This window comes from Haloterrigena salina JCM 13891 (assembly GCF_000337495.1).
In the GTDB taxonomy this organism is placed as follows: domain Archaea; phylum Halobacteriota; class Halobacteria; order Halobacteriales; family Natrialbaceae; genus Haloterrigena; species Haloterrigena salina.
Window position 1 is genome coordinate 1 of sequence record NZ_AOIS01000067.1, and the last position, 228,645, is coordinate 228,645.

Consider the following 228,645-nt stretch of genomic DNA (forward strand, 5'->3'; position numbering starts at 1 on the left):
GATTGACCACCTCGTGGGTCGCGTCGTCGGTGATGTCCGTGCCGTCGAACCGAATCCGCCCGTCGGTGACGTCGTAGAGGCCCATGATGCAGTTGAACACCGTGGACTTCCCCGACCCGTTCGGGCCGATCAGGCCGACGATCTCGCCGCGCTCGACGGACAGCGAGAAGTCGTCGACGGCGATCAGGCCGCCGAACGTCTTCGTGAGGCCGTCGACCTCGAGGAGGCTCACTCGCGATCACCTCCGACCGCGCCAACGGCGTGCCAGATCCAGCGGAAGAGCCCGTTGCGGGCGAACACGAGGACGAGCAGGACCAGCAGCCAGAGCATGACCCAGCGCGTCGAGTGACCGAACCACAGCCGCAGGATCTCGTCGCGCAACAGCACGAAGAGGAACGCGCCGCCGATCGGGCCGAGGACGGAGCTCATGCCGCCGATGACCGCCATCGCGATCATCTCGATGCTCCGGTCGACGACGACGAAGGTCGCGGGGTCGACGTTCCCGCCGAAGTGGGCCAGCAGGACGCCGCCGATCCCCATCGTGATCGAACTGAGCGCGAACGACCAGAGCTTGAATTTCGTCGGGTCGAGTCCGGCCGCCGACACGGCGCGTTCGTTCTCGCGGATCGCGACGAGCACGGTCCCGACGTTCGACCTGGCCACGACGGTGAGTGCGGCCGCGACGAGTAACATCGGGACGAGCATGAGGTAGTATCGCTCGGTGAAGTCCCAGGTGAACACCTCGACGGCCTGGAACCCGTTTTCGCCGCCGAGGGTCTCGCTGAACCCGATCGTCAGCCGGTAGAACAGGAGCACGGCGACGAACGTGACCAGCGAGAAGTACGGCCCCGACAGGCGCAGCGAGGGCAGGCCGATGAGCAGGCCGAGCACCAGCGCCGCGAGGATCGAGACCGGGATGGTGACCCAGAAGCTCGGCACCGGACTGAGGTTGACGGCCAGCAGCGCCGTCGTGTAGCCGGCCGTGGCCGACAGCGCCGAGTGGCCGAAGCTGATGTAGCCGGTGTAGCCGCTCTGGATGTCCCAGCCCATCGCGAAGACCGCCCAGATGCAGGCGACCGCGAGCGTCCGCATGTAGTTGCCGACGAACAGCGGTGCCCACATCGGAACGGTCGCGAGCGCGACGAGCGCCGCGACGAGCAGCCCAAGCTGGAGCCCCGTCACCTCGCCGACGTATGAGCCGAGGAACCGGTTGAAGAGGTTCGCGCCGGGTCGCAGCGCGCGGTCGATCGGCGAGAGGACGCGGGCAGCGGCCCGCCCGCTCGGGAGCAGGATCGTTTGCCGAACCGTACTGCGCAGCCGTCCGATCCGTCTGACGCGTTCACTCATGGACGTATTCCCTCCCGTACAGCCCCTGCGGAAGCAGGAACAGTACGACCAGTAGGATGACCAGCGAGAGGATCCCGCGGAAGCTCTGTCCCAGCATCGAGACGGTCAACGTCTCGGTGTAGCCGATCAGGTAGGCGGCGACGATCGACCCCTTGATCGAGCCGATACCCCCGATCACCACGATGATGAAGGCCAGCGCGAGCGGGTTCAGCCACATCAGCGGCGTGGCGGCCTGGTCGCCGCCGAGAAAGATTCCCGCGAGGCCCGCGAGCCCGCCGGCGATCAACCACGTGCGGGTCCGGACGGAGTGGAGATCGACGCCGGTGAGCTGTGCCCCCCGCTCGCTCATCGACGCGGCGAGGATGGAGCGGCCGCCGTCGGTCTGGGTGATGTAGTACCACAGCAGCCCGATAGCGATCCAGGAGAGCGCGAACCCGGCTAGATCGTTGTACGAGACGGACGTGCCCGCGATGCTGGCCTGGCCGCGGACGACCGTGTAGGCGTACGGCTGGTCGCCGAAGATGCCGAGCGCGATCTCGGTCGTCATGGTGGCGACGACGACCGTCGCGAGGAATGTGATCACGGGATCGTCCTCGATGTAGCGGACCAGTCCGGCGTACAGCCCGTACGACGCCAGCCCGATAGCGCCGACCGCGAGCGGGAAGACGAGGAGTCGCGGTAACGCGACCGACTCCCAGATCACGTCGCGGTTGAGGATCACGAACACGTACGCGCCGGCCATGATCAGGGCGCCGTGGGCGAGGTTCAACACGCCGCCGACGCCGAAGATCATGGTGAACCCGATGGCGATGAGCGCGTAGAGCGCGCTGATCATCGCGCCGGTGATCAGTATCGAGAGGAGCGAGTCGAGCATGCCTAGCCCATCCACTCGGGTTGTACGTGGTCTGCCGTCCGGTACTGTTCGGGGTAGACGCACTCGAGGTCGCCCCCGGGTCGCCACTGGGTGATCGGGAAGTTCGTGATCTCGTCGTTCTCGCCGCGCTCCTCCTGGACGTCGTGGGGGTAGTCGTCGCCCTCGCCGTAGAACGAGATCTCGCCGGCGGTCCCCGTGTACTCCAGCCCGAGCATCGCGTCGACGATGCCGTCGAGGTCGCTCTCGTAGTCGGCCGTGCCGGCCTCCTCGACGGCCTCCCGGTACAGGTAGACCGCGTCGTAGGTGTTGAACCCCATGTACATCGGGAGGTCGGGCGCGTCGTCGTCGCCCTCGGTGAACGACTGGTACGCGTCGACGAAGTCGAGGGTCTTGTCCGTGATGTCGGTCGTGCCGGCGGCGCCCGACTGCGAGGTCGTCTCGAAGGTCGCGGTCTCCTGAGAGAGTTCGTAGAAGTCGGGCGTCATGGACGCGACGTGGATCCCCTCGATGCCGAACTCGGCCTGACGCTGGTGCCAGCTCGCGAGCATGTCCGTCGCGATGATGTGGGCGAAAAAGCGAAAGACGGCGTCCGGATCTTCGGACTCGAGATCGTTCATCACCGTGCTGAAATCGTCGATACCGGTCGACAGCTCCGACTCGTAGACGACGTCGTAGCCGCGCGATTCCAGCTCACCGGGCAGGTTGTTCGTGAACGGGTCCGTCCACGCGGCGTCGTCCGCGAGATAGGCGAACGTGTTCCAGCCGTGGCGGTCCGAGAGGTAGTCGGCGTAGCCGCCCATCGCCTCGGCCTGGAAGTACGAGTTGATCGGACCGGAGCGGAAGATGTTCTTGTTCGCCTCGTAGTCCGAGCCGGTGGAGTTCTCGATGATCGCCGGCGAAGCCGACCCGGTGACGATATACGGGACGTTATTCTCGGCGATCATGTCCATGATGTTGAGCGAGACCTCACTGGAGAAGGTGCCGACGAGTAAATCGACGTTCTCCTGGTTGATCAGCCGCGACGCCTCGTCCTGGGCGGTCGACGGATCGGAGCGCGTGTTCGCGCTGACGATCTCGACGTCTTCGTCCCGGATCCCACCCTCCTCGTTAATCTCTTCGGCCGCCAGTTCGGCGCTCCGCTCGGAACCGATCCCCTGCGTGTTCTCCAGTGGCGCGAGGTGACCGACCGTAAACCCCTCGTCGCCGCCGCCCCCGATACAGCCGGCGACCGTCGTCGCTACGGCGCCGACACCCGCGGCGCCGATGAACCGCCGACGTCCGACGGAAATCTTACCAGTTCTATCTGATCTGAGCGTATTGTTATCGTCGTTATCCATTGGCTGTCACTCTGTTACCGATTCTCATCCACCACTTCAGATTCTCCAACAATAAAGATGAGGGTCGTTAGCAAGGAGCGAGTGAGTAGTGTAACCGTGTGAAAGACTATCTACTACAGAAATGGATACCTACCGACCCGGACGAACGCCGGCGCTTCAGACGATCTCTCGCGGAGAAACGCGCTCGGTAATCAACCGATACGCTCCGTCTTCGAGGGTGACCGCTCCTTCGTGACGGAGGTGATCGAGGTGGGCGAAGGCCTTGCCGGGTCCGTGGAGGATGTGGATCCCCTCGAGGTCGCCGAACAGGTGTTCGCTCACCGTCCAGGCGTCGGCCGGGCCGTGTTCGTCCAGCACGTCGACGACGTTCCCGGCCCGCTCGCGGTGGTGGTCGACGATCTCGCGGGCGCGGGCGGTCGGATCCTCGATCGGGTCCCGGTGGCCGGGCCAGACGCGGTCGTAGTCGCGCTCGGCCAATCGCTCGAGCGTCTGCAGGTACCGCTTCAGCGGCCGATCGACGCGGACGTCGGCGCCGCCGACGTTGGGCGTGTACACCGGCAGGAGGGCGTCACCGACGACGGCCTCGCGGCCGCCGTCCAGTTCGAAACAGCAGAGTCCCGCCGCGTGACCCGGCGCGTGAACAGCCTCGAGTCGACGGCCGCCGACCTCGAGGACGTCTCCGTCCGCGATCGGCGTGACGTCGGCGGGTTCGCCCTCGATGTGCGACGACGCCTCGAAAAAGTCCAGCAACTCCGCCCGCTCGTCCTCGGGGACGCCCCACTCCTCGAGCAGTTCCCGACGTCGTCGCTCGACGGCGGCCACCGCGTCGCTATCGCCCTCGACCAGCGGTGCGTCGGCCTCGTGGACGTAAACTGTCGCGTCGCTTTCGGCCTGAATCTCGCCGGCCAGTCCCGCGTGATCGACGTGGAAGTGAGTGAGCACGATCGCGTCGACGTCCGCGAACGCGTCGCCGCGTTCGGCCAGTCCGTCCCGCAAGTCTTCGCGGACGCCCGGCGTCGCGATCCCGGTATCGACGAGCGCGAGGTCGTCGCCGTCGGCGGCTCCGCCGCCTTCACGAGACACCTCCGGAGTCTCGCCGCCTGCGAGCACGTAGGCGTTATTTCGGCCCTCGAACTCCTCGTTACCCAGCCGTATTCGATCCATACCGGGACACAACTCCCTGATCGTTCATAATTTTCCGGGTCGTGACCGCCGGCACATCGTGCTCGTTCGTCGGTCGGAACCCCGTCCGCTCCGGTCGGTCGCTCCTGGCGAAACGCCGCGGGCCGGAACGGACGACCCGCTTGCCACCAGCGTAACATATACCCTGGTATTCCCACACAGGAACAGTATGCCGGACATTCTGACCGACGTGACGAGCGAGTATCTCGCATCGATGGAACCGCCCGCCGACGACCTCGTCGCGGAAATGGAGACCCACGCGGCCGAGGACGGTATCCCGATCGCCAGCCGCTCGGTCGCGACGCTGCAGGCGATCCTCGCCCGCGGGACCGATGCCGACCGCGCGCTCGAGTTCGGAACCGCCATCGGCTACTCGACGCTGCACGTCGCCCGAACCGGTACCGACGTCGTCACGACCGAGGTCGACGGCGAGCGGATCGACGCCGCCGTCGATTACCTCGAGCGCGACGGCATCGACGTCACCGTGACCGACGATCCAACGACAATCGACGCCGAACCCACCGGAGACGGGACCGTGTTCATCGTCGAGGGCCCCGCTCTGGAGACGGTGCCGCGACTCGACGGCCCGTTCGATCTCGTCTTCCTTGACGCTATCAAGTCGGAGTACGAGGAGTATCTGGCCGAATCGCTGTCGCTGTTGACGGCGGGCGGGATGGTCGTCGCGGACAACCTCCTCCGCGGCGGTCGGGTCGCTGCAGCTGCGGCGGACACCGAGACCGAGGATATCGAAGCGGAATACGGCTCGTCGGTAGCCGCGCTTCGCGAGTTCAACGAGGTGTTCGTCGACCACGACGCCCTCGAGGCGGTCATCACGCCCCAGGGCGACGGGACCGGCGTCGCCGTCAAAACGTCGGACGCGCCGTGAGCGCGGTTACTCGAGTTCGGCTCGCAGCAACTGGTTGACGTCGCCGGGGTCCGCACTCCCTCCCGTTTTCTGCATGACCTGGCCGACGAGGAAGTTGATCGCGCCGTCGTCGCCGCTCTCGTAGTCGTCGACGGCGTCGGGGTTCTCGTCGATGGCCTCGACGACGGCCTGCTGGACCTCGTCTTCGCCCGTTTTGCCCAGGCCCTCCTGTTCGACGATCTCGTCCGGCGCCGCGCCGTCGTCGAGCATCGACCGGAGGACGGTCTCGCGGGCGTTCTTCGCCGTGATCTCGTCCTCGGCGACGAGTTCGACGAGCCGGGAGACCTCCTCGAGGCGGCCCGCGATGTCCGTGATCTCCATGTCGCGGTAGTTGAGTTCGCCCAGCAGGTTGTCCGCGACCCACGTCGCCGCGAGGTCGGGGTCGAACTCGCCGGCGACGTCCTCGTAGAAGTCCGCGACCTGCTTGGTCGACGTGAGCTTCGAGGCGGCCTCCTCGCTCAAGCCGTACTCCGCCTGGAACCGCTCGCGGCGGGCCGAGGGGAGTTCCGGGATCGAAATCTCGTCCTTCCAGCCCGAGACGCGCAGCGGCGGCAGGTCGGCCTCCTCGAAGTAGCGGTAGTCCTTCTCCTCTTCCTTCGAGCGCATCGAGACCGTGATCCCGCGGGACTCGTCCCAGTGGCGGGTCTCCTGCTCGACCGCGCGGCCGCGCTGGATGGCGTTCTTCTGGCGGGTCTCCTCGTAGGCCAGGGCCTTCTCCGCACCCTTGTGGCTCGAGATGTTCTTGACCTCCGTCCGGTTGGCGGCCTCGAGCGCGTCCATCCCGATCTCGTCGGTGTCGTCGCCGTCGATCTCCTCCTCGGGGATGATCGAGAGGTTGGCGTCGATGCGCAGGCTGCCGTCGCGTTCCGCGTCGAAGACGCCCAGGTACTCGAGGACTTCCTCGAGTTCGGCCAGGAAGGCGCGCACCTCCGCGGGGCTGCGGAAGTCCGGCGCCGTGACGATCTCCATCAGCGGCGTCCCCGCGCGGTTGTAGTCGACGAGGGTGTACTCCGCGGAGTCGATGCCGCCACCGCCGCCGACGTGCTGGAGGCTGCCCGGGTCCTCCTCCAGGTGGGCCCGTTCGATCGCTACCGTCCGACGCTCGCCCTCGACGGCGACCTCGAGTTCGCCGTCGGCGCAGATCGGCTCGTCGTACTGGGTGATCTGGAAGTTCTTGGGCAGGTCGGGGTAGTAGTAGTTCTTCCGGTGGAATCGGGTCTCCTCGGGGATGTCGGCGTCGATCGCTTTCCCGATCTTGACGGCGGCCTCGACGGCGGCCTCGTTCAGGACGGGCAGTGCGCCTGGCAGGCCGAGACAGACCGGGCAGACGTTCTCGTTGGGCTCGTCGGTCTGTTCGGTCGCACAGCCACAGAAGATCTTCGTGTCGGTCTCCAGCTGGACGTGGACCTCGAGGCCGATGACGGTCACGAGGTCGCCCTGCTGGACGGTCTGGGCAGTCATTGACGGCGATTCGGGCCCGCGGGGGTAAAACGTAACGGGACGGACCGGCGCGGGTTCGCGGCCCGACTCGAAGTTCGCGAGCGATTACCGGTCGCGATCGAACTTCCGCTGGGTCTCCGTCAGCTCCGCCGATTCCTCGAGCATCCGTTCCGCGTCGGCTGCGCGCCGGTGCTGTGGCGACGTGATCGGGTCACCGGAGCCCTCGATCCGTTCGTCGGGGTCCTCGACGGCGATCCGTTCGCGCAGACGGGCAATTAGACGAGCGATCATACTCGAAACATGTAGCTCCACAAATAAAATAGTACGCGACCGTCTCGTCGCACCGTTGCGGGTCGCAGCGCGCGGACGTTCGGGCCGGTCCTCGGGAGTATCGCTGACCGAGACGGTCGCGAAACGTCAGTACTGCCGTTCGAACACCGTCCCCGACTCGCCGACGACCAGTTGCGGCGACCGGGCAGTGCCGAGCGCGACCGACCGCAGTTCGTTCCCCGGCCGGAGGTCGGTGAGTTCGGTCCAGCCGTCGAAGCTGCGCTCGTAGATCACTCCCGCCGACGAGACCGCCAGCGCGGTGTCGCGGTCTCGAGCCAGCGCCGCGATCGGCTGCTCGCCCAGCGTCGTTCGCGACCAGTCGACGCCGTTGTAGGTGTAGACGACGCCGTTGCCGCCGGCGACCGAGACGTGACCGCTGTCCGTCGCCGCGACCGCCGCGAAGTCGACTCCCGCGCCCTCGAGCCCGATGCGGCTCCACGAGACCCCGCCGTCTCGCGACTCGAAGACGCCGCCGTCGGTGTCGACGACGTAGCCGTACGCCAGCGGCGTGAGGTCGATGTCGGTGACGCTCGAGCCGCTGCCGGGCTTCGTCACCTCGCCCCACGCGACGTCTGCGCCGTCGCGTCGACCGCGGAGGAGTTCGCCGGAGCTGTTGATGGCCGTGAGTCGCTCGTCGCCGGCCAGCCCGGCCGCCGCGATGGCCGTCCACGACGTCGTCTTCTCCTTCGGGGCCGAGAAGTCGACGGCTTGGTCGGCGACGACGTCGTAGAGCCCGAGCGCGCCGCTGTCGCCGGCGACCCACAGCGCCCGGCCGTTACTCGTGACCGCCGCGGAGCGCAGCCCGTCGCCCGCCTCGGAGAGTCCGTTTTCGAGCCGAACGGTCCAGTCGCCGCCGTCCCGGGCGAGGACGACCCCGTCCTCGCCGACGGCGTAGGCCCCCGTCGCGGTCTGGGCCACGTCGTACAGCGCCGCGTCGGTGGGGACGTCGGCGGCGATCCACTCGCTGTCGGTGTCGGCACAGCCGGCGAGCGAGAGCGTTCCGGCCGCCGTTCCGACCGCGGCGAGGACGGCGCGCCGGGTGCGTGGGCGTCCGGTCACCGGTCGTCCTCGCTCTCGCTCGAGGGCTCGTCGTCGGTCGGCGTTCCGGCGCCGCTCGATCCCGTCGCGCTCCCGGCGTGGCTCGAGTCCGTTCTACCCTCCGGTTCGGCCGGGCGGATCGCGCCGCGGACGTCGTACGAGCGGTGGAACTCGCCCGGCGGCGTGAACGCGCCGGGCGCGGAGGTCCGCTTGAGGACCGCCGAGATCCGAACGACGTAGGCGAACAGCACCGCAAGCGGGCTGAACGCGACTCCGAGCACGGCGCTCACGAGCACGAGCAGCCACCCCTCGAAGGCGACGGGCGGGTAGCCGCTCGCGTAGATCATGATGACCAGCGTCGAGAGCAGGATCGCGGCGGTCCCGCTGTAGGTGATCAGCCGCGACAGCCGCGCGAGTTCGCGCTGGAGGTAGATCGTCGTGAAGTACTGCCTGGTCGCGTCCGCGGTGACGAACAGCTCCCGCAGTTCCTCGAGGAGCGCGGCGGACCGACTCGACAGGTCCTCGTCGAACCGGCGACCCAGCCGACGCGCCTCGTTGGCGGCGCCAGCGTAGTCGTGGTCGATCGTCGGCAGGACGACGGCGAACACCGACGTCGTTTCGCCGGTGAGCCGGGCGGAGAGGTCGCTGGTGTGTTCGCGCGTGCGTTCCGCGAAGCGACAGACCGACTCGAGCGCGGAGATCGGGGTGTCGTCGACGGCGTCGTCCACCCGACTGCGCTTGCTGCCGTCGCCCGCACTCGAGGCGTCCCCGCACTGGGTGGCGAGTTCGTCGGCCCGGCTCCCGAGCGTGCCGGCCAACCGAGCGAGGAACGGGGCGGGATCGGTCGGGCTGACGCCGTCGCCCTCGGTCTGTCCCTCGACGCGGCTGCGGAACGCCTGGACGCCGTCGATGCGATCGGTGAGCCGATCGGGGGTCCCGAACAGCCGAGAGATGATCAACTGGTTGACCGCGACGACGATCGGAATGAACGAGAACAGCCCCGCGATCATCGTGCTAAACATCGTCGTGACGAACCGGCTCTCGCGGACGCCGATGACGTCGGTGACGCCGAGCACCAGGGCGATGGCGAAGACGCCCGCGACGAAGCCACTGACGATCACTCGCCGGTCGCCCTCGAGCAGGAGCCAGCGTCGCCACTCGCGGCGCGACGCCGTATCGGTCAGGTAACGGGCGCCGATCTGCCCACCAGTCCAGAGGATTCGGACGCCGACCGCCAGCGCGGCGACCGTCAGTCGGAGGACGTAGCCGATCAGCGACAGCCCGAGCGACGGCGCATCGCCGTCGCGCTCGGCCTCGCCTCGGTCGTCGGGTTCGGACTCGCCGCCGCGGTCGACGCCGCCTCCGTCGCGGTCGATTCGTTCGTCCGTTCCGTCACTCGAGCGGTCGCCGCCGTCGCTCGGCGCTGTACCTGATTTCGCGGTCGTCGCCTCGTCGTCGCGCGTGGAATCGTCAGTCATCGGTGTGGGATCGATCTCGAACGTTCAGAGGCCGCTGGAGACGGCCTCGAGCAATCGGAGCGCGCCCAGCAACAGCGCGAGCAACAGGACGATCCGTCGAATGATGGCGCCCCGCGTCGTCCTGATTCGGGAGCGGTCGGAGGGGTGGAAGCCGACGGTCCAGAGGGTCGCGATGGCGCCGACGTTGATCGCGATGAGGTTGACGGCGACGACGACCAGCGACCCGAGCACCGCCGCGGGTTCGCCCCACGCGACGCCGACGCCGACCACGCCGATCGGCGGCATGATCGCGGCCGCGATCATCACGCCGATGAGGTCCGTGATACCGGTCGTCGCCATCCCGAGCCCGCCGGCGATGCCCGAACAGACCGCGACGGTCACCAGCAGCGACGGCGGGAGGCCGTGACTGCCCAGTCCGAGGCTCGCCTCGAGGTCGACCGCGGCGGTGACCACCGACGACGTCCGCGCGAACGCCGCGAACGCGAGCGCGCTGGCCATCGCCACGCCGATACCGGCGAGCTGGAGTTCGACGCCGCGGACGAACAGCCGGCGCTCGTCGAGGACGGTCGCGACGCTCGAGGCCATCGCGGGGCCGAGCAGGGGGGCGATCACCATCGCGCCGACCAGCACCGCCAGCGAGTCCAGCAGGACGCCGGTGGTGGCGACGACGCCGCTGATCGCCGTCATCGCGGCGAAGATGACCAGCGAGGGCAGCTGCGATCGGGCCTTCGAGCGCAGTTCGCTCCGGGAGATTCGCTCGAAGGAGAGCCACTCGCCGCGTCCTTCGGTCGCGCCGTCCCACTCGCTGCCGACGATCGCCATCGGCTCCTCGACGACGACGGTGACGTTCCCGGCGACCGACTGAAGCTCGTCCACCAACGGTTCTACCGCGTGAGCGGGTGCGGGAACGGTGATTGTCCAGTCGTTGTCGTCGTCGTGACCGGCGAGGCTGTACTCGAGGTCGTGGCGATCGATGACCGCTCTGACCTCGCCGGTCGTCGACTGCGAGTCGGTGAGCACCGTCAAGAGGCGCATGTTCGACGTTCGCGCGCCGGGAGCGGTCCACCGATTCCCGTCGCGTTCGATCACAGTATCGCGAGTGCATCGGTTTCGGGGGTGGAATCCTCGGGGTACGTTTGTGCGAGCAGCGACCGGACGGTGTCCCTGATCGTCGCCAACCGATCGGCGCGGCGCTCACAGCACGACCCGCCACACCGAGCGATCGGTCCGTCGGGCCCTTCGGCGTAGGTCAGGCGGCCGCTACACTCCGGACACCGCGGTTCGACGTGGGCGCCCATCCAGTCGACGTCGAACCCGTCGCGAGCGAGTCGGTCTCCGAGGGCACACCAGACGATAACGTCGCGCTCTTGGCGGCCCGTCGCGCTCCGCTTGAGGCGGTCGAGGGCCAGCGCAGCGCGCCGATACAGTTCGTCGCTCTCGTCGGCGTGTCGGCGGTGACACCGACGGAAGTAGGTCAGGAGCGCGCGCCTCGAGGAGCGGCGTTTCCCCGTCGTCAGTGGGGCCTCGAGGGTCGCGTTCGGCGAGAGGTCGTCGGACTGTGGGACGCGTTCGGGGCGTCCCCGGTCGTCGTAGTGAACCTCTCGCGAGAGAGATGCGCCGCTGGTCGGACAGAATGCGTGTTTACCGATCATCGTTAGGGGGGTCGATCGAACCGCAGTGGGATTCGACCGGGGACGGGCCTAGCAGTGCCAGTGGTATAAGATGACACAATACTGAAGCCCGCTAAAATAAATTTATGTACTCATTTGTTTCGTGAACTTGCGAGCAGTGTTTTGTATGAAAATCTTGGATATTTGTACAACTTATGAGTAGGTGAACCGTACGACGGATGCACCATGCCAAGTGGTGATCTCATCTCCGTCGATTCGACCGACCGCGCGCCGTGGTACTGGTACGTCTTGATCGGCTATCCCGCGTTGAGTCTGCTCGGGATCGTCTCGCTGGCCCGACTGACCGGCGGCGGTTCGGTTCTGGCCACGAGTCTCGGCAGCGTCGCGCTGCTGATCGTCGTCGCCGCCGCCGGCGCCGTCACGCTGCCCGCGATCTGGCGCGACGTCGAGTTCATCGAGGCCGAAACCGACGCATGGACGCCCGACCGGCAGATCTACGTCGGCGCGGCCGTCGCCGCGCCGCTGTTCCTCGGCCTGCTGTCCGGACTGGCGGCCGGGTTCGGCGTCGCGCTCGCGATCGCCCTCGTCGCCTTCCTCCTCTCGACGGTCGCCGTCTGCGTGGCCTATCTCTACAATCGCCATCGAACGGTCGGACTGATGGCTCGCTGAGGACGACGCGTCGACGCCTCGGCTGCCACGCGACCGAGTCCGCTGAGAACCTCCCGCACTGGCCGCTTCCGGACCGTCCGTCCGCGCCGCGAGACGACCGATCGATCACACGTCCGCTCGCGCCCGACGCTCCGGTTCGTCGGTGCACATTCTCTAGGTTTCGTCCATATTTTTACGCCATAATCTATTAGGCTTCGATGTCGGAAGGCCCGGACGACGCGCCCTCGGCGCGGATGACCTCCCGGCCCACCAGCCCAGTCGCCACTATCCGCTGGCGGCCCGTCCCGACGTGCTGACCGATCGGCGACTCCGTTCTCGTTACTCCACTATGCACGCAGTCATCCACCCGGTTACCGACGCCCACAGCCTCGTGGCCGCGCAGACGCGACTGCTCGCCTCGCTGGCGGTAACGACGGTCGACTACGGACCGCTCCATTTCGCCACGGGCGCTCGCGGGCCGCCACTCGGTATCGGACCCGTCTCCCCGGCCCCGAACGAAGGGAGCCTCGAGTTCGCGGCCCGGCTCGCCGGCCTGCTCGGTGTGGTCCTGTTACGGCTCATCGAGGCCGCGATCATCGCCTTCGAGATGGCCTGGGAGACGTGGTGGGCGCTCGTCCTCGGGTTCACGATCACCGGCGCGGTCCAGGAGTTCGTCTCCGAAGACCGGCTCACCGACTACCTCGGCGACGACGGCTGGCGCGAGGTCGGCTACGGGACCCTCTTCGGCGCGTCGTCCTCGAGTTGCTCGTTCTCCGCGGTGGCGACGACCCGGTCGCTGTTCACCAAGGGCGCGTCGGCCGCGGCCAGTCTGGGCGCGTTCCAGTTCGCGAGCACCGACCTCGTGCTCGAACTCGCGCTGGTCGTCACGCTCCTGCTGGGCTGGCAGTTCGCCGCGGCGGAGATCGTCGGCGGCCTCGTCGCCGTCGCCGTCCTCGCGGTGGTGTACCGGCGGTTCGTCCCTCAATCGTGGATCGAGCGCGCTCGAGCACACGCGCGGTCGCTACAGGAGATCGAGTGTGCGACCTGCGGGATGGCCGCGGACCCGACCGACGAGGAGACCATCGCGGCTGAGTTCGACGGCGAGCGGCGACACTTCTGCTGTGGCGGCTGTCGCAACGCGTACGATCCGTCGACCGATCGCGACCCCGTTACGGCGGGCCCCGAACTGCTGTCGGGCGATCGCTGGCGGTCGGCGACCGCGAACGCGATCCGCGAGTGGGACATGCTCTGGCGGGACGTCGTCCTCGGTTTCGCCATCGCCGGCCTGCTGGCCGCGTTCGTGCCGACCGCGTGGTGGACCGCCGTCTTCGGCGTCGGTGCCGAGGGCAGCGTCCTGCGGCTCGTCTCGAACGTCGTCCTCGGCGCCGTCGTCGGCGTGGTGACGTTCCTCTGTTCGATCGGCAACGTCCCCTTCGCGGTCGTGCTCTGGCAGAACGGCGTCTCCTTCGGCGGCGTGCTCGCGTTCATCTTCGCGGATCTGGTGATCCTGCCGCTGGTCCGTACCTACCGGCGGTACTACGGCACCCGGATGGCCGCCGTGATCGCTGGCGCGTTCTTCCTCGCGGCGGTCGTCGCCGGCCTCGTCGTCGAACTCATCTTCGGCGCGCTCGGCCTCGTTCCGCCCGCGGGCGCGGCCGGCGGCACGGTGTCGGGGACGTACACGGCGCTGTTCAACGTCGTCGCCGTCCCGATTTTCGCCGTACAGGTGTACGTCGCCCTCGAGCCCGAGCAGCGCGTTCGCATCGGAAACCGCCTCGCACCCCACATCGCCGGGATCATCATCCGCACCCAGCAGTTCCTCGAGCGGATCGCCTACGCGCTCGAGGACCGCGGGCTGAAGTGAGGTCTCAACCGCCGACCGTTTGCCGACGTTCGACTACCGCGAGCCGATCGCGATAGCCGTCTCCCGTTCCAGTATCCATGACCCAACACCCGACAGACGCCGCCGACCGCACCGATCCGATCCGGATCGTCTGTCTCGTCGCGCTCGCGACGAGCCACGGGCTGATCCGCCTCGCCGAACGATACCTCCCCGAGTTCGTCGTCGCGATCGGCTCCGGGCCGATCGTCGCCGGCGCGCTGGTGTCGCTCGGATTGGGCGTCGCCGTCGCGGCGTCCCGGCACTCGAGCGACGCCGACGCCGGTCCGACGAGCGACCTCGCGCCCGCCGCGGCCGCGGTGGCGTCGGTGCTCGTCGCCGCGGTCGGCCTCCTCGCGTGGGCGGGTGCGCCGACGCTCGACGCCCTGCTGGGAACGCCGCTGTCGGCGCTGGGGTGGCTCGCGGTCGGGATCGTCCTCCTGCAGGCGTGGCACGTCCGCGGCCCCGTGCGGGACCTGTGGCCGACCGATACGCGCGCGGCGGCACCGCCCTCGAGCGCGGTGCCCGCTCGCGACGAGGCGTCGATTCGGCGCGGAGCCGTCGACGGACGACGAACGCGGACCGTCGTCGGCGCGCTCGGCCTCGCCGCGGCGGCCGTGTTCGCTGCGGCCGCCGTCGCGAGCGCCGGCGGGGTCCGCACGGGCTTCGTCCTCGTCGCCGCGACCGGCGCTGCGGTCGCCCTCGTCGGCGCGATCGCACTGGGTTCCGCGGGGGAGCGAACGTCGATCCTCACCGCGCGAGTGCTCGGCGAGGGCCTCGAGGGGAGCAACCGAGACGGCGAGAGTGAGGCGCGCAGAAACGAGACGACCACCGCTGCGCCAGCCGACGCGGAGTCTCCGCTCGGCGCGGTCAGCAGCGCCGCCTCGAGACTCCCCGACCGCCGTCGCTGGGCGGTCATCGGCGACGCCCTCGTTCGGGTCGCCCTCGCTGGGAGCTGGCCGTTCCTGATCCTGCTGGTCGTCGAGTACCGATCGATCGGGCTCTCGATCGGCGGCCTCTCGCTGGCGCCGGCCGCCGTCTTCGGCCTGTTCGTCCTCGCGGAGGCCGCGGGCGCGGTCGTCGGCGCGGTCGCCGCCCCCGCCCTCGCCTCGCGGCTCGACCGGCGCGCGGTGCTGGCCGTCGGTCTCGCCGTCGTCTCGCTGCTCCCGATGGGCCTCGTGGCGGCCCCGTCCAACGCCGGTATCGTCGCCGTCCTGTTCGCACTGCTGGGCTGTCGGACGGCGATCGAACCGCTCCGGCCGACCGTCGGCGAGAGTGCTCGCGTCGCCCCGGTTCCCGGCCCGCGGCTCCCCGACGCGGTCGGGACGGCGGTGCAGGTCGCCGTCGTCCCCGCACCGCTGATCGGCGGCCTGCTGTACGCGGTCGACCCGATCTTCGCGTTCACCATCGCGACGACGGTCGGCCTGCTGGGCGTTCGCGAACTGGGTCGGGCGTTCGCGTTCGGACGGCCGTGACTCGATCGATCGGCCGGTCGAACGTCGACCACCGACGGCTCGCCCGCTGGCACCTCGCGCTGGCGCTGGTGATGGGGCTGTGGGGCGGGCTCGACGCGCTGTTCCTGCGAACGGCGCTGGTCACGCCGACTCTCGGTCGGTTGACGGCTGAGACCTACAACGCCTTCTTCACGACCCACGGGCTGACGATGCTGTTCCTGTTCGCGCTGCCGGCGATCTGGGGCGTGTCCTACGTCGCCGTCCCCCCGCTGATCGAGGCCGACGACGTCGCCGCGCCGACCCTCGGCGCGGTCGCGTTCTGGCTGCAGGTCCCCGCGGCGCTGTCGATTCGGGCGGGCACGATCGGCGGCATCCTCGGCGTGGCGGGCCTCGAGCCGGTCGCCAGCGGGTGGACGCTGTATCCGCCACTGAGCGTGCTGTCGGCGAACCCGGCCGTCGACGCCCTCCTCGCCGGACTCGCGCTGGTCGCCGTCGGGACGACGCTGACGGCGTGGACGCTCCTCCGCACGATTCTGCGCGAGCGCGAGGTCCGGTGGCTCGAGGTCGACACGTTCACGTGGACGGTGCTGACCGCCGCGGCGATGTCCCTGCTGGCGTTTCCGGTGCTGGCGGCGACGGTCGCGCTCGTTCTCGCGGACCGGACGCTCGCCACCGGGTTCCTCCTCGGCGGCGGCGGGCCCCAGGTCTGGCAACACCTGTTCTGGTTCTTCGCCCATCCGCTGGTGTACATCGTGGTGTTGCCCCCGATGGGAATCGTCAGCCACGTGCTGCCGCGGTTCGCCGGCCGGAAGCTGTTCGGCCACCGCTCGTCCGTCTACTCGACGCTCGCGATCGGCGTCGTCTCGTTCACCGTCTGGGCCCACCACATGTTCGTGACCGGAATGAGCCTCCCCGTGCGGACGGTCTTCATGCTCACGACGCTGGCGGTGGCGCTCCCGAGCTCCGCGAAACTCTGTACGTGGCTCGTGACGCTATGGGGCGGTTCGATCCGGTACACCGCGCCGATGGTCGCGTCCCTCGCCGCCGTCGGCTTCTTCGTCGTCGGCGGCGTCACCGGCGTCTTCCTCGCCGTCGTGCCGATCAACGTCCGCTACACCGGGACCTACTATGTCGTCGCGCACTTCCACCTGCTGCTCGCCGGCTTCGTCGCGCTCGCGCTGGTCGCCGGCGTCTACTACTGGTTCCCCCTGCTCACCGACCGGCGCCTCGAGCCGGGGCTGGCCCGCCTGCACGTCTGGCTCACGGTCGTCGGCGTCGCGGTGACCTTCGGGGCGCTCCTGCTCGTCGGCCTCGCACAACTCCCGCGGCGCGTCGCGACCTATCCGGCGGCGTACGCGCCGCTGCACCAACTGGCGACCGTCGGCGCCTACGTGATCGCCGCCGCCCAGGCCGTCTTCCTCGCGAACCTCGCCCGATCGCTGTGGCTCGGCGATCCCGCTCCCAACGATCCGTGGGCCCTCGAATCGGGGCCGTCGCACACACGCGAATGGAAATAATTGCGCCGTCCCGTTCCGTCGTCGAGCTGACCAACTCCGACTCGAGTCCGCGCTCCCTGACGACCGAGTACGCCGATTGTCGCCCGCGATCGAACCGCGCCGCTGCTCGAGCGAGTCGCATCGCCCGCCAGCCACCGCAACTGCGTGCGGTCCGCAGACCTACGCAGCGCACCACGTTCACCCATGTCAACCACTGCAAGCACCGACGTCGCACTGATGCTCCTGCAACTGATCGCGGTGACGATCCCCGCGACCGTCGTCCTGATCGAACAGTTACGTCGGTCGGGGAACCTCGAGTGGCAGTTCCGGAAGCTGAGCTTCGGGCTCGTGCTCTCGAGTATCGGGCTGCTGCTCGCGGCCGCGACTGCCGTGATGGCCTACTTCGTCGCGAGCCTTCAGCTATCGGCCGCCATTTACGCCGGACTGATTCTCGTGATCCTCGGGTTGCCGCCCCTCGGGGCGTTCGTCGCCGTTCTCTACCGCGAACACCGGATGGAGTTCGGTCCCTGAAGGCCCTCGCTACGTCCGGACTCGGCCGGCTGCGGGTTCGACTCCCGCGCGTAGCTTCGGCGGCTTCGCCGCCGGTGACGAACCGATGCCCAGCCACCCACCGAGTGACACCGACGACAGTACCGAACCGATCTCCGACGAGCACGCGGAGCCGCGGCCGCTGGCGAACCTGACCGGGTTCAAACGTGATCAACTGTTCGTTATCCGAATGCTCGCGGAGCGAAACCCCCACGGACTCGTCATCAAGGACAAGCTCGACTGTTACTACGACGAGGAGATCAACCAGGGCCGACTCTACCAGAACCTGAGCGAACTCGTCGAAGAGGGTTACGTCGAGAAACACCCTCTCGACGGGCGAACCAACGCCTATCGTCCGAGCACGCGCGCCAACAGGCGTCTCGAGGAACACCACGAGTGGGAGCGCCGGTGCCTCTGCTGTGAGTCCCCATGACGGTCGCGCTCCCGCGGCGATCGCACCGACGGCGTTCGCCGCCGGGCGCGGTCGCGCGTTCCCGGACCATCGCCGGATCGTCCGTTCTGAGTCTGCACAGTGATCGTATCGATCGAACTCTCCGAGTAGACCGACGTCTGCCGAGCGGGTCGGTCGACCATAGTCCGTTGACCCTGACACGATGACAGCCTTTCACGACACCGACGACGAGACGACCCGAACCGATCCCGACCTCGCCGCCCCGTGGGCGTACGCGACGGCCGCGACGCGCCGTCTCGGCGTCCCCGACGGGATCGAACAGCGACTGCTCCACCCCCGCCAGCGCGAGCGGATTTCCGTGCCGTTCGAACGCGACGACGGCGCGCTCGACGTCTGCGAGGGGTACCGCGTCCGCCACGACGGCGTCCGCGGTTCCTTCCTCGGACCGCACCGGTACTACCCCGCGCTGAACGGGGACGACTGCGCCGGCCTCGCGGCCGCGACGACCGTCAGCGCGGCGATCGCCGACCTCCCGTTCGGCGGCGCCGCGGGCGGAGTCGCGGTCGATCCGACGGCGCTGTCCCAGGACGAACGCAGTCGACTCACCCGATCCTACGCGCACCGAATCGCGGGCGTCGACCGCGGCGACGACGTCCTCGTTCCGGAGGTCGGTACCGACCGGCGGACGATGGCCCGGTTCGCCGACGCCGTCGCCGACGACGTCGACGCCCCCCGAACCGCGGCCGTCGCCGGCAAACCGCCGGCCATCGGCGGCCTCCGGGAGATCGATCGGGCGGGCGGTCACGGCCTCGCGCACGTGACGCGGGAGGTCCTCGAGACCGACCGCGACCGACCGCTGGCCGACGCGACGATCGCGGTCTACGGCACTGCGGCCTGCGGCGTGGCGGCCGCTCGTCTGCTCGAGTTCCGGGGCGGCTCCGTCGTCGCCATGTCAAGCGACCGAGTCGGCCTCGTCGCTCCGGACGACGGCTCCGGGCTCGATACCAACCTCGTGCCCAGTTATCTCGAGCGTCCGGGCGCGCTCGCCGAGTACGACGACGGCACCGTGACCGGCACCGAGAACGTCCTCGAGTGCGACGCCGACGCGTTGGTTCTCGCGGCGCCGGCGACGACGATCACCGCCGACAACGCCGACGGCATCCGCGCCGACCTCGTCGTCGAAGGGACCGTCGGCGCCGTGACGCCGGACGGACAGCGCGCCCTCGAAGAGCGCGGTATCGACGTCGTCCCCGCCGTGCTCGCGACCGCGGGGCGGCCGATCGCGGCCCACCTCGAGTGGATCCGGACCGTCGGCCGCGATCGCATGAGCGACGCGCGCGTGACCAACGAGTTCGCCTACGCGCTGACCGACGCGGTCGAGGACGTTCGCGACCGCCGCGAGCGCTGCGATCTGAGTTGGCGGGCCGCGGCCTATAGCGTCGGCTGCTCCCGCGTCGCGGCGGCCCACGAGGTGATTCGGTGATCGACCGCCTCGACGACTCGCTGTCCGACGCCCTCGAGTGGCTCCAGCGGGTCGGCTCGCCCGGAACGGCCGACGACGCGAGCGAAGCGGGCAGCGACCGGACCGAAGCCGACGGCGACCGCCGATCCGCCGGCGACGACGGAGGGGAGGGAGACGCCGACGCCGCAAACCGAGCGAGCGACACGGACGCCGGCGACGGGACCGACGACCGCGGCGACTGGGAAGCCGTCGAGTCGCCGACGTCTCGGACCCTCCACGGCGTCGTCCACGGACAGGACGGCCCCTACGCCTGCGGCGAAGGTGGACTGCTGCTTCACCGAACCGGCGACGGCTGGCGGGTCGTCCTCGAGCGCGGCCCGGGCGTCTCGGAGAACACCCTGCGCTCGATCGCGGCGACCGACGACGGCTGTCGGCTCTGGTTCGCCGGCGACAGCGGCGCTCTCGGGTTCTACGACGTGGCCGACGGCCACCTCAGCGACTACTCCGCGCCGATGGAGAAGACGAGCACCTGGGAGGCCATCGCCGTCGCGGGCCGAACGGGCGAGGAACGCGTTCGCATCGCCAACGGCTCCGGCGAGGTCCTCGACTGCACCGTCGAGGACGGCTGTCCCGTCTGGGGCGAGGTCGTCGAACCCGGCGGCGGATCGACGATCCCCGGCATCACGGCGGGGCCGGACGGGTTCTACGCGATCGACACCAGCGGCGGCGCGTACCGCGAGGCCGCCGCCGGCGACGCGACCGCCGGCGGGACCGACGGTTCGACGGAGCGCGATCCGAGAGACGGCGAACCGGCAGATACGGAGCCCACCGACACCGAACCGACCGACGAGTGGGACCGGATCGGCGTCCGCAACGCACAGGTTGACTTCCAGGACGTCTGGGCCGGCGACGAGTCGGTGTTCATCGCCGGCGCCGACGGCATCGCCTACCGGTACGATCCCGACTGCGAGAACTGGACGCCGCTGCACGTCGGACAGGGCGCGCTGCAGGCGATCCGGTCGCGGGGCACCGACACGGTGGCGGTCGCCAACGGCGGCCGGATCTACGAGCGGGCGGCGAGCGTCCGCTGGACCGAACTGGACGCCCCGACCGAACAGTCGCTGCTGGGACTCGCGCTGGCTCGCTCGAGCGCTGACAGCGACGGCCTGGGAACCGTCCCCGTCGACGTCGCGGTCGGCGCCGGCGGCGCCATCCTCGAGTGCGGCCGCCGCGAGCGGCCGACCGACGGTGATCGCCGTGACTGAACGCCGGCCGTCCGCGATCGTATCGCACGTCGACCCCCACTTCGCCGCGTAACCGATGGCACCAGACATCTCACTCCCGTCGACCGATCGTCTCGACCTCGAGGTCCCGGCCCCCGAACTCCTCGTCCTCTCGCTGTCGGCCCTGCTGTGGCTCGTCCTCCTGCAGGGGTGGCTTCCCGGACTTGGCTCCCCGCCGGCGGGCCTCGAGGCGCCGATGAGCGCACCGGGCGTCCCCGAAGCGATCGCCGCGGCCAACGGCCTCGGCGGCGTCGCGGCGTACCTGCTGCTGTGGGGGACGATGATGCTGGCGATGATGCTCCCGTCGCTGCTCCCGGTCGTTCGGAAGATCCGCGAGGAGGTCTGTGCCAGTCGATCCGTGTTCGGATCCGCGATCGCCGCCTTTCTCGGCGCCTACGGCCTCGCGTGGACGCTCGTCGGCGCCGTCCCGCTGGCGGTTGCCGTTCTGGTCCCGATCCGTGCGCTGCTGACCGCCTCCGCGTTCGGCATCTCCGTCGCCGCGCTCGTCGTCGGCGGTCTGCTGGCGTTCGCCGGTGTCTACCAGCAGACGGCGCTGAAACGCGATCTGCTCGCTCGTTGTGGTCGCTGTCATTCGGTCCCTCATCGTCCCGAGTCCGCTCGAATGGCCCGCGACGGTCTCTCGTACGCCGCCAACTGTATCGGCTGTACGTGGCCGCTGTTCGCGCTGATGGTCGCGCTCGGGTCGATGAACGTCCTCGTCATGGTCGGGCTGACCCTCGTCGTCTCGATAGAGCGGCTCGCACCGGACGAGACCGCCGCCGCTCGCGCCCTCGGCGTCGTGCTACTCGGCGCCGCTGTCTTCACGCTCCTGTTCGGCGTGCCGGCCGTCTGAACGGTACCGGATCGCCGGCGCTCGTCGGTAGCTCGTCGGCGGTTCGGTTTCGACCGACTACCTGGCGTCGGCGAGTTCCTCGAGCGCCTCGGGATTCTCGATGCTGCTCATGTCGCCGAGATCCTCGCCGGTGTAGGTGGCCTCGATGGCCCGGCGGATGATCTTGCCCGACTGGGTCTTCGGGAGGTCGTCGACGAACAGGATCTCGCGCGGGCGGAACGGCTTGCCCAGTTCCTCGCCGACCTGCGCCCGTAGTTCCGCCTTGAGGTCGTCCGATTCCTCCCGGCCGTCCTCGAGGATGACGTAGGTGACGACCGCCGTCCCGGTCGTCTCGTCGGGGGCGCCGATGGCGGCGGCCTGGTTGACGGCCTCGTGGTCGATGAGCGCGCCCTCCACTTCCGCGGGGCCGACCTTGCGGCCCGCCACGTTCAGCGCGTCGTCGGCCCGGCCGTGGAGGAACCAGAAGCCGTCCGCGTCCTTCTGGGCCCAGTCGCCGTGGTTCCACATCGGCGGGTCCTCGAACGTCGACCAGTACTCGTTCAGGTAGCGCTCGTCGCCCGACCACAGCGACTTCGTCATCGAGGGACAGGAGTCACGCGCGACGAGGAACCCCCGCTGGTTGTCCTCCCGGACGGAACTCCCGTCCCGATCGACGATATCGATGTCCATGCCTAGCCCGGGTCCGCCAAGCGTGCAGGGCTTCAGCGGCTGGGTCGGCATCGGCATCAGGAAGCAGCCGCAGATTTCGGTGCCGCCGGAGATGTTGATGATCGGCGCCTCGCCGTTGCCGACGTTCTCGTAGAACCACCGCCACGATTCGGGGTCCCAGGGCTCGCCCGTCGATCCGAGGAGTCGGAGCGAGGAGAGGTCGTAACCCTCGAGCCACTCGTCCCCGTGCTTCCGTAGCGCCCGGATCGCGGTCGGCGAGATGCCGAACTGCGTCAGCTCGTGGCGGTCGATCATCTCCCAGAAGCGATCCGGTTCGGGGTGGTCGGGCGCGCCCTCGTACATGAAGACGGTGCCGCCGAAGGTGTGGGTGCCGATGAGCGTCCACGGCCCCATCATCCAGCCGATGTCCGAGACCCAGAAGAACCGGTCCGCGGGTTTGAGGTCCATCCCGAAGTAGACCTCCTTGGCGCACTGGACCTGCACGCCCGCGTGGGTGTGGACGATCCCCTTCGGCTTGCCCGTGGTGCCCGACGAGTAGAGGAGCATCGACTCCTGGCTCGAGTCGAGCGCCTTCGTCTCGTACTCGTCGTCGGCCGCTTCGACGGCGTCGTCCCACCACTCGTCCCGGTCGTCACTCCAGGGGATCTCGTGTTCGCTGTGGCGGTCGCTGGATCCCAGCCGGTCGAAGACGATCGTGTGCTCGACGTGCCCGGCCTCCTGGATGGCCTCGTCGGCGGCGGACTTGAGGAAGACGGGATCGCCGCGCCGATAGAAGCCGTCGCCCGTAAAGAGCACCGAGCACTCCGAGTCCGCGATCCGAGTCGCGGCCGCGTCGACGCCGAAGCCCGAGAAGATCGGGACCGCGATCGCACCGACCTTGAAACAGCCGTACAGAATGGAGACGACCTCGGGCACCATCGGCATGTAGAGGCCGACGGTGTCGCCGGTCTCGATGCCCCGTTCCTCGAGGGCGTTAGCCACCTTGTTCGACTGCCGCCGGAGTTCGTGGTAGGTCACCTCCCGGATGTCGCCGTCCTCGCCCTCCCAGATGGTCGCGACCCTGTTGCGTCGCTCCTCGTCGACCGCGGCGTGGCGGTCGAGGACGTTGTGGGCGATATTGAGTTCGCCGCCGGGATACCAGTCGGTGAACTGCGGACCACCGCGGCTCGCGGTTTCACCGCTCGCTTCCGAGGCGCTTCGCGCCTCGCCGTCGTCTCTCACCTCGTCGTACTCCTCGTAGAACTCGATCCCGAGGTAGTCGACGAGTTCGTCCCAGAACCAGTCGACGCCGCTCTCGGGTTCGCCGTCGACCTCGCTCGTCGTCCGCTCGATGAGCTCGTCGTAGTCGTCGATATCGTACGTCTCCATGAAGTCGTAGACGTTCGTCGACTCGACGAACTCCCGGCCGGGGTCGTGGACGATCTCGTCGACGTCCTCGAGCGCCGGATCTGTTGCGTCGGACATTGTTACTCGTAGGTAAGGGTCATGCCACCATCAAACAACAGGTCGCCGCCGTCCAAGTGCCGGCCGAGATCCGAGAAGCCCAACAGGAAGAGGTTGGCGACGTCGATCGGTTCCATCATCTCTGTGACCCGGGACTGGCCGAGCATGACGTCCTCGATCACCTCGTCGACCGAGATCCCGCGCTGCTCGGCGGTGTCCTCGAGCTGGTCGGTCACCAGCGGCGTCTTCACGTAGCCGGTGCTGATCGAGTAGGCGCGGATCTCCCCCTCGCCCTCGGCGGCGATCGACTGGGTGAGCCCGCGCAGACCGAACTTCGAGACGTTGTAGCCGACCTTGTCGCTGGTGACGTAGTGGCCGTGGACCGAGCCCATGTTGCCGACGCAGCCCCGCCCGTCCTCGGTCTCCCGGAAGTGCGGGATGCAGAGCTTCGAGAGGTACAGCGGCGCCCGGAGCATGATCCGGTGCATCATGTCGTAGGTCTCCATCGGGAAGTTCTCGATCGAGTCGATGTGTTGCATCCCGGCGACGTTAGCGAGGTACTTCACGTCGCCCAGCTCGGCCGCCTCGTCGACGATCCGCTCGAGGGCGTCGTCCTCGGTCAGATCGCCGACGATCGTCTCGATCTCGCCCTCGAGACCGAGTTCCTCGCCCCGGTCGACGGTCCCGACGAGGCCGTCCTCATCGATGTCCGTCGCCGCGACGGTGAGGCCGTTCCCGGCGGCAGCGAGCGCGGTCGCGCGACCGATCCCGGACCCGGCGCCGGTCACGAGACAGACGTTGCGGTCGGTAAAGGCGTCGTCGTCGATCCGGTGAATCTCCTCGGCGGTCACGGTCGGTGGCGTCACCTGGTCCTGTGACATTTCGTACGGCTACCCTCGGAACGCGCTAAAAGACGCGCGTTAACATATCAACGGGCGTCCGGACGGCGCGCCGACCGACGCGACGGTACCGGTTTCGATCGGTAATCTCCGATTTCGAGCGAGTTGCGCTCGCGAACGAGTGGTAGATATTAATACTCCGTGTGTGGATCACTCGCTAGCAATGATCGATCTCGATATCGATATGCGCCAGTACGACTGCCCGTTCATCGACACGACCGACGATGTCGAGATCGCCTTCTCGGCCGTCCAGTGGCAACTGGACACCGACGACGAGCAACTCGAGACCCGACTCATCGCGCGGGGGGAGTCGACGGGCGCCCTCGAGGACGGCCTCCACGCGCTGCGGGACCACCCGAACATGCGCGAGTGTTACATCCTCTCGAAGCGCGAGAACGTCGCCGAGATCGGCACGACGATCGAGGAGACCAACGCGATGCGGACGATCCAGCGCAACGGCGGCTACATCACCGGCCCCTTCCACATCGAGGACGGCCACGAACGGTGGCACGTCGGTTTCGACGACGACGCCGACGAGGATCACGCGTTAGCCGAACTCGAGTGCCACAACGACTACACCGTCGCGGACCGCGACCAGTTCGGCCCGACGGAACTGTTCGACCTCCTCGAGAATTCCGACAGCGCGCTCCGCCTGCTCGAGGGCTGTCGGTCGCTGACCGACACCGAACGCGAGACCTTCGAGACGGCTGCCCGGGAAGGCTACTACGAGACGCCACGGGCGACGACCCTCGAGGAACTCTCGAACCACTTCGACGTCTCGAAGACGGCCGTCTCGATGAACCTCCGCCGGAGCGAACGCAAGGTCCTGCAGGCGGCGCTGTCGGCGCTCGAGAACATGGACGAGATGGTGACGCAGACGCGCTGACTCCGGTCCGCCGAACGTCGGTCGCGGGAGTGCAACGCGGGTGCGGCGATGACCGTCGGTCGCGAGAGATTCGACGATCGACTTCCGCTCCGTTCAGGCCTCGAGGATGTCGTCGTCTTCGTCCTCGGGAACGACCAGCGAGCCGTCGAGGACCGTCACGCCGCGACCGCCGACGCGGACGTCCTCGCCGATCCGAACGCGGACCTGCCCGGGCCGGTCGACGTAGTGGCCCTGCTCGAGGCGCAGTTCCTCCGGGAAGTCGTCGTCGAACGCGCCGAAGCGGTCGAGGTAGGCGCCGACGGCGCCGCTGGCGGTGCCGGTGACGGGGTCCTCGGGCACGCCGGCCCCGGGCGCGAACATTCGGCCGTGCAGGGTCGATTCCCGACCGAGCGCGTCGAAAGTAAAGCAGTAGACGCCGGTCGCGTCCACGTCTTCCGTCAGCTCCTCGATCGCCCGCATATCGGGCTCGGCGCTCCCGAGGTCCGAGAGGTACGTGATCGGCGCGATCAGGAAGGGGAGGCCGGTCGAGGAGACCGCCAGCGGGATGTCGTCGCTCGCCCCCTCGAGGGCGGCCGCGTCGACGCCCAGCGCGTCGGCGACCCGGTCGTAGCCGACGTCGACCTCGCGGATACGGGGCTCGTCCTGGGTCATCCAGACCGTCCCGTCCGCGTCGACCTCGATCTCGAGTTCCCCGACGTTCGTCTCGAGCGCGTAGGTACCGGCCTCGAGGCCCTCGTCGCGGAGGTGGGCGAACGAGCCGATCGTCGCGTGGCCACAGAGGTCGACCTCCTGGGTCGGCGTGAAGTAGCGAATCCGGTGGTCGGCCGCGTCGCTCGAGCGGAGAAACGCCGTCTCGCTGACGGCCAGTTCGGCGGCGATCGACTGCATCTGGTCGTCCGAGAGCCCGTCCGCGTCGGGGACGACGCCGGCCGGGTTCCCGGCCAGCGGCTCGTCCGTGAAGGCGTCGACCTGCAGGGTCCGAATCGTGTCCATACGATGGCGGTCGGACGAGGGACGTATCAATCCTCGGTCGTCGGAGTCCCGACTCGACGCGGGGTCGCTCGAGCGTTCGCCGCCGTCCCGGAGCCGATCTCGGTCTCGATCCCGTCGATCCAGGCGACGAGGTCGTCGATCACCGCCTCCTCGACGTTGTTGCGCACCATCGTCTCGTAGGGAACGGACGGCCCCTCGCCCGACATGAACAGGTGGTCGAGTCCGTCGTAGCTCTCGAAGGTCGTCGCCGGCCGGTCCTCGAGTTCGGCGCGCCACAGCTCGAAGTCGTCCTCGGGCGAGACCTGGAAGTCGCGACGGCCCTGCAGGAAGCGGAGGGGGACGTCGACGTCACGAGCCGTGTCGACGTGATCGTAGTCCTCGAGGCTCCGCCAGAGCGCGCCGGGATACTCGGCGACGACTTCGTCGGCCTGATACTCGCCGTTGCGGATGCGTTCGGCGTCTTCTCGCATCCGCTCGTACTGCTTGCTCAATTGCGCCCACTCGTGCTCGCCGACGGAGAGCCGGTGTTCGTACTGCTCGAGGAAGACGTCGTACAGCGGTCGCGCGGGCGCAGCCAGCCCGACGGCCCCGGCGAGGGACCCGTCCCGCGCGGCGATCCGGGGCGCGGCCATCCCGCCCAGGCTGTGGCCCGCGACGACGATTCGATCGGCGTCGACGCCGTCGATCGCGCGAAGCTCCTCGACGGCGACTAGCGCGTCGTCGACGATGGTTCGGTCGAGCGACCGATCCGCGAGGTCCGGAACGCAGCTGTAGGTCCGCTTGTCGTACCGGAGCACCGCGACGCCCCGGCTCGCGAGACCATCGGCCAGATCCCGGAACAGCTGGGTGCTGCCGTTCCGGTAGTTCTTGTCGGTCGGGGTCGAGCCGTGGACGAGGACGACGCCGGGAACGTCGTCGCCGCCGGCTGCCTCCGTCGGGACGGTCGCGATGCCGTCGAGGTGACAGCCCTCGGCCGGAACGGTCACGGACTCCGCCGCGAACGAGTCGGGGTCGACGTACGTCGGCCGTTCGTACTCGACGGGGAAGTCGATCCCGACGACCTCGTCGGCGTCGTTGATCGCGACTAGCAGGCCGTCCTCGCCGCGCTCGAACGCCAGCCGCACGTCGATGACCGCGGCGTCGCCGAACGCCCGCGCCTGTCTCGCGACGAGGTCGTCGGCCTCGTCGGCCGCCGCGATCGCGTCGAGTTCGCCGTGAACGGCCGTGTACCCCATCCAGACCCGCTCGAGATTCCCGGCGGATATCGGACCGGCGGCGGGAGTCAGGTCGCTCGCCTCCTCGAACCGGTCCGCCGCCAGTTCCTCGACGAACTGCCGTGCGAACGCTGCTGGCGTTTCCGGGGACGAATCGTCCGTTTCCTCGGCCTCGGGTTCGTCGGGCGATTCGTTCTCGTCGGTCGATTCCTCGCTGTCCGGTTCCCTCTCCTCGTCCAGTAAATCCGAACAGCCGGCCAGCGCGGTGACCGTTGTCGCCGAGACCGCCGACAGTAGCTGCCGTCGCCCCAATCCTGTCATATATAATGTTATCACAGAAAATGAATTAATAAATGTAATTACTTCCTGGTTAGGATTCGGCATCCGGTCCCCGCCCTCGCCGTCCGATGTCGACTCAGTCGTCGCCCGGCTGCTCGACCCGCTCGCCGTCGTCGACCGTCGGTAACTCGCCGGACTCGTGGGTCCCCACGGGCGGTCGGTTGACCTCGGCGGCCGGCGAGGCCTCGAGGTCGGTGCCGCCGTCCTCGTCGCTCGTCAGCGACTCCATCTCCCCGCCCTCACGGGCGTCCTGATCGATCCGCATCGAGCAGAACTCGACGCCGCACATCGAGCAGAAGCGGGCCTCCTTGTAGTTGTCGCCGGGCAGCGTCTGATCGTGGTAGTCGCGGGCGCGGTCGGGATCGAGCGCGAGGCCGAACTGCTCGCGCCAGTCGAACTCGTAGCGGGCTTCAGAGAGGGCGTCGTCCCAGTCGCGCGCGCCGGGTCGCTCGTTGCCGACGTCGCCCGCGTGGGCCGCGATTCGGTAGGCCGCGAGGCCGTCGCGGACGTCCTCCTCGTCGGGCAGACCGAGGTGCTCTTTGGGCGTGACGTAACAGAGCATCGCAGCGCCGGCCTGGGCCGCCATCGCGGCGCCGATGGCGCTCGTGATGTGGTCGTAGCCCGGCGCGACGTCGGTCACCAGCGGGCCGAGGACGTAGAAGGGAGCGCCGTCGCAGACATCCTGTTGGCGCTCGACGTTCTCGGCGACCTTGTGCATCGGGACATGACCCGGCCCCTCGACCATTACCTGGACGTCGTACTTCCAGGCGCGGCGGGTGAGTTCGCCCAGCGTGTCGAGTTCGGCGTACTGGGCCTCGTCGCAGGCGTCGGCCAGACAGCCCGGCCGGAGGCTGTCGCCGAGGCTGAAGGTGACGTCGTGTTCGGCGAAGATCTCGCAGATCTCGTCGTACACCTGAAAGAGCGGGTTCTGCTCGCCGTGGGCCTCCATCCACGAGGCCATGATCGACCCGCCCCGCGAGACGATCCCCGTCTTGCGGCCGTCGGTCAGCGGCAGGTGTTCGGCGAGGATGCCGGCGTGGATCGTCATGTAGTCGACGCCCTGCTCGGCCTGTTTCTCGATGACCTCGAGCAGCAGGTCTGTCGTCAGTTCCTCGGGACCGCCGGCTCGCTTGACGGCTTCGTACAGCGGCACCGTTCCGAGGGGCACCGGCGAGTGTTCGACGTGGGTCTCGCGAATCTCGTCTAAGTCGCTCCCGGTGCCGAGGTCCATCACCGTATCCGCGCCGTAGTGGACCGCGGTATGGAGCTTCTCGAGTTCCGTCTCGAGGTCGCTGGTCTCCTCGCTGTTGCCGATGTTCGCGTTGACCTTCGTCGCGAACTCGCGGCCGATGATCATCGGGTCGAGCGACTCGTGGTTGATGTTCGCCGGGATCACTGCCTGTCCGTCGGCGACCTGCTTCCGGACGAACTCCGGGTCCCGGTTCTCGCGCTCGGCGACTCGCTCCATCGCGTCGGTGACCGTCCCCTCGCGGGCGGCTTCGATCTGGGTTCGCGCCATCGATAACTAGGTTGTATCATCGAGTTATATAGCGCTTGCGCTGGGAACGTTCGTTCGAACGCAACCCGTGAGGCGACGGGAGTCGCCGTCCGGCACGATACGAGGGACTCCCTGCCGCTACGTCGGCCATTCGTCCGACCGATCGCAGCAGTCCGAAAAGCTAACTGTCAGATAGCGACGCTGAGATGGCGATGAACGATAGTTACGGTTAGTTCGGATTCACGTGGTTTTTTATAGTATGATGTTGGCTTCTCGCCAAGGCAATTCATGGCGACGGAACACCATCGGAACGATATCGGGGGGAACAGTTCGACGAACGAGCAGACGTACGTCTTCTCGCCAGAGAAGGCGCCGTCGCTCGCCGTGGTCGATGCCGTCGCATCCGCGTCGGAAACCGACCCCACGGCGCTCCCGCCGCTGTACGACGCGATCGAACCCGACGCGCTCGACGCGGCGTTCGAGTCGGCACAACCGGGGTCGACGCGGCGCGTTTCGTTTTCCTACAACGGGTTCGACGTTACCGTCGACGGCGGGCGGGCCGTCACGGTCTCCCTCGAGTAATCGGCCGACTAGCGGTCCGTCCGGGGGGAAACGGTTCTCGAGGCGCATGCTAACGACCGGCGCGAATCGTCCGAATACGCATCGTTTAAGCGGCGTTGATCCGTGGTACGTCCTGAAACACGATGTCCGACTTACCGGACGACTTCGACTGTACGATCACTACCTGGGAGTACATCTACGGCCTCTGTCGTGACGTCAGCGACGAGGTCCGCGACGACGAGTTCGACCCGGATGTCGTCGTCGCGCTGGCCCGGGGCGGCTGGTTCGCGGGTCGGTGTCTCTGTGATTTCCTCGGACTGGACGATCTGACGAGCCTGAAGATGGAACACTACGTCGGGGCCGCCGAGAAGAGCGACGAGCCGTCCGTTCGATACCCAATGCCCGAGGGCAGCGTCGAGGGGAAGGACGTGCTGATCATCGACGACATCGCCGACACCGGCGGGTCCATCGAACGCGCCTACGAGTACGTCACCGACCGCGACGCCGGCGAGGTCCGCACGGCGACGCTGCAGTTGCTCGGCACCAGCGAGTACCAGCCCGACTACGTCGGCGAACACGTAGAGGAGTGGACCTGGATCGTCTACCCCTGGAACTTCATCGAGGACATGGTCGACCTCGTCTCCAGCGTCATGGAGCAGGCCGACCAGGAGTCGTTCACCCAGGAGGAGATCCGACACTATCTCGCCGAGTTCCACGGGATCGACCGCATCGAGATGGAGATCGCCCAACCCGACCGCATCCCCGAGGTGCTGACCGAGATGGAGCGACGCGACGTCCTCGAGTCTGCCGGCCCGGGCGAGTGGACGCTGGCCGCCGACTGAGCGAGCCGCCGACTCCGCCTACTTCTCGAGTCGCCCCGCGACGTACACCCAGCGTTCGTCCTCGCGGAGCGTCCCGGAGACCCCTCGCTCGTCGACGATTTCGAACCCCGTTTCGCGCAACTGCGTTCGCGTCGCCGCCGCGCCGGCCACGTGCCACTGCATTTCGACCCCGGTCTCGAGCCAGTCCGGGTTCTCGCCGCGCCACTCCTCTACCCCCTCGGAGACCAGCACCCGGCCGCCGGGTTGGAGGACCCGCGCGAACTCCTCGAGGACCGTTCGGTGCTCGTCGAGCGGCACGTGAATCAGGGAATGGAGGGCGGTCACGGCGTCGAAGACGCCGTCACGAACGGGCAAGTCCGTCAGGTCCCCCCGAACGAGCGACGCCGTCGGTGCGTTCGCCGCTGCTAGTTCGAGTTGCTCCCGAGAGAAATCGACGCCGACCGCCGCCGCGGCGCCGTCCTCGCTTCTCCGCCGCAGAACCGGCGTCCCACGTCCGCAGCCGGCGTCGAGAACCGTCGGCGACGCCGGCAGCGATTCGAAAAACGCCTCGAGGGCCGCCCGCTCGCGATCCGTCTCTGACCGTTCGGCGGCGTACGTTTCCGCCAGTTCGTCGTATCCTCGGCGGACGACGTCCTTGTCGACCATCGATGAGAGATTCCGAGTCCTCCCTCTTCAATCGTCGTGCCGGACGCCGACGGACGCGTCACTCGTGGCTCCCGTGCCGCCGTTCGCTGCGGTCCCGAAACCGCGGCCGAGCGTCGATCGGCCGGTCGCGGATTCGACGCGGCTTACGCCCGTCGAAGCGCCGGCGGCACCTCGAGGGCGACGACCTCGTGTCGCGTCTCCCGCTGGTGGTCGGTGCCGATCGCCATCGCTTCGTCGCGGTCGTCGGCCGCGTGTTCGAACGAACAGCCCTCACACTGCACCAGGAACTGTTTCAGGCCGTCGGTCTCGGTCGGCTCCCTGTTCGTGAGCATATTCACCTGTTCACCGCGTGATCGCTTGAGCCGTTTTCCAAAAGGGTTTGGCATACAGTCACACTGGCTTGTCATCAGTAGTGGGAGGTTCGGTTCCCGTCCGCGAGCCTTCTTTCGGTTACCTAGTTACCGGTCGACGACAGATCACGACGGACGACGGTCGTCCCGACGCGACCGATGCGGCGTCGCCCGGCGCGAGCGCGGTCGCCGCCGCGAGACGCGTCGCGATGCGAAGGTAGATATCAATCGACTGTGACGTAGTCGCCGTATGAAACGTGTCCTATCGAGTCTCGGTATCGGGGCCGCAACGGTCGATACGATCCTTCCGACGACGCTCACGGCGGGCGAAACCGTCGACGCGCGCGTCGACGTCACCGGCGGAAACGACACGCAGGAAGTCGACGGCATCTACTTCGCGCTCGAGACGCGCTACGAGACCGACGAGAGCGCGCGGACGGGGACGATCGATTCGTTCCGCATCGCGGATCCGTTCACGATCGAACCCGACGAGGACAGGTCGTTCCCCGTGTCGATCGACGTCCCCTACCACACGCCCGTGACGATGGGAAAGACGGAGGTCTGGCTCGACACCGGCCTCGACATCGACTGGGCCATCGATCCGGACGACACCGATTCCGTCGAGATCGAGCCGGATCCGCTACGCCGGACGCTGTTCGACGCCGTCGAGTCGCTCGGATTCACGCTCCGGACTGCAAAGTGCGAGGCCAGCGAGTCGCTGTTCTCGAACCACCGGTTCGTCCAGGAGTTCGAGTTCGTCCCCCGATCGGGTCCGTTCGCCGGCGAACTCGACGAACTCGAGATCGTTCCGCTGCCGGAGGGCGAGGGCTTCGACCTGTTGATCGAAGTCGACCGCCGCGGCGGCCTGCTGGCCGAACGCTTCGATGCCGACGAGAGCCACGAGCGCCTCTCGCTCGACGCGACGACGACCGGCCTCGGACGTCAACTGCGCTCGACGATCGAGCGCAACCTCTGAGGCGTCCGGAGGGCCCAGCGCGAACCGCTCAGCCGCTCACTCGGCGTCGGTCGCTCGGCCCGTCCCGCCCGCCGCCTCACCCGGTTCGTCCTCGTCGATCAGCGATCCCTTCCACGTGCCCCGCGAGAACCACGCGACGGCGGCGATAGCGCCGACGATGTCGCCGGCGACGACGCCGGTCCAGATCCCCCGCGGCCCCCACTCGGCGACGAACAGCAGGGCGTAGGTCACGGGGACGCGGACGAGCCACAGGCCCAGCACGGAGAAGGCCAGCGCCGTCTTCGTGTTGCCGGCGCCGCGGAAAGCGCCCAGCACGACCTGCATGACGCCCATGAAGACGAAGCCGACCGCGGCGAACCGGAGGTAGGTGGAGCCGTAGGCGATCGTCTCCGCGCGCCCCGCCTCCTCGGCCGTCACGAACACCGAGACGAACGGTTCCGGGAAGAGCGCGGCCAGCAGCGCCGCGACGGCCATGATCCCCGCGATGGTGCCGCCGGCGATCCGCGTCGCCCGCTCGGCGCGGTCGCCCTTCCCCGCGCCCAGGTTCTGGCCGACGATCGAGTCCGTCGCCTGCCCCATCCCCATCGCCGGCAGGAAGGCCAGCGAGATCAGCCGGTTGCCCAGCCCGTAGGCCGCGACGACCGCCGGCTGGAAGGTGACGACCATCGCCGTCATCGCGACCAGCGCCAGCGCCGACATCGACTGCTCTAAGGCCGTCGGGACGCCCAGACGGACGATTTCGGTGACGTACTCGAGTCGGGGCCGGAGGTGTTCCGGGCGGATCTCCGGGCCGACGTCGCCGAAGTACAGCAGGTAGAAGCCGATGGCCGTCGCCAGCCCCCGCGAGATGACGGTCGCGACGGCCGCGCCGGCGATCCCGAGGCTGGGCAGCGGCCCGACGCCGAAGATCAACAGCGGATCGATGACGAGGTTGAGCAGGACGCTGACGACCATCACCCGCATGGGCGCGCGGGTGTTGCCGTACCCCCGCATGAGCGCGGCGAAGACGAAGAAGCCGAACACGAAGGGAATTCCGAGGAAGAAGATCCGCAGGTAGTCGGCGGCCAGCGGGATGATCGCGGCCTGGGTTTCCGGGTCGGCGGGCAACGCGGCGAGCATCGAGTCCGTCGCGAGGAAGCCGATGAGGCCGAGCGCGACCGCGACGAGCGAGATAAACGAGATCGTCTGGCCGGCGATCAGACCGCCCTCGCCGCTCTCGGCGCCGGTGTGTTGGGCGAGCAGGATCGACCCCGCGGTCGTGAAGCCGCCGCCGACGGAGATCACCAGAAAGAGGAGCGGAAAGGCGAGGCTCACCGCGCCGACGGCGTCGGGCGAGAGCGCGCCGAGCCAGAAGGTGTCGCCGACGTTGTAGGTGACCTGCAGCAACTGGATGACCACGAGCGGCCACGCCAGTTCGAACATCGGCCGGACGAGCGACCCGTCGGTGAGGTTGCTCGCGTCCGGCTCCGGGCCGGAGGACATACCTCACAACAACCTTCCGAGTTACTTTACCATTCGCGAGGTGTGATACCTTCGGGCACGATCCGCGTCGCCCCGTCGATCGCTATCCTGTACCCGCTCTGACTCACGACCGGCCGTCCTCGAAGGCGCGTTCGACCTCGAGCGCGGCCGTCCGGTCGTTCAGATCGACGCGCCGGGCGATTTCGGTTCCGGGACCGGCGTCGTCGCGCCGCCAGTCGTTCGGGTCGGTCCCGTCGGCCGCCGCGGCGCCGTCGGTCGACGTCGAGTCCGCCCGCGACGCGGTGGCTTCGACCGTCACCGGGTCGTCCCCCGACGCCGGTCCGTGTCCGGATCCTCGTCCGGCGTCGCCGACCGTGCGACGGGCGCGGCCGGCGTCCGGTTGCTGGGTCCACCCGGGAGCGCGCCCCGCGCCTGCCCCGATACCGAGACAGTCCCGACAGATGTCGTTGCTGCCCCACGCGAGCGTGTAGATCGGCACCCCCAGAACGACGACCTGCCGGGCGTAGCGGCGGTGCACGCCGTCGTCGATGACGCGCTCGCAGTGGACGCAGCGCTGGGTCCCGGACTCGAGCGGACGATCCTCGAAGCGGTACTCGAGCCCGAACGTGTGGGCCGGATACAGCGGGAGCCCCTCGAGCGTCCAGAGGACGAACAGACTCACGCAGAACAGGACCGCCGAGATCCAGACCGCAACGTGCGGTTCGGCGACGACCATCGGTCCGGCGAACGATCCGACGAGGATCGCGACGGGGAGCAGCCGCCGTATCAGCGCGAATATCTCGACGTGGATGCGGATCGCTGCGTCGTCGGGCCGTTCCATCGACTCGACGTTCGGACAGCGACTGGTAAACGTTTGTGGCAATCCGTCACCGCGGTGTCACGACCAGCGCGGCGGCCTCAGTCGGCGATCGCTTCGTTCGCGTCCGCCTCCGCGGCGGCGTTCTGGATCCAGAGGTCGCCGAACAGTTCGTCCTGCTCGAGGCGGATCCGGCCGCGGTGGGCGAGAAAGAGCAGCGCCAGGTAGGTCATCACGCGGGTCCCGCCGACGGCCTCGATTTCGGCGTACAACACCTCCTCGCGGCCCGCCTCGTACTGGGCCTCGAGTTCGGCCTCGACGTCGTCGATGACGGCCTCGATGTCCTCCTCGTGAGTCGTGTGGGTGACGTCGTCGCTGGTCGGTTCGTCGTCGACCCGGAAGTCGTCGTTGGCGTGGTAGTCGAGTTCCTGGACGCCACGGTCGTACCCCTGGGGCGACTCGCTCGTGTCGTAACTGCGCGATTCCTTCCACCAGGAGTCGCGCTCGGCCGACCGCAGTTCCCGGACGAGTTCGTCCAGCGTCTCCGGCTTGCCGCGGGCCTGTTTGCGCTCGAGACGCCGTTCCATCTCCGCCTCGAGGCTCTCGACGGGGTCGAATCCGGGCGGGTGCGCGCCGCCGTCGTCGCCCTCGGGCTCCATCGCTCCCTCGTCGGCGAAGGGGGCCTCCCACGGCGGCAGTTCCTCCTCCTCGGGCTCGTCGGTGGCGAACAGCTCGTCGCTTTTCATCCGCAGGAGGACGCTCGCGTAGAACAGCGCTCGCCCCGAGGTTCGCAGGTCGGCGTCGTCCAGCGCCTCGAGGAACTTGTCCGTCACCCGCACGACGTCGATGTCCCACGGGTCGATCTCGCCCTCCTTGGCGAGTTGCACCAGCAACTCGACGGGCTCGACTTCGTCGTCCTCGTCGCCCGCTTCGTCCGCGCCGGCGTCGGCATCCGCGTCCGCCGTCTCGTCCTCCGAAAACTCGAGGACCGACGACTCAGCGTCGGCGTCTCGAGGGGCGGCATCCGCACTCGAGTCGCCGGGCCGCTCGCGGTCCTCGTGTCCGGAGATATTCAAGGGGATGTCGTCCTGTCCCCCGTCCGTATAGAACTCGTCTCGATCGGCGGCCTGCGAGTCACTCCGTTCTTCGGAGTCGCTTCGCGACTCCCTAGTCACTAACGGGCACCTCCTCACCACTCGCCTCGGCGCCGTCGCTCAGGTCGATCCCGGTGACGGCGCTGACGTTGTCCTGTTGCATCGTGACGCCGATCGCCCGCTCGGAGCGGTCGAGCATCGCCGAGCGGTGGGAGACGACGACGAACTGGGCCTCGTCGGCGAGTTCGTCGACCATCTCGCCGATGCGCTCGGCGTTGACCGCGTCGAGGAAGGCGTCGACCTCGTCTAAGGCGTAGAACGGCGCCGGGTTGTGCCGCTGGATCGCGAAGATGAAGGCCAGCGCGGTCAACGACTTCTCGCCGCCGGACATCGCGTCCAGTCGCTGAATAGGCTTGTCGCCCGGCTGGGCCTTCATCGTCAGCCCGCCGTCGAAGGGGTCCTCCTCGTTCTCCAGGTGCAGCGTACCAGTCCCCTCCGAGAGCTTCTCGAAGATCTCCGTAAACTGCGCGGCGATCTCGTCGTAGGAGTCCATGAACGTCGCCTTCTTCTGGGCCTCGTACTGCTCGATCCGGTCGCGGATCCCCTCCGCTTCCTCGACCAGCGTCGCCTTCGCGTCCTCGAGTTCCTCGAGGTCGCTTTTGACCTCGTCGTACTCGTCGATCGCGAGCATGTTCACCGGCTCCATCGCCTCCATGTCCGCTCCCAGGAGGTCGATCATCTCGAGGACGGTCTCGTGGTCGGGGACGTCCTCGGGGTCGTAGTCGCCGACCTCCGACTCGAGGCTCTCGATCTCCCACTCGAGGTCGCCGACGCGGTTGCGACAGTCCTCGAGTTTGCTCTCGACGGCGTTGACCCGATCCTGTTGCTGGTCGCGTTCGGCCCGCGCGTCGGCGAGTTCGTCCTTGAGCTCGCTGCGCTCTTCCTTGAGTTCGGTGAGCTCTTCCTCTAACTCCGCGACGGCCTCGCGTTTGTCCTCGAGTTTCGCTTCCTTCGCCTCGATTTCGTCCTCGAACTCCTCGATCTGCTCCTCGTGTTCGGCCTTGCGGTTCTGGGCCGCCTCGATCTCGTCGTGGCGGTCCTCGATGGCGTCCTCGGCGTACTCCTTCTCCAAGCTCAGCTCGTTGAGCGTGCTGTCGAGGTCGGCGATCTGGTCCTCGCGGTCGTCGATCTCGGCCTCGAGGTCCTCGATCTGAGCGGTGAGTTCGGGGATCTTCGAGTCCTCGAGTTCGGTCTCGAGGTCTGCGATGTCGGCCTCGATCTCCTCGACCGCGGCGGTCTTCTCCTCGATCTCTCCGGAGATTTCGGTCATCCGCTCGTCGACGGACTCGCGTTCGTCCTCCAGTTCGTCGAGATCGTCCTCGAGGGCCTCGATCTCGGCCTCGATGGTTTCGCGCTTCTCCGCGAGGTTCTCGCGTTCGTTCTCGATCGACCGCACCTCGTCGGTCGCGTCGGTCTTGCGGTCGCGGGCGTCGTCCAGCCGCTCCTCGACGTCCCGAAGCTCCTCGCGGAGGGACTCGCGCTCCTCCTGGAGGTCGGTGATCTGCTTGGCGACGCGCTCGAGTTGGCCCTCGCCGCCGCCGGTAAAGGAGTAGCGCGAGCCGCTGCCGGAGCCGCCGGTCATCGCGCCGCTCTTCTCGACCAAGTCGCCGTCGAGGGTGACCATGCGGTAGTCGCCCATGTACGAGCGGGCGGTCTCCAAGTCCTCGACCACGAGGGTGTCGCCGAGCACGTACGAGAAGACGCCGGCGAACTGGTCGTCGAAGTCGACGAGGTTGTACGCGAAGTCGACGACGCCCGGATCGCTCGGCGCCGACGGCAGTCGGCGCTGGCTCATGTCCGTCAGCGGGAGGAAGGTCGCCCGCCCCGCGTTGCGGGACTTGAGGTGGTCGATACACTGCTGGCCGACGACGTCGTCGTCGACGACCACGTTCGCGAGGCGTCCGCCGGCCGCGGTCTCGCAGGCGACGGCGTACTCGCCCGGCACCGACCCCAGCTGGGCGACGGCGCCGTGGACGCCGTTGATCCCCGCGTTGAGGATCGTCGTTACCGCGCGGCCGAAGGAGGTGTCACCGCTCTCGCCCGCGTTCGCCTCGAGTTCGGCGTACTCCTGCTGTTTGGCCTGAATCTCGTCGTCCAGTTCGTCGACGTCGGACTGGATGCGGCGCTTCTCGCTTTTGAGGTCGTCGACGACACCCGCGATGTTCTCGCGGTTCTTCTCGGCCTTCTCGAGTTCCCGCTCGAGGTCGTTGCGCTTGCTCTCGATCTCGGGGATCTCCTCGCGTTTGTCCTCGATCGCCGCCTCCTTCTCTTCGATTTCGGTCGAGCGGCGGCGGGCCTCGTCGAGCAGGCGGTCCTGCTCGCGTTGGAGATCGTTCTTCTCGGTCTTCGCTTCCTCGAGTTCCTCCTTGCGCTCGGCGAGTTCGGCCTTCAGTTCGTCGAACTCGGTGTCGACGGCCTCGATCTCGGCCTCGAGTTCGTCGCGTTCGGTTTCCCGTTCCTGAATCTCGCTCTTGAGCGAGGCCTTCTCGAGTTTGTGCTCGCGCATCTCGGCCTCGAGGTCGTCGATCTGTTCTTGCTTGCGGTCGATCTCGACGAACGCCTCGCGGCGGTTCGATTCGGCCTCCTCGATGGCCGCCTCGCTGGCCTCGATCTTGTCCTCGAACCGGGAAATCTCGCCTTTGATCTCCTCGATTTCGCTCTTGATCCGGAGCTGTTCGTCCTCTCCCTTGCGCTCGATTTCCGCGTTGAGATCCTCCAGATCTTCCTGGAGGCGGACGACCGTTCCCTGGCGCTCGTCGAGTTCGCGCTGGAGCTCCTCGAGTTCGTCCTCGAGTTCGGCGGCCGTCTCCTCGGCGTCGGCGAGTTCGTCGCGTTTCTCCTCGAGTTCGCTGGCTTTCTTGTAGCCCTCGTACTCCTCCTTCTCGCGGCGCAGGCGGCGGTAGCGCATGGCCTGCCGGCGCTCGTCGGCGAGCTGGTCTAAGCGGTCGCGCTTCTCTTCGATCCGCAACTCGGCCTCGTCGATGCGTTCCTCGACGATCTCGAGCTCCTCGAAGGCGTCCTCCTTTTTCGCGTCGAACTCGGCGACGCCCGCGATCTCGTCGATGATCTCCCGGCGGGCGTGGGGCGTCATGTTGATGATCTCGGTGACGTCGCCCTGCATGACGACGTTGTACCCCTCCGGCGTGACGCCCGCCTGCGCGAGGAGGTCCTGAATGTCCGAGAGGTTGACCGAGCGGTCGTTCAGGTAGTAGTAGGAGTAGTAGTTGTCCTCGGTCTCCTTGACCCGGCGGCGGATGCGGATCTCGTCGACATCGCCGACGTCCTCGCTGCCGGCGGCGTTGACGACCTGCGACCGAGTGAGCGTCTCGTCGGAATTATCGAGGATGACCTCGACGGTCGCCTCCCGGGGGCCGCCGGAGTTATCGCCGTCGTCGTGCCCGGGATTGTAGATGAGATCGGTCAGCTTCTCCGCCCGGATCCCGCGGGTGCGGGCCAGTCCGAGCGCGAAGAGGACGGCGTCGATGATGTTCGACTTGCCCGAGCCGTTCGGGCCCGTGATAACCGTGAAATCCTCGTAGAACGGAATTTTCGTCTTTCGGCCGAAGCTCTTGAAATTGTCCAGAACGAGTGCCTTGATATACATTCTCTTAGCGCGCCCTCCATCCCTGCGGGGAATCGTGGTCGCTGCGGTCGCGATATCGGTGCGACCGAGCCGTGACCACGCGGTTATGCGACAATAATATCGTCGCTACCTGAGTCTTCCGCTTCGTCGGTCGTCGTCTCGTCGTCCGCTTCGGCGTCGGCTGCGGCCTCGGCGACCTCGTCCGGTTCGGCCTCCGCGGTCACGTCGGCGTCCGGTTCGCTGTCGCCCTCGGTGGCGCGCCGATTGGGTACGCGCGTCGGCGTCTCGGCGTCGAGTTCGGCCTCGAGAACGCGAATCCGCTCCTTGGCTTCGATCAGTTCGTCCGTCAGTCCCTCCACCGTCGACTCGAGTTCCGCAACCGTCGATTCGAGCTCTTCGACGCGGTTGTTCGGCATACCCTCTAGGGGTCTGTCTGGACACATAAACGTACGTCAGACAATACTATCCGTTCTGGTACTTTCCGAACGGTCGCGACCGTCGGGCCGCGTAACGAGCCGACGACGCCGGGGCGGCCGGCGGCGCTCAGTTATCGTCTTCGCGCCACTTGTGCTCGCATTCGGTACAGATGAAGAATCGCGTCTCGGACTCGTCGGCCGAGCGGATCTGTTGCATGTACCAGTGGGCGCGGTCGTTGCCGCACTCGGGACAGTGGGCGTCGGTCTCGGGCAGCGAGGTCTCACCGGAGGACTCGATGATCTCGCTGGCCTCCTGGCTGTCGGTCACGACGTACTCATCCGCGTCGCCCTTGGGTTCCGTGTAGCCGCAGCTTCCGCACTTCCAGAGGCCGTCGTCGGCTTTCATCATCGAACCGCATTCGTCACAAAATTCCATCGTTGTCCGGGATACGTCGGCCGAGCGACTTAAGCCACCCGTTCCGGTCCCCCGGCCGTCGCGTCGGCGTCACGGCCGTCGGTTTTCCTCGAGTCGCGGGATCGAGATACACATTCTCACACGCGGGCAGACGGGATTCCTGTTTTTATATAGCCGGTTGTGATACGCTCGGGTATGTTCGGAACGAGCGGTATCAGGGGCGCGGTGGGTGACGAGGTGACGGCCGAACTGGCGCTGTCCGTCGGCCGCGCGCTCGCTACAGAGGGGTACGAACGCGTCGTCGTCGGTCGCGACGTCCGCGAGAGCGGGACGGTTCTGGTCGACGCGCTGACCGCCGGCGTCCGCGAGTGCGGCGGCGACGTCGTCGACGTGGGCGTCGCGCCGACGCCGACGGTCGCCCGCGGCGTCGACTGGCTCGAGGCCGACGCGGGCGTCGTGATCACGGCCTCGCACAACCCGGCCACGGACAACGGCATCAAACTCTGGTCGCCCTCCGGCCAGGCCTTCGACGCCGAGCGCCGCGAGACCATCGCGAGCCGCGTCGAGACCGACCGGTACGACCTCGCGGCCTGGGACGGACTCGGGAGCCGAAGCCGGAACGACGGACTGCTCGAGCGCCACGTCGAGGCGATCGCGGACCGCGTCGACGGCCTCGAGGGGCTGGACGTCGTCGTCGACGTCGGTAACGGCGCCGGGAGCGTGACCGCCGACGCCCTCCTCGAGTTGGGCGCGTCGGTCCGCACCTTGAACGCCCAGCAGGACGGCCGGTTCCCCGGTCGCCCCAGCGAACCAAACGAGGAGACGCTCGGGGATCTCCAGAAACTCGTCGGCGCGACCGACGCCGATCTGGGCGTAGCACACGACGGCGACGGCGACCGGATGGTGGCCGTCGACGAGCGCGGCCGGTTCGTCCCGAAGGACCTCCTGCTCGCGCTGTTCGCCCGCGAGGCGGTCGGCACCGGCGACCGGGTCGCCGCGCCCGTGGACACGAGCCTCGCCGTCGACGACGCGCTCGCGGACGTCGGCGCCTCGGTGACCCGCACCGCCGTCGGCGACGTCTACGTCGCCGAGCGGGCGACCGAACCCGACGTCGTCTTCGGCGGCGAACCCAGCGGCGCGTGGATCTGGCCCGACGAGACGCTCTCTCCGGACGGCCCGCTGGCGGCCGCCAAACTCGCGGCGATGGCCGCCGACGAGGGCTCGCTCGCGAGTCTGGTCGACGACCTCGAGACCTACCCCATCCGCCGGACTTCGATCGAAGTCGACGACAAGGAACGGGTCATGGAAACCGTCGAGTCGACCGTCCGCGAGCGCTACGACGAGATCGACGCCTTAGACGGCGTCCGCATCGATCACGGCGACGGCTGGACGCTCGTCCGCCCCAGTGGCACCGAACCCGTCGTCCGTATCACCGCCGAAGCCCGCGACGACGAGCGCGCCGAGGCGCTGTTCGAGGACGCCCGCGAAATCGTCCTCGAGGCGAACGAGGAATCGGACGTGGCCGCCGCGGAGTGAACTAACGAATTCGGATTCCTCACTTCTCTTCCCACTGAACCATCCGCAGTGGTGCGTGCTGAGCACCAGTGAGCGATAGCGAGGCCGAACGGAGTGACGGCCTCAGAAAAGCGAACTGGTGCTCGAACACACGCGAGGGATGAGCGAGTGAACGCAGTGAACGAGTGAATCGGTTGGGGAGGGCGTGGCGATTTCTTGTTGCCACGCTAGCAGGACACTTCTCGATCGTCTCCGCGTTCGCTTCGAGAGTGTCGTAGCTCGAGTAGCGGACTGGCCGTATCGGATCGCAGTACGCCCGAAAATCCTCGAGAACTGATCGACTACCGTTCGCCGGACATCGCCGAGAACAGCCGTTCCTCGAACTCGGACCTCGAGATACCGTCCGAGGGGCTGATCCCGTCCATGTGATCGACCGAGACCTGGCCGCCGCCCATCCGGGCGTGGCCGCCCGCGTTCGCCATCGGAATGTCGCTGATTGCGTGGCGGAGCGTCTCGCCCATGTGAACCCGGTCGTCCCGGGAGCGCCCCGAGAGGTGGATCGTCCCGTCGTACTCGCCGTAGACGACGACCGCCGTCACGCCCTCTAACTGCATCAGTTCGTCCGCGGCCTGGGGGATCGCGTCGACGTTCGAGATCTCGCCGACGTCGCAGACGGCGAAGGGGCCCTCGACGCGTTTCTCAGTGATCGCCGTCGCCTTGACCTGCAGGACGTCGTCGCTGACCTGCGGGTTGGCGACCCGATCGAGCAGGTCCTCGTCGATGGCGTCGAACAGCGCGGCGCAGGCGTCGAACTCCGCCCGCGAGCAGCCGTTTGTCAGGTGCTTCGTATCCGACTGGATGCCGTAGAGCAGCCCGGTCGCCAGCTCCGGCGAGACCTCGAGGCCGTCCCCGCCGTTCATCGACGCGCCGAGTTCGTCGAGATACTCGACGATGATGGTCGAGGCGGCGCCGTACCCCGTCCGAACGTCGGTGAACTCCGTCCCCGCGCCGTTGCCGGGATGATGGTCGATCACCGCGATCGGTTCGACGGTCTGGGAGCCCGCGAACCCGCGGGGCGTGTTGTGATCGACGAGGACGACGGCGTCGGCGGCCAGTTCCGAACTCGCCTCGATGGCCTCGAGGTCCAGATCGAGGACGGTCCGGAACGCCCGGTTCTCCTGGTGGCGGATCTCGCCGGCGTACTGCAGCGTCGCCTCGGTGTCGACGGTCTCGGCGATCCGGGCGACGCCCATCGCACAGGACATGGCGTCAGGATCCGGGTTCGGGTGCATCACCACCGCGACGTGGTCGTACTCCCCCAGCAGCCGCTGGAAGCGAACGCCCGGCGGCCGCCGGAACCAGCTGACGACCCACCAGCCGCCGACGACGACCGCGACGGTCGCCACCACGAACAGCGAGAGCATCAGCGGCTCGAGGGACTCGAGGAACTCGCGGAGCGGCCCGACCAGCGTTGCGCTCGACCGGCGAAACGCGCCGCTGGTCGAGCCGTTCCGAACGATCATACGTCACTATTAAATTGAATCGGCAAGAAATTTCCCCCTCGACGACCCGAATCAATCGGTCTCGAGGCGAATTTTTAGTCGGAGCGGCGCCAGCGACTCGGTTCTCGGTTGGCGTGTCGCCGGCCGCTCAGCGCCCGGTCGGAGTACCGCTGGCCGTTCGGTTCTCGTCGGACGTCCTCGAGTCGCTCAGAGCCCCCGCTCGCCGTTCCGGTAGGCCTCGATGGCGTCCCGGTACCCCTCCCGGTAGGTCGGATATGCGAACTCGTAGCCCAACTCGCGCAGTTTCTCGTTGGCGCAGCGCTTGCTCGTCAGGATGCGCCGCCTGCCGGCCTCGGAGATGTCGTCGTCGGCCAGCCGCTCCGCCTTCGTCCGTTTGAGCGGCTGCTCGACCTCGCACCGCTCGGCCAGCCAGTCCGCGAACTCCCACTTGTGGGCGGGTTCGTCGTCGACCACCTGGACGACCTCGCCGCGCGCGAGGTCCTCCTCGAGCAGGTAGCGGACGGCCCCCGCGGCGTCGTCGCGGTGGACCATGTTCAGGTAGCCTTCCGTGACGGGTCCCTCGAGGTAGCGCTCGAGGCGGTAGCGGCCGGGGCCGTAGAGGCCGGCATAGCGCGCGACGGTGCCGTCGAAGCTGTACTCGGCGGGCAACTCGCGGGCGATCCGTTCGGCCTCGGCGAGCACCTCGGTCTTCTCGGTCGTGGGCTCGATCGGCGTCGCCTCGTCGACCCAGTCGCCATCGTGGTCGCCGTGGACGCCCGTCGACGAGGTGTAGACCAGCCGCTCGGGCGAGTTCTCGCGCTCACCGAACTGCTCGATAGCCGTTCGGAGTCCCTTGACGTAGACCTCGCGGGCCGCCTCGGCGCCGCGCCCGCCGCTGCTGGCCGCGAAGACGATGGCGTCGACGTCCGGGACAGCCGCGAGCCCCTCGCGGTCGGTGACGTCCGCTTGCACGGCCTCGAAGCCGGCGTCCTCGATCGCCTGAACCCCCTCGTCGGATCGGCGCACGCCGATTGCCTCGTGACCGCGGTCGGTCAGCTGACGACCCAACTCGAGACCGACGTGACCACAGCCCAGGATTGCAACGTTCATACGTCGACTCGCGGGTGAACGACCATAATATCACTGCTCGAGGAGACTTATCGGATTCTTCACGGCGGAGGAAACGGACTGTGGAGCGCACGCGACACTCCCGTCTCGTCGACGGTCGTCGATCGCCGCGTCCCGACTCAGGGCGCGCCGTCGGCAATCACGTACTGGACGTGGACGAACTCCTCGAAGGACATCGGCGCGCGACGTTCGATCTTCTGCTGGATCTCCTTCGCGTCCATGTCGATCTCGAGTTCGCTCTCGACGGCGTCGACGTCGAGGACGGCCGTCGTCATCCCCAACAGGAGGTGGTCGCAGGCGATCTCGACCATCTCGTCGGGCTCGGGCTCGCCGTCCGCGAGCGCCTGGATCTGGGCCGCCTCGGGAAGCGTGAGATCCAGTGAGTCCCCCTCGAGGAGCGCGTCGGCGGTCTCGCGGTCGACGTCGGTCTGACCGACGACGTCGTCGACGCCGTGCTGGGTGACGACCGCCCGGAGGTCGTCCTCGTACTCGGCGCGGAGGTCGGCGGGCGAATCCGGGGCGTTCATCCGTTGCTCGTAGAACATGCCCGGAAGAACGGGCATCGCGTTGAAAGGTATTATTATTGAACCCGCCGGCGGCCCGTCGATGGCTATCGGCTCGAATCACCGCGTTCGCTGCAATTGTCCACCGGAACGTTCAACTGGGCATACTTACATGAGCGTGATATGAAAGTTGCCCTGATCGGTGTTGGTCAGGCCGGTGGCAAGGTCACTGAACGGCTCACCCGATTCGACGCGGAGATGGGCTTCGGAGCCGTTCAGGGCGCACTGGCCGTCAACTCCGCCGAACCGGACCTCCAGTCCCTCGAGTACGTCGACACGCAGTTGATCGGCGCCGACCGCGTCAACGGCCACGGCGTCGGCGGCGACAACGAACTCGGGACCGAGATCATGCAGGCGGACATCCAGCAGGTGATGAACGCGCTCGACGGCCGCGTCACCTCCGAGGCGGAGGGGATCTTCGTCGTCGCCGGCCTCGGCGGCGGCACCGGCAGCGGCGGCGCGCCGGTCGTCGTCCACCACCTCCAGCAGATCTACGATATCCCCGTCTACGCGCTCGGCGTCCTCCCGGGGCGTAACGAGGGCGCGCTCTACCAGGCCAACGCCGGTCGGTCGCTGAAGACGATTGTCCGCGAGGCCGACGCGACGCTGCTGGTCGACAACGACGCCTGGCACGAACAGGGCGAGAGCGTCGAGGGCGCTTTCGAGACTATCAACGAGCGGATCGCCAAGCGAGTCGGCCTGCTCTTTGCCTCCGGCGAGGCCGTCGAAGGAGTGGGTGAGAGCGTGGTCGACTCGAGCGAGGTCATCAACACGCTTCGCGCTGGCGGAATCGCCGCGCTGGGGTACGCCACCGAGGTCGCCAGCGAGGACAGCGCCGAGAACGTCAACACGGCCATGAGCGTCTCGCGACAGGCCCTGCTGACGGGCACCAGCCTCCCGGACGCGACGACCGCCGACTCGGCCCTGCTGGTCGTCGCCGGCGAACCCGACCGCATCCCGCGCAAGGGCGTCGAACGGGCCCGCCGCTGGCTCGAGGACGAGACCGGCAGCATGCAGGTCCGGGGCGGGGACTTTCCGCTCGAGAGCGACCGACTGGGTGCGCTCGTCCTGCTGGGCGGGGCGGAGCGGTCCGATCGCATTCAGGAATTCATGGAGCGCGCACGCGAGGCCAAAAAGGCCCAGGAGCGCGAGGCGGAGAAGACCGATCCGGCCGAACAGTTCGCCGACGATCAACTCGAGGATCTCTTCTAGCCACGGTTTCCGACGGACGCTCGGACGAGTGTTTCGTTTCGGATCCGAAACTGGTCAGCGGACTCCGACTCTCCGAGGACGTCGCCGATTGACCAGCCGACCAATAAGCGAGACGAGGGATAGCGAGCAGTGTCATTTATAAGCACTCTCGGAACCCATGACACAGTCCATCATAGTAAGAGGGCGGTCCTGCCAACGGTTTTCAGGGGGTTGTGGACCGGTAGGTTTAAATTGAAGGCGCCAATAGATACGGCTACCAGAACGCCACCGGGGCGCGTATCGCTCGACGATCGATGACAGGAAATCTTATTCACCGAGGTTTCGCAGATCGTGAGCAGATGCTGTGTACAGCCGCTCGTTTCCGTTCGACGGTACCCGTCAGACCGACGGGTATCCCGTCCGTAAAACGGGCGAACATCCCCGGTGCGGGTATGGCACAGAGGTTTGAATAATACATGGTAGACGAATCAAAGAACATCGAACTGACGGAGGACGACCTCGAAAACAAATCGAAAGGGCAGCTCATCAAGATGGCCGGTCAACTGCGGGATCGGCGAAACGAGCTCAACCAGATGGCGTCCGAGCGGGCGTCCAAGCGCGACGACCTCAACGCGAAGACACGCGAGAAGGTCGACGAAGCCCAGGAACACCGCGAGAAACGCGACGAGCTCAACGAGCAGGTCCAAGAGCACAAGGAAAACCGCAACGAGCTCAACGCCGAGGCCAACGAGCTGTTCGACAAGGTCGAGAAGCTCAAGTCCGACATGGAGCTCGACGAGGGCAAGGACCTCGAGGAACTCGAGGAGGAGATCGAGGAACTCGAGTTTAAGCAGCAGACCGAAGTCCTCTCGAGCGAGGAGGAGAAGGAGCTCATCGAGAAGATCGAGTCCAAGCGCGAGGAGTACGAGTCCCGCAAGGAGAAACTCGAGCAGAACGAGGATCTCGAGGAGCTCGTCGAGGAAGCCGAGGAAGTGCGATCGGAAGCCTCCCAGCACCACCAGAAGGTGACTGAGCTCGCGGACAAGGCCCAGGAACACCACAACCAGATGATCGAGGCCTATCGGGAGGCCGACGACATCCGCGACGAGGCCGACGAGATGCACGAGAAGTTCGTCGAGGCCCAGGAGGCCGCCGACCAGCACCACGAGGACTTCGTCCGCGTCCAGAAGCGACTGCGCGAACTGGACAAGAAAGAAGAGGAGGAGCGCAAGTCCGAGCGCGACAAGAAGAAAGAGGAGGCCAAGGAAGAGGCCGAGGAGATCTATCAGAAGTTCAAGGAAGGCGAGACCCTCGACACCGAGGACCTGATGAAGCTCCAGAAGACCGGTCTGCTCTAGATCGGTCTCGTCTACCGGCGGTTCGGTTTTCTCTCTTTGCTGCGTTTTCGACGCCGGCGCCTCGAGACGGGAGTCCGTCCGGCGCGCTCGAGAGCGACACCGCGAGTCGCCGGTCGGTCGATCGGAGCGGTCACTCAGGCGCTCGCTCTCGAGATCAACCGCGGCCGGCCGTTCACGTCGGCCGGCAGAAAAATTCTCACGGCGTGTAAGCAGGGTGAGCTATTTTAGTGCCGGCCGGGGTCGGATGTAGACGAGCGCGTAATGGATACGGACACGAATCGAGTAGCCGAGCGACCGACCGGCCGCGGTACCGCCGCCGAGTTCGGTAGCGGACTCGATCCCCACGGAACGGAGGACGGGCGAGACGGCCCGGGAGCGACGGTCGTCGATGGCCGAACGGTCGTCGCGGACGGTGATCGTTCCGAGCGAAGCTATACGGGTTTCGACGCCGTCGTCGAAACAGTCGCTGCGTCCGCCCACAAGCTGGTACCGTCCCCGCAGTCGCGCCCGGAGCGATCCGTCGAGACCGACTGCGAACAGCGGGTATACGGTCCCTACTAGTGCATCCGTGGAACCGACCGACCGATAGCAGATCCCGATTCGAGTTAGTGAGCCTATACCGATGACAGTTGATAACAGTGCTTCGAGCATGGATCGACACGACGACGATGCGGGCGTCCTGATACCCGGCATCGATGCACCGAGTACCGTCGCCTGTCTCCGTTCGCTGCGACCGCGCGGCATCCGTACGATCGTCGGTTCCGAGTCGTCGACGACGCCGGCGTCCCGATCGACGTACTGCGACGAGTTCGTCGAGCTGCCGGACCCGGCCGACGATCTGTCCGCCTACGGCGACGCGTTGCTCGCGGTCGCCGAGCGATCGGACGTCCGGACGATCATTCCGGTCCGCGAGGAGGACGTCTACGTCCTCGCCGATCGCAAGGCGGCGTTCGCCGACGTGGTCGACACGAACTGGCCCGATTTCGAAACGCTCCGACTGGTTCAGGACCGCGTCGAACTCTTCGCCGCCGCCGACGCGGCCGACGTGGCGGTCCCGGAGACTGCGCTGCTCGATCAGTGGACCGACTGGGACCAGGAAACGATCGTAAAGCCCCGATATACGGTCGCCGCACCCGCCTATCTCGATCCCAGTGCCGACGAGATCGAGATCGGCTCGACGGAGTACCAGCAGCCGGGGACGCCGCCGGACCTCCAGACCGTCGTCGAGCGCCGCGGGCACGTCCCGCTGGTCCAGGAGCGGATCCCCGACTCCCGCGAATTCGGTTTCTTCGCCCTCTACGACCGCGGCGACCCGGTCGCCACCTTCCAGCACTGCCAGCGCCGCGGCTGGGAGTACTGCGGCGGCCCCAGCGCCTACCGCGAGTCGGTGTACGATCCGGACCTCGAGGCGGCCGGCCGAGCGCTGCTGGACGAACTCGAGTGGCACGGCCTCGCGATGGTCGAGTTCCTCCGGGACCCCGTCGACGAGGAGTACAAGCTCATGGAGATCAACCCGCGCTTCTGGTCGTCGCTGCCGTTTTCCGTCCGCGCAGGCGCGGACTTCCCCCACTACTACTGGAAGCAGGCCATCGGCGACCCGGTCGCGTCCGACGACACCTACGAGGTCGGGATCGGCGGCCACCTGCTCCGGGGGGAGCTCAGCTACCTCCACAGCGTGGCGACCAAGGAGTATCCGATGGTCGAACGCCCGTCGCTCGCGGGCGCGGTGCGCGACGTCGCGACGTCGCTCGTCAGTCAGCCGCGGTTCGACTACGCGGTGGCCGACGATCCGCTGCCGTTCGTCCGCGACGGTATCAATCTGGTCGAAGCGTACCGCGAGAGTCGATCATCGTCGGAGTCGACCACCGACTCGAGCGAGGCCGACGACCGCGACCCGACGGACGTCCCGCCACAATCGACGCGTTCGCACGGGGCGTCGCCGTCGCAGACGTCCCAGGGACTCGACGACTGAATCGGCGCGTCGCTCGCGGCCCTGCGGGACCGCGGGCCGACAGGTCGCCGGAACCGCCAATGCTTACCGGGTACCGTACGGAGATAGTCGTATGAGACGAGGTGTCCGCTATGGTCGATAGCGAACGGATCGAGCGACTGCTGATCGTCGTCGTCGGCGTCGTCGCCTTCGCCGCGGCCGGGTTCGCGCTGTTCGTCGTCTATCCGGACTCGCTGGCGGAACTACTCGGCGTGCTCGTCGCACTCGCGGTCGCGGCGCTCGGCGTTCGCTTCTCGAGCAATATCGCCGCGTCGCTGTATCCCGACTACGACGTCGCCGAGGTCGCCGTCGAAGGTCCCATCACGCGCGACGGCGGCGGCGGGTCGCTCCCCTCGAGTCCGCGGGGGACGCCGGCCGACGACATCGTCGACCAGATCGACCGGGCCGACGAGGACGACAGCGTCGACGCCCTCTTGGTGAAACTCAATACGCCGGGCGGCGAGGTCGTCCCGAGCGACGACATCCGGCTGGCGGCCGAGCGGTTCGACGGGCCGACGATCGCCTACGCGACCGACGTCTGCGCCAGCGGCGGCTACTGGATCGCCAGCGGCTGCGACGAACTCTGGGCCCGCGAGGGCTCGATCGTCGGCTCGATCGGCGTCATCGGCTCCCGGGTGAACGCCAGCGACCTCGCCGAGAGGGTCGGCCTCTCCTACGAGCGCTTCGCCGCCGGCGATTACAAGGACGCCGGCACCCCGCTGAAGGAGATGGACGAGGACGAACGCGCGTACCTGCAGGGGCTGATCGACGACTACTACGACACGTTCGTCGAGCGGGTCAGCGACGGCCGCGACCTCGACGCGGAGTTCGTCCGCGACACCGAGGCGCGGATCTATCTCGGCGAACAGGCCCACGACCTGGAGCTCGTCGATCGCCTCGGCACCCGCCGAGAGATCGAAGACGAACTGGCCGACCGCCTCGAGCGCGACGAGATCGGCGTCGAGGAGTTCGAGCCCGAACGGCCGCTGATGGCCCGCGTCGGCGCCGGCGCACAGCGAGTAGCCTACGCCTTCGGAGCCGGCATCTCGGGGCTCGCCGAGGACCGGGAGTTCCGCCTGCGGACCTGATCGAACGCTCGCGGGCCGTTCTCGTCGATCGCTCGGCGCCTCGATCGCGTCGAACGAGTAAGTGGTTTTATCGTCACACGGAATGCATCGCCTACCGTGACAACGCTGGTCGTCTGTCTCGACCGGACCGACGACGTCGGTCGCAAGACCGGGCTACGCTCTCCAGTCGTGGGCTGGGAGGCGGTTCGCGCGCTCGTGACCGACGTCGGACTGGCGGATCCGGAGGATTCGGGGGTCAACTCCCTGCTCGAGACGTTACGCGTCGCCCAGAACCTCCGCGACGAGAACGAGGAGGTCGTCGTCGCGGTCGTCTCGGGCGACCGGGAGTCGATGGTCTCGGCGGACAGAGCCGTCGCGACGCAACTGGACGAACTCGTCGCCGAGTACGATCCCGACTCCGCGGTCGTCGTCATCGACAGCGCGGAGGACGAGCGACTGGTGCCGATCGTCGAGAGCCGGGTCCGGGTCGATTCGGTCGACCGCGTCGTCGTCCGACAGGCCCGGGACATCGAGTCGACCTACTACCTGCTCAAGCAGTTCCTCGCCGACGAGGAACTGCGCCAGACCGTCCTCGTGCCGATCGGGCTGACGCTGCTGGTCTTCCCGATGCTCGCGAGTTTCGTCGGTCCCGCGGAGGGCGCCGCCGCGATCACGACGGTCATCGGCGTCTTCCTGCTCTACAAGGGGTTCAATATCGACGAGCGGGTGACGAGAGTCGCCCATCAGGTGCGCGAATCGCTGTACTCCGGCCAGGTCTCGGTCGTCACCTACGTCGTCGCCGCGGGACTGACCCTGGTGGGCGTCTTCGCCGGCGCGTTAGGCGTCTCGACGCTCGAGGACACCCCCGGCGTCGTGGTGCCGGCGATGCAGTTCGCCTTCAACAGCGTCCCCTGGCTCGCGATGGCCGCGCTGACGGCAAGCGCCGGCCGCCTGCTCGACGAGGCCATCGGCGACGGGCCGATCCGCAGTTCGTACCTCAACCTGCCCTTTATCGTCATCGCCGTCGGGCTGGTCGTTCGGGGTTTCTCGGCGTACTTCCTCGAGCAACAGCGCGTGATCGATCCGTTCGTGGTGCCGGCCTACGAGTTCGGCGTCATCTCGAACGAACAGTTCGTGGTGTCGACCGGCGAGCGACTCGCGCTGTTCGTCGTGAGCGGGATCGTGGTCAGTCTCGTCGGCGCGCACGTCGCGTCGTACTTCAGTGCCAGCCGGGAGGAGGGCGAACTCGCCGACGGCGGCCCCGAGGCCCCACGGACGGGCGAGACGGTGTCGGAGCCGTCCGCGGACGCCGACTCGACGTCGGAACTCACCGACGGTGGGCCGCCGACGACCCCGACGGACGCCGCCGACGCCGATCACGGTGCGGCGCCGCAGTCGGGCTCGGAGTCGGCCTCCGACGCTTCCTCGAGTACCGACGCCGATTCGGACGAGTGAGCCGTCGGCGACCGGACTCGTCACCCATATACTCCTCTGGAGCAACGGGTCTCCCATGAGCGACGCAGACGGGACGTGGGTGAGTCTCTTCTCGGGCGGCAAGGACTCCGCGTGGGCGCTGTACCGGGCCCTCGAGACGGGACGCGACGTCTCCCACCTCGTGACGGTCCACCCGACGGGCGACTCGTACATGTACCACGTGCCAGCGACGGAACTGGCGGCCCTGGCCGCCGAGAGCATCGGGGTTCCGCTGATCGACGTCGAACCCGACGACTTCGAAGCCGCCGTCGCCGCGGACTCCGGCGCGCAGGGCGACGACGAACTCGAGCCGCTCGAGGCCGCCCTGACCGACCTCGACGCGGACCTCGAGGGCGGCATCGCCGGCGTCACCGCGGGCGCGGTCGAGAGCGAGTACCAGACCAGCCGCATTCAGGGGATGTGCGACCGACTGGGCTGCGAGCTGTTCGCCCCCCTCTGGCAGGGAGACCCCCGCGAGCTCGCCGACGCGATGCTCGAGGCCGGCTTCGAGATCGCGATCATCCAGGTCGCCGCCCACGGACTCGACGAGTCGTGGCTCGGCCGGACGCTCGACCGCGAGGCACTCGAGGAACTCGAGGCGCTCAACGAGGAGTACGGCGTCCACATCCTCGGGGAGGGCGGCGAGTTCGAGACGCTGGTCGTCGACGGACCGCACATGGACCGGCGGATCGACCTCGAGTACGAGAAAGAGTGGGAGGGGACTCGCGGGCGGTTGCGGATTACGGACGCGCGGCTCGAGTAATCACACCGGGAGCGAACGAAGTGAGCGAACGGCTTTTTTGGTCCAGATTTTTGCGCGAGGGGTGAGTGAGCGTAGCGAACGAACCCGAGCGGAAAAAGGTGGTTCTGAGACGCTGGTCGTCGACGGACCGCACATGGACCGGCGGATCGACCTCGAGTACGAGAAAGAGTGGGAGGGAACGCGCGGACGGCTGCGGAGTACGGACGCGCGACTCGAGTAGCGACCCATCGTGAGTGGCGTTCGAGGGGAGGTTTCAATAGTTTCTGCCCGACTGGTTCCACCGATGAACGTCTTCCTCGGCATCGACGCGGGCACGCGGAACGTCAAGGTCGTCGCGTACGACCGCGAGGGGAGTGCGGTGGCAACGGCGTCGACGTCCCAGTCGGTCGTCATACCGGAATCCGGCCGGGCTGAACAGGAGATGGACGCGGTGTGGTCGGTGACCGCCGAGACGATCCGAACGGTGGTGGCGGAACTCGAGACCCGTGAGAGTGACTCGGGGGACGAAATTGACATCGAGGCCGTCGGTCTCACGGGGCAGGGCGACGGCTGCTGGCTGATCGACGCCGACGGCGAGCCCGTCCGGAACGCGATCCTCTGGTCGGACAGCCGCGCGGCGCCGATCGTCGAGGGCTGGGCGCGCGACGGCACCCTCGAGACGCTGGCCGAGACCTGCGGCTCGCGGCCGTATCCGGGAATGAGCCTGCCGCTGGTGCGGTGGCTGGCCGACGAGGAGCCCGCGACCCTCGAGCGGGCGACGACGGCGTTTTCCTGTACGGACTGGCTCGCGTACTCGCTGACCGGCGAGCGCGGCACCGACACCACCGAGGCGACGGTGCCGTTGCTCGACCGCGAGACGACCGCGTTCGAGCCGGCCGTCTTCGAAGCTGTCGGGCTCCCGGAACGGGCGTCGCTGATCCCGGAGCTCCGCGCGCCGACGGACGTCGTCGGAACGGTCACGGAGACGGCCGCCGACGAAACCGGACTGCCCGCCGGGACGCCGGTCGTCACAGGGGCTATCGACGTCGCCGCGTCGGCGGTCGGCAGCGGCGCCGTCCGGCCGGGCGACGGCTCCGCCTCGATCGGTACCTCGCTGTTCACGCAGGTGATCGGCGACGGGCCCGGCGCGGAGCCGACGGCCATCGGGATGGCGCTGGGAATCGACGACCGGTGGACCACCGCCATCGGCTCGAACGCCGGCACGCGGACCCTCGAGTGGGTCCGATCGGAGATCGCCGACGGCGCGTCGTTCGACGACCTCGAGGAGCTGGCTCGATCGTCCCCGGCGGGCAGCGATGGACTGCTCTATCTGCCGTATCTGAGCGAGACCGGCGAGCGCGGACCGTTCACCGATCCCGACGCCCGGGCGGGGTTCCTCGGTCTCTCGCCGGCCCACGGGACCGCCCACCTCGTTCGGAGCGCCTACGAGGGGCTGGCGTTGGCCCTGCGGGACTGCGTGGAACACCTCCCCGCCGACCCCGATCGGATCGCCCTAAGCGGGGGCGGCACCCGTTCGTCGCTGCTCTGCCAGCTCGCCGCCGACTGCACGGGGACCGAGATCGTCGTCCCGACGAACGACGAACCGGGGGCGACGGGCGCCGCGGCGTTCGCCGCCGTCGGCGTGGGCGCGTACCCGGACCTCGAGACCGCGACCGACGCGCTCGCGGGCGATCGAACCCGATACGCGCCGCGGCCGTCGACCGCCGGGACGTACGACGAACTGTACGCCGCCTACCGCGACGCACGCACGGACATGGCGCCAATCTGGGACTCGCAGGCCGCCTTTCGGGCTTCCGCGGACGCGGCGGGGACGGAACCGACGGCCGACCCGGACGCGGAGTGAGTCCCACTGGTGTCACCTGACAGGTAAGTTTCTTTGCGTCTCGTCGGTGCCGTCGCTGACGGCATGATCGAATCCCAGCGCGACCTGTTCGTCCGCGAACTGCGCGAACTGTACTAGATCGAGCAGGAACTCGAGGACCTCCAGTCGGAGCTGGCCGAGGCGGCGACCGACGAGGATCTCGAGGAGTACTACATGACCCACAGCGAGACCACGTCCGAGCGGATCGGGCGACTCGAGACGCTATTCGACGCCATGCAGGAAGATCCCGGCGCCCTCGAGAGCGCCTCGCTGGCGGGGCTGCGCGAGGACCGCGAGGAGATCGTCCAGGACCTCGAAGACCCGCACCTCGGCGACCTCGTCGAGACGGAACTCGGCCGCGGGATCGAGCGCCTCGAGATCACGAAACTCGAGACGCTGCTGACGCTGGCCGACCGGATGGACCTGCCCGCTGAAGTCGTCGACCCGCTCGAGCAGACGAAAGCCGAGGCCGAGAACGGGCTCGAGAACGTCCGGACGTTGACGGCCTGAGTCGCCGCCACGGACTCGCCTGGGGAATGGCCGCCGGTCAGAGAGGATGCATCGGTACGACAGATGCGTGTGTGGACGACACTGCCATCAGATACTCTAGCACTTTTCGCGTAGTTAAACCGCCTCTCCAGCCTCGAAGACGACGATGCGGGTGCCTGGTCCCGCGTTAGCTCGCTGCCAGAACAATTTTATAGTTTTACTGACTTTCACGAATAGAATGCAATCGAGACGAACGGTGCTTCGAGCGACGGCCGGGGGGACGAGCGTCGGGCTGCTGGCTGCGCTTGCCGGCTGTAGCGACGAAACCAGTACGGACGGGAACGGGAACGAAGACGACGAAGCGGAAAACGGCGGTGAGACCGAGACCGAGACTGACGTACTCGAGTACACCGATTGGACCTACGATCCCGACGAGTTATCCAGAGACTCGATCGTAGCCATAGAGATGGATCTCAACGCGCTCCTCGAGTCGGATCCGTCGTACGCGGAGGAGTTCCGTTCGGACCTGACGGAACGCTACCACGAGAGCCTCGAAGCCGGGAATATCGACGCCGTCGTCAACGCGGGTAACGCCGAGATTCTCACCGGATCGTTCGATCCCGGGGCAGTCATCGACGAAATGTCGGTGTCCGAGGCGGAGGGCTACGCGGGATTCGACCTCTACGACGAGGAGGAGTCGTCCGTCACCGTCGCGACCGACGGGGAGTATCTCATCAGATCGGAGCCGAGCACCTACCAGTCGTTCGACGCCCGCGAGGAGATCGAACTCTTGATCGATACCAACGCCGGGGACGCGGCTCGACTCGCCGACGAGAGCGATCTCTTCGCGCAGCTCTCCGACGGGGACGCCGACGGCGACATGGAGTTCGTCCACGTACAGAGCGAGTCGTTCGCCGAGAGCGCGTCCGACGACGCGGTCGTCGCGAGACGCGAGACGGCAACGGTCGAGAGCACGGAGACGACCATCGAGCAACGTGATCTGTACAAGAGCGACGCCGGAATCGACCTCGACGAAATCGAATCGCAGTATCAGTCGGCGGACGTCGAACTGGACGACATCTCTCGAGACGGTCGACTCGTGACGATCGTGTTTGAGATGTCGACCGACGAGTATCTGAACACCGGCAGCTAACGCGCTCGGTCCGATCCGGTCCAAACTCGAGGGGAGGAATTCTCGGTGTGAATCGACGCGATTCCGTTCTATTCCTAGTCGCCCGGTAGTATCCGTCCGGTCCGAGACGGTCAGTCGTCGCTCGAGTCCGTCTATTCGCAGTCGGTCACAGCGGTGGCCGGCGAGCCGTGGACCTCGAGGACGGCCTCCCGTTCGTCGTCCCCGGTGTACGTCCACCACGCGATGCGGTCGATCTCGAGCGCGGAGTACGACGACTCGAGGGCCAGCCACTCGCCGGACGCGATCGTCCGGAGATCGCTCGCGGTGTCCAGTGGCGCCGACTCGAGGTCGTCGGCGACGGCGTCGATCAGCCGGACGACGGTCGGATCCGCCCTGATCGTCTCGACGCCCGCGAGCTGGCGCAGGTACTGGAAGGTTGCGGGGCCGACGCCGGCGATCGAACCGATCGGGTCCTCGTCGTAGCGGTAGTGGTCCGCCGTTTCCGCCCAGCCGAGCAGCGCCGCCTGGTCGTCGGCTTCCGGTCTGGCCGCGAGCGCGGCGGCGGCCTCGAGCAGAACGCGTCGCTTGCGCTGGGCGCCGACGGCCGCGACGAGAGCGTCGTCCTCGGGATCGACGGCGGCGAGATCGGCCAGCGTCTCGATCCGGTCGGTCGCGACGAACGCCTCGCGAAACCGCTCGACGGTCGGTTTGACGCCGCCGAGAAAGCGCTGGCCGGTCGTCGACGCGGCCGCCTCCGCGAGCAACAGCCGCGGATCGTCGCCGGTCCAGCGGCGGCGCTCGCGGAAGGCGGCTGCGAGTCGCTCGTAGGGAACGCCCTCGGCGTACCGGTCGAGAACCGACTGAACCGTCCGTGACATGCGCTTCGTCGACACACATCTCACGGGGGACTGATAGCTGTATCGACCAGTTCACTCCGAAATCGAGGTGCAGTCGTCCGGGACCCACTATCCGGCGACCGTTTCGTCGTTCAGGCGGTCGACGCGTCGGTTACTCTCCGGGGCGGTTCGTAATCGTCGTGTGGGCGCCGATGAGCGCACCCGCGAGATCCAACTCCTCGAGGTGGGTGCCCTCGTCGATGATCGAGCGACGGATGTCGGCGTCCCGGACCGTCGCGTCGGGGAAGATCACGGCGTGGTCGAGATCGGTGTTCTCGAGGGTGACGTCGCCCATGACGTGGACGTTGTCGCCGACCGAAGCGTTCTCGAGGGTCGCCGAGTCGGCGACAAGCGAGTCGCCGTCGAGGTGCCAGCCGACGGCGTCGAGGTAGCTCTCGGGGGTGCCGATGTCGAACCAGGCGCCGTCGAAGGTGTAGGCGTAGGTCGCCTCCCGGTTCTGGAGCCACTGGATGAACCAGCCCGGCTCGTCGGGGTTGTTCCCCTCCTCGAGGTACGTGGGAAACAGGGACAGCGAGTCCTGCGGGAACGCGTAACAGGCGATCGAGACGAGCGTACTGTTGGGATCGTCGGGCTTCTCTTGGAAGTCGACGACGCGCTCGTCCTCGAGTTCGACCAGGCCGTAGGATGTGGCCTTCTCGCGGGAGCCGACGTCGTAGGCGGCCAGCGTCGGCGCGTCGTGGTCCTCGAAGTAGTCCACGAACTCCGCGACGTCGAAGCTGATCAGGTTGTCGCCGGCGATGACCAGCAGATCGTCGTCGACGTTCTCGCGGTCGATCAACTGCGCGAGCGCGCCGACGACGCCGAACTTGTCGTCTTCCTCGGTCGTATCCTCGACCGACAGCCGCGGCTTCTCGAACTCGCTATCGGCGAGGTGGGCTTCGAAATCGGGGGCAAACCGCTCGTTGGTGCTGACGAAGACCTCGTCGATCCGATCGTCAGCCTCGAGTTCGGCGAAGATGCGATCGATGACGGTGGAGTCACCGATCGGGAGGAACATCTTGGGTCGGTGTTTCGTGATCGGCCACATTCGAGTCGCGTACCCGCCGGCGAGGACCACGGCTTTCATGGCCCGTCATTCATCTGCCTGTGATAAGTGGTTTACCCTTTCAAGGATCGACTCGCCGTCGTCGGATTCCGGCGTCGAACGCAACCGTCGTTCGAGGTGGACGACCGACAGGCTAACGGTCGGACGGCCGCTTTTCAGACGTATGCGCGAAGCCGACGAAACGACGCGACAGCGACTCGCCGACGCTCTCCGAGACGATCTCGCGACGCCCAGCGAACTCGCGGTCCGGCTCGATCTGACGCCGGAATCGGTGGTTCGCCACGCCGAACACGTCTCCCGATCGATCGGCGGGAACGACGCGGACGAACAGTTACTTGTCGCACCGCCGACGTGTCGGGACTGCGGCTTCGACGACTTCGACGACCTCCTGAACCTCCCCTCGCGGTGTCCCAGCTGCAAGAGCGAGTCAGTCACCGAACCGACCCTGACGATCGAGTAATCGAGACGGTCCCGAGACGGCGAGAGTCACCCCAGGCGAGGCGTCTGGGACGGATTCGATACTAATATTTACTGTGCTCTCGAGAAATCGGTACAGACCCTCGAGCGAACGGACGGTCGATCCGCTGTCCCATCGGCGCCTGCGACCGTTCTCGTCTCTCCGATGCAGGCGTCCGTCCGTTTCGAGAGGCCATGGAGGTACGAATGACTGCCACACCCAACTCCGAGTCCGACTGTGTCGACTTCGTGCTGGCAGTCCTCGACGAACTCGAGGGCTGTGACGCGTCAGCCGAGACGGTCGACGACGCGTTCGGACTACTGGCCGCTCAGCGCCGCCGACTACTGTTGTCGGTGATGCGCACCTACGGCGAGTCGCTGACGCTGCCCGACGCCGCCGAGGAGGTCGCCGTCCGGGAAACCGGCTGCCAGGTTCCGAACATCTCCGCCGAGCGCGTCCACGAGATCTATCTCTCGCTGTATCACGACCACCTGCCGCGACTGGTCGACGCCGGTCTGCTCGAGTACGACCAGGAGCGCGACCTCGTCGTCCCGATCGGCCTCGAGTAGCCGGCCACGTACTCGAAACACCCGGAGAGAGCCGAACGGGCCTATATCTTGACGTTGGAACTCGAGGAGAGATCGTCGTCATCGTCGACCGGTCCCGCGCCGACGTACTCGTAGTCGTCGTCGGTCAGGTAGACGACGCCGTCGTCGACCGTCACCTCGAGATCGGTGAGGTAAGCGCCCTCGCAGGGGCCGTACGTACACTCCCCGGAGTCGGCGTCGAAGTAGGCGCCGTGGTTGGCACAGACGAGTTCCCCGTTTCGCATCGGGGCGCCCGACCCCTTGTCGATCTTGATGTGGGTGAGATGCTGACAGTAGTTCAGCCAGCAGGCGAGTCGGTCTTCCTCGGGCTCGCCGTCGGTTCCGTCGTCGCCGTTTTCGGTGGCCACGAGAATCGCCTCCCGCTCGCCGTCGGAGTCGTCGGTCACCCGGAAGAGCACCGTCGAATCCGTCGGCACGTCCTCGAGCGCAGTGATCCGTTGGGACGCGTCCATCGCCCGCTCGGTTACCGGTCCGCCGTCGTGAACGTTTCGATCGCGCGAACGTCTGACGCAGATTTAACATCCCGAGTGCCAAACGACGGCTATGGACTCCCTTCTCATCTACGGCTCCTACGGCTACACCGGTCGGCTGATCGCCCGCGAAGCCGTCTCTCGAGGAGGGTCCCCCGTCGTCGCCGGTCGCAACGGTCGCGCGGTCTCCCGGCAGGCGGACGAACTCGGCGTCGAAGGGCGAACCTTCGACCTGAGCGACGCCGCGGACGTCGCCGCCCACCTCCGGTCGTTCGACGCCGTGTTGAACTGCGCCGGGCCGTTCGTGAACACGGTCGATCCCCTCGTGGACGCCTGTCTCGAGACCGACACCCACTACCTCGACATCACCGGCGAGTTCCAGGCGTTCGAACGGCTCCGTCGCCGAGACGAGGCGGCGCGGGCGGCGGGAATCACGCTCTTACCCGGCGTCGGCTTCGACGTCGTCCCCACCGACTGCTTAGCGTCGTTTCTCCACTCGCAGCTGCCGGAGGCGACCGCCCTCTCGCTCGCGATCAAGGGCGGTGGCAGGCTCTCGCGGGGCACCGCCCGAACGCTCGTCGAACACATCGGCGACGACGGCGTCGTCCGGCGCAACGGCCGACTCATCAAGGTCCCGATGGCCTACCGGAGCCGCGAGATCGACTTCGGCGACGGCCCCGAACACGCCGTCACGATCCCGTGGGGCGATGTCGTCACCGCCGCCCACAGCACGGGCATCGACTCGATCGAAGTCTACGCGGCCGCGCCGTCGTGGGCGACCCGCGCGCTCTCGGCCGTCGATTCGCTGGGCTGGCTGCTCGAGCGCCGGCCGGTCGAAGCCGTCCTCGAGCGCCTCGTCGACGCTCGAATGGACGGTCCCGACGACGCGGCCCGCTCGACCGGTGCCGCGACCGTCTGGGGCGAGGCCGTCGACGAGACGACCGGGCGTCGCGCCCGCGCCCGGCTCCGGACCCCGAACCCCTACGCGCTGACGGCCGAGGCCGCGGTGAGCGCCGCCGAACGCGTCATCGACGGGAATAAGCGGAGCCGGAGCAGTCGCGGTCGCCTGCCGGCCGGCTTTCAGACGCCCTCCTCGGCGTTCGATGCCGATTTCGTTCTCGAACTTTCCGGAACCGAGCGCGAACTCCTCGAGGCGCCGGCCGAGTCGGCCGACCCCGAACGGTCCGCCCTCGAGTCCGACTGACGATCCGTCTCGAGTCCGACGACTGGGTCAGTCCTCGCTCGGCGCGCTGCCGCGCTCGTTCATCATCGTCTGCGTTCGTTCGACCCAGCCGCCCCGATAATAGCCGACGGCGACGTAGCCCATCGCCCAGACGTAGAAGACGACGATGGAGGCGTACACCGCCGGCATCCCGTAGTCGAGATAGATCCCGCCGACGGCCGAGACGCCGAGCATGCCGACGGCCATCCCCGAGACGCGGGCGATAAAGGGCGTCCGCGTGTCGCTGCCGCTGGTGAGCGCCCCCGAGAGCACGACGTAGAGGATGGTGGCCGGCGCCGCGAGGGCGTACGCGCGAGCGAAGCCGGCCGCGTAGCCGATCGTCGACGGATCGTCGGTGAAGAGGCCGACGATCCCCTCGGCGCCGACGAAAATCGCGCCGCCGAGCGAGCCGACGGTCAGGAGGCCGAGCGCGGCCGCGGCCCAGCCGTTGTACCGCGCCCCCGCGGGATCGCCGTCGCCGAGCGTCTGCCCGACGACGATGCTCGTGCCGGTCCGATACCCCCGCGAGAGCGGGCTGGTCAGTTGCTGGTAGACCCGCCGACCGATCTGGTAGGCCGCGTTGACGTCCGTCCCGAAGACCAGCAGGATCGAGTTGAACGGGAACTCGAGGACGGTCGTCACCAGCCCCTCCGCGATCCGCGGGGCGCTGATCGCGAGCAGTTGCTTCGTGACCGTCCACTGGCGGGGACGGACGAAGTTCGCCGGCGTCCACGGCCCGCGGATCGCGGCGACGAGCGCGAGCGCGGAGAAGACGTTGCCGAAGGCGGTCGCGACGCCGACGCCGAGGATGTGGAGCCGCGGTGCGGGCCCCAGCCCCAACCCGAGGACGAGCGTGCCGACGATGTTGAGGCCGTTCGAGACGACGTTGAGGTACATCGGCGTCCGCGTGTCGCCGGCACCCTGAATCGAGCGCGCGGCGACCAGCGCCACGTGGCGGGCGGGGCTGGTCGCGAAGATGATCGCGAGGTAGAGCCCGCCCATGCGGGCCACTTCGGGCTCGGCGCCCAGCACGCCGATCGCCCGCTCGCCGAAGAGGACACCGAACAGCACGAACGGGAGCCCGGCGACCGCGCCGAGCAGTATCGCCTGCGTGATGGCCTCGTCCCGGTTGCCCGTCGCGCCGCTGCCCGTGTCCTGACTCGAGAGGGCGATGACGCCGCTGCCGAGACCGAGCCCGATCCGCAGCGGCAGTCTGGCGTACAGATCGGCCAACCCGACGGCCGCGACCGCGGCGGGCGAGAACAGTCCGGTGACGACGACGTCCGTCGTCCGCATCATCGTCCGGAGGAACTGCTCGATCATCACCGGCCACGAGAGGTCGAACACGCGCCGCCAGACGGCGAACAGTCGCCGTCGTCCTCCGGAGAGCACGCTTCGAATTCGGGTCGTCCGGTGTTTGAACTTGTTGCAACCGGCACTCGAGGGAAGTCCGCTCGCTCGAGACAGCGCAACGACTGTGCGGTTCGCGACACGCTTATCAGCTTGCTATCCGAAACGATATTCGAAAAATGAGCGAGTGGATCGCCCGGAACGTCGCGCTCTCGTTCGCGTTCTGGGCGATCGTCGCCTTCGTTCTCCTCGGCGGTCTCGAGGTCCTCGTCTTCGGTCGGTTCGAACCCCTCGAGTACGTCGGCCAGATAATCGGGTCCGGAATCGGGTTGACGGTCGCTATTCCGCCGCTTCCGCTGCGGACCGCCGACGCGTAGGCAGCCGCAATCGCCTCGCGAAGCTACCTCGAGGAGTAACAGGCCCGTTCGACGCGCTCGTCGTACAGCCGCGAGAGCCGCTCCGTGACGGGACCGCCGCCGATCTCTCGGTCGTCCAGCGACGCGATCGGTCGGAGCTCCCAGGTGCGGTTCGTCAGGAACGCCTCGTCGGCCGCGAGGACGTCCTCGAGGTCGTACCGTCCTTCCTGCGTCGGAACTCCGTTCTCTGCGGCCGACTCGAGGACGATCTCGCGGGTGATCCCCGCCAGCACGTCCCCGTCGGTCGTCGGCGTGTGGAGGGTGCCGTCGCGGACGAAAAACAGGTTACTCGTCGCGCCTTCGGCGACGTGTCCCTCGAGGTCGCACATGAGCGCCTCGTCCGCTGTCGCCGTTCCGTCCTCGTTTCGCAGTTCCGCGCGCGCGAGGATCCCGTTCAGGTAGTTGTGCGTCTTTGCCCCGGCCGGAAGCGCCTCGTCCGGCGTCCGTCGCGTCTCGACGGTCCGCACGGTCGCGGGCTCGTCCCAGACCGAATCACCCTCGAGCCCCCCGCGAGGTAACGGTTTGGCGTAGACGACCACCGTCGGATCGACCTCGGGCTGGGGCGTCAGCTTCCCCGGCTGGACGCCGCGCGTGACCGAGAGCCGCACGTAGGCGTCCGCGAGGTCGTTCGCGGCGAGGGTTGCATCGATCCGCTCGCGGAGGTCGGCGTCGGTCACCCCGTGCGCGAGCGAGAGGGCGTCGCAGGTAGCCTCGAGGCGCTCGAGATGGCGCTCCCACGCGAAGACCGTCCCGCCGTAGGCCCGCATGGTCTCGAAGGCGGCGTCGCCGTACCGGAAGCCGCGGTCGTCGACGCTGACGGTCGCCTCGCTCGCGGGGACAATTTCGCCGTCGACGTGGTAGTAGCGGTCGTCTTCGTCAGTCATTCCGCGTCTCCTCCTCCCCCGCCGCCGTCGCTTCCGCGGCGAACCGACAGAAGTTCGCGACCATGCGCTTTCCAACTCGCAGCGAGATGCCGTCGCCGCCGGCCGCGTCGTCGTGGCCCCGCGTCAGGATGCTCTCGGGGTGGAACTGGACGCCGACGTGGGGTTTCTCGCGGTGACGGACCGCCATCAACACGCCGCGCTCGTCGGTCGTCCGCGCCGTCTCGCGGAGGGCGTCGGGCAGGTCCGCTCGGTCGACCGCCAGCGAGTGATACCGCCCGACCTGGAACGTCTCCGGCAACGCCGCGAAGATCCCGTCGCCGTCGTGTTCGACCGTCGAGGGCTTGCCGTGGACGACGTGGGGCGCGCGGACGACCGGCGCGCCGTTGGCCGCACAGAGGGCCTGGTGGCCGAGGCAGACGCCCAGAATCGGGTACTCCGTCTCGGCGAACAGCGGGATCGAGATGCCGGCCTCCTCCGGCGTTCCCGGTCCCGGCGAGACGACGATCCCTGTGGGATCGATCGACTCGAGATCGGCGAGATCGATCTCGTCGTTGCGCCGGACCACGACCTCGTCCGCCACCTCGCCGACGTACTGGACGAGGTTGTACGCGAACGAATCGTAGTTATCGACTACCAGCAACCGTTTGCTGCGGTCACTCGCCGACGCTCGCTCTCGGGAGTCACGTCCGTCACTCACGCTGCTCACCTCCGCATTCGGCCTCGAGCGCCATTCCGGCTCGCTCGCCCAGCGCCTCGTCGACGGCCGCGATCAGCGCGCGGGCCTTGTCGAGGGTCTCGTCGTACTCGCTGTAGGGATCGGAATCGTGGACGATCCCGGCGCCGACGCGGAGGTGGTACTCCTCGGCGTGGCGGACCAGCGTCCGAATGATTATGTTCAGCGTCGCTCGTCCGTCGAAGCCGAAGATGCCGATGCTGCCCGTGTAGGGGCCTCGTCGGGTCGCCTCGAGTTCGTCGATGATCTCCATCGTCCGCGGCTTCGGCGCGCCGGTGATCGTGCCGCCCGGGAAGACCGCCGCGATAGCGTCGGCGAGCGTTTCGTCGTCGCGCAACTGCCCGGTCACGTTCGAGACGAGGTGCATCACCTCCGAGTAGCGATCGATCCGCCGGTACTCGTCGACCGCCACGGAGCCGTACTCGCAGACCTTTCCGAGGTCGTTGCGCTCTAAATCGACCAGCATCGAGTGTTCGGCCCGCTCCTTCTCGTCGCTCAGGAGGTTGTCCTCGAGTGCCCGATCGTCCGTCTCCGTCTCGCCGCGGGGACGCGTGCCCGCGATGGGCTCTGTCCGAACGAAATCGCCGTTCCGCTCCAGGAGCAACTCGGGACTCGCGCTCACCAGATCGGCCGCGCGCAACTCGAGGAGCCCCGAGTACGGCGCGGGGTTGACCCGCCGGAGGGCGTCGTAGGCCGCGACGGGGTGGACCGCCGCGGGGGCGACCAGCCGCTGGGAGACGTTCGTCTGAAAGGTGTCGCCGTCCCGGACGTACTCCTTGACCCGGCGGACGCGCTCGGCGAACGCTTCGCGACCGCAGTCGCTCTCGAACGTCGCTTCGGATGTCGCGACTGGCGGCTCGCCGACCGCCGGATCGCCCTCGAGGGCGGCCGTCGCGAGTTCGAGCGCTCGGTCGCGGCCGCGTTCGTAGGCCGCCTCGAGCGCCTCATCGGAGCCGCCGTCGTCGACCGCGACTCGCGGACAGGCCGTCACCCGCAGCGTCACCTCCCCGTCGTCGGTCGGCGCTTCCCAGGCCGCCAGTCGGTCGTAGACGCCGACCTCGAGGCGCGGTAGTCCTCGATCGTCGACGGCCGACTCGGGAAGGGACTCGAGTTCGCGGGCGACGTCGTAGGAGAGCCAGCCGATCGCTCCGCAGGGGTAGGGTATCGAGCAGTCGCCGCGAACCAACCGGTCTCGCTCGAGGAGTCCCTCGAGGGCGGTCAGCGTCGGAGACTCCCCGTCGTCCGTTCGCGCGACCGCGTCCGGCCCGACCGTCAGCCGGTCAACGGGATCGACGCCGAAGTAGCCCCAGCCGGGCTGGCCGCCGGTCGTCTCGAGGAAGGCGCCGCCGGAATCGGAATCGCGTGCCCGTCGATAGGCGAGAAACGGATCGTCGACGGCGACGCGGACCTCGACGGGAATCCGAACGCCGGGTGCCCGTGCCGTCGTGTCGTCGGTCGGCGCGTCCTCGGTCGACGTAGCGTCGTCACCTTCGAGGCGCTCGCGGGCGGCGGCTCGAAACGACGCGAGCGAGGTGACGACGCGCGGATCGCTCATGCCTCTCGGAAGGGGGCGAGAGCCTAATCCTCTTGCGGTTTCGAGAGTGGCGAAAAACGAGAGTGCCGAGAGCGGCCGTCGGGAGAGCGGGGGTTTCGAACGACCGAGCGCGGGGAGAGGGTTCGTCGACTAGCGGACGTCCGCTCTGTCGATCCAGCCCTGAATGCGCTTTTCGGAGATGTCGGTCTGCTCGGACAGGTCGGCGGCGTCGGCGGCGGCGAGTTCGCTGACCGTTTCGACGCCGGCGGCGGCGAGGCGGTCCGCGTAGGCGGGGCCGATCCCTTTGATCGAGTTGACCGGCTCCTGGGTGGCTTCGTCGTCTGTCGCCTCCGTCGGTTCGGCCGCCGCCTCCGAGTCCGTTTCCGCGGATTCGTCGGCCGTCTCCGGTTCGGCTGGTTCCTCGTCGGGTTCCGCGGCGACTTCCGGTTCCGGCTCGGGTTCCGGTTCGACCGCCGCATCCGTGTCGGTCGATTCCTCGTTCGCCGCGTCGGTCGAGTCGTCCGGTTCCGCCTCCTTGATGGCGGCGTCCGCGGCGCTGTCGGGCAGGTCCTCGACGTCCGCCGTTTCGTCTTCCGCGTCGGAGGCGGTCGCCTCTTCCACTTCGGAGCCGTCGGCCGACTCGGTGGCTGTCGATTCCTCGACGTCGACGGCCGATTCCTCGGTGTCGACGGACGGTTCGTCGGACTCGACGGCCGGCTCCTCGGTTCCGGCGGCCGTTTCGTCCGCGCCGCTCGTCGAACTCGAGGGCGCCGGCGTTTCCGTTGTCGAGGCCGTCTCCGTTTCCGGTTCCGGTTCGGTCTCAGTCGGTTCGGCGTCGGCCTCGTCCTCCCGCGACCCTTCCCGTTCGACCGTTACCCCGACCTCTCGACCGCGTCCTCGCTCCGGGTCCGAATCACCGAACCCGAGCAGCGACTTCAGCTTTTGGAGGATTGCCATTGTGGCGATATAGTCGACTCCCTCACTTAAATTCGCCTGATACTCGGATCTCGACCGTCGATTCCGGCCGTAGAACCGGCTCAGAGCCGATCGCGAAGCGCCGCGTTCATCGCGTCGACCGGCGCCTCTCGCCCGGTCCAGCGCTCGAACGCTTCGACGCCCTGGTAGAGCAACATCCACGCGCCGTCGACGGTCGTCGCCCCGGCCGCGGTCGCGTCCCGAAGGAGTCGCGTCTCGAGCGGCTGGTACACCGCGTCCAGCACGGCCAGGTCGCCGTGGAGCGCGTCGGCCGGCACCGGCGTCTCGTCTTCCTCCATGCCGACGCTGGTGGCGTTGACGAGCACGTCGGCGTCGGAAAGCAGGTCGACGAGCGTCTCGTTCTCGAGACCGTGACCCGTCGCGCCCGGAACCTCGTCGGCGAGCTCGCGGGCCGTCGACGCGGTCCGGTTGGCGATTTCGACGGTCGCGCCCGCGTCCGCGAGACCGAAGGCGACGGCTCGGCCGGCGCCGCCGGCGCCGACGACGACGGCGCGTGCGCCGTCGACCGTCACGCCGTGATCGCGCAGGGCGCGCAGGGCACCGACCGCGTCGGTGTTGTGGCCCGTCGGGGCGCCCTCGCCCGTGAAATCGATCGTGTTGACGGCACCGATCCGGGTCGCCAGTTCGTCCGCCTCGACGCACTCGAGGACGTCCCGCTTGAACGGAATCGTCACGTTCAGTCCCGCGATACCCAGCGCTTCGGCGCCGTCGATCGCGTCCTCGATCGCCGAGGGCTCGGGCTCGAAGGTGACGTAGCGGGCCTCGAGACCGAGTTCGTCGTAGGCGGCTTCGTGCATCGGCGGCGACAGCGAGTGTCCGACCGGGTTGCCGAGCAACCCGAAGACGTCCATAGCCATACCACACAGTCGCGTCGAGGGGACTATAATCGGTGCGACTTCAGCGACGGGGCCTCCGCGCGCGATCTACAACCGACTCGCCGACGCCAGATGCTTTCGGGTTTCTTTTACCCCCCTCTCGAGTAGCCGCCGCTATGCTCACCGGCATTCCGCTGTATCTCGTCCTGCTCGCGGCCGGTATCGTCGCGCTCTACGGCGGCGCGGAACTGCTCGTCGCGGGCGCCGGCCGGCTCGCGCTGGGGATCGGCCTCCGGGCGGCGACCGTCGGCGTGACGGTGGTCGCCTTCGCGACGACCGCGCCGGAACTGTTCGTCTCGACGATCGGCGCGCTGAACGTCTCGACCGACATCGGCCTCGGCGCGGTCATCGGCTCGAACATCGCCAACATCGGGCTGGTGCTCGGTATCTCCGCGCTCATCAAACCCCTGCAGGTCAGTTCGATCGTCATGCGCCGCCACGTCCCGTTCATGGTGTTCGCGGCGATACTGCTGGTCGCCCTCGGCGCCAACGGAACGATCGGTCGCCTCGAGGGCGCGGTCTTCCTGCTGGTTCTGGCCGGCTTCACCGGCTACCTGCTCTACTACGTCAACGCCGACCCGGCGCCGATGATGGACGATCCGGACGCCGGAGACGGGATCTCGCCCCGGGACGTCGCACTCGTCGTCGGCGGACTGATCGCGCTCGTCATCGGCTCGCGGTGGCTGGTCTCCGGTGGCACCGGGCTGTTGTCGGCGCTCGGCTTTTCGGACCTCTTTATCGGCCTGACGGTGCTCGCACTCGGCACCTCGCTGCCGGAACTGGCGGCGTCGGTCGTCAGCGCCGTCCGCGGCGAGACCGCGTTCTCCATCGGCAACGTCGTCGGCTCGAACATCTACAACATCCTCGCGGTGCTGGGGATCGTCGCCCTGATCACGCCGATCGATATCGCCTCGAGCACGCTCCGACTCGAACTCCCGTTCCTGATCGTCTTCACGGTGCTCTTAGTCGCGATGATGGGGTACGGGCGGCGGCTCACGCGACGCGACGGCGCCGCGCTCGTCGTCGGGTACGGCGCGTTCATCTACTTGCTCCTTCCCTGATCGATGCGCGGTCGACCGGCCGGTTCGCGAGTGGCCTCGACGCCAGTCTCCGATTCAGCCGTTAGCTGCGGAAAAGCGTGGCCGAAAGTGCCGCGACGATGGCGATGGCGACGACGGTATCCAAGACGAGCGCACCGGACTCCGAAAGGAATCGCCACGACGCTACCGCGATTCCGATACCGACGATAACCGCGAGTATGTTGGACGTTTCGAAGCGATTGTATCTCACTGTACTCATTATGGAGTTAATTTGACATATGGTTTTTACGATACTCAATCGAATCTACTCACAGGCGATACAGTAGTTGGACCGTCGTCTCGAGTCTTCATCACCAGCGTGGCAGCGACAGCTAAAGCGGGAGCGGCGCCGATTCCGCGTCCGGGAGCTCGTCGGCACACCGAGACTGCAGCCGGTCCAGCCGCGGCCCGACGTGTTCGCGGACGAGCCGTACCAGCGCGTTCTCCGAACCGTCGCCGGTAATGGCGGCCGTCCCCGTCGGCGCCGACGGCTCGTCGGCGCGCGTGACGAGCAGCACGCGTTCGCGGTCGGCGAAGACGACGTGTCCGTGGTTGACCCGTCCGGCGGGGAAGTTCAGCCAGTCACACTGGGGCTCGCAGATGGTCGCCCCGGGAACGGCCGACCTGACGGTGTCCCGAACGCGGGGCGACCGCGAGCCGACGTAGACGTCCACCCCGCGGTCGGCAGCGGCCCGCCAGCGCTCGAGACAGCGCCGCTCGAGCAGCCCCGCGTCGGGCACCGTCACGACCAGTTCCTCCTCGGCGCTGTCCGCGATCTCGCAGTTCTTGGCGACGACGGTTTCGGTCCCTTCGAGCGTCCGGCAGGCGCCCTCGCTCGGCGAATCGTCGGCAGGTTCGCTCTCCCCGTCGATATCGTCTCTCTCCGACCGGTCCCCGCACAGGAGGGAGCACACGTCCGCGAGCGGCCCTTGGGCCAGCCACTCGGCTCGCCACTGAGCCGCGTCGGTCTCGATCGAGGCGGTTCCGTCCGCCCGATCGTACGCGACGAGACCGGCGTTCTCGAGCGCGGGCAGATCGTCGTGGACGAGTTGCGTCTCGACCGGTGCCCGTACGGATTCGTCGACGTCGACGAGTCGCGTCTCCTCGCTGCGCGCCGCGAGGATCGCGGCGAGGTCCGCGACGGCGAACCCGTCGGGGTGTCTCGCGAGGACGCGACAGATCTCCCGGCGGCGGGCGGGACCCAACGTCTCGAGCGTTCGGTTCACCCGCTGTTCCTCCCAGTCCCGTCCTCCGGTCGGGTTCTCGAGCAGGAACGTCACCCAGTCGGCGTCGAACAGCGACCGCTCGGCGAGGGCGATCCGCCGCGTTCCGTCGGTAGTCGGTTCCTCGACCAGCAACTCGTCCTCGAGCAGTCGGGGGACGTGGTTGTGAACGAGTTCGACGTGCGCGGTCCGAACTTGCTCGTCGGTGACGATCGGCGAAGCGTGTTCGCGGACGGCCACTTCCGTCGCGAGCGTTTCTAGCGACGTGGGCTCCTGTCGGTCGTAGAGGACCGAAAGGAGATACCGCCGTCGGGGGGCGGAGAGACCATCGAACGCGACGGTTGTTCCGTCGAGAGCAGCGCGGGAATTCATTGATTGATAAAGACAGTCGACGCTGGAAAGGACTGTACCAGCGTGCTCTGGTATGACCGAGAGATACCGCGACGGAATTTGCTCATTCTCCCCGTAGAGGGCCGTTCCCGCCCTCGAAGTATGCCGTGAGTAACTTCGCCTGAGCGACCCGGAGGTGCTGGTGGAACGTCTGGCGGGCGATCCCGAGCCGATCGGCGATCTCGCCGGCGTCGCTGCTTCGCGTCGGCCACTCGAAGTAGCCGCCGTAGAAGGCCACCTCGAGGGCCGTCTGCTGTTTCTCGGTCAACTCCTCGGCGACCCGCCGGCGGAAGTCGCCGCCGGTCTCGACGGGCCGCTCGACGGACCGTTTCGACACGAACTCCGTCTCGGGGTAGGCCGCGGTGACGGCGTCGACGAGGTCGCGGATCTCGACGTCGGGACTGGTCTGGACGACGGTCGTCGAGACGCCGCGGTCGGCGACTCTCGAGCGCACCCGAGCCCCGTAATCCGCGAGCAAGCCGGTGATCGTCGGCCCGGCGACGACGACCTCCCAATGGCTTTCGTCCCCGTCGGTGTCGACCGCCCGGAGCTCCTCGACCACGTCGTAGTCGGCCACGACCGACCGGACCCTGTCGGGATCGGCGCCGGCGACGGTCACGTAGTGGACGAACTGCTCGTCGGTCAGCGGCAACACGTGATCGATCGTGAGCCGGCAGTCGAGGCGGGCCGAGCAGTCGACGTAGATGTCCCGCCGGTCGGTGGACTCGAACTCGAGTTCGACGACGGTGTCCTGATAGAGGAGTCGCCGGACCGCCATCGCGTTGATCGCGTGGCCGATCGTGCCGCCGAACTCCTGGAGGACTTCCCGTTCGCGGTCGGTAAACGCCGCGGACTCGGCGGCGCCGACGACGAGCAGCCCGTAGGTGCGACCGCTCGCGGTGATCGGGACAACCGCGACCGCGCCGTAGTCGCGCTCGCGAGCGTCGCGGCGCCAGTCGTCGACGTCGCTCTCGCGGAGGCCGTGATAACACCGTATAGACTCCGTCTCGAGCGCCGATTCGAGCGACTCGTCAGCGGGCTCGACGAACGACGGAAGGACGGTCTCGACCGCGCTCGCGTCGATCCCGTCCCACACCTGGGGCTCCCAGAGCTGCCGGTCGCTCGTCACGGCCCGATCGACGCGACCGATGGCGGCGAAGCGGTAGGCCGCCGCGTCGGCGAACGTCTCGACGATCGCGGATTCGATCTCGTCGCGGGTCTCGGCGGTGACCATCGCCTCGTCGATCGTCCTGATCGTCGCGTTGAGCCGCTCTAACCGCTCGAGTTCCCGCTCGCGGGCCTTGCGGCCGGTGATGTCGCGGCCGACGCCGGTAAAGCCCAGGACGGAGCCGGTGTCGTCGCTGATCCGGGACGTGTTGAACTCGTAGGGGATCCGACAGCCGTCTTTCGTGAGGAGATCCGCCTCGACGGAGACGTACCCCGCTTCCTCGAGGATCTGCTGGATCGCCTCGGCGATGCGCTCGCGGTGTTCCGGTACGACGAACTCGGTGGGCCCCATCTCGTCCAGTTCCGACGCCGTGTATCCCGTCACCTCCAGAACGCGGTCGTTCCACTCGAGGAAATTTCCCTCTGCGTCGAAGGCGTAGACGACGTCCGGCTGGGCCTCGAAGATGCTCTCCGCGAACGTCTTCTTCTCGCGGAGAGTCCGTTCGCGTTCGTACTCGTCGGTCCGGTCCTGGAGGAAGCTCGCGTAGGCCACGACGTCGCCGGCCGACTCGTCCGCGCCGCGCGAGGTCGCGTCGGGGTTGAACGCCCCCGAGTCAGCGATCTCGTTCTCGCGGACCGGGACGATCACCTCGCGAGCCCGGTACCGGCTGCCGTCGCTCCGACAGCGCCAGCCCTCGTCTTCGACGCGCCCTTCGGTGCGTGCGCGCTCGAGTATCTGCGTCGGCCGACCGGTCGTGCGCTCTTCGGACGGGAAGAAGATCCGGTAGTGGCGACCCACGACCTCGGCTTCCTCGTATCCCGTGAGCGCTCGGACGCTCTCGTTCCACGTGGCGACGCGACCGTCCGCGTCGAGTATCGAGACGGCGTAGTCGGGGAGGCGCGTCGCCAGCCGGCGAACGTCCAGGGTGAACTCGGGGCAGTCGTCGCCGTCCGGTCCAGTCGTCGTTCCGTTCGCCTCGCCGTCGCATTCCGGAGGAGAGTCTGTCATTGGTTGGCTGGTGTGTTCAGAACACGTTCGGTCCGGCCGTGTTCGGCCCGGTGGTTCCCGTTACCAGTTACCATTCGGAGCGCGGAAAAACCGACGGTGACCTGTGCCACGTACTTATACTGGTCTTCGATTATCGCTATGAGAGGCCGGTATCGAAACGAGGCACGACGACAATCCCGGGTGGCAGCCGATCGACCGAGTGAGCGACCGTCGGCTTCGTTATTTGCCGAAACGGTCGCACGCCCAGACGAACCGGACGGACAGAAGCGGCTCACACCCCGAGTTGGGAAAACGCTCTTCGAACCGACGGGCCGGATCCCGCGGATCCGACTCGAAAACGCAGACTATTCGTCCGCTCGGTACCGACGCTCTCGCGTGATCGCTATCGTCGAGAGCCGGGCCGACCGCGCGTCGGTCCACGTCTGCGACCAGCTCCGCGACCTCGCCGACTGGGAGACCCTCGAGGACGGCTCCCGACCCGACGCCGACGGCGGCGGGACCTACTACCGACTCGAGAGCGCCGAACTCCGGTCGTTCGAGGACTTTCACCTCGAACTCGAGTCCCCGGTCGACGCCTTCGACTGCGACCCCGACCTGCTGGTCTTCGCCTCGCGCCACTCCGGCGACACGGGACCGCTGCTGACGGGCCACTTCACGGGGAACTTCGGCCCCGCGGAGTTCGGCGGCGAGCCCGACGCCGTCGCCGACGCGTGTCCGAACGCGCTGGCGCGCCTGCTCGAGGCCTTCGACGAACACGCCCCCGAGGGGTACGACGTGGGCATGGAGTGTACCCACCACGGCCCGACGGCGGTCGGCTGCCCGTCGCTGTTCGCGGAACTGGGCAGCGACGACGAGCAGTGGGACGACCCCGCGGGCGCCGAAGCGGTCGCCCGCGCGATTCTCGACCTTCGGGGCGTCGACCCCCATCAGCGGAGGCAGATCGTCGGCTTCGGCGGCAACCACTACGCGCCGCGGTTCGAGCGCGTCGTCCGCGAAACCGAGTGGGCGGTCGGCCACGTCGCGGCCGACTGGGCCCTCGAGGCGATGGACCACCCGACGACCCACCGCGACGTGCTCGACGCCGCGTTCGCGGCCAGCGAGACGGAGGTCGCCCTCGTCGACGGCGAGTGGCCAGTCCTCGAGGAGACGCTCGAGGATCTGGGGTACCGGCTCGTCAGCGAGACCTGGCTCCGCGAGGTGGACGATCGCCCGCTCGAGTCGGTCGACGCCGTCGAGGCGGACCTCGGGCGCATCGACGACGGGATTCGATTCGGCGACCGACGCGCGGACGCGTTCGACGTCGTCGACCTGCCGGCCGAACTGGTCGCCGCCGCACAGGGGATCGATCCCGATCGCGTGCGAGAGATCGTCGAATCGAACGCCGTCGCCTTCGCCACCGAGAACGGCGGCAGTCGCGTCGGGTCACGCGCCGCGGTTCCGGCCGCGGACGAGGCGGCCGCCCGCGAGACCATCGTCGCGGCGCTCGCGGCCGTCCTCGAGGAGAAGTACGACGACGTGACCGTCGCGGACGACGCGGTCGTCGCCGAGCGGACGGCGTTCGATCCCGAACTCGCGCGCGAGATCGGCGTTCCCGAGGGGCCGAAGTTCGGCGCGCTCGCCGATGGCGAGCCCGTCACCGTCGACGGTGAAACGGTCAGCCCGCAGAGAGTTCGGCGTCAACAAACCGATCGGTTCCCGAAGTAACCGGACAGAACGAACGCAGTAAGCGCCGGTTACTGCACCCGGTGACGGGATTCGTGGAATCGGGTAGGTGATAGATACCCTTCCCGGATTGTGTCAGACATGCGTCCGACGTGTAGGGGAAAGGTAATTATGCTCCATCTTCTAGACAGTGCCAAGAATGGACTCCATCATCGACGATGCGATCGACGAGGCCGAAACCGGGGAACAGTCCGAGGTCCCCGACGACGCTCCGCCCCAGGGCGACCAGTCCGCGGGCGACGCGTCGGACGGCCACCGAACAGGGACGATGACCGACGACGAACTCGAGGACGTTCTCCAAGATCTCCAGACCGATATCACCGTCGTCGGCTGCGGCGGCGCCGGCGGGAACACGGTCAACCGCATGCACGAGGAGGGCATCCACGGCGCGAAACTCGTCGCCGCCAACACCGACGTCCAGCACCTCGTAGAGATCGAGGCCGACACCAAGATCCTCATGGGCGAGGAGAAGACCGGCGGCCGCGGCGCCGGCTCGCTCCCGCAGGTCGGCGAGGAGGCCGCACTCGAGAGCCAGCAGGACATCTACGACGCCATCGACGGCTCGGACATGGTGTTCGTCACGGCGGGACTGGGCGGCGGGACCGGGACCGGTTCCGCGCCCGTCGTCGCCAAGGCCGCCCGCGAGGCCGGCGCGCTGACGATTTCGATCGTCACGACGCCCTTTACCGCGGAAGGCGAGGTCCGACGGACGAACGCCGAAGCGGGCCTCGAGCGCCTGCGCGACGTCTCGGACACCGTCATCGTCGTCCCCAACGACCGTCTGCTCGACTCGGTCGGCAAACTGCCCGTCCGCCAGGCGTTCAAGGTCTCTGACGAGGTGCTGATGCGTAGCGTCAAGGGTATCACGGAACTGATCACCAAGCCCGGCCTCGTCAACCTCGACTTCGCCGACGTTCGCACCGTCATGGAACGCGGCGGCGTCGCCATGATCGGTCTCGGGGAATCCGACTCCGAGGCGAAAGCCGAGGACTCGGTCAAGACCGCGCTGCGCTCCCCGCTGCTGGACGTCGACATCTCCGGCGCGAGCTCCGCGCTGGTCAACGTCACCGGCGGCAACGACATGGCCATCGAGGAGGCCGAGGGCGTCGTCGAGGAGATCTACGACCGGATCGATCCCGACGCGCGCATCATCTGGGGGACCTCGATCGACGAGCAACTCGAGGGCAGCATGCGGACGATGATCGTCGTCACCGGCGTCGAGTCGCCACAGATCTACGGTCGCCCCGACGAGGAGACCGTCCAGCCGGAGATGACCGGCCAGGCGGGCGGCGACGACATCGACTTCGTCGACTGACCGCGATCGCGAGCCGTTCGACCGCAGAGAGGATCGGGAGGGAGTCCATCTTCACCACTTCTAGCCGTTTGGACTCGCGGTTGGGGACCGCGGGCCGTAAGTGGGAACTGTGCCGAATCCGTCCGCGCGGTCTCGTTCACCTTCTGTACCGTTTCGATCGCATAGTCGAGTTCCGCTCTATGAGACGTTCTCGGAGGACTTGTGAGGTGTCAGGCGATAAGTGAGTTAGCGTACCGGCCGTATAAGTGTGAAATCAGGTAGAGAGTTCCAATAACTATGTAGACTGATACTGTCGTACTGTTCTAAAAAGAAGGAACGCACCGATTCCACTGCCTATGAGAAGAATGAATTGAGATATCGAACCTGGTTTCTGAGTCCCGGCTGTTTTAAAAGAAACTCCGGTCATGAGAGTGAGAACGAACAATTTCGTTCTACTAGAGACAGTCCCTATTTCAATAATAGACGAATATAGACCAGATTCGGTTTTCTTAAACTTCGCTCTTTTACGCATATAATACGGCAGTACTACAAAACCGCCAAGAGGAACGAGAACGGCTAGATCATACCGCTGACGTTTATTAAGGTCAAACTGACACATGTCCCTATATATGAAAATAGCGATTGAAAACTGAACTAAATATAGAGAAAGGAGTATAATCTCTGCTTGACTACCCATATCTTCGATAAGTATTGGTTAGAAATCACTCCTTCGATTCAGAAATTTTTACGGATGGGATCTCTGCTGGTCACTATAGGATATCCCCCTAATAAGTGCTATTGGTGATAGTTCAGTGCCATCCAACCCAGTATCAAAAAGTCCGGACCGCTGTGGATGGATTCCAAAGAATCGCTCGCTCCCGATGATCCCTCACAGAGATGATGCGTGGCCCGAGCGGAGCACGCCGTCGGACTCGAGGAACACTCGCCGTTCCCGCCTCAGCAGATCGGTTTCGGGTCGATTCCCATCTCGTCCAGCGAGCCCGCGTACGCGTCGTACGCGACCTCGATCGCCTCCTCGGCCGCCGCTCGAGCGCGATCCCGGTCTCCGTCTTCGTCGCAGACCTCCTCGAGTAGCTCGAGCGCCCGGTCGCCCTGTGCCGCCGTCTCGCTTCGCAGTTCCCGGAACTGATCGGCGCGGCGTTCGTCGCCCTCGTTGACGAAGAAGCTCACGACCTGCAGATGCGTCCGTTCGCCGACCATCGACCGCCCGACGAGTCCGCCGAGGCGGGAAGACGTGTCCTCGAGCGATCGGAGGGTCTCGTGCATCGGTCCGCCGGTCGCGTCGGCGTCGGCCTCGCCCTCGCCCTCGAGGAGGTCCGCGACCCGTTCGTAGTGGTCGCGCTCCTGGTCGCGGAACTCGGCGAACAGTTCCTGTGCGTCCTCGTGGCCCTCGTCGTCGGCCCAGCCCTCGAAGGTCTCCATCGCGGCGCGTTCGCTGTCGGCGACCGTTCGGAGGACCGTTTCGACCGTCAGATCGGCATCGGTGAGCGCGACGAGCAGTTTGGACGACCCGAGTCGCTCGAGTTCGCTATCCATCGACTCCTCGATTGCGTCCCGGAATCCGTCGGCGTTCATACCCCTTCGACACCACGGATCGTGTTGAACGTTGGTGGCGGTTCGACGGGTCAATAACTCCGCCTCGAGCCACGACTTAACCGTCGCGGCGGCGTACCGACGTCCATGACCGACGGGAGCGAGTCTGCGGAGCCGGCGGCCGAACGCGAACAGGTCTCGATCGAACCCGAGGCGTTGGCCGACCGGCTGCGTTCCGGCAACGGGTTTACCGTTATCGACGTCCGCGACCGGGACGAGTTCGAGCGCTGGCACCTCGATGGCGAAGGGGTCGAAGCGGTCCAGATTCCCCACACGAAGTTCATCCAGGCGCAAGCGACGGGCGGCGTGACCGACCTCGTCGACGACCTCGAGGAACCGATCGTCGCGGTCTGTGGACGCGGGGAGGCCAGCGCGCACGCCGTCGGGCTCCTCCGGGACGCCGGTCTCGACGCCGGCAACCTCGCCGGCGGGATGGACGCCTGGGCCGACCTCTCCCTCGCCCGCGAACTCGAGGTCGACGCGCCCGCGACGGTCGTCCAGTACGATCGGCCCTCGAGCGGCTGTCTCGCCTACGCGATCTACAGCGACGGCGAGGCGGCGGTGATCGACCCGCTCCGCGCGTTCGCCGATCGATACGTCGACGACGCTGCGGACCGGGACGCGGCGCTCCGGTACGCCGTCGACACCCACGTCCACGCCGACCACGTCAGCGGCGTCCGCGCCCTCGCCGACCGGACCGACGCGGAGCCGGTCGTTCCCGCGGGCGCTCGGGACCGCGGCCTCGCGTTCGACGCGACGACCCTTTCTCCTGCTGATGAGCTCGAGATCGGTTCGGCGACGCTGACCGCGGTGGCGACGCCGGGCCACACGACCGAGTCGCTCTCCTTCCGGCTCGGCGACGTGTTGTTCACCGGCGACACGCTCTTTCTCGAGGGCGTCGGACGGCCGGATCTGGAACGCGGCGACGACGGGGCACCCGATGCGGCCCGACGACTGTACGAGACGCTGCACGAGCGACTCGGAGACCTCCCGGCCGAGACGACGATCGCGCCGGGCCACTACAGCGACGCCGCGGACCCCCGGGACGACGGGAGCTACACCGCTCGTCTCGGCTCGCTGCGCGACCGACTCGCGGCGTTCTCGATGGACGAAGCCGCGTTCGTCGAGCACGCTACGGGCAACCTCCCGCCGCGGCCGTCCAACCACGAGCGCATCGTCGCGACGAATCTCGGCCGCGAGGACGTCGACAGCGAGACAGCGTTCGAACTCGAGCTCGGGCCGAACAACTGCGCGGTCGCCGAGTGAGCGGCCCGCTCGTCGGACGACCGCGCGAGAAGGAACGAGTGGTAGTCGCGAACGGTCAGTCGTCCGCAGTTGCGCCGGCGTTCGGGCCGTCGGCCTCGAGGTCGCTCTCGATGCTCGGCGGGTACTTGCCGCGGTCGAGTGTGAGATCGGACTGCGGGCGCGCCATGCAGGTGAGCGCGTAGTTTTCGGCCTCTTCCTCGGTCAGTCCGCGGGCCGCGGGCTGGGTGACCTCGCCCTCGACGATCTCCGCCGAGCAGGCCAGACACATCCCGACGCGACACGAGTACTCCTGGGCGATGCCCTCCTCGAGACACCGGCTGAGGATCGTCTCCGTGTCCGAACAGGTGATCGTCTCACCCGTCCCGACGAATTCGACCGTATACTCAGTCATAGCAACCGATACGGACGACCTCACTAAAACTCTTTATTCACATCTGTGTCGTGATAGGAGCAAGGAGACTCGCACGGCGGAACCTGTTCGGACCCACGATGCCGTCTCGCGACCGAACGGTGACGGACACCGGGCCGTCGGCTCCCGCTTTTGGCCTCGCGATGCCGACAAATAACACATAAAACGTTTTCTCCCCGTGGTGTAGACACTGTTAGTATGAGTACGCAGGAGCAGTCGACGGCCGCCGCGTCCGAGACCCACTCGCCGGACGTGGTCGTCGTCGGCGCGGGGACCGCAGGGTGTTACGCCGCAGCGACCGTTGCACGCGAGGGGTACGACGTCGTCGTCCTCGAGCGCAAGACCGAGGACGAGGCCGGCCACATCGCCTGCGGGGACGCCCTGAAGGGCGCGGACGCCTTCCCCGAATCGATCCCGAAATCGCAGATCGAACCCGCCTTCACCAACACGGGCGTCGACCACGGCCGCTTCGAGATCCCCCAGGAGGACACCGTCCTCGAGATCCCGATCCCCGGCGAACTGGCGGTCATCGACCGCTGGGAGTACGGTCGCCTGATCATCGAGGGCGCGGCGGACGCGGGCGCGGCGTTCCACTACGACACGGTCGTGAAGAACGTCACGCAGGCCGACGACGGGCAGGTCACCGGCGTGGAAGCGATCCGGAAGGGCGAGCCCCGTACCTACGAGGCCGACGTCGTCATCGACGCCGCGGGCTCGCTGTCGGTCCTGCAGGACCACGTCGACTTCTCGGCGTCGACGTTCGACACGAACGTCAACTACAGCCACTTCTGCTCGGCCTACCGCGAGATCGTCCACGTCGACGACCCCGTCGAGTGGGACGACGCGCTCGTGTTCAAGCCGACCGAACGCGCCGCGGGCTACCTCTGGTACTTCCCGCGAACCGACACTGAGATCAACGCCGGACTCGGCTTCCAGATGACCGAGGAGCCGATGAAACTCGTTGACGACCTCAAACGCGACCTCGAGAACCGCTCCGAGTTCCGGGGCGCCGAGGTCGAGGACAAACTCGGCGCGGCCCTCCCCACCCGCCGGCCCTACGACTCCGCGGTTCACCCGGGCTACATGGCCGTCGGCGACGCCGCGGGCCACGTCAACCCCACCACCGGCGGCGGCATCGCCGGCGCCGCCTACGCCGGCAAGTACGCCGCCGAGGCCGCCGTCGAGGGCCTCGAGACCGGCGACGTCAGCGAGAAGACTCTCTGGGAGTACAACGAGCGCGTCATGGACCACTTCGGCGCGCGTTACGCGGCGCTGGACGTCTACAACATCCTCTCGACGGCCGTCGACGTCGACGATCTGATGGGGCTGCTCGCCGCCATGCCCGGTGAGAAACTCGCCGAAGCGCTGTACTCCGGCAGCACGAGCATCGGTCCGAAACTCGCCGCGGAGAGCCTCTACGAGAGCTACGGCCACTGGGGCACGATCATCAATCTCTTCCGGACCAAGCGCCGCGCCGACGACCTGCTCGAACTCTACGAGGAGTATCCCCACCACCCCGCCGCCCTCGAGCACTGGCAGCAACGGCGCGACGACCTGATGGAGACGGTCTACGAGACGACCGGGGCCGATCCGAAGTACTGAGAAACGAACTTTTACGCTGCGTGCGGTCGCTATGCGACCGCACTCGGTAAAACTTCGATGAAAAGCACTCCTCTCTCCCCTCCACTGCGTTCCGGGTCAGTCGTCGGCCCGCTCGCTCGGCCTGCGGCCTCGCTCACGGTTACTAACGGGCAACAGCCTGCCCTTCCCCGGGTCACGGCCAGAGAACGCAGACCGAACCGAGATGAGTTGTGACATATCCGTTCATCTGAGGACGTTCCTCAACTCGTGACGTAAACGAGTCCTGGCCGAAACCCTCCACTGTTAGGGGAACTCGTGATTCACGACTGTCTGATATATAGTATCGTGACACGAGATCACACACGCCGACGCGCACTGTCTCTGATCGGCTCCACCGGCATCGTCGCGATCGCCGGCTGTACGGGTGGCGGCGACGACTCGGAGGGCGAGGAGATGTCCGACGACGGGGCGAACGGCGACATGGAGAACGGAACCGAGAACATGAACAACGAGTCCGAGAGCGACGAGATGGGCGCGGCTATGGGGAACGTCCGCGTCGCCCACCTCTCCCCGGACGCGCCGAACGTCGACGTCCGGGTCGACGGCGATGCCGTCCTCGAGGATGTCCCCTACCGGGCCGTCAGCGACTACCTCGAACTCGAGCCCGGGACCTACGCGGTCGAGATCACGGCCGCGGGAGATCCCGAGACGGTCGTCTTCGACGACGACCTCGAGGTCGGCGAGGGCGACTACACCGTCGCCGCGGTGGGCGAACTCGCCGAGGAGAACCAGCCGTTCGAGGTGATGGTTTACGAGGACGATCTGAGCGATCCCGGCGATCAGGCCCGGATCCGACTCGTCCACGCCTCGCCGGACGCCCCCGCGGTCGACGTCACCGCCGGCGACGGCGAGACGGTGCTGTTCGAGGGCGCCGCCTTCGGCGACGCGGCCGCCGTCGAGGTCCCCGCGGACACGTACACCCTCGAGGTCCGGCCCGCGACCGACGCCAACGACGGCGACGTCGTCGCGACGTTCGACGTCGAACCCGACGCCGGGACCGTCTCCTCGGCCTTCGCGGTCGGCTACCTCGCGCCAAAATCGGCGCCGGTCGACGAGCCGTTCGACCTCGAGTTCGTCGTCGACCGCGACGGCGACCACTGATCCGACGACGGTGGCGGCGCCGAGCCGCCTACCGTCGGTCGAAGTCGTTCGGTCCGTTTTTTCACCGCCGGAACGCGTTCAGGGCCGTCCGCGCCCGAGCCGCTCGATCACGCCGGAGACGACGTCGACGCCGTGGTCGATGCTCGCCTCGTCGACGTCGAACGTCGCGCTGTGGTGGCCGCCGGGGTGGTCGGTTCCGATGCCGACATAACACGCCTCGCCGCCGTTCTCCTGGACGGCCCGCATGAGGTACGTCGCGTCCTCGCTACCGCCCAGTTCGTCGCGCTCGAGGACGTTCTCGACGCCCGCGGTCTCGCCGGCGACGTCGGCGACGATATCGACGAGTCGCTGGTCGCTCGTCGCGCTCGGCGCCTCGGCCCCGACACCGAACGAGACCTCGCACTCGTGCATCTCGGCTGCGTTGCGGACCACGTGGCGCGCCTTTCGATCCATGTACTCCATCAGCTCGGTCGTCTCGCCGCGGACCTCCGCGAGGATGCGAGCCTCGTCCGGGATGATGTTGGCGGCGCTTCCGCCCTCGGCGACGCCGGCGTTGATCCGGGTCTTGCCGTCGTTGTGCCGCGGGATCCCGTAGAGATTTTGCACTGCGGTCGCCATCGCCTGGACGGCGTTGCGCCCCTGTTCGGGGTGGCCGCCGGCGTGAGCCGACTCGCCCGTGAACTCGGCCTCGAGGTGACGGACGGCGAGGAAGCCGTCGATGCCGGCGACGATCTCGCCGGTCGGGTGATCGAGTCCGATATGGATCGCGAGCAGGTGGTCGACGTCCGCGATGTGCTCGCTTTTCGCCATCGACTTGCCGCCGCCGACGACCTCCTCGGCGGGCTGGAAGAACACCTTCAGCGTCCCCGAGAAGTCGTCGCTCGCAGCGATCCGCTCTGCGACGCCGATCCCGATGGTCGCGTGGGCGTCGTGGCCACAGGCGTGCATCGCACCCTCGTGTTCTGAGCGGAAGCCCTCCGCGGCGGGTGCGTGGTCGGAAGCGTCGCTCTCCTCGCGCGGGAGCCCGTCGATGTCGACGCGCAGGCCCACCGTCGGGCCCTCGCCGCACTCGAGGACGGCAACGGCGCCGGTGTAGCCGCCCGCGAGGGACTCGAGAACCTCCTCGTCGGCGCCGGCCTCGCGGGCCCGCTCGAGCCAGCGAGTCAGTTCCGCCTCGTCGGGGACGGCCATCCGGTGGTCGCCCGCGATGACGTCGGGGCCGACGTGGAGTTCGTCGAGGTCGTCGCCAAGTCTGGACTCGAGTTCGTCGACGAGTCGTGCGGTGGTGTAGAATTCGCACCAGGCCGGTTCGGGTCGTCGGTGGAGATCCCGGCGCAGCGAAACGAGGTCGTCCGTGCTCATACCTGTCCCTCGTCGTGACGGGTCAAAAGTACTGCACCTCTTCGCACGGTTCGCGGGCGACGGGCACGTCACGACCGACCGCTCGAGACGAGCGGCGCGGCATCGATCGGTCAGTCCTCGCTGGCGTTGGATCCGGTACCGGCGACCGCACTGGCGAGATCGGCCAGTGCGTCGGCGACGGCCGTCAGCTGGTCGTCGACTCCCTCGAGGTCGTGCCGGCGAGCCAGATACTGCGGGTCGTTGTAGGTCACGTACACCTGCCCGTCGGCCTCCCAGACGAGCAGTTTCTGCGGGAGGTCGATCGCGACCGAGCGGCTCGCCCGCATCAGCGGCGTCCCGGCCGCGGGATTGCCGAAGAGGAACAGCGTCGTCGGCGGGAGGTCCATGTCGGCCGATTCGGCGTTTTCCGCGTGGTCGATCGTCGCGACGAGCAGCAGGTCTCGCTCCTCGAGGGCTGGTTCGACGCGCGCGACGGTCGTCTCGAAGTCGTCGTCGCTCTCTGCGGTTATCAGTCCCGGATCGTCGAGTGCCGTCTTCGGGCCGTCGGCGGCATCGTCACCGGTTGCGGCCGTCGTCGTCATCGCAGATTTGTCGCCGTCGCCACTGGTGGTAGCTGTCGTCGATGCGCCGATACCGAGCGCCGTTCCCGCGCCGAGCGCCTGCAGGAAGCGTCGTCGCGCCGTGTCGGATCGATCGTCCGTCATCGTCCCGACGGTCCGGCGAGCCGGTGGTAGTTATGCGGACGTATGCTCGGCTAACGGAACGTTTGGCGGTGAAACGATCGCAAACGGGGTCGAGAGAGACTCGAGATCGAAACCGCAGTCGCGTCGTGGGCGCGCTCAGTTACTCTGGCCGGCGCCGCGGATCTGCTCGACCTCGGCCTCGATGTGGACCGAATCGGGGAAGTTCTGCGAGGCGATGTTGCGCGCGAGGTTGTCGTGACCGTGAATCTCGAGTTCGCGGGTGAAGACGGTGTAACTCCACGAGGAGAATCGCCGCTCGTCGTCGGCGTGGAGCCGGCAGTGCTGGGGAACGGAGTGTTTCTTCGGGGGATGAGAGTGGGGGCCTTTCAGCGCGGCGCCCTTGCGTTCGGCGGTCGATTTGATGTCGTCGACGATGGCGTCAAGCGCGGCGCGATCGCCGCTCTGGAGCGTCAGACGGGTCACGAAGGTCATGGCTGGTCGTCCATTCGTCAACGGCCGGGGCGTAAAAGCTTGCTGAGATGGCGCGCGGGCGACGCTCGAGTCGGGCGCGCTGATGGGCGAACGATTCGTGAACCGGGCCGAACGCCCCGGAAACGGCGAGCGTTCGACCGCGACGGCCACCGAATTGGCACGGCAAACCGTATACGCTGGACGAACAGTCCGATATTCTCTTAACGTCGCACCTGTTAGCCCAGTTAATGGCAGTCGAAGCTACGAGCGCAGGCGCGATCCTCTTCCGCGATACGCGGGGCCGGCGCGAGTATCTTCTACTCAAGAGCCGCCCAGGCGATTGGGAGTTTCCCAAGGGCGGTGTCGAAGGAGATGAAGAGCTACAGCAGACGGCGATCCGCGAAGTAAAGGAAGAGGCAGGTATCGAGCAGTTCCGGCTCCTCGACGGCTTTCGCGAGGACTACGACTACGTCTTCGAGGCGAACGGCAAGACGATCCACAAGACCGTTCACCTCTTCGTGGCGAAGTCCTTCGAGGCGAGCGCGGAACTTTCGAACGAACATCGCGACCTCCAGTGGCGCGATTACGAACAGGCAGTGAACACCGTCACACAGGACGGTCCGCGGGAGATCTTGGAGCAGGCCCACGGTTTCCTCGACGAACGGGAGGAGGACGAGGAGTAGGACCGGTTCGAACGGCCGCGAGGCCGACGGAGGTTCTCGATCTCGCCGACGGCAGTCGGCGGCGTTCTATCGAGTAGCGCTTTTGCTCGCGCGGTCCGAAGCCGAGTCGTGGATCGGTACACGACCGAGTTCGCGTTCGAACTCCGGACCTGTCGCTGGGCGGAACGCGCCTGGCCGCCCGACGAGTCCGCCAGTGACGACCACGCGGTCGTCGTCGCCCGGCAACTCGGGACGAAACGCCGCCGCTGGGACACCATCGTCCTCGAGTGTGACCCCGAAGCGCTCCGCGAGCGGGCGAACTTCGGCGCGGAACGCCTCGGCGGCGACCTCCTGCACGTCGTCCGCAACGCCCCCGCCGAATGGAGTTACTACCGCGACTGTCTCCCCCATCCCGGCTACCCGTGGCGCTACGTCCGCGAGGCCATCCATCAGGCCGACGACCGCGAGATCCTCGAGACTCGCAAGAACGGGAACCGCATCGAGATCCGCCGGAAGTGGCCATATCCCGACGACTGGGTCCGGCGAATCGTCGCGATCGAGAACAAGCCCGACCTGGACGCGAGCGCCGCCCGCGCGCTGGGGGCCCAACTCGAGTACGACGTCGCCGTCGGGCTGGCCGACGAGGTCTGGGTCGCCACCCGAAAGACGGGCGATCCCGTCGAGCGCGCGCTGTTCGAGGACCTGCCCGTCGAGGCGGGCATCCTCGCGCTCGAACCCGAGACCCTGACCGCCGAGGTCGCGTGGTTCCCCCGCTCGCTGGCCGTCGACGAGCCGGGAACGCGGATCACAGAGCGCCCCGACGGCGGTCGGCGCGACGGCTCGGCGGCGCGGTTCGAGTACGTGGATTCGGACGCGAAGTCCAGCAAGCGCCTCGAGATCGCCGAACGCGCCTACGAACGCGGCTGGCGCTCGTTCGCCGGCACCATGCGCCCCGACTGTCGGCACTTCGAGTTGCGCGCGAGGGAGGGCACCCACCTCGAGCCCCACTGCGCCGCGAAGGGACGGTGCCAGACGGCCGCGGAGTGTTCCGGCGGCTGTGCCGAGTTCGAGCCTGAGCCACCCGTCTGGCGGACTCGAGGGTGGCCGATCGAGGGCGGACCCGGGAAACGGTGTCAGCAGTTGCTCGAGAATCGACGACGACGACACCGACCGGGATTGTAGCAGTAGATCGGAGCGCGATTTCGTATTCAGAATTCTGCCTGAAATTGAGTCGGACAATTCCCTAGGTACATGACGTACTGAACGCTCCCCTTCCCGAAAACAGTTATATTACACATCGGTAGGGGAGAATATGAAACGGCGGACACTTCTTGCAGCTATTCCGAGTACAACCCTCATCGCTGGCTGTATCACAAGCGACGCAGAGCCAACAAATAATACCGATGACACGAATGATGACCCGTACAATCAGCCTGCACAGTACGATGAAGTAAAGCAGCTGACTGTACACAATAGCCTGAACGAAAGTATAACCGCCACGATCGTCGTTAGGGACCTCGACACCGGGACTATCCTTTCAGAGACGAATATCACAGCCCCCGAACCGCAAGGAGACGATCGGAGTGTACGAGCAGACAAACGCATACCAACGGCTGATGAGAGCGGAAACTACACAGCAGAGATTACGATTGAGGGCCGAGGAGCCGTGACTACTGAGTTTAATCTTCGAACCCCTGTCAGTGACCCTGTTCTATACATCGGCCTCGCTCGTGATGATGGCGAACCGTTCAGTGCTAGTGTAGATGGGGCCCCTGCTGTCTGATCGCTCGTTAGTACGAACGATAGGTGTGGCTCCTGTACTGAACGCGAGTTCCCCGTCTCTCTTTGAATACCGAAATCGTCTCACCAACTACTGGGAGCGTCTTTTTCGCGAAACTCGCGATACGTCCATTACCACGCTGGCCCGAGAAACTGGCCCTACTCCGACGACTCGACCTCGAGGTCGTCGCGGTCGACGGTCAGGCGGAACGTGGGGACGGTGCGGTACTCGACCTCGACAACGCCCTTGCGGCGCAGGCTCTGGAGCCCCGAGCGGACGTCCTCGGCCTCGGGGTCGACGTTGAACTCCTCGCGCAGTTTGTGGAGGACCGAGACGACGCTTTCGGACTCCTCCTCGGGGCCGGCCAGCACGGCGACGATCTGCGTCTGCAGCTCCGGTACCCGGATCCGGGAGGGGACGCCCTCGTCCTCGGGATCGCTCTCGATGCCGGGTTCGACGTCGACGAGGTCGTTCGCTTCCGCCGTCGCGCGGATCAGGCTGTTGTCGTCCCGGAAGTAGTAGTCGCCCAGTTCGTTCTCGAGGTACTGGTGGACCTCGCTGCCGCTCTCCATGTCCCACCGCTCTTGCAGTTCCGAGTTCTTCGTCGGCTGTAGCTCCACCACGTCCGCCAACCGTTCTGTGGCCTCCTCCGAGAGCGTCATCGTCGCATCGTATGCGGATCCGCTACTTTTGCGTTGCGTCCTGCGGTGTGATCGCGGTCCCGCGGTCGACCGCCGCTCAATCGTCGCCGACGACCGGCACGGACCGCGTCGACTCGAGGGTCTCCTCGACCTGCGTGTAGACGAGGATGGCCCCGAGGGCGGCCAGCGCCGTTCCGAAGAGAAACGGCGTTTTGAACCCGTAGCCGATCAGCGCGCCGGATGTCAGCGGCCCGACGGCGATGCCGTAGCCGAAGGCCATGGTGAGAATCGAGAGCTTCGACCCGGACTCGCCCTCGCCCGCGAGGTCGCCGGCCAACGCGAGCGCGGGCGCGAACACCATCGCGGCGGCGACGCCCTGACCGAGACGGGCGAGGAACATCGGCGCCGACGACGTGAGAAAGCCCTGGATAAACGTCGTCGGGATCAGGAGGAGCATCCCGGCGAGGATGAACGGCCGGCGGCCGTACCGGTCGCAGGCCCGGCCGATCGGCGTCTGCAGGGCCACCTGCGCGAGGATGAACGCCGCGAACTGGAGGCCGAACCACGTCGATCCCTGCTCGAGGCGGGCGTTGACCTGCGGCTGGATCGTCGCGAACAGCGCGATCGCCGCGGCCATGAACAGGGAGACGACCCCGAGGGTGAAGATCGGATCGAACAGGTGTTCGCCCGACGGATCCCGGATGTCGATCGAGAGGTCGGCGCCGGCGTTCGCTTTCGTCGCGTCTGGATCGGCGACGAGCAACGTCACCAGCCCGTAGCTGATCAGCGCCGTCGTCGTCGCGAGGTAAAAGGCCGCGTCGAAGCCGCTGAGCGTTACGTCCGCGGGGAGCCGGTAGGGACCCAGGTTGACGAGCGCGCCGGCCGCGATAGGGCCGGAACCGAACCCGACGAGCCGGAACGTGTTGTAGACGCCCATGTTCCCGCCGCGGTCCTGGCTCGTCGCGAGTTCGTTGACCAGCGCGATCGACGCCGGAATGATGAAGGCGACGCTGACCCCCTGCAGCCCGCGGACGACGAGCAGCGAGAGGTACGTGTCCGCGAACACGTAGGAGATGTTCGTCACCGCGAGGCCGGCGAGCCCGATCAGGATGAACGACTTGCGCCGCCCCGTCCGATCCGAGAGCCGACCGGTCAACGGCTGGAAGCTGCTGTTGAGAAAGCCGAACAGCGAGAGGATGACGCCGATGAGCATCGACTCGCCCAGTCCGAACGTCGCCCCGCCGACGACGTCGCTGGTCACGTACAGCGGAATGACGATAATGAGAAACGAGTTGCCGATGCCGTCGGCCATCCGGGCGAAGGCCAGCGCGAGGACGCGACGGTCGACGGCGAACTGGGCGACGATTCGGCGACGAAGCTCCCGCATCGACACTACGTGCGGTATCGCGTCCGATTAGCGTTTCGAACCGAAACCCGCTCGAACCGGTTCGAGCCGACCCGAAGCGTTCGACGCGCGTCGCGGACGGTCGAAAACGGGGGTCGACGCTCGAGCACTCGAGTGACCGAGTAGCGGTCCGCGAGTCCGTCGGACGCGCGGTCGGCGTCAGTGCTCGAGAATCGCGAGACGCCACACTCGGAGTATTTGTTTACCGACGACTACGAAGTGACGGGCGCAGAACTGCACTACCGCGACGGTGAGTTCTACCTTCACGTCCGAACAAAGGCGGACGTGGAGTTCGAGACTGCCGGCGAAGGCAACGAGGAGCACAGCACAGTCCTCGGCGTTGACCTCGGCATCGAAAACGTCGCCGTCACATCCACGGGCACATTTTGGAACGGGTCGGAGTTGAACCATTGGCATCGAGAGTTCGAGAAGCGACAGAGGTCACTCCAGCAGCGTGGCACGCGTGCCGCCCACGAACTCATCCAATCGGTCGGACGCACCGAGACGGGACGCTATGACCACTTCTTGCACACCGTCTCGAAAGAACTCGTCGCGGAAGCTGTCGAACACAACTGCGACGTAATCGCGTTCGAGAACCTGACAGGGATTCGTAAGCAGATGCCTCGTGCCACGGTGAAGCCGTGAGCGAGTAGGGTGGGGTAGTTTACTTGATCGTCGTGTGCTCGGACTCCTCGTTGAGCGCGAGGTTGGCCGCGATTTCGGCGTTTCGCATGGCGTACTGTGCGGTCTGCTGGAGGCTGACGAGCACCTCGCGGACCCGCAGCAGGTCCTCGTTGTCCATCTCCGGAAGCTCGTCGAGGATCTCCTGTTCCTTACTGGAGACGTCGTGGAACATTTTCCGAACCTGATTCGATTTGTCGTAATCGCGCTCAACGGCCGCCTCGACGGCGATCGAGGTGATCTCGTCGACCAGGTCGTTCAGTTCGCGGATGTCCCGCATCACCGAGCTATCGACGTTCAGGCTGTGGCCCTCGGTCTCGATGACGATCTCGGCGATATCCTCGGCGTTGTCCGCGGTGAGCTCTAAGTTCTTCGCGATCGAGCGGTAGCCGATCAACGGGAAGCCGCTGTTGAGCCCGACCGCGCGGGCGAGGTTCGGATTCTGGTACGCAGTGAAGATCAAGCGCAGCAGAAGGACGAAAATCTTGTTGGCCTGTCGCTCCCGGTTGAGGGCCCGCTGGGCCAGGTCGGGGTTGCCGTGGGCCAAGGCCTTGATCCCCTCGCCGCGCATCGTCTGGCCGGTACGCTCGAGGCGCTCGAGCAAGTTGTTCAGCGTGAAGTCCTCCGGGTCGACCGAGCAGCGGATCGAGATACTCTCGGGCGTCTCCTCGATGACGCCCAGCCCCATCAGCTGGGTCTCGGCCTGGTAGACGGCGTTGATGTGGTCGGACTCGAGGGCGCCGTCCTCGGTGTCGATGCGGATGACGCGCCGCCCGAGGACGTACTGGGCGACGATCGCGCGCTCGACGGCGTCGGCGTCCAAATCGTCCGCGTGGATGATCGCTTCCGTCTCCTCGGAGCTGGCGGATTCGGGCATGACGGTCAGCGTCCCCTTCCCGCTGGTCCGGAGGGAGACCTCGTCGCCCTTCTCGACGGCGTGTTCGGACGCCCATTCGGCGGGGAGCGTCATCGCGAGCGTCGACGGCCCGAGTCGTTGCACTTTCCGCGTTTCCATATGACATCCTAAGGAAAGACACGACCTTAATCTTGACTATATGTACCTTATATCCGGGTCGGATAGTTATATGGATGATTGTGTAGGACGGAATCGCACGTACCTTAAACAACTAGCCCTCAGACGACCTTCACGAGCCGCGTCGTGAACCGGCCGGTCCGCACCCGCAGCCAGCCCCGCAGCTCCTCGTCGATCGCCTCGTCGTCCGTGTCGACGTGCAACGCGTCGATTCCGTCGAGTTTCTCCCCCGACGCGACGACCTCGATCTCGTCCGCCCGCTCGATGACTGCCGGCGAAATCTGGTGATTGCCACGCCCGAAGACGAACCCCTGGCCGCCGATCGGCGAGACGACGATCGTCGCCGGCGCCTCAAGGACGTCCAGAATATCGCTCTCGGCCGCGTCGCGAGCCAGCACCTCACCGTCGCGCCAGACGTCGACGCCCAGCGGCGACGGGTCGATCTCCAGCTCTCGCTCGATCGCGCCCACGGTGCTGCCGGGGCCGAAGACGTACGTGCGTTCGGGGTCGACTTCGCGGGCGAAGCCCGCGGCCAGCGAGTCGACGCTGCCGCTCGAGACCTGCTTGCTCGACTGGACGTCCGGCGCGACGGGGACGGGGACGATGGCCTCGAGTTGCGAGCGGACTTCCCCCTCGCGGTAGGCGTCCTCGTCGATGTCGTTGACCTCGCGGTCGGCCGCGCGGTCGAACTCGGCGGCGATCCGGCCCGCGTCCGCGGGCGTCACGGCGAACACCGACGAGTAGATTTTGACGCCCGCGGGGACGCCGAGCATCGGCGTCTCGTCGCCCGCCGTCTCCTCGAGCACGTCGGCGACGTCGACCGCGGTGCCGTCGCCCCCGACGAACAGGATCAGGTCGACGTCCCGCTCGAGGAAGGCCCGGACGGCGGCCCGCGTGTCGGCGGCCGTCGTCGCGGCGGTCGCCGGATCGACCGGCCGCGACGTGTCGCTCGGATCGGTATCGGCGTTCACGGAAACGGTCGCGTCGGCCGGGTCGGCGTCGTCGGCCGTCGGCTCGTAGACGACGATCGGTTTGTAGCCGGCGTCGCGGACCGCCCGCTCGCCCATGACCCCCGCCGCGGTGTAGACGGCGACGTCAGGCGCCCGCCGATGCAGCGACCGCAGCGCCTCGCGCGCCCGTTCCGGCGCCCGCGGTTCGGCCCCGCGGCGGCGCGCTTCCTCGAGTTTGCCGTCGGTTCCCTTCAGTCCGACCCGACCGCCCATTCCCGCGATCGGATTGACGACCACGCCGAGCGAGTCCATGGCGGACGTAGGCGAAGCCGATCAATAAGCCGTATGGTGTTTCGAGCACGCTGCCGGCGTCTCGCTCGGCTCAGCACGCCCCGACGGGCGCGGCGGCGCGGCCCGCGCCCGCGGACCGCGATCGAACGTCCGCCGAACGACGCGCCGATTTTCTGAAAGGTTAAGGGGGCAGGGGACGGACCGCGGAGCATGGACACAGTTACGCAGGTCGTACTCGCGGAAGGGGCGGAGCTACCGATGGACGTCGTCGGCTGGGTTGCGTTGGTCCTCAGCCTCCTCGTAACGATCGTCTGGCTCGCGTACCTCTACCGATAACGCTACCGGCGGCTACCGACGGCCGTCGACGGCCGACCGCCGTCTCACTCGGCGAGTTCGACGCGTTCGCGGAGCCACGCGGCCGCCTCGGCGACCGTCTCCTCGTCGGTCCCCTGAACGGCGAGTCGGACGGAATTGCCCGGATAGCTCCCGACGCTGACGTCGAATCGATCGCGAACGCCGGCGATCCGGTCGAGCAGCGCGCTCTCGGGTTCGTCGGCGACGACTTCCTCGCGGTAGGTCGGCGCGCCGGCGAACTCGGATTCGATCGACTCGAACATCCGCTTCATTTCGGCCGGTACGCCGGGGAGGACGTAGATGTCCTCGACGACCGCGCCCGGGGCGACCCCCTCGTCGTTGTCGACGGCTCGAGCGCCGGCCGGCAGGTCCGCCGTCCCCGCGGTCAGATCGTCCCGCGAGTAACCCGACTCCTCGAGCCAGGCGAGCGCCTCGGCGTGTTCCTCGAGGTCGCGCCCGAGCGCGGCGGCGACGCCCTCCATGGTGACGTCGTCGTGGGTCGGTCCGAGGCCGCCGGTGACGACGACCGCGTCGTACTCGGCGCGGTACTCGTTGACGACGCGGGCGATATCGCCGATTCGGTCCGGGACCGTGGTGACGCGTTCGACCGAGACGCCGCGCTCGTCGAGTCGTTCGCCGAGCCAGGCGGCGTTCGTGTTCGTCGTCTGCCCGGCGAGCAGTTCGTCCCCGACCGTGACGACCGCGACGTTCATACGCGATCGTTCGGGCCCCGGATTGAAACGAGTATCGAGGCGCCGGTCCGCGGTCGGCTCTCGAGATCCCTCGTCGAGGCGCAATCAGTTGCTTTTCAGACTGGTATATAACTGGACCGGTCAGGTAACCACAAGATTCAATCTTGATAATTCAGTAGTGAGTGAACGATGTCTCAGAGTCGGACGGATGGAACCGAGGCGGATTCGAGCGCGATCCTCTCGGCACTCGGGAACAAGTACAGCGCAGAGATCCTCTGCGCGGCGGGAACACCGAAGTCGGCACAGGCCTTGAGCGAGGATATCGAGATTCCGATTGCGACGTGCTATCGGCGCATCGAGGAACTCGTCAACGCCGGACTGTTGACCTGCGAGGGGCGACAGCTCTCCGAAGAGGGACGCCGCACGAATATCTACCGGCGAACCTTGGACGAGATCGACGTCGACTTCTCGAAGGATCGCCCGCAGCTCTCTCAAAAGCGCCGAACGGAGGCCAAGAACAGACTGCAAGATCAGCTCAGGGACTAGCCGAACCGTCTCGAGCGAGAGGATCGACGAATCGAACCAGGGATGGGAGACGTCGGTCGGACTCGACCGACGAGTCGAACGGTCGTTTTGACCTGTGACTCGAGTCGACGCCAGTAGACGATCGTCCGAACGGATCGCCGCCGACGGTTCGGTCATCCTTAAGTAATCTCGCGGGAATACTGTGGTATGACCGAACCGTCCGACGGAGCCGATCCAGCGGCTGCGACCGACGAGACCTCGACGGTAGCGAGCGGTGACGCCGCGAGCCGCGAGCGGGACCCCGTCGCCGGCACCGAACGCGTCCTCCGGGTCGGCCACGACCGACCGATCAGGATCAGCACCGGCCACCGGATCCGCCACCACGACGGCAAGTGCGCGCGCCCGCACGGCCACAACTACGAGGTCGCCGTCACCGTCGTCGGCGAACTCGCCGCGGAAGGCTGGGTCGCCGACAAGGGCGATATTACCGACGTTATCGACGAGTGGGATCACCGGTTCCTCCTCGAGGCGGGCGATCCGCTGATCGAGGCCTTCGAGGCCTCGGGCGATGGCGACGCGGTCGTCGCCCTCGAGCATCCGCCGACGGCGGAGGTGATGAGCGTGCTCTTGGAGCGAAAGCTCCTGGCTGCGCTCCCCGAGAACGTCTCGGACGTCCGGGTGCAGGTCAACGAGACCAGCGAACTCTGCGGGGGCGGCCGATTCTGAGATGCCGGTCTCCGATTCCGTCGATCGCGACGGCGAGGGCGAGGGCGCCGACGCTCGAGACGGTGCGGGAACCCGCGGTGAGCGTCCCGACGACGGTCTCCCGATCAACGAACTGTTCTACTCGCTGCAGGGCGAGGGCACCCTCGCCGGCGTCCCGTCGGTGTTCGTCCGCACGAGCGGCTGCAACCTCCGGTGTTGGTTCTGCGACTCCTATCACACCTCCTGGGAGCCGACCCACGCGTACATGTCTCTCGAGGAGATCCTCGCCGAGATCGAGCGCCACGACGCCGACCACGTCGTGCTCACGGGCGGCGAACCCCTGATCCACGAGGAGAGCGTCGCGCTGCTCGAAGCGCTCGACGACCGGGGCTATCACACCACCGTCGAGACCAACGGGACGATCGATCGCGACGCGCCGATCGATCTCGCCTCGATCAGCCCGAAACTCGAGAGCAGCACGCCGACGCCGGAGCGCGCGCCGGACGACGCCGACGAGGCCGACGCGGAGCAGTGGGCCGAGCGCCACGAGCGCGACCGGATCGATCTCGAGGCGCTGGCCGGTCTCGTCGAGGACTATGACTTTCAACTGAAGTTCGTCGTCACCGACGGCGACGATATGCCTGAGATTCTCGACCTGCTCGCGGAGCTCCGGGACGTCGCGGACGTACCGATCCGCGACGACGACGTCCTCTTGATGCCCGAGGGCGCGACTCGAGAGCGCCTCGCGGAGACCCGCACCCGCGTCGCCGACCTCGCGATGGAGCACGGCTTCCGATACACCCCGCGGCTCCACGTCGACCTCTGGAACGACGCGCCTGAGACGTAGCGACCGACGACCGTTCGACCACGAACACTACGATGACCGACGCGACCACCGCAACTGACGGAGACGAATCGACCGAGAAACGCGCCGTCGTCCTCCTCTCGGGAGGCATGGACAGCGCCACCGCCGCCTACGAGGCCCGGGACCGGGGCTACGACATCTACGCCCTGCACACCTCCTACGGCCAGCGCACCGAGGACCGCGAGCTCGAATGCGCCCGTCGACTCGCCGACGAACTCGACGCCGCGGACTTCCTGCAGATCGAGACCGGACACCTCTCGGCGATCGGCGCCTCGAGTCTCACCGACGACGAGATGGCCGTCGCGGACGCCGACATGGACAGCGACGAGATCCCCACTTCGTACGTCCCCTTCCGGAACGCGAACCTGCTCGCGATGGCGGTCTCCTACGCCGAGGCTAACGACTGCGAGGCCGTCTTCATCGGCGCCCACAGCGAGGACTTCTCGGGGTATCCGGACTGTCGTCCCGAGTTCTTCGAGGCCTTCGAGAACGTGGTCGACGTCGGGACCAAACCCGAGACCGACGTCTCGATCGAAGCGCCGTTCGTCGAATGGTCGAAAACGGATATCGCCGAGCACGGCGTCGGTCTCGAGGTCCCCTACGAACACACCTGGAGCTGTTACCGCGAGAACGAGCCCGCCTGTGGCACCTGCGACGCCTGCGCGTTCCGCCTGCAGGCGTTTCAGAACGTCGGCGTCCGCGATCCGATCGAGTACGCCGAGCGACCGTCGTACGTGGACGAGTGACCGGTTTCTACGGGTGTAACTGAACGGTAATTCACCTCGGGACGTGCCCCCTCATATTTTATGGGCGGCCATGAGTAGTTGCTACCAATGTACCAGCGGGCGGATCGTGACGACCGCCAGCGACTGCCGGCGCTCGGAATCGCGTCCGATCTCGAGTCTTCGCGGGGGAATCCGGCGTTTCACGGGCTGGTCGGATCGCCTGACGAGTCCGATCACGATCACGACGAGTCGACCGATCACGTCGCGCTCCTCTACGAGGACCACGACGAGCAGTTCAGCGCCGTGATCCCCTTCGTCCGGCGAGGACTCGAGCGCGGCGAGCGCTGTCTCTACATCGCCGACGAGAACGACAGGGCCGACGTCCTGTCGGCGATGCGGGAGTACGGCATCGACGTCGACGACGCCCTCGAGTCGGGCGCGCTCTCGGTGGTGACGCCCGCGGACACCTACCGTCGGACCGGCGAGTTTGACCGCGACGCGATGGTGCGGTTCTGGGAGGAGTCGCTCGCGGAGGCGACCGAGGAAGACGACTTTACGGGTATCCGTGCGGCCGCCGAGATGACGTGGGCCCTGAACGACGGCGATACCGACCTCGATCACCTCGTCGAGTACGAGGCGATCCTCAACTCGATCTACGAGGGCGAGCCGTACGCCGTCTGCTGTCAGTACAACCGCGAGCGGTTCCCCGCCGACGTCATCCACGAGGTGATCCGCACGCACCCGCTGCTCGTCCACGACGGCGTCGTCTCGGAGAACATCTACTACACGCCCCCGGCGGAGTTCTTCGGCCCGGATCGGCCCGCTCGCGAGGTCGAACGGATGACGACCACGTTGCGCGAGCGAACGATCGGGAACGCGGCCCTCGAGCGCGCGACCGAGCGGTTCCGGAAGATCTTCGAGCACAGCCAGGACGCGATCTTCATCAACGATCCGTACGCCGACGAGATCCTCGAGGCCAACCCGGCGGGCTGTGAGATGCTGGGCTACTCCCGCGAGGAACTGCTCGAGCTCGGGCCGTCGGACTGCCATCCCCACGAGATGGAGGCGTTCCGCGAGTTCGTCGGCACCGTCTTCGAGGAGGGGGCCGGCTGGACGGACGAGCTGAGCTGTCTCCCGAAGGAAGGCGAGCCGATTCCGGCGGAGCTCTCGGCGTCGAAGATCACGGTCGACGGTCGGCCGTGCATGCTCGCGATCGCCCGCGATATCAGCGAGCGGAAGGCACGCGAGCGCGCACAGCGGCGCCTCTACGAGATCGCCGCCGATCCCGACCGCTCGTTCGACGAGAAATTGCGGGCCATCTTCGACCTCGGCTGCGACCGGTTCGACCTCGAGCTCGGCGGGCTGGCCCGGATCGACCCCGAGACCGATCGGTTCGTCGTCGAGGCCGTCAGCGGCGACCACGAGCGCCTCCGACCGGGCGCCGAGGTTTCCCTCTCGGAGACCTACTGTCGCGTGTTCGCCGACGAGACGGACGCGGCCGGGGAGGACGCGGCGACCGACACCGCGTCGATCACAGATCCCGAAGCCACCGGGTTCGAGGGAACGACGGCCTACGAGGAGTTCGGCGTCGAGTCCTATTTCGGCACGCGGCTCTCGATCGCGGACGACCTCGACAGGACGTTCTTCTTCGTCTCGACTGCGCCCCGCGAGGAGCCCTTCACCGAGGCCGAGCGGACGTTCCTCGACCTGATGGGCCAGTGGGTTCGGTACGAACTCGAGCGCAAGCGCTACGAAGTGACGTTAGAGGAGACGATCGAGCGCCTCGAGCAGTCCAACGAGCGGCTCGAGCAGTTCGCCTACGCGGCCAGCCACGACCTCCAGGAGCCCCTGCGGATGGTCTCGAGTTACCTGCAGCTGATCGAGAGCCGGTACGCCGATCGACTCGACGACGACGGCGAGGAGTTCATCGACTTCGCGGTCGACGGCGCCGAGCGGATGAAGGCCATGATCGAGGCCCTGCTCGCGTACTCCCGGATCGAGACGCGGGGCGAGCCATTCGAGTCGGTCGATCTCGAGGCCGTGGTCGACGACGTCCTGGCGGATCTCCGACTCCGAATCGCGGAGTCCGACGCCGAGATCGACGTCGGCGACCTGCCGACCGTCGCCGGCGACCGAAACCAGCTCCACCAGCTGTTTCAGAACCTGCTGACGAACGCGCTCGAGTACAGCGGCGACGAGCCGCCGCGGGTGGAGATCGCGGCCCGACGGGACGGTCGGCAGTGGATCGTCTCGGTCAGCGACGAGGGGATCGGCATCGAGCCCGGGGAACGAGAGCGGATCTTCGAGGTGTTCGAACGACTGCACAGCCGCGCGGAGTACGACGGCACCGGGATCGGGCTGGCGCTCTGTCAGCGGATCGTCGAGCGCCACGGCGGCGACATCTGGGTCGAGTCCGAACCCGGCGAGGGGTCGACCTTCTCCGTGGCGTTTCCCGACCCGACCGTTCGTGAGTGAGCGACTCAGGGGCCGCTATCCGGGTCCGAACACAGCGGTACCTCGAGAACCGACCAGTCGTTAGATTAGTAACACGACGGGTCGAACGTCGATACCGAGACCGATGCTCTCGCTCCGCGAGTGGTTCCGCGACGAGGACGGGTGGACGACGCCGGACGGTCGCCGCGGCGAACTCGTCGAACTCGTCGTCGCTCTCCCGGTGTTCGCTTTCTTCGCGACGCGCGAGACCGGTGTGCCGTCGCCGACAGACCACCCGATCGCCGTACTTCTCGGCGTCTGTTGTGGCTTCGGGTACGCGGTCTACTGGCGCGAGCGACTTCTCTCGCGGATCCCCGAGCAACTGCGCACGTTCGCCGTGACCTTCGTTCTCGGCGGTGGAACGGGTCTTTCCCTGCTCCAACTCGTCCACCTCGCGGCGCCGACGATCGTATTCGTCGTCGCGGCGGGGACGACGATCGCCGCGATCTACGCGACGTGGCTCTGCTCGCCGCTCGAGAACGGGCTGCGACCGCCGCGTCGGGGCGTCGAACCGCCGTCGTCGCTCGAATCGTCCGAGTAGCCCGAGTCGTCGGCACCGGCGGCCTCGAAGTCGTCGGTATCGGAACCGAACGCCTGACGCCCGCTCGTTCGATCGCCCGGTCGGCACCGACGAACTGGCTTCTACCACGCCGCCTCGAGGATCCCCTCGATCTCCGCGACCGACGGCTCGAGTCCCGGCGGCGCGTTTGCCATGAACGCGTCGTCGAGGATGACCTCCGCGACGGCGGCGAACTCCTCGGGCTGGGGGCCGTCGACCTCGCGCAACTGCGCGGGGAGGTCGAGCCCGTCCCGAATCTCCGCGACCGCCTCGACGACCGCCGCACCGCGGTCCGCGGCGTCGCCGACGCCGAGCGCGTTCGCGAGCATCCCCGATCGCGCGTCCACGTCCTCCCGTTCGAAGAGATACTCGAAGACGTGCGGGACGACGATCCCGTGGGCGGCCCCCTGCTGAACGTCGTAGCCGGCCGTCAGCCCGTGGCCGAAGGCGTGGACGATCGAGAGCGTCGTCTCGTCGGGTCTGGAGATGCCGTACTGGACGAGGACGATCCCCTCGAGGAGCGTCTCGAACGTCGCGACGTCGCGGTCGCCGTCGCCGAACGCCCGAAGGCCGTCCTCGAGTTTCTCGAGGCCGTGTCTGGCCGTCGCGTCGGTCACGGGCGTCGCGTTGGCCGCGTAGAGCGTCTCGATGCCCTTGTCGAAGCCGTTCATCGCCGACCCGGCGAGGACCGAATCCGGCGTGGTCGCGACCAGTTCGGGGTCGTAGACCGCCGCCGCGGGCATCAGATCGGGGTGGGAGACGCTGCCGCTGACCGGTTCGTCGATGGGCCCCTCGTCGGGATCGGCGGCGATGCCGGCGACGGTCGAGAGGTCGGCGCCCGCGAGCGTCGTCGGCACCGCGACGACCGGCACCAGCCCCTCGACGGGGACCGGAAGCGTCCCCGTCTCGGCGAGTTCCCGGCCGGCGGCCGCCGGGCCGTAGCCGTTGGCCGCGAGGACGCTGATAACCGTCGCGACGTCGAGGCTGCTGCCGCCGCCGACGCTTACGATCGCGTCAGCGTCCTCGGCCTCGAGGCGGTCGCGCCCCGCCAGCGCCGTCGAGAGCCGTTTCGCCGCCGACGTCTCGTCGAACACGCCGGCCAGCCGGTCTCCCAGCCCCGATTTCACCGGCTCGATCACCGTCGACGTCGCCCCTACCGTCGAGCCGCAGACGACCAGCGCGCGCTCGAGATCCAGGGCCTCGAGTTCGGCCTCGAGGTCGTCGACGCTGCCGGCGCCGAAGCGGATCGTCGCCGGGTCGTAGTCGAAACGGAAGGACGGATCGCGGTCGCTTTCGCTCGAGCGAGAACTCATGGGCGGCCGTACGGGTCGCGGGCTGTTAAAAGCGAGAGCAGCGGAGATCCAGTAGTAAGGAGTCGTATCGGAATCCGGTTCGCCGGTTCGTTCGCGTCCGGCGGTCCGCTCGTCGTCCCCGGGCTCGCGGCGTCAGTGGCCAACGCCGAGGTACGTGTGAACCGCCTCGTCGTTTTCCAGTTCGTCGGCGAACGCGACGGCGAAGTCCTCCATCGAGATGTAGCTCTCGCCGTCCCCGTCGGCGACGAGTTGGCGGTCCGCGGTGCGGTACTCGCCCGTCCGCTCGCCGGGCTCGATCACCGCCGCCGGTCCGAGGTAGGTCCACCGCAGATCGTCCGCCTCGCCGATGACCCCGTACGCGTCGATGGCCGCCTGCGCGAGGGTCTCGAGTTCGTCCGGGAACTCCTCGGTCTCGATGAGCATCGTGTCCGGGCCGACGCGGAGACCGCCCGCGCCGCCGGTCCAGACCAGGCGGTCGGTGTCCGTCCGCTGGAGTCCCTCGACGACCGCCGCGGCCATCTCGACGAGGACGTCGACGTCCGCGTCGTCCGATGGGCCGAGCGCCGACGCGACGGCGTCGCGATCCGCCGCCAGGGACGCGATTTCGTCCGCGTCGGTCGCGTCGGCGGCGGCCGCCTCGAAGTCGGGGTTGTCGATCCCGTCGATCTCGCCGCTGCGGGAGGTTCCCGTCACCTCGTGGCCGCGCTCGAGGAGTTCGCTCGCGATTCGTCGTCCGATCCGTCCGCTCGCACCGAGTAGGAGTACGTTCATGATCGTGGTGGCGGTGATTGGTCGCTGGTAGTCGGCACGCGATACGCAGATGCGCAACCGGACAGCCGGTCACATCACCATACCTGCTATTGGGACGTAACTGTGATATAGTTCAGCGAACGTCGGTATGAGCAGGTCACATCGATGTCACCGCACTCGGATCTCGAAGCGAAATACGCCAGCTGTCCGGTGATCAAGACCCTCGAGGAGGTCGGCTCGCGGTGGCGGCTGACCGTCATTCACGTCCTCCGAGAGGGCGAACTCCGCTTTAACGAACTCAAGCGCGCGACGGACGCGAACTCGCAGACGCTGTCCCGCGTGCTGGACGACCTCAAGGAGACGGGCTACGTCGAGCGGCGAGTCGAGGAGGAGAGCCCGATCGCCGTCTACTACTCGCTGACGCCGAAGGGTGCGGACCTCCTCTCGGCGTTCGACGAGATCCTCGAGTGGGGCGAGAAGTGGATCGACGACGACCGCGCCGACGGCGAGGAGCGCGACCCGTAGCGAGACGAAGCGCTCGGTACGCGCCTCGAGCGCCGTATCGTGTGCGACGGTGTTGTCTCCGCAATTCTATATCTGCGTCGTCATGCGCCGCGACTCGACCGCTACACCCGTGGCTCTGCGACGAGACGGCGCCGGCGAGAAAAATCGATCTCGGTTGTCGATCGCGACTCGAGAGTCGGACTCGCTTCGAATTCGAGTCTGAGTCTGAGTCCGGGCCGCTTATTCGGCCGCGACGTCGTCTTCGTCGACGTCGACCGCGGTCGCTTCCTCTTCGGCGACCTCTTCGGGGTGGGCCTCGAGGGTGGCCTTCTGGATCTCGACGCGGCGCAGCGGGTAGATCGTCTTGGCTTCGCCGTAGATCCCCGAGGAGAGTCGACCCTCGACGACGCTGTCGATGAGCTCCTCGAAGGAGCGCTCGGCGGCGGCCTCCTCGATCATCTCGACCATCTGGTTGCGGATGGCCTTCTCCTGGCTCGCGTCGGCCTTCTTGGTCGTGAAGGCGACGGGCTGGATCTGGACGCGGTAGTCGTCCGTCGTGAGGACGGTGACGTAGGCCTCGACCTTCGAGGCGCCCCGTCGGACCAGCGAACGCAGGTAGTCCCGGGTCAGGGAGTGCTCGACGAACTCCGTGTACGCCGAGTCGCTGCCGACGTCGGTGATCTTGAAGGTCAGCTTGGTGTTGTTCTCGCTGGCGTTGTTGTTGAGTTCGCCGAGCGTCGTTTCGATGGTTCGGTCGTAGACCTTTTCCGGTTCGTCAGCGGGGGTTTCGCCGAGTTCCTGGCGGTCGAACTGCTCGGGTGCCAGGACGGTGTACCACCGCTTCTCCTGTTTCGCGCGTGAAACTGATCGTTCACTCATGATGTATCTGTAGTGTCGCTGTCCGCATCGGACGCGGGCCCCGCGTCCGCTGGTTGCTCGCGCTGTTCCCGTCGGTCCCGTCCGGAGCGGGCCACGTCGATCGCCACCTCGAGATTGACCACGTAGTCGTCGATGTTCGAGTGGAGGCCGCCGGTCGTCTCGCGTTCGATGTGCGTGACGACGGTGCCCCCGGTCTCGGTCTCGCTCTCGTTGCCGTCGCGCTCGACGACCGTCTCCATCTCGTCGGTGTTGTCCGGGCGAAGCGTCCGCGCGACGAGTTCGGGGTCGTCGTGGCGCGTTCGGATGGTCGCGCGCCGACTCATCGTCGGTCCCTCACGATCTGGATGAGCGTCGACTCGTCCACGGCGGGATCGTACCGCAGGTAGCCGCGGCGGCGGCCGCCGTCGTAGGCGACCCCCTCGATTCCGACTTCTTCGAGTTCGCGCGCGACCGCCTCGACGGTCGCCCCCAGCGGCTCGCCGCCGCGGGTGGCGATCGCCGCCTCGCCGTCGCCGACGGCGAGGACGGTCGCTTCTGGCGACCGGTAGGCCGCGGCGATCCCGGCGACCGCTTCGACGGGGCCGTCGTCGATACCGACGACGAACAGCCCGTCGTAGCGTCCCGTCGAGCCGGCCTCGAGGGCCGCGTGGGCGCGTCGGCCGTGCTCGCGCCAGGCGTCCAGTGCCGGCTCGCGGGCGTCGTGGCCCATCGCGAGCGCGGCGCCGGTGCCCGGCTTGGTGCGGGCGGTCGCCTCCAGGACGTCCGCGTAGCCGCCGACGGTCGCAAACGGAGCGTCGGGCGTCGCGTACGGCCGGAGCACGCGTTGGACCGTCTCGGCCGCGGCCGGTACGGCCTCGTCGTCACCGACGATATCGAGGGCGACGGCGGAGCCGATCGTCCGGCGTGCGTCCGCGTCGAACTCCTCCGGCGCGGTGAGGTCGACGCCGAGTTCCTCGAGTGCGGTCCGCGTCGCGCTCAGGTCGCCCGACCACGGCGCGCGAAGGCGCGTCGAGTGGGCGAGGCCGTCGACCGGATCGGTCGTCGGCACCGCGACGCCCGGTCGGCGATCGACCAGACCCTGCGATCGGGCGGTCTCGAGGACCCACTCGCTCTCGCCGGCGCCGGGTTCGACGCCGGCGGCCACGAGCCCCGCGAGTGCGAGGACGTGATCCGGCGACGCCTCGAGGCCGCGAACGGCCTCGAGCGCCGCGAGCGTGGCGGGTCGGTCGTCAGCATCGAGCCGCGTCGCGTCCGCGTCGACGGCGCCGATCGCGACGGTGACGTCGTCGGCCGCCGCCTGTCGGTCGCGAACGCGCTCGGTTCGGTCGGCGACCGTGGGGCCGACGCTCACCTGGAACGGCGTCCCGCGGTCGGCCAGGGCCCGCGCGAGCAGGCCGCTGGCCGCCAGCGCGTCGCCGTCGGCGCGCGCGACGAGATGGACGAAGCCGGCGCTCCCGATCGCCTCCGCGGCGGGGGCAGACGCCGGCTCGGCGGACCGACTATCGGTGGCCATCTAGATCCGGTGGGTTACTCCTCGTCGAGGAGCTCTTTCGCGACGTCGTAGGAGTACGTGAAGTCCGGTTCGACTTCGTCGCCGCGGTAGTAGTCGACGAGGCGTCGGACCTTCGACTCCGTGTTCTGCAGGGCGCGCTTGTTCTGGTAGTCCTGCGGGTTCTGCTGGATGTGCTCGCGCAGGCGCACGGCGCGTTCCATCAGGTTATAGAGGTCCTCGGGGAACTCGGATCGCGCGTCGTTCTCCTCGAGGATCTCGGTGATCTTCTTCCCGGTCGCCAGCTTGACGTCCGGGACGGGCGTGCCCGTGACGCCCTCGTCGCGCAGCTTCATCCCGATCTGACTGGGATCGTAGCCCTGCTCTGCCAGTTCGACGACGCGGGATTCGATATCGTCCGCGTCGACGTCGCTCCACTCCGGCGGGTCGTCTGCCGTCGGCTTGTCCGATCCGGACGAGCCGCGACGGCGGGTGTGCATTCGTGCCATTGGTGAGGATAGGAACCGCACTGACCGCTGAAGTCGTGTGACAGTCGCCGCTGCGACCGTCCGTGCACTTCCGCAATCCCAAGCCGTCCGAAACAGTGGACGGCGCAGTCAGATTTGCGGCCGTGCGCTTCCCACCAGTGTCTTCGCTCGGACGGACTAAAGGGTTTCTAGACTGGGTTGCTCGAGTCGCCTCTATAGAATACGCAGGTGTTGATTGACGTATCGCAAACACCACGAAAGCCCCTGGCGCTATCGAGTCGGGCGACTCGCTGCGCGCCTCACTTCGCTCGGTGCTTGTGTCGTCGGCCTTCCTCGATAGCGCCAGCCCCTTTCATTCCCACCCGTGCCGGCTGGCCGGTCAAGCCACCGTGGGTGGGAATGAAAGGGACTGCCTCGGTCGATCCGGTGAAACGACGCAAGCACTGGACTGAGCGAGCCTGCGAGCGAAGGAAGCGCGCAGCGAGTTGCAACCGGTCGACGAGGCAGGGGCTTTCGTGGTGTTCTCGAGCGAGCCAGTACTGAAAGAGAGGGATCCGATCGCGGTCGATTATCCGATCACAGCAGAGCGACCGATCGATTATTGCTGTCCCACGCGCGTCTCTTCTTCGTCCCAGTACTCCTCGCGGAGTTCGTACTTCTGGACCTTGCCGGTCGCGGTCTCGGGGAGGTCCTCGACGAAGTCGACGCTTGAGGGCTTCTTGTAGCCCGCGAGGTGTTCGCCGACGAACTCGAGGATCTCGTCCTCGGTCGGCTCGGCGTCGCTGCGCGGGACGACCAGCGCCTTCGGCGTCTCGCCCCACTCCTCGCTGGGGACGGGGATGACCGCGGCCTTCCCGACGTCGGGGTGGTCGTAGAGGACGTCCTCGACTTCGATGCTCGAGATGTTCTCGCCGCCGGAGATGATGATGTCCTTCTTGCGGTCCTGGATCGCGACCATCCCGTCCTCGTCGATGGTCGCGAGGTCCCCGGTGTGGAAGTAGCCCTCGAGGCGCTCGGAGAAGGCCTGCTCGGTCGCGTCGGGCTTCTCGAGGTAGCGGTCCATCACCTGGTTGCCCCGGACGACGATCTCGCCGATGGTCTCGCCGTCGCGGGGGACCTCTTCGCCGTCCTCGTCGACGACCCGGACGTCGGTACAGAGGGTCTGGCTACCCTGTTTGACCTTGAGTTCGCGGCCGCGCTCGGCGAGTCGGCGCGGCGAGTTGCTCGTCGTGATGATCGGCGCGGTCTCGGTCAGCCCGTAGATGTGGATGATCCGCCAGCCGAACTCGTCCTCGACGGTCTCGATGGTGGCCGTCGCGGGGGCCGAGCCCGCGGTCGCAATTCGAACGTCGCGGTCGCCGGTGGTCTCGAGGTCGGGATGTTCCTCGTGGTATTGGATGAGGTTGTTCAGCACCGTCGGCGCGCCGCACATGAACGAGACGTCGTGCTCGCGCACGCGCTCGAAGACGCCTTCGGCGTCGAAGGTGCGCTGGCAGACGTGGGTCCCGCCGGTGCCCGTGATCGCGTACGTGTGGCCCCAGCCGTTGCAGTGGAACATCGGCAGCGTCCAGAGATAGGTGTCGTCGTCCCGGATCTCCATGTGCTGGTTGAGCACCAGCGCGTGCCAGTGCTCGGTACGGTGGGTGCGGACGACGCCCTTCGGATTGCCCGTCGTCCCCGAGGTGTAGTTGATGCTGGCGTCGTCGTCCTCGCTGATCTCGGGACGGTCGGGTTCCTCGGTGGGCTGGCCCTCGAGGAGGTCCTCGTAGTCCTCCCAGTGGCCCTTGATCTCGTCGGCTCGATAGCCCACGAACGTCTCCGCCGGCACCCCATCGCGGATCGCCTCGATCTTCTCGGCGTAGTCGTCGTCCGCGACGATCGTATTCGCCGCGCAGTCCTCGAGGATGTACTGATACTCGCCCGCGGCCAGCCGATAGTTCAGCGGGACGAACACGGCGCCGAGCTTGTTCGTCGCGTACAGCGTCTCGATGAAGTAGTGCGTGTTCGGCGCGAGCAAGGCCACGCGATCCCCCTGTTCGACGCCGCGCTCCTCGAGGGCGTGTGCGAGCTGATTCACGCGGTCGTTGACCTCCTCGTAGGTGTACTCGGTCCCGTCGTGGGCGACGACGCCGGTGACGTCGCCGTAGCTGTCGACCGCCCGCTCGAGGAAGTCCGTGGTGAGCATCTCCTGTTTCATTCTATGGTACCCGTTACCACCGACCACGCTATGGGCCAAATGTTTACCCCCGCCTCCCAGCGAGTGCCGGGGTGGTGTGCTAATGCGTGGGGTGGCTCGAGAAATTCGAGGGGTTTATCTATTCCCGCAGAAAACGAAGAGATGCGTACGAGGGCTCGTAGATCAGAGGTAGATCACTCCCTTGGCATGGGAGAGGCCCCGGGTTCAAATCCCGGCGAGTCCATTTCCTTCCGCTCACTTCGTTCTCTCCAGTCAATGGACTCTCCGTAGTCACACTCGCTTCGCTCGCGTGACTCCCGGCGAGTCCACTCGAAATTTGGCTCTTCAGATCTTTTGAGTGCTCTTTTCAGCACTTTAGAGCCATTCTTACAGCTACCGAGAGTCGACTATATGCAGTTTCGCGCGGAATTATCATGATCTTGGTATTGGCTAGAGGTCTTCGATGAAGTCGCGTCGCTGTTCCATCTTTTCGCGGTCGGTGCGTCTGTCGTAGTGGCGCTCGAGGATGTCCGAAGAGACATCGCAGCGGTCGCTGAGGATCTTCTCGGGGATGTCCTCGCGGAGTGGGTAGGTGATCGCTCCACGCCGAATCGTGTGCGGCGAGAGGCTACTGGGACTCCTTGAGTAGTGTCCGTACTCGGTCGCTTCGCAGTCCGATGGCTCGCGGCCGTGCGGGCAATCCTTGATCATACAGGGCTGTGTGAGTCGGTATACCTCCGACCGAATCTGCCCGGAGCTCAGCCGGCCCTTGCGGCTCGTCACGAGCGGTTCTCGTCCGTGCTCGTCCACGACATCGTGCCGGTGGAACCGGATGTACTCGTCAAGGACGTCGCAGTAGTAGTCGTCGAGCGCGATCGGCCGCTCCGCTGGCTCCTGCTTCTTCAGCGGCGTCTCGGTATCGGGACGGTGTCGCAGCCAGAAGCACTGCTCGTCTGGCTCGTAGTCCTCGAGGTCGACCGCTCGTAGACTCCCAAGGCGAATCCCGTGTGCCAGAGGATCGCCATGATAACGTGCTCGCGGCTCGCGTGCTTGTACCGCTCGAGGTAGCCGATGATCTTCTTCGCGCGATCGTCGTCAAGCAGTTCGTCGCGCGCTTCCTCGCTGCGGTCGACATCGGGGAGCTTCACGCACTCGCGCATCCCCGGTTCGACAGCGTCGATCGACGCGCAGAACTCGAGGAAGACGCGCAACGTCGCGGGCTGGCCGCCCAGCGTGACGATGTTCACGTCCTGCTGTCGCCAAACGCGGTAGCGATGCAGGCCGCGGCCGGTGAGATCGTTGAGGTTGTCGATTCCCTCCTTAGTACACCACTCGACGAACGCGTCCAGCCGGTACTTGTGGTTCTGGAGGGTTTTCTTGCTGATCTCGAGTTCACGGTGCGAGACGTAGAGTTCCACCGCCTCGCGTGGTGAGGTCAGCCCAAGGGACGGCCCGACCGCAATTGGAACCTCTGAATCGTAATGAACCGAAACCCGCCTGCTGGATGTGTACGCTTGACGAGCGAATTCTTGAGCATCTGGCAGATGATTCGTGGTCGACACTGCGGCATATATCTCGGACAATCAATCTTACTGCTTCACGCGGGCAGGTTGAAGAGCGATGTCAGTTACATTCTCAGGTTGGGTTAGTTGCTCCGATATTTGAGAACAGCAATATGTACGAGATTACTTATGAAGGTCAAGAATATCTCGCTGGGAACTCGACGTTGAGAATCGATTCTACCCGTCACCTCAATTCAGTTGACTTTCAGATGTCGAAGGAAACAAGTCATATTATTGTAGTTCTAGTTCATCATGAAGATTGAACGTCGAACTGTGGTAGGTAGCGCAGGAACAGTATTACTGTCTACCTTTGCAGGCTGTCTGGGAAATGATAATGAAGAGCAAATAACCAATAATTCGAATGAAAACGATGACGAACAACTAACCAATGATGGAGAGCAATCTAGCGACAATAAGAAAAGTGAATTACCCGCTCCTCACGTTGTTAACCGATATTATCCTGAGCCGCGTGCGGCCTCAATTAGCAATCATCACCAAACAGGTAACACATACGAATTCACAGTTGAAATAGAAAATACAGGAGATGGTGGTGATATTAGTACGATGATGGTTTGGTTAGATAATCCGAACGACAACGTATATGGACCCAATAGTCACCCAGTACCAGAAACAGAACGGACACGGTACTTCAGTTCAGGGGAACGGAAGAAAATATCAGTCACTTCGGAAGGACGAGACGAATATGGGGGATACGGATTCCGGATCTGGAGCGCTGAAATCAGCGTTGAGGTCAAAAATGAGGGTGGAAGAGGAGCGGTAGAAATTCGATTGATGGATGGTGATAATGTTGTCAAATATGCTGAACCGATAATAGAGGCTGGAGCAACTGAATCTTTCAAATTTGATAGGAACTTTTCAGATCCTGCTCCTAGTGAAGTAAGTATTGAAGTAGAATCTGCTGAGTAACTATTACAACCAATTGACCTTCTCTCGTTATCGTTTCTGAGCCTCGGGGCTGTAGCTTCCTCGATAATGCTTAAAAAAACGTCTCGAGATCGTTCCAGTCACCCCAGTCGCACACTAGATGCGGATCGACATCAGCAGAAGCGAGCGCGGTCGCCCAAGTCCGTCGAAGATCGTGGAAGCCGAGATGGTCCCATCCGGCATCTTCCGTCTCGTCATACAGGCGGTTGACCGTTGAGCGAACCCACCGTCAGAGTGACCGTGTACTTGTAATCTTAACGGGCGACGAGTTGGACGGTGCGTCGCGCACGTCGTCGACCGTTCGGATAGTCGTCGCGAGATCTAAACACATACCTCACGTAGGACGGTATTTAGCGATACACTGCAATCGGGGAGATAGCCACATCTGGATATGAAACTTTAAATCCAAAGTCTTTACCAAGATCCCCAATCACTTGTAGCATATCACCTAGATCAGAATCATCTTCTTCGACTGGATCATCAGTTGGCGGTTCAGTAATGGTGTCTACCCTAGCAATTATTGTAGCACTAGGTATGGAATTGTTTTGATATTTCGCGATCAGCTCAACTGGTTCTGTTTCCAATTTCTCCTCCTGAAGCAATGCCCAAAAATCCATATTCGTGTCTCCTCCAATAGGCGCCTTACCAACAACCATCTCACTGTACGCCTGTGGCAAAACGTTTTCAAACATTTCAAACAAAGGGCCGAGTGTCTCAAACATTTGTTGAGCATCCCTCAATTCTTTCCATTCTTCAACATCAGACTCGTCCATCATATCGCCTCCCTCTATCTCGCTTATTTGACCGATGAAACGCTCCAAATCATCTGCTGAATCTAAAAATCCGTTTAGAAGTTCAAAGCTAGACTGGAAATCTCGAAGTTGTAGTTCTATATTAATTCGGATGATGTCTCCTTCACATATATCTCTTTGAAGGGCAGCCTGTATCTCTTGTTCGTTTAGGTCATTGATATCATGGAACCAGTCATCTTCGTATCCTTCTAACCATTCTTCGAGCAAGGTGAAATGGTAGTGGTGAAGTGCCTTATTATCTTCAGTTCGTGAGGTTGACCCTTCAGTTGTCATCTGTTCTCCTTTAACCGATGAACTAACCCCACCTCCAGGTCCGAAGAGGAAACCTCGAACTCGGCCCATTATCCTTTCAGTCTCTTGTTCTGATTCACTTTCTGCTTCTATTCGCTCTTGCACATATCCCTGATCTAATCTAGCCGAGATAGATTTTACTCGATCCATGTCTAGATACACAAAGCCGGGAACTCGTTCACTTGAAGTGGTCATATTTCTACTAATGATTAGTATGTTAAGATACCTGTGGTAGGAGGCCGCATAACCAGATAGTTGATTCTCTTTTATCTTTTGGAAAAGTCAGCGACAAACTGTAGGTGACAGATAGAGTACGTTCCGTCTGGAGCCGAATTGTCTGTCATGTGTTCGTTCAGCGCTCTGCCACCACCGTGACCAAGGAACCCTTCCGTTCGAGGAACGCGGCCCTCAATACCACAACCGGCGCTCGAGGTGACGATGCTCAGTATCTAGGGGTACCCACGCGACCGTCGCTTCGACTATTGAGAGCCCGGTTCTTCGAACGATGCGGGTCTGGATCCACGTGGAGTTCGACGGAACTCCGAAGAGACGACCATGAAACGAACCCTACGCATTACGGTTGCACTGGTGTTCGCCGTGGCACTCGTCGGTGCCCTGGCGAGCGGCAGTGCGCTCGCATCCCCGAGCGATTGTACGTACACCGACTACTGTAACGACGCCGACGTCGATCAGTCCAACGCCGCCGACGTCTTCCAGAACGGTTTCGGAAACGACGCTGACGTCGACCAGCGCAACAAAGCAGGCGTCTTCCAGGACGGCAAGTACAACGACGCTGACGTCGACCAGCGCAACAAAGCAGGCGTCTTCCAGGACGGCAAGTACAACGACGCCGACGTCGATCAGCGCAACAAAGCAGGCGTCTTCCAGGACGGCAAGAACAACGACGCCGACGTCGACCAGCGCAACAAGGCGCTCGTCGATCAGGACGGCAAGAACAACAACGCTGACGTGACCCAGCGCAACGAGGCGCTCGTCGATCAGGACGGCAAGAATAACGACGCCGACGTCGACCAGCGCAACAAGGCGATCGTCGACCAGGACGGCAAGAACAACGACGCCAGCGTCGACCAGCGCAACACCGCCACCGTCGACCAGGACGGCAAGCACAACAACGCCGACGTCGATCAGGAGAACACCGCCGTCATCGATCAGCGCTAATCCGATAGCCGACGCTCCCCGTAGCGAACTCGCGAAGCACCGCGACCGAGAGCCCGTCTCGAGGGGAGCGTCCGGACTATCGACCGAGAGACCCCCGATGACGAAGAAGACGAAAGCGACAGCGACCGAAGACGAGCCGACTCGCATCGGTGATTCGATTCGTCGTCTGATGCCCGGAGCCACAGCCGTCCTGCTGCTACTCGCCGTCGCAGGAGGGACCGTGCTGGGGCTGCCGGCAGCGGGGACCGGTCCCGCGGACGACCCGACGAGCGGCGCGACGGACGCGGAGGCTGCTGACGACGTGAACGTAACCGTCGAGATCGACTGTGACGAGAGCGCCGTGCTGGTTACCGCACCCGACGACGCCGAGTACGGACTCAGCGTCGTGAACGTGGGTCCGTCGGGGACCAGCACGAGCACCGCGAAACGGGCCCCGCTCGCGGGGAACGCGACGGTTACGGTAGACGACGCCGACATCGTATACGCGTTCGTCACTGACGCGTTGACCGGGGAGCCGATCACGTCGGCCGTAGCACAGTGCGTCGAAGAACCGCGAACGGAGACGACCGACGGGCCGTCGATAGCCGTCGACTGCAACGAGAGCGCCGTCCGGTTTACGGCGCCCGACGCCGTCGCGTACACGGCTCGGGTGTCGTCAGTCGACGTCTCGCCGACGGGTGCGTCGACCGGCACCGTGAGCGGAACCGTGACGGGGAACGCGACGGTACCGATCGGAGACGAGCTGATCGTCGCGCTCGCGTCGACCGACGACGCCGACGACCCGATCGTGGCGATCCGAGACTGCGGTCGGACCGCAGGCGACGAGCGCTCGCCGGCAGCGGAGCCGTGCTCGAGCGACTCGTCGGACTCGTGAGCGACCGGTCGGCATCCCGCCGCGCACGCGGTGTGATCCCGACGGCGCTCTCTCCCCAGGTAGCGCTTCGGCCCCGAAAATTCGCATTTTTCAGGGCGATCGTTTCCGAGGCGCCCGCTATCGCTCCCCGCTGAAAGCGCAACAGTCGCCCGCCGACGACCGGCGACTGACGACCGACGACCAATGTTCGAACACGACACGTCCGATTCGGTTTCGAAACGCAGCGTCCTCAAAGCGGTCGCGACGCTCCTTAGCGGGGCGACGCTGCTCACCGCACGAACCAGCGCTCGGACCGGGGAGCGATTCGACTTCGAGATCACGGAGCTGACCGCGGAGACCGTCACCGCTCGCGTGCGCGTCTCGGCGGCGCTCGCGACGCACCTCCGGGAGGTGCCGAGTCAGATCGTTCTCGGACACCGCGACCAGTTCGGTCTCTCGGAAACGGACTCGACCGCGATCGACGACGCGACCGTCGAACGAACGTCCGAGGACGGCGTCGCCACGCCAGACGTAATGGCCAGCTTCGAACGCACGGACGTGAACGCGAACGCGAATCGGTACGTCGTTACGATGCAGTTTCGCACTCGAGAGATCGATTTCTCCGGAGCCGAGATCGAGGACGGGATGCTGACGATGGGGCTGTTCGTTCCCCGGCTCGGATCGGAAACGGAATCGGCCGTGGTCACAGACGAGATCGAGAGCAGTCCGATCGACCTCGAGTAGGCCTCCGTCTCCGCGATGACGTCCGCCGCGGTCTCGACGCGGACTCGAGTGCTGCGGTTCCGGACCTCGCGTCGCCGGCGTCGCGTTCGATCGCGATCTCTACGCGGGCTCGTACTCGTACCCGGAGGTCGTGTGTTCCGCGAGCAACTCGCGGGCCCGGTCCTTGTTGTACGACTCGTCGACCCCGAACGGCGTAATTTGCGAGTCGTCGTACCAACTCGACCACCGCGGCTGGAACGTGTGGGTCCACTCGGCGAGTCCGCGGAACGCGTCCTCGGTGATCGCCGGTTTCTCGACGGCCATGGAGAGGGCCTGTCGGACCTCGCGGGTCCGCAGTTCCGCCCACCCATTTGCGCGTTGATTGTACGCGACGATCGTCAGGAACGGCTGCGGAATCTCGTAGATCTCGACGGCCTCAGTCCCTCGAATATCCGCGTAGCGCTCTGGCGGGACCGACGTCGCCGTGAGCTCCCCGTCCGCGAGCGCCTCGAGACGATCCGCTCGGTCCCCGATCACTCGGTAGCGGTAGCGTTCGAAATACGGCGCGTCGCGCCACGCGTCGTCCATATCGTCGTCATCGGCGTGTTCGCGCATGTAGTACTCCTCGTTGCGCACAGTGACGAACTCCCGCGTGCGATCCCATCGCTCGAGCGTGTACGGGCCGAGGTTCCCCGTGAAGCTGAGTTCGGCGAACGCGTCGCTCGCGCGGAGCGCGTCGGCGTCGGGAACGTGCGCCTCGTAGAGTTCCTTCGGCGCGCAGTACGATCCCCAGAGAACCGGTTCCAGCGGAAAGTCGGGGTTGACCGACTCGAGTTCGAGCTGGAACTCGAACTCGCCCGTTCGCTCGACGTTTTCGACCGCCGCCCAATCGTCAACTCGGTTCGAGGGCGGGGTGGGCTCGTTCCAGGGGTGGTCACGCCCGCCGTCGATGGTGTGGACGTTCTCGATCTGGTACACCCAGTCGTCGGCGGTCATCCGGCCGTAGTCGTCGCCCCACCGGAGGGTGTCCCGGAGTTCGCAGACGTATACTTGGCCGCTGCCGGCGTCGGTGATGTCCATCCACAGCGGTCGGACGGTGTCATTTTCGTCGACGTCGTAGGCGCCGTCCAAGGTCAGGCCGATCCGCGCGGTGGCCCTGCTGTCGGTGCGCTCGGGAAAGTACAACCCTTCGGCCTCGCCTTCCACGCCCCAGACCCACTCGTCGGAGGCGGTGGGTCCGCCCTCGTTTCCGTTCCCGTTCCTGTCCTCGCCCACGTACCAGGTCGCGCGGTCCCAGTTCCCCCCGTAGGCTTCGACCGGACCGCGAACCGAGCGTCGGTACCCGATAACGTCGTCCGACATCGCGAGGAAATTCACCGGCTGCTCCTCGCTCAACGCGCCGAGGACCTCCGCGATCGGCGCTCGCCGCTCGTCCGGATCGGTCGTCGTACGGAACGCTTCGAGCCGCGACTCGATGTCGGCCTCGGGAACGTACCCGTAGTAGTTGGTCGGCGCCCGCTCGAGCCAGAACGCGTCGATCGCGGCGGGCGTTCGCGGATACGTGTTGAACGCCACCCCGAACATGAGGTCCCAGGCCGATTCGCTCGCGGTCTCCTCGCGCGGTCCGGCGTTGTTCGGTCCCGCAGTCCACTCGGGGTCGCCGTCGCCGAGGTACCGGTTTCGCACGTACTGCCGGAGGAGCCGATCGTAGCTGACGCGCTCGAGGGAGACCGCGACGCCGAGATCCGCGACCTCCGCCGCGATGATCTCCGCGGCTGTCTCCACCGCGTCGTTCCCCTCGATACACGCGAGTACCAGTTCCACTTGCGTTCCGTCGGGTCCGATCAACTCCACGTCGCCGCTGTCGTCGTCTCCGTCTTCGTCCTCGTTACCGCCGTCGCGCCCGCAGCCGGCGATGCCGACCGTCGTTCCGACCCCGACCGCCTTCAGAAGCCGTCGTCTGGCCACTGCGTCGCCGCCGGGATCGATCCCGTCCCCGCTGACTGTGGTACCCAGTGGCATAGATAGAGGTACGGAACGGAGTATGAAAGTCGTTGTCAGGGACGATCATCGACGCGGCTCGACGGGTCCGGGGCGTTCGCGTCGCCGCGTCGGGGCGCCGCTCGCGGGAGGTCGATGATCACGATCGACCCGCGCGGGTCGTTGTCGTCGAACCGGAGCGTTCCGCCGGAGTTATCGACCACCCAGTAGGTCAGCCAGAGGCCGAGCCCGCTCCCGTGCTCGAGCGCCGTCTCGCGCCCCTCATCGATCGCGGCGCGATCCTGTTCCGGAATTCCGGGGCCGTTGTCCGCCACCTCGATGCGAACTCGCCCGCCGTTCTCGTCGGCCGGATCGCGGTCGACGTCCGGTTCGGGGCCCGTCGCGGTCACCGCTATTTCGACGCGCGGGTCGGCGCTGTCGTTGTGTTCGCAGGCGTTCTCGCAGACGTTCTCGACTGCCAGCCGCACTGAGGGAAGCGCCATCGCCCACGCCTCGTCCGGCAGCGACGCGGTCACGGTAACGTCGGGATATTCCTCGCGAAGCTCCGCGACCGCGTCGGCCGCGAGCGAGGCCACGTCGACGGGCCTCCGATCGGGATCGGCCTCGAGCGCGTTTTTCATCTGTCGCGCCTTCCGACTCAAGCCCGTGATGTCTCGCCCGGTCCGGTGGATCGTCTCCGCCGCGCCGACGACCGTTTCGTCCGCGGCCTCGTCGGTGATGAGATCCGCGTAATTCAGAACGATGCTCATTCGGTTGCGGATATTGTGCTGCAACACGCGATAGAGGACGTCGAGGCGCTGCCGCCGCTCTCGGAGTTCCGACTCGCGCGCTCGCAGCGTCGCCGCCAATTCGTTGAAGCCGTCGCTCATCCGTTCCCACTCGGCGCCGCCGCGCAGCGACACCGTACTGTCGTAGTCGCCCTCGCCGAGTCGGTCGAATCCGTCGAGTAACCGCTCGGTCTGGCGGAGGCTCACGGCGTACTGCCAGTACCCGAACCCGACCATGACGAGCACCACGATGACCAGCACCAGCGTCTGGAGCGCGGCTAACCGATCCAATCGATCCGCTAGCAGCGTCCGATCTCGAGTGACCGTGACCTCCCACCCGGTCGACTCGACGGTCGAGGAGCTTTCGATCCCCTCGTCGAACGTCCGCTCGTTCTCGTTGAGAACCACCCCGTCTCCAACGATAGTGACCGTCTGCGAACTCGTCTCGAGCGGCGGGATCGCGTCGAAGATCGTCTGCCGATCGAGGTACATGGCTCCCACGAGGACGCCCCGAACCCCCGAGCCGTCCAGGATGGGCGCGCTGAACACGAGAACGGGCCTGTCGGCTCGCTCGGCGTATTCGACGTCGCTCACGTACGTTTCGCCCCGAAGCGCCCGCTCCACGTACGGCGTTTCGCTTCGGTCGGATCCGATCACCGAGCGTCTCGTCCCTGCCGTAACGGAGCCGCGGAAATCGACGACCGTTCCGTTGGCGTCGACGAGTTGCGCCGAGTAGAATCGAGAGTTGTCGAGAAACGCGTCGAGGAACGGGCCGCTCCGATCGAACTGCCGGGCCTCGGGCCGCGACGCGACCAACCCGATCCGATCTCGGTGTTCCCAGATCGTTTCGTCGATCTGCTCGGCGACCAACGAGGCCGTCTCGTCGGTTCGCCGTTGTTCGTCGTCGACGACGTCGCGTTTGTACGACTCGAGCGTCCAGTGAACCGTCCCGCTCAGCACGAGCGTGATCACGACGAGGATGACGACGAATTTCGTTCGTAATCGGACTCTCATCACTGATTCGTGGTAACAATTAACAAAGTACTCGGTACGCGCACTTAAGCGCACGCAACGAACGTCGTCGGACACCCGCGACCGGCCGCGCACGAAAGCTATAACTCGGTCACAGGCGAACCTCTCTAGGACATTCGTTAACATGGGTCACGATCAGAACCCGACACTGCTCGTCGTCGACGACGAGCGCGAGGTGGCGGACGCGTACGCGCTCCGTCTTCGGCGGCGGTACGACGACGTCCGGACGGCGTACGGGGGCGAGGAGTGCCTCCAGGAGATGGACGACACCGTCGACGTGGTACTGCTGGATCGACGGATGCCGTTCTCCGGCGACAAGGTGTTAACGGAGATCCGCGATCGGGGACACGACTGCCAGGTCATCATGGTAACGGCCGTGAATCCCGGGTTCGATATCGTCGATATGCCGTTCGACGACTACCTGTGTAAGCCGATCGAGAAGGACGATCTCTTCGCGGCGGTCGAACAACAGGCGACCGCCGCGTCGTACGACGACCCGCTCTCGGAGTTCTTCAGCCTCACGGCGAAACTCTCGGTGCTCGAAGCCGAACACACGCCCGAACAGCTCGAGGAGTCGAGCGAGTACGTCCGCATGCAACGTCGGGTCGCGAAACTTCGCGAGGGGCTGGAGGTGCCGCGGGAGGATTTCGAGCGAATGGTCGAGACGTTCACCGCGATCAATCGGGGCGAAGGGTAGCCGTCACGGCGGCCGTCTATGGCGCTCTCTCGTCGGTCTCGGCCCCGCGGAACTCGAAGCGCGCGCCCCCGGCATCGCCGGCCGTGAGCGTCACGTTCCAGCCGTGGTCTTCGACGAGTTGGCGGACGATAGCCAGTCCCAATCCGGTGGTACCGTCTCCGCTCGAGTAACCGGGTTCGAACACTCGCTCGCGCTCCGCGGGGGGAACGCCCGGCCCGTCGTCGGCGACGTAGAACCCGCCGTCCAGGCCGCCGACCGTCACGGTCGCGTCCCGACCGCCGTGTTCGACCGCGTTTCGGAACACGTTCTCGAAGACCCGCTGGAGCCTCTCGGCGTCGGCCTGAAGCGTCGGGAGGTCGTCCTCGAGACCGAGCGCGGCATCGGCCGTTTCGACGGTTTCCCACGCCGTTTCGGCGATATCGCCGACGGCCACGCTACCGCTCGGTTCGACCTCCGTCCCGCCGACCGAGAGCGCGTCCCGGATCAGCCGCTCGATCCGATCGAGCGCACCCTCGACTTTCTCGAAGTGAACGTCCTCGCCCGTATCGCGAGCCGCCTCGAGGCGGATCTTCGCAACCTCCAGCGGGTTTCTGAGATCGTGCGCCGCGACGGCGACGACTCGCTCGAGCCGGTCGGCGCGCGTCGTCACGCGGTCGACGCGCCGGCGTAACTCCGTCACGGTCGTGTAGACGACGTAGCCGCCGGCGTCCCCACCCCCGTCTCCGTCCTCGTCCGGAGACGGGATGGCCTCGAGACGGAAGTACCGCCGCTCGTCGTCGGCTCCGCGGCGAATCCCGACGGTGACGCGTTCGCCCGCGTCGAGTCGTTCGAGGACCGCCGCTCCGGTCGCGTCTGCGTCCGGTTCGTCTCCCTCGGACGGTCGCGTCGCGTTTCCCGCGGCGGTCGCCAGTTCCCAGCGCGGACCGGAGTCACGGTCGGTCGGCCCGGGAAGCAGGCGTTCACGGAGGGGAGCGTCCCTGATCGCCGCTTCGCCGACCTCGAAGGCCGTCTCGAACGCGGGATTGACCGCGCGCACTACGGCGGTTCCACCTTCCACCTCGTAGTAGAGGAGCGGGTCGGGGAAACGCCGAAAGAGGCATCGCGTCGGTCCGCCGTCGGCGACGAGCGGGGCGGGCAGGTCGTCGCGTCGCCGTTCGAAGGGGCACCCGTCCCGCCGGTTGCTGCGACCGGTCATTCGTTTCGCCTCGGTTGGCGGTCGTCGACCGCAACCGGCCGTTCGTGCTCCGCGTCGTCGTCGAAGAAGGCGTCGAGGAGTTTCCGCTGCCCCGCTCGCAGATGATAGTGAAGCGTCGGCGAACTGATTCCGAGCGTCTCGGCGAGCTCCTCGGCGGTGCTGTCTCGCGGCGATTCGAAGTACCCGCCGTAGTACGCCATCTGGAGGGCGTTTCGCTGGCGGTCGGTCAGGCGGTCGCGGAGCCCGCTCCGGAACTCCTGGACCGTTTCGATCGGTCGTTCGCGGTCGAGTTTCGACAGTAGTTCCGATCTGGGAAACCGCTCGCCGACAGCCTCGACGACTTCTCGGATGTCGCTGCTGGGCGCTACTTCCGCGACGATCAGGCCGGTTCCGCGATCGAACTCCGCCGTTCTGACGGTTGCGCCGTACGTGGCTAACGTGACGATCGGCGACCGTCCGGACACCGTAACCTCGGTGAAGCCGCCGGTCTCGGTCGCGGACTCGTGGATCACGCGACCGGCGTCGACGTCGGATCGATCGTCGGCCAGCTCGCGGAGCGCATCGGGTTCGGCACCGTCGACGCGAACGTAACAGAGTAACGATGCAGCGTCTAACGGGACGATGCCTTCGACCGCGAGTTCGCAATCGAGTCGCGCGGACGCCGTCGCGAAGAAGGCGTCGGCGATACGGAACGTGAGTTCGATGACCGTATCCGAGAGCAACAGATTGCGCTGGCGAGTCGCGTTGATGACGAACCCGGTGGTCACGCCGAGCGTTTCCAGGCTCTCCCGTTCGCGCTCGCTGAAGGCGTCCGGATCGAGTGCGTAGACGCTCAACACCCCGTAGGTGGTGTCCCCGTACCGGAGCGGAACGACGACGCTCGACTGCAATCCGCGAGCGAACGCCTCTCGGCGGACCGGCTCCGGAACCGACTCGTCGTCCACGAGGTGGCGGACGACTCGCGTTTCCCCCGTCTCTAGCGTCGCGTACTCCGGCCCCCTCGAGCCGTCGGCGTCGGCACCGCTCTCGACGATGAGATCGAGAATCCCGTCGTGCTCGCCGGCCGCGGTTCGACAGACGAGCCGCTCGCCCGTCATCTCCCGCTCGCCGATCACCGTGAATTCGTACAGGTCGGTCTCCGCGAGCCGCTCACAGACCAGTTCCTCGACTTCCTCCCGGGTCGTGGCCCCGACGAGGTCCCGAATGATCTTCTGGACGATGTTGTTAATCCGCTCGAGACGAGCCAGCTCCGCCTCCCGATCCTCGAGGTCGCCCTCGAGGGCTTTCCGGTCGGTGACGTCTCGATAGTAGACCGTGACCCGCTCTCCGATCGTCGTCGTCCGAACGCGAAGCCAGACATCTAGCTCCGGGAAGTACTCCTCGAAGGAAATCTCGGCTGGCTCCGGATCGTCGCCGCCGAAGTGCTCGTGAAACGTCGCCGCGAACGATCGCGGGAACACGTCCCTGATATCGGTCCCGACGAGGGTGTCGCGCTCTCGCTCGAGCAGGTCCGCCGCGACAGCGTTAGCCGTCGTAATCTGCCAGTCGGTGTCGACGACGAGCACGCCGTCGGTGACCCCGTCGAGGACCTCACCCATGCTAGTCAATAGCACACTGTTGTACGTGAATCTTTCCACGCTGGCGGTGGGAGACGGGGCGAACGGACGCCTCGAGTCGACGGGGACGTTCGTCGGGAGCCGGTCGTCAAACGAGACGGCTCGTCGCCACTGTCCGCTGGGCGCGACCGATACGGGCCCAGATGGATCGGTCGTCGAGAGAAACGAGGGCGCGTGTGACCGGTGCGCCGTGCGATGCGGTCAGGTCGTCACCTTCCACGTCGTCGAACTGGAGTAGCCCCACTTCTCGACGGTCACGTCGAACTCGCCGTCGACGAGCGCCGGCATGTTCACGCCGACTTCCTTGGCGCTCATACCCAGGTCGTCGCCGATGAGACGGGACTTGAAGTAGGTGTTCGTCTGGCTCTGCTCGCGGAGGTATCGAAGGATACGACGCTGCTTGTCGCTCAGCGCGGCCGCGGTCCGGGTCGCGGTCGGATCGGACGTGTCGGATTCGCTCATGATCTCGGGTCACCCGTTTGCGTACGATCGGACGGCTGGCGTCTCCGAAGGAACCCTTCCTTAGTATTCCAATTGCCGCTCGCCGCTCCACGCTCAATAGCTAGGGGTCTGGATGCGACCGCTGGTTTGGATACTAAGCGGCTGATTCCTCGAGGCTCCACTCCGTAGCACCACGTGTAGTTACGAGGGACCACCAATGACCGAACACGATTCGACCGCTTCGGCCGCGGAGCACGACCCCTTCGAACAGTACCGCTACATCGAGTACACGATGGATGACGAATCGGTGTCCGTCATTCAGGACACGGAGAACGACCGGGCGTGGATCCAGTCAACGCACGCCGTCCTGGCCTCTCGGTAATCGGCATCTTTCGCAGCGAATCGGCGATCGATTGTGACGTCCGAAACCGCCGGTATTCCGATCGTCCGATACCCACGGAGAGCCTGGCGAACGCCGATGCCACTCGCGATCCGTCCTGCTGGCTCTCGAGACTATTCACGTGATGCGCAGACTGTCGACGATGTCGCTTTCTCCGACCGACTCCGTGCCGATCGGTGCCGAGAAGGCGCCGCTCAGGTGGGGGGACGTCGACGTCGTTCGCCGGCGTCGGTTCTCACCGGAACTCCTCCAGGGAGATGCTCGCCGTCGACTGCACCCACCGGTCGGGGTCTCTGCGGTCGTAGACGAGCATCTCGTCGCGAAACTCGATCGCATCGTGCGTCGCCGGGATCGACGATACCGGCTCGCTCACGAATTCGTCGGGGTCGCGGGTGTCGGTGGTGTCGGTCATTGTCGTTCTCCAATTGGACGATGGACCTCCGTTACCGAAGCGTACCTAGCTAAATAGCCGAGTGCGCGATCTCGCGACCCGCTCTAGACAGCTAGCACTACCGGCCCGGACACACGTTTCCGCCGGAGACATTGCTGCGCGGAGCCGTCTCTGGCCACGGTGCACGCCTCGAGACGCCGACAGCAACCCACAGCGTCCACGACCGATTCCGTCTTTCGTGGCTACTGTCACCGCGATAACGAATTGTAATCGCTCGAGCACACCCCTTCATCTAATAATCGGCTGATCGTAGCCCCGGTCAAGGGGCAAGTTAACAATGATCACAGCCATTGGGGACCGTTCGAGGAGGCTGTTGGTGTGTCTCACCGTCCTTTCGGTGACGGGTGCGCTGACCGGCGGCGTCGTCTGGGCGGCCGACGATGCAGCCGGTGCCGCGCCGAGCGAACCGTCGATCGAGAACGCACAGAAGCAGTGTGCGTGCGATTCCGGTGCCGCTCGCCTCGCCGGCGCCGGCGAAGCGAAGGCACTCGAACCGGGTTCGAACGCTGCACGCGTCGCGTTCGGTACCGCCCAGACGGCGGATTTCGGCCGGATCGCAGTCGGATCGAACGCGACTCGCGAAGTGCCAATCCTCAATATCGGGCCGGATCCCGTGTCGGTGACTGACGCGACGATCGAGGGGGACGACGCCGGCGCCTTCACCGTCACCGACGACTCCGTCTCGCCGATCGAACCCGGCGAAACGGAGCACGTAACGGTCGTCTTCAGCCCCGACCGCGACGGTACTCATCGCGCGACGCTTCGGCTCGAGCAGGCTACCGGACCGCTCGCGACCGCCGATCTGATCGGGACTGGCGTCACACCGGACATCGAAGTCGACCGGGAGCAGCTCCGGTTCGCGAATGTGACAGACCAGACGGTTGCGGAGACGTTCACCCTCACGAACGACGGGACCACACCGCTGACGGTCGACGCGTTGCGAATCGTCGGTCCCGATCGAGCCGCCTTCGAACCGGCGGCTAGCAGTCCGTTCACGATCGAACCGGGACAAAGTCGGGAGGTTCCCGTGCGATTTACGCAGTCGGAACCGGCGGCGCGGTTCGCGACGATGCACATCCTGAGCGACGACCCCGAGCAGCCACAGCGAAACCTGTGGCTCACCAACACGCCGACGGTGGCCCGCGTCTCGCCGTCGCACATCAAAACGGACCGGACGCACGTGAACGCATCCGTCGTCGACGCGGCGCCGAACACGACGCAGTCACTCAACATCTCGTGGCCGGCCACTCGAGACGATACCGTCGCGATCGACGCACTCTCGTACACCCCCGAGCGGGGCGGGGAGTTCTCGATCAACGTCACGAAACGGGACGCGCAGTTCGAAGGGGCGCCTGCGTTCGAGCCCGCCGACGGAACGGAGGAGGTGGCGTTCGTCTCGATGGACAGCACCATCGCGAACGAGGACCTTCAAGACGTCACCGTCACCTTCCGCGTGAGACAGGATCAACTGGCCGGAGACGAGGCTCCGGACGACGTGGCCCTGTACACGCATCGAAACGGCCAGTGGGTCGAGCTTCCGACGACGCTCGTAGACGAGAGTCGAACGCACTACTTCTTCGAAACGGAGTCGCCGGGACTGCTGGACTTCGCGACCGGGATCAAACAGGCGAACTTCCGCATCGACGACGCGGCCGTGAGCGTCACGGAGATCAGCGCCGGCGAAAGCGTCGACGTCGTGGTACGCGTCACCAACGTCGGCGGCGCTGACGGCACGTACACCGTGCGGCTCATCCGTGACGATACCGTCGTCGACCAGCGGGAACTGTCGATCGCGGCGACCGGAAGCCGCCAGACGATCCTCACAGAGTCATTCGACAATCCCGGAACCTACGAGTTGTACGTTAACGATCACTTAGTCGGAACTATCACGGTCCACGGATCTGCGGATTCGCTAACCGATCTGGCGTTCACGGCGCGCTCACCCGCCTGAATCTCCGCTGCGTTACGCCCCAAGATTCCCTCGACGGCCAGCGGATGTCCCGTGTGTGGAAGTACATTCTGTAGGTCCGTTCATCGAGGCGTTCCGTCTCGACGGGTCGGACGAGTCCCTTGGAGTCCTCGAGAAGTGACGCGGAGCCCTCGCGAACGATGACGCCGAGGCCCATGAAGGTGCCGTCGAGGCGAACCTCGGGGTCCGCTGGGTCAGTACGTAACCTCGGATACAGGACGCGCTCCGGGGGCAATGACTTCCTCGTTTGTGTCTTCGATTTCGAATTGAGGTTCTGGCTCTGCCTCAGTCTCAAATTGGGGTTCTGGTTCCGCCTGGGTCTCGAATTGAGGTTCTGGTTCCGCCTCGGTCTCGGCGACCCCAGACCCGGCGAGCGTTGTCGTCCCGGCGAGCAGCCCCCCGGTTGCTTTGAGTACGTTCCGTCTCGACATCGCATCGGTAGCGTTGTGGTCGGCCATCGGTGGGTCCTCCGTGTTCCATTTCGACCAATGACCCCTCTCACCGAAGAACCAGGCGCTCAATACTACGATCGACGGTCGCCGAGGAGGGCTAATTATTTAGCGTCCCGTCCGGGTCTCTACCACCGAACGGTCTCGGACAGAGAATGGATCGAACGCTCTGTACCTACCGATTCGGTTCGGCTTCGACTGTGATTGTCGACGTACTGAATATATTTGTATTCAGCACGGTTCTATCAACATCCTCGAGGGAGTGTAGCGACTGAGGGGTTCCATTCCACGCAGAAACAGTGTCCGTTCGACCATAGCTTCCGCAGGCATCTGTATTGCGTAAGCCTCGGCGAGTCCACTTCTACTTCACTCCAATTACATGGTGCCGGTGGCGTGCGATTTTGATACACTATCGTCCAATCTCTAAGTCGAACTCGACAGTAACGACATCGTTGCTAAAATTAGTTGGTGGGGATGCCTCTCCGAGATTCGAATTGTCCAACAGTAGGCGGTAGGACCCCTCTGTGACCGTGCCGCTGACTGTCGTTCCAGCGCTCTCAAACGCACTGAGTGCCGACTTGTACGAAAACCGGTCCTCGTTAGTAAAGTACGTGTACTCGGATTCGTCCATGAAAATGACGTCGATCTCCGGTCCCTCGCGAACGATGAAATCGTACTCGATGAACCCGCTGCCATCGAAATCGAACTCGTAATAGATCCATTCGTCTTCCTCGATTTTTCGGGTATCTGACTTCGTTTCTTTTTGACTCAAGTCGGGGTCGTTGGGATAGTCGTCGTTCGCATCTAGAATACCGTCGTCGTCGGCATCCGAATTTGCCGACCCGCTAGTTTCATCAGTTCCGTTACTATCAGCAGTTTCATCGCTACTAAGACATCCCGCGACCCCGCTGAGACCGATGGCGCTCATCCCTAATACCGCCCTTCGTGAATAGTCCATATTCATGCGGAGAAGCAGGTAGTAATGTGCTTTGTGAAATAATTCTTCACATGAACGATACCATATGTGCGAATTAAATTCAAGTAAAGTTGAATATATCCGAGTGCGATACTGAAACGTCGTCAGAATAGCTTGGGTTCAATTCTGAGCGAAGAGTTCAAATCCCGAACAGACGCGACAGTGAGTCTGAGCCGTCGCTCCCGGCCTGGATCCGAGAACCCCGGCCCTATCGTCCGCCGTCGACAGACGGTCGTTTTCCGTGAGACGTATCGATCGGTCGCGACCGTCTCATCCGATGCAACCGAATAGAGTGCCCGCCGCATGGTGCCGGAGGAAATCAACTGCTAGCTCGAGGCGGCGACACCGGAACCGTCCGCTACCGACGGGCCAGACTCGCTGATGCGCACCCGTCTGATACGCGTATCGTCGACGCGTTCGACGGTCAGTTCGGCGCCGTCGTAGGCGAACGTCTCGCCGGGCTCGACCAGTCGACCGGCGCGGTTGAAGACGAAGCCGGCGATCGTTTCGAACTCCTCGCCCTCGGGGAACTCGACGCCGGTGACGTCGTTGACGTCCTCGACGTTCACCTCGCCGTCGACGCGGACGGTTCGCTCGTCGACGGTCTCGATCGGTTCCGCCTCCTGGGTGTCGAGGATCTCGCCGACGACCGCCTCGACGATGTCCTCGGTGGTAACGATCCCCTCCGTCGTCCCGAACTCGTCGATGACGACGACCTGCTCGACGCGCTCGCGGCGCATCTCGCGGAACAACTCGTCGATCTGCTTGCTCTCCGGGACGTGCAGCGTCTCCTCGACGCGGGCCTCGAGCGAGCCGTCGTCGGTCGACTCGCGATCACCGACGAGGTCGCCGAGCGCGACGATCCCGACGACGGTATCGAGATCGCCGTCGTAGACCGGCAGGCGGGTGTGGCCGCTTTCGACGCAGTTCGCGACGGCCTCGTCGACGGTCGCTTCGCGAGCGACGGCGGTGACGTCCAATCGCGGCGTCATCACCTCCTTCGCGATGGTGTCATTGAACCGGAACACGCGCTGGAGCATCTCGCGTTCGTCGGCCTCGATGACCCCCTCGCTCTCGCCGGTCCGGATCAGCTCCCGGATCTCCTCGCGGGTGACGTATGACTCCTCGACGGCCGTGCCGCCGGTCAGCCGGTTGACCACCCGGGTCAGCGCGTCGAACGTGACCACGAGTGGGAACAGCGCGTACTCGGAGTATTTGAGCGGGCGAGCGACCGAGAGCGCCCACGATTCGGTGTTCTCGATGGCGTAGGACTTCGGGGCGCTCTCGCCGAACAGCAGGACGACGGCCGTCACGCCGAACGTCGCCGCCAGCATCGCCCGCCCCTGGCTCGTGTACATCGCGAACAGGCCCGTCGCGATCGAGGACATCGCGATGTTGACGAGGTTGTTCCCGACGAGGATCGTCACCAGCAGGCGGTGGGGATCGTCCTTCAGCGCCTGGACGGTCTCGGCGCCGGGCGCCCCATCCTCGACGAGCGCCTCGATTCGGTGGTGGGCCAGCGAGAACATCGCGATTTCCGCCGAGGAGAAAAACCCCGACAGGACCAGCAACACCAGCAGCGCCGCGACGCCGGCGGCGGCCACGAGGGTCGTCGACGGCTCGAGACCGACGGCTCCCGATGCGGCTATCGGGCGAACGATGTCGGTCAGCACCGCGGTCGCCTCGAGGCCGGACATACTACTCAGTCACCCACCGAGTCGGTGTTCGCCGAGGCCGGGAACTCGTCGTCATCCAGTGCGGTCGCTTCCGACGCGGTCGGATCGGCCTCGCTCTCCGGGAAGTAACACGCCGCCCGGTGGCGCTCGTCGCCGGTCTCGTCGATGGCCGGTTCGGCCTCCCGGCACGACTCCTGGGCCTTCGGACAGCGCGGGGCGAACGCGCAGCCGGAGGGGAGGTCGACCGGGTCCGGCGGCTCGCCGTCGAGCAGGACGCGAGTCCGATCCGCGGTCGGATCCTTCTCGGGCGCGGCCGACAGCAGCGACGCGGTGTACGGATGTTCGGGTTGGGCCGCGACGCGGTCGACGTCGCCCTCCTCGATGATCCGCCCGAGGTACATGATGGCCAGCCGATCCGAGACCTGAACCAGGCTCGCGAGGTCGTGAGAGATGTAGACGATTCCGATGTCCTCGGCGTCGGCCAGCCCGCGCAGCAGATTCAGAAGGTTGACCTTCAGCGAGACGTCCAGCATCGACGCCGGCTCGTCGCAGATCAGGAAGTCGGGATCCAACACGAGCGCCTTGGCGACCGCCACGCGCTGGCGCTGCCCGCCGGAGAGCTCGTGGGGGTAGCTATCGAGGAACTTCTCGGCGGGGGTCAGTCCGACCTTCTCTAACGTCTCGACGATTGCCTGTTCCTTCTCGTCGGTGCGGTAGTCGTGGATCGTCAGCGGCTCGCCGACGAGCTTGCGAACGGTCTGGCGCGGATTCAGCGAGTCGAAGGGGTCCTGGAAGATGATCTGGACCTTCCGTCGGAACTCCTGGAGGTTGCCGTCCCGGTAGTACTCGTAGGTTTCGCCGTCGAATGTCAGGTCGCCGCCGGTCGGCTCCTCGAGGAGGGCCATCGTCTCGCCGAGCGTCGACTTCCCGCAGCCGGACTCGCCGGCGACGCCGAGCACCTCCGAGCGCCGGACCGACAGCGAGACGCCGTCGACCGCCTTCACGTGGTCGGGGTCCTCGCCCCGGAGCTTGTCCAGCAGCGGCTGGCTCTGCTCGTAGTGCTTCTCGAGGGCGTCGGTTTCGAGGATGACCTCGCCACGACTGGAGTCGGCGTCGCCCTCGTCGGGGATGCCCCACGTCTCCGGCTCGACGGCGTCCCGGCGCAGCTGAGCCGCCTCCTTGACGCGGTGGCAGGCCGAGCGGTGGTTCCGATTGGGGAGGTCGACCAGATCGGGATGGGATTCTCCGCACTCGTCGGTAGCGAACGGACACCGGTCCCGGAAGACGCACGCGGTCGGCTCCCGGTTCAGGTTCGGCGGCGAGCCAGGGATTGCGACGGGATCCTCGTCCTCCTCGTCGATCTCCGGGAAGGAGTTCTTCAGCCCCATCGTGTAGGGGTTGGTCGGGTTGACGAGCACGTTGTCGACGCTGCCCTGTTCCATCACTTTCCCGCCGTAGAGGATCGACAACTCGTCGCAGGTCTCGGCGATGACGCCGATCTCGTGGGTGATCAGCAGTAGCGAGCTGTCCATTCGCTCTTGAATCTCGAGGATCTTGTCGATGATCTTGTCTTGGACGATAACGTCCAGCCCGGTCGTCGGCTCGTCGGCGATGATGAGGTCGGGCTCGAGGGCCAGGGCCATCGCGATGGTGACCCGCTGGCGCATCCCGCCGGAGAACTCGTGTGGATAGTCGTCGATCCGATCGGGGTCGAGGCCGACGATCTCGAACAGTTCGCGGACGCGGTCGCGCGCCTTCGCGTCCGTGACGTTGCGATGGGTGTGGATCGCCTGCGCGATCTGGTCGCCGGTCGACATCACGGGATCGAGCGAGTCCATCGCGCTCTGGGGGATGTAGGCGATGTCCTCCCAGAGGACGTCCCGGCGCTCGGCCTCCGAGAGGGAGGTGAGGTCCGTTCCGTTGAACTCGATCGTCCCGCTCTCGACGGTGCCGTTGCCGGGGAGCAGCCCCAGTAGCGCCTCCGCGACGGTGGACTTCCCGGAGCCGGACTCGCCGGCGAGGCCGTAGTTGACGCCCTCGTCGATACGAAAGGAGACGTCGTTGACGGCGTGGACTGGTTCGTCGTCTGTCGCGTACGTGACTTTCAGGTTTTCGACGTTGAGTAGCGTCATTGGTCGGTCTGGATTTCGGGGTTGATGACTTCCTCGTAGGCGCGGCCGATGAGGAACACCGAGGTGGTTATCGCGGCGATACCGATCGCGGGCGGGAGCACCCACCACCACGCGACGCGCATGTTGCCCGACGCGAACACCTGCCGGAGCATCCGGCCCCAGCTGGTCATCGTCGGGTCGCCGAAGCCGAGGAAGGCGAGGCTCGCCTGCGCGGCGATCGCCCAGGCGACGCCGTAGGCGGTGTAGAGGAACCCGATCGGCAGGACGTTCGGCGCGACGTGGTACAGCATCGTCCGCAGGTCGCTCGCGCCGCTGGCTCGAGCGGACTTGACGAAGGTCCGCTCGCGGACCGAGAGCACCTCCGAGCGGACGACCCGCGCCGGCATCTTCCAGAGGAAGGCGGCGATGATCGCCGTAATCAGCCAGATGTTCGGCGTCATGAACGTCAGCAGCAGCAACGCCATGGGCATGAACGGCAGCGAGAACGTCAGGTCGGTCAGCCGCATCAGGAGTTCGTCGACCCAGCCGCCGTAGTAGCCGCTGACGACGCCGACGGTGAAGCCGAGCGCGCCCGTTCCCAGCCCGCCGAACAGGCCAACGATGAGCGTCGGCCGCGCGCCGGCGAGGAACTGACTGAGCACGTCCTTCCCGTAGGCCGTCGTTCCGAAGAACGCGTCCACGCTCGGGGCGGCGAGCCGGAGTACGGAGCCGCCGTCGCCGCGAACGGTGTGTTCGATCGGGTCGTGGGGGGCCAGGTACGGCCCGAACAGCCCGAGGAAGACGAACGCCCCGACGACGAGCATGCCGGCGAAGGCCATCGGGTCCCGTCGCAGAAACGCGAACTGGTCGCGGACGGTCGTCCACAGTGCGTCGACGCGCTTGTACAACTCCGCCTTGGGTTTCGTTTCGGTGCTCATGCGGATCCACCTCCGCTCGTCGAGACGGTCGGATCGAAGTACGCGTAGAGGACGTCCGCAAGCAGATTCGCCAGGATAACCGCCAGCGCCATAATGAAGACCGCGGCCTGGACCAGCGGGTAGTCCTGTTGCTGGATGGCCAAGACGAGTTCGCGGCCGATACCGGGCCAGCTGAAGACCACCTCGAGCAGGATCAGGCCCTGGAAGATCATCCCTAGTCGCAGCGTGAAGTAGGTCAGGATGGGAAGCATCGAGTTCCGACCCGCGCGGGCCAGTTGCTCCATCTCGGTGAGTCCCTTCGCCCGGTGGAGCTTGAGGAACTCCGAGCCGCGCTTCTCGACGACGCCGTTGCGGGCCAGCAGCAGGAAGTCGCCGCTGTAGTAGAGGACGGCGACGGTGAACGGAAGGATGTAGTGATGGAGGAAGTCGAGCGAGGCGAACGTCTCGATGTAGCCGTCCGGCGTCGCCCGGATCGATCGCATTCCGAGCGCGGGGACGATCTCCAGGTTGTACGCGAAGACGATGATGAAGAAGATCGCCGTGATGAAGACGGGCGTCGAGCGCAGCAGCGTCGTCGAGACGATGCTGAACTTCTCGAGGCGGCTCCCGCGGTTCCAGCCGGCGTACATCCCCAGGAGCGAACTCAGGATCGCCGTGGTCACCAGCGCGGGCACCAGCAGGATCAGCGAGTTGATCAGCCGCGGCTCGAGGACGTCCCAGACCGGCTGGCTCCGCAGGATGGAGTAGCCGAACTGGAAGGTCAGCAGGCTCCCGAGGTAGTTGACGTACTGGACCCAGATCGACTGGTCGAGGCCGTACATCGCCCGGATCTCGTCGATCTGTTCCTGATTGAGGTTCCCCGAGGTGACGAGCGCCTCGAAGGGGCTCCCCGGCAGCAGCCGCAGGACGACGAAGATGACGGAGACCGCGATCAGCGTCAGCAGGACCGAAATCGCGAGCCGCTTGAGCAGGAACCGCTGGAATTTGCTCATCGGCACTCACCCGCGGTATCGCGCTCGGTCGCCGACAGCGTCGTTACACCGGCCGCGTCGTCGCACTCGAGGGACGTGCGCTCGGCTCGAGCGGCGGCGCGGTCGGGGTGTCGGTTCGCCTCGAATCGGGTCCGGTCCCGCGGCGGGCGCGGGCGTCGGTCGGTGGTGTGGTACATTGGGTTCTGGCTGCTCATGAGAAGTCGGGCTGGCCGAGTTCCGTGCGGCGTTTGTTGGTGTTCTCGGGCTGGAGTCGTTCGACGAACGCGCCCCACGCCTCGCCGTTGGGGAACCGAAGGTTGCCGTCGTCGTCCCAGGTGTAGCCCGCTCGCTCGAGGACGGTTCGCGCTTCGTCGACGTCGTAGCTGTAGTCGGTCGTATCGGGGTTGTGCCACTGGGTGAGCGACGAGATCAGGTTCTCTCCGGACGGGACCGTCGCCTGGCCGTGGAGGAAGTCCTCGACGAACCCCTCCGAGTCGACCGCCTTCGCCAGCGCGACGCGAAACTCCTTGTCCCGGATCGGCGGACAGGAGAACATGAGCTTCGCGTTCAGCGGCGCGTAGCTACCGACGGACATCTTCTCGATCCCGTCGGTGTCGGCCGCCCGGTCGGCCTGCAGGGTCGAGAGCGTCGTCCCGATGGCGTCGATCGACCCGCTCTGGAGCGAGCCGATCAGCGCGTCGACGTTGCTCACGTTGATCCAGATAACGTTCTCGACGCCGGGGCCGCGTTCGGCCTGGTCGCCCAGCGCGTCGGCCCGCCAGTCATCGTCGAACATCCAGTGACCCTCGTTGCGCGTAGCCTCGAATCGGGTGCCCTGCTCCCAGTCTTCGAACTGGAAGGGACCAGTGCCGACGGGGGCCTCCGGATTGTGCTGGGACGGGTTGTCGACGTCCTCCCACCGGTGTTTCGGGAGGATCACGCTCCGGACGACCCGCTGGGTCATGAACGAGGCGTCGGGGTTCGACAGATTGAACCGGACCTCGTGATCGCCGAGTACCTCGACGGACTCGATCGGGTCGTAGAACGGCACCTGGCTCGTCGAAGAGTACTCCTCGTAGAGTTCGACGGTGAACTTCACGTCCTCGGCGGAGAACGCCTCGCCGTCGTGCCACTCGACTTCGCGGAGCGTGAGTTCGACGGTCGTATCGTCGACGAAATCGCCGCCGGTCGCCAGTGCGGGGACCACGTCCAGATCGGGCGTCGCGTCGAATAACCCGTCGTAGATGAACGTGAGTCGATTGGCCTCCGCGCCGCCGGCGGCCCACGGCAGGTTCAGCGAGTTCATCGACGTGGTGACGCCCTTGACGTAGGTCCGGTTGTCCGTCTCGGGCTGGAGGTTGACCTCCGTCCAGACGAACGAGTCCATCGTCGGGCCGTTGCCCGGCGTTTCGACGTAGCCGCTCCACCGCTCCGTGTTCACCGCCGTGATGATGTTCGGGTACAGCGTGATGAGCGCCCCGACGTCTTCGGCGAACAGTTCCTGTGCGCGGTCGACGAGTTCCTCGCGCTTCTCGCGATCGGTCGTCTGGGCCTGTTCCGTCAGCACCTCCTGTAACTCGGGGTTGTAGTAATTGTCGTAGTTCGAAAGCGATCCCTCGGTTGCGCGCATCAACAGCGGGTTCGGATCGAGTCCCCGCTGCGGGTCGGGCCCGTGCGTGCTCATCGAGATTATCGCCTCGAGTCCGCGCGTTTCCCAGCTCTGGGCGTACAGCTGATTCAGCGGACGGTCGTTGAGTTCGACGGCGATCCCGAGATCGTCGAGCCCCCGCTTGACCATCAACGCGTGTTCGCGCATCCACGGGTCGTCCTCGCTCGAGAACTCGACGGGGAACCGATCGAGCACCGCGCCCGCCGTCGCGCTGTAATCAAGCGGCGGCGAGTCGGCGTCGATCGTCTCCCACTCGCGCCAGTACTGCGTCTCGACCGTTTCCGGCACCCCGTCAGGCGCGTCCGGCTCGAGGCTGGTGCCGCGACTGCCGCTACAGCCCGCGAGCACGCTCGTCCCGAGCGCCGCGGCGGCCGTGGCAACGTAGCCGCGTCGCGTGAGTCGGGCACCACCCTCGGAGCCCGGTTTGTCATGATTTTCTTTGGTCATCCACCCCCACGTTACGGAGTGACTAGGTTCGGTTTACTCCCTATCGGCGTCGATAGCTATCGTTCTTTAAGTCAGGGTGGCTGTTTTCCGGCAATATGTAGCTCTGGCGACACTCGAGTCGCCGTCACTCTCGCGGACCGTAGATGAGTTCGAGGAGGGTTCGCTCCGCGGTCCGCAGTCGTTCGCTCGCCGTCGACTGTGCGATCTCGAGTTCGTCGGCGAGTTCCGTCGCCGACGTCTCTCGCGGGATGTCGAAGTAGCCGTTCTCGTAGGCCGTCTCGAGGACCGCCAACTGCTCGTCGGTGAGCTTCGAGACGAGGACTTCGGTCAATCGTCCGCTGTCGAGTGGTTCGCCGGGGTCCTCGTTCTGGGTGACCGACAGCAGTTCGAACTCGCCGAGGGTCTCCTGGACCTCGTCGGCCATCGCCCGGAACTGATCCCAGTCGCGGGTCGTCACTACGGCCTCGAAATCGTCGTTCTGAAGGACGATCCGGTTCGGAATCGCTTCCTGTCGCAGGACGAGACTCAAGATGAACGGGTACGATTCGGTGGCCAGGATCGTCAGCCGACGGATCTCGAGGTCGTCCGACGCGGTCGGGATCTCGCTGTCGTAGAACAGCGATACGCCGGAAATCTCCTCGGCGACGGCGTCCGGAGCGAAGGCAGCGTTCGACGTGACGGTCAGAGATTCGATCCATGTGCCGTCTTCGACGTAGAACGCGTTGTCGAGTTCGATGCTCCGGACGTCGTCCAGCTCCCGCTGGAGCTTTGCCATCACGCCCGTCGGTGCCGTCGTAAACTCGATGCGTAGAATTGGCGACCCTCCCTACGGGGAAGAGTCCGACCCGTTCATATATACCTCACGCTTATCGCGATCGGTTGTCAGCCCACTAACGGCCAGTAGACGAGCCACGAAACGGCGGCGACGCCGACGGCGAGCACCATCGTCACGAGGCCGAACGAGGCGACGTCACGATGTGACAGCGGCCCGCGGTCCATCGACACCAGCACCGCGGTCGTGTTGAACGGGAGGACCGTCGTCGAGCCGACGACCAACAAGACGGTCAGCGACAGATACAGCCGATTGACGTCGAAGACGGCCGCAAGTTCGAGGACGATCGGGAGCGCGACCACGATCGCCGCCGAGCCGGTCGAGAACAGGATTCGAATTCCGACGGCGAGACCGAGCAACACCGCGACGAGCTGCCAGTGGGCGAGCGCCGCAAACGGAATCCACCGCGCGAGGGCGTCGACGATCGCCACGATGGCGCCGGTCGTCTCCAGCGCGTCGAGAATCGACAACATCGCGCCGACGAGGAAGATGATCCCCCAGTTGACCCCCGCGATATCGTCGGCCGTGATGACGCCGACTTGGGGTAGCGAGAGCACGACGACCGCGGCGACCGCCGGGAGCACCGTGGGAATCCCGACGAACGAGCTACCGATCCAGCCCGCGATGGCGCCGAGAAGGACGAGTCCGACGAGACGCTGGTCTCGAGTCAGCGAGGACGGGTCGTCGCCGTCGGCCTCGGGTGCGGGCCCCTCTCCGTCCGCCTCGAGTCGCGTCCCGGCGGTTGCGCCGAGCGTCGTCTCGCCGTCGACCGCCGCGAACAGACCCGCACAGAGCGTCGCTGCCGCGTACAGGGCGATCGTCGGCGGTAGCATCAACACGGCCCAGTCGACCCAGGTGATCGGCCGCACCGAGGTCGCGATAATCTCGGAGGTGACCAGCGCCATGCCGCCGCCGGTCATCAGCGCCATCGAGGCGATCGGGTTGACGTGACCGAGGACGAGAAACGCCCCGGTTTCGAAGCCGTCGTCGCCCGAGCCGAACGCGGCCGCGAGCCGCTTCACAATCGGGATGAACGTTACCGCGCGCGCCATCGCCGACGGCATCACCAGCGCCAGCGCGAGGACGCTCCCGGCGACGGAACGCAGCGCGCGCCGCGGCGTACTCTCCGCCGTCAGCAGTCGGCACGCCAATCGCCGATCGAGACCGACGCTCGTCGTCGCATCGCCGAGCAACAACAGGAGGAGCAGGAAGAACACGAGCGTCGACGTAAAGCCCGTCGCGGCCGCGTCGAACGACTCGACCGCCCCCAGTGCGAACAGTAACGTGACACTGAGGACGCTCGAGACGACGTACGGCACCGGCCGCGTCAGCCACAGGACAAGCGCCGACGCGAAGACCGCCAGCGCGCGTTGTCCCGCGACGGTCACCGCCGCCGGCGGGGGAACCGTCGTCCCGACCGCGAGGATGGCGGCGGCCGCGAGCAGCCCCAGGGATTGCCGTGATGGAAGCGTCGTCCCCGTGTTTGCCCGCGCGCCGTCCCGATCAGCCATTACCGCCACCGTCGGCGTTCCCGGTGAAGAATCTGGTGACAGCGCAATCGAGAACGAGTGCAGGACAGTTGCCGATAGAAACGAGTCGTTACCGGGGCGGAGCGGATCCGATCACCGCCAGCGAGTCGCGGGGAGCCGACCCCCGATCGCTACCGCGCCGTCACGACTCGTCTCGAGCCCGCTCGGCTTCCGCCCGCGCCTGCTCGATCTTCTCGTCTAACTTCTTCGTGACGGTGTATTTGAACTCGTCGGGCATCTGGCCGTAGGTGATATCGACGGTCAGCATGGCGTCGCAGCCGTCGACGATCTCGGGCGCCCAACTCCCCTGCGCGAGCTTCGACTCCTCGGTGACCACGGCCTCGCCGTCCTCGACGTCGATAAAGGCCGTCACCGTGTTCCAGATGTTGGGGTTGCTCGTGGTCGCCTCGTCGAACAGCCCCTCGAGTTGCGAGTCCCGGAGCTGTTCGGTCGCGACCTCCTCGCGCAACGCCTCGAGGGCGTCGGCCAGCGCCTCGTACTCCGCCGCCGGTCGCTCGGAATCGTCGAGGATCACCGTCCCCACCTCGCGTGGTCGTGTGAATGCATCTTGGCTAGGGTTGTGACTGGACGACCAAGTCTTCCACGTTACGCGGCTCGCGTCGGTCCCGGTCGCGGCCGTCGGTCGGCGACGGTCGCGTTGGCGGTGACGGGCCAGCTGCGGTCCCCCACAACAGTATGCGGCCGATACGACGACTACCGGGCCCGATGGCGGTTCGATCCGTGCCGCGCCCCCGATCGCGGTCGTCAGTCGGTGCTGGGATCGGGCGGCGATCCTCCCTCGGAGTCGTCGGCGACCTCGAAGCTCGTTGCGCCACAGGAGCACCCCTCTTGACCGATGACGCGAACCGTCCCGTCGGGCCACTCTCGAGCCGCGTAGACGGATCCGCACTCTTCGCACACTGCCATAACCCGCGTTACATCATCCTTGTGAGCCATCCCCGAAACGAGAGAACGAAGATCGGATGAATTAACCTTACTACTTGGAAAATCACAGCGAAATACAAGTAGTCTCGTCGGAATTCGATGGAGATCGTCGAACGAGTTACCCTGAAGTTTGTTTCGACGGGAGAAAATAGAGAATAAGGGGATGTTGCGGTTCCGACCGCTTCGAACGCGAATCTCGGCCGGCGGTCTCGTGTCGCCCGATAGCGGTCTGTGCCACCGCGGCGCCGTCACGATCGCAGGTCGAACCGTCGGGTTCGACACGGTATGGGTCTGCAGACAGTATCGAACGCCGATACTATCGACGCAGCGATTCGATCAGGACTGCCGTACAGGACCCCAGAAATCCGTTCTGTCGGTTTAGTGACAGCCTATTTATTATTGGTCCGCTGGACGGACCATACGTGACGATGATCGACCAGTGGTGGGGTTCCACGCGGGTGGCGTACCGGTGTTCGGCTATCGCAGCGTCGCGGTTCAGTCGATGCGGACGGAACGTACGGCAGTCTCTCGCACACGACGCCTCGAGCCCCGACCAGCGATCCGTCCGTCGGGGTCGTCCCGTTCGACGCCCGTCGGCCGTCGGCGCGAGCATCGCCGTACAGGTGTGTGCGCGTTCAGAGTGGGGCGTCGACGATGGATAACCGCCGGTCGCGGTCCCAGTCCCACCGGGACCCGCCCTCCCGCCGAACGGAAGACGAGATCATCGTAGATGTCGTCCAGGCGCTGGCCACCGCGGATCGCCTCGATCTGGACGAAGTCGAGTACACGCTTTACGAGTACATCAACCCGGCCGTCCTGATCGAGCTCGCCGCTCACGACGGCGGTAGCTGGGAGTTCACGTTCGAAATCGCCGACCACGAGGTGACGCTCACCAGCGACGGTCGGCTCTTCGTCGACGGCGTTCTCTGTCGGGACGATCTAGCGCTTCGGCGGTCCTCGTCGCCGCCGGCTTACGGATAAGCGTCGATCGCCCGCTCCCGACCGGTCGCGCCGGTCGCGATCGATTCCCCTGTTACCCCCGCGGTCACAGCAACAGCGAGACGACCGCGAGGACGACGAACACGATCACGAGCCACTTCGCGATAGCCATCGACAGTCCGGCGACGCCGCCCGCACCGAGTGCACCGGCGATGATCGCGATCACGAAGAACAGCAGTGCGAGTTCTAACATGACTCTAGAGACGACTGTCAGACGGATACTGATTCGGCCTTCATACGCCGTCCACACCGGGGTCGCGCCGTCGCGGCGACTCTCCTGTCGACCGCCGCAACCGTCCGGTCGACTCGACTTACAGGCGGATCCGACTCGAGTCGAGCGTTCCGAATAGAGGGCGACGCGGCTAGCGTGTCGGCGCCGCGACAGCCGACGCTCGAGTCCGGAATGCAGACACAAGTGCGGAAAATCAGTCCTCGAGCACGTGAATACCGTCGACCTCGGCCCCGTCGAAATTGCCCCGGCGTCCCGAACGCGTCCGCGTCGATCCGTTACTCGTTGAGGTGGGAGCGATACCCCTTCGGCTCGAACCCGCGCCGACAGACGACCCGTTTTCGACCGACGGTGATCGCGCTGACTTGCCCTTCGTCTTCCATGCGGTCGATGACCTCCTTGAGGCGGTCTTCCGACCAGCCGGTCTCCTGACGGACGGTCGATCGATCGACGCGGCCGCCGCGTTTGACGAGCAGTCTGAGGATTTTGTCCTCGTCGGGGAGGTCGTGTTCGTCGACCCCGTACTCGATTTCCTCGGCGTAGCTCAGTGTTTCGTCCTCGCTGTCGTCCGATTCCTCGCCCGTCATCTCGCCGTCTTCCGTCTCGTCTGTCGAACCGCTCGACCAGAGCGACGAAAGCCGGGTCCAGAGTTCGTTGAATACCATCCGTGATCACCCTCCGTAGTCGCTAGTTGTGTCCGTTGGATACCGATCTACCTTGCTTTTGTGTTTCATTTGGTACCTATCTCTGTAGCTGCTAATTATGGTCTGACTATCGTAACGCTGCGGTCAGCGAATAGCACGGGCCTTGCGAACCGCAAGTCGGTTATCTCGTCACTGAGTAGACACGCGGTCTCGCCGCGACACGGCGTCACAGCGGACCACGCGCGCAGTGGCCGCTTTGGGCACGCTCGAGGGTCGCAGTCGGCAGCCGGCGTTCGATCTCGACCCACGCCATGGCTGTTCGTTCACCGTGCCGATACAAATCAGTTCGGTAGCGGTCGGCGCGTCCCCAGGTCGTCTCATCGGGCTGGTGGGCCATATCAATACTCCTCGGTTTCGGGTCGATTATCGCTCCGTCGAGTCGACGGACTCCGGGTACGCGTCGGCCAGCGCCGACAGCCCCTCGTGACGGTTCGTCGAGTGCGGGGCGGTCAGCGGCGAGACGCTGATCCGACCCTCGACGACCGCGCGGCGGTCCGTCCCCTCGGGGTCGGGCAGCGTCTCGGGATCCATGCGCTCCCAGACGCGGTCCTGGAGGTGGACGCGGTCGCCGTCGCGCTCGGCGTCCATCTCGTAGCGCTTCGAGGGGCGGGTGACCTCGAGCGGCGCCGGGTCACCGTCGGGCAGCGGGACGTTGACGTTGAGGTAGGCCGAGTGCTCGAAGACGCCCGCCTCGAGGGCGTTCTCGACCAGATAGGAGGTCACGCGCGTCGCCTCGGTGAAGTCCTCGGGGTGCAGGTCGATCTCGCTCAGCGGCCCCCGTTCGGGCGGGACGTACATCGACGTCGCGATGGCGGGAACGTCGAAGAACGCGGCCTCAACGGCGGCGCTGATCGTTCCCGAGCGCCCGAGGACGTACTCGCCCAGATTCGCGCCCTCGTTACAGCCGGCGACGACGATGTCGGGGAACGGGCCGAGTTCGGCCAGCCCGGCGACGACGCAGTCCGAGGGCGTGCCGTGGACGGCGTACCCCAGCTCGCGCTCCTCGACGTCGACCTCGTGGGACATCGAGCGGCCGCAGGCGCTCTGGTCGGTCGCGGGGGCGACGACGGTCACGTTGCCCAGCTCCGAGAGGGCGTCGTACAGCGCCCGGATGCCGGTGCTGTCGATCCCGTCGTCGTTGGTCAACAGGATCTCGAGGGGGTCGCTCATATCGGTGGCGTCGGAGGCCGGCGCGAAAAGCCCACCGCTTTGGCAGGTCGTCTGACGAGTCGGCTTCGAGGCCGATCGCTCGCGAGTACTGCGGTGGCGCGCTGTTGATCGGCTGAGCGACGCGAGGTGCGACCGACAGGAGCACCTCGGCTGCGAACGGGGAACGGAGTGACCCGTGAGCGACTGCGAGGCCGATCAACGATATTGTGCGAGGTCTTCGCGAGGTACACGAGCGAACGGCTTGGAAGACGCAAAGCGTCTTCCAGTGGATGAGTGAGCGACCGAAAGGAGCGAACGTTAGCGCGGAACCGGAGGTTCCGCGAACCATGCGAACGGGCGCGCAGCGCCCGTGAGCAGAAATCGGCTAGGGAGGGTGTGGGTATGGCGATTCCCCGTTTCCACGGCGGCAGAACGCCCGTTTTCACTCGAATCGGTCTCGAGACAGCCGTTCAATAGGTCGTCCCACGTGCCGAATCAGGCGTCTCGGATCGTCGTCCCGCTAGCGACTCAGCCGATGCGGTCGACGATCGTCTCCTCGTCGACGACCAGATTGTACGCCTCCTCGTCGTCGTTCCAGAGCGCGAGGATCCGTTCGAACGAACAGACCTCGCCGTAGTCGGCCTCGACCAGCGGCCGGTTGAGCGAGCTCTCGGTGGTGACGACGGCGTAGTGGTCGATCGACTCACTGCCGTCGCTGATCTTGAAAAGCGGGTTGGAGCGGCCGCCGTGATCGCCGCCGTCGCGGTCGTCGTCGCTCAGCGAGCGGCTGAGCTTCGCCGCGACGAGGTCGATCCGGTTGGTTACGTGGCGTTCCATCTCGGCCATCTTCGCCCAGTCGCTGGTCTCGAGCGCGAGGTCGATCCGCCGCTGCCCGTCGAGGCGCAATAGCGAGGTCGAGAACTGGACGTCGACGTTGACGAACTCGCCGGGGGCGTGCTCGGCGTCGTCGGCCGGCGTCGCCTCGTCGAGTTTCCGCTGGAAGGAGGGGACGGTAAGGTCGGGCCTGACGTCGAACGTCCAGCCCCGATCCGCCGGGCGCTCGCCCGGCCAGAGGCGGACGGTGGGTCCGTAGACCGTCACCAGACCGCGCCGATGAGCAGCGGCGCTCCCCCCTTCGGCCCCTTCGGCTTCGCCGTCGGCGTCGGACTCGTCGAAGCCCATCTCCGCGGGCGTCCACAGCCGCTCGTCCTCGAGTTCCCGCTCGAGTTCGCGCAACTGGACGCTGGTGTTCTTGTCCGCAGGCGCCATCGCCAGTAGCGTCCCGTCCGGCGCCAGCGTCTCGAGGGTCGACCGCAGGACGGCCGCCGGCTCCTCGAGTTCGCTCAGCACGTTGCAGGCGAGGACGAGGTCGAAGCCGTCGTCGGGTGCGGTGGGATCGAACGCGTCGCCGTCGTCGTCCCTGCCGACCTCCGAAGGATCGAACGCCTCGACGGTCGTCCGGTGGATCGTCGGGTGGACGTTCGGCCCGGTCTCTTCGAGCAGGTCCTCGAGCACGTCGGCGGCCGCGCTCGGTTCGACGGCGTGGTAGTCGAGCAGGGCGTCGTCGGGCAGGTAGTCACAGAGCCCCAGCGCGGGGCCGCCGACGCCGGCGCCGATGTCGAGGACGCGAAGCGACCGTCCCAGCAGGCCGCGCTCGGCGAGGTCGTCCAGCGCGTACTGGACGGCCGCGTAGTAGCCCGGCAGGTGGTAGATCGCGTAGCCGGCGGCGACGTCGTCATCGTACTCGACCGGCCGACGCTCGAGGTAGCGGCTCTTGAACCGCCGGATCGTCGACCGCAGGAGCCCGCCCGTGGCGTCCTCGTGCCAGTCGACGCCGTAGCGCTCGACGAGCAGGTCCTCGAGGCGCTGTTCGTACGCCGCGGGGAAGCGCTCGACGGGGCCGCGGTTGGGCGCCACGGGGTCGTCCTCGACGGGGACGAAGGTGCCGTCGTCGCGCTCGATCAACTCGAGTTCGGGCGCCAGTTCGCGGAGGTGCTGGCGGACGACCGCCGGGTGCGGGTTGCCCTCGACGTACTCGCAGATCTCGTCGGGATCGATCGGGCGGACGTTCTGCAGGTACTTCGCGTTCGAGCGGACTGAGTCGCGCTGGTCGCTCATCGGGTCGATCCTCCGTTCGTCTCGCTGTTCGGTTGTCCGTTCATTTCGCTCTCCGTCCGGCCGTTCGGGTCGTCGGAATCGGTCGCTGCGTCGGACTGCCACCGACCGGCCGCCTCCCGGTAGAGGGACTCGAGTTCCTCGCGGTCGGCGTCGGCGACCGTCGCGGCGGCGTCGGCGATCGCGTCGGCGCCGTCGAAGGCCTCCTGAATGTCGGCGTAGACGCGGGGGGTCCCCTCGGTCATCTGTTCGGCCAGGGTTCCCAGTCCCTCGTAGATCGGCGTCTCGAAGCCGTCGGGGACCGGTTCCGCGGCCAGCGCGAACGACAGGACGGCGGCGTGGGTCGCCGCCTGAACCGTCTCCATCGCGTCGTCGTGTTCCGTCGCCGTCGTCTCGACGAGGTCGTTGCCCCGCCGCTCGAGGGTCTCGAGCAGTGCGTCGATCGTCGGTCCCGTTTCGTCGCGGACGACGGCGATCGAACCGGGCGCTCGCTCGGGCGCGAACAGCGGGTGGAGGCTCGCCCGCTCGAGGTCGGGTGCGTGCGTCGCCATCGCCTCGAGGGGCGGCCCCATCACGCCGGAGACGTCGACGATCGCCCCCTCTGCTCGGTCGGCGTGGTCGGCGACGGCCTCGACGGCGTGGGTCATCGGGACCGCGATGCAGACCACGTCGTAGCTGTCGGTCCCCTCGAGCGGCGCGGTATCGGCGTCGTCCCCGACCGCGTCGGCGGCGGCGGCCGCGGCGTCGGCGTCGACGTCGGCGAACGTCACCGAAGCGTCTACGGCACGGCCGAGCCACGTCCCCATCGCCCCCGCGCCGACGATCAGTACGTCCATCGGCCCCTGCTACCGTCCGGCGTCGCAAAAGCGGTTCGATCGATCGGCTTCCGTGACCGTCCGCTCGCTCGAGGCGTCCTCGTCGGCCGCCGATCAGGTCGCCGGCCATCCGTCGATTCGCCGAACGTCCCGTTCCGGATGGCCATCACCATGGCGTGTGTTATCTACTCCCAAATGTTAAATCGACGGTCTCCGTACTGGCCGTATGGGCGTGACAGAGCGGCCGACGTTTTCGTCCGACGCCAGCAGACGGATCTACGAGTACGTCGAGCGAAACGGCACCGTCGCGCGGCACAAAGTGATGGACGTGGTGTCGCTGCCGTCCGCGGAGTTCGAGTCCCACCTCGAGTCGCTGAAGGCCGACGGCTACCTCGAGGAGGACGGCGGCACGCTGCAGATCGCCGTCGAGTTCGGCGCGGTCGCGGAACACGAGACCGACGACCGAACGTTCGTCGTTCGGCCGGGACGGCAGTCCGACTTCGACGGGCTCATCGAGACGATCAGGGACGTCACGGCCGAGGAGACCTACGTCGTCGCCGAGGCCATCGCCGAGGAACTCCTCTACGAAGATACCGTCACCAGACACAACACCGTCAAATCCCGGATGTTCTTCGTCGCGACGGTCGACGGCGACGTCGTCGGCTGGACCCACCTCGACCTCCCGCAGGTCGACCAGTTACAGGGGACCGCCCAGCAGACCGTCGGCGTCCGCGAGGCCCACCAGGGACACGGAATCGGGAGCAAGCTCCTCCAGCGGGGCCTCGAGTGGGCCGAGGCCAACGGCTACCGGAAGGTGTACAACAGCGTTCCCATCACCAACGACCGCGCCCTCGAGTTCCTCACCGAACACGGCTGGGACACTGAGGCGATCCGCCGGGACCACTACGAGATCGACGGCGAACCCGTCGACGAGGTGATGATGGCCCGCGAGCTGTGAGCCGACGGTGCCGGGATTCTTGACCGCCCGGGCCGTGAGTTCCGACCATGACACGGATCGGAATCGTCGGCGCGGGTGCGGCGGCGGCCGCCGCCGCGTACGCGCTCGAGCAACGGGACGATGAGTCCGCGAGCGACGGCATTTCGGTGACGGTCCTCGAGAAGTCCGGCGGCCTCTGCGGGCGCGCGGCCACCCGTCGGCGAGCGGACGTCACCTACGACTACGGCGCGAACTACGTCAAATCCAACGACGAGCGGGTCGTCGACCTGCTCACGGAGGCCCTCGAGACCGACGGGCTGGTCGACGTCACCGACCCGGTCTGGACGTTCGATAGCGGTGGGGAGATCGCCGAGGGCCGGGACGCCGACGACCACAAGTGGACCTACGAGACGGGGCTGACCCAGATCGCCAAGCGCCTGTTCGACCGGACCGACGCGACGATCCACCGCAACACGCGAGTCCAGACGATCCATCGGGGGTCAAGCGCGGGGACGTGGCGACTCGAGGACGACGCCGGCGACCGATGGGGGCCGTTCGACGCCCTCCTGTTGAACCCGCCGGCGCCACAGACCGCCGATCTGCTACGGTCGGCCGAGTGGGACGGCGACGTTCGAGAGCGCCTCGCTGACGCCGTCGAAGCGGTTCCGTATCGAACGATCTGGACGGGCGTCTTCCACTACCCCTTCGAACTCGATCTTCCCTACTACGCGCTCGTAAACACGGACAAGGCCCACGAGATCGGGTGGATCGGCCGCGAGGAGTGCAAGCCGGGGCACGTCCCCGACGGCGAGTCGCTGCTCGTCGTCCAGGCCAACCACGAGTGGTCCGTCGACCGCTACGACGACGACCCGGACGCAACCCTCGAGGCCCTCGCCGAACTGGCTGCCGACCTGCTGGGCGACGGGCGCCTGCTCGAGCCCGACTGGACGGACCACCATGGCTGGCGCTACGCCTTGCCCGAGGACGGAATCGCTCTCGAGCCGGTCCGGGCCGCCGAGGACGCGGGGCTGTACTGTCTCGGCGACTGGGTCGCCGGCGAGGGGCGACTCCACGCCGCGTTACGGAACGGGCTCGAGACCGGCGAGCGTCTCGCGGAGAACGTATCGAACTGAGCGACCGGCTTCGCAGTGGCGCGCACTGGGACGTAGTGAGCGATATCGAGGTCGAACGAAGTGATGACCTCAGGGAAGCGAACTGCGTCCCGACACTGCGCGAGGGATGAGCGAGTGAGCAAAGCGAACGAGCGAATCGGCTGGGGAGGGTATGGAAATCCCTGTTGCCACGATAGTAGTGTGGTCGAGTACGAAGCGTCCTGTGTACCGTGGCAGCGCGGAATTGCCACGCCCTCCCAGCCGATTCGCTCACTCACTCTGTTCGATCGCTCATCCCTCGCACGGCTTCGGGACGTGGTTCGTAAAACTCACCCCGTCCCGGCGCGCGCCACCGAAGGAGAACGAATCCGAGCCGGCACCAACATTCCGGATCGAGAGACCGATTACTCCGCCGTCGGCTCGAGTCCCACCCGATAGTCGGTTAGGTTCTCGTAGCCGTCCTCGGTGACGACGATCAGGTCCTCGATGCGGACCCCGCCCACGGCGGGATCGTAGATGCCGGGCTCGATCGAGATCACGTGCCCGGGCTCGAGGTCGCCACCGGCGGGCGAGACGCTCGGCTGTTCGTGGATGTCCAGCCCGACGCCGTGGCCGGTGCTGTGGATGAAGCCGGTCTCGGTGTTCGGATCGCTCCGGAGGGTGTCGTAGCCGGCGTCCTCGATGACGTCGCAGGCCGCGCCGTGGACCTTGGCGCCGGTGGCGCCCGCTTCGACGGCCTCGAGGGCGTCCTCGTAGGCCTCCCGCGTGACCTCGTACCGCCGTCGAGCTTCCTCGCCCGGCTCGCCGCGGGCGAAGGTGCGGGTCATGTCCGCGAAGTAGCCCGTCTCCTTGTCCCGCGGGAAGATGTCGATCACGATCAGTTCGTCGGCCGCGAGCGGGCCGCTCCCGCGGTCGTGCGGGTCGGCCGCGTCGGCGCCGCAAGCGACGATCGTCTCGTCGAGCGCGCAGCCGTGGCGCAACAGCGTGATCTCGATCGCCTCCGTGACGCGCTCGCTGGTCAGCGGCTCGCCGTCCCGCACCAGAAGGCCGTCCTCGATATCGGCGGTCGCGATCAGCTCCTCGGCGCGGGCCATCGCGGCCTCGTTGGCCCGCTGGCTCGAGCGAATCTGCTCGAGTTCCCAGTCGGTCTTCGTCGCGCGGACGGTCTCGACGATCCCCTCGGACTCGACCGTCACCGCGAGTCCCTGCTCGCGGAGGCCGTCCGCGGTCCCCGTCGGGAAGTTCTGCGGGACGGCGATCGATTCGACGCCGTGGTCCTCGAGAAACGCCGCGATCGCGCGGTTCTTGGCCTCGTAGGCGCCGTGCTCGCCGACCAGCTCCTGGTAGTCGTAGGTCGACAGCCGCGTCACGGAGTCGGCGCTCGAGTCCGCCGTCGCGCGGCCGTACTCGAGTCCCTGTCTCTTATACACATCTCTGAGCGNGGGATCCGGCGCCGTGAAGCCGGAGACGTACCGCTGGTCGGCGTCCGAGGCGTCGTCGTCGATCAGGTAGCCGTCCAGCCCGTCGCTCTCGAGGTGCTCGCGCAACGGGGCGAGGTCGACGTCGAGTTCCATAGCGGGTGTGGAACGGGCGGCCACATAATCTCGGCGGGACCGGTTTCACTCGCTCACTTCGTTCGCTCGGTCATCGGTCCCGCCGTAGTCACACTCGCTTCGCTCGCGTGACTGCCGGCGAGTCCAGTTCCGTTCGCTCCGGTCACTGGACTCGAGTGCGGTACCGGCCGACCCACAAACTTATAAATTTCGACTACAGTCTTCCGTGCATGAAGCGTCGACGGTTTCTGACGGTCGGTGCCGGCGCCGGCGTCTCGCTCGCCGGTTGCGTGAGCTATCCGTCCGCCGACGACGGGCCCTCGAGCGAGGCGCTGCTCCGCGACGCGATCGAGACGCGTCGCCACCTGAACGATCTCAGGGCCCGCCGAACGCTGTCGGTCGAGACGCCGTCTGACACCGTCGAACGAACGGAACGCGTCGTCCGCAAACCGCCGGCCAAGCAGCGCCTCGAGGTCCTCGAGTCGACCGATCCGGACGCGCCGGTCGGGTCGGTCACCGTCACCAACCGCGAGACGACGTGGGAGTACAACCCCGAGGAGGAGCTCGTCGATATCCAGTTTCACGGCACCAAGGTCGACGCCGACCGGACGCTGCGGGTCCTCGAGAGCCTGCTCGAGAACTACCGGCTCGGCTACGAAGGGACGACGACAGTCGACGGCCGGGAGGCCCACGTCGTCGAGACGCGGCCGCCGATCGAGGAGACCGGGCGGCGTCTCAATCTCGTCGTCGGCGATACGACTTACGCCGTCCCGCTGTCGACCGACGACCTCGAGGATCTCGAGGTTACCCGGACGATCTGTATCGACGACGAGTACCGGTATCCGGTCAGGGAGCGCAACGAGGTCCGCGACGGCGGCGAGATCCGCTACCGGCTGACCGTCACCTACGAGGACCTCGCGATCGACGAGGGCGTCGACTCGGAGACGTTCACCTACCAGCCGCCAGCGGACGCGACGGTCGTCACGGACGGGACGGAACCGGAGGGGATCTTCGACTCGATCGACGAGGCCGAGGCGAACGTCCCCTACGAGCTGCCGGAAGCGGCGATCCCCGACGCCTACCTCCTCGATCGAATCACCGTCGTCGAGCGAGCCGAGAAGTACGGCGGGGTGACGACGACGCTGTGGTACAACGATCCGAACGTCGTCGCCCGCGAACTCTACGTCGTCGTCCGCGAACAGGGCCGGTTCGATCCGGACGTCCTCGAGGAGATCGAGATCGACGGCCGGACGGCCTACTACCGGGACGGGCGGATCCAGAGCATCTTCTGGGACTGCGACGACCTGAGCTACGAGGTCTCGAGTCTGGTCGAGGGCGAGCCGATCCGAGAGATCGCAGCCTCGATCGGCTGTCCGTAGGCGCTCGCGCTCAGCCGAAGATCCGCAACAGGCCGAGCGTCCAGCGGACGAGTTCGGAGACGACGAGGAGCCCGCCCTCGGGTCGAGACAGTCGACGACCCGACCAGAGCGCGCCGACCGTCGCCGCCGTGACGGCCGTGAGCCACCAGAGAGACTCTATCGCGGCGGCGCCGACGGCGAGCGGCCCGACCAGCGACGCGAGTCCGAGAACGCCGAGCACGTTGAAGATGTTGCTGCCGAGCGCGTTTCCGACGGACATGGCGACGTGGCCGCGGCGCATCGCGACGAGCGAGACCGCGAGTTCCGGCGTCGACGTCCCCGCCGCGACGATCGTGCCGCCGATGACCCAGTCCGAGACGCCCGCCGTCCGCGCGATCGCCGACGCGGCTTCGACCATGAAGTGACCGCTGAGGAGAACGAGGATCAGTCCGCCCGCGAGCGCGAGCGCGTCGCGACCGCGAAACGAGTCGGGTGCGTCCGACGTCGCGATCCGAGAATCAGGGTACTCGGTGTCGATCGACGCCTCCGTTCGCTCGTCCCGCAGGACGTAGATCGTGTAGCCGACGAACAGCGCAACGAGGAGGAGGCCTTCGCCTCGTGTCACAGTCCGATCGAACAGCGCGCCGAATCCGACCAGCGTCGCGAGGAGCGCCGCGATCCCGTCTCGGTGGACGAGCGAGCGCTCGACGGGGACGACCGCGAGCAGCGACACGGCCCCGAGGACGACCGCGAGGTTGTAGATGTTCGATCCGATGACGTTGCCGACGGCGATCTCGCCGCTGCCCGCGAACGCGGCGTCGGTCGACACGACCAGTTCCGGCGTCGAGGTTCCCATCGCGACGATCGTCAGTCCGATCGTGAGTTCGGGGACGCCGAACCGGCGAGCCAACCGGACGACCGCGTCGACGAGCGTCCGGGCACCGAGCCACAGTCCGAGTACGGTCGCGCCGACGATCGCGATCTGGACGACCAGTCCTCCTTGAACCATGCGCCCGCATAGTTTCGGAAGGGACGCCTTAAATCTCAAGTCGACGGACCGCTTCCGCCGGACGGAACTCGCCACCCGCCGGACGGGGCGACCGCCGAACCGTCCGCAGCGACCGCACGGATCGGTATCGGTAAGGCGGGGCCACTCCACAGGGCGACCATGAACGTCACTATCACGCCCTCGAGCGTCGCGGGATCGGCGCGGGCACCGCCCTCGAAGAGCTACACGCACCGAGCGATCCTCGCCGCGGGCTACGCCGACGAGGCGACGGTCCGGGACGCGCTCTGGAGCGCGGACACGCAGGCGACCGCGCGGGCGGTAGACCTCTTCGGCGGCGACGTCACCCGAGCCGGGGACGCGTCCCTCGAGATCGACGGCTTCGACGGTCGGCCCGACGTGCCGGCGGACGTCATCGACTGCGCGAACAGCGGGACGACGACGCGGCTCGTCACGGCCGCGGCGGCGCTGGCCGACGGGACGACCGTCCTCACCGGCGACGAATCGCTGCGCTCGCGACCTCAGGGACCGCTGCTCGAGGCGCTCTCCGATCTCGGCGCTGAGGCGTACAGCACGCGGGGCAACGGGCTGGCGCCGCTGGTCGTCACCGGGCCGCTGTCGGGCGGTTCGGTCTCGATCCCGGGCGACGTCTCTTCCCAGTACATCACCGCCCTGCTGATGGCCGGCGCGGTCACCGACGAGGGGATCGAGATCGACCTCGAGACCGAACTCAAGTCCGCGCCCTACGTCGACATCACGCTCGAGGTGCTCGCGGACTTCGGCGTCGACGCCCGCCACACCGACGACGGCTTCGCGGTCGACGGCGGTCAGGCCTACCGGCCCGTAGGTGGTGACTACGCAGTCCCCGGCGACTTCTCGTCGATCTCCTACCCGCTCGCGGCGGGGGCGATCGCCGGCGACGAGGGCGACGGCGTCCGCATCGAGGGCGCCAACCCGAGCGCGCAGGGCGACACCGCCATCGTCGAGCTCGTCGAGCGGATGGGCGCCGACGTCGACTGGGACCGCGAGAGCGGCGTGATCGACGTCTCGAGCGCCCCCCTTACGGGTATCGAGGTCGACGTCGAGGACACGCCCGATCTGCTGCCGACGATCGCGACGCTGGGCGCCGTCGCCGACGGTGACACGCGCATTACGAACGCCGAGCACGTCCGCTACAAGGAGACCGACCGCGTGAGCGCGATGGCCGAGGAACTGGGCAAGCTGGGCGTCGAAACGACCGAGGAGCGCGACTCGCTGACGGTCCACGGCGGCGACTCCCGACTCGAGGGTGCCACCGTTTCNCGTTTCTGGCTGCGACGACCACCGGATCATCATGGCGCTGGCGCTCGCGGGGCTGGTCGCCGACGGCGAAACGATCATCGAGGGCGCCGACCACGTCGACGTCTCGTTCCCCGGCTTCTTCGAACTGCTCGAGGAGTTGGGCGTCGCTCTGGAGCGCGACGACGGGCAGTAGCGACGGCACTTACTCGGGAATCTCGAAGCATTCGAGTACGATGTGGTGTTCTGGCTCCGGCCCTCGCCACGAGACCGCGAGGTACTCGCCGGGATCGGCGCTCGAGTTCGTCGACTGATCGTCGTCGGTTTCGTCGGAGAGGTCGTCGCTCAGACAGCCCGCAGCACCGGTCGCTCCGGCGGCGAGCCTCGGAGGAGGATCTGGCGGCGCCGAACCATATTGCGTATTCACCATATAAGTAGTTGTGTTTTTGATATATAGTGCCGAAATGGTCTGAACGCGACGGGGGCGCCAGCGCGGCGGGCGGTCGGGCACCCGAACGGGAGCGGCGCTTTCGAGTGGCGCGGCTCGAGAACCGTGGGTCTCGACGTTCGGTGGCACTGCTCCAGCGGCCGGGCGGGTCGACCGTCGCTTCCCGGGGAAGTTAACTATTTACGATTACGGACAGTTGTGCTATACAATGGCAGACACTACACCGGTGATAGTTAGCGCTGTTAGAACGGCACAGGGTAAAGAGGACGGTGCGCTCGCGGACGTCCGCAGCGAGGATCTCTCGATTCCGCTGGTCGACGAGATGCTCGCGGAGACCGGGCTCTCGGGCGAGGACGTCGACGACCTGATGTGGGGCTGCGCCCAGCAGCGCGAGGAACAGCGGACGAACATCGCCCGCCAGATCGCGCTGTTCTCGGATCTGGGGGAGGCGGTCCCGGCGACCACCGTCGACCGGCAGTGCGCTTCCTCGGCGCAGGCGATCATCAGCGCCGCGGACTCGATCGCTGCGGGCCGCCACGACGCGGTCGTCGCCGGCGGCGTCGAGAGCATGAGTCGTGTGAAGATGGGGGCCGCCGAGAGCGGATCGATGTACCCCAAACTCGACGAGGAGTACGGGATGGAGAACCTCATGATGGGCCAGACGGCCGAGAAGGTCGCCGAGGAGTTCGACATCAGCCGCGAGGAGCAGGACGAGTACGCCGCCCGCAGCCAGCAGCGCGCGGTCGAAGCCACCGAGGAGGGCACGTTCGACGACGAGATCGTCCCCATCGAGACGGGAGACGGCGTCCACAACGAGGACGAGGGGCTCCGACCCGGTACGACCACGGAGAAACTAGCCGAACTGCCGACCGTCTTCAAGGAGGACGGCACCGTCACGCCGGGCAACGCCTCGCAGATCGCCGACGGCGCCGCCGGCGTCATGCTGACCAGTCGCGAACTGGCCGAGGACCGCGGCCTCGAGATCCTCACCGAGGTCGGCACCAGTTACGTCGCCGGCGTCGACCCGACGATCATGGGGGTCGGCCCCGTCCCCGCGACGAAGGGGCTGCTCGAGCGCGCCGGCCGCGAGATCGACGACTACGGACTGGTCGAGATCAACGAGGCCTTCGCCAGTCAGACGCTCTACTCCGCACGCGAGTTGGGGATTCCGATGGACCGACTGAACGTCAACGGCGGTGCGATCGCCATCGGCCATCCGCTGGGCTGTTCCGGAGCGCGCCTGCCCGTGACCCTGATCCACGAGATGAACCGCGAGGGCGTCGACCGTGGTATCGCCACCGAGTGCGTCGGCTTCGGGCAGGGCGCGGCGATCGAGTTCGAACTGCCCTGAGAGGGTTGGTCTGGGCTTTTTGGTCCAGATTTTGCGAGCGAGGCGCGGTTCGAACGGAGTGAGAACCGCGGAATGCGAGCGGGGAACGATGTGACCCGCGAGCCAGACCGTGAGCGAAGTGAGCGTGTCGAGCGAGACAAAAGGTGGTCGCGTCAGGGCGTGGCGATCGAGTTCGAACGACCTTGAGGAGATCGCTCCCGTTTATTGCGCCTTTCTCGAGCAGCGCTCAGTAGCCGAGATCGAACGCCCGGTTCGCGGCGAGCGCGCGGACCGCCGTTCGATACGGCCAGCGCATCGGAGCCGGTTCTCGTCTCGACGGTCCCGTCTTCGAGGACAACAGCTCGGTCGACGGACAGGGCTCGTCGAACGATGACGGCTCGAGCGCCGTCTTCCGGCGATCGGAGTCCCTCGTCGACCGCTCAACAGTGGTCCGACTCGGGCTCCGTCGTCATCTCGAACTCGTCGTCCTCGAGGACGAACAGCTCGGTCGACGGACAGGGCTCGTCGAACGACTCTTCCTCGAGGGTCGTCGATTCGACCTCGTCGCCGTCGACGGTCACGGTCACGGCGTACTCGGCCGGGTCGTGAAGGAAGACGACCACGTGCGCGTCGGGTTCGAGGTCGTAGTCCCCCTCGAAGGTGGCCGACTCGGCCTCGAGGTCGAGTCCGATCGACCGCTGGTCGTCGGTTCGGTTCCACAGACGGACGCGGTGGGGCGAGTCGTCGTCCGACGGGGAACCGATCGTCGCGCGAGCGATCGGATCGTCGGGGTTCGACGGGACCTCCGGGGTCGTCGACTCCTGGAAAACCGTCGCCTCGATCGAGGCGCAGCCCGCGATCGCGGCGCCCGAGGCGGCGACGCCGGCGAGCAGCGAACGGCGGTTCATAGTGTGATGACACTTACACCACTCGGCGCAAAGACGCTTTGGGTGGGTCGAGACGGCCGAATTCAGGATTCCGGGAGAGTCCGTCCGTCGGTCATTTCGTCGCAGCGCTGGGACGGACGCTCGCCTCGATGCCGCGTTCGGTTGAGTCGCTCGGAACGGAACCGATTCGGCGGCGACCGGCCGGCGAAGATCCTGCACCGCTAAGTGGCCCCGTCTCCCAGGAAGCCGTAATGAACGGCAACCGCTTCGGTCGCCTCTTTCAGGTGACCACGTTCGGCGAGAGCCACGGGGAGGCGATGGGCTGTACCATCTCGGGCTGTCCCGCCGGCCTCGAGCTCTCGGAGGAGGACATCCAGGAGGACTTAGATCGGCGAAAGCCGGGCCAGTCGATGATCACGACCAGCCGCGGCGAACCCGACGACGTCTCGATCAAGTCCGGGATTCAGGACGGCTACACGACCGGGACGCCGATCGGGCTGGTCATCCAGAACAAGGACGCCCGCTCGGGCAAGTACGAGCCGTTCATCACGGCGCCCCGTCCGTCCCACGGCGACTTCACTTACTCGGCGAAGTTCGGCACGCGAAACTGGGGCGGCGGCGGCCGCTCGTCGGCCCGCGAGACCGTCAACTGGGTCGCCGCGGGAGCCATCGCGAAGAAGCTCCTCGCGCGCGAGGGCATCGAACTCAAGGCCCACGTCAACCAGATCGGCGACGTCGAGGCGCCCGACGTGAGCTTCGAGGAGATCAAAGAGTACTCGGAGGAGAACGACGTCCGGTGCGCCCACCCCGAGACCGCCGCGGAGATGCAGGAGCTGATCGAGGAGTACCAGGAGGAGGGCGACTCCATCGGCGGCTCGATCTACTTCGAGGCACAGGGCGTCCCCGTCGGCCTCGGTGCGCCGCGGTTCGACTCGCTGTCCGCGCGACTCGGACAGGCCATGATGGCGGTGCCGGCGACGACGGCCTTCGAGTTCGGCCTCGGCCGCGAGGCCCGCGAGTGGACCGGCAAGGAGCGCAACGACGACTGGGAATTCGACGAGGAAGGGAATCCGACGCCCGTCGAGAACGACCACGGCGGTATCCAGGGCGGCATCTCGAGCGGCGAACCGATCTACGGCGAGGTCACGCTCCACGCGCCCACGTCGATCCCCAAGTCCCAGCAGACCGCCGACTGGGAGACGGGCGAGCTCAAAGAGGAGAAGGTCATCGGCCGCCACGACCCCGTCCTCCCGCCGCGGGGCGTCCCGGTCGTCGAGGCGATGCTCGCGCTGACGCTCGTCGACTTCATGCTGCTGTCGGGTCGGCTCAACCCCGACCGCGTCGACGACCAGCCCGGCGAGTACGACACGGACTACCACCCGAGCAACCCGCAAAACGAGTGATCGGCTAGTCGATCGACACGCCGATCTGTCGCATTCTCAGTCGTCGCTACCGGTGCTAACCGATAACTCGCTCCGCGTCGACGCCCGAGTATGGGTACTAATAACATTCCACAGCTAGATGTCGAGATCCCGGAGCTCTCGCAGGTCGCGTTCGTCGTCGAGGACCTCGAGGACGGCATGGATCGGTTCGACGGACTCCTCGGCATCGGGCCGTGGGAGATCCACCGATTCGAACCGCCCGCGCTGACCGATCGGACCTACCGCGGCGAGTCCCGCGAGTACTCGATGCGCCTCGCGCTCGCGCAACTCAGCGGGACGATGATCGAACTGATCGAACCGCTCGAGGGGCCGAGCATCTACACGGAGCACCTGGAGGAACACGGCGAAGGCCTCCACCACGTCGCCTGTTTCGCGTTCGACGATCCCCACGCGGTCGTCGACGAGTTCGAGTCCGCGGGGCTACCTGTGCTCCAGAGCGGGAACTTCGACGGTACCGAGTTCTGGTACTTCGACACCGCCGACGAACTCAACGGCGCGATCTTCGAGACCGCGGCGAACGTGGAGTCGATGCCGGAAGCGGACGCGACCTATCCCGAGTAGCGCGGTCGCGCAGTCGCGACGTTCCCGCCGGGCGACCGCCGACGGCTACAGCCGTTCCCACGCGATGTCCATCGGCGTCTCGTCCCCGACGAGCTGCGAGACGTGACAGCCCCGCTCGCCGAAGTCGACGAGGCGATCGACCGTCTCGTCGTCGGCGTCGGTCTCGAGTCGAATCGTCGCCTCGAGGCGGTCGACCGAGCCCCGTTCGGGTTCGGCCTCGGTCGTGACCTCGATGGTCTCGACCGGCGTCTCGCGCTTGTTCGCCTGGAAGCGAACGCTCAGCGAGAGACAGGAGGCCAGCGCGCCGAGGAAGACGTCGACCGGCGTCGGTCCTGTCTCCGAGCCGCCGGCCGACTCGGGTTCGTCGAACCGCCACTCGAACGAGCCGGCTTCGATAGTCCCGCCCATCCCTTCCGGGTTCCGGGCGGTGACGGTTCGCTCGGGCATCATTCGCGGACCACCTCGATCGACGTCGGCGTCAATGCTGGCGTCGGCGACCGTCGTTTCGATTCCGCGCCGCGATCGGCGGACCGCGAGCGGTCGAGGTCCCGTCTTCGGTGTGCTGGTACGCGCATGTCGTTCGATCCTCACCGTTCGAGCTAATAAACGGCCGCCTACGGGCATCGATCTTGGTCACCGTTAGCGTTATACACTGTTCCATGGTACCGTGTGTCGCATGGCCGACTACACACTAGAAACGGAGGAGGGGCGACGGGAGGCGCTCCGTCGAATGCTGACGATCCGCGAGTTCGATTCGACGGCCGGCGACTACTTCGCCGACGGAGAGATCCCGGGCTTCGTCCACCTGTATATCGGGGAAGAGGCAGTCGGTGTCGGCGCGTGCGCCGCGCTCGAGCCCGACGACTACATCGCGAGCACGCACCGGGGCCACGGACACTGCATCGCGAAGGGGTTGGACCCGAAGCTGATGATGGCCGAGCTGTTCGGCAAGCAGGACGGCTACTGCAACGGGAAGGGCGGCTCGATGCACATCGCCGACGTCGACTCCGGGATGCTCGGCGCGAACGGCATCGTCGGCGCGGGGCCGCCGCTGGCGACCGGCGCCGCGCTGTCGATCGATTACGACGACCGCGAGCAGGTGGCTGTCGGCTTCCTCGGCGACGGCGCCGTCGCACAGGGACAGGTACACGAGGCGATCAACCTCGCGGCGACCTGGGACCTGCCGGCGGTCTTCGTCGTCGAGAACAACCGCTACGGTGAGGGGACGCCCGTCGAGGAGCAGCACAACGTCGACGACCTGAGCGACACCGCCGGCGCCTACGACATCCCCGGCGTCACCGTCGACGGAATGGACGTCACGGCCGTCGCCGAGGCCGTCGAGGAGGCGCGCAAGCGCGCTCGAGACGGCGACGGACCGACCATCGTCGAGGCCGAGACCTACCGCTACCGCGGCCACTACGAGGGCGACGAGCAGCCCTACCGAGACGAGGACGAGATCGAGAAGTGGAAGGAACAGGACCCGATCGACCGGTTCTCGGAGCTGCTGGTCGATCGCGGCGAACTGACCGAGGAGGAACTCAAGGAGCTGCGGGACGAGATCGAGGCGGAGATCGAGGAAGCGGTCGAGTACGCTCAGGACGCCCCGCTACCGGACCCGAGCGAAGCCTACGAGGACATGTTCGCGGAGATGCCACCCGAGATCGAACGGTTCGCCAGCCAGGCCCGTGCGGACGGCGGTTCGCTCGGAGGTGATCGGCGATGACCGCCCAGGCCGAGATCGAGCGCGCCGAGGAGACCGAGGCGATGACCGTCCGCGAGGCGATCCGGATGGGGCTGCGTGAGGAACTCGAGCGCGACGAGGACGTCTACCTGATGGGCGAAGACGTCGGCAAGTTCGGTGGCGTCCTCGAGGTGACCAGCGGCCTCTGGGAGGAGTTCGGCGACGAACGCGTCCGCGACACGCCGATCAGCGAGGCCGGCTTCATCGGCGCCGCGACCGGCGCCGCCGCGACCGGGACCCGGCCCGTCGCCGAGCTCATGTTCTCGGACTTCATGGGCGTCTCGATGGAGCAGATCATGAACCAGATGGCGAAGATGCGCTACATGTTCGGCGGGAAGACGGAGATGCCGGTCACCGTCCGGACGACCGAGGGCGGCGGCATGGGCGCCGCGAGCCAGCACTCCGGGACGGTCCACGCCTGGATCGCTCACTTCCCCGGCCTGAAGGCCGTCGCGCCGGGGACGGCCGCCGCAGCGAAGGGACTGACGAAGGCCGCGGTCCGGTCGGACGACCCCGTGTTCGTCTTCGAGAACAAGATGATCTACGAGCAGCAGGGCGAGGTCCCCACCGACGAGGAGTTCACCGTCCCCCTCGGCGAGGCCGCGGTCGAACGCGAGGGCGAGGACGTCACCGTGGTGGCGACCCAGCGGCTCGTCGGCGAGAGCCTGCAGACCGCCGACAGTTTGGCCGACGACGTCAGCGTCGAAGTCATCGACGTCCGCTCGCTGTACCCGCTGGACACGGAGACCATCGCCGACAGCGTCCGGAAGACCGGCCGGCTGGTGGTCGCCGACGAGAGTCCGCTCTCCTACGGCGTCCACGCCGAGATCGTCAGCCGCGTCCAGGAGGAGGCCTTCTTCAGCCTCGACGCCCCGATCCAGCGGATCGGGACGCCGGACACCCACATGCCGTTCAGCCCCCCGCTCGAGCAGGAGGTCCTCCCCGACGGCGACGACGTACGGGAGGCGATCGAGCTGATCACGTAGCGATGGCAGCGAGCCACGGAGCCGACGCGTGACCCGCGTCGGACTCATCGCGAACCCGGCCGCCGGCCGCGACATCCGGCGGCTCACCGGCGGCGCGAGCGTCGTCGACAACTACGCCAAGCGCCGCGTCGCCGAGTGCGTCCTCGAGGGGCTGGCCGTCGTCACCGAGCCGCCGGACGTCGCGGTCATGCCCGACCGGAGCGGCATCGCCGACCACGCCGTTTCCGAGGCGCCCGACGATCTCGCGGTCGAACGCGTGGAGATGACGGTCGAGGAGTCGGCCGCGGACACGCGACGGGCGGCCGCGCGCTTCCGCGAGAGCGCCGATGCCGTCGTCGTCCTCGGCGGCGACGGCACCACCCGCGACGTCGCGCTCGAGATCGGCGACGTTCCGCTAGTTTCCGTCTCGACGGGGACGAACAACGTCGTGCCGACGCCGGTCGACGGCACCGTCGCTGGGGCGGCCGCGGCCGCGGTCGCGACCGGCGCCGCGGACGCCGACGCGGTAACCGATCGGCACGGGCGGATCGACGTTCGAGCGGACGACGTCAACGGCGAGAAGCGACTCACCGGACTGGCGGCGGTCGAGATCACGGACCGATCGTTCGTCGGCACGCGGGCCGTCATCGATCCGTCCGAACTGGTCGGGGGCGTCGTCTCGCGGGCGCACCCGAGCGACATCGGCCTCGGGAGCGTCGCCGGCTGTCTCGAGCCGCTGGCACCCGACGCGCTGGGCGGGGTCGCGCTCCGTCTCGACGATCCCGAGGCGACGGCGCGGTCGGTCTCGGCGATCGTCGCGCCCGGGATGACGGCGACGATCGGAGTCACCGAGCGCGACCGGCTGGAGTGGGACGAGCCGGCGACCTTCGACGTGTCGGACGTCGTCGTCGGCGCGGACGGCGAGCGCGAACTCGAGGTCGTGGACGCGACGGTCGAGATGACGCCGACTGCCGACGGGCCGCGACTCGTGGACGCCGACGCCGCGCTCGGCGCCGCCGTCGAGGCGGGCGCGCTGGTCCGCGAGGGTCCGCTGCTCGAGGAGCGGTAGCGACCCCCGTTTTTACTCACGACCGCGGTACGACCCGAGGACGAGTTCCGACGCCCGCTCGGCCCGGTCGAACAGTCGCTCGAGGAACGCGGCTGCCTCGTTGCCGCCGATCGCCCGCGCGTCGTAGGTCAGCGTCGCGACCACGAGCGGCCGGAGGCGCACGTCGTCGCCGTTCGGGACGGCCCGCTGGCCGGTCGGATCGATCTCGAGGGTCGCGACGGACGGCGGATCGACGAGTCGCCCGTTCGCCTCGGTCTCGGCGGCGTTGGCGACGGTGAACGTGGCCCGCTCGTCGGAGGTGGCGGCGTCCGCGTCGTCGCTGTCGACCGCCCGCCGCGCCTCGACGATCTCCGAAAGCGAGCGGTTCCGGGCGTCCGGGACGACCACGGAGACCGGCCCGTCGTCGCTCCCGGCGACGAGCGCGATATTTTGCCGCTCTCGGACCTGATGGGTCGATTCCGCGTACGTGCCGTTCAGCACCGGGTGGTCGGCGAGCGTCGCCGAGGCGAGAACGACCAGCAGGTCGGTCATCGTGACCTCGTCTTCGAAGGCCGTCCGCACCGCTTCGGTCGCCTCGAACAGCGCGTTCGCGGCCGCCGGCGCGGCGACGGCCGTCGTCCGGTAGTACCGATCCGTCAGCGGGTCCCCGGGTTCGATCCGGCGGACGCCGGCGGCGTCGGTCGGTGCCGCCGAAATCTCGACGTCGGCCGTCGCCTCGCTCCCGGCTTCGGCTCCGGCCGCAGCAGTGGTCTCCGCCTCCGGCGCCGACTCGGCCGCGTCTTCCACGTCGGCTTCGGTAATCGATCCCATCGGCCCGGTCCCCTCGACGGTCGTCAGATCGACCTCGAGTTCCGCCGCCCGTTTCCTCGCGCGGGGCGAGGCCTTGATCTCCTCGCCGTTCGTCGCGTCGGCCGCAGTCGGATCCGCATCCGCTTCGGCGGCCGATTCCGCCGCGGCCTCGACGTCCGCCTCGGTAATCGACCCCATCGGTCCCGTTCCCTCGACGGTCGTCAGATCGACCTCGAGTTCCTCGGCGCGCTTTCTCGCGCGCGGAGACGCCTTGAGGTCCTCGGGCGCCCCGCTCGCCCCGCCGCTTGAGGGTTGCGCGGCGGCCGCGTCGCCGCCGTCGGCAGCGTTCGCCTCGGACGTCGCGTCCGCGTCTCCGGCCGCGGCCGCGTCCGACGCCGCGCCGGCGTCCGGACCGGCGGCCGCCGCGATCTCGGGCGCCTCCTCCTCGAGTTCGGCCTCGGCGTCGGCCCGCAGGTCCGAGATGTCGGCGTCCGGCGCCGCCAGGATGCCGATCGGCGTCCCGGGGGGTACCTCCTCGCCCTCTTCGACGTAGACGTGCCGGAGGGCCCCGTCCTCGCGGGCGTCGACCTCGCCGATGCTCTTCTCCGACTCGACCTCGACGAGGACGCCCCCTTCGTCGACGCCCTCCCCTTCGTCGACGGTCCACTCGAGGACGATCCCGCGTTCCATCTCGAGTCCCAGCTTCGGCATCTTGATAACATATCCCATGATACCGGTACGCATCACATCCCGTTACTAAAGCGTATCTCCCGTCCCGCGGTTTCGGCGGCGAGGGAGTCGGCCGTCAGCGGACCGCGCCCCGGACCGCCGCGCCGACCTCGTCGATCGCCTCCCGCGCGCGGTCGAGTTCCGGATCGTCGAGCATCGGCAGGAATCCGTGGATCATCTCGCCGTACTCGAGGTGCCGAGCGGGAACGTCGGCGTCCTCCAGTCGGTCGACGAATGCACGTCCATCGTCCCGAACCGGATCGAACCCGGCCGTCACGACGAGCGACGACGGCATCCCCTCGAGGTCCGCCCGGAGCGGCGACGCGTAGGGGTGGCGCCCGTCCAGTTCGCTCCGGAGGTAGCCCCGCCAGAACCGCTTCATGTCCTCACGGGTGAGGAAGTACCCTTGCGCGTTCTCCTCGTAAGAGTCCGTGTCGAACGCGTAGTTCGTGGGCGGATAGAGAAGCGTCTGGTGGTCGATCGCCGGGCCGTGTCGGTCGCGGGCGAGCAGCGCCACGCCCGCGGCGAGCGTGCCGCCTGCGCTCTCGCCGCAGGTGGCGAGTCCCTCCGTCGTCGCGTCGATCGCCGTCCGGTTGTTCGCGATCCACCGCGTCGCCGCGTAACAGTCCTCGAGCGCCGCCGGAAACCGGTGTTCGGGTGCGAGTCGGTAGTCGACGGCGACCACGACACAGTCCGTCGCGTTCGTGAGCGCCCGACAGAGTCCGTCGTGGGTCTCGAGGTCGCCGAGGATCCAACCCCCGCCGTGGTAGAACACCAGCGGCGGAAACGGCCCGTCGCCCGACGGCGCGTAGATCCGAATCGGAATCTCGCCGGCCGGGCCGGGCACCGTCCGGTCGGTCACCGAGCCGACGGCGTCGGCCGATTCGTCGGAGACGGTGAGGTCGCGGTACGTCTCCCGCGCTTCCTCGAGCGAGAGGCGATAGAGCGGCGGGAGTCCCCGGTCCGACAGTTCGTGGAGGAACGCTTCCACCTGGGAATCGAGCGATACTGACATGGTATCGCACACCAATCACTCGCGCCCGTATAATTCCACCTCCGGTTCCACGCGAACCCCGTGTTACTGGTTTTGACAGCAAGTGCATTAATATCTAACTTTATAGTCCCTAAATTAGGTTTAAAATTATTAATCATGCTCTACTTTGGCTGATTTCCCGGAGGAATCGAGTAGGGCAATGAGATAAAATGGATGGTTGTTCATTCCTCACGATAGATCTATGGCAATGTATAGCAAAGGCTTTAGGTCACGTAGAGCAAAATCCTGGTACGGTCGGCCCACCGGCCACTGATTTCACTATGAGCGACGAACTTATCTGGCGAATCGCGGGCGGTTCCGGCGACGGAATCGACTCGACGAGCCAGAACTTTGCCAAGGCGCTAATGCGCTCGGGGCTCGACGTATTCACGCATCGTCACTATCCGTCGCGAATCCGCGGCGGCCACACCTACGTCGAGATCCGAGCCGCGGATCGGGAGGTACAGTCACGGGGAGACGGGTACAACTTCCTGCTGTCGCTGGGCGACTCGTTCGCTCGGAACCCCCAAGAGGAGGCTTACTACGGCAACGAGGAGATCAAGCCCCTCTCGGAGAACTTAGACGAACTCCGCGAAGGCGGAATCATCGTCTACGACGAGGGGCTGATCAGCGAGGAGGACGTCGAGGAAGTCAACCTCCACGAGCGCGCGGAGGAGAACGACTGGCACGTCTTCCCCGTCGATCTGCGAGGGCTCGCCAAGGAGCACGGTCGCGAGGTCATGCGTAACACCGCCGGCGTGGGTGTGACGGCGGCGCTGCTGGACATGGACCTCGAGCACATCGAGGACCTGATGTCCGACGCTATGGGCGGCGACATCCTCGAGGCGAACCTCGAGATCCTCCACGAGGCCTACGAGATGACCCGTGAGGAACACGACTTCGAACACGATCTGCGGGCGCCCGAGGGCTCCCACGAGACCGAGCAGGCGCTGCTGTCGGGTTCGAACGCGATCGCCTACGGTGCCATCGACGCCGGCTGTCGGTTCATCGCCGGCTACCCGATGACGCCGTGGACGGACGTGTTCACCATCCTCAGCCAGAACTTCCCCGACATGGGCGGGGTCTCTGAGCAGGTCGAGGACGAGATCGCCGCGGCCGCGCTCGCGGTCGGCGCGAGCCACGCCGGCGTCAAGGCCATGTCCGGCTCCTCCGGCGGCGGCTTCGCGCTGATGAGCGAACCGCTGGGGCTCGCGGAGATGACCGAGACGCCCCTCGTCCTCATCGAGGCGATGCGCGCGGGTCCCTCGACGGGGATGCCGACGAAGCCCGAACAGGCCGACCTGGAGCACGTCCTCTACACGAGCCAGGGCGACTCCCAGCGCGTCGTCTTCGCGCCCGGGAACATCGAGGAGGCCTACGAGCAGACGCGACTGGCCTTCGAGATCGCCTGGGACTACCAGATCCCGGCGATCATCATCTACGACCAGAAGCTCTCCGGCGAGAACACCAACGTCGACGTCGAGTTCTTCGACCGCGATCCCCAGCCGGATCTCGGTTCGACGCTGACCGAGGAAGAGCTTCGTGAGGCCGCTCACGACAACTCCGGGAAGTTCAAGCGGTTCAACCACGAGGACGCCGAGAACGGCGTCGCGCCGCGCTCGATCCCCGGCCAGAAGGGCGGACGCTACCTCGCGACGGGGAACGAGCACAGCCCCGTCGGGCACATCAGCGAGGATCCCGACAACCGCGTCGCCCAGATGGAGCGTCGCCTCGAGAAACTCGAGTCGATCCGCGCGGAACTCGACGAGGAGCGGGACTCGACCCAGACCTACTACGGTCCGGACGACGCCGACTACGGCATCATCACCTGGGGCTCCTCCCAGGGTGCCGTCGCGGAGGCCATCGAGCGCCTGAATGCGCAAGGTCACTCGGTAAAAGGGATCAGCGTCTCCGACATGATGCCCTTCGCCGAGAAGGAAGTGACGGAGTTCCTCGAGAGCGTCGACGAGGCGATGGTCGTCGAGATGAACGCCACCGCGCAGTTCCGCGGCCTGATCCAGAAGGAACTGGGCCGGTTCGGCGACAAGATGACCAGCCTGCTGAAGTTCAACGGCAACCCCTTCGAGCCCGCCGAGATCGTCGAGGGCTACGAGGTTAACCTCGCCGACGAGGACCGTCAGCCAACCGCACAGGTACGAATCGAACCCGCTGCAGGTGACTAACCAATGAGTGCATTCAACGCGATCGGTGAGGAACGCGAGATCGACCGGGACGAGTACACACCCGGTGTCGAACCGCAGCCGACCTGGTGTCCGGGCTGTGGCGACTTCGGCGTCCTGAAGTCGCTGAAACAGGCGCTTCCCGAAGCCGGGAAGACCCCCGAAGAGGTGCTGACCGTCACCGGAATCGGCTGTTCCGGCAAGCTGAACAGCTACCTGGACACGTACGGCTTCCACACGATTCACGGCCGCTCGCTGCCCGTCGCCCGGGCCGCGAAACTCGCCAACCCCGAACTCGAGGTCATCGCCGCCGGCGGTGACGGCGACGGCTACGGAATCGGTGGTAACCACTTCATCCACACGGCCCGCGAGAACCACGACATCACGTACATCGTGTTCAACAACGAGATCTTCGGGCTGACGAAGGGCCAGACCTCGCCCACCAGTCCGAAGGGTCACAAGTCCAAGACCCAGCCGTCTGGCAGCGCGAAGACGCCGCTGCGACCGCTGTCGACGTCGCTGAACGCCGGCGCGAGCTACATCGCTCGCACCGCCGCGGTCAACCCGAACCAGGCCAAGGAGATCATCAAGGAAGCCATCGAACACGACGGCTTCGCCCACGTCGACTTCCTGACCCAGTGTCCGACCTGGAACAAGGACGCCCGCCAGTACGTCCCCTACGTCGACGTCCAGGAGTCCGACGACTACGACTTCGACGTCAACGACCGCGCGGAAGCCGCCGAGATGATGCGCGAGACCGAGGACGTGCTCAACGAGGGCACCGTCCTGACGGGCCGGTACTACGTCGAGGACGACCGTCCCTCCTACTCCCAGGAGAAACACGCCGTCGGCGAGATGCCCGACCAGCCGCTGGCCGAGCGCTACTTCGACGACGACGCCGAGTGGGAGCGCAGCTACGACCTGCTCGAGCGCCACACGTAACGGCCGTTCCCGCGGTCGGGAACGCTGTTCGCGACACTTCGCTGTTTTTTCGCGGTCCGACTCGGAGTCCCAACGATCGCTAGTCGCAGTCGTCGACTGACTCGGCAACCGACAGTGCCGTCTCGCGATCGACCGATGCGGTCGCGAAGACGACGTACGTCCGCTCGCCGCAGGGCCACTCGACGGTCGTCCCGAGATCGCTCTCGGCGACGGTCCCGGACGCGCCGTTGACGGTGACCGTCTCGCCGGCGACGTCGAACGGCCGGGGGCCGTTGCAGACGCCGACCCGGATCGACTCGCCGACGCTCTCGTCGCCGGCGTACCTGACCGAGACCTCCCGCAGGTCGTCCGCGTACGGGTAGTCGGCGACGGCGGCCGTCGCGCGAGCGAAGCGCTCCGGCAGGCAAGTCGGTTCCGTCATCGTAACCCCTGCATCGGCTTCCGCGTCCGCGAGCGCGTCGTACCGGTCGAGGTAGGGGAAGACGTGTTCCTCGACGAGGGCGTCCTCCGGCGGATCGAACGCGAACAGGTCGTCCGAGACCGGCTCGTTCAGTTCGAGCGACGTGTAGATCGCGTCGCAATCGACCGCGTCCGTTTCGACCACCTGTTTGACCGGGAACAGCGTCTCTCGGTCGAACCAGACGTCGATCCGCTCGACAGACTCCTGTAGCTCCGTCGTCTCGCGCTCTTCCGTCTCGAGCGGGATCACGAACTCCGTGTTGCCGGCGAGGACGCTGATCGAACGCTCGACGGCCTCGTCCGGCGGCGGATCGAACCGGACCTGGTAGACGTCTCTGCCGTCGAGCGTCGTCTCCTCGCGCACCGTCGCCTCGAGTTGGTCGAAGTACGTCGTCGTCTCGCCGTAGATGTAATCGATGTGGCTCTCGCCGTTCATCTCGGAGTCCAGCACCGCGATGCGGTTTCGCTCGAGGTCGTGAAACCAAGCCCGCTCCCCGTCGTCGACGTTCCGAAAGGTGACGTCGTCGGTGGTCCCTTCGACGTACGTCTCGCCGCTGGCGCGGGCCGTGACCTCGTCTACGGTGACGGTCGTCGTCCCGCCGCGGTCGAACGTCGCCTCGACGGTGCCGGTCATCGTCTCCGGCCGATCGAGGTCGCCCAGTTGGCGTTCGAGTTCCGCGGCCGTCGTCGCGTCGGCGCCGCGAAGGCGGAGACAGCCCGCCGTCGCGATCGGTATCGAACCGACCCCGAGCGCGACGAACCCCCGACGTGTCTGTCGCATATATCATCCCCACCGCCGATCTGTTAAATCAATTGTTGTTCGGGCGATACGCCGGCGAGGCCAACTCAGGCGGCGGACTCAGTCTCGACTCCGCGCACCGAACCCGCGGGCGAACAGTTTCGAGAGATAGCTCAGGCCGAGCAACGCGACGAGGAGGCCACCGAGCGCGTACGGATGGAAGCCGTAGAGCAGTTCCCGAATCGCGTAGGCGACGACCAGCAGGCCCATGAGCAGGGCCGTGGCGCCGACCCACCGGGAGGCGTAGGCCGGATCTACCGACTCGTCGTAGTCGGAGTGGAGGTCGGCCCGCCCGCGGGCAGCGATCAGATAACCGAGAAACAGGATCGCGAGACCACAGCACAGCCAGACCGCGCCGCTGACGTGATTGGCGTCGACCATGACGGGATACCGACACTCCGACCACGTGGCGAATAAGTCCGGCGGTCCGGCCGTCGGACGCCCGAAACGTCCGTCCCGAGGGCGTTTTCCCCTGCGTACCGGTCGTTTTCGTATACAAAAGATATTTTTCCGTCGGAGCAAAAGAGACTATCATGAGTACACAGGCTACGGAAGATCGCATCCTCGAGGTATTAGAGGAGGATGCACAGGCGTCCTACGCCGAGATCGCCGAGCGGGCGGACGTCTCGAAACCGACCGTTCGAAAGTACATCAACCAGCTCGAGGAGGACGGCGTCATCGTCGGCTACTCGGCCGACATCGACCCGAAAAAGCTCTCGAGCAAGACGATCGCGATGGTGGGGATCGACGTCTCGAGCGAACGCTACGTCGAGGCGACGAAGGCGCTGAAGGACTTAGACGAGGTCGAGGCGCTGTACAGCTCCAGCGGCGACCACATGCTGATGGCCGAGGTCCGGGCCGCAGACGGCGACGCGCTGGGCGAGATCATCTCCGACCAGCTACTCGAGATCGACGGCGTCACTGCGGCACATCCCTCTTTCCTCCAGGAACGACTGAAGTAGCCCGTCCGAACGGCGTCTCCCTCCGACGCCCGAGCGGACGATGTGGGTGGGGTACGTTCGGTCCGTCCGGACGGTGGTTTGGCCGTCCCGTTTTCCCGTCGGCCGGCGTAGTCGGGAACGATGGCGACCTACGAACGTCGGACGACGATCGACGCGCCGCTCGCGGACGTTTGGGCGTTTCACTCGCGCGTCGAGGGCCTCGAGGCGGCGACGCCCGACTGGATGAACCTGCGCGTCGAGGCAATTCTCGGCCCCGACGGCGAGCGCGATCCGGAGATACTCGAGGTCGGGACCGAACTCGCGCTGTCGATACGTCCCTTCAACGTCGGGCCGCGCCAGCACTGGACGTCGCTGATCACGGATCGCGAGCGCGGCGACGGCAGCGCCTCCTTCCGCGACGAGATGATCCGCGGTCCGTTCGACCGCTGGGAGCACACCCACTCGTTTTTCGCCGCCGGCGATCGGACGGTGCTCCGGGATCGCGTCGCGTACGAACTCCCGGGCAGCGACATCGCCGGCGTCGGCCGTCTCACCGACGTCGCCATGCCGTTCTCGACGGTCGGCTTCGAGGCCATGTTCCGCAAACGGCATCGATTGACGAAGGCGCGCCTCGAGTGAGCGGTCGCCGTGATTCGGGAACCGGACCACGCTCGTTTTGCCCCTCGCGGCGATACGATGTGTATGAGCATCGATCGCGGGGGACGACTCGAACGACGCCGACTGCTCGGGCTACTCGGAGCGGGCGCCGCAGTCGGCGTCGCCGGCTGTCTCGGGGGCGGCGACGAAGACGTAGGCGAAGGCGAAGGCGAAGACGAGCCGCGGACGGTCGATCCGACCCTCGAACACCCGGGCGACGAACCCGTCGCGTTTACCGACGAGCAGAACTGCCCGATCTGCAATATGACGCCGGCGGACTACCCCAACTGGCACGGACAGGTCGCCCACGAGGACGGGACGGGAGCCGCCTTCGATACGCCGGGTTGTCTGTTCGCCTATCTCGTCATCACGACGTCCGACTCGCCCGTCGCCGGCGCCTGGACCGCCGACTTCGAGACGGGCGACCTCGTCGACGCGACCGAGGCGCACTTCGTGCTTATTACCGACGAGACCGCGGTCGACGATCCGATGAAGATCAATCCGCGGACCTTTGCCGACCGGGACGACGCCGTCGCCTTCCTCGAGGCGTACGACGCCGAAGACCTGACCGAGGAGGACATCGTCGAGTTCGACGAGATCGACCGCGAGACGGCCGAGATCTATCGCGGAAATCGCATGTGAGCGTCGGCCTCTCGGCCCGTCCCGTTAACTTCGCCGCTGGATCACGATGACGCCGACGACGACCAGCATACCTCCCACCACCGTCGTCGCCGTTACCGGTTCGCCGAGCACCGCCGCGCCGAGGACGACGGCGACCGCCGGTTCGGCCGTGCTAATGATGCTCGCCCTGCTCGCCCCGATTTTCGGCAGGCCGGCGTAGAGGAGACTGATCGGAATCGCCGTCGAGAACATCGCGAGCGCGGTCAGCACGATCCACGCGGTCGTCTCGGTCGCCGCCGGCACCGCGAACGTCCCCCGCGCCGCGCCGATCGCGAGAAACAGGAGCCCCGACGCCGGCAACACGTGGGCCGTCAGCACCTGCGGATCGACCGACTCGAGGACGCGCTCGCTGCCCAGCATGTAGCCCGCGTAGCAGATCGCCGAGCCGAGCACGATGACCACGCCCCGCGGATCGGCGCCGGCGGGGTCCGCGCCGACGATCAGCGCCACGCCGCCGAGCGAGAGACAGAGCGCCGCGACGAGGGGTCCGCTGATCCGGTCGGGAGACGTGAAGAGCGTGGCGGCGACGACGATCGCCGGAAACGTGAAGAGGACGATCGCGACCAGTCCCGCGGTGAGATACTCGAGTCCCCAGAAGTAGAAGCCGCTCATGCCACCGTAGCCGCCGATCCCGAGGAGGACCGCCCAGCCGAGCAATCGTCCGCTGAGAAGGTTCTGGCGTCCCTGCACGGCAAGCAGGCCCCAGAGGACCGCCGACGCGATGGCGAACCGAAACGCGAGAATCGTCGGAATCGAGAGACCGATGTCGCCGCCGAGCGTCCCGAAGATGCCGACAGCTCCGAACCCGACGGCCGACGCGAGCACGTAGCCGATCCCGACCGTTCGCTCGTCCATATTCCCACGAGACCGCCTCGAGCGTATAGCGTCGGCGATTCGACGGGTTCGTTGAGAGTGATTGTCGCCCGCACTGAGCCGTTTCGGAACAGTTTGAGCGCCTGCGGAAACAGCGCCGACGTGAACCGGTCGGCGCTCGAGGCGACGGCTCGATCGCACCACCGCCGCGGGCGTCGCGGTCGCCGTCGTCCTCTCGGGGATCTATCTGACGACCGTCGGGAAGGACAGCCGCGGCGCTACGGATCGGGCGTCGCGGCGTCCGAGAAAACGTTACTCTGAGAGCGTCGTGAGATACTGTCGGCCGTCCTCGGTGATCGTGTAGACGCCGCCCGAGACCTGTTGCACGTGACCGTCCGACTGGAGATCGTAACACACCTGCGTCACCGTCACCGGATGCTCGTCGAGCGTCGCCGCCAGCGTCCCCACTTCGACCGCGCCGCGCTCGTCGAGCACCCGTAAGAGCCCTCGACTCGAGCAGTTGGTCATTGTATAACCACGTATAACGGAGATATATAAAATAGTAGTTTCGGTACTGGGTACGAGGAATATAATATCAATAACAATGATACATGGTCGGCTCGACGGGCGGACCGTCGAGAGCCGTGACGACATCGGTCGAGACGGGCAATACCCATGCGTTCCGTGTCCCACCGGATGCCGCGGCCCGACGGCTCAGCCGCCCGGCGACGCGAACTACACGATTGACCAATTGTGGGTCGCTCTCGGCGAGGGCGCTCTGTCGATAACAGCCGTGCCCTCGAGACCGACGCACCGGTCCCCTCGAGCGCGGTCGACGGCCGTCCCACCGGCGCGGGCGACATTCTAGGGTGTCGCAGTGCCTTCATTTAGTACCAATATTCTGAGTAGTAACGATTGAGGTCAGGTGACGACCGCTTTCGTGCGATTTTCGATCCGCTGAGCGGCCACAGTTTATAAACGGTATCGAGATATGTTCTCCAAACGAGAATCACCATGGCGATTGAGACAGGAACTCCCCCCAGCATCGAACCCGGAGCGGACGACGACGCGGCCGCCTTCTGGCGCGGCGCGTTCACCGGCCTTATCGACGTGTTTCCGGAGCCGGCGTTCGCCGTCGACGGCTCCGGCTACATCACCCGGTGGAACGACGGCGTCGAGGATATCACCGGCTATCCGGCCGGCGACGTCGTGGGGAAACACGCGTACGACGTCTTCGGGACCGAAGGCGAGGACGAGACCCTCGCCGAAGAGGTCATCCGGACCGGACGCCCGATCCGGGAGGAATCGATCCGGGCGGCCGAGAGCGCCGACGGCGATACGGTACACGCCCGTGCGCTTGGCATCCCGATCACGAGCGAGGACGGCGACGTCGTCGGCGCCGTCGAGGTCCTCACCCGCGTGACGACGCTGATCGAGCAGCAAGAGCGGATCACGCAGCTTCAAGAACAGATGAGCGACGAGGTCGAGGGCGCCGTCGCGGAACTGCAGGACGCGGCGACGAACATGGCCGAGAACTCCCAGGAGATCAGCGAGTCCGCCGAGGAGCAGTCCGACAGCCTCTCCGAGGTGCAAGGCGAGGTGTCGACGTTCAGCGCGTCCGTCGAGGAGATCGCCTCCAGCGCAGAGGAGGTTAGCAGTCAGAGCGAGCAGGCCAAGTCCCTCGCCGAGGAGTCGGCCGACACCGCCCAGGAAACCCTCGAGACGATGGACGAGGTCGCCGCGGAGGCCGACAGCGTCGCCGACGACGCGGGCCAGTTGGCCGGCCGGATCGACGAGATCGACGAGATCGTCGAGATCATCAACAACATCGCCGACCAGACCAACCTGCTCGCGCTCAACGCCAACATCGAGGCGGCCCGCGCCGACGGCTCTGGGAACGGCTTCGCCGTCGTAGCCAACGAGATCAAGGGCCTGGCGGAGCAGTCCAAAGAGCGCGCCGACGAGATCGAAGCCATCGTCGCCGAGATCCGCGAGACGGCCCTGGACACGGTCGACAGCGTCGAGACGACCAACGAGGAGATCGCCACCGTCGTGACGGAGATCGAGGCCGTCGTCGAGAACCAGGAAACCATCCGCAGCGCGATCCAGGAGACCAACGAGGGGATCACGGACATCGCCGCTGCGACGGACCAACAGGCCGCGAGTTCGGAGGAGATCACCGGCATGATCGACTCGGTCGCCGAGCAGAGCGACGAGGTCACGGCCGCGGTACAGAGCATCGCGGCCGCCACCGAGGAGCAGACGATGATGGTCGAGAACATCGAAGACAGTATCGAGGCCCTCGAGCGAGACATCGAGGACGTTCTCAACTGACCGGACCGCTCGCGTTTCGCGGTCGACGCGCCGCCGGTCGGACAACTCCCGACGACTGCCCGTTACTTCTCGAGCGTCGGATACGACTGAGTGCCGCCCCGCGAGTTTCGCGCGACCAGCGTCGCCACCGCGGCCGTCCCGCCCGCGACGGGCCGCCGCCGCTCCGCGTAGGCGAGGATCGTCAGGTCGAGACACGCCCGCAGGAGGTCGTTCGATCGGTACCGGAAGCGCTCGCTCGAGGGGCCGACTTCGACCGGATCGGAAGAGCGGAGGTGGTGTTCGTAAATGAGGACGCCGCCGGGCGCCAGCGCGTCCTTGAGATCGGGCAGGCGCTCGAGCGCGGCGAAGAAGCTCACGGTGAGCACGTCGTACTCGTCGGTCGGGAGTTCGACGTCGGCCAGGTCTGCTCGCTGCCAGTTCACCTCGAGGCCGCGCTCGTCGGCTCGGTCTCGCGCCCGCTCGATCGCCGCGTCGGAGATGTCGATCGCGTCGACCTCGTACCCGTGCGCGGCGAGAAAGAGCGCGTTCCGTCCGGTCCCGGTCGCGACGTCGAGTGCCCGTCCCTCGGGCAGCGTGGCGATCCGCCGCTCGAGTTCCGGAATCGGCTCGTCGGGGAGTTCGAACTCGACGTCGCCGTACCGCTCGTTCCAGCGCTCGCGCTCGTCGGTCATGGCTTCTACGACGGGCGTGGGACAGTTGTCTGTGGCGGTCTCGAGGAGGCGTCGCCGGCAGTGAACTCTTCTTTCGTCGCCCCGTACGGCCGGCCATGCCGGTCCCCGCTACACGGGGAGTGAGTCGATGAACAGGCGCGAACTCCTCGCCGGCCTCGGAAGCGCGGGCGCCCTCGCCGGCGCCGGGACCTTGCTTCGAGTCGGGCCGCCGTCGTTCGGTGCCGACGGCCCTGAGACGAGCGATGGCAACGAATCCCTCGAGGTGGAAACGATCGACGCGCGCGGAAGCGAGGCGGGAACGGTTCGGGTTCCGACCGACGCGGTCGCGCTCGTCACGTTTTTCGTCACCGGCTGCGGCAACTGTCAGGCACAGATTCCCGAACTCGCCGCCGCCCGCAATCGGTTCCGCGAGCGACGCGGCGACGCCGTCCGATTCATCGCGGCCACCTACCAGCGCTCCGAGACGCTGTCGCCGGCCGCGCTCCGCGAGTGGTGGGCGACCCACGGCGGCGACTGGGCCGTCGGCTACGACGCCGGACTGGCCGAGGCCTACGGCGTCGTCGGCTACCCGACCACGATCCTCGTCGATCCGAACGGCGAGAAACGGTGGCACGAGACTGCCGTCCTCGATCGCGAAACGATCGTTCGGGACGTCGACGCCGAACTCGAGGCAGAGGGTTCCGACGGTGACCGTGGGGAGGAGAATCCGTCCGACGAAACGACCGGCGAGTCGACGGCGTCGCGCATCGACGGCTCGAGGCCGTAACGGCGGCTACTGGCGCGGTTCTCCGACGATCGGATCGGAGCCGTCGCACGCGGTACGGCGGATCGATCCCGATTTCGCCGGTATTGTCTCTTCCAGTGACAGGCAAAGATTTACGACTGCTTCCGCCTCAGTAATACGGGATCACAGATGATTCTCATCATCGGTGCCGGGAGCGTCGGATCGAATTTGGCCGCTGACCTCGCGGAATCCAATGATGTGGTTGTCATCGACCGCGATGCGGATCTGGTCGATGAGCTTCGTTCACAACACGACGTGACCGGGGTCGTCGGCGACGGTCGTTCGGCATCGACGCTCCGGGAGGCGGGCATCGATCAGGCAGAGATCGTCGTCGCGAGCACCGACAACGACGCGGCGAACGTCATGGTCTGCAACGCGGCGAAGCAGGCCGGCAATCCCCACACCATCGCCCGCGTCAAGGAGGTCGGGTTGTTCGAGACCTGGCAGTCGCTCGACGAGGGGCTCGGCGTCGACACGATGCTGTGTATCGACAAGCTCGCGGCCGAAGCCGTCGTTCGGACGATCGCGCTTCCGGGCGCCCACGCCGTCGATACCTTCGCCGACGACCAGGTGGAGGTCGCCGAGTTCGAAATTGGGGTGGACACGCCGATAACAGGCCAGAGCGTCGCGGAAGCCGACCGGTACGCGTCGGCGACGTTCGCGGCGATCCTCCGGGACGACGACGTCATCATCCCGACCGGGGAGACCGTGATCCAGTCGGGAGACTGCGTTGTCGTGATCGGCAGTCTCGCCAGCATCAGCCGCTTCGCGGAGGACGTTTCCGCGCAGCCGCCGTTGAAATCCGAAGACGACATCGTGGTCGTCGGCGGCGACGTGCTGGGCTACCAGATCGCACAGCAGTTCGAGGCCCGGGGCTGGACACCGGAAATCGTCGAGCGCGATCCGGAGCAGGCGACGCAGTTGACGACCCGACTCCGAAGTTCGTCGGTCGCGGAGACCGACGTGACGAACATCGGTGGCTTCAACCCCAACGTGTTAACGGGCGCCGATCTGGTTGTCGGCACGGTCGACGATAACACGAACTACCTCCTGGCGCAGTTGGCCAGGGAGTTCGACGTCGCCAGAACCGCGGCCGTCGTCGACAACCCCGAGGTCGTCGATCTCTTCGAGGAAACCGGCCTCGACGTGATCGTCCACCCCGAAGACATCATCGTCAGCGAGATCCTCCAGACCATTTACGAGCCGGGACCGGAGGAAGTCAGCGTCCTGGGACACGACGACGCCGAAGTGCTCGAGGTTGTCGTCGACTCGGAGAGCGCCCTCGCCGGGAAAGCCCTCCGGGACGTTACCGACCAGCTTCCGTCCGGGATCGTGATCGGCGCGATCGTCCGCAACGAGCAGCTGCAGATCCCGCGGGGCAACAAGATCATTCAAACCGGCGATCGGGTCATCGCGTTCGTCGACGCTTCCGTCGCCGCCGAGGTCGCCGAACTGATCTGACCGGATAAACCGTCTCTGTTCGCGACGCCTACGTCAGCAACGACGTGTGCGATTCAGCGCTATTTCGCACCTGCTCTGGCGAGCTTAGGAGTCGCCGCCGAATCGAGCGCGCACCCGACCGTCGCGATCGGCGAGGCGCGACTCGAGGACCGGAATGGGATCTCGGTCTGCGTCCTCGAGCGGCGACTCGTCGTCCGACTGGGCACACGCGGCCAGCGCGCCGGCGGCCGTCGCTCGGACGTCCGCGTCGGGGTCCTCGAGCGCCGCGAGCAGCGCCGGCACGGCGTCCGCGAAGCCGGCCGGGTCGTCGTCGGCCATCATCTCGAGGATTCGGCCGGCGGTGACCCGGACGACGGGACTGTCGGCCCCGAGCCCGCCGGCGATTTTCTCGATCCCGGTCGGTCGGAGCGTCGCAGACTCGTCGGCCAGCACGGCCAGCGCGAGGACGGCGAGGCCGGCGACCCACGGCTCCGCGTCCAGCCGGTCGCCCATCCCCGAGAGCTGGGTGTTGATCCCGTCGGTGTGGGTCGGCGTCTCGCCGCCGGCCGCCAGCGAGGCGGCGTCGAGCAGTCGGTCGTCGACCGCCTCGAGTTCGGATTCCAACGCGCTTCCGTCGTCGCGGCCGGTGACCGCGAGGGTGCCGAGCGCGAGCGCGGCGTAGCCCCGGATCGCCTCGTCGTCAGGCTCTCCGTCCCCGCTCCGTCCGGCACCTCCCGCCCGCTCCGCGAGCAGGTCGGCCAGTCGGTCTCGCCCGGCCGCCGCGTCGTCGGGCGCCGTCGCCGCGAGCCGGGCGAGCTCCCCCGCGGTCGCGCGTCGGTCTCCGTCGGCATCGAGCCGATCGACCAGCGCTCCGGTGACGGTGCCGGCGTCGCCGCCGTCCGCCGCGACGGCCGTCGTCAGCGCGCGCAGGAGCGCCGGCGCGTCGGCCTCGCCCGGCGCGAACCGCTCGAGCAGCGACGGGACGGCCGCGGCGACCGGCTCCGAGTTCCGCTGTGCGACGTCCCCGAGCGCGGCGGCGACGGCGGCCGACCGGTCGTCGTCCGATAGCGACTCGAGAACCACGTCGGTCGGCGTCGGTTCGACGTCTGCGTCCGCCGCGAGCGTCGTCTCGAGCGCGTCCAGCGCCGCGACGCGAACGGCCGACGTCGGATCGACCAGCAGCTCACGGAGCGCTTCGACGACGGCTTCGGCCTCCGCTCCGGACTCGAAGCCGAGCGTGGCGAGAGCCTCGCAGGCGGCGACGCGGACCCGCTCCGCCTCGGCCGTCGTCTCCGCGACGGCCAGCGACAGTGTCGGCCGACAGTCGTTGCCGGCGTCGGATGCGACCTCGGCGAGGGTCCGGCGAACGGTCCGGCGAACGGAACGATCCGGATCGTCCAGCGCCGTCAGCAAGGAGACCAACACGTCGTCCTCGCGGACGTCGTCGGGAGTCGACGCCGCGACCCGCGAGAGGGCGATCGCCGCGTTGTTCCGAACCGTCGCGTCCTCGTCGGCGCTCCGCGCCTCCCCCCCGAGCCGTTCTGCCAGCGGGCCGACGGCGCCGCGAACCGCCAGCGGGCGTTCGGCCGCGACGGTCACGAGATCCCGCGTCGCGGCCCGCCGAACGGCGGCCGCGTCGTCGTCGAGCCGCCGGGTCAGCGACCGGACCGCCGGATGGGCGTCGGCGGTCGCCGACCGCGCGACGTCGGCGATGCCGCGGGCCGCGTGCCCCTGAACCCACTCGTCGCCCTCTTCCGAGGCGTTCTCCGCCTCGCCCTCGAGGGCCTCGAGGAGCGCGGAAACGTCGGTCCCCTCGGCACGCGTCTCACGTGCGAGCGCGGCCAGCGCGTCGGTCGCGGGCCGGCGGACCGGTTCGTGGGGGTCGTCGATCCGATCCGCGAGGGCGGGGACGACCGGTCCGATCGCGTTCGGCGAGGACGCCGCTACGGCGGCGATCGCCCGGGCCGCATCGAGGCGAACGCTCTCGTCGTCGGCGTCGGCGACGGCGGCCAGTTCGGTCACGACGGGTTCGACCGCGTCCGGTTGCGCGTCCGCGACAGCCGCGATCGCCGTGACGCCGTGACGCTGAACCGGTTCGACGTCCGTCTCCAACCGTCGGGCCAGCGGGCGGACGGCGTCGGCGATCGCGGTCGGGCGCTCCGCCGCAACCGATGCGAGTGTCCCGGCGGCGTCCGTCCGAACGGCCTCGAGCGGGTCGTCGAGCCGGGCGACGAGCGCGGCGGTCGCCGACGCGACGCCGGCGGGTTCGGCCGCCGCGATTTCGCGCAGCGCGCCGACGCACTCGCGGCGGATCGCCGCCGCGTCGTCGAGTCGATCCGCAAGTCGATCGACGGCGTCGACGACCGCCCCGGGTCGATCGGTCGCGATCGACTCGAGGGCGAGGGCGGCGTCGTGACGGACCCCTTCTCGGTCGTCCGCGAGGCGGGCGGCGATCGGATCGACCGCGTCGGCGACGGCCGCCGGCGAGTCGTCGGCGATCGCTCGAAGCGCTTCCATCGCGTAGCCGCCGATCGCTCCGGCCTCGGCGGACGCGGTCGCGCCGTCCGGGTCGTCCGCCTGGTCCTCGAGTCGGTCGACCAGCGCCGGGACGGACTCGAGGACCGCGTCGGGAGCGGCCGTCGCGACCGCCGCGAGAACCGCCGTCGCGTTCTCGCGGACGGCGGCCGTCTCGTCGTCGGCCGCGGCGGCGACATCGTCGACGACGGCGACGACCTGTTCGGGCTGGGCATCGGCGACGGCCGCGAGCGCGTCGGTCGTCCGAACCCTGACCCGCTCGTTCCCGTCGGTCGCGTAGCGCCCGAGCGCCTCGATCGAGTCGGCGACTGCTGCGGGAGCTTCGGCCGCGACGGCCGCGAGCGCGTCGGCCGCGTCCGCGCGGACGGTCGCACTCGCGGCTTCGTCGCTCGTCCTCGAGGCGCTCCGCGCCTCGCCCTCCAGCCGGTCGGTCAGCGCGGGGATCGACTCGCGAACGGCGCCGGGATGGTCGGCCGCGACGGCGGACAGCGCGGCGGCGGCGTGGGATCTGATCGACGGCTCGTCCTCGAGGCGGTCGGTCAGCGCCGGGACGGCCGAGCGAACGTCCGCCGGCCGCTCGGCGGCCTTCGTGGCGAGCGTGCGCGCGGCGTACTCACGAACGTCGGGATCGTCGGCCGCGAGGAACTCCTCGAGTTGATCGATTCCGACGGTGACTTCGATCCCGTCGCCCCCTCCGATTCCCGGTCCGTCAGCGATTTTGTCGGGTCCTGACATGCTGTGAGGTGCGACGCCCGACGGCGTCGCGAGGTTGGTACTGACATATGCGAACAGACTTAGTTAATTCTACTCCCGGGAGCGGCCGATTCAACCGCCGGCGATCGCACCGTTGACCCGCCGAACGCGTCCCATCAGGTGCAGGCATGTCGCACTCGTCGGTCGTCGCAATAGAGTCTACAACGGCCGAGTACACGACGACTCGACGAACGAGCGTGCCGACGACTGACGCAAACGAGTTCCGATGACTGATCAGGGTGCGAACCGAACAGGCGGGATGACGCGACGCGACCTGCTCGTCGCTCTCGGCGGGGCGAGCACGGCAACGATGGCGGGCTGTTCGACGACGCTCGGAACGGACGCGGGCTCGACGCTCCGCGTCGGAACGCTCCGGCCGCCGCTCTCTCTCGATCCGATCACCGCGCGGGCGATCGGTTCGGAGCAGGCGATCGATCGGATCTTCGAGGGGCTCTACGGCTACGGCGAGGAAACCGATATCGTTCCCGCGATCGCGGCCGGCGATCCGGAACTCGATAACGGCGGCCGGGAGGTCGTCGTCGAACTCGACGAGGGCGCGCGGTTTCAGAACGACCGAGCGGTGACCGCCGAGGACGTAGTTTACTCCTACACCGCGCCGCTCGAGGAGGACGCGCCGACGGAATGGCTGGTGAGCCCGTTCGAATCGGTCGAGGCCGACGGCGAGCACACCGTTCGGTTCACGCTGGCGGAGCCGTACCCGGCGCTCGAGCACGCGCTCACGCATCCGATCGTGCCCCGACAGGAGCGCGAGGACGATAAGGAGGCGTTCGCCGCGAACCCGATCGGCGCCGGCCCGTTCGAGGTGGCGTCGTTCAGCGCGGAGAAGAAGACCACGCTGCGGCGCTGGGACGACTACTGGGGCGAGACTCCGCCCGCGATCGATCGGCTCACGATGGTCTACGTCGAGTTTCCGGTGACCCAGCTGACCAGCCTCCGGACGAATCGCAACGATATGATCGAGCCGGTCTCGCCGCTGATCGTCGATCACGTCAGCGACGTCGCGAACGCGTCGGTGAAGCGCCGGCAGGGGTACACGTCGTTTTACTACGGGTTCAATCTGAACGAGGGGCCCACGACCGACCCGCGAGTCCGCGAGGCGATCAGCTACTGCATCGACCTCGAGAAGGCGGTCTCGGAGTTCATCGAGCCGATGGGCCAGCGCCAGTACGGCCCGCTGCCGCCGCCGGTCGCCGAGGAGTGGGACATGCCGACCGACGAGTGGGCGGAGCTCGCGAACGAGAAGAACCCCGAACGCGCACGCGACCTCTTTCGCGAGGCCGACGCGGCCAGCGGCCAGCTTCGCATCCTGACCTCGACGGATCCCAAACACAAGGAGTTCGGCGAGGCGCTCGCCGGCGGCCTCCGGGACGCCAGCCACGGCGCGCTCACCGTCTCGACGTCCGAAACGAAATTCCTCGAGCGACACGTCTCCGGCTCCGAGCGCGACTACTCGGTGTTCGTCGGGGAGATCACGGGCACACCCGATCCGGACACGCATCTCTATCCGACGTTCCACGAGAACATGACCGGCGTGACGAACGGGACCTTCTACCGCGAGGACGCGGTCATGGAACGACTCACGACGGCGCGAACGACGACGGATCGCGAGCAGCGACGCCGCCTCTACGAAACGGCGATCACCCGGTTGCTCGAGGATCGCGTCTGCCTGCCGATCTGCTCGTTCGAGAACAGCTTCGCCGTGGACGCGGGCGTCGAGAACTTTCGCGTCCACCCGATCGCGCGGGTCAATCCCCGGCTCGTGTGGGAAAATAGCGTCGTAACGGTGGAGTCGGGATCATGAGCGAAAACGGAGGCGACGGTTCGGAGGACGACGGCGGTAGCTTCGGCGTCGGAACGGCCGTCGCGCTGGGCGTCGGCGGCATCGTCGGCGGCGGGATCTACGCGGCGATCGGCATCGTCGTCGCCGCCGCCGGCGTCCTGACCTGGTTCGCCTACAGCCTCGCGACCGTCGTCGTCTGCTGCTGTGCGTACTCGTACGTCAAGCTCAACGACGCGACCGACAGCAACGGCGGCTCGGTCACCTACATCGAGGAACTGACGGGGAGATCGACGACCGCGGGCGTCGTCGGCTGGACACTCGTCGTCGGCTACATCGGAACGATGGCGATGTACGCCTACGCGTTCGGCATGTACGGCCAGATGCTGATCGGGTTCGAGTACGTCTGGGGGCTGCCGATCCGGCAGTTCCTCTCGGTCGGCGTGCTCGCGGTCTTCGTCGGGTTGAACCTCCTCGGCGCGGGCTCGTCGGCGGCGGTCGAGCGCTATCTCGTGTTCGTCCAGGCGGGGATCATCGCCGTCTTCGGCTTCGTCGGCCTCTGGTACGGCGCGGCGCACTTCCAGTTGCGGACCGGCTTCTCGCAACTCGGTCTCAACCCCGTCATCGCCGCCTCGGTCGGGTTCGTCTCCTTCGAGGGCTGGCAGCTGCTGTTCTACGATCAGGAGCAGTTCGACGATCCCGACGAGACCCTCGCGAAGGGCGTGGCCATCTCGATCCCGATCGCGGCCGCGATCTACATCCTCGTCGGGTTCGTCATCACGACGCTGTTGCCCGAAGAGGTCGTCACCGCCCAGCCCGAGCCGGCGCTGCTCTACGGCGCCCTCCTCATCTCGAAGTGGCTCGCGCTCGCGGTCGGGCTCGCCGGCCTCATCTCGACGGCCAGCGCGATCAACTCGACGCTGTTCAGCGAGGCCATCTTCGCCAAGAACCTGATCGACGACGACATCCTGCCCCACGAGATGGGCGATCCGGACGCCGACGCCGCGCCCAAGCGGACCGTGCTCGTCATCGGCGTCCTGACGGCCGCCTTCGCCGTCCTCGGGAGCCTCGAGGCCGTCGTGGAGTTCGCCTCGCTGGCCTTCATCGTCGTCTTCGGGACGATGTGCGCGCTCGCGCTGACGGTGCGCGATTCCGACGACGTCGACGTCAATCCGATTCCGCCGCTGGTCGGCGTGATCGGTTCAGCGGCGTTCTTCGTCATGCTGACGTGGTACCTCTACTCGCAGCTCCCCGCGGTCTTCTGGCTGGTCGTCGTCATCGCCGCGGCGGTCTTCGCGATCGAGGCGCTGTACTTCAAGCGGGAGACGCTCTCGGAAGGGGTTCGAACGGTCGAAAAACGGATCTAACCTTACGCCTTCGCCTGCCAGGTTCGAACCCGATCGGCGCTGACGCCGTCGACGTCCTCGGCGACCGCGTCCGGATCGGCCTCGGTCAGATCGTCCAGGCTCTCGATGCCCGCGTCCGCGAGTTTCTCGACGGTCTTGGCGCCGACGCCGTCCAGCGCCTCGAGGTCGGAGCCGGAGTCGCTCTCGCGGGCCTGGAACTCCTGGTAGTTACAGATCGGACAGCCCAGCTCCCAGGGATCGTCGCCGCTGTGGACGACGAGTTCGGGCAGGTCGTGTTCGTCGCAGCGCTCGTCGGTCACCTCGATATCGCCGCGCCGGGGCAGCGGCAGCGAGTACTCGCAGTCGGGGTAGCGCGTACAGCCAACCAGTCGAGAACCGCTCTCGAGGGTTTTGACGGCGAGTTCGCCGTCGTGTTCGTCTCCGCAGTCCGGACAGGCACCCAGCACGGGCCCCTCGCCGGCGTCTTCGGCCTTACAGAGCGGGCAGCCGTGGACGAACGTCTGCCGCCCGGCGAGCATCTTGACCTCGTTTAAGCCGTGTTCCTCGCACTCGCTCTCGAGAATCAGCGGCTTGCCCGTCGAGGGTAGCGGAAGCGTGTTCTCGCAGTCCGGATAGCCGTCGCAGCCGACGAAGTAGGAGCCGTGGCGGCTGCGCCGGACGAGCAGATCCTCGCCGCACTCGGGGCAGGGCCCCAGCCGCTTGTCGTCCTTGAGCGACTTGCGGAGGTGGTCGCCGATCTCGTCCCGGGAGTCGGCGAGGTTCGCGAAGATCTCTTCGAGCATCTCGCGGGACTCGTCGGTGACGTCGGCCAGCGTCGCCTCGCCGCTGGCGATGGCGTCCATGTCCTGCTCGAGCTGAGCGGTCATCTCCTCGCTGACGACGCGGTCGGCGTAGCTCTCGGCCGCGTCGACGACGGCCATCGCGAGCTTGGTCGGCCGCGGCGGATCGCTCTCGATGTAGCCCCGGTCGTACAGTTTCTCCAAGGTGTTGTGTCGGGTCGACTTCGTCCCGATCCCCATGTCCTCCATGGTCTCGATGAGCCGCGACTGGCCGTAGCGGCGGGGCGGCTGGGTCTCTTTCTCCTCGAGTTCGACGTCGGTCAGCGCGAGCTCCTCGCCCTCGGCGACGTCGGGGACGTAGTTCTCGGACGTGCTGAAGTACGGGTAGACGTCGTGGTAGCCGGGCTCGACGAGGCGCTTGCCGTTGGACTTGAGCCGGTAGTCGTCGACCTCGGTGACGACCTTGAGGTGCTCCCAGACGGCCGCGTCGGCGACGGTCGCGTAGAACCGCCGGACGACGAGCTCGAAGACCTCCCACTCGTCGTCGGAGACGTCCCCGCGGGTCGGAATCTCGCCGGTCGGGTGGATCGGCGGATGGTCGGTCGTCTCCTCGTCGCCCTCGGTGGGGACGATTTCGTCGGCCTCGAGGAGGCTCTCGGCCGAGTCGCCGAGCGTCGGGTGGCTGACGAAGTCGTCGAGCAGTTCCTCGGGATCTAAGTCGTCGGGGTAGACGGTGTTGTCCGTCCGCGGGTAGGTGATGTAGCCGGCGGTGTAGAGGTCCTCGGCGATCGACATCGCCCGCTTGGCGGAGTAGCCGAGGGCGCCGGCCGCGCGGATGAACTGGGTCGTGTTGAACGGCGTCGGCGGCGTGTCGGTCCGCGTCCGGCGGTTGACGTCGACGACGGTCGCCGAATCGCGCTCGGCCAGCGTCTCGTAGACCTCGTCGGCGACGGCCTCCTCCCAGACGCGCTCGGCCTCGTTGTCGTCCTCGTCGCGGTAGAAGTACTGGGCCTCGAACGTGGTCTCGTCCTTGGTTAAGTCGCCGAACAGCTCCCAGTAGATCTCGGGATCGAACGCCTGAATCTCGCGCTCGCGGTCGACGATCAGCTTCAGCGTCGGCGACTGCACTCGCCCGACCGAGATGAAGTCGTTGCCGAGCTGGCCCGCCGACAGCGAGAGGAAGCGGGTCAGCGCGGCACCCCAGATCAGGTCGATGATCTGGCGGGCCTCGCCCGCGGCCGCCAGATCGAAATCGAGGTCGTCCGGATCGTCGAAGGCGCTCTGGACCTCGTTTTCCGTGATCGAGGAGAACCGAACGCGGCGGATGGGGACCTCCTCGTCGACGTCGCGGACGATGTCGTAGGCCTCCTTGCCGATGAGTTCGCCCTCGCGGTCGTAGTCGGTCGCGATGGTGACGCGGGTGGCCTTGCGCGCGAGGATGCGCAGCGTCGCGACGATGTTCTCCTTCGTCGCCGTCTTCTCGACGTTCGCGTCGATGAGTTCGACAGGCTCGACGTCGCGCCAGTCCGAGTACTCGTCCGGGAAGTCGACGCCGACGACGTGGCCCGACAGCCCCACGCAGCGCTTGCCGCCCCACTCGTAGACGTTGACGCCGTTCTCGCGACTCGAGTCGTAGGTGCCGCCGGAGAGGATGTCGGCGATCCGTCGCGCGGCGTTGTCCTTCTCCGTGATTATCAGCTCCACGACGGCTCACCTCCTCGAGCGATCGATTCCGGTACGGACGGGCGAGTGTCCTGCATCGTCGCTCGCTACGACCGAGGATCTGATAACGCTTTCGCCGAAAACCGACCGACAGCGCGGGTGTGCGTGCGGTGTGCGCGGTCGTGCGGTCGCGTGTGCGCGAGGTGTCAGCGGGGATGCGACCACTCGAGGAGTCCGTTCCACTCCGCCGCGTGCGCCGATCGATCGGCCCCCTGTAACCGTCTGCAAAAGCCGCTCGGTGGAGTCGGTCGGCGTTCGGGCAGTCACCGATACCGACACCGACACCGACGAGGGTGCTCGATTCGCGAGCAAGCGGTCACAACGGGACGAACGGGAGCGTCGCCAGCGAGTCCGCGTCGTACGCGAGCGCTTCGGACTGGTCGACGTCCGGCGGCGTCAGGAGGTCGACGATTCGCGGCGCGTTCTCGACCGCGTCTTCGCGCGCGCCGCCGAAGACGTAGCCCTCGGCCTCGACGCCGACGGCGCGGAACGTCCCGCGGTCCTCGGAGCCGACCACGGGGACGACCTCGGCGTTCGCGATATCAACGCCGAGCGCGTCCTTCGCGACCGAGAGAACGGCCGTATCGCCCTCGAAGTCGACGATAGTCGTCGGCGATCCGAGGTCGGTCCCGGCCGCGTCGACGACGCTCGAGCCGAAGCCGCTGGCGGCGACGCGGTAGTGCCAGTCGTCGTCGAACGCGGCGGTGACCTCCAGGTCGCCGAGTTCGGTGGACCGACCGCCGTCTGCGGACGGGTCTCGGAGATAGACCGCGAAGTAGTGGGGCGAGAACTCCCCGCCGAAGGTGTCGTAGAGCTCCTCGACTTCGAAGGCGAACCGATACGCGTCGCCGGCCTCGTAGACGGCGAACGAGCGCAGGTCGAACGCGCCCTCCCGGAAGTCGTCGCTGGTCGGGTAGGTGTACTCGCCGGGGCCGTGGTCGTCGCCGGCCGGGTCGTCGAACTCGGCGACGAGGTCGCCGGGAGCGACGGTGACCGTTTCGGACGCGAGGACGGTCCCGTCGTCCGGGTCGCGCAGGACGACGTCGTACGTGCCGATCGACGCGATCGCGTAGCCGAGTTCGACGGTCTCGTCGGTCGCACCGGGCGAGAGTCGCACGTTGTCGACGGTCTCGCGCTCGCCGTCGATCCCGATCGCGATCGTCGTCCCGCCGACGAAATCGCCGTCGTTCGAGCCGGTGGCCGTAATGAACGGCTCGCCGAGCCCCGCCTGATCGTCGATCTCGTAACGCACGTCCTGGGAAGGGCGCTCGTAGGTCGGGAGCTCCTCGCGTTCCTCGCCCGTCGCGGGACGGAGTCGGATCGCCGTTCCGCCGCTGCGGGCCATCGACGCGAGGACCGTCGCGCTCGGATCGACGACGGCCTCGTCGATCCTGACGGTCTCGGGATCGGACTCGTAGCCGCCGCCGAGGCCGTCCGAGTAGATCTCGGCGACGTACTTGGGGCCCTTGGGATCGTTGGCGCTGCCGTTCGAGCCCGTTCCGCGGCCCTGATCGCCCGAACTCCCCGGCGCGAGGAACTCGAGCGGCACGTCGACCGCGCGGCCGCCCTCGTCGGTCATCGCGCCGACGTACCACTCCTCGCCCTTTCGGCGGGCGGTGACGACGTAGTCGCCGATCTCGCTATCGACGACGTTCGTCTCGTCCCAGCCGGCCGCGGGAACGCTCTCGATGAACTCGAAGGCGGGTTTCGCGTCGAAGTTCTCGTTCTCGGGCGTGTAGCCCTCGTACTCGGCCGGGACCGGAGACGGCGCGTCTGGTTCGCTGACCCCGATCGTGTTGAGGTTGAAGCCGCCGACGTCGCCCTCGAACTCCTCGCCATCGTCGTACTGCAGTTCGATCGCGATCTCGTTGTCGCCGTCCTCGAGGTCGATCTCCGTCGTGAAGACCTCCCACTGGTCCCAGTAGCCGGTGAAGTCGGGGTTGACGGTCGTCGTCTCGCCGTTGACGCGCAGCGTCGCCTGGGTTTCGCCGGCCTCGACGACTCGCTGGGCGTTATCCTCGGGTGCTGCTGCGTATCGGAGGTGGAGTTCGTGCGTACCCGCGTCGGCGTCTTCGACGGTGAAGGAGACCGACGACCCCGACGGGACGCGATTGGGGTCGACCGCGACGTAGTTCGTCCCGAAGGCGTTTCGCCACTCGTCTAACGTGACGAAGCCGTCGATGTCGCCCGAGGCGGCCTGCAGACACTCGCCGACAGCGAGGGTCTCGTCGACGTAGGCCTCGACGCGGTCGGCGACCATCTGCAGCCCGCTCAGGTAGTTCGGGTACAGGGCGAGCTGTTTCGCCCGCGTCGTCTGGATCTGCCCGCCCCGGTCGTCGTTGAACGTGATATCGAAGATTCCGGGCTGGTAGCTGACCGGGCCGGCCAGATTCCGCGTGAACGGCAGCGTGACGTGGTGGTCCGGATCGACGTCGGCGCTCAACTGCTCGAAGCCGTCGTACTCCTGGGCCTTGACGACCTCGCGGTTGGCCACGTTGGGGTAGGTCCGGATCTCCCCGGTCGGCTTGATCCCCTCGTGGATCTCGAGCAGTTGGCGGTTCGCGGCGGCGGCTTCGATGACGAGTCGATGGTGATTGATCGCGAGCTGGTTGTGCTGATTGTGCGTCGGCTCGGAGCCGTCGCCATCGATCCCCAGCCCTTCGTCGGAGACGTAGCCGTTCTTGATCGAGTGAATGCCGACGTCCTCGTACTGCCGGAAGATGTCGTCCTCGAGGATCTGGTCCTCGTAGTGGGGCAGCGCGCCCGCGGTCTCGTTGTGGATCGTCATCTCCACGTCGGACTCGAGCGAGCGCCCGAAGTCGGTCACCTCGCGGACGTCGAAGTCGGGGTAGGAGTCGTCGACGCCGAACTCGAGTCCGGTACCGTCGCCGGGATAGGTGTCCCAACCCTCATTCCATCCCTCGACGAGGACGCTGTCGAGACCGTTCTCCGCGGCGAAGTTCATGTACCGCTTCATCCGTTCGGTCCGGGCGCCGTGGACGTATCCCGCCGCCTCCTCGGGGCTCTCGAACGAGTCGTCCGGACGGTACTCCCAGTTTGCGGAGCCGGCGATCATCGTCCACCAGATGCCGACGTACTTTCGCGGCTCGATCCAGTCGATGTCTGGCTCGCCGTCGACGGTCGGCATGGCCGACTCCTTCAGGTCGGCGCTCAACAGCGGGATCAGCTCCGACTCGATCAGATCGCCCGGCCGGCGGCCGATCTGGATCGTCCGCCACGGCGTCGCGTTTGGGAGTTCCAGCGACGCTTTCGTCCCGTCCGGCAGCGGCGTGAGCTCCGTGACGAGCTCCGTCCCGCCCTCGTCGGATCGCGGCGCGAGCGTCGCGGCCGCGTAGTCCTCGAGGTCCGCCTCGTGAACGCTCAGGTAGACGTCGCCGTCGCCTGCTTCGACGGTCAGCGGCGTGTGCGCGCCGTTTCGCATCGGCGTCCCCGTGGGCCGAGTCTCCCGCGAGCCGCCGGGAATCTCGCTGAGCGGCGTCTCCTCGTACTCCTGTTCGAACCGGGGGTTGGTGACTTCGTTTCGGATCCACCAGGCGGTGTCATCGTCGGCGAACGCGAACGCGGTGTTCTCCGACGTGACGACGGCCCGTCCGCTGTTGCTCGCGAAACTGTCACCGAACACGACTCGGAGGCCGACCCCGTCGTCGAAGACGCGGACCTCGAGGTTCGCCGACCGGTCCGGTTCGGCCGTCTCCTCGAGTCCGACGATCAGCGCGTTGTACTCGGCGCTCACGCGGTCGTACGAGCCCCAGACGGGCTCCCAGACCTCCGTTTCCGACGCGCGCTCGCTTCCGATGACCGCGACCTCGGAACCGGTCGTGCCGTCCGCGCTCGCTCCGAACGACGACTGGTTCCGGAAGTCGAATCCGATCGGTGACGGCTCGAGATAGGTCGTACCGTCGACCGCCACCGCGTAGCGCGGGGTCCCGTCGGAGACGTCGACGGTCACCTCGACGGTGCCGTCCGGCGAACTGACGCGCTGGACTGCGTCGTCGTCGCCGTTCGCGACTCGCGCCGCCGCGCGTTCGGGGACGGCTCGCGTGTACGCTGCCGCGGCCGCGAGTCCCGTTACACCGCCGAGGAACTGACGGCGACTCGAACGAGAGAACGATTGTTGTAAATGTTCTTCAGGCATCCAAATAGTGCCTGTCACACCCTCGCACATAAATGTAAGGGACATTCACAACAACCGTACTCCATATTTCGGCCCGCGAGTCCGAACCGTTTCGAACCGCGGACGCGCGAGTTCCAGCCCCGTGGAGTCGGCAACCCGTTCGCGGGAGGCGAGCGCTTTTCACTCGAGCGAGCGAGACTCGCACGGAAAGACAGTGGCAGAGACGGACTCGCAACCGGAGCGCAAGCGCGTCGACATGACGACGGGGGCGATCCCCCCGAAGCTCGCCCGCCTCGCGTGGCCGCTGGTCCTAGGGAACCTCCTCCAGACCGTCTACAACCTCGCGGATATGTTCTGGGTCGGCCGCGTCAGCAGCGACGCCGTCGCCGCCGTCTCGCTGATGTTCCCCCTCTCCTGGCTGTTCGTCTCGACGGCGATCGGGATCACGGCGGCGACCATCGCCCTGGTCTCCCAGCACGTCGGCTCCGGGAACGACCGGATGGCCGACCGCGTGGTCGCCCAGACGATCCTGCTGACGCTGGCGGTCTCGGGCGTCCTCGCCGCGGTCGGACTGGTCTTTCGCCGCCCGCTGCTCGAGCTGATCGGCGCCCGCGGGCCGGTGTTCGCCGAGGCACTGGCGTACATCGAGGTCATCTTCCTCGCCTTACCGCTGACGTTCCTCTTCTTCGCGTTCCGGTCGTCCCTGCAGGGCGCGGGCGACACGAAGACGGCGATGTGGCTCGTCGTCGTCTCGGCCGGCGTCAACGTCGTCCTCGATCCGTTCCTCATCCTCGGCTGGGGGCCGTTCCCGGCGTGGGGGACCCGCGGCGCCGGCGTCGCGACGTTCCTCTCTCGCGGGATGGCCGCCGCCGCGGGGATCTACATCCTGCTCGACGGAAGCTTCGGCGTTCGCCTCCGACTCGAGGATCTCGCGCCCAACGTCGACGTTCTGAGACGGCTCGTCGACGTCGGCTACCCGTCGACGATCGACGGCTGGGCCCGCAGTTTCGCCTCGGTCGCGATGGCCGGACTGGTCGCCCGCTTCGGCGCGACGCCGACCGCGGCCTACGGGATCGGCGTCCGGTTGATGTCCGTGACGTGGGCGGTCGCCGGCGCCGTCGGCAACGCGACCGCGACCGGCGTCGGACAGAATCTCGGCGCGGAGACGCCCGAGCGTGCGGCGGCCGTCGCGCGGACCGCGACCGCGGGGACGATGGTCCTGATCGGCGCCGTCGCCGCGGTCCTGATCGCGTTTCCGGCCCAGGCCATGCGGCTCTTCGTCGCCGACCCCGACGTGATCGCCGAGGGCGTCGTCTTCCTGCGAATTATGGCGCCGTTCTGGACCCTCTTCGCGGGCGTCATGGTCGTCCAGGGCGCCTTCCGCGGCGCCGGCAACACGCGGGAAGCGATGGTGCTCTCGTTCCTCTCGCAGTGGATCTTTCGGGTCCCCGTCGCGCTCGTGCTGGCGTTCGCGTGGACGGTGACCGTTCCCGTCCTCGGCCTCGAGATCGGCGGGCTCGACTGGGGAATCGAGGGGATCTGGTGGGCGTACTCGTTCGGCATGGTCGCCTCGTTCGTCGTCGCCGTCGCCTGGTTCCGGCTGGGAACGTGGCGCGAGGGCGTCATCGACGACGAGGGTGACGGATCCGACGAGGCCGCGACTCGAGACGAACCGGCGACGGGTGAGAGCGATCCGGAGCTGACCGACGACTGAGACCGTTCGAGACGAACGCGGGGCGTCAGGGAGCCACCACCCTGTATCGCAGGCACCTCCCGCGACTGGAAGAAACGTGTGCTCCAACTGGAGACGATTCGGAGCGAGGTACCCCGAGAGCTCCCGGCCGAGTGCGGAACCGACCCGCTCCCCTCGAGAAAGTCCGGACAGCCCGTAGACGACACGGGAACGGCGATCGAGAGGAAAGCGCGACTATCCTCCGTAACCCACCCGGCTGTCAGTGTTCGGGTGAACTGGGACGACGGCAGCCCCGATCCCACGATTAATCACTGAAATTCGCCCGTGACACGTCTGCAAACTGAATATTCGTGGTCCCATCACGATAGACTTTTCACCACATGGTGCTACCACCAAGTTGTATGAGCGAATTCGAGCAGTTCAGTCAGGTGGGAGAGGCAGACGTTACCCGCGCGATCGGACAGGAGTGGACCGAGGAGTTCATGGACTTCTCGGACTCGGACGTCATCATCGTGGGCGGCGGGCCCTCGGGGCTGACGGCCGCGAAGGAACTCTCCGAGCGCGGCGTCAAGACGATGGTCGTCGAGAAGAACAACTACCTCGGCGGCGGCTTCTGGCTCGGTGGCTTCCTGATGAACAAGGTCACCGTCCGCGACCCCGCCCAGCAGATCCTCGACGAACTCGACGTCTCGCACAAACAGTCCGAGGACAGCGAGGGGCTCTACATCGCCAACGGTCCGGAGGCCTGTTCCGGACTCATCAAGGCCGCCTGCGACGCCGGCGCGAAGATGCAGAACATGACCGAGTTCACGGACATCGTCATCCGCGAGGACCACAAGGTCTCGGGGATCGTCATGAACTGGACGCCGGTCCACGCGCTGCCCCGCGAGATCACTTGCGTCGACCCGATCGCCGTCGAGGCCGATCTGGTCATCGACGCGACGGGCCACGACGCGATGGCCGTCAAGAAACTCGACGAGCGCGGCGTCCTCGACGCCCCCGGCATCGCCGACGCCAAGGAATCCGCGACGGGCATGGACCAGACCGGCGACGACAGCTACGGCGCGCCCGGCCACGACTCGCCCGGTCACGACTCGATGTGGGTCGGCAAGTCCGAGGACGCCGTCGTCGAGCACACCGGTCTCGTCCACGACGGCCTGATCGCCACGGGGATGGCCACCGCGACGACCTACGGCCTGCCGCGAATGGGTCCGACCTTCGGCGCCATGCTCGTCTCCGGCAAGCGCGCCGCCCAGGTCGCGCTCGACGAACTCGAGGTCGACGCCGAACCCGTCGACATCACCTCGCGCGCGGCGACGCCGGCCGACGACTAACCGTCCCCTGCGAACATCGTATTTTTCGGCCGTATCGACGCTCGCCCAGTCGTTGGTACAGCCGGCGGATAGGGGTTCTTCGCAGTGCTCGCAGCCGTCTCTCGGCTGGGAGTTCCACCCAACATAACGGTAGTCGGGTTTCGATTTCGGCGACGTGTCGCCGCCTCCGAGCCCTTCATCCGCCAGCGCTGGAGTGCTCGTTCGCTTGAGGCCACCAAACTCGCCGTCGACCGCAACTGTTTCATCGGTGGTACAACTACGTTGTATATGGTCGATACCGTCGTCTGCTATCGCGCTCCCTCGACCGTCGCCGACAGCGAGGCGTCTTCGACGCCTCGAACTGACGACGGAGTCGTCAACGTCGACGCGATCGGCGACTGGCTCGAGGCTCGCATCGACGCCTCGGTCTCGGTCCGCGACCGGTTCCTCGACGTCCACCGGAGCGACGACCTCGCCGAGCGGTTCGCCGAGGCGCGAGTCCCCTCGCCGTACGAGCGCGAGACCGGCAATACGATGCTCGGCACGATCCGCTACGAGGAACGGGCCCTCGAACACCCCGAGCGCGAGGGCGGGGTCCTCTATGACGGCGCGCAGATCCAGCGGGCGCTCAACAGCGCGCTCCCGGCGGCCGAACGGGACCTCGAGACGCTCCACGTCGCGATTCTGGACCGCGCGATCGGTACCTGGGGCGACCACGACGGCCGCTGGCACAAGCGCGTGACCGTCCCCGGCCAGCCCGCGCTGGTGTCGGTGCCGGGACTCTACGAGGCGCCCGCCAAGCCCGAAGAATACTACAAGGAGAAACAGCGTCACGCGCTCCTCGCCGGCGACGCGCCGCCACGAGAGGTCCTCGAGAATCAGGTCGAGGGCGAGTTCCTGGTCGAGAACGATCCGCGAACGACGGACGCGCTGAAGGGGTACGTCCTGCAGGCGTACCACTACCTCGAGACGGGCGAGGCCTTCTGCGACCGGGAGGGCTGTCGCCTCTACAACGCCCACTACCACGAGGACCTGATCGAGGCGCAGTTGCGCGAGCCGGCGTTCTGTACGGCACACGCCCGCCTGTACGAACAGCGAGAGGCGTGAGCGGCCGTCCCGCTACGAAGCGCGAGAGTGCCGCTTGGAATTGCCAGAACCGCAGTCCTCTTTTGTGACAGCCGACTTCGACAACGTACAATGAGTGCTCCGTTTACCGTCTCGGTTCCCGTCCGGTATCGCGATCTCGATCCGCTGGACCACGTCAATCACGCCGTCTTCGCGACCTACCTCGAGATCGCGCGCACCGACTACCTGGAATCGGTCGTCGACATCCCCGCCGAAGAGATCTCCTTCGTTATCGCGAACCTCGAGATCGACTACGAGCGGCCGATCGTCAAGGGCGACGATCCCGAGGTCTCCCTCCGCGTCTCGCGTCTGGGCGACTCGAGTTGCACGATGACCTACGAGATCCGCGTCGGCGACGACGTCGCCGCGACGGCGGAGACGACCATGGTCCACATCGACCCCGAGACGAAACGACCCGCTCCGTTCCCCGACGAGATCCGCGAGCCGATCGCGGCGTACGAGGGCCTCGAGACGACGGTCTGAGCCGACGCGCAACGGGCGACGCCGTGATCGCTCAGTCGACCCCGAGCGACGCCGTCCGTCACTCGAGTTTCCCGCCGGTCAGTCGCACGACGCCGAAGACGTGGCGCTCGTCGGCGACGGCCGTCGACCGCTCGCGGAGGCGCGCGTGGCCCGCTCGGATCTTCTCGTCTAACCGTCGGTGCGGATCGTCCTCGTAGCGCAGCTTCGTCGTCGGCGGCGTCGAGAGGACGACGATCGCCCGGAAGACCGCGTTGACCGCCGGCGCGTACCACTCCCGGCTCGAGGCGGCGTTGGCGAGGACGACGTGACCGCCGGGGCCGACGAGATCGCACCAGTCGTCGACCGCGCCCGCGGGATCGGCGAGCATGCCGACGACGAACGTCGCGAGGATCGCGTCGACGTCCGAACCAGCGGCCAGCGGCGGTTGCGTCGCGTCGCCTCGAACCACGTGGACGTTGTCGTACTCGGCCGTCAGCTCCCGGGCCCGCTCGAGCACCGGCCCGGTGAAATCGATCCCGACGACGGTCCCCTCGGGACCGACCCGCTCGCGCAGGTACGTGAGGTTCGCGCCCGTCCCACAGCCCATCTCGACGACGGTGTCGCCGGGCTCGAGTCGGCAGGCGGCGGCCCCGCGCCGTCGCAGCTTCGGAATACCGGGGGTTCGACGCGCGACGAGATCGTAGAGGTCGGCCCACCGGCCGTAGAACTCCCGTGCGCTCTCGGCGTCGGTCTCCTCGCGCAGCGTTCGGAGCCGCGAGCGCAGGCCCGCCATCTCAGATCAGCGCGCGAACCGTGTCCGCGACCGATTCGGCGTCCGGCCCCAGCACGTAGATCAGCGGCTCGATCCCCATGCCGCCGGTCTGGTAGAGCACCGTCGCCTCGGGTTCGTCCTCGATCGCGGCGCCCACGCTCGAGGCGACGTCGCTGGATTCATCGAACTCGGCGGTCACGTGGCCCTGCTCGGTCAGTTCCGCGAGGAGGTCCGGATCGTAGCGGATATTGATCGCCGCCGACGCGTTCGCCCCGTGCTCGCGCGCGGCCAGCAGGACGCTCGCGACGTGTTCGGAGACGCCGAACTCGGGGTCGGACGGCACCGTCGCCTGCCCCTTGACGTCGAAGATCCGGCCGGGGACGCCGGCGACGTCGTCGACGTCGTCCGCGTCGGGCGTGCAGGCGACCAGATTGGCACCGACCGCCGGGATCAGGGTCGCGAAGCCGCCCGCGTTCTCGAGGATGCGCAGCCCGCGGCGCAGCGACGAGAGGACGCGTTCGCTGGTCCGCAGGTCGTTTTCGGGGTCGTGAACGCGGAAGCTCGCGCCGTGGTCGGCGAGTTCCGGGACGGCGTCCTCGTGGAGCTGAGCCAGGAGATCGCCGCCGCTCTCGAGGTCGCGAACGAGGACTTCGATCTCGATCAGTGCCTGGACGGGCGTGACGTCGCCGGCCGCGAGCCCGTCGGCGAGTTCGGAGACGAGCGCCTCGACGCGCTCGTCGTCGGCGATGCGTTCGTTGGTGGTGACGTCGCCGTGGGCGTACTTCGAGACGGCGCTCTGGCTGATGCCGAGCACGTCGGCGACCTCGCTCTGGGTGAGTCCGCGGTCGCGGAGTTCCCCGGCGAGCAGCGAGCGTATCGTCGGGAGGAACTCGTCCACGACGATTTCTTCGACGAATTGCATTTGCGATCCCTACGTCCGCCGGCGGAATAACTTGTGGGTCACGGACCCGGTATGCGCCTGTGAGACACGGATCGACTGCAGAACGGTGACCGGTCCACTGCGGTGGCGCGCGCTGTGCCGCGGTGAACATGCGAGGCGCGAGGGAACCGAGCGCCTCGAGAAACGAGCGGGGACCGAAGTGACCCGCGAGTAACTGGTGAACCGCGGTACAAACGCGTGCGAGGGATGAGTGAGTGAACGAAGCGAACGAGCGAATCGGGTGGGGAGGGTGTGGTAATCCCCGTTGCCACGATAGCAGGGGTACTCGTGGCGGTAATCTCACCGATACGACGGACGGACCGTTCTCTATCGGTATCGCACGGAATACGGTATCGAACCCGAACTACTCGCGCTCGAGTTGATCGCCGCCGAACTCGTGGTCGCTCTGGATCCGGGAGGCCTGCGGGCCGTCCTGGTCCTGGTACTTCGAGCCGCGCTCGCTGCCGTAGGGGCGCTCGGCCTCGGTCTTCAGTTCGGTGAACGTCAGCTGGGAGATCCGCATCCCGGGCGTGAGCGCGACGGGCGCGGTGCCGAGGTTCGACAGCTCGAGGGTGATCTGACCGCGGTAGCCGGGATCGCACAGCCCCGCCGTCGCGTGGACGACCACGGCGAGCCGACCAAGGGACGACCGGCCCTCGACGTGGGCGATCAGGTCCGGCGGGATCTCGACGCGCTCGTGGGTGGTCCCGAGCACGAAGTCGCCGGGATGCAGGATGAAGTCGTCGCCGTCCTCGACGATGGTCTCGGTGACGTACTCGTCGACCTCCTGTTCCGAATTCGGATGGATGCAGGGGATGTTCGTCCGCTGGAACTCGAGGAACTCTCGGCCGAGTCGGAGGTCGATGCTCGCGGGCTGGATCTGCAACTCGGGGTCGTCGAGGGGGTCGACGACGAGGTCGCCGGCCTCGAGTCGCTCGAGGATGTCCGCGTCGGAGAGGATCATATCGAGTAGGGGCGTCCCACGGGTTCCTAAATCACCCGATCCGATTCGGCGGCCCCTGGACGAGTGACGGAAATCAGAACTGTCTCGATTCAGAATAACTACAAGAATACTTTCTCGGTCGCGGCCCGAATCAATTAGTAGGTGGTGCCCCGAACAGGTTTCCATGGAGGGGAAACAGGAGCGGTTCAACGGCGATGCACGGATCTTGCATCAGCGAGCGGTCAGAATCCCGCTACCCGACGACGAGGCCGAGCGAGTCTTTCACGAGAACATGCGAACCATCGCGGAGGCCCACGAGCGGAAGGCGGACCTGCTCGCCGATCCGGACGTCCCGTTGCTCACCGCCTACGACGAGGAGTACGCACACGCCGCCGAGAGTTTCGAGCGGCGACTGCGACAGGTTGCGGGCGACGACTACGAGGAGGTCGCGATGGCGTACTTTCGGGGCGACCGCGACGACCGGGTCGCGAAGATCGCCGCGTACTACGTCGAGGGGGGGTGGCGGGTCCAGCAGTGGGCCACCGTCACGGAGATGGTGTACGCCCCGCTGATCCTTCGCTATCCGGACAGCTTCACGGTGAACGTTCGCTTCGCCGGCGGCTACACCACGTCGGCGGCGGTCTACTACGAGTCGCCGGAACACTGCTCGGAGGAGTTGGCCGACGAACACGCCGAGACGTACTACGAGGAGAGCCAGTACACGCAGCGACAGGCGGCGGAGTACGCCCGGGGGACCGCGGACCTCATTCGCGAGGAGTTCCCGGATCCCGACGAGACTCCCTTCGAGGAACGCAAGTACGGCGGCGTGGCCTTGGCGGGGGGACGACAGGGATCGGTTTTCTCGGAGCTCTCCAAGCGCGTCGCGCCCGATCCCGACCGGTTCTCCGAGTCGGTTTCGAAACCGACGCTCGTCGAAACGGGGCCGGAGGCCCGGCGAACCGAGTCCGAGCTCGGCCTCGAGCGGGAGATCGTCCGCTGATCGCGATAGTCAGGGCTAAAGGCGTTCCCGTCCTCTCCTCGGCCATGAAACAGGCCATCGTCGCCCGCACCGATATCGGCATGGGGCAGGGAAAACTCGCCGCGCAGGTCGCCCACGCGTCGCTGTCGGCCTACGAGAAGGCGGACAAACAGCTTCGAAAGCAGTGGAAACAGGGCGGCCAGAAGAAGGTCGTCCTGAAAGGCGAGAGCGAGCGCCAACTCCACGAACTCGCCGCGATCGCCGACAGTGAGGGCATCCCCAACGCGATCGTGCGGGACGCGGGCCACACGCAACTCGAGCCCGGAACGGTCACGGCGCTGGCTGTCGGCCCGGCGGGAGACGACCGCGTCGACAGAGTCACGGGCGAACTCTCCCTGTTCTGAGCGCGATCGACGGCTCGGCGTCCGCGGATCGTTTCAACTGTCATACACCAGTAGATACTTCCCTTCGGGAGAATTCTCGTAAAATACAATGGCAGTAATCTCGACGGAAGACGAAGGCAAGTTCCTGATGGACGTCAGAGGCGAGCAGATCGGCATCGTCACCGAGATCGATCCCGTCGAACAGGTCGCGTACGTCGACCCCGATCCGAGCCTGACGGAAGCGTGGGTCCAGAGCCTCGGCCGCGGCGACGCCAACGAGGACGACCTCGAGGTCCCGGCCGAGAGCATCGAGACGATCACCGACTCGGAGGTTCGCGTCGACGCCGACCTCAGTAGCGAGGCCTGAGACGCGACGCTTAGAGCGCCAGCCAGATCGCCGCGCCGACGAGCACCACCGAGACGACGATCGCGCCGACGCGAGCCGTTCGCTCCTCGAGCGGTCCGTCGAGGAACGTAAGCGCCAGGAAGTACACCGGAACGAGGGCGATACCGAGCAGGAACCCGATGCCGGGAAGCTCGCCCCTAATGAGCGCCACGATCACGATCCCGGCGGCCATACTGACTGACAGCTTGAGCGGCCAACGAGGATCCGCCGTCTCCATACGTTCCGATTCGGTCAACTCGTTGATAACTGGTTCGGTCGCGTCGGTGGCCGCTCTCGAGGCCCGGCTCCGAGACGGCGCGACCGCGAGAACGAACCGATTTATCCCCGGCCGCCTAAGCGCCGCCATCCAGCATGCGCCCGGCACATTCCACGGAGCAGGCCGTCGGCATGGAGCACTACGTCACCGATACCGACGGCGTCGGCGGCCGCCTGCGAGCGGACGACGACCACTTCCGCGTGCGCGAACGCGAGCGCTTCGACACCGAACCCGTCGACGCGCCGACGGACGCCTACCCCTACCTCGTCGTTCGCGCGACGCTGTCGGGCTGGGACACCAACGACTTCGCCGGCCGGCTCTCGGACGCGATCGGCGTCTCCCGCGAGCGGGTCAACTGGGCCGGGACGAAGGACAAGTACGCGGTCACCACGCAGCTGTTCTCGATCTACGGCGCCGACCCCGAGGATCTCCCAGAGGTCCGCGGCGCAGACATCGAGATCGTCGGCCGCGCGGGCCGGTCGCTCGAGTTCGGCGACCTCGCGGGCAACGAGTTCGAACTGGTCGTCAGCGACCCCGACGACCCCCAGCGCGCGACCGAGATCACGGACGAACTGCACGCCTTCGGCGGCCTCGAGGACGGCACCGACGAGACGGATGACGACGCGGCCGGCGACGAGACGACCGTCTCGATCGGCGTCCCCAACTTCTTCGGCCAGCAGCGCTTCGGCAGCCGCCGCCCGGTCACCCACGAGGTCGGCCTCGAGATCGTCCGCGACGACTGGGCCGGCGCGGTGATGGCCTACCTCGGGAACCCCGCCGACGCGGAACCCGAGTCCACGCAGGAGGCCCGCGCGTTCGTCGAAGAGACCCGCGACTGGCAGGAAGCCCTCGAGCGCTTTCCCAATCGCCTGCGCTACGAGCGCTCGCTCTGTCACGGGCTCGCCGAGGTCGACGGCGACCCCGACCCCGAGGACTACCGCGCGGCCCTCGAGCGCCTGCCGTCGAACCTCCAGCGGCTGTTCGTCCACGCCGCCCAGTCGTACGCGTTCAACCTGATGCTCTCCGAGCGCCTCGAGCGCGGGCTCCCGTTCGACGAACCCGTGGAGGGAGACGTGGCCTGCTTTGCCGACACCGACTCGCCGGCGGGGCTCGAACTGCCCGATACCGACCGCCTCCAGCGGGTCACCGACCGTCGCGTGCGCTCGGTCCGGCGCCACTGCGAGCGCGGCCGGGCGTTCGTCACCGCGCCGCTGGTGGGCACCGAGACGGAGCTCGCCGACGGCGAGCAGGGCGAGATCGAACGCGCCGTCCTCGACGAACTGGACCTCGAGCCCGCCGACTTCGACCTGCCGGGCGAGTTCTACTCGAGTGGCACCCGGCGCGCGATTCTGGTTCGGACGACCCTCTCGCTCGGGACCGAGCCGCTGACTCTCTCGTTCGGTCTGCCGAAGGGGTCGTACGCGACGGTTGTCTGCCGGGAGTACCTGAAGGTCGATCCGGTCGACCTGGGATGAGGCGGAGGTTTTTGAGGCCCTGTGGCGAAGTGAATCTATGACTTCGGGAGGCCACGGATTCGTCGCGGATCGGAACGATCACGACGACCGACGCGACCGCGATGATGGCGCCGCCGAGCGGGGAACCGGCGTCGTCGGAACGAGCGGGGACCGCGCGCTCGTCGACTGGCGGAAACTGGACGTCGACGGGGCGACGGTGTACGAACTCGAGTACGACCAACCGGCGCCGGAGCCGACGACCCGCGCGCCGACGTTCGGGCCGACCAGCGGCGGGACGGTACCCAGTCGCGAGCAGTCGGTTCGGCTGCCCGACGGCGAGCGGATCCCCGCGACCGAAGCGGCCTTCGAAACCGAGGGGACGACGCTTCGCGTCCGCCGCGAGGAGCCGTCGCTCCTCGCCCGCCTCCGCCGGTTTGTTCCGTGGTAACGTCCGGTTCTCACGCGAGCGCATCCCGGAGAACGATGCCGAAGCCGGCGGCGCCGACGCAGAGCGAAATGAGACCGCCGATCCCCGTCAGCGCGAGCGCACCGTTGATGGCTGCGGCGACGAGCAACGGCGTCAGCCAGCCGTCGTCGCGGCCGACCAGCCGCTCGGCGATGGCGAGGTAGCCGATGGCGGCGCCGACCGCCCACACCAGGTAGGCGACGACGACGAGCGGAATCGCGACGAGGATGCCGACGATGGTGATGACCAGCAGGAACGTCAGGAGACCGAGGCCGAGCAGCGAGAGGATCCCGTAGAGGAAGCCGCCGATGGGGTCCTCGATCACGGCGGCCATCATCCGTTCGGTGTACCCGGGGGCGATCGCGACCAGAATCGCGCCGACGACCAGCGTCGTCAGGAACGCGCCGATCGCGCCGCCGGCGAGCCCGACCGGCGTGCCGACGTCGACGTCGACTCCCGGGTTCGGATTCGCCTGTGCGATCGAGACGGCCATCGTGACGGACTGAACGAAGTCGATCATACGTCCCGTAGGACGCGCTCGAGGGTAAACTGGCGCATTTCATCAGCGAGTGCGAACGTCCACTCGGCGAGTGCGATCGCGACACGGACGACCGAGCGACTGGGGCCGCGACGGCGCGAGCGACGACCGCTACTAGGCTTTTGTCCGCTGGAGTCCTACAACCCCCATGCGCAGAACATCCGCGCGAAGTACCCGACTGCAACGGGAGATCGACGAGCTCGTCGCTCGGGGGTGGACGATCGAGGAGGAGGCGCCCGACCACGTGGTGATGATCGATCGGGAGTTCGGCTCGCTGGTCTCGCACCTGCTGGTCGCGATCCTGACGTTCTGGTTCTCGATGGGCGTCGGAAACGTCGTCTGGGGTGCCTACAACTACGTCGCGAACTCCCAGCGGCGCGTCCTCTGGGAGGATGGCCAAGAATGTCCGAACTGCGGCGCCAGCGCCTCGCCGGACGCCGCCTACTGCCCGGACTGCGGCGAGGACCTCGCGAGCGGACGCGACTCGAGCGCCACCGTCGTCTGTCCCGACTGCGAGGCCGCCGTCGACGCGGGCTCGCGGTACTGTCCGAACTGCGGGACGAGACTCGCCGACGCGGTCGGAGAGCGGACCGACGCGGTCGACAGTGGGGCCGGCGCGGTCGACGACAGGACTGACACGTTCGACACCGGTTCCTGAGCCGCCCGCGGACGCGTCGTCGCGGAACCGAACCGATAGGTAGCTCGCCGTCCATGCCACGACTACGACGAATGGATCCCCACGACGCGCCCCACGTCCTCCTGACGAACGACGACGGGATCGACGCGCCCGGCATCCGGGCGCTGTACGACGCCCTGACCGAAGTCGCGACGGTGACCGTCATCGCGCCCGACCGCAACCAGAGCGCCGTCGGCCGGTCGCTCTCCTACGGGCGGACCGGGTCCGAGAGCGACGACCGCTCGATCGACCTCGAGGCCGACGGCTTCACCTCGCCGGTCCCCCACGCCGACCACGAACTCGGCTACGCCGTCGACGGGACGCCCTGCGACTGCGCCATCGTCGGCGTCAACGCCCTCGAGCCCCGACCCGACCTCGTCGTCTCCGGCTGCAACTCCGGGGCGAACCTCGGTTCTTACGTCTTCTCGCGGTCGGGGACCGTCAGCGCCGCCATGGAGGCCGCCTTCCTCGGAACGCCCTCGATCGCCGTCTCGATGGACACGCTGGGCATGGAGTCGGAACTCGAGCCCGCGGACTTCGCCCACACCGGCGAGATCGCCGCCGCGCTCGTCGAGGGGACGCCCGGAACCGGCCTGTTCGACCGCGTCGACTACCTGAACGTCAACGTCCCGCGACCGGACGTCGAGAGGGAAGGGTTCGAACTCACCCGGCCGACAGAGGTGTACGAGATGGATGCGGCCCTCGAGAACGGGGAGTTCCAGCTCACGAACCGGCTCTGGCAGCAGATGGCCAACCGCGACATCCCCGATCCCGAGGACACGGACCGCCACGCGCTGCTCGAGGGGCAGCTCTCGGTCTCGCCGATGCGGGTCCCTTACGACGTCGTGGAAACGGACGCGGTGGCGAAGATTCTCGAGGACGTTCTGTAGCGGCCGCCGGGCCGCAGAACGAGGGAGTGCGGAGCGGTACCGACGACGCGACCGTCGCCGGAAGCGGGTCGTGGACCGGATTGGTCGAAAACGCGCCTGTTTTACATCCCTCTCCCGAACGGTCGATATGGAGTGTCGCCACTGCGCATCGCCGCTCGAGAAACCCGGCGATTTCTGTCTCGTCTGCCGGGAAGCCAACACGGAAGCGATCGTCCTCGAGGCGGCACGCGAACGCGCGACACTGACGATGCTCGCGGCCGACGGTGACGGCGGAGACGGCGCCGACTCGGCGAGGCGGGACGACGATCCGATTCTGGGCGAGACGACGATCACCACGATGCCCGAAGACGGCGAGAACGAGGTCGTCGAACTCCGGAACTTCGCGGGGTTGATCGGCGACGAGATCCGCCGGAAACGACCCGAAGAGGTCTACGCCGGCGGCGATCGGGCGGTGATCCAGGCCGTCCGCGAGGACATCCACCACCAGTTCTACCGCGTCGAGGACGAGGAACCCGTCGACGCCGTCCTCGAGCGGCGGGGCAACCGCGCGCTGGACGTCGTCCAGACGCCGCCCGCCGAAAAGATCGGCGGCAGCCACTCGACGCTGATCGGCGGGCGAACGGGAATGCGGGCGATCCGTACCGTTGCCGGCCACCCCCACGTCAAGAAGGTCATTCCGGGGCCGATCGACGCCGGCGGGAAGGGCTCCCAGTCGGGGCTTCGCGCAAAAGTTACCCGCGCAGACGACGGCGGCAACGTTCGCATGCTCCTGCGGGACGGCTCGAGCGTCCAAGAGAACCGGGTCGTCACGACCGCGCGCGATCGGGAGATGGGCGAGCGGATCCGCGAGGACCTCAACGAAGTGCTGACCGACGCCGAGTTTCAGTAGCGTCCTCATCCGCTGCGAAAGCCCAATATCACCGTCGCTGTTATCGCAGTCGGAGCATCGTCGCCAGTGACGGCCGCGCCCGTTCTCGACGCCGTTCGCGTAAATATTGTCACTACCTGATGGAAGAGACAGTCTCTGCTGGTTCTCAGGCCCTTATCAGACCGGGTGTAATTAGATATAATTAGCCATGTTCGAGCGTCCCGACGCCGTGCTGGCTGCGATTCCGCTGCTCGCGTTGAGTGGGCTCGTCCTCCGATCGGCTATCGCGCTGACGGGCATCGGGACGGGACTGCTGGCCGCTCCCCTCGCCCCCGTCGGCTACCTCGCCGCGCTGTCGCTCGTCTTCCGGGAACTGCTCGCCGGGCCGGTCGCCGAGGAGGCGACGGAGTGACCGCGAGCGGGGCGGACCGATCGCCGCCGGCGCGCTCATCCCTCACGCGGCGCGTCGAAGCCGGCCGAACTCAACAGGTTTAAGAATCCGCTGCCGATAGCTAGCCCTACTATGGCCAAGAAAGGAAACGTCGGTAGCGCGGGCCGGTTCGGTGCACGCTACGGTCGCGTCGCCCGACGTCGCGTCAGCGAGATCGAAGACGACATGCAGAGCGCCGAGGTCGACGGCGACGACGTCACCCGCGTCGGCACCGGCATCTGGAAGAACGAGGAGACCGGCGAGGTCTTCACCGGCGGCGCCTACCGTCCGGAGACCCCCGCCGGCCGCACCGTCAAGCGCTCGATTCGCGCAGCGCTCGCCGAGGACGACGAGTAACCCTCTCGAGCCAGTATGAGTTACAAGTGCTCCCGCTGTAAACGCGACGTCCAGCTCGACGAGTACGGTGGCGTCCGCTGTCCCTACTGTGGCCACCGCGTGCTCCTGAAAGAGCGCAGCCGGGACGTCAAGGAAGTCGACGTCCAGTAACCGCGCGTGCCTTCTCACGACGCGACTCTCGAGTTCGACTACGAGACGCCGTCTCGCGCACGGCTCGTCGCCGAGAGCGTTGCCCGCGAGGTCGGCGAGATTGACGACGACCGTTCGCAGACGACCATCGACCGCGACGGCTCGACCGTCCGCATCGAGATCGACGCCGCGGACGTGATCGCCCTGCGAGCCGCGTTGAACACCTGGTTTACGCTGGTCGACGTCGCCGAGCAAGCGGCCGATATCGGGATGGCGGCCCTCGAGACGTAAGCGCCGCGATCGGCGCCGCTATCGACGGTGCAGGTGCTGGTTTTCGATTTTTGCCCGTCGGCGCCGAGGCATCGGTATGGCGACGGCTGACAGCCTGCGGCGACGACTCCTGCTCGCGGGGGGAACGATCGGCTTCGGATTCGGCGCCGTCGTCGACACCGTGATCTTCCACCTCACGTTACAGACCCACCACCTCCTGTCGGGTTACTACGATCCCTACAGTCTCGACGGCTACCGGACGAACGTGATGTTCGACGGCCTGTTTCTGATCGCCACGCTCGCCATCACGTGCGTCGGCTTCGGACTGCTCTGGCGCGTGGTCAATGGCACGGATCGGCGCTTCTCGACGACGTACCTGCTCGGCTCGGTTCTCGTCGGCGCGGGCGTGTTCAACGTCTACGACGGGGTCGTCGACCACTACGTGCTCGACCTGCACAACGTCGTCCACGGGACCGAAGCGTGGAACCCCCACTGGGTCGTCGTCAGCGTCATCATGCTCGCGCTCGGGCTGGGTCTCCTGCGAGTGGCCGACGGCGCCGTCCGGCCGAGAAACGCCGACACGGGACACCTCGAGTGAGAAACCGCGGCGCGTCGACCCCGCTTAGAGCGCGTCCAGCGCCACCGTCACCGAATCGCCCTCGAGAAACGCGGTTTCGTACCCCTCGTGGCGCGCCACCTGCGGCGGCGTCTCGAGGTCGATCGCGAGCTCGCCGCCGCCGTCGAGGAGGGACGGCTCGACGGCCGTCCGGTAGCAGTGGCCGAGCCTGGCGTCGATCGCTTCCTCGAGGTGCGCGCTCGCGACTCGTTCGCCGTCTCGGGAGATCGCCGCGGAGAGTGAGGCGAAGGGGAGCGGATACGCGTTGTGGACCGTTCGCGCCGTCACCGCCAGCGTCGGCCGGTCGGTTCGGGCTCGATCCGCGCCGAGGAGCGTCGCGGCGTACTCGACGTCGGCGCTCGTCGCGCGGCCGAGTATTGCTGCGGATTCCCGATCGCGCTTGTCACTGTTCTCCGCGCCGACGGCGTGATCCATCGGCTCGAGCGCGTCGGCCTCGCCGCGGCCCTCGTCCTCGTCGATCAACCGGCGCTCGATATCGTCGATCGCGTCGGTCTCGAACGCGAAGTCGATCTCGACGCTCGTCTCGGCCTCGAGGCCGTCGGCGACGCCGCCGATCGCGTCCGCGGTCGTCGCCCCGATCCGGATCGTCGCGGTGTACGGGCCGTCGCCCTCGAGCGGAACGTTGTCGCCGTAGTGGGGCCCCATCCGCTGGGAGAGCATCGGCCAGAGCGACCGCTCGTCGACCGTGTCGGCGGCGTCATCGCTGTCGTCGGTAGCGTCGCCGCGCGTCCGGATCGCCGTCCGCACCGACGCCGGAACGAAGGTCCCGGTCTCGGCGTCCCGGACGGTTACCATCAGGTGGACGTCGTGACGGGAGCGGATATCCGCCCGATTGCGCTCGTCGTCGGCGACGATCCAAAAGGAGTGCGGACGGGTCGCCAGCAGGGCAATCTCGCGCCCGCCGCCGGTCGCGGTCCCATAGGTCACCATTCCGTCGGCATGGGGCGGGACGTAGACGCCCTCGGGCGGATCGACGACGAGTTCGCGCCAGGCGTCCTCCCGGCGAAACGTCTCGAGGCAGCCGGCGGACAGCCCCGCGAGGAGGGCGCCGCCGGTCGCGAGCGCCGTGCGCCGTCGCATCGCCCGTTCAACGCCGTCGCGACGGATAGGCCTGCGGGCTGCTGGTGCCGACTTCCCGGTCGATGACAAAGCTTGGCTTTATCAGTCCGGAGGGCGACGGTCGAGGTATGCAGGGTAATCTGCCGCCGGAAGCACAAGAGAAAATCGAACAGCTTCAGGACCTTCAGGAGACCGCACAGCAGGTCGCCGTCCAGAAGCAGGAAGCCGAATCGAACCTCACCGAAGCCGAGAACGCCCTCGAGGAGCTCGACGAGATCGACGCCGAGACGCCGATGTACCGCAAGGTCGGCGAACTGCTCGTCGAGACCGAGTACGACGAGGCCGAGGAGGACCTCGAAGAGAAGGTCGACTCCCTCGAGATCCGACTCGAGACCCTCGAGAAACAGGAAGAGCGCGTCCAGGATCAGTTCGAGGAGCTCCAGGACGAGCTCGAGGAACTGCTCGGCGGCGCCGGCGGCGGCATGGGCGGCCCGGCCGGTCCGGGCGGCCCGGGCGCAGGCGGCGCATAAATGTCGACCGGCGAACCGACCGACGAGGAGGTCGTGCAGACGGCCTCCGACGCTGCGGAAGGCTACGTCTTCTCGCAGTACAAGCAATCGGCAGTGCGTGATCTCGACGTCACCGTCACCTTCGAGGACGGCGTCCTCGAGGTCGACGTCTATCTGAACGCGCCCGGAGGTCCGGACGAGGACGATCCCGACCCCGAACGGGTCGCCGACGACGCCGCGCTCGTCGCGCGGGACGCCGTCGACGAACTGTTCGGCGAGTAACGGTCGAAACCGACCCCCTTCTCGATTGCTCTCTCGACGGCGAGCAACGGGTATCGCGGTTGACCGCCGGTTGCAGCCGATGCGGTACGGGTATCACGTCCCGTCCGAGACGGAACCGATATCCGCGCGACTACTCGAGTCAGCGACTCGAGACGACCGAACCCGCGCCGATGACCCAGCCGGGTGTCGAGGCCATGCCGTTTTTATCCTTCTATCCGTTCTCGCGGCGGCCTCGAGGGACCGGAACACGACTACGAGAGAACACGCCGGTGGGGATCCTCGGGACTGTCGCAGCTAGCGAACGATAGCGAAACCGACAGATGGATGACTGAGCGGTAGAGAACCGGTGACGGATCGACCGATGAGACGGCTCGAGTCGTCCTACCGAGACTCGCAGATCTCGAGGAAGTTCTCGAATATTTCGTCGCCTTCCTCGGTGTGGGCGACCTCCGGGTGCCACTGGACGCCGTAGAGGTCGCGGTCGGTGTCGCTCATCGCCTCGACGCCGCAGACGTCGCTCTCGGCGGTGAGTTCGAATCCGTCGGGCAGTTCTTTGACCTCGTCGGCGTGGCTCGCCCAGACGCGGGTTTCCGGATGGAGCGACCCGGTCAGCGGGTCGTCGTCGTCGACGATCTCGACGTTCACGTCGGCGTAGCCGCCGTACTCGCCGCCGCCGACGCGGCCGTCGAGCTCCTCGGCGATCAGTTGCATCCCCAGGCAGATGCCGAGTACCGGTACGCCCGCCTCGAGGTAGTCGGCGGAGCGGCCGATCCGGTCCATGTCGGGGCCGCCGGAGAGGACGACGCCGTCGGCGTCGACGTCTTCGGGCGGCGTCTCGTTATCGATCAACTCCGTGTCGACGCCGAGGTCGCGAAGGGCCCGGCGCTCTAAGTGGGTGAACTGTCCGTGGTTGTCCACCACGACGATTTTCGTCATTGGAGGGTCCTAGCCAGTCACTCGGTAAAAACGGTCCGGAAACCGTCGTCGCCGCGCGCCGGTCGCCGTCTGTGCTCTTATTCGCTACTACGCCCCTTTTCAATTTACTTTCTCGGAATGTAACGGTGTTCCATGCATCTTATCGACAGAATCGGCCAAGAATAGGAATCATCCAACCACCGTATAGTACGATACCAAAACGTTCATACATACTCCTGGAGTATCGTGTACTATGACACTCGAGGCCGGATCGGTCGGAAGTGAGTCGGCGACCGACGGCGATGTCGTCGCCGCGATCGACGAAATCGACGGTCAGCCGCATCTCGTGATCGCCGATATCGGACGGGACGACGTCTGGCTCTCGATGACCGAGGAGGACGCCGCCTCGCTGGACGAGTGGCGATAGCGCCACACCGCGGGTTTGCTGTCCCGATGGCGGTGTCCGGTTCGCAACTAACAGCAACCGGTTCCGGGTTCCGGTACGCTTATACGCATCTCACGGAACGATACCAGTATGGCAATCGATCTCAGTGAGTTCGATCATCCGGCGTGGCTCACCGCGGCCGGCGCGGGTCTCGGGTATCTGCTGATCCTCGCCGTGTTCACGGTCGCCCTGTTTGTCGTGCCGTACGTCGTCTTCACGACGCTATAGTCGGTCCGCGTCCGGATTCGGACTCGCACGAGTACCCTCGTTTTACCTTCAGGGTGGGGTTGTCTCTTCCGCTTCGAGCCGATAGCACGGCGCTCGAGGCGAAGTGTATCCGAGTAGCCCTCGGAACGCGTCGCTCTCGAGAGATGAAAACGGAGAGAGAAACTCGTCTAGGCGAAGGTCTTCGAGACGTCCTCGGTCTCGTCCGAGTCGGCTTGGACCTTGTCCCAGGCGCTGTGGAAGTCCTTCATACGGATTTCCGTGCGGTCGTCGCGGATAGCGAACATGCCGGCCTCGGTGCAGATCGCCTTGATGTCGGCCCCGGAGGCCTCCTCGACGTCCTCGGCCAGGTCGCCGAATTCGACGTCGTCGGCGACGTTCATGCCGCGGGTGTGAATCTTGAAGATGATCTCACGTCCCTCGGCGTCGGGCTTGGGGACCTCGATGAGGCGGTCGAACCGACCGGGCCGGAGGATCGCGCGGTCGAGCATGTCGAAGCGGTTGGTGGCGGCGATAATGCGGATCTCGCCGCGTTCCTCGAAGCCGTCCATCTCCGAGAGGAGTTGCATCATCGTCCGCTGGACCTCGGCGTCCCCGGAGGTTTTGGACTCCGTTCGCTTGGCGGCGATGGCGTCGATCTCGTCGATGAAGATGACGGCGGGCTCGTGCTCGCGGGCGACGTCGAAGAGGTCGCGAACGAGCTTCGCGCCCTCACCGATGAATTTGTGGACCAGCTCGGAGCCGGCCATCTTGATGAAGGTCGCGTTGGTCTCGTTGGCGACGGCCTTGGCGAGCATCGTCTTGCCCGTCCCCGGCGGGCCGTACAGCAGGACGCCGCTCGGGGGTTCGATCCCGACGTCGTCGAACATCTCGGGCTTCTCGAGGGGCATCTCGACGGTCTCGCGGACCTCCTGCATCTGCTCTTCTAAGCCGCCGATATCCTCGTAGCTGACCTCGGGGCTCTCGGTGACTTCCATCACGCGAGCGCGGACGTCGGTCTCGTTCGAGAGCGTCTTGACGATCGACAGCGAGTTGTTGACGGCAACTCGGTCGTCGGGTCCGAGGTCCTCTCGCATCTCCTCGGTGACCTCCGTCAGCGCCTCCTGGTTGTTCCCGTGCTGTTTGATAATGACGCCCTCGTCCGTGAGTTCCTGGACGGTGGCGACGAACAGCGGCGACTGCTTGAGTTTCTTGTTCTCGTGGGTCAGTCGCTCGAGTTTCTGCTGGTACTTGTTGTTCTCGGCGTTCGCATCGAGGAGTTTGTCACGCATCTCCTCGTTTTGCGACTCGAGGACCTCCAGCCGTTCCTCGAGCGCCTGGATCTTCTCCTGTTGGGACGCCTCGTCCTCGTCGTATGGGAGGTCGACGTCGTCCACAGTGTCGCTCATCACCCGACCTTTGGGGGCTGGTTCATAAGAGGCTTCGGGTAGGTGCACTCGCCTCGTAATATGAACGTCGCGCATTTTTTGAAACAGAAAATATTATCAGCCTGTATTCGAAACGGGAGGGTGATGAGCGCTTCAGAATCGCTTCGACAGGAGCCCGAGGAGCGGGGAACGTGGGACGACGTCAGAGAGCTTCCGCCGAGTGCCAAGCTCGTCGCGAAGGTCCTCGAGTACAACGACACGATGACCCAACAGCAGATCGCCGACGAGACGCTGCTGCCCTCCCGAACGGTGCGGTACGCCCTGAACCGCCTCGAGGAGGAGAACGTCATCGACTCCCGGTTCTCGTTTTCCGACGCCCGCAAGCGTCTGTACAGCCTCGAGATCGAATCCTAAGTCGGAATCGACTCTCCTACTGCTCGACTACGCGGCGTTGCCGTTCGACGCTTCTCTTCGCGTCTCGTTTTTCGCGTCTCCGCTCACAGCGAGTTCGGTAGTCGATAGTAAACACCCACTGCGGAGTCGCTCCGGTCCGGCCGATTACGCTTTGATTACGGTGGCGCACGCTGTCGATCGCGTCCGAGCGAGAGTGAAGACCGATCGACGACACCGTGCGAGGGATGATCGAACGAGCGTAGCGAGTGAGTGAATCGGCTGGGGAGGGTGTGGAAATCCCTGCTGCCACGATAGCAGAAGTCTCTTCTCGAGGAGCAAATGAACGAGAAGGGCGTCGATGAAACGTGGCGTCCTGCTGATTCTGGCAACGGGGAATCGCCACGCCCTCCCCAGCCGATTCGCTCGCACCTACTGTCGCTCGCTCATCCCTCGCACGGTGTTATCGTCCGCCCTCACTATCGTTCGGTCGGACGACAGCGCGCGCCACCGTAGTACCGCCGTCTTGCCGAAACGTCCATCTCACAAACGGGACGACTGTCGGTTTCACTCTCACGTCGGTCACGGAACCCCTTTAGGGAGCGCCTGCCAACGACTGTGCAATGACGCGGGTTATCCATACGGGCGATACCCACATCGGGTATCAGCAATACAACTCTCCACAGCGCCGCGAGGACTTCCTCGAGGCCTTTCGCTCGGTCGTCGAGGACGCGGTCGCCGACGACGTCGACGCCGTGGTCCACGCCGGCGACCTCTTTCACGACCGGCGGCCGAGTCTGGTCGACCTCCAGGGTACCGTCGAAATTCTGCGCACGCTCGACGACGCCGACATTCCCTTTCTGGCCGTCGTCGGCAACCACGAGTCGAAACGGGACGCCCAGTGGCTCGACCTCTTCGCGGATCTCGGGCTGGCGACCCGCCTCGGCGCCGATCCCGAGATCGTCGGCGACGTCGCCCTCTACGGCCTCGATTTCGTCCCCCGGTCGCGCCGCGATGACCTCGAGTACGCGTTCGAACCGGTCCCCGACGCCGCCGAGCACGCGACGCTGGTGACCCACGGCCTCTTCGAGCCCTTCGCACACGCCGACTGGGACACCGAGGAACTGCTCGAGGAATCCACGGTCGACTTCGACGCCGTCCTGCTCGGAGACAACCACAAACCCGACACCGCAGAGGTCATGGATACCTGGGTCACCTACTGCGGGTCGACCGAGCGCGCGAGCGCCAGCGAACGGGAGGACCGGGGCTACAACCTCGTGGACTTCGACGCGGACGGCGGCGTCGCGATCAGTCGCCGCGGGCTCGCGGACACCCGCGAGTTCGTCTTCGTCGACGTCGAACTCGAGGCCGGCGAGGGCGTCGACCGCGTCCAGGAGCGAGTTCGCCAGCACGACCTCGAGGACGCCGTCGTCATCGTCACCGTCGAGGGCGAGGGGAAGCCGATCACCCCCGCGACGATCGAGGAGGCCGCCATCGACCGCGACGCGTTGGTCGCCCGGGTCAACGACCGCCGGGAACTACCCGACGAGGACGAAGAGGTCTCCGTCAGCTTCGCCGACCCCGATGCGGCGGTCCGCGAGCGCGTTCGAGAACTGGGACTCAGCGACGCCGCCCGGAGCATCGACGAGACCGTCCGCGACGACGACCTGGTCGACTCGAACGTCCGCGAGACCGTCGAGCGCCGCGTTCGCGACTTACTCGAGGACGACGAGTCGGCGTTCGATCCCGCGCCCGAACGCGCCCCCGAGGACGAGGACGTGACGACCGTCGCGGACGAACTGGCCGGCGACGACGCGAGCGGTGATTCCACGGCGGCTGCCGACGCGGAACCGACAGTAGCGAACGGCGGGGAAACCGCGGCCGCAAACGGTGGGGAAACCCCGTCAGCGGCCGACGATGAACCAGAACCCGAATCCGAGTCCGAGCCCGAATCCGAGGCGACGGAGGACGACTCGAGCGAGGAACCGACGGACGACCCGGCCGACGCCGACACCGCCTCGCTGGGTGATTTCGCGTGAGGGTCGATCGCGTCCGCCTGCTGAACTTCAAGTGCTACGGCGAGGCCGATCTCGGTTTAGAACGGGGCGTCACCGTCGTCCACGGCGTCAACGGCAGCGGGAAGTCGACGCTGCTCGAGGCCGTCTTCTTCGCGCTATACGGCTCAAAGGCCTTAGACGACCGCACCTTAGACGACGTGATCACGACCGGCGAGGAGGAGTCCGAGATCGAACTCTGGTTCACCCACGACGGCCGGGAGTACCGCGTCGAGCGACGGCTCAAACTTCGTGGCGATCGAGCGACCACGACGAAGTGCGTCCTCGAGACGCCGACCGAGACGGTCGAGGGGGCCCGCGACGTCCGTCGCGAGGTGACCGAACTCCTGCGGATGGACGCCGAGGCGTTCGTCAACTGCGCGTACGTCCGCCAGGGCGAGGTCAACAAGCTCATCCACGCCTCGCCGGGCGACCGCCAGGACATGATCGACGACCTCCTCCAGTTGGGCGCGCTCGAGGAGTACCGCGAGCGGGCCAGCGACGCCCGACTCGGCGTCAAGACAGTCCTCGACGGCCAGCGAGAGGTCCTCGAGGACCTCCGCAAACAGGTCGAGCAGAAGGAAGCGAAGGATCTCCACGAGCGACTCAACGGGCTCGAGTCCCGCCGAACCGACGTCCGAGAGGAGATCGATCGCTTCGAGGAGCAACGCGAACAGGCCAGACAGACCCTCGAGACGGCCGAGGACGTCCTCGAGCGCCACGAGGAGACCCGCGAGGAGATCGAGCGACTCGACGAGGAGATCGATAACCTGCGGTCGAAGATCTCCGAGACCGAACGCAAGCGCGAGGGCGCGAAAGACGAGATTCGGGATCTCGAGTCCCGACGCGAGGAACTCGCCGACGAACGCGAGGCGTTGCTGGCCGAGGTCGACCTCGACGACGCCGAGAGCGGAACCGGCGACGAGACCGTCGAAGACCGAATCGAGGAGCTCGAGGCCCGCGACGAGGAGCTCCGGGACGAACTCGAGGAGGTCCGCGTCGCGATCACCGAGACTAACGGCGAGATCGAACGGCTCCGCGAGGAGGCCGACGACCTCGAGACCCAGGCGGAACAGGCCCGAGCGGACGCCGACGATCTCGAGTCGAAACTCGAGGCCGACGAGGAGACCATCGCGGACCGCGAAGAGAAACTCGAGGAACTCGACGAACAGATCGAGGCGGCGCGCGAACGGTTCGCGGACGCGCCGGTCGACTTCGGCGACGCGGCCGACCACCTCGAGTCCCTCGAGCGCGAACGCGACGAGTTAACCGACGAGATCGGCGACGTCACGGCCGACATCCGGACCGTCGAGAACGCCATCGACGAGGGGGAGCGACTCCTCGAGGAAGGAAAGTGTCCGGAGTGCGGCCAGCCCGTCGAGGACTCGCCGCACGTCGACGTCCTCGAGGAGAAACGGGAGGAACGCGACGAGCTCGAGGAGCGACGGGACGACCTCAAGGACGAGCGCGACGACCTCGACGAGCGGATCGAACGCGCCGAGGAACTGCGCGAGGCCGAGCGACGGGTCGACCGGCTCGAGGAGAACCGCGAGAACATCGAGCAGTTGCTCGCCGAGAAACGCGAGACCCTCGAGGAGCGCCGGGAGCAGCGCGACCAACTCCGCGAGGAGGCCACGGAGTACGAGGACGAGGCCGCGGAGAAACGCGCGCAAGCGGACGACCGCGAGGAGGAGGTGGCCGAGCACCGCGGCGAACTCGGCGCGATCAACACCGAACGCGGCGAGATCAGGGAATCGCTCGAATCGCTGCGCCGAATCGCCGAGATCGACGACGAGCGGGCGGAGCTCGCCGCCGAGATCGAGAACCGCCGGGAACGGCGCGACGACTGGCAGACGATGAACGACGAACGCCGCGAGACGCTCTCGAGCAAACGCGAGCGCAAGCGCGACCTCGAGTCGGAGTTCGACGAGGAGCGCATCGAGACGGCCCGCGGGGACAAGGAAAGCGCCGAACAGTACATCGCGAAGGTCGACGACAAACTCGAGGAACTCGAGGAGAACCGCACCGAGATCCAGAACGCCATCGGCGCCGCCGAACGGGAGTTCGAGGAGCTCGAAGAGCTTCGGGATCGCCTCGAGGCGATCGAGGAGCGCTGCGAGCGCCTCGAGTCGCTGTACGACGAGGCCGAGACGCTGCAGGCGACCTACGCGGACCTGCGGGCGGAGCTGCGCCAGCGCAACGTCGAGACCCTCGAGCGATTGCTCAACGAGACGTTCGATCTGGTCTACCAGAACGACTCCTACGCGGGGATCGACCTCGACGGCGAGTACCGGCTGACGGTCTACCAGAAGGACGGCGAGGCACTCGAACCCGAACAGCTCTCCGGCGGCGAGCGGGCGCTGTTCAACCTCAGCCTGCGGTGTGCCATCTACCGACTGCTCGCGGAGGGCGTCGAGGGATCGGCACCGATGCCGCCGCTGATCTTGGACGAGCCGACGGTCTTCCTCGACTCGGGCCACGTCACGCAACTCGTCTCGCTGGTCGAATCGATGCGGGATCTGGGCGTCGAACAGATCGTCGTCGTCAGCCACGACGAGGAACTCGTCGGCGCGGCCGACTCGCTGGTCCGCGTCGAGAAGGACGCCACGTCGAACCGCTCGCGACTCGAGCGCGGCGAACCGCCGGAGGTCGAACTGCTCGCGTCGGACTGAGGCATCGATCGAGTCGCGGTCGAGTCTCCGTTCGGCGCGGCGTCACGGACGCTTCCGAGCCGCGGCGCTCGAGGCGGAAGCGGCGCTCGTCAAAACAAATTCGACTCCTTCCCTCGTTACGACGCGCTGTCGGGCACCTCGCTCGAGGCGGCGCTCGAGGGTTCGACCGCGTCCTCGGCCTCGTCGATCGCGCCGATGGCCTCGAGCGCGTGTCGACACTCGTCGGTGACCCGATAGCCGCGCTCGCCGGCGACCGTCGTCTCGGCGAGCAGTCCCGCGGACGTCAGTACCGTCAGCCGGCCGTGGAGGTCGCTCTCGCAGAAGGCGTCGGCGTCGAGGATCGTTTTGACCCCCAGGGGCCCCCGCTCGGCGAGTTCGATCAGGAGTCCGAGGGTCGCCTCGTCGTGGACCGTCGTCAGCAGCGTCCGCACCGGCCCGGAAACGGTCCGGGCGGCCGTCTCGAGGGGCGACTCGTCGACGTCCTCGAGGCGGTCGTTCTGAACGTAACACTCGTTGCCGTTCTGTGGATCGCGCACCAGGCTCGCGTGTTCGGATCGCTTGAGAAGCAGGTATCGTTTGCCGGTGTCGTCTTGGACGGATTTCATGATCGATCGGTATCGCCCGGTGGCTGGTGTTGGGAGAGCCCGCCTCAAGTAGTTTCGGCTATGCGCACGGATGACAATAGAGTGTTACGTATCGTCGTTCGTTTCGGGAGCCGTCGCGACGCCGGCGTCGCTCGAGGCGTCGGGCCCCGGTTCGTCGTCGTCGTTGGCGTCGACGTACCGCTGATAGTGGCGATACCGGCGCGCGGTGAAGACGGTACAGGCGAGTCCGATCACGAAGAGTATGCCGGCGGTTCTCGTCGCGCCCTCGAAGACGAGAAACAGCGCGGCGAGCGCGTACGTGAGCACCGCCCCGTTGACGAAGAGCACCATCGCCCAGAAGGTTTCGCGTAGCTCCGTCGGGACGTCGGTCTCGTCGGTCGAAACCTCCGGTTCGGCGGGCTCGGCGGGCTCCTCGGACTCGAAATCTTCGCGAATATCCGACCAGAACCCGCCGCCCGCGTCCTCGGACGACACCTGCGGAATCGTGAGGGAATCGCTCTCGGGATCGCGAAACTCCTCTTCCGGATCGTACTCGTCGCGTTCGTCGTCGGGCCGGTCGGATCCCACACGTCAACGGTGGAGCAGCCAGCAAAAAAGGGTTCGCGTTCGGAGCGATCGGTCGGGCGGCGCAGGCGAGAGCGGAGTCCGTCAGGCCAGTTCGGACAGCATGAGGGTTCGAGAAGTCTCCACCCACGCGAGCGGGTTCTCGGCGTCGTAGAAGACGACACCGTCCTCGATCTCGTAAGACTCGATCGTCGCGGTGCCCTCGGGCTGGCTACGCGGCTCGCTTCGATCCGTCGTGTCGTCTGCGTTGGTGGACACTTCGATCACCTGACTTCATGGTAAGTGTTACCACATTATATGTCTTGTTGCTCTTGCAAAACTGTGAGACGCGCTCGGGGAGGCGACGGTCGACCGAAGTGTGGGGGTTTTTATCCGGCGACTGCCAACCCCGACACCATGACTGAGGCGGGCCAATCCGGACTCGCGGACTTCGGCGGCGAGTCCGACGACGCGGACGAGCGGCCGGAGGAAGAGGCGGTTGCCGTCGCCGGCAACGGCGGCTCGAGTGCCGCCGAGGTAATCGACGTGATTGAAGAGACCCTGCCCGAACCGCAGGGCGAACTCGAGCTCGCGGTGATGCAGGTCGATTACACCATCGCGGGCTACGGCGACGAGGAGCGGCCGATCATGCACGTCTTCGGACGCACGCCCGACGGCGAGCTAGAGCACGTCCAGTTCGTCGGCTTCCGGCCGTACTTCTACGCGCCGACGGACAGCTTGGAACAGCCCCCCGAGGAGCAGTACGACCGCTTGACCGGCAGCCGGGAGTACGACGAGGACGGCGAGCCCTACGAGAGCATCCGCGGCGAGAAACTGACCAAAATCTTCGGCCAGACGCCCCGCGACGTCGGCCAGGTCCGCGACGACTTCGACCACTTCGAGGCCGACATCCTCTTCCCGAACCGGTTTCTGATCGACAAGGACGTCCGCAGCGGCATCCGCGTCCCGGAGCGACGCGCCGAGGACGACTCGCTGGTCGTCCCCCACGACGAGGTCGAGGCTGTCGACGTCGACGCCGAGCCGCGCGTCAACACGTTCGACATCGAAGTCGACGACCGCTCGGGCTTCCCCGAGGACGGCGAAGAGCCGATCGTCTGTCTCACCAGCCACGACTCCTACCGCGACGAGTACATCATGTGGCTCTACGAGGCCCCGATCGGCGACGGCCCGATCCCTGAGGAAATCGAGAACTACGATCCGATCGAGGGCGAGATCGACCACGAGGTCCGCGCCTTCGAGGACGAGGAAGCGATGCTCGAGGCCTTCATCGACTACATCGAGGAGACCGATCCCGACGTCCTCACGGGCTGGAACTTCGAGGACTTCGACGCGCCGTACTTCCTCGACCGCCTCGAGGAAGTCGACGGCCCCCACCACGACTACGACCTCTCGATCGATCGCCTCTCGCGGGTCGACGAGGTCTGGCGCAGCAACTGGGGCGGGCCCGACATCAAGGGCCGGGTCGTCTTCGACCTGCTGTACGGCTACCAGCGGATGGTCTTCTCCGAACTGGATTCGTACCGGCTTGACGCGGTCGGCGAGGCCGAACTGGGCGTGGGGAAGGAACGGTACGCCGGCGACATCGGCGACCTCTGGGAGGACGACCCCACGAAACTGCTCGAGTACAACCTCCGGGACGTCGAACTCTGCGTGGAACTGGACCGCCAGCAGGAGATCATCCCGTTCTGGGACGAGGTGCGTTCGTTCGTCGGCTGTAAGTTAGAGGACGCACCGACGCCCGGCGACGCGGTCGACATGTACGTCCTCCACGAGGCCTACGGCCGCTTCGCCCTCCCCTCGAAGGGCCAACAGGAGGCCGGCGAAGAGTACGAGGGCGGCGCCGTCTTCGAGCCGATCACGGGCGTCAAGGAGAACGTCACCGTGCTCGACCTGAAGTCGCTGTACCCGATGTGCATGACCACGATCAACGCCTCGCCGGAGACGAAGGTCGACCCCGAGAAGTACGACGGGGAGACCTACGTCGCGCCGATCGGCGACGACGAGATCCACTTCCGGAAGGAACCCGACGGCGTCATGCGCGAGATGATCACGGAACTGCTCGCCGAGCGCGAGGAGAAGAAGGAACTCCGGAACGAGTACGAGCCTGGGAGCCTCGAGTACGAGCAGTACGACCGCCAGCAGGGAGCGGTGAAGGTCATCATGAACTCGCTGTACGGCGTCTCCGGCTGGGAGCAGTTCCGGCTCTACGACAAGGAAGCGGCGTCCGCGATCACCGCGACCGGCCGCGAAGTGATCGAATTCACGGAGACCGCGGCGAACGAACTCGACTACCAGGTCACCTACGGCGACACCGACAGCGTCATGCTCGAGTTGGGCCCCGACGTCTCGACGGAGGAGGCCATCGAGCAATCCTTCGAGATCGAGGAGCACATCAACGGTCGCTACGACGACTTCGCGCGCGAGGATTTGAACGCGGAGGCTCACCGGTTCCAGATCGAGTTCGAGAAGCTCTACCGGCGGTTCTTCCAGGCCGGCAAGAAGAAACGCTACGCCGGCCACATCGTCTGGAAGGAGGGCAAGGACGTCAACGACATCGACATCGTCGGCTTCGAGTACCAGCGCTCGGACATCGCCCCGATCACCAAGGAGGTCCAACACCGGGTCATCGAGATGATCGTCCGAGAGGGCGACGTCGAAGGGGCGAAGGAGTACGTCAACGGGATCATCGAGGACGTCCGCACGGGAGACATCTCCCTCGAGGAGATCGCCATCCCGGGCGGCATCGGCAAACGACTGGACAACTACGACACCGACACTGCGCAGGTCCGCGGGGCGAAGTACGCGAACCTACTGTTGGGCACTAACTTCCAGCGCGGGAGCAAGCCCAAGCGCCTCTACCTCGACCGCGTCGATCCCGCCTTCTTCCGCCGGATGGAGAGCGACGAAGGATTCGATCCCCAGCGCGACCCCCTCTACGGCGCCTTCAAGCGCGACCCCGACGTGATCTGCTTCGAGTACGAGGACCAGATCCCGCCGGAGTTCGAGGTCGACTACGACAAGATGCTCGAGAAGACCCTGAAGGGGCCGATTTCGCGGATTCTCGAGGCGCTAGATGTCTCGTGGGACGAAGTCAAGAGCGGCCAGGAGCAGACGGGACTGGGCAATTTCATGTGAATATCAGTTTGACCGCGCGATAGCTAGGAGACGCAACCATTTTACCCCACTATTTCTTAAATACACAACATATAGTCGTATGTGAAAAGAAAACTCTGCACAACATCTCCACCGGATAAACAGATTGTTGAAGAAAGCGACGCCATTGTTGATATTCGCCATCTCATTGGAATTCCTGTACGATGGCATCGTGGGCATTACGCTTGCCAACCCATTGAGCGTCATCGAACTCGGTGGCGCGGCCGTAGGCGTGGCAGCGTTCGGGTATCTCCTCGTTCGGTACAGGTTTGATTCCATCAGATTACGACTCTCGACAGCGTGCAGTGAACCTAATCTAACGCAACTAGAAACATCAACTTTCATTTGATATTGTTTCGGTATCATGTTCGTTGCCGTGGATTCTCCTGAGGGCGCAACGAGGAGACGCAACCGAACGCCCGCTTGGTGCTGGCGTCGAGGATAGAGTTCCGTGCAGGCGGCAGTGAGACGACGACTTCGCTTCTATCAATAATTGGTATCGCCGCAGATCCGGGTGCGGTCCATGAGAATCAGATATCGTCCGAATCGCCCGAAACCGACCAACGAAGAACGATCTTATGGCGTAGATCGATGGTGATTTATCGTCATTAGAGAGGTTGGTCTCACAGAATTGCTTGAATTACTCGACGGCAATACAATATAACTAGTGGAGGTGGTTTAAGTGCTTTTCCAGCACGAGAGTTATGATTATTGATTAGCAAAACTATTTTGTCTCTTCAAGACTGGATCCAATTGGATACGAAACCGTTATCAGTCATACGACCCACTCTTCAGATGAGCGAATACTATGGCACGTCTCGAACTATCCAACCTGCACGCGGAAGTGGCGGAGGGCGACGAGAAAATTCTCGAGGGCGTCGATCTCGAGGTCGAGTCCGGCGAGATCCACGCCCTGATGGGGCCCAACGGCTCCGGGAAGTCGACGACCGCGAAGGTCATCGCCGGTCACCCCGCCTACGAGGTCACCGAGGGCGAGGTTCTGCTCCACCTCGAGGACGAGGAGTTCGGTGAGGACATCGAGATCGACGAGGACCAGCGCACCTGGAACCTGCTGGATCTCGAGCCCAACGAGCGCGCCGCGCTCGGTATCTTCCTCGGCTTCCAGTATCCCGCCGAGATCGAGGGCGTCACGATGACGAACTTCCTCCGCACGGCGCTGAACGCCAAGATCGAGGAGCGCGAGGAGCTCTTCGAGGACGAGGACGGCGACGAAGCGGAAGAAGAGGAGGACGAAGGCTTTGAGTCCTCGCCGATGGAAGGCCCCGCGGACGAGGGCGAGGTCGGCGTCGCCGAGTTCCAGGGGATCCTCCAGGAGAAGATGGAGCAGCTGGAGATGGACGAGAAGTTCGCCCAGCGCTACCTCAACGCCGGCTTCTCCGGCGGGGAGAAGAAGCAGAACGAAGTGCTGCAGGCCGCCATCCTCGAGCCGTCGATCGCCGTCCTCGACGAGATCGACTCCGGGCTCGACATCGACCGCCTGCAGGACGTGTCCAACGGGATCAACGCGCTGCGCGACGAGCAGGGCACCGGTATCCTTCAGATCACCCACTACCAGCGCATCCTCGACTACGTCGAGCCCGATCACGTCCACGTGATGCTCGACGGCCAGATCGCCAAGAGCGGCGGTCCGGAGCTCGCCGAGAAGCTCGAGGACAAGGGGTACGACTGGGTTCGCGAAGACGTCTACGGCACCGCGTAACCGGATTCGACTAGAACAACCGTAATAACGCTACAGCCGTAACCATAAACCACATCAACCAATGAGTTCCGATCAAGACCACCTAAAAGAGACAGACACTGAGGCCCGGTTCGAGTTCAAGAAAGAGGAGAACTCCGCCGTCAGATCCGGTAAAGGCCTAACTGAAGAGGTCATCCGCATGATCTCCGACGACAAGGACGAGCCCGACTGGATGCTCGAGCGACGCCTCCGCGCGCTCGAGCAGTACCAGAACATGCCGATGCCGTCGGACTGGCCCGGCATGCCGGACCTCTCCGAACTGGACGTCGAAGAGATCATCCCCTACATCCGCCCGGACGTCGACAAGCGCGAAGGCGTCGACGACTGGACGGAGCTGCCCGACGACATCAAGGACACGTTCGATAAGCTGGGCATTCCGGAGGCCGAGAAGAACGCCCTCTCGGGCGTCGGCGCCCAGTACGAGTCCGAGGTCGTCTACCAGAACATGCAAGAGCAGTGGGAGGAGAAGGGGGTCATCTTCTGTAACATGGACAAGGCCGTCCAGGACCACCCCGAGCTCGTCAAAGAGCACTTCATGACGACCTGCGTGCCGCCGAGCGACAACAAGTTCGCCGCGCTGCACGGGGCCGTCTGGTCCGGCGGCTCGTTCGTCTACGTCCCCGAGGACGTCACCGTCGAGATGCCGGTTCAGGCCTACTTCCGCATGAACTCGGAAGGGATGGGCCAGTTCGAGCACACGCTCATCATCGCCGAGGAAGGCTCCGAGGTCCACTACATCGAGGGCTGTTCGGCCCCGAAGTACGGGACCCACAACCTCCACTCGGGCGGCGTCGAGGTCTTCGTGGGCGAAGACGCCCACGTCCAGTACTCGACCGTCCAGAACTGGTCGAAGAACACGTTCAACCTGAACACCAAGCGCGCCATCTGCGAGGAGAACGGCACGATGGAGTGGGTCTCGGGCAGCATGGGATCGAAAGTGACCATGCTCTACCCGTGTACGATCCTCAAGGGTCGCGGCTCGACGGACACCCACATTACCATCGCTCTGGCGGGCGAGGGTCAGGACATCGACACCGGTGCGAAGGTCTACCACAACGCGCCCGAGACGAGTTCGACAATCGAGTCCAAGTCGATCGCCAAGGACGGCGGCCGTACCAACTACCGCGGTCTCGTCCACATCGCCGACGGTGCCGAGAACTCGAGCACCGCCGTCGAGTGTGACGCGCTGATGTTCGACAACGAGTCGACCTCGGACACCATGCCGTACATGGAGATCGAGGAGTCGAAGGTCGACGTCGCACACGAGGCGACCGTCGGCAAGATCGGCGACGAGGACATCTTCTACCTCCAGTCGCGCGGACTGGACGACGACGACGCCAAGAAGATGATCGTCGCCGGCTTCATCGAGCCGATCACGGAGGAACTGCCGATCGAGTACGCGGTCGAACTCAACCGCCTCATCGAACTCGAGATGGAGGGGAGCCTCGGATAATATGAGCGCAGGAACACAGGTACACGCCAATCTGACCGAAGAACAGGTACGCGAAATCAGCGGCGACCTCGACGAGCCCGAGTGGCTCTTAGAGACCCGTCTCGAGGCCCTCGAGGCCCTCGACTCCCTCGACATGCCCGACGTCATCAAGACGCCGGGACGGGAGTGGACGAACCTCTACGAGCTGGACTTCGAGTCCCTCGTGGACCCGCTGAACGCGGCCGAGAATAAGGATCAGGTCGGTCCCGACGAGGCCAACGTCCTCTCGTGGGCCGACGCGGTCCAGGAACACGAGGAGCTCCTCAAGGAGCACTTCGGCAGCATCGTCGATCCCCAGGAAAACTACCTGACGGCGCTCTCGACGGCGCTCTTTAGCACCGGGACGGTCATCTACGTCCCCGAAGGCGTCGACGCCGAGGACGTCGCTATCCGAACCGAGCAGAACTCCCGCTCGCTGTTCAACTACACGCTCGTCGTCACCGAGGAGTCGTCCTCGGTCACGATCCTCGAGCGACAGTCGACCGGCGAGGAAGCCGAGGAGCAGTACTACAGCGGCGTCGTCGAAGTCGCCGCCGGCGAGAACAGCTACGTCCAGTACGGCAGTCTCCAGAACCTCTCGGAGGAGGCCTACAACTTCACCGTCAAGCGCGGCGTCACCGACACCTACGCTACGATCGACTGGATCGAGGGCAATCTCGGCACGCAGCTGACCAAGACCGAGGTCTCGACGGAGCTTCGCGGCGACTCCTCGGAGACGCAGATCGTCGGGGCCTTCTACGGCCACAACGATCAGCACTTCGACCTCGATGCGAAGGTCTGGCATCGTGCGGAGCACACGACTGCAGACCTAATCACCCGCGGCGTCATCGACGACATCTCCCGATCGGTCTACGAGGGCGTCCAGGACGTCGGTGCCGACGCCTGGGACACGAGCTCCTACCAGCGCGAGAACACGCTGATGCTCAGCGACGAGAGCGAGGCCGACGCCTCCCCCCAGCTGATCATCAACAACCACGACACCGAGGCCAGCCACTCCGCGACGGTCGGCCAGATCGACGCGGAGGACCTGTTCTACATGACCTCCCGCGGTGTCGATCCCCGCTCGGCTCGCAACATGCTCGTCGAGGGCTTCTTCGTGCCCGTCCTCGAGGAGATCGACGTCGACGAGCTCCGCGACGATCTCGAGGAACTGATCGGCGCGCGGCTCCGTCAACGCGACTAACCGCCGGGCGATAGCGCGGTTTTTACGTTCTTTCGCTTTCGTTCTGCTCTCGCCTCGAGCCGTCTCCGTGTTCTGTCGACTGCGACCGTCCTCACGGCGTCTGACGAGCACTTTTATACGATGATCGGCAATCCGGGGACGATGCAGGCCCTCTCCATCGAACTCGAGGACGAGACCGTCGACGCGCTCGAGGCCGAGCGGGAACTGTTCGGCTTCGAGAGTCGACAGGCGTACGTCCGGTGGATCGTCGAACACCGCGGCTCGATCGACGCCGGAGCGGGGCCTGACCGCGATCGGAAACGGGACCGCCTGCTGGCGGATCACCGCGAGCGCATCACCCGCCTCGAGGAGCGGGTGGCGACGCTCGCGCAGGCGGTCGAGAGCGACCGGGCGGACGGCGAGTCGCGAGCGGCCGACGACTCAGCGGCAAAGACTGCTGACGAGAGCGCCGAACGGACACCCGATGGGGACGAGACCGAGCCGGCCGACCGCGACCGACACCCCGACGGAACGCCGGTGAACCGCGAACCGGTGCTCGAAGTCCACGGTTCGCCCCGAACGGTCCGGCAGGGCCCCGACTCGAGCGTCTCGACCGAATCGACGGACTCGACGGCTCGAGCGGAGCCAGCGGACGGTGAGGGGGACCCGAGTCCGACCACAAGCGAGACGACCGAAACTGAGTCAACCGGAGAGAAGCCCTCCGGCCTGTCGCCCGAACGCGTCGCGCGCATTCGCGAGGACCCCGTCCACGAGGACGCCGGCGTGCTCGGCTCCGTCGAGACCGAGCGACTCGACGAACTCTCCCGACGCGCGGTCGCGACCACGCGAAAGCGCCTGAACCGGGACGTCCAGACCGGCCTCGAGTACACGTCCTCGACCCGGCTGGCCGGCGACGGCGTCCGACCCGGGGAAGATATCACCGAGCTCGACGAACTGTCGATTCCGGGCCGATCCGCGGAGACGATCGAGAAGCGTCGCCGCGCCGTCGGACGGGCGCTGGCCTACCTGCGAGACGAGGACGAGGCGCGTCGCTCAGACTTCGTCGACGCGCTCTACGGGGAGTGTCCGGCCGGCTACGACACGAGCGACGGCTGGTGGCGCTGTATCAAGACGGGGCTCAGACAGGTCGACGCCGTCGACGGCGGTGAGGGGGCGCGCGTCTGGCGGTATCGCGGCTGAACGGATCGCTCAGCGAAACCACTCGCTGTTGAGCCGTTCGTCGTCCCGATACCAGCGAGCGCGAGGTAACCGAATCCGAGGAAGACGGCGACCGCGACAAGGATTCCGATCATTTTCGTGAAAGCTGTTCCAGAGGATACCTAAACCTATCATCGTTTGCGATCATCCATTCCCGCACGCGGGCGATCGTTTCCCGTCGCCCGATAGAGCCGATATCGAACCGCCCGAGTAGGGAGGGTTAAGTATCAGTGGCCCGGACGACCTGATATGAGTCTGGGACAGCGCGTCTCGAGCGACCACCAGCTAGCCCGATTGCTGCAGATCGGGGTCGTGCTGGAGGAGGTCGTCGAGTCACGCGCCGCCCACCACCTCGACTCGCTGCCCCCCGAAGAGCGAGCGGCGATCGACGAGGAGGTGCGGGAGTTGCTCGAGGAGGCCGCCGACGAGTCGGCCGACCACCGCGAGCGGCTCGAGGCGCTGATCGACGATCTCGAGGCCGACACCGTCGCGTACGAGGAAATCAACGCGTTGGTCGACGCCCAGTACGGACCCCCGGAGGACACCGACGGCGTCCTCTACGACCAACTGGCGAACGAGGAAACGGCCTACAAGTTCTACGACGACCTGATCGACGCGATCGAGGCCTCCGAGAGCGAGTTCGCCATCGACCGCGAGCGCCTCCTCGAGACCCTCTACGAGATCCGCGAAGAGGAGAAAGACGGCGTCGAAGAAGTGACCGAGATCATGGAGCACAGAGCATGATCGGGACGGCGGCAGTACGGTCCCCCGCAGATCGAACGCCGTCACTGCGCATCGAGTCCCGGACGCGGGGACGCCGGCGAGGAATCGACGCGACACCGAGCGACACCGACGGAGGGATGCAATGAACACTGCAGACCAATATCTCAAGGCGATCTATCTGGCTCAACGCATCGAGGACGGCCCCGCATCGACCGGCACGCTCGCGGACTTGCTCGAGGTCAGTCCGGCCAGCGTCAACGAGATGATCGGCAAACTCGAGGACCGGGGACTCGTCGACCACGAGAAGTACAAGGGGGCGAGTCTGACCGACGAGGGACTCGGGCGCGCCCACGACGCCCTCCAGACCTACTGTATCATCGAACGCTTTCTCGCGAACGTCCTCGAGGTCGAGGAGTACCAGGACGAGGCCCGCGCCCTAGAGAGCGTCATCGACGATACCGTCGCGGAGCGCCTCGACACGATCATCGACCGGCCGGGCGAGTGTCCTGACTGTTTCGACCCCGAACGGGACGCCTGCGAGCGACTCGAGGTCGGCGACGGCTGTGCGGACTGAGGTAGATCGACTCGTTTTCGCGGCCGGAATTCGGATAGCAGCTGCACGACGCGATTCTCACTGTGGCTCTCCGAACCGAACGTACCGACGCCCGACCAGCGCCGCGAGGGCGAGCGCGGCGATGACGGCGAGTGCGACACCCACGGTGAGCCTCGACCGACTACTGTCTCCTTGCCAGTCGGCCTCGAACACGTCGGCGTAGTAGCTCGCGACCTCCTGGCCGTGGAGCGCCAGTACGACCTCGCGATTGTTCCGGAAGGAGTTCTCGTTCCAGTTGGCGCTGCCGACGACCGCGACCTCGCGGTCGATCACGACGCCCTTGGCGTGAATCTTCTCGAAGGCGTCCGTCTCCTCGACCAGTTCGACCTCGAGCGGGAGCGACTCGTCGTCGGCGAGTCGCTCTACGTCCCGCGCCAATGCCGCGTTCTCGTCGGCGTTGTACTCTGCCGATCCGAGCAGGATACGGACGTCGACGCCGCGGCGGGCGGCCTCGAGGGTCGACTCGAGCAAGGACACGTCGTCGGCGATAGACGGCTGCAGGACGAGGATCTCGTCGTCGGCGCTCTCGAGCAACGAGTTGAGACGGCGTTCGGCGTTGTCCGGTGCGAGCAGGAGTTCGGCGGACTCGACGGGGACCGTCGACGGGTCGTGGGCCGTCGGGTACTCGGGATCGGGCGAGGAAAAGACGGGGCCGTCGTCCACGAACGAAGCGTTCCTGCGATAGGCCGCTCCCGAGGCCGTATCGCGACCCTCGAAGTCCGCGTCGAAGACGGTCGCGAGATCGGCCGCGAGGGACTCGGACTCGAGGCGCACGCCCCAGCCGCGGCTGCTCTCGCCGCCGACGCCCGACGGCTTCCAGTTCTCGGTCGTGACCAGCACGCGGTCGTCGGCCACCGCGTATTTGGGGTGGTGATAGCGGTACCGCGAGTCTGCGCCCCCGATGACGCGAACGTCGACCCCGCCGTCGACGAGCGTCTCGAGGACGCTCTCGGTCGCCGCGGGCGCGCCGCCGACGGGGCTCGATTCAAAGAGCACCGCGACGTCGACTCCGCGGTCGGCCGCGGCGACGAGTTCGTCGGCGACCGCCTCGGACGTAAACGTGTAGCCGGCCAGCAGCAGGCGGTCGTCGGCGCCACGGAGCGTCTCGAGGGGCACCGCGGGCGAGTCGGGGAGGACGAACGCCGTGGCGTCCGCGACGTCGGCCGTCGAGACCGGGAGGCAGGTCGCGTCGCGGGGATGCCAGTCGCCGGCTGCGGGGTCGCCGGCGGTCGGCTCGTCGGTCTCGCCGCCGTTGCGGTACCACCGTTCCGCCGTCGGCGCTCGATCGTACGCGACCGCGTCGACGGTCGTCGTCTCGTTCCGGAGCTCCAGGGTGTCTCCGTCGACGGCGAGTCGCAGCGTCCCCTCGAGTTCGACCACCGGGTACTCGGTCAGTCCGCCGGTGACGTTCGGCGCCGTGCTCGCGGCGACGCGGCCGGTGACGGTCTCGTTCGGGAGTTCAGCCGTGGTATGGCCGTCGGTAAGCGTCCAGTTCTCGAATCGGGTCTCCGGGGGAACCTCGAGGACGAGATACTCGCCGACGTTGTCGCGAATCGTGGGATTCGGGTAGAGTTCGACGATCCGGGGCGCGGTACCGGTCGCGTTCGCCGGTCGCTCGCCGGCGTCGGGGACCGACCCGTTGCCATCGGTTAGCTCGTCCGACGAGGGCGTCGATTCCATCGCACCGATCGGACACGCGGGGCTGGTCCCGTCGCCGTTAGCGTCGGCTCGAGACGCCACGTCGCCGGGAGCTCCGTCGCTCGTCGCGGTGTTGACGGCGACGATTCCGAACCCCAACAGGGTGCCGGCGGCGAGGCTGACGCTCACGAGCGCGACGAGGACCGCGCGTCGGTACTCCATCGGGCGCTCTGGCCGCGCGTTCGGATATAAAGGTCAGGTCGAAAACGGAGTGCGAGATTCAGAAGGGAAGGGGAGGAAATCGGGTCGGTCCCGTTCGCGTCGCGTTCAGGCTGCGGGTTCGGTCGCGGCCTTCTCGGCCTCGGCCTGGACGAGATACGCGCGGTCGTCCCCGTAGTCGGCGACGATCTCGAGGGCCTCGGTGGTGCCGATCTGGTTTAACGCCCAGGCAGCGCTGGCGCGGACGCGGTCCTGTTCGTCGTCGGCCAGCACGTCCGCGAGCGGCTCGACGGCGCGGGTGTCACCGATCAGGCCGAGCGCGCGTGCGGCCCAGCTGCGGACGTCCGGCTCATCGGCGACCAGCTGCTGGGCGATCGGCTCGACGGCGTCCTCGGCGCCGATCTCGCCGAGCGCGCGGAACGCGGGTCGCTGGAGGTTAGGGTTCGAGTCGACGTAGTCGACCAGCGCCTCGACGACCTCGTCGTCGGCGATCCCGATCTTGCCCAGGATGCGCATCGCGGCCTGGTCGCGGCGGCCCGCCTTCTGGATCATGGGTTCCATGGCCTCCTCGGGACCCATGCGTTCTAAGGCCTCGAGGCAGTGTTCCTCCATGTAATCGGAGTCGAAGGTCTCGTAGGCAAGCAGGATCATGTCGACGTTGCCGCGCTTCTCGTGGACCTTCAGGGCGTGCCACTCCGGCGGGAAGTCCTTGACGTGGTCGAGCACGTCGTAGAACCCTTCGCGGCGCAGTTGCTCGCGGATCTCGAGGTCGGTCCACTCGGTCGCGTCGTCGATGTCGGCCTCGAGGTCGTCCGTGGCCTCGAGCAGGCCGGCGATCGTCTCGGCGTCGTCGTCGGCGTCGAGTTCGGCGTCCTCGACGGCCGCGGCCGCCGCGTCGAGGGTCGCGTCTAACTGCTCCGGAACGTCCTCGCCCTCGTTGCTCAGGGTGAGCGACGTGCCGAGCAGATCGTTGACCTCGTCGAGGAAGTCGTCGACGGCCTCGATCAGTTCGGCGTTGCCCTCCTCGGTCCAGCGGGTGCCCGTGATCGTCCCGCTGGCGCCGTTGATGTCGCTGACGACGTCCTCGCCGTAGGGACCGCGCTGGTCCTCCAGATCTGACTCGAGATCAGAGACGTCGCTCTCGATGTCGTCGTAGCGCTCCTGGAGTTGCTCCTCGGGCGCGGGTTCGGCGTCCTCGTCCTCGTCTTCGTCCTCCTCGGTTTCCGGCGGATCGGGGATCTCGATCTCCTCGAACTCCTCGCGGAAGGACTCGATGTCGGCCTCGACGACGTCGAGATCGTCCTCGGTCTCGGCGGCCTCGAGCTCGCTCTCGAGGGCTTCGACGTCGTCCTCGAAGGCCGCGAGCGCCTCGCGGATCGCCTCGAGATCGACCGGTTCGGACTCCTCCTCGGCCGGTTCGTCCGCTCCGTCCTCGGCTGCCTCGTCATCGCTCATGGTACCACCCGGTCCTGTCTCTGGACCCGGAGATGACGCCGACGCGTGGCAGTGTACATACCCTACGGTCGTCCCAGCAGCGCCCTAAGCGTTTCCATGCGCGTCGGGCGCCGTCGACTGGGCCTCCTCGCGCCAGTAGAACCAGGGGCTCAGCGTCATGTACGCGATGCCCAGCGTCAACAGCGCGTAGGGGAACGTGCGACCGGCGAACTCGGGGATCAAGATCGCCAGTGCGTGGACGACCCCCATGATAGCCGCATCGCGGGCGAGCAGGTCGGGGTACTCGATGCGCGAGACCATCAGGTAACAGAACGCGGCCGTCACCGCGAGGACGAGCCACGGGTTGGTCGTGCCGGCGAGGATCGCCGCGCCGATGATCGTCGCCGCCAGCGTCGTCTGAATACCCTCGGTGTAGTTACCGCTGACGTCGAAGGCCGTGTACATGCCGAGGCGGGTAACGGCCATCGCGACGAACAGCGCGCAGGTCCCGGTCGCCAGGAGGAGTTCGCCCGTCATCGCGTCGAACCCAAGTTCGAGGCCGTCGATGATGACGACGAAGGCGACGACTGCGGGGGCGACCGCGAAGGAGGCGACGTCGGCCAGCGAATCGAGGTAGGGACCGACGTCGGTGCCGCCGTAGCGGCGGGCGAGGATTCCGTCTAACCCGTCCGCGATCGCCGCCAACAGGATGAGGCGTGCGGCGAGCGCGATGTCGACGAAGGCGACGACGACGGCGACGAATCCCAGCGCGGCGTTAGCGATGGTCACCGCGTCGGCGACGCCCAGTCGCCCGACGAACCGGGGGAGCATACTCCCGGATTCGGCATGGAGGTCCCTTACGTGTTTTCGTTTCGCCACCGACCCTCGAGGTTTCGACGATCGAACCGGGGCGGTTATATTCGGATGCTCCAAAGCCACTGGTATGAATCGGCGCGTCTATCTCGCCGCCGTCGGATCCACCGTTTCGGCCGGATTGGCGGGCTGTTCGGCCGTCACCAGCCCCTTCAGGAACGACGATCCCTGCGACGGCCAGAGCTGTACCATCGGGATGAATCGGAACGCCTTCCTCCCCGACGAGTACGAGGCCAGCGTCGGCGAAACCGTCGTCTGGAAGAACACCAGCGAAGCCATCCACACGGTGACGGCCCGCGAGGCGAGCCTTCCCGAGGGCGCCGACTACTTCGCGACCGGCGGCTTCGAGGACGAACAGACGGCGATCGACGCCTGGCACGAGTCCCAGGGCGGGAAACTCGAGACCCGCGAGACGTTCGAGCACACGTTCGAGGTGCCGGGAACCTACACCTACATCTGCGAACCCCACGTCGGCGCCGGAATGACCGGCAAGATCATCGTCTCCGAGTGAGACGGTCCGACGGACGCGTTTTCTGCCAGTGACTCGAGTCTAGTTTTGATCGAGTTCGACCGTTGGAGTCGTGCGCTCGAGGGGACGACTGGGAGAGTCTCGGTGGAACAATCCCGACGAAACTCGTCGGTTCGGGCTCGTAATGGGAACCGATATCGTATCGGTGGCTCGCCGGATAGAAATTATTTCGTTTTCGAGTACTTTTCCCACTTCCATACGATTTTAGATAGTTTGTGGGCGATCGCCGGATCGGCCACACATGGCCTCTACGGGGCTAAATCGACACCAATTCACAATGATTGGGGAAGACGTGACATGCGGCGAGAAGAATCCTCCATGTTTATACATCGTGGCGATGGTGAGTTACGTATATGTCCGAAACCGGGGCGGAGACCCGTCCGCTGGTCCGAGAGCTTCCAGACCCGACGACAGCGTCGAACGTCCGGTACGACCCGTCGTTCGAGGAACTCCGCGACCTCGCGGCCGACGACGAGACGACGACCGAGTTCGGATCGCCGTCGTACGTCAGCGAAACGCGATCCCGAAGCGCC

216 protein-coding genes, 1 tRNA gene and 3 pseudogenes (1 of these 220 only partly in view) are annotated in these 228,645 nt (G+C 66.6%); 109 read left to right on the forward strand and 111 right to left on the reverse strand.

Annotated features, from left to right (window positions below; translation table 11 throughout):
- The 5 genes from C477_RS20840 to C477_RS20860 form a co-directional block, all read right to left on the reverse strand.
- A partial coding sequence (locus tag C477_RS20840) for an ATP-binding cassette domain-containing protein (RefSeq protein ID WP_008896551.1) occupies positions 1–232 on the reverse strand: 232 nt, incomplete at its 3' end.
- Positions 229–1,347, reverse strand: coding sequence for a branched-chain amino acid ABC transporter permease (locus C477_RS20845; RefSeq protein ID WP_008896552.1), 1,119 nt, complete (start codon positions 1,345–1,347; stop codon positions 229–231). The genes C477_RS20840 and C477_RS20845, both read right to left, overlap by 4 nt.
- Positions 1,340–2,221, reverse strand: a complete 882-nt coding sequence (locus tag C477_RS20850) for a branched-chain amino acid ABC transporter permease (protein WP_008896553.1) — start codon at positions 2,219–2,221, stop codon at positions 1,340–1,342. The genes C477_RS20845 and C477_RS20850 overlap by 8 nt, the downstream gene beginning before the upstream one ends.
- A gap of 2 nt (positions 2,222–2,223) precedes the next feature.
- Entirely contained in the window at positions 2,224–3,558 is a 1,335-nt protein-coding gene (locus C477_RS20855) for an ABC transporter substrate-binding protein (protein WP_008896554.1), read from the reverse strand.
- A gap of 156 nt (positions 3,559–3,714) precedes the next feature.
- Positions 3,715–4,722, reverse strand: coding sequence for an MBL fold metallo-hydrolase (locus C477_RS20860; protein WP_008896555.1), 1,008 nt, complete (start codon positions 4,720–4,722; stop codon positions 3,715–3,717).
- Positions 4,723–4,909: 187 nt separating this feature from the next.
- Here C477_RS20860 and C477_RS20865 point away from each other — a divergent pair, with 187 nt between their 5' ends.
- Complete coding sequence (locus C477_RS20865; RefSeq protein WP_008896556.1) at positions 4,910–5,626, forward strand: O-methyltransferase; 717 nt, start codon at positions 4,910–4,912, stop codon at positions 5,624–5,626.
- A gap of 6 nt (positions 5,627–5,632) precedes the next feature.
- Here C477_RS20865 and gatB read toward each other — a convergent pair whose 3' ends face one another.
- The 6 genes from gatB to C477_RS20895 all read right to left on the reverse strand — a co-directional run bounded on the left by gatB (position 5,633) and on the right by C477_RS20895 (position 11,603).
- The gene (gatB, locus tag C477_RS20870; RefSeq protein ID WP_008896557.1) at positions 5,633–7,126 is read right to left on the reverse strand and encodes an Asp-tRNA(Asn)/Glu-tRNA(Gln) amidotransferase subunit GatB; all 1,494 of its coding nucleotides are present in this window, start codon (positions 7,124–7,126) and stop codon (positions 5,633–5,635) included.
- Between the two features lie 84 nt (positions 7,127–7,210).
- Complete coding sequence (locus C477_RS20875; RefSeq protein WP_008896558.1) at positions 7,211–7,396, reverse strand: hypothetical protein; 186 nt, start codon at positions 7,394–7,396, stop codon at positions 7,211–7,213.
- Between the two features lie 126 nt (positions 7,397–7,522).
- On the reverse strand, positions 7,523–8,494 hold the full coding sequence (locus tag C477_RS20880; RefSeq protein ID WP_008896559.1) for a sialidase family protein: 972 nt from the start codon (positions 8,492–8,494) through the stop codon (positions 7,523–7,525).
- On the reverse strand, positions 8,491–9,951 hold the full coding sequence (locus C477_RS20885; protein ID WP_008896560.1) for a hypothetical protein: 1,461 nt from the start codon (positions 9,949–9,951) through the stop codon (positions 8,491–8,493). The genes C477_RS20880 and C477_RS20885 overlap by 4 nt, the downstream gene beginning before the upstream one ends.
- Before the next feature lie 24 nt (positions 9,952–9,975).
- The gene (locus tag C477_RS20890; RefSeq protein ID WP_008896561.1) at positions 9,976–11,040 is read right to left on the reverse strand and encodes a TIGR00341 family protein; all 1,065 of its coding nucleotides are present in this window, start codon (positions 11,038–11,040) and stop codon (positions 9,976–9,978) included.
- A complete protein-coding gene (locus tag C477_RS20895) occupies positions 11,037–11,603 on the reverse strand; it encodes a hypothetical protein (protein ID WP_008896562.1) in 567 nt (188 codons plus the stop codon). The genes C477_RS20890 and C477_RS20895 overlap by 4 nt, the downstream gene beginning before the upstream one ends.
- Before the next feature lie 204 nt (positions 11,604–11,807).
- Here C477_RS20895 and C477_RS20900 point away from each other — a divergent pair, with 204 nt between their 5' ends.
- The 9 genes from C477_RS20900 to C477_RS20940 all read left to right on the forward strand — a co-directional run bounded on the left by C477_RS20900 (position 11,808) and on the right by C477_RS20940 (position 21,618).
- The gene (locus C477_RS20900) at positions 11,808–12,251 is read left to right on the forward strand and encodes a hypothetical protein (RefSeq protein WP_008896563.1); all 444 of its coding nucleotides are present in this window, start codon (positions 11,808–11,810) and stop codon (positions 12,249–12,251) included.
- Between the two features lie 328 nt (positions 12,252–12,579).
- Positions 12,580–14,094: a permease gene (locus tag C477_RS20905; protein WP_008896564.1), complete on the forward strand. Its 1,515-nt coding sequence runs from the start codon at positions 12,580–12,582 to the stop codon at positions 14,092–14,094.
- A gap of 77 nt (positions 14,095–14,171) precedes the next feature.
- Positions 14,172–15,584, forward strand: a complete 1,413-nt coding sequence (locus tag C477_RS20910) for an MFS transporter (RefSeq protein WP_008896565.1) — start codon at positions 14,172–14,174, stop codon at positions 15,582–15,584.
- On the forward strand, positions 15,581–17,080 hold the full coding sequence (locus C477_RS20915) for a cytochrome c oxidase subunit I (RefSeq protein ID WP_008896566.1): 1,500 nt from the start codon (positions 15,581–15,583) through the stop codon (positions 17,078–17,080). Before C477_RS20910 ends, C477_RS20915 begins: the two co-directional genes overlap by 4 nt.
- 183 nt (positions 17,081–17,263) lie before the next feature.
- The gene (locus C477_RS20920) at positions 17,264–17,590 is read left to right on the forward strand and encodes a hypothetical protein (protein WP_049914747.1); all 327 of its coding nucleotides are present in this window, start codon (positions 17,264–17,266) and stop codon (positions 17,588–17,590) included.
- A gap of 85 nt (positions 17,591–17,675) precedes the next feature.
- A complete protein-coding gene (locus tag C477_RS20925) occupies positions 17,676–18,041 on the forward strand; it encodes a helix-turn-helix transcriptional regulator (RefSeq protein WP_008896568.1) in 366 nt (121 codons plus the stop codon).
- Between the two features lie 181 nt (positions 18,042–18,222).
- Positions 18,223–19,503 (forward strand): Glu/Leu/Phe/Val family dehydrogenase, encoded by a 1,281-nt coding sequence (locus C477_RS20930; protein WP_008896569.1) that lies wholly within the window; start codon positions 18,223–18,225, stop codon positions 19,501–19,503.
- Positions 19,500–20,747, forward strand: coding sequence for a hypothetical protein (locus C477_RS20935; RefSeq protein ID WP_008896570.1), 1,248 nt, complete (start codon positions 19,500–19,502; stop codon positions 20,745–20,747). The genes C477_RS20930 and C477_RS20935 overlap by 4 nt, the downstream gene beginning before the upstream one ends.
- 55 nt (positions 20,748–20,802) lie before the next feature.
- Positions 20,803–21,618 carry a DUF2182 domain-containing protein gene (locus C477_RS20940; protein WP_008896571.1) on the forward strand — a complete coding sequence of 272 codons (816 nt, stop codon included), beginning with the start codon at positions 20,803–20,805 and terminating at the stop codon, positions 21,616–21,618.
- A 57-nt stretch (positions 21,619–21,675) separates the two neighbouring features.
- Here C477_RS20940 and C477_RS20945 read toward each other — a convergent pair whose 3' ends face one another.
- Together C477_RS20945 and C477_RS20950 are read right to left on the reverse strand one after the other, a co-directional pair.
- Complete coding sequence (locus tag C477_RS20945) at positions 21,676–23,751, reverse strand: AMP-binding protein (RefSeq protein ID WP_008896572.1); 2,076 nt, start codon at positions 23,749–23,751, stop codon at positions 21,676–21,678.
- 2 nt (positions 23,752–23,753) lie between these two features.
- Positions 23,754–24,611 carry an SDR family NAD(P)-dependent oxidoreductase gene (locus C477_RS20950; RefSeq protein ID WP_008896573.1) on the reverse strand — a complete coding sequence of 286 codons (858 nt, stop codon included), beginning with the start codon at positions 24,609–24,611 and terminating at the stop codon, positions 23,754–23,756.
- A 181-nt stretch (positions 24,612–24,792) separates the two neighbouring features.
- Here C477_RS20950 and C477_RS20955 point away from each other — a divergent pair, with 181 nt between their 5' ends.
- Complete coding sequence (locus C477_RS20955) at positions 24,793–25,515, forward strand: helix-turn-helix domain-containing protein (RefSeq protein ID WP_008896574.1); 723 nt, start codon at positions 24,793–24,795, stop codon at positions 25,513–25,515.
- A 93-nt stretch (positions 25,516–25,608) separates the two neighbouring features.
- Here the strand turns inward: C477_RS20955 and C477_RS20960 are convergent, their stop codons facing one another.
- From C477_RS20960 to thiC, 3 genes are all read right to left on the reverse strand, one after another.
- The gene (locus C477_RS20960; protein WP_008896575.1) at positions 25,609–26,508 is read right to left on the reverse strand and encodes a PhzF family phenazine biosynthesis protein; all 900 of its coding nucleotides are present in this window, start codon (positions 26,506–26,508) and stop codon (positions 25,609–25,611) included.
- A gap of 26 nt (positions 26,509–26,534) precedes the next feature.
- The gene (locus C477_RS20965; RefSeq protein WP_152423368.1) at positions 26,535–28,043 is read right to left on the reverse strand and encodes an alpha/beta hydrolase family protein; all 1,509 of its coding nucleotides are present in this window, start codon (positions 28,041–28,043) and stop codon (positions 26,535–26,537) included.
- Positions 28,044–28,137: 94 nt separating this feature from the next.
- Positions 28,138–29,580, reverse strand: coding sequence for a phosphomethylpyrimidine synthase ThiC (gene thiC, locus C477_RS20970; RefSeq protein WP_008896577.1), 1,443 nt, complete (start codon positions 29,578–29,580; stop codon positions 28,138–28,140).
- A gap of 267 nt (positions 29,581–29,847) precedes the next feature.
- Between thiC and C477_RS20975 the strand changes: the two genes are divergently transcribed.
- Both C477_RS20975 and C477_RS20980 read left to right on the forward strand, forming a co-directional pair.
- Positions 29,848–30,141: a HalOD1 output domain-containing protein gene (locus C477_RS20975; protein ID WP_008896578.1), complete on the forward strand. Its 294-nt coding sequence runs from the start codon at positions 29,848–29,850 to the stop codon at positions 30,139–30,141.
- Between the two features lie 122 nt (positions 30,142–30,263).
- Complete coding sequence (locus tag C477_RS20980; RefSeq protein WP_008896579.1) at positions 30,264–30,962, forward strand: phosphoribosyltransferase; 699 nt, start codon at positions 30,264–30,266, stop codon at positions 30,960–30,962.
- Between the two features lie 18 nt (positions 30,963–30,980).
- Here C477_RS20980 and C477_RS20985 read toward each other — a convergent pair whose 3' ends face one another.
- Together C477_RS20985 and C477_RS20990 are read right to left on the reverse strand one after the other, a co-directional pair.
- Entirely contained in the window at positions 30,981–31,607 is a 627-nt protein-coding gene (locus tag C477_RS20985) for a class I SAM-dependent methyltransferase (protein ID WP_008896580.1), read from the reverse strand.
- A gap of 143 nt (positions 31,608–31,750) precedes the next feature.
- Positions 31,751–31,939 carry a hypothetical protein gene (locus tag C477_RS20990; RefSeq protein WP_008896581.1) on the reverse strand — a complete coding sequence of 63 codons (189 nt, stop codon included), beginning with the start codon at positions 31,937–31,939 and terminating at the stop codon, positions 31,751–31,753.
- Positions 31,940–32,207: 268 nt separating this feature from the next.
- Between C477_RS20990 and C477_RS20995 the strand changes: the two genes are divergently transcribed.
- A complete protein-coding gene (locus tag C477_RS20995) occupies positions 32,208–32,933 on the forward strand; it encodes a sporulation protein (protein ID WP_008896582.1) in 726 nt (241 codons plus the stop codon).
- A gap of 36 nt (positions 32,934–32,969) precedes the next feature.
- On the opposite strand, the gene C477_RS21000 is transcribed toward C477_RS20995, so the two are convergent.
- From C477_RS21000 to C477_RS21025, 6 genes are all read right to left on the reverse strand, one after another.
- A complete protein-coding gene (locus C477_RS21000) occupies positions 32,970–34,415 on the reverse strand; it encodes an MATE family efflux transporter (protein WP_008896583.1) in 1,446 nt (481 codons plus the stop codon).
- 103 nt (positions 34,416–34,518) lie between these two features.
- Positions 34,519–35,235, reverse strand: a complete 717-nt coding sequence (locus tag C477_RS21005; protein ID WP_008896584.1) for a hypothetical protein — start codon at positions 35,233–35,235, stop codon at positions 34,519–34,521.
- Between the two features lie 77 nt (positions 35,236–35,312).
- Positions 35,313–36,386 (reverse strand): segregation and condensation protein A, encoded by a 1,074-nt coding sequence (locus tag C477_RS21010; protein ID WP_008896585.1) that lies wholly within the window; start codon positions 36,384–36,386, stop codon positions 35,313–35,315.
- Positions 36,379–39,969 (reverse strand): chromosome segregation protein SMC, encoded by a 3,591-nt coding sequence (gene smc, locus C477_RS21015; RefSeq protein WP_008896586.1) that lies wholly within the window; start codon positions 39,967–39,969, stop codon positions 36,379–36,381. The genes C477_RS21010 and smc overlap by 8 nt, the downstream gene beginning before the upstream one ends.
- 83 nt (positions 39,970–40,052) lie before the next feature.
- Entirely contained in the window at positions 40,053–40,364 is a 312-nt protein-coding gene (locus C477_RS21020) for a DUF7518 family protein (RefSeq protein WP_008896587.1), read from the reverse strand.
- 127 nt (positions 40,365–40,491) lie between these two features.
- Positions 40,492–40,800, reverse strand: coding sequence for a transcription factor S (locus C477_RS21025; RefSeq protein ID WP_008896588.1), 309 nt, complete (start codon positions 40,798–40,800; stop codon positions 40,492–40,494).
- Positions 40,801–40,974: 174 nt separating this feature from the next.
- Between C477_RS21025 and glmM the strand changes: the two genes are divergently transcribed.
- The gene (gene glmM / locus C477_RS21030) at positions 40,975–42,315 is read left to right on the forward strand and encodes a phosphoglucosamine mutase (RefSeq protein ID WP_008896589.1); all 1,341 of its coding nucleotides are present in this window, start codon (positions 40,975–40,977) and stop codon (positions 42,313–42,315) included.
- Positions 42,316–42,635: 320 nt separating this feature from the next.
- On the opposite strand, the gene C477_RS21035 is transcribed toward glmM, so the two are convergent.
- From C477_RS21035 to C477_RS21045, 3 genes are all read right to left on the reverse strand, one after another.
- Positions 42,636–43,817 carry a DHH family phosphoesterase gene (locus tag C477_RS21035; RefSeq protein ID WP_008896590.1) on the reverse strand — a complete coding sequence of 394 codons (1,182 nt, stop codon included), beginning with the start codon at positions 43,815–43,817 and terminating at the stop codon, positions 42,636–42,638.
- Between the two features lie 186 nt (positions 43,818–44,003).
- Complete coding sequence (locus C477_RS21040; protein ID WP_008896591.1) at positions 44,004–44,906, reverse strand: SDR family oxidoreductase; 903 nt, start codon at positions 44,904–44,906, stop codon at positions 44,004–44,006.
- Between the two features lie 137 nt (positions 44,907–45,043).
- The gene (locus C477_RS21045) at positions 45,044–45,469 is read right to left on the reverse strand and encodes a DUF5791 family protein (protein ID WP_008896592.1); all 426 of its coding nucleotides are present in this window, start codon (positions 45,467–45,469) and stop codon (positions 45,044–45,046) included.
- 141 nt (positions 45,470–45,610) lie between these two features.
- Between C477_RS21045 and C477_RS21050 the strand changes: the two genes are divergently transcribed.
- Both C477_RS21050 and C477_RS21055 read left to right on the forward strand, forming a co-directional pair.
- Positions 45,611–46,699: a tubulin/FtsZ family protein gene (locus tag C477_RS21050; RefSeq protein ID WP_008896593.1), complete on the forward strand. Its 1,089-nt coding sequence runs from the start codon at positions 45,611–45,613 to the stop codon at positions 46,697–46,699.
- Between the two features lie 455 nt (positions 46,700–47,154).
- Positions 47,155–48,036: a coiled-coil protein gene (locus C477_RS21055; RefSeq protein WP_008896594.1), complete on the forward strand. Its 882-nt coding sequence runs from the start codon at positions 47,155–47,157 to the stop codon at positions 48,034–48,036.
- Positions 48,037–48,255: 219 nt separating this feature from the next.
- Here the strand turns inward: C477_RS21055 and C477_RS23725 are convergent, their stop codons facing one another.
- Positions 48,256–48,687 (reverse strand): hypothetical protein, encoded by a 432-nt coding sequence (locus tag C477_RS23725; RefSeq protein WP_152423369.1) that lies wholly within the window; start codon positions 48,685–48,687, stop codon positions 48,256–48,258.
- Between C477_RS23725 and C477_RS21065 the strand changes: the two genes are divergently transcribed.
- The 6 genes from C477_RS21065 to C477_RS21085 all read left to right on the forward strand — a co-directional run bounded on the left by C477_RS21065 (position 48,686) and on the right by C477_RS21085 (position 55,172).
- Positions 48,686–50,008 carry a carboxylate--amine ligase gene (locus C477_RS21065; RefSeq protein WP_008896596.1) on the forward strand — a complete coding sequence of 441 codons (1,323 nt, stop codon included), beginning with the start codon at positions 48,686–48,688 and terminating at the stop codon, positions 50,006–50,008. The genes C477_RS23725 and C477_RS21065 overlap by 2 nt on opposite strands.
- 110 nt (positions 50,009–50,118) lie before the next feature.
- Complete coding sequence (sppA, locus tag C477_RS21070) at positions 50,119–51,114, forward strand: signal peptide peptidase SppA (protein WP_008896597.1); 996 nt, start codon at positions 50,119–50,121, stop codon at positions 51,112–51,114.
- A gap of 96 nt (positions 51,115–51,210) precedes the next feature.
- The gene (locus tag C477_RS21075; protein ID WP_008896598.1) at positions 51,211–52,548 is read left to right on the forward strand and encodes a DUF373 family protein; all 1,338 of its coding nucleotides are present in this window, start codon (positions 51,211–51,213) and stop codon (positions 52,546–52,548) included.
- A 55-nt stretch (positions 52,549–52,603) separates the two neighbouring features.
- Positions 52,604–53,329, forward strand: a complete 726-nt coding sequence (locus tag C477_RS21080) for a diphthine--ammonia ligase (RefSeq protein WP_008896599.1) — start codon at positions 52,604–52,606, stop codon at positions 53,327–53,329.
- A gap of 61 nt (positions 53,330–53,390) precedes the next feature.
- A complete protein-coding gene (locus C477_RS23215; protein WP_394295435.1) occupies positions 53,391–53,549 on the forward strand; it encodes a hypothetical protein in 159 nt (52 codons plus the stop codon).
- Between the two features lie 63 nt (positions 53,550–53,612).
- Entirely contained in the window at positions 53,613–55,172 is a 1,560-nt protein-coding gene (locus C477_RS21085; RefSeq protein WP_008896601.1) for an FGGY-family carbohydrate kinase, read from the forward strand.
- A gap of 12 nt (positions 55,173–55,184) precedes the next feature.
- Here C477_RS21085 and C477_RS24650 read toward each other — a convergent pair whose 3' ends face one another.
- Positions 55,185–55,373 carry a hypothetical protein gene (locus tag C477_RS24650; protein WP_008896602.1) on the reverse strand — a complete coding sequence of 63 codons (189 nt, stop codon included), beginning with the start codon at positions 55,371–55,373 and terminating at the stop codon, positions 55,185–55,187.
- Here C477_RS24650 and C477_RS21095 point away from each other — a divergent pair.
- Entirely contained in the window at positions 55,323–55,700 is a 378-nt protein-coding gene (locus C477_RS21095) for a DUF892 family protein (protein WP_239641919.1), read from the forward strand. The two genes, C477_RS24650 and C477_RS21095, sit on opposite strands and share 51 nt — an antisense overlap.
- 217 nt (positions 55,701–55,917) lie before the next feature.
- Positions 55,918–56,832: a hypothetical protein gene (locus C477_RS21100; RefSeq protein ID WP_083870336.1), complete on the forward strand. Its 915-nt coding sequence runs from the start codon at positions 55,918–55,920 to the stop codon at positions 56,830–56,832.
- Positions 56,833–56,963: 131 nt separating this feature from the next.
- Here C477_RS21100 and C477_RS21105 read toward each other — a convergent pair whose 3' ends face one another.
- Positions 56,964–57,689 (reverse strand): hypothetical protein, encoded by a 726-nt coding sequence (locus C477_RS21105; RefSeq protein ID WP_008896605.1) that lies wholly within the window; start codon positions 57,687–57,689, stop codon positions 56,964–56,966.
- A gap of 130 nt (positions 57,690–57,819) precedes the next feature.
- Positions 57,820–58,794: a sugar phosphate nucleotidyltransferase gene (locus tag C477_RS21110; protein WP_008896606.1), complete on the reverse strand. Its 975-nt coding sequence runs from the start codon at positions 58,792–58,794 to the stop codon at positions 57,820–57,822.
- A 142-nt stretch (positions 58,795–58,936) separates the two neighbouring features.
- Here C477_RS21110 and C477_RS21115 point away from each other — a divergent pair, with 142 nt between their 5' ends.
- Both C477_RS21115 and C477_RS21120 read left to right on the forward strand, forming a co-directional pair.
- Complete coding sequence (locus C477_RS21115; RefSeq protein ID WP_008896607.1) at positions 58,937–59,233, forward strand: transcriptional regulator; 297 nt, start codon at positions 58,937–58,939, stop codon at positions 59,231–59,233.
- A 203-nt stretch (positions 59,234–59,436) separates the two neighbouring features.
- Positions 59,437–59,799, forward strand: coding sequence for a DUF7344 domain-containing protein (locus tag C477_RS21120; RefSeq protein ID WP_008896608.1), 363 nt, complete (start codon positions 59,437–59,439; stop codon positions 59,797–59,799).
- Between the two features lie 41 nt (positions 59,800–59,840).
- Here C477_RS21120 and C477_RS21125 read toward each other — a convergent pair whose 3' ends face one another.
- A complete protein-coding gene (locus tag C477_RS21125; RefSeq protein ID WP_008896609.1) occupies positions 59,841–60,290 on the reverse strand; it encodes a Rieske (2Fe-2S) protein in 450 nt (149 codons plus the stop codon).
- 91 nt (positions 60,291–60,381) lie between these two features.
- Here C477_RS21125 and C477_RS21130 point away from each other — a divergent pair, with 91 nt between their 5' ends.
- Positions 60,382–61,512, forward strand: coding sequence for a saccharopine dehydrogenase family protein (locus C477_RS21130; protein ID WP_008896610.1), 1,131 nt, complete (start codon positions 60,382–60,384; stop codon positions 61,510–61,512).
- Between the two features lie 27 nt (positions 61,513–61,539).
- Here C477_RS21130 and C477_RS21135 read toward each other — a convergent pair whose 3' ends face one another.
- Positions 61,540–62,922: an MATE family efflux transporter gene (locus tag C477_RS21135; RefSeq protein ID WP_008896611.1), complete on the reverse strand. Its 1,383-nt coding sequence runs from the start codon at positions 62,920–62,922 to the stop codon at positions 61,540–61,542.
- Positions 62,923–63,059: 137 nt separating this feature from the next.
- Between C477_RS21135 and C477_RS21140 the strand changes: the two genes are divergently transcribed.
- Complete coding sequence (locus C477_RS21140; RefSeq protein WP_008896612.1) at positions 63,060–63,257, forward strand: hypothetical protein; 198 nt, start codon at positions 63,060–63,062, stop codon at positions 63,255–63,257.
- Positions 63,258–63,280: 23 nt separating this feature from the next.
- On the opposite strand, the gene C477_RS21145 is transcribed toward C477_RS21140, so the two are convergent.
- From C477_RS21145 to C477_RS21165, 5 genes are all read right to left on the reverse strand, one after another.
- Positions 63,281–64,180, reverse strand: coding sequence for an aminotransferase class IV (locus C477_RS21145; protein WP_008896613.1), 900 nt, complete (start codon positions 64,178–64,180; stop codon positions 63,281–63,283).
- A complete protein-coding gene (locus tag C477_RS21150; RefSeq protein ID WP_239641913.1) occupies positions 64,173–64,877 on the reverse strand; it encodes an anthranilate synthase component II in 705 nt (234 codons plus the stop codon). Before C477_RS21150 ends, C477_RS21145 begins: the two co-directional genes overlap by 8 nt.
- A complete protein-coding gene (pabB, locus tag C477_RS21155) occupies positions 64,870–66,468 on the reverse strand; it encodes an aminodeoxychorismate synthase, component I (RefSeq protein ID WP_008896615.1) in 1,599 nt (532 codons plus the stop codon). The genes C477_RS21150 and pabB overlap by 8 nt, the downstream gene beginning before the upstream one ends.
- Positions 66,469–66,597: 129 nt before the next feature.
- A complete protein-coding gene (locus tag C477_RS21160) occupies positions 66,598–67,404 on the reverse strand; it encodes a DUF4332 domain-containing protein (RefSeq protein WP_008896616.1) in 807 nt (268 codons plus the stop codon).
- Positions 67,405–67,484: 80 nt separating this feature from the next.
- Complete coding sequence (locus C477_RS21165) at positions 67,485–68,294, reverse strand: shikimate dehydrogenase (protein ID WP_008896617.1); 810 nt, start codon at positions 68,292–68,294, stop codon at positions 67,485–67,487.
- A 140-nt stretch (positions 68,295–68,434) separates the two neighbouring features.
- Between C477_RS21165 and C477_RS21170 the strand changes: the two genes are divergently transcribed.
- Positions 68,435–69,379, forward strand: coding sequence for a calcium/sodium antiporter (locus C477_RS21170; RefSeq protein WP_008896618.1), 945 nt, complete (start codon positions 68,435–68,437; stop codon positions 69,377–69,379).
- A 350-nt stretch (positions 69,380–69,729) separates the two neighbouring features.
- Here the strand turns inward: C477_RS21170 and C477_RS21175 are convergent, their stop codons facing one another.
- Both C477_RS21175 and C477_RS21180 read right to left on the reverse strand, forming a co-directional pair.
- On the reverse strand, positions 69,730–70,992 hold the full coding sequence (locus tag C477_RS21175) for a DUF7344 domain-containing protein (RefSeq protein ID WP_008896619.1): 1,263 nt from the start codon (positions 70,990–70,992) through the stop codon (positions 69,730–69,732).
- Positions 70,993–71,074: 82 nt separating this feature from the next.
- Positions 71,075–73,186 carry a bacterio-opsin activator domain-containing protein gene (locus C477_RS21180; RefSeq protein WP_008896620.1) on the reverse strand — a complete coding sequence of 704 codons (2,112 nt, stop codon included), beginning with the start codon at positions 73,184–73,186 and terminating at the stop codon, positions 71,075–71,077.
- A gap of 375 nt (positions 73,187–73,561) precedes the next feature.
- Between C477_RS21180 and C477_RS21185 the strand changes: the two genes are divergently transcribed.
- Positions 73,562–74,890, forward strand: coding sequence for a D-aminoacyl-tRNA deacylase (locus C477_RS21185; protein ID WP_049914781.1), 1,329 nt, complete (start codon positions 73,562–73,564; stop codon positions 74,888–74,890).
- Positions 74,891–75,047: 157 nt separating this feature from the next.
- Entirely contained in the window at positions 75,048–76,223 is a 1,176-nt protein-coding gene (gene ftsZ / locus C477_RS21190) for a cell division protein FtsZ (protein WP_008896622.1), read from the forward strand.
- 936 nt (positions 76,224–77,159) lie between these two features.
- Here the strand turns inward: ftsZ and C477_RS21195 are convergent.
- Positions 77,160–77,798 (reverse strand): ferritin family protein, encoded by a 639-nt coding sequence (locus C477_RS21195; RefSeq protein WP_008896623.1) that lies wholly within the window; start codon positions 77,796–77,798, stop codon positions 77,160–77,162.
- 105 nt (positions 77,799–77,903) lie between these two features.
- Between C477_RS21195 and C477_RS21200 the strand changes: the two genes are divergently transcribed.
- Positions 77,904–79,082: an MBL fold metallo-hydrolase gene (locus C477_RS21200; RefSeq protein WP_008896624.1), complete on the forward strand. Its 1,179-nt coding sequence runs from the start codon at positions 77,904–77,906 to the stop codon at positions 79,080–79,082.
- A 55-nt stretch (positions 79,083–79,137) separates the two neighbouring features.
- On the opposite strand, the gene C477_RS21205 is transcribed toward C477_RS21200, so the two are convergent.
- Positions 79,138–79,473: a 2Fe-2S iron-sulfur cluster-binding protein gene (locus C477_RS21205; RefSeq protein WP_008896625.1), complete on the reverse strand. Its 336-nt coding sequence runs from the start codon at positions 79,471–79,473 to the stop codon at positions 79,138–79,140.
- 216 nt (positions 79,474–79,689) lie between these two features.
- Between C477_RS21205 and C477_RS21210 the strand changes: the two genes are divergently transcribed.
- Positions 79,690–81,093, forward strand: a complete 1,404-nt coding sequence (locus C477_RS21210; protein WP_008896626.1) for a geranylgeranyl reductase family protein — start codon at positions 79,690–79,692, stop codon at positions 81,091–81,093.
- A gap of 324 nt (positions 81,094–81,417) precedes the next feature.
- Positions 81,418–82,233 (forward strand): DUF4397 domain-containing protein, encoded by an 816-nt coding sequence (locus tag C477_RS21215; protein WP_008896627.1) that lies wholly within the window; start codon positions 81,418–81,420, stop codon positions 82,231–82,233.
- Positions 82,234–82,311: 78 nt separating this feature from the next.
- Here the strand turns inward: C477_RS21215 and C477_RS21220 are convergent, their stop codons facing one another.
- The 3 genes from C477_RS21220 to C477_RS21230 all read right to left on the reverse strand — a co-directional run bounded on the left by C477_RS21220 (position 82,312) and on the right by C477_RS21230 (position 84,770).
- A complete protein-coding gene (locus tag C477_RS21220; protein ID WP_008896628.1) occupies positions 82,312–83,595 on the reverse strand; it encodes an amidohydrolase in 1,284 nt (427 codons plus the stop codon).
- Positions 83,596–83,705: 110 nt separating this feature from the next.
- The gene (locus C477_RS21225) at positions 83,706–84,299 is read right to left on the reverse strand and encodes a DUF302 domain-containing protein (RefSeq protein ID WP_008896629.1); all 594 of its coding nucleotides are present in this window, start codon (positions 84,297–84,299) and stop codon (positions 83,706–83,708) included.
- Between the two features lie 135 nt (positions 84,300–84,434).
- The gene (locus C477_RS21230; protein WP_008896630.1) at positions 84,435–84,770 is read right to left on the reverse strand and encodes an uS10/mL48 family ribosomal protein; all 336 of its coding nucleotides are present in this window, start codon (positions 84,768–84,770) and stop codon (positions 84,435–84,437) included.
- Positions 84,771–84,997: 227 nt separating this feature from the next.
- On the opposite strand from C477_RS21230, the gene C477_RS21235 reads away from it, so the two are divergent.
- The 3 genes from C477_RS21235 to C477_RS23730 all read left to right on the forward strand — a co-directional run bounded on the left by C477_RS21235 (position 84,998) and on the right by C477_RS23730 (position 87,194).
- Positions 84,998–85,432 (forward strand): bis(5'-nucleosyl)-tetraphosphatase, encoded by a 435-nt coding sequence (locus C477_RS21235; RefSeq protein WP_008896631.1) that lies wholly within the window; start codon positions 84,998–85,000, stop codon positions 85,430–85,432.
- Between the two features lie 108 nt (positions 85,433–85,540).
- Positions 85,541–86,593, forward strand: coding sequence for a DUF5787 family protein (locus C477_RS21240; RefSeq protein ID WP_008896632.1), 1,053 nt, complete (start codon positions 85,541–85,543; stop codon positions 86,591–86,593).
- Positions 86,594–86,723: 130 nt separating this feature from the next.
- Complete coding sequence (locus tag C477_RS23730; RefSeq protein ID WP_152423370.1) at positions 86,724–87,194, forward strand: hypothetical protein; 471 nt, start codon at positions 86,724–86,726, stop codon at positions 87,192–87,194.
- Positions 87,195–87,349: 155 nt separating this feature from the next.
- On the opposite strand, the gene C477_RS21245 is transcribed toward C477_RS23730, so the two are convergent.
- Both C477_RS21245 and C477_RS21250 read right to left on the reverse strand, forming a co-directional pair.
- Complete coding sequence (locus C477_RS21245) at positions 87,350–87,853, reverse strand: DUF5797 family protein (RefSeq protein WP_008896633.1); 504 nt, start codon at positions 87,851–87,853, stop codon at positions 87,350–87,352.
- Between the two features lie 76 nt (positions 87,854–87,929).
- Positions 87,930–89,219, reverse strand: a complete 1,290-nt coding sequence (locus tag C477_RS21250) for an MFS transporter (protein ID WP_049914752.1) — start codon at positions 89,217–89,219, stop codon at positions 87,930–87,932.
- A 186-nt stretch (positions 89,220–89,405) separates the two neighbouring features.
- Between C477_RS21250 and C477_RS21255 the strand changes: the two are divergent.
- Positions 89,406–89,867, forward strand: a pseudogene (locus tag C477_RS21255) (transposase); the annotation flags it as partial.
- A gap of 34 nt (positions 89,868–89,901) precedes the next feature.
- On the opposite strand, the gene C477_RS21260 reads toward C477_RS21255, so the two are convergent.
- Both C477_RS21260 and C477_RS21265 read right to left on the reverse strand, forming a co-directional pair.
- A complete protein-coding gene (locus tag C477_RS21260; RefSeq protein ID WP_008896636.1) occupies positions 89,902–90,933 on the reverse strand; it encodes a phosphate uptake regulator PhoU in 1,032 nt (343 codons plus the stop codon).
- 119 nt (positions 90,934–91,052) lie between these two features.
- Positions 91,053–92,213 (reverse strand): ATP-NAD kinase family protein, encoded by a 1,161-nt coding sequence (locus tag C477_RS21265; RefSeq protein ID WP_008896637.1) that lies wholly within the window; start codon positions 92,211–92,213, stop codon positions 91,053–91,055.
- A gap of 189 nt (positions 92,214–92,402) precedes the next feature.
- Here C477_RS21265 and C477_RS24800 point away from each other — a divergent pair, with 189 nt between their 5' ends.
- Complete coding sequence (locus C477_RS24800) at positions 92,403–92,528, forward strand: hypothetical protein (protein WP_008896638.1); 126 nt, start codon at positions 92,403–92,405, stop codon at positions 92,526–92,528.
- A 44-nt stretch (positions 92,529–92,572) separates the two neighbouring features.
- On the opposite strand, the gene C477_RS21270 is transcribed toward C477_RS24800, so the two are convergent.
- Positions 92,573–93,259 (reverse strand): competence/damage-inducible protein A, encoded by a 687-nt coding sequence (locus tag C477_RS21270; protein ID WP_008896639.1) that lies wholly within the window; start codon positions 93,257–93,259, stop codon positions 92,573–92,575.
- Positions 93,260–93,427: 168 nt separating this feature from the next.
- Between C477_RS21270 and C477_RS21275 the strand changes: the two genes are divergently transcribed.
- From C477_RS21275 to C477_RS21300, 6 genes are all read left to right on the forward strand, one after another.
- Entirely contained in the window at positions 93,428–93,784 is a 357-nt protein-coding gene (locus tag C477_RS21275) for a winged helix-turn-helix domain-containing protein (protein ID WP_008896640.1), read from the forward strand.
- Positions 93,785–93,970: 186 nt separating this feature from the next.
- Positions 93,971–94,489 carry a 6-pyruvoyl trahydropterin synthase family protein gene (locus tag C477_RS21280; RefSeq protein ID WP_008896641.1) on the forward strand — a complete coding sequence of 173 codons (519 nt, stop codon included), beginning with the start codon at positions 93,971–93,973 and terminating at the stop codon, positions 94,487–94,489.
- Position 94,490: 1 nt separating this feature from the next.
- Entirely contained in the window at positions 94,491–95,315 is an 825-nt protein-coding gene (locus tag C477_RS21285; RefSeq protein WP_008896642.1) for a 7-carboxy-7-deazaguanine synthase QueE, read from the forward strand.
- A gap of 32 nt (positions 95,316–95,347) precedes the next feature.
- Complete coding sequence (gene queC, locus C477_RS21290) at positions 95,348–96,079, forward strand: 7-cyano-7-deazaguanine synthase QueC (RefSeq protein WP_008896643.1); 732 nt, start codon at positions 95,348–95,350, stop codon at positions 96,077–96,079.
- 87 nt (positions 96,080–96,166) lie between these two features.
- Complete coding sequence (locus C477_RS21295) at positions 96,167–98,533, forward strand: MEDS domain-containing protein (RefSeq protein ID WP_008896644.1); 2,367 nt, start codon at positions 96,167–96,169, stop codon at positions 98,531–98,533.
- A gap of 103 nt (positions 98,534–98,636) precedes the next feature.
- Positions 98,637–99,092 (forward strand): hypothetical protein, encoded by a 456-nt coding sequence (locus tag C477_RS21300; protein WP_008896645.1) that lies wholly within the window; start codon positions 98,637–98,639, stop codon positions 99,090–99,092.
- A 101-nt stretch (positions 99,093–99,193) separates the two neighbouring features.
- Here C477_RS21300 and C477_RS21305 read toward each other — a convergent pair whose 3' ends face one another.
- The gene (locus C477_RS21305) at positions 99,194–100,423 is read right to left on the reverse strand and encodes an iron-containing alcohol dehydrogenase family protein (RefSeq protein WP_008896646.1); all 1,230 of its coding nucleotides are present in this window, start codon (positions 100,421–100,423) and stop codon (positions 99,194–99,196) included.
- Between the two features lie 132 nt (positions 100,424–100,555).
- Positions 100,556–101,194, reverse strand: coding sequence for an NAD(P)-dependent oxidoreductase (locus C477_RS21310; RefSeq protein WP_008896647.1), 639 nt, complete (start codon positions 101,192–101,194; stop codon positions 100,556–100,558).
- A 144-nt stretch (positions 101,195–101,338) separates the two neighbouring features.
- Here C477_RS21310 and C477_RS21315 point away from each other — a divergent pair, with 144 nt between their 5' ends.
- Positions 101,339–101,698 (forward strand): winged helix-turn-helix transcriptional regulator, encoded by a 360-nt coding sequence (locus C477_RS21315; protein ID WP_008896648.1) that lies wholly within the window; start codon positions 101,339–101,341, stop codon positions 101,696–101,698.
- Between the two features lie 219 nt (positions 101,699–101,917).
- Here the strand turns inward: C477_RS21315 and C477_RS21320 are convergent, their stop codons facing one another.
- From C477_RS21320 to C477_RS21340, 5 genes are all read right to left on the reverse strand, one after another.
- Positions 101,918–102,556: a 30S ribosomal protein S3ae gene (locus tag C477_RS21320; RefSeq protein WP_008896649.1), complete on the reverse strand. Its 639-nt coding sequence runs from the start codon at positions 102,554–102,556 to the stop codon at positions 101,918–101,920.
- Complete coding sequence (locus tag C477_RS21325) at positions 102,553–102,879, reverse strand: KEOPS complex subunit Pcc1 (protein ID WP_008896650.1); 327 nt, start codon at positions 102,877–102,879, stop codon at positions 102,553–102,555. The genes C477_RS21320 and C477_RS21325 overlap by 4 nt, the downstream gene beginning before the upstream one ends.
- Complete coding sequence (locus C477_RS21330) at positions 102,876–104,069, reverse strand: hypothetical protein (protein WP_008896651.1); 1,194 nt, start codon at positions 104,067–104,069, stop codon at positions 102,876–102,878. The genes C477_RS21325 and C477_RS21330 overlap by 4 nt, the downstream gene beginning before the upstream one ends.
- Before the next feature lie 14 nt (positions 104,070–104,083).
- Complete coding sequence (locus C477_RS21335) at positions 104,084–104,554, reverse strand: 30S ribosomal protein S15 (RefSeq protein WP_008896652.1); 471 nt, start codon at positions 104,552–104,554, stop codon at positions 104,084–104,086.
- Positions 104,555–105,131: 577 nt separating this feature from the next.
- Positions 105,132–106,730: a class I adenylate-forming enzyme family protein gene (locus C477_RS21340; protein ID WP_008896653.1), complete on the reverse strand. Its 1,599-nt coding sequence runs from the start codon at positions 106,728–106,730 to the stop codon at positions 105,132–105,134.
- Positions 106,731–106,881: 151 nt separating this feature from the next.
- Between C477_RS21340 and C477_RS21345 the strand changes: the two genes are divergently transcribed.
- A tRNA-Ala gene (locus tag C477_RS21345) sits at positions 106,882–106,953 on the forward strand.
- A gap of 206 nt (positions 106,954–107,159) precedes the next feature.
- On the opposite strand, the pseudogene C477_RS21350 reads toward C477_RS21345, so the two are convergent.
- A pseudogene (locus C477_RS21350) lies at positions 107,160–108,148 on the reverse strand (tyrosine-type recombinase/integrase).
- Positions 108,149–108,523: 375 nt separating this feature from the next.
- Here C477_RS21350 and C477_RS23735 point away from each other — a divergent pair.
- On the forward strand, positions 108,524–109,198 hold the full coding sequence (locus C477_RS23735; protein WP_152423371.1) for a hypothetical protein: 675 nt from the start codon (positions 108,524–108,526) through the stop codon (positions 109,196–109,198).
- A gap of 70 nt (positions 109,199–109,268) precedes the next feature.
- On the opposite strand, the gene C477_RS24655 is transcribed toward C477_RS23735, so the two are convergent.
- The gene (locus C477_RS24655; RefSeq protein ID WP_239641920.1) at positions 109,269–109,418 is read right to left on the reverse strand and encodes a tyrosine-type recombinase/integrase; all 150 of its coding nucleotides are present in this window, start codon (positions 109,416–109,418) and stop codon (positions 109,269–109,271) included.
- 148 nt (positions 109,419–109,566) lie between these two features.
- A complete protein-coding gene (locus tag C477_RS23740) occupies positions 109,567–110,514 on the reverse strand; it encodes a DUF6414 family protein (RefSeq protein ID WP_160168032.1) in 948 nt (315 codons plus the stop codon).
- 360 nt (positions 110,515–110,874) lie between these two features.
- On the opposite strand from C477_RS23740, the gene C477_RS21355 reads away from it, so the two are divergent.
- From C477_RS21355 to C477_RS21365, 3 genes are all read left to right on the forward strand, one after another.
- Positions 110,875–111,498: a curlin gene (locus C477_RS21355; protein WP_049914753.1), complete on the forward strand. Its 624-nt coding sequence runs from the start codon at positions 110,875–110,877 to the stop codon at positions 111,496–111,498.
- A gap of 169 nt (positions 111,499–111,667) precedes the next feature.
- A complete protein-coding gene (locus C477_RS21360) occupies positions 111,668–112,372 on the forward strand; it encodes a hypothetical protein (RefSeq protein ID WP_239641914.1) in 705 nt (234 codons plus the stop codon).
- A gap of 183 nt (positions 112,373–112,555) precedes the next feature.
- Positions 112,556–113,095: a hypothetical protein gene (locus C477_RS21365; protein ID WP_008896656.1), complete on the forward strand. Its 540-nt coding sequence runs from the start codon at positions 112,556–112,558 to the stop codon at positions 113,093–113,095.
- Between the two features lie 99 nt (positions 113,096–113,194).
- Here C477_RS21365 and C477_RS21370 read toward each other — a convergent pair whose 3' ends face one another.
- On the reverse strand, positions 113,195–115,096 hold the full coding sequence (locus tag C477_RS21370) for an ABC transporter substrate-binding protein (protein WP_008896657.1): 1,902 nt from the start codon (positions 115,094–115,096) through the stop codon (positions 113,195–113,197).
- 35 nt (positions 115,097–115,131) lie between these two features.
- Positions 115,132–116,856, reverse strand: coding sequence for a sensor histidine kinase (locus C477_RS21375; protein ID WP_008896658.1), 1,725 nt, complete (start codon positions 116,854–116,856; stop codon positions 115,132–115,134).
- Between the two features lie 142 nt (positions 116,857–116,998).
- On the opposite strand from C477_RS21375, the gene C477_RS21380 reads away from it, so the two are divergent.
- The gene (locus C477_RS21380; RefSeq protein WP_008896659.1) at positions 116,999–117,571 is read left to right on the forward strand and encodes a response regulator; all 573 of its coding nucleotides are present in this window, start codon (positions 116,999–117,001) and stop codon (positions 117,569–117,571) included.
- A gap of 16 nt (positions 117,572–117,587) precedes the next feature.
- On the opposite strand, the gene C477_RS21385 is transcribed toward C477_RS21380, so the two are convergent.
- The 3 genes from C477_RS21385 to C477_RS21400 all read right to left on the reverse strand — a co-directional run bounded on the left by C477_RS21385 (position 117,588) and on the right by C477_RS21400 (position 120,844).
- Entirely contained in the window at positions 117,588–118,766 is a 1,179-nt protein-coding gene (locus C477_RS21385) for a sensor histidine kinase (RefSeq protein WP_008896660.1), read from the reverse strand.
- On the reverse strand, positions 118,763–120,364 hold the full coding sequence (locus tag C477_RS21390) for a bacterio-opsin activator domain-containing protein (RefSeq protein ID WP_008896661.1): 1,602 nt from the start codon (positions 120,362–120,364) through the stop codon (positions 118,763–118,765). The genes C477_RS21385 and C477_RS21390 overlap by 4 nt, the downstream gene beginning before the upstream one ends.
- Before the next feature lie 219 nt (positions 120,365–120,583).
- Entirely contained in the window at positions 120,584–120,844 is a 261-nt protein-coding gene (locus C477_RS21400) for a DUF7123 family protein (RefSeq protein ID WP_008896662.1), read from the reverse strand.
- A gap of 196 nt (positions 120,845–121,040) precedes the next feature.
- On the opposite strand from C477_RS21400, the gene C477_RS24260 reads away from it, so the two are divergent.
- Complete coding sequence (locus C477_RS24260) at positions 121,041–121,205, forward strand: DUF7331 family protein (protein WP_008896663.1); 165 nt, start codon at positions 121,041–121,043, stop codon at positions 121,203–121,205.
- A 253-nt stretch (positions 121,206–121,458) separates the two neighbouring features.
- On the opposite strand, the gene C477_RS24265 is transcribed toward C477_RS24260, so the two are convergent.
- Positions 121,459–121,635 carry a DUF7331 family protein gene (locus C477_RS24265; protein ID WP_008896664.1) on the reverse strand — a complete coding sequence of 59 codons (177 nt, stop codon included), beginning with the start codon at positions 121,633–121,635 and terminating at the stop codon, positions 121,459–121,461.
- Positions 121,636–121,990: 355 nt separating this feature from the next.
- Between C477_RS24265 and C477_RS21405 the strand changes: the two genes are divergently transcribed.
- Positions 121,991–123,625, forward strand: coding sequence for a choice-of-anchor D domain-containing protein (locus tag C477_RS21405; protein ID WP_008896665.1), 1,635 nt, complete (start codon positions 121,991–121,993; stop codon positions 123,623–123,625).
- A 212-nt stretch (positions 123,626–123,837) separates the two neighbouring features.
- On the opposite strand, the gene C477_RS21415 is transcribed toward C477_RS21405, so the two are convergent.
- The 12 genes from C477_RS21415 to C477_RS21470 all read right to left on the reverse strand — a co-directional run bounded on the left by C477_RS21415 (position 123,838) and on the right by C477_RS21470 (position 136,168).
- Positions 123,838–124,101, reverse strand: coding sequence for a hypothetical protein (locus tag C477_RS21415; protein WP_049914757.1), 264 nt, complete (start codon positions 124,099–124,101; stop codon positions 123,838–123,840).
- A gap of 400 nt (positions 124,102–124,501) precedes the next feature.
- A complete protein-coding gene (locus tag C477_RS21420) occupies positions 124,502–125,056 on the reverse strand; it encodes a hypothetical protein (protein WP_160168033.1) in 555 nt (184 codons plus the stop codon).
- Positions 125,057–125,394: 338 nt separating this feature from the next.
- Entirely contained in the window at positions 125,395–126,765 is a 1,371-nt protein-coding gene (locus tag C477_RS21425; RefSeq protein ID WP_008896669.1) for a hemolysin family protein, read from the reverse strand.
- Between the two features lie 5 nt (positions 126,766–126,770).
- Complete coding sequence (locus C477_RS21430) at positions 126,771–128,876, reverse strand: dipeptide ABC transporter ATP-binding protein (RefSeq protein WP_008896670.1); 2,106 nt, start codon at positions 128,874–128,876, stop codon at positions 126,771–126,773.
- Entirely contained in the window at positions 128,873–129,793 is a 921-nt protein-coding gene (locus tag C477_RS21435; protein WP_008896671.1) for an ABC transporter permease, read from the reverse strand. The genes C477_RS21430 and C477_RS21435 overlap by 4 nt, the downstream gene beginning before the upstream one ends.
- Positions 129,790–130,785 (reverse strand): ABC transporter permease, encoded by a 996-nt coding sequence (locus tag C477_RS21440; RefSeq protein WP_008896672.1) that lies wholly within the window; start codon positions 130,783–130,785, stop codon positions 129,790–129,792. The genes C477_RS21435 and C477_RS21440 overlap by 4 nt, the downstream gene beginning before the upstream one ends.
- Positions 130,782–130,979 carry a hypothetical protein gene (locus C477_RS21445; RefSeq protein WP_152423374.1) on the reverse strand — a complete coding sequence of 66 codons (198 nt, stop codon included), beginning with the start codon at positions 130,977–130,979 and terminating at the stop codon, positions 130,782–130,784. The genes C477_RS21440 and C477_RS21445 overlap by 4 nt, the downstream gene beginning before the upstream one ends.
- Positions 130,976–132,880 carry an ABC transporter substrate-binding protein gene (locus tag C477_RS21450; RefSeq protein ID WP_008896674.1) on the reverse strand — a complete coding sequence of 635 codons (1,905 nt, stop codon included), beginning with the start codon at positions 132,878–132,880 and terminating at the stop codon, positions 130,976–130,978. The genes C477_RS21445 and C477_RS21450 overlap by 4 nt, the downstream gene beginning before the upstream one ends.
- A gap of 124 nt (positions 132,881–133,004) precedes the next feature.
- Entirely contained in the window at positions 133,005–133,655 is a 651-nt protein-coding gene (locus C477_RS21455; RefSeq protein ID WP_008896675.1) for a helix-turn-helix domain-containing protein, read from the reverse strand.
- Between the two features lie 107 nt (positions 133,656–133,762).
- Entirely contained in the window at positions 133,763–135,223 is a 1,461-nt protein-coding gene (locus tag C477_RS21460) for an SLC13 family permease (protein WP_008896676.1), read from the reverse strand.
- Between the two features lie 160 nt (positions 135,224–135,383).
- Positions 135,384–135,776 (reverse strand): hypothetical protein, encoded by a 393-nt coding sequence (locus C477_RS21465; protein ID WP_049914784.1) that lies wholly within the window; start codon positions 135,774–135,776, stop codon positions 135,384–135,386.
- Between the two features lie 230 nt (positions 135,777–136,006).
- Positions 136,007–136,168 carry a hypothetical protein gene (locus C477_RS21470; protein ID WP_008896678.1) on the reverse strand — a complete coding sequence of 54 codons (162 nt, stop codon included), beginning with the start codon at positions 136,166–136,168 and terminating at the stop codon, positions 136,007–136,009.
- A 672-nt stretch (positions 136,169–136,840) separates the two neighbouring features.
- On the opposite strand from C477_RS21470, the gene C477_RS21475 reads away from it, so the two are divergent.
- Entirely contained in the window at positions 136,841–137,167 is a 327-nt protein-coding gene (locus C477_RS21475) for a HalOD1 output domain-containing protein (protein ID WP_008896679.1), read from the forward strand.
- Between the two features lie 64 nt (positions 137,168–137,231).
- On the opposite strand, the gene C477_RS23230 is transcribed toward C477_RS21475, so the two are convergent.
- From C477_RS23230 to C477_RS21495, 5 genes are all read right to left on the reverse strand, one after another.
- Entirely contained in the window at positions 137,232–137,378 is a 147-nt protein-coding gene (locus tag C477_RS23230) for a DUF1328 family protein (protein ID WP_008896680.1), read from the reverse strand.
- A 314-nt stretch (positions 137,379–137,692) separates the two neighbouring features.
- Positions 137,693–138,079 carry a helix-turn-helix transcriptional regulator gene (locus tag C477_RS21480; RefSeq protein ID WP_008896681.1) on the reverse strand — a complete coding sequence of 129 codons (387 nt, stop codon included), beginning with the start codon at positions 138,077–138,079 and terminating at the stop codon, positions 137,693–137,695.
- Between the two features lie 402 nt (positions 138,080–138,481).
- A complete protein-coding gene (gene surE, locus C477_RS21485) occupies positions 138,482–139,288 on the reverse strand; it encodes a 5'/3'-nucleotidase SurE (protein WP_008896682.1) in 807 nt (268 codons plus the stop codon).
- Positions 139,289–139,795: 507 nt separating this feature from the next.
- Complete coding sequence (locus C477_RS21490) at positions 139,796–141,385, reverse strand: small ribosomal subunit Rsm22 family protein (RefSeq protein ID WP_008896683.1); 1,590 nt, start codon at positions 141,383–141,385, stop codon at positions 139,796–139,798.
- Positions 141,382–142,218, reverse strand: coding sequence for a prephenate dehydrogenase/arogenate dehydrogenase family protein (locus C477_RS21495; protein ID WP_008896684.1), 837 nt, complete (start codon positions 142,216–142,218; stop codon positions 141,382–141,384). Before C477_RS21495 ends, C477_RS21490 begins: the two co-directional genes overlap by 4 nt.
- 205 nt (positions 142,219–142,423) lie before the next feature.
- Between C477_RS21495 and C477_RS21500 the strand changes: the two genes are divergently transcribed.
- The gene (locus tag C477_RS21500; RefSeq protein ID WP_008896685.1) at positions 142,424–143,155 is read left to right on the forward strand and encodes a GNAT family N-acetyltransferase; all 732 of its coding nucleotides are present in this window, start codon (positions 142,424–142,426) and stop codon (positions 143,153–143,155) included.
- 47 nt (positions 143,156–143,202) lie between these two features.
- Positions 143,203–144,267 (forward strand): NAD(P)/FAD-dependent oxidoreductase, encoded by a 1,065-nt coding sequence (locus C477_RS21505; protein WP_008896686.1) that lies wholly within the window; start codon positions 143,203–143,205, stop codon positions 144,265–144,267.
- A 383-nt stretch (positions 144,268–144,650) separates the two neighbouring features.
- On the opposite strand, the gene C477_RS21510 is transcribed toward C477_RS21505, so the two are convergent.
- Complete coding sequence (locus C477_RS21510) at positions 144,651–145,820, reverse strand: M24 family metallopeptidase (RefSeq protein ID WP_008896687.1); 1,170 nt, start codon at positions 145,818–145,820, stop codon at positions 144,651–144,653.
- Positions 145,821–146,029: 209 nt separating this feature from the next.
- On the opposite strand from C477_RS21510, the gene C477_RS21515 reads away from it, so the two are divergent.
- Complete coding sequence (locus C477_RS21515) at positions 146,030–147,178, forward strand: LolA family protein (RefSeq protein ID WP_008896688.1); 1,149 nt, start codon at positions 146,030–146,032, stop codon at positions 147,176–147,178.
- Positions 147,179–147,188: 10 nt separating this feature from the next.
- Here the strand turns inward: C477_RS21515 and C477_RS21520 are convergent, their stop codons facing one another.
- Positions 147,189–148,166 carry a calcium/sodium antiporter gene (locus tag C477_RS21520; protein ID WP_008896689.1) on the reverse strand — a complete coding sequence of 326 codons (978 nt, stop codon included), beginning with the start codon at positions 148,164–148,166 and terminating at the stop codon, positions 147,189–147,191.
- 159 nt (positions 148,167–148,325) lie between these two features.
- Here C477_RS21520 and aroA point away from each other — a divergent pair.
- Together aroA and C477_RS21535 are read left to right on the forward strand one after the other, a co-directional pair.
- Positions 148,326–149,637, forward strand: a pseudogene (gene aroA, locus C477_RS21525) (3-phosphoshikimate 1-carboxyvinyltransferase).
- 460 nt (positions 149,638–150,097) lie between these two features.
- On the forward strand, positions 150,098–151,240 hold the full coding sequence (locus tag C477_RS21535) for a thiolase family protein (RefSeq protein WP_049914760.1): 1,143 nt from the start codon (positions 150,098–150,100) through the stop codon (positions 151,238–151,240).
- Positions 151,241–151,659: 419 nt separating this feature from the next.
- On the opposite strand, the gene C477_RS21540 is transcribed toward C477_RS21535, so the two are convergent.
- On the reverse strand, positions 151,660–152,127 hold the full coding sequence (locus C477_RS21540) for a hypothetical protein (RefSeq protein WP_008896691.1): 468 nt from the start codon (positions 152,125–152,127) through the stop codon (positions 151,660–151,662).
- Between the two features lie 230 nt (positions 152,128–152,357).
- Between C477_RS21540 and aroC the strand changes: the two genes are divergently transcribed.
- Both aroC and C477_RS21550 read left to right on the forward strand, forming a co-directional pair.
- Positions 152,358–153,509, forward strand: a complete 1,152-nt coding sequence (gene aroC, locus C477_RS21545; protein WP_008896692.1) for a chorismate synthase — start codon at positions 152,358–152,360, stop codon at positions 153,507–153,509.
- A 90-nt stretch (positions 153,510–153,599) separates the two neighbouring features.
- Entirely contained in the window at positions 153,600–154,109 is a 510-nt protein-coding gene (locus C477_RS21550; protein ID WP_008896693.1) for a VOC family protein, read from the forward strand.
- Positions 154,110–154,154: 45 nt separating this feature from the next.
- On the opposite strand, the gene C477_RS21555 is transcribed toward C477_RS21550, so the two are convergent.
- Positions 154,155–154,559 (reverse strand): OsmC family protein, encoded by a 405-nt coding sequence (locus C477_RS21555; RefSeq protein WP_152423375.1) that lies wholly within the window; start codon positions 154,557–154,559, stop codon positions 154,155–154,157.
- Positions 154,560–154,785: 226 nt separating this feature from the next.
- Here C477_RS21555 and C477_RS21560 point away from each other — a divergent pair, with 226 nt between their 5' ends.
- Genes C477_RS21560 through C477_RS21570 form a run of 3 tightly spaced genes read left to right on the forward strand, consistent with a single transcriptional unit; the run spans position 154,786 to position 157,884 of the window.
- Entirely contained in the window at positions 154,786–155,832 is a 1,047-nt protein-coding gene (locus C477_RS21560; RefSeq protein ID WP_008896695.1) for a thiamine pyrophosphate-dependent dehydrogenase E1 component subunit alpha, read from the forward strand.
- The gene (locus C477_RS21565) at positions 155,829–156,836 is read left to right on the forward strand and encodes an alpha-ketoacid dehydrogenase subunit beta (RefSeq protein WP_008896696.1); all 1,008 of its coding nucleotides are present in this window, start codon (positions 155,829–155,831) and stop codon (positions 156,834–156,836) included. Before C477_RS21560 ends, C477_RS21565 begins: the two co-directional genes overlap by 4 nt.
- Before the next feature lie 28 nt (positions 156,837–156,864).
- On the forward strand, positions 156,865–157,884 hold the full coding sequence (locus C477_RS21570) for an NAD(+)/NADH kinase (protein ID WP_008896697.1): 1,020 nt from the start codon (positions 156,865–156,867) through the stop codon (positions 157,882–157,884).
- Positions 157,885–157,896: 12 nt separating this feature from the next.
- On the opposite strand, the gene C477_RS21575 is transcribed toward C477_RS21570, so the two are convergent.
- Both C477_RS21575 and C477_RS21580 read right to left on the reverse strand, forming a co-directional pair.
- Entirely contained in the window at positions 157,897–159,402 is a 1,506-nt protein-coding gene (locus C477_RS21575) for an E3 binding domain-containing protein (RefSeq protein WP_239641915.1), read from the reverse strand.
- A gap of 76 nt (positions 159,403–159,478) precedes the next feature.
- Positions 159,479–160,417 (reverse strand): alpha/beta hydrolase, encoded by a 939-nt coding sequence (locus C477_RS21580; RefSeq protein ID WP_193366276.1) that lies wholly within the window; start codon positions 160,415–160,417, stop codon positions 159,479–159,481.
- A 299-nt stretch (positions 160,418–160,716) separates the two neighbouring features.
- Here C477_RS21580 and C477_RS21585 point away from each other — a divergent pair, with 299 nt between their 5' ends.
- A complete protein-coding gene (locus C477_RS21585) occupies positions 160,717–162,618 on the forward strand; it encodes a 2-oxoacid:acceptor oxidoreductase subunit alpha (RefSeq protein WP_008896700.1) in 1,902 nt (633 codons plus the stop codon).
- 3 nt (positions 162,619–162,621) lie between these two features.
- A complete protein-coding gene (locus tag C477_RS21590; protein ID WP_008896701.1) occupies positions 162,622–163,557 on the forward strand; it encodes a thiamine pyrophosphate-dependent enzyme in 936 nt (311 codons plus the stop codon).
- Positions 163,558–163,636: 79 nt separating this feature from the next.
- Here the strand turns inward: C477_RS21590 and C477_RS21595 are convergent, their stop codons facing one another.
- Both C477_RS21595 and C477_RS21600 read right to left on the reverse strand, forming a co-directional pair.
- Positions 163,637–164,797, reverse strand: a complete 1,161-nt coding sequence (locus tag C477_RS21595; RefSeq protein ID WP_008896702.1) for a LolA family protein — start codon at positions 164,795–164,797, stop codon at positions 163,637–163,639.
- 78 nt (positions 164,798–164,875) lie between these two features.
- A complete protein-coding gene (locus C477_RS21600; RefSeq protein ID WP_008896703.1) occupies positions 164,876–165,196 on the reverse strand; it encodes a hypothetical protein in 321 nt (106 codons plus the stop codon).
- A gap of 152 nt (positions 165,197–165,348) precedes the next feature.
- Here C477_RS21600 and lrpA1 point away from each other — a divergent pair, with 152 nt between their 5' ends.
- The 3 genes from lrpA1 (at position 165,349) to C477_RS21615 (ending at position 167,055) form a co-directional block, all read left to right on the forward strand.
- Positions 165,349–165,777: an HTH-type transcriptional regulator LrpA1 gene (gene lrpA1 / locus C477_RS21605; protein WP_008896704.1), complete on the forward strand. Its 429-nt coding sequence runs from the start codon at positions 165,349–165,351 to the stop codon at positions 165,775–165,777.
- Between the two features lie 120 nt (positions 165,778–165,897).
- Entirely contained in the window at positions 165,898–166,395 is a 498-nt protein-coding gene (locus tag C477_RS21610; protein WP_008896705.1) for an SRPBCC family protein, read from the forward strand.
- A gap of 63 nt (positions 166,396–166,458) precedes the next feature.
- A complete protein-coding gene (locus tag C477_RS21615; protein ID WP_008896706.1) occupies positions 166,459–167,055 on the forward strand; it encodes a nitrous oxide reductase accessory protein NosL in 597 nt (198 codons plus the stop codon).
- A 24-nt stretch (positions 167,056–167,079) separates the two neighbouring features.
- On the opposite strand, the gene C477_RS21620 is transcribed toward C477_RS21615, so the two are convergent.
- Both C477_RS21620 and C477_RS21625 read right to left on the reverse strand, forming a co-directional pair.
- Positions 167,080–167,949: a DMT family transporter gene (locus C477_RS21620; protein ID WP_008896707.1), complete on the reverse strand. Its 870-nt coding sequence runs from the start codon at positions 167,947–167,949 to the stop codon at positions 167,080–167,082.
- Positions 167,950–168,219: 270 nt separating this feature from the next.
- Positions 168,220–168,435 carry a helix-turn-helix domain-containing protein gene (locus tag C477_RS21625; protein WP_049914761.1) on the reverse strand — a complete coding sequence of 72 codons (216 nt, stop codon included), beginning with the start codon at positions 168,433–168,435 and terminating at the stop codon, positions 168,220–168,222.
- 486 nt (positions 168,436–168,921) lie between these two features.
- Between C477_RS21625 and C477_RS21630 the strand changes: the two genes are divergently transcribed.
- On the forward strand, positions 168,922–170,241 hold the full coding sequence (locus C477_RS21630) for a methyl-accepting chemotaxis protein (RefSeq protein ID WP_008896709.1): 1,320 nt from the start codon (positions 168,922–168,924) through the stop codon (positions 170,239–170,241).
- 62 nt (positions 170,242–170,303) lie between these two features.
- Here C477_RS21630 and C477_RS21635 read toward each other — a convergent pair whose 3' ends face one another.
- Positions 170,304–170,912, reverse strand: a complete 609-nt coding sequence (locus C477_RS21635) for a class I SAM-dependent methyltransferase (RefSeq protein ID WP_008896710.1) — start codon at positions 170,910–170,912, stop codon at positions 170,304–170,306.
- A 127-nt stretch (positions 170,913–171,039) separates the two neighbouring features.
- Between C477_RS21635 and C477_RS21640 the strand changes: the two genes are divergently transcribed.
- Both C477_RS21640 and trkA read left to right on the forward strand, forming a co-directional pair.
- Complete coding sequence (locus C477_RS21640; protein WP_008896711.1) at positions 171,040–171,678, forward strand: TlpA family protein disulfide reductase; 639 nt, start codon at positions 171,040–171,042, stop codon at positions 171,676–171,678.
- 147 nt (positions 171,679–171,825) lie between these two features.
- Positions 171,826–173,157, forward strand: a complete 1,332-nt coding sequence (gene trkA, locus C477_RS21645) for a Trk system potassium transporter TrkA (protein WP_008896712.1) — start codon at positions 171,826–171,828, stop codon at positions 173,155–173,157.
- Between the two features lie 84 nt (positions 173,158–173,241).
- Here the strand turns inward: trkA and C477_RS21650 are convergent, their stop codons facing one another.
- Positions 173,242–176,406, reverse strand: coding sequence for a sister chromatid cohesion protein PDS5 (locus C477_RS21650; RefSeq protein ID WP_008896713.1), 3,165 nt, complete (start codon positions 176,404–176,406; stop codon positions 173,242–173,244).
- Positions 176,407–176,650: 244 nt separating this feature from the next.
- Between C477_RS21650 and C477_RS21655 the strand changes: the two genes are divergently transcribed.
- On the forward strand, positions 176,651–178,246 hold the full coding sequence (locus C477_RS21655) for an ABC transporter substrate-binding protein (RefSeq protein ID WP_239641916.1): 1,596 nt from the start codon (positions 176,651–176,653) through the stop codon (positions 178,244–178,246).
- On the forward strand, positions 178,243–179,589 hold the full coding sequence (locus tag C477_RS21660) for an APC family permease (RefSeq protein WP_008896715.1): 1,347 nt from the start codon (positions 178,243–178,245) through the stop codon (positions 179,587–179,589). The genes C477_RS21655 and C477_RS21660 overlap by 4 nt, the downstream gene beginning before the upstream one ends.
- Before the next feature lie 2 nt (positions 179,590–179,591).
- Here C477_RS21660 and C477_RS21665 read toward each other — a convergent pair whose 3' ends face one another.
- Together C477_RS21665 and C477_RS21670 are read right to left on the reverse strand one after the other, a co-directional pair.
- On the reverse strand, positions 179,592–182,072 hold the full coding sequence (locus tag C477_RS21665; protein ID WP_008896716.1) for a DNA topoisomerase I: 2,481 nt from the start codon (positions 182,070–182,072) through the stop codon (positions 179,592–179,594).
- 334 nt (positions 182,073–182,406) lie between these two features.
- On the reverse strand, positions 182,407–186,246 hold the full coding sequence (locus C477_RS21670; protein WP_008896717.1) for a glycoside hydrolase family 97 catalytic domain-containing protein: 3,840 nt from the start codon (positions 186,244–186,246) through the stop codon (positions 182,407–182,409).
- Positions 186,247–186,439: 193 nt separating this feature from the next.
- Here C477_RS21670 and C477_RS21675 point away from each other — a divergent pair, with 193 nt between their 5' ends.
- From C477_RS21675 to C477_RS21690, 4 genes are all read left to right on the forward strand, one after another.
- Positions 186,440–187,939, forward strand: coding sequence for an MATE family efflux transporter (locus tag C477_RS21675; RefSeq protein WP_008896718.1), 1,500 nt, complete (start codon positions 186,440–186,442; stop codon positions 187,937–187,939).
- Positions 187,940–188,319: 380 nt separating this feature from the next.
- Complete coding sequence (locus C477_RS21680; protein ID WP_008896719.1) at positions 188,320–189,252, forward strand: sulfide-dependent adenosine diphosphate thiazole synthase; 933 nt, start codon at positions 188,320–188,322, stop codon at positions 189,250–189,252.
- A gap of 267 nt (positions 189,253–189,519) precedes the next feature.
- A complete protein-coding gene (locus tag C477_RS21685) occupies positions 189,520–190,338 on the forward strand; it encodes a DUF7001 family protein (RefSeq protein ID WP_008896720.1) in 819 nt (272 codons plus the stop codon).
- A gap of 90 nt (positions 190,339–190,428) precedes the next feature.
- The gene (locus tag C477_RS21690; RefSeq protein WP_008896721.1) at positions 190,429–190,839 is read left to right on the forward strand and encodes an acyl-CoA thioesterase; all 411 of its coding nucleotides are present in this window, start codon (positions 190,429–190,431) and stop codon (positions 190,837–190,839) included.
- Between the two features lie 58 nt (positions 190,840–190,897).
- On the opposite strand, the gene C477_RS21695 is transcribed toward C477_RS21690, so the two are convergent.
- From C477_RS21695 to dcd, 3 genes are all read right to left on the reverse strand, one after another.
- Complete coding sequence (locus C477_RS21695) at positions 190,898–191,611, reverse strand: class I SAM-dependent methyltransferase (RefSeq protein WP_008896722.1); 714 nt, start codon at positions 191,609–191,611, stop codon at positions 190,898–190,900.
- A gap of 1 nt (position 191,612) precedes the next feature.
- A complete protein-coding gene (locus C477_RS21700; protein WP_008896723.1) occupies positions 191,613–192,512 on the reverse strand; it encodes a thiamine-phosphate synthase family protein in 900 nt (299 codons plus the stop codon).
- Positions 192,513–192,894: 382 nt separating this feature from the next.
- Positions 192,895–193,494 carry a dCTP deaminase gene (dcd, locus tag C477_RS21705; protein ID WP_008896724.1) on the reverse strand — a complete coding sequence of 200 codons (600 nt, stop codon included), beginning with the start codon at positions 193,492–193,494 and terminating at the stop codon, positions 192,895–192,897.
- Between the two features lie 163 nt (positions 193,495–193,657).
- Here dcd and C477_RS21710 point away from each other — a divergent pair, with 163 nt between their 5' ends.
- The 3 genes from C477_RS21710 (at position 193,658) to C477_RS21720 (ending at position 195,202) form a co-directional block, all read left to right on the forward strand.
- Positions 193,658–194,473: a hypothetical protein gene (locus C477_RS21710; RefSeq protein WP_008896725.1), complete on the forward strand. Its 816-nt coding sequence runs from the start codon at positions 193,658–193,660 to the stop codon at positions 194,471–194,473.
- Positions 194,474–194,517: 44 nt separating this feature from the next.
- Entirely contained in the window at positions 194,518–194,856 is a 339-nt protein-coding gene (pth2, locus tag C477_RS21715; RefSeq protein WP_008896726.1) for a peptidyl-tRNA hydrolase Pth2, read from the forward strand.
- An 88-nt stretch (positions 194,857–194,944) separates the two neighbouring features.
- Positions 194,945–195,202, forward strand: a complete 258-nt coding sequence (locus C477_RS21720; protein ID WP_008896727.1) for a hypothetical protein — start codon at positions 194,945–194,947, stop codon at positions 195,200–195,202.
- A gap of 10 nt (positions 195,203–195,212) precedes the next feature.
- Here C477_RS21720 and C477_RS21725 read toward each other — a convergent pair whose 3' ends face one another.
- The gene (locus C477_RS21725; protein WP_008896728.1) at positions 195,213–195,458 is read right to left on the reverse strand and encodes a hypothetical protein; all 246 of its coding nucleotides are present in this window, start codon (positions 195,456–195,458) and stop codon (positions 195,213–195,215) included.
- Positions 195,459–195,592: 134 nt separating this feature from the next.
- Between C477_RS21725 and truD the strand changes: the two genes are divergently transcribed.
- Positions 195,593–196,972, forward strand: coding sequence for a tRNA pseudouridine(13) synthase TruD (truD, locus tag C477_RS21730; RefSeq protein ID WP_008896729.1), 1,380 nt, complete (start codon positions 195,593–195,595; stop codon positions 196,970–196,972).
- Between the two features lie 175 nt (positions 196,973–197,147).
- Positions 197,148–197,399 (forward strand): hypothetical protein, encoded by a 252-nt coding sequence (locus C477_RS21735; RefSeq protein WP_049914788.1) that lies wholly within the window; start codon positions 197,148–197,150, stop codon positions 197,397–197,399.
- Between the two features lie 10 nt (positions 197,400–197,409).
- Here C477_RS21735 and C477_RS21740 read toward each other — a convergent pair whose 3' ends face one another.
- The gene (locus tag C477_RS21740; protein ID WP_008896731.1) at positions 197,410–197,937 is read right to left on the reverse strand and encodes a hypothetical protein; all 528 of its coding nucleotides are present in this window, start codon (positions 197,935–197,937) and stop codon (positions 197,410–197,412) included.
- A 166-nt stretch (positions 197,938–198,103) separates the two neighbouring features.
- On the opposite strand from C477_RS21740, the gene C477_RS21745 reads away from it, so the two are divergent.
- The 8 genes from C477_RS21745 to C477_RS21780 all read left to right on the forward strand — a co-directional run bounded on the left by C477_RS21745 (position 198,104) and on the right by C477_RS21780 (position 202,173).
- Positions 198,104–198,613 carry a zinc ribbon domain-containing protein gene (locus C477_RS21745; protein ID WP_008896732.1) on the forward strand — a complete coding sequence of 170 codons (510 nt, stop codon included), beginning with the start codon at positions 198,104–198,106 and terminating at the stop codon, positions 198,611–198,613.
- A 71-nt stretch (positions 198,614–198,684) separates the two neighbouring features.
- The gene (gene surE / locus C477_RS21750) at positions 198,685–199,521 is read left to right on the forward strand and encodes a 5'/3'-nucleotidase SurE (protein WP_008896733.1); all 837 of its coding nucleotides are present in this window, start codon (positions 198,685–198,687) and stop codon (positions 199,519–199,521) included.
- 127 nt (positions 199,522–199,648) lie between these two features.
- On the forward strand, positions 199,649–200,410 hold the full coding sequence (locus C477_RS21755) for a DUF2103 domain-containing protein (protein ID WP_008896734.1): 762 nt from the start codon (positions 199,649–199,651) through the stop codon (positions 200,408–200,410).
- Between the two features lie 187 nt (positions 200,411–200,597).
- A complete protein-coding gene (locus C477_RS21760; RefSeq protein ID WP_008896735.1) occupies positions 200,598–200,801 on the forward strand; it encodes a hypothetical protein in 204 nt (67 codons plus the stop codon).
- A gap of 111 nt (positions 200,802–200,912) precedes the next feature.
- Positions 200,913–201,176, forward strand: coding sequence for an eL43 family ribosomal protein (locus C477_RS21765; RefSeq protein ID WP_008896736.1), 264 nt, complete (start codon positions 200,913–200,915; stop codon positions 201,174–201,176).
- A 15-nt stretch (positions 201,177–201,191) separates the two neighbouring features.
- The gene (locus tag C477_RS21770) at positions 201,192–201,326 is read left to right on the forward strand and encodes a DNA-directed RNA polymerase subunit P (protein ID WP_006181151.1); all 135 of its coding nucleotides are present in this window, start codon (positions 201,192–201,194) and stop codon (positions 201,324–201,326) included.
- 6 nt (positions 201,327–201,332) lie between these two features.
- A complete protein-coding gene (locus tag C477_RS21775; RefSeq protein ID WP_008896737.1) occupies positions 201,333–201,596 on the forward strand; it encodes a KEOPS complex subunit Pcc1 in 264 nt (87 codons plus the stop codon).
- Positions 201,597–201,672: 76 nt separating this feature from the next.
- Positions 201,673–202,173: a DUF2243 domain-containing protein gene (locus C477_RS21780; RefSeq protein WP_008896738.1), complete on the forward strand. Its 501-nt coding sequence runs from the start codon at positions 201,673–201,675 to the stop codon at positions 202,171–202,173.
- A gap of 24 nt (positions 202,174–202,197) precedes the next feature.
- Here the strand turns inward: C477_RS21780 and C477_RS21785 are convergent, their stop codons facing one another.
- Complete coding sequence (locus C477_RS21785) at positions 202,198–203,292, reverse strand: iron transporter (RefSeq protein WP_008896739.1); 1,095 nt, start codon at positions 203,290–203,292, stop codon at positions 202,198–202,200.
- A 107-nt stretch (positions 203,293–203,399) separates the two neighbouring features.
- Here C477_RS21785 and C477_RS21790 point away from each other — a divergent pair, with 107 nt between their 5' ends.
- Together C477_RS21790 and C477_RS21795 are read left to right on the forward strand one after the other, a co-directional pair.
- Positions 203,400–203,801 (forward strand): prefoldin subunit beta, encoded by a 402-nt coding sequence (locus tag C477_RS21790; protein WP_008896740.1) that lies wholly within the window; start codon positions 203,400–203,402, stop codon positions 203,799–203,801.
- Entirely contained in the window at positions 203,802–204,062 is a 261-nt protein-coding gene (locus C477_RS21795; RefSeq protein WP_008896741.1) for a hypothetical protein, read from the forward strand.
- A 381-nt stretch (positions 204,063–204,443) separates the two neighbouring features.
- Here C477_RS21795 and C477_RS21800 read toward each other — a convergent pair whose 3' ends face one another.
- Positions 204,444–204,998, reverse strand: coding sequence for a GMP synthase subunit A (locus C477_RS21800; protein WP_008896742.1), 555 nt, complete (start codon positions 204,996–204,998; stop codon positions 204,444–204,446).
- A 232-nt stretch (positions 204,999–205,230) separates the two neighbouring features.
- On the opposite strand from C477_RS21800, the gene C477_RS24270 reads away from it, so the two are divergent.
- Both C477_RS24270 and C477_RS24275 read left to right on the forward strand, forming a co-directional pair.
- Positions 205,231–205,404, forward strand: coding sequence for a DUF7556 family protein (locus C477_RS24270; RefSeq protein ID WP_008896743.1), 174 nt, complete (start codon positions 205,231–205,233; stop codon positions 205,402–205,404).
- Positions 205,405–205,512: 108 nt separating this feature from the next.
- Positions 205,513–205,650, forward strand: coding sequence for a hypothetical protein (locus tag C477_RS24275; protein ID WP_008896744.1), 138 nt, complete (start codon positions 205,513–205,515; stop codon positions 205,648–205,650).
- Between the two features lie 167 nt (positions 205,651–205,817).
- Here C477_RS24275 and pan1 read toward each other — a convergent pair whose 3' ends face one another.
- Entirely contained in the window at positions 205,818–207,035 is a 1,218-nt protein-coding gene (gene pan1, locus C477_RS21805; RefSeq protein ID WP_008896745.1) for a proteasome-activating nucleotidase Pan1, read from the reverse strand.
- Positions 207,036–207,158: 123 nt separating this feature from the next.
- On the opposite strand from pan1, the gene C477_RS21810 reads away from it, so the two are divergent.
- The 3 genes from C477_RS21810 to rad50 all read left to right on the forward strand — a co-directional run bounded on the left by C477_RS21810 (position 207,159) and on the right by rad50 (position 212,130).
- Positions 207,159–207,428, forward strand: coding sequence for a MarR family transcriptional regulator (locus C477_RS21810; protein WP_008896746.1), 270 nt, complete (start codon positions 207,159–207,161; stop codon positions 207,426–207,428).
- 599 nt (positions 207,429–208,027) lie between these two features.
- On the forward strand, positions 208,028–209,443 hold the full coding sequence (gene mre11 / locus C477_RS21815; RefSeq protein WP_008896747.1) for a DNA double-strand break repair protein Mre11: 1,416 nt from the start codon (positions 208,028–208,030) through the stop codon (positions 209,441–209,443).
- The gene (gene rad50 / locus C477_RS21820) at positions 209,440–212,130 is read left to right on the forward strand and encodes a DNA double-strand break repair ATPase Rad50 (protein ID WP_008896748.1); all 2,691 of its coding nucleotides are present in this window, start codon (positions 209,440–209,442) and stop codon (positions 212,128–212,130) included. The genes mre11 and rad50 overlap by 4 nt, the downstream gene beginning before the upstream one ends.
- A 116-nt stretch (positions 212,131–212,246) precedes the next feature.
- Here rad50 and C477_RS21825 read toward each other — a convergent pair whose 3' ends face one another.
- The 3 genes from C477_RS21825 to C477_RS21835 form a co-directional block, all read right to left on the reverse strand.
- A complete protein-coding gene (locus C477_RS21825; protein WP_008896749.1) occupies positions 212,247–212,735 on the reverse strand; it encodes a DUF7346 family protein in 489 nt (162 codons plus the stop codon).
- Between the two features lie 84 nt (positions 212,736–212,819).
- The gene (locus C477_RS21830; RefSeq protein ID WP_008896750.1) at positions 212,820–213,302 is read right to left on the reverse strand and encodes a DUF7322 domain-containing protein; all 483 of its coding nucleotides are present in this window, start codon (positions 213,300–213,302) and stop codon (positions 212,820–212,822) included.
- A gap of 81 nt (positions 213,303–213,383) precedes the next feature.
- Entirely contained in the window at positions 213,384–213,566 is a 183-nt protein-coding gene (locus C477_RS21835; RefSeq protein WP_008896751.1) for a DUF7331 family protein, read from the reverse strand.
- A gap of 129 nt (positions 213,567–213,695) precedes the next feature.
- On the opposite strand from C477_RS21835, the gene C477_RS21840 reads away from it, so the two are divergent.
- The 7 genes from C477_RS21840 (at position 213,696) to C477_RS21870 (ending at position 223,380) form a co-directional block, all read left to right on the forward strand.
- Positions 213,696–216,434 (forward strand): DNA-directed DNA polymerase, encoded by a 2,739-nt coding sequence (locus C477_RS21840; protein ID WP_008896752.1) that lies wholly within the window; start codon positions 213,696–213,698, stop codon positions 216,432–216,434.
- 826 nt (positions 216,435–217,260) lie between these two features.
- The gene (locus tag C477_RS21845; RefSeq protein WP_008896753.1) at positions 217,261–218,172 is read left to right on the forward strand and encodes an ABC transporter ATP-binding protein; all 912 of its coding nucleotides are present in this window, start codon (positions 217,261–217,263) and stop codon (positions 218,170–218,172) included.
- 61 nt (positions 218,173–218,233) lie between these two features.
- A complete protein-coding gene (gene sufB, locus C477_RS21850) occupies positions 218,234–219,664 on the forward strand; it encodes a Fe-S cluster assembly protein SufB (RefSeq protein ID WP_008896754.1) in 1,431 nt (476 codons plus the stop codon).
- Position 219,665: 1 nt separating this feature from the next.
- On the forward strand, positions 219,666–220,886 hold the full coding sequence (gene sufD / locus C477_RS21855) for a Fe-S cluster assembly protein SufD (protein WP_008896755.1): 1,221 nt from the start codon (positions 219,666–219,668) through the stop codon (positions 220,884–220,886).
- A gap of 120 nt (positions 220,887–221,006) precedes the next feature.
- The gene (locus C477_RS21860; protein WP_008896756.1) at positions 221,007–222,065 is read left to right on the forward strand and encodes a hypothetical protein; all 1,059 of its coding nucleotides are present in this window, start codon (positions 221,007–221,009) and stop codon (positions 222,063–222,065) included.
- A gap of 267 nt (positions 222,066–222,332) precedes the next feature.
- Positions 222,333–222,827, forward strand: a complete 495-nt coding sequence (locus C477_RS21865; protein WP_008896757.1) for a M41 family metallopeptidase — start codon at positions 222,333–222,335, stop codon at positions 222,825–222,827.
- Between the two features lie 121 nt (positions 222,828–222,948).
- Positions 222,949–223,380 (forward strand): metal-dependent transcriptional regulator, encoded by a 432-nt coding sequence (locus C477_RS21870; RefSeq protein ID WP_008896758.1) that lies wholly within the window; start codon positions 222,949–222,951, stop codon positions 223,378–223,380.
- 57 nt (positions 223,381–223,437) lie between these two features.
- Here C477_RS21870 and C477_RS21875 read toward each other — a convergent pair whose 3' ends face one another.
- The 3 genes from C477_RS21875 to C477_RS21885 form a co-directional block, all read right to left on the reverse strand.
- Positions 223,438–225,279, reverse strand: coding sequence for a phospholipase D-like domain-containing protein (locus C477_RS21875; RefSeq protein WP_008896759.1), 1,842 nt, complete (start codon positions 225,277–225,279; stop codon positions 223,438–223,440).
- Positions 225,280–225,384: 105 nt separating this feature from the next.
- Positions 225,385–226,731: a HEAT repeat domain-containing protein gene (locus tag C477_RS21880; protein WP_008896760.1), complete on the reverse strand. Its 1,347-nt coding sequence runs from the start codon at positions 226,729–226,731 to the stop codon at positions 225,385–225,387.
- 84 nt (positions 226,732–226,815) lie between these two features.
- A complete protein-coding gene (locus C477_RS21885; RefSeq protein WP_008896761.1) occupies positions 226,816–227,541 on the reverse strand; it encodes a protein sorting system archaetidylserine synthase in 726 nt (241 codons plus the stop codon).
- Between the two features lie 112 nt (positions 227,542–227,653).
- Here C477_RS21885 and C477_RS21890 point away from each other — a divergent pair, with 112 nt between their 5' ends.
- Both C477_RS21890 and C477_RS21895 read left to right on the forward strand, forming a co-directional pair.
- Entirely contained in the window at positions 227,654–228,094 is a 441-nt protein-coding gene (locus tag C477_RS21890; RefSeq protein WP_008896762.1) for a cupredoxin domain-containing protein, read from the forward strand.
- Positions 228,095–228,465: 371 nt separating this feature from the next.
- Positions 228,466–228,645, forward strand: the 5' end (the start) of a protein-coding gene (locus C477_RS21895) for a phosphoenolpyruvate carboxykinase (ATP) (protein ID WP_008896763.1). Its footprint extends 1,332 nt past the window's final position; 180 of the gene's 1,512 nt are visible here — the first part of the coding sequence; the start codon lies at positions 228,466–228,468; the stop codon falls past the right edge of the window.

Coding starts and splice junctions, on each gene's coding strand:
- C477_RS21620 (WP_008896707.1), bottom strand. CDS start 167,949: ATGGACGAGCGAACGGTCGGGATCGGCTACGTGCTCGCGTCGGCCGTC.
- C477_RS21025 (WP_008896588.1), bottom strand. CDS start 40,800: ATGGAATTTTGTGACGAATGCGGTTCGATGATGAAAGCCGACGACGGC.
- C477_RS21250 (WP_049914752.1), bottom strand. CDS start 89,219: ATGCGGGAGCTTCGTCGCCGAATCGTCGCCCAGTTCGCCGTCGACCGT.
- aroC (WP_008896692.1), top strand. CDS start 152,358: ATGAACGGCAACCGCTTCGGTCGCCTCTTTCAGGTGACCACGTTCGGC.
- C477_RS20930 (WP_008896569.1), top strand. CDS start 18,223: ATGACAGCCTTTCACGACACCGACGACGAGACGACCCGAACCGATCCC.
- C477_RS23725 (WP_152423369.1), bottom strand. CDS start 48,687: ATGCTCGAAGCACTGTTATCAACTGTCATCGGTATAGGCTCACTAACT.
- C477_RS21000 (WP_008896583.1), bottom strand. CDS start 34,415: ATGTCCTCCGGCCCGGAGCCGGACGCGAGCAACCTCACCGACGGGTCG.
- C477_RS21230 (WP_008896630.1), bottom strand. CDS start 84,770: ATGACCTTCGTGACCCGTCTGACGCTCCAGAGCGGCGATCGCGCCGCG.
- C477_RS21565 (WP_008896696.1), top strand. CDS start 155,829: ATGACCGCCCAGGCCGAGATCGAGCGCGCCGAGGAGACCGAGGCGATG.
- C477_RS20885 (WP_008896560.1), bottom strand. CDS start 9,951: ATGACTGACGATTCCACGCGCGACGACGAGGCGACGACCGCGAAATCA.
- C477_RS21300 (WP_008896645.1), top strand. CDS start 98,637: ATGCTCTCGCTCCGCGAGTGGTTCCGCGACGAGGACGGGTGGACGACG.
- C477_RS21335 (WP_008896652.1), bottom strand. CDS start 104,554: ATGGCACGAATGCACACCCGCCGTCGCGGCTCGTCCGGATCGGACAAG.
- C477_RS21270 (WP_008896639.1), bottom strand. CDS start 93,259: ATGAACGTCGCGGTCGTCACGGTCGGGGACGAACTGCTCGCCGGGCAG.
- C477_RS24265 (WP_008896664.1), bottom strand. CDS start 121,635: ATGACCGACACCACCGACACCCGCGACCCCGACGAATTCGTGAGCGAG.
- C477_RS20995 (WP_008896582.1), top strand. CDS start 32,208: ATGAAACGTGTCCTATCGAGTCTCGGTATCGGGGCCGCAACGGTCGAT.
- surE (WP_008896733.1), top strand. CDS start 198,685: ATGGATCCCCACGACGCGCCCCACGTCCTCCTGACGAACGACGACGGG.
- C477_RS21430 (WP_008896670.1), bottom strand. CDS start 128,876: ATGACGCTACTCAACGTCGAAAACCTGAAAGTCACGTACGCGACAGAC.
- C477_RS20895 (WP_008896562.1), bottom strand. CDS start 11,603: ATGATCGGTAAACACGCATTCTGTCCGACCAGCGGCGCATCTCTCTCG.
- C477_RS21365 (WP_008896656.1), top strand. CDS start 112,556: ATGTTCGAACACGACACGTCCGATTCGGTTTCGAAACGCAGCGTCCTC.
- C477_RS20860 (WP_008896555.1), bottom strand. CDS start 4,722: ATGGATCGAATACGGCTGGGTAACGAGGAGTTCGAGGGCCGAAATAAC.
- C477_RS21720 (WP_008896727.1), top strand. CDS start 194,945: ATGGCAGTAATCTCGACGGAAGACGAAGGCAAGTTCCTGATGGACGTC.
- C477_RS21690 (WP_008896721.1), top strand. CDS start 190,429: ATGAGTGCTCCGTTTACCGTCTCGGTTCCCGTCCGGTATCGCGATCTC.
- C477_RS20910 (WP_008896565.1), top strand. CDS start 14,172: ATGACCCAACACCCGACAGACGCCGCCGACCGCACCGATCCGATCCGG.
- C477_RS21450 (WP_008896674.1), bottom strand. CDS start 132,880: ATGACCAAAGAAAATCATGACAAACCGGGCTCCGAGGGTGGTGCCCGA.
- C477_RS23740 (WP_160168032.1), bottom strand. CDS start 110,514: ATGACCACTTCAAGTGAACGAGTTCCCGGCTTTGTGTATCTAGACATG.
- C477_RS20955 (WP_008896574.1), top strand. CDS start 24,793: ATGATCGATCTCGATATCGATATGCGCCAGTACGACTGCCCGTTCATC.
- C477_RS24260 (WP_008896663.1), top strand. CDS start 121,041: ATGACCGAACACGATTCGACCGCTTCGGCCGCGGAGCACGACCCCTTC.
- surE (WP_008896682.1), bottom strand. CDS start 139,288: ATGAGCGACCCCCTCGAGATCCTGTTGACCAACGACGACGGGATCGAC.
- C477_RS21740 (WP_008896731.1), bottom strand. CDS start 197,937: ATGATCGACTTCGTTCAGTCCGTCACGATGGCCGTCTCGATCGCACAG.
- C477_RS21310 (WP_008896647.1), bottom strand. CDS start 101,194: ATGAACGTACTCCTACTCGGTGCGAGCGGACGGATCGGACGACGAATC.
- C477_RS21415 (WP_049914757.1), bottom strand. CDS start 124,101: ATGGCCGACCACAACGCTACCGATGCGATGTCGAGACGGAACGTACTC.
- C477_RS21200 (WP_008896624.1), top strand. CDS start 77,904: ATGACCGACGGGAGCGAGTCTGCGGAGCCGGCGGCCGAACGCGAACAG.
- C477_RS21330 (WP_008896651.1), bottom strand. CDS start 104,069: ATGGCCACCGATAGTCGGTCCGCCGAGCCGGCGTCTGCCCCCGCCGCG.
- C477_RS23735 (WP_152423371.1), top strand. CDS start 108,524: ATGAAGATTGAACGTCGAACTGTGGTAGGTAGCGCAGGAACAGTATTA.
- C477_RS21110 (WP_008896606.1), bottom strand. CDS start 58,794: ATGAAAGCCGTGGTCCTCGCCGGCGGGTACGCGACTCGAATGTGGCCG.
- C477_RS21880 (WP_008896760.1), bottom strand. CDS start 226,731: ATGAGCGATGACGAGGCAGCCGAGGACGGAGCGGACGAACCGGCCGAG.
- C477_RS21370 (WP_008896657.1), bottom strand. CDS start 115,096: ATGCCACTGGGTACCACAGTCAGCGGGGACGGGATCGATCCCGGCGGC.
- C477_RS21575 (WP_239641915.1), bottom strand. CDS start 159,402: ATGGGATATGTTATCAAGATGCCGAAGCTGGGACTCGAGATGGAACGC.
- C477_RS21555 (WP_152423375.1), bottom strand. CDS start 154,559: ATGATGCCCGAGCGAACCGTCACCGCCCGGAACCCGGAAGGGATGGGC.
- C477_RS21245 (WP_008896633.1), bottom strand. CDS start 87,853: ATGACGCTCTCGGAGGAGGCCACAGAACGGTTGGCGGACGTGGTGGAG.
- C477_RS20850 (WP_008896553.1), bottom strand. CDS start 2,221: ATGCTCGACTCGCTCCTCTCGATACTGATCACCGGCGCGATGATCAGC.
- C477_RS20925 (WP_008896568.1), top strand. CDS start 17,676: ATGCCCAGCCACCCACCGAGTGACACCGACGACAGTACCGAACCGATC.
- C477_RS21810 (WP_008896746.1), top strand. CDS start 207,159: ATGAGCGCTTCAGAATCGCTTCGACAGGAGCCCGAGGAGCGGGGAACG.
- C477_RS21785 (WP_008896739.1), bottom strand. CDS start 203,292: ATGCGACGGCGCACGGCGCTCGCGACCGGCGGCGCCCTCCTCGCGGGG.
- C477_RS21495 (WP_008896684.1), bottom strand. CDS start 142,218: ATGGACGTACTGATCGTCGGCGCGGGGGCGATGGGGACGTGGCTCGGC.
- C477_RS21885 (WP_008896761.1), bottom strand. CDS start 227,541: ATGCTCCCCCGGTTCGTCGGGCGACTGGGCGTCGCCGACGCGGTGACC.
- C477_RS21540 (WP_008896691.1), bottom strand. CDS start 152,127: ATGAACCGCCGTTCGCTGCTCGCCGGCGTCGCCGCCTCGGGCGCCGCG.
- C477_RS21385 (WP_008896660.1), bottom strand. CDS start 118,766: ATGACCGGTCGCAGCAACCGGCGGGACGGGTGCCCCTTCGAACGGCGA.
- C477_RS21515 (WP_008896688.1), top strand. CDS start 146,030: ATGAAGCGTCGACGGTTTCTGACGGTCGGTGCCGGCGCCGGCGTCTCG.
- C477_RS21235 (WP_008896631.1), top strand. CDS start 84,998: ATGGCAGTCGAAGCTACGAGCGCAGGCGCGATCCTCTTCCGCGATACG.
- C477_RS21460 (WP_008896676.1), bottom strand. CDS start 135,223: ATGGCTGATCGGGACGGCGCGCGGGCAAACACGGGGACGACGCTTCCA.
- C477_RS21360 (WP_239641914.1), top strand. CDS start 111,668: ATGCCCGGAGCCACAGCCGTCCTGCTGCTACTCGCCGTCGCAGGAGGG.
- C477_RS21745 (WP_008896732.1), top strand. CDS start 198,104: ATGCGCAGAACATCCGCGCGAAGTACCCGACTGCAACGGGAGATCGAC.
- C477_RS21755 (WP_008896734.1), top strand. CDS start 199,649: ATGGAGTGTCGCCACTGCGCATCGCCGCTCGAGAAACCCGGCGATTTC.
- truD (WP_008896729.1), top strand. CDS start 195,593: ATGCGCCCGGCACATTCCACGGAGCAGGCCGTCGGCATGGAGCACTAC.
- C477_RS21650 (WP_008896713.1), bottom strand. CDS start 176,406: ATGTCAGGACCCGACAAAATCGCTGACGGACCGGGAATCGGAGGGGGC.
- C477_RS20905 (WP_008896564.1), top strand. CDS start 12,580: ATGCACGCAGTCATCCACCCGGTTACCGACGCCCACAGCCTCGTGGCC.
- C477_RS20975 (WP_008896578.1), top strand. CDS start 29,848: ATGGCGACGGAACACCATCGGAACGATATCGGGGGGAACAGTTCGACG.
- C477_RS21595 (WP_008896702.1), bottom strand. CDS start 164,797: ATGCGACAGACACGTCGGGGGTTCGTCGCGCTCGGGGTCGGTTCGATA.
- C477_RS21435 (WP_008896671.1), bottom strand. CDS start 129,793: ATGAGCACCGAAACGAAACCCAAGGCGGAGTTGTACAAGCGCGTCGAC.
- C477_RS21140 (WP_008896612.1), top strand. CDS start 63,060: ATGAGCGAGTGGATCGCCCGGAACGTCGCGCTCTCGTTCGCGTTCTGG.
- C477_RS21780 (WP_008896738.1), top strand. CDS start 201,673: ATGGCGACGGCTGACAGCCTGCGGCGACGACTCCTGCTCGCGGGGGGA.
- C477_RS21295 (WP_008896644.1), top strand. CDS start 96,167: ATGTACCAGCGGGCGGATCGTGACGACCGCCAGCGACTGCCGGCGCTC.
- C477_RS21765 (WP_008896736.1), top strand. CDS start 200,913: ATGGCCAAGAAAGGAAACGTCGGTAGCGCGGGCCGGTTCGGTGCACGC.
- C477_RS20980 (WP_008896579.1), top strand. CDS start 30,264: ATGTCCGACTTACCGGACGACTTCGACTGTACGATCACTACCTGGGAG.
- C477_RS23730 (WP_152423370.1), top strand. CDS start 86,724: ATGAAACGGCGGACACTTCTTGCAGCTATTCCGAGTACAACCCTCATC.
- C477_RS21500 (WP_008896685.1), top strand. CDS start 142,424: ATGGGCGTGACAGAGCGGCCGACGTTTTCGTCCGACGCCAGCAGACGG.
- C477_RS20920 (WP_049914747.1), top strand. CDS start 17,264: ATGTCAACCACTGCAAGCACCGACGTCGCACTGATGCTCCTGCAACTG.
- C477_RS21445 (WP_152423374.1), bottom strand. CDS start 130,979: ATGAGCAGCCAGAACCCAATGTACCACACCACCGACCGACGCCCGCGC.
- C477_RS21035 (WP_008896590.1), bottom strand. CDS start 43,817: ATGATCGTTCGGAACGGCTCGACCAGCGGCGCGTTTCGCCGGTCGAGC.
- C477_RS21055 (WP_008896594.1), top strand. CDS start 47,155: ATGGTAGACGAATCAAAGAACATCGAACTGACGGAGGACGACCTCGAA.
- C477_RS20960 (WP_008896575.1), bottom strand. CDS start 26,508: ATGGACACGATTCGGACCCTGCAGGTCGACGCCTTCACGGACGAGCCG.
- C477_RS21475 (WP_008896679.1), top strand. CDS start 136,841: ATGGATAACCGCCGGTCGCGGTCCCAGTCCCACCGGGACCCGCCCTCC.
- C477_RS21220 (WP_008896628.1), bottom strand. CDS start 83,595: ATGAGCACGGACGACCTCGTTTCGCTGCGCCGGGATCTCCACCGACGA.
- C477_RS21120 (WP_008896608.1), top strand. CDS start 59,437: ATGACTGCCACACCCAACTCCGAGTCCGACTGTGTCGACTTCGTGCTG.
- C477_RS21670 (WP_008896717.1), bottom strand. CDS start 186,246: ATGCCTGAAGAACATTTACAACAATCGTTCTCTCGTTCGAGTCGCCGT.
- C477_RS21085 (WP_008896601.1), top strand. CDS start 53,613: ATGAACGTCTTCCTCGGCATCGACGCGGGCACGCGGAACGTCAAGGTC.
- C477_RS20945 (WP_008896572.1), bottom strand. CDS start 23,751: ATGTCCGACGCAACAGATCCGGCGCTCGAGGACGTCGACGAGATCGTC.
- C477_RS20865 (WP_008896556.1), top strand. CDS start 4,910: ATGCCGGACATTCTGACCGACGTGACGAGCGAGTATCTCGCATCGATG.
- C477_RS21390 (WP_008896661.1), bottom strand. CDS start 120,364: ATGGGTGAGGTCCTCGACGGGGTCACCGACGGCGTGCTCGTCGTCGAC.
- C477_RS20950 (WP_008896573.1), bottom strand. CDS start 24,611: ATGTCACAGGACCAGGTGACGCCACCGACCGTGACCGCCGAGGAGATT.
- C477_RS21440 (WP_008896672.1), bottom strand. CDS start 130,785: ATGAGCAAATTCCAGCGGTTCCTGCTCAAGCGGCTCGCGATTTCGGTC.
- C477_RS21455 (WP_008896675.1), bottom strand. CDS start 133,655: ATGGCAAAGCTCCAGCGGGAGCTGGACGACGTCCGGAGCATCGAACTC.
- C477_RS21285 (WP_008896642.1), top strand. CDS start 94,491: ATGCCGGTCTCCGATTCCGTCGATCGCGACGGCGAGGGCGAGGGCGCC.
- C477_RS21725 (WP_008896728.1), bottom strand. CDS start 195,458: ATGGAGACGGCGGATCCTCGTTGGCCGCTCAAGCTGTCAGTCAGTATG.
- C477_RS21560 (WP_008896695.1), top strand. CDS start 154,786: ATGGCCGACTACACACTAGAAACGGAGGAGGGGCGACGGGAGGCGCTC.
- C477_RS21630 (WP_008896709.1), top strand. CDS start 168,922: ATGGCGATTGAGACAGGAACTCCCCCCAGCATCGAACCCGGAGCGGAC.
- C477_RS21315 (WP_008896648.1), top strand. CDS start 101,339: ATGTCACCGCACTCGGATCTCGAAGCGAAATACGCCAGCTGTCCGGTG.
- C477_RS21790 (WP_008896740.1), top strand. CDS start 203,400: ATGCAGGGTAATCTGCCGCCGGAAGCACAAGAGAAAATCGAACAGCTT.
- C477_RS21615 (WP_008896706.1), top strand. CDS start 166,459: ATGAGCATCGATCGCGGGGGACGACTCGAACGACGCCGACTGCTCGGG.
- C477_RS21505 (WP_008896686.1), top strand. CDS start 143,203: ATGACACGGATCGGAATCGTCGGCGCGGGTGCGGCGGCGGCCGCCGCC.
- C477_RS21175 (WP_008896619.1), bottom strand. CDS start 70,992: ATGAATTCCCGCGCTGCTCTCGACGGAACAACCGTCGCGTTCGATGGT.
- C477_RS21265 (WP_008896637.1), bottom strand. CDS start 92,213: ATGGACTCGCTCGGCGTGGTCGTCAATCCGATCGCGGGAATGGGCGGT.
- pth2 (WP_008896726.1), top strand. CDS start 194,518: ATGAAACAGGCCATCGTCGCCCGCACCGATATCGGCATGGGGCAGGGA.
- C477_RS21875 (WP_008896759.1), bottom strand. CDS start 225,279: ATGGAGTACCGACGCGCGGTCCTCGTCGCGCTCGTGAGCGTCAGCCTC.
- ftsZ (WP_008896622.1), top strand. CDS start 75,048: ATGGACTCCATCATCGACGATGCGATCGACGAGGCCGAAACCGGGGAA.
- C477_RS21660 (WP_008896715.1), top strand. CDS start 178,243: ATGAGCGAAAACGGAGGCGACGGTTCGGAGGACGACGGCGGTAGCTTC.
- C477_RS21280 (WP_008896641.1), top strand. CDS start 93,971: ATGACCGAACCGTCCGACGGAGCCGATCCAGCGGCTGCGACCGACGAG.
- C477_RS21325 (WP_008896650.1), bottom strand. CDS start 102,879: ATGAGTCGGCGCGCGACCATCCGAACGCGCCACGACGACCCCGAACTC.
- C477_RS21770 (WP_006181151.1), top strand. CDS start 201,192: ATGAGTTACAAGTGCTCCCGCTGTAAACGCGACGTCCAGCTCGACGAG.
- C477_RS21610 (WP_008896705.1), top strand. CDS start 165,898: ATGGCGACCTACGAACGTCGGACGACGATCGACGCGCCGCTCGCGGAC.
- C477_RS21680 (WP_008896719.1), top strand. CDS start 188,320: ATGAGCGAATTCGAGCAGTTCAGTCAGGTGGGAGAGGCAGACGTTACC.
- C477_RS21065 (WP_008896596.1), top strand. CDS start 48,686: ATGGATCGACACGACGACGATGCGGGCGTCCTGATACCCGGCATCGAT.
- C477_RS21180 (WP_008896620.1), bottom strand. CDS start 73,186: ATGACAGACTCTCCTCCGGAATGCGACGGCGAGGCGAACGGAACGACG.
- C477_RS21685 (WP_008896720.1), top strand. CDS start 189,520: ATGGTCGATACCGTCGTCTGCTATCGCGCTCCCTCGACCGTCGCCGAC.
- C477_RS21050 (WP_008896593.1), top strand. CDS start 45,611: ATGAAAGTTGCCCTGATCGGTGTTGGTCAGGCCGGTGGCAAGGTCACT.
- C477_RS21550 (WP_008896693.1), top strand. CDS start 153,600: ATGGGTACTAATAACATTCCACAGCTAGATGTCGAGATCCCGGAGCTC.
- C477_RS21480 (WP_008896681.1), bottom strand. CDS start 138,079: ATGGTATTCAACGAACTCTGGACCCGGCTTTCGTCGCTCTGGTCGAGC.
- C477_RS21845 (WP_008896753.1), top strand. CDS start 217,261: ATGGCACGTCTCGAACTATCCAACCTGCACGCGGAAGTGGCGGAGGGC.
- C477_RS21655 (WP_239641916.1), top strand. CDS start 176,651: ATGACTGATCAGGGTGCGAACCGAACAGGCGGGATGACGCGACGCGAC.
- C477_RS21870 (WP_008896758.1), top strand. CDS start 222,949: ATGAACACTGCAGACCAATATCTCAAGGCGATCTATCTGGCTCAACGC.
- C477_RS20940 (WP_008896571.1), top strand. CDS start 20,803: ATGGCACCAGACATCTCACTCCCGTCGACCGATCGTCTCGACCTCGAG.
- C477_RS21860 (WP_008896756.1), top strand. CDS start 221,007: ATGATCGGCAATCCGGGGACGATGCAGGCCCTCTCCATCGAACTCGAG.
- C477_RS21125 (WP_008896609.1), bottom strand. CDS start 60,290: ATGGACGCGTCCCAACGGATCACTGCGCTCGAGGACGTGCCGACGGAT.
- smc (WP_008896586.1), bottom strand. CDS start 39,969: ATGTATATCAAGGCACTCGTTCTGGACAATTTCAAGAGCTTCGGCCGA.
- C477_RS21840 (WP_008896752.1), top strand. CDS start 213,696: ATGACTGAGGCGGGCCAATCCGGACTCGCGGACTTCGGCGGCGAGTCC.
- C477_RS21865 (WP_008896757.1), top strand. CDS start 222,333: ATGAGTCTGGGACAGCGCGTCTCGAGCGACCACCAGCTAGCCCGATTG.
- C477_RS21160 (WP_008896616.1), bottom strand. CDS start 67,404: ATGGCAATCCTCCAAAAGCTGAAGTCGCTGCTCGGGTTCGGTGATTCG.
- C477_RS21170 (WP_008896618.1), top strand. CDS start 68,435: ATGCTCACCGGCATTCCGCTGTATCTCGTCCTGCTCGCGGCCGGTATC.
- sufB (WP_008896754.1), top strand. CDS start 218,234: ATGAGTTCCGATCAAGACCACCTAAAAGAGACAGACACTGAGGCCCGG.
- pan1 (WP_008896745.1), bottom strand. CDS start 207,035: ATGAGCGACACTGTGGACGACGTCGACCTCCCATACGACGAGGACGAG.
- C477_RS21825 (WP_008896749.1), bottom strand. CDS start 212,735: ATGAAATCCGTCCAAGACGACACCGGCAAACGATACCTGCTTCTCAAG.
- C477_RS21145 (WP_008896613.1), bottom strand. CDS start 64,180: ATGACTGACGAAGACGACCGCTACTACCACGTCGACGGCGAAATTGTC.
- mre11 (WP_008896747.1), top strand. CDS start 208,028: ATGACGCGGGTTATCCATACGGGCGATACCCACATCGGGTATCAGCAA.
- C477_RS21115 (WP_008896607.1), top strand. CDS start 58,937: ATGCGCGAAGCCGACGAAACGACGCGACAGCGACTCGCCGACGCTCTC.
- C477_RS21320 (WP_008896649.1), bottom strand. CDS start 102,556: ATGAGTGAACGATCAGTTTCACGCGCGAAACAGGAGAAGCGGTGGTAC.
- C477_RS21045 (WP_008896592.1), bottom strand. CDS start 45,469: ATGTTCTACGAGCAACGGATGAACGCCCCGGATTCGCCCGCCGACCTC.
- C477_RS21635 (WP_008896710.1), bottom strand. CDS start 170,912: ATGACCGACGAGCGCGAGCGCTGGAACGAGCGGTACGGCGACGTCGAG.
- C477_RS21420 (WP_160168033.1), bottom strand. CDS start 125,056: ATGAATATGGACTATTCACGAAGGGCGGTATTAGGGATGAGCGCCATC.
- C477_RS21400 (WP_008896662.1), bottom strand. CDS start 120,844: ATGAGCGAATCCGACACGTCCGATCCGACCGCGACCCGGACCGCGGCC.
- C477_RS21130 (WP_008896610.1), top strand. CDS start 60,382: ATGGACTCCCTTCTCATCTACGGCTCCTACGGCTACACCGGTCGGCTG.
- glmM (WP_008896589.1), top strand. CDS start 40,975: ATGTTCGGAACGAGCGGTATCAGGGGCGCGGTGGGTGACGAGGTGACG.
- C477_RS21695 (WP_008896722.1), bottom strand. CDS start 191,611: ATGGCGGGCCTGCGCTCGCGGCTCCGAACGCTGCGCGAGGAGACCGAC.
- C477_RS21710 (WP_008896725.1), top strand. CDS start 193,658: ATGGAGGGGAAACAGGAGCGGTTCAACGGCGATGCACGGATCTTGCAT.
- trkA (WP_008896712.1), top strand. CDS start 171,826: ATGATTCTCATCATCGGTGCCGGGAGCGTCGGATCGAATTTGGCCGCT.
- lrpA1 (WP_008896704.1), top strand. CDS start 165,349: ATGAGTACACAGGCTACGGAAGATCGCATCCTCGAGGTATTAGAGGAG.
- sppA (WP_008896597.1), top strand. CDS start 50,119: ATGGTCGATAGCGAACGGATCGAGCGACTGCTGATCGTCGTCGTCGGC.
- C477_RS21205 (WP_008896625.1), bottom strand. CDS start 79,473: ATGACTGAGTATACGGTCGAATTCGTCGGGACGGGTGAGACGATCACC.
- C477_RS21100 (WP_083870336.1), top strand. CDS start 55,918: ATGCAATCGAGACGAACGGTGCTTCGAGCGACGGCCGGGGGGACGAGC.
- C477_RS20965 (WP_152423368.1), bottom strand. CDS start 28,043: ATGACAGGATTGGGGCGACGGCAGCTACTGTCGGCGGTCTCGGCGACA.
- C477_RS21700 (WP_008896723.1), bottom strand. CDS start 192,512: ATGCAATTCGTCGAAGAAATCGTCGTGGACGAGTTCCTCCCGACGATA.
- C477_RS21375 (WP_008896658.1), bottom strand. CDS start 116,856: ATGAGAGTCCGATTACGAACGAAATTCGTCGTCATCCTCGTCGTGATC.
- C477_RS24275 (WP_008896744.1), top strand. CDS start 205,513: ATGGCAATCGATCTCAGTGAGTTCGATCATCCGGCGTGGCTCACCGCG.
- C477_RS20845 (WP_008896552.1), bottom strand. CDS start 1,347: ATGAGTGAACGCGTCAGACGGATCGGACGGCTGCGCAGTACGGTTCGG.
- C477_RS21585 (WP_008896700.1), top strand. CDS start 160,717: ATGAGCGACGAACTTATCTGGCGAATCGCGGGCGGTTCCGGCGACGGA.
- C477_RS21020 (WP_008896587.1), bottom strand. CDS start 40,364: ATGCCGAACAACCGCGTCGAAGAGCTCGAATCGACGGTTGCGGAACTC.
- C477_RS21380 (WP_008896659.1), top strand. CDS start 116,999: ATGGGTCACGATCAGAACCCGACACTGCTCGTCGTCGACGACGAGCGC.
- C477_RS21225 (WP_008896629.1), bottom strand. CDS start 84,299: ATGACGGACGATCGATCCGACACGGCGCGACGACGCTTCCTGCAGGCG.
- C477_RS21795 (WP_008896741.1), top strand. CDS start 203,802: ATGTCGACCGGCGAACCGACCGACGAGGAGGTCGTGCAGACGGCCTCC.
- C477_RS21425 (WP_008896669.1), bottom strand. CDS start 126,765: ATGTCCGGCCTCGAGGCGACCGCGGTGCTGACCGACATCGTTCGCCCG.
- queC (WP_008896643.1), top strand. CDS start 95,348: ATGACCGACGCGACCACCGCAACTGACGGAGACGAATCGACCGAGAAA.
- C477_RS21340 (WP_008896653.1), bottom strand. CDS start 106,730: ATGAAACAGGAGATGCTCACCACGGACTTCCTCGAGCGGGCGGTCGAC.
- C477_RS21625 (WP_049914761.1), bottom strand. CDS start 168,435: ATGACCAACTGCTCGAGTCGAGGGCTCTTACGGGTGCTCGACGAGCGC.
- C477_RS21590 (WP_008896701.1), top strand. CDS start 162,622: ATGAGTGCATTCAACGCGATCGGTGAGGAACGCGAGATCGACCGGGAC.
- C477_RS21080 (WP_008896599.1), top strand. CDS start 52,604: ATGAGCGACGCAGACGGGACGTGGGTGAGTCTCTTCTCGGGCGGCAAG.
- C477_RS21760 (WP_008896735.1), top strand. CDS start 200,598: ATGTTCGAGCGTCCCGACGCCGTGCTGGCTGCGATTCCGCTGCTCGCG.
- C477_RS20875 (WP_008896558.1), bottom strand. CDS start 7,396: ATGATCGCTCGTCTAATTGCCCGTCTGCGCGAACGGATCGCCGTCGAG.
- sufD (WP_008896755.1), top strand. CDS start 219,666: ATGAGCGCAGGAACACAGGTACACGCCAATCTGACCGAAGAACAGGTA.
- dcd (WP_008896724.1), bottom strand. CDS start 193,494: ATGATCCTCTCCGACGCGGACATCCTCGAGCGACTCGAGGCCGGCGAC.
- C477_RS20900 (WP_008896563.1), top strand. CDS start 11,808: ATGCCAAGTGGTGATCTCATCTCCGTCGATTCGACCGACCGCGCGCCG.
- C477_RS21275 (WP_008896640.1), top strand. CDS start 93,428: ATGTCTCAGAGTCGGACGGATGGAACCGAGGCGGATTCGAGCGCGATC.
- C477_RS21105 (WP_008896605.1), bottom strand. CDS start 57,689: ATGTCACGGACGGTTCAGTCGGTTCTCGACCGGTACGCCGAGGGCGTT.
- C477_RS24270 (WP_008896743.1), top strand. CDS start 205,231: ATGACACTCGAGGCCGGATCGGTCGGAAGTGAGTCGGCGACCGACGGC.
- C477_RS21040 (WP_008896591.1), bottom strand. CDS start 44,906: ATGAACGTTGCAATCCTGGGCTGTGGTCACGTCGGTCTCGAGTTGGGT.
- C477_RS20985 (WP_008896580.1), bottom strand. CDS start 31,607: ATGGTCGACAAGGACGTCGTCCGCCGAGGATACGACGAACTGGCGGAA.
- C477_RS21005 (WP_008896584.1), bottom strand. CDS start 35,235: ATGGAACGGCCCGACGACGCAGCGATCCGCATCCACGTCGAGATATTC.
- C477_RS21890 (WP_008896762.1), top strand. CDS start 227,654: ATGAATCGGCGCGTCTATCTCGCCGCCGTCGGATCCACCGTTTCGGCC.
- C477_RS21355 (WP_049914753.1), top strand. CDS start 110,875: ATGAAACGAACCCTACGCATTACGGTTGCACTGGTGTTCGCCGTGGCA.
- C477_RS24800 (WP_008896638.1), top strand. CDS start 92,403: ATGGACACAGTTACGCAGGTCGTACTCGCGGAAGGGGCGGAGCTACCG.
- C477_RS21800 (WP_008896742.1), bottom strand. CDS start 204,998: ATGACGAAAATCGTCGTGGTGGACAACCACGGACAGTTCACCCACTTA.
- C477_RS21520 (WP_008896689.1), bottom strand. CDS start 148,166: ATGGTTCAAGGAGGACTGGTCGTCCAGATCGCGATCGTCGGCGCGACC.
- C477_RS20855 (WP_008896554.1), bottom strand. CDS start 3,558: ATGGATAACGACGATAACAATACGCTCAGATCAGATAGAACTGGTAAG.
- C477_RS21600 (WP_008896703.1), bottom strand. CDS start 165,196: ATGGTCGACGCCAATCACGTCAGCGGCGCGGTCTGGCTGTGCTGTGGT.
- C477_RS21260 (WP_008896636.1), bottom strand. CDS start 90,933: ATGGAAACGCGGAAAGTGCAACGACTCGGGCCGTCGACGCTCGCGATG.
- C477_RS21195 (WP_008896623.1), bottom strand. CDS start 77,798: ATGAACGCCGACGGATTCCGGGACGCAATCGAGGAGTCGATGGATAGC.
- C477_RS21470 (WP_008896678.1), bottom strand. CDS start 136,168: ATGGCAGTGTGCGAAGAGTGCGGATCCGTCTACGCGGCTCGAGAGTGG.
- C477_RS21580 (WP_193366276.1), bottom strand. CDS start 160,417: ATGTCAGTATCGCTCGATTCCCAGGTGGAAGCGTTCCTCCACGAACTG.
- C477_RS21305 (WP_008896646.1), bottom strand. CDS start 100,423: ATGAGTTCTCGCTCGAGCGAAAGCGACCGCGATCCGTCCTTCCGTTTC.
- C477_RS21490 (WP_008896683.1), bottom strand. CDS start 141,385: ATGAGCGACCAGCGCGACTCAGTCCGCTCGAACGCGAAGTACCTGCAG.
- C477_RS23230 (WP_008896680.1), bottom strand. CDS start 137,378: ATGTTAGAACTCGCACTGCTGTTCTTCGTGATCGCGATCATCGCCGGT.
- C477_RS21210 (WP_008896626.1), top strand. CDS start 79,690: ATGAGTACGCAGGAGCAGTCGACGGCCGCCGCGTCCGAGACCCACTCG.
- gatB (WP_008896557.1), bottom strand. CDS start 7,126: ATGACTGCCCAGACCGTCCAGCAGGGCGACCTCGTGACCGTCATCGGC.
- C477_RS21640 (WP_008896711.1), top strand. CDS start 171,040: ATGAACAGGCGCGAACTCCTCGCCGGCCTCGGAAGCGCGGGCGCCCTC.
- pabB (WP_008896615.1), bottom strand. CDS start 66,468: ATGAGCGATCCGCGCGTCGTCACCTCGCTCGCGTCGTTTCGAGCCGCC.
- C477_RS20990 (WP_008896581.1), bottom strand. CDS start 31,939: ATGCTCACGAACAGGGAGCCGACCGAGACCGACGGCCTGAAACAGTTC.
- C477_RS21165 (WP_008896617.1), bottom strand. CDS start 68,294: ATGGACGTCTTCGGGTTGCTCGGCAACCCGGTCGGACACTCGCTGTCG.
- thiC (WP_008896577.1), bottom strand. CDS start 29,580: ATGGCGCGAACCCAGATCGAAGCCGCCCGCGAGGGGACGGTCACCGAC.
- C477_RS21535 (WP_049914760.1), top strand. CDS start 150,098: ATGGCAGACACTACACCGGTGATAGTTAGCGCTGTTAGAACGGCACAG.